Annotated in this window: 169 protein-coding genes, 1 other RNA gene, 2 pseudogenes and 1 riboswitch; of the genes and pseudogenes, 63 read left to right on the top strand and 109 right to left on the bottom strand. The window is 35.0% G+C overall.

Features of this window, described 5'->3' with window-relative positions; all coding sequences use genetic code 11:
• The 5 genes from recO to rpoD all read left to right on the top strand — a co-directional run.
• On the top strand, positions 1–608 hold a 608-nt coding region (gene recO / locus LDM90_RS04075), incomplete at its 5' end, for a DNA repair protein RecO (RefSeq protein WP_223898695.1).
• Between the two features lie 243 nt (positions 609–851).
• On the top strand, positions 852–1,769 hold the full coding sequence (glyQ, locus tag LDM90_RS04070; protein ID WP_223896549.1) for a glycine--tRNA ligase subunit alpha: 918 nt from the start codon (positions 852–854) through the stop codon (positions 1,767–1,769).
• Positions 1,762–3,828 carry a glycine--tRNA ligase subunit beta gene (gene glyS, locus LDM90_RS04065; protein WP_223896550.1) on the top strand — a complete coding sequence of 689 codons (2,067 nt, stop codon included), beginning with the start codon at positions 1,762–1,764 and terminating at the stop codon, positions 3,826–3,828. Before glyQ ends, glyS begins: the two co-directional genes overlap by 8 nt.
• A gap of 14 nt (positions 3,829–3,842) precedes the next feature.
• Entirely contained in the window at positions 3,843–5,648 is a 1,806-nt protein-coding gene (gene dnaG / locus LDM90_RS04060) for a DNA primase (protein ID WP_223896551.1), read from the top strand.
• A gap of 13 nt (positions 5,649–5,661) precedes the next feature.
• The gene (rpoD, locus tag LDM90_RS04055) at positions 5,662–6,783 is read left to right on the top strand and encodes an RNA polymerase sigma factor RpoD (protein WP_034979792.1); all 1,122 of its coding nucleotides are present in this window, start codon (positions 5,662–5,664) and stop codon (positions 6,781–6,783) included.
• A gap of 42 nt (positions 6,784–6,825) precedes the next feature.
• On the opposite strand, the gene LDM90_RS04050 is transcribed toward rpoD, so the two are convergent.
• Positions 6,826–8,055 (bottom strand): CPBP family intramembrane glutamic endopeptidase, encoded by a 1,230-nt coding sequence (locus LDM90_RS04050; RefSeq protein ID WP_223896552.1) that lies wholly within the window; start codon positions 8,053–8,055, stop codon positions 6,826–6,828.
• 11 nt (positions 8,056–8,066) lie between these two features.
• Complete coding sequence (locus LDM90_RS04045) at positions 8,067–8,507, bottom strand: 8-oxo-dGTP diphosphatase (protein WP_034979797.1); 441 nt, start codon at positions 8,505–8,507, stop codon at positions 8,067–8,069.
• A 180-nt stretch (positions 8,508–8,687) separates the two neighbouring features.
• Between LDM90_RS04045 and LDM90_RS04040 the strand changes: the two genes are divergently transcribed.
• The 16 genes from LDM90_RS04040 to LDM90_RS03965 all read left to right on the top strand — a co-directional run bounded on the left by LDM90_RS04040 (position 8,688) and on the right by LDM90_RS03965 (position 21,909).
• Positions 8,688–10,271 (top strand): ATP-binding cassette domain-containing protein, encoded by a 1,584-nt coding sequence (locus tag LDM90_RS04040; protein ID WP_223896553.1) that lies wholly within the window; start codon positions 8,688–8,690, stop codon positions 10,269–10,271.
• Positions 10,272–10,343: 72 nt separating this feature from the next.
• Entirely contained in the window at positions 10,344–11,027 is a 684-nt protein-coding gene (locus LDM90_RS04035; RefSeq protein WP_034979800.1) for a tRNA (adenine(22)-N(1))-methyltransferase, read from the top strand.
• Positions 11,020–11,817, top strand: a complete 798-nt coding sequence (locus LDM90_RS04030; RefSeq protein WP_223896554.1) for a Nif3-like dinuclear metal center hexameric protein — start codon at positions 11,020–11,022, stop codon at positions 11,815–11,817. Before LDM90_RS04035 ends, LDM90_RS04030 begins: the two co-directional genes overlap by 8 nt.
• Before the next feature lie 13 nt (positions 11,818–11,830).
• The gene (gene pepT, locus LDM90_RS04025) at positions 11,831–13,072 is read left to right on the top strand and encodes a peptidase T (protein WP_223896555.1); all 1,242 of its coding nucleotides are present in this window, start codon (positions 11,831–11,833) and stop codon (positions 13,070–13,072) included.
• A gap of 330 nt (positions 13,073–13,402) precedes the next feature.
• On the top strand, positions 13,403–14,290 hold the full coding sequence (locus tag LDM90_RS04020; protein WP_223896637.1) for an ABC transporter ATP-binding protein: 888 nt from the start codon (positions 13,403–13,405) through the stop codon (positions 14,288–14,290).
• A gap of 5 nt (positions 14,291–14,295) precedes the next feature.
• The gene (locus LDM90_RS04015; RefSeq protein ID WP_223896556.1) at positions 14,296–15,051 is read left to right on the top strand and encodes a DUF2705 family protein; all 756 of its coding nucleotides are present in this window, start codon (positions 14,296–14,298) and stop codon (positions 15,049–15,051) included.
• 18 nt (positions 15,052–15,069) lie between these two features.
• Positions 15,070–15,834 (top strand): ABC transporter permease, encoded by a 765-nt coding sequence (locus LDM90_RS04010; RefSeq protein WP_198211843.1) that lies wholly within the window; start codon positions 15,070–15,072, stop codon positions 15,832–15,834.
• A 76-nt stretch (positions 15,835–15,910) separates the two neighbouring features.
• On the top strand, positions 15,911–16,264 hold the full coding sequence (locus LDM90_RS04005; protein ID WP_034979815.1) for a GntR family transcriptional regulator: 354 nt from the start codon (positions 15,911–15,913) through the stop codon (positions 16,262–16,264).
• Between the two features lie 10 nt (positions 16,265–16,274).
• Positions 16,275–16,979 carry an ABC transporter ATP-binding protein gene (locus tag LDM90_RS04000; protein ID WP_223896557.1) on the top strand — a complete coding sequence of 235 codons (705 nt, stop codon included), beginning with the start codon at positions 16,275–16,277 and terminating at the stop codon, positions 16,977–16,979.
• Complete coding sequence (locus LDM90_RS03995) at positions 16,979–17,788, top strand: hypothetical protein (protein WP_198211839.1); 810 nt, start codon at positions 16,979–16,981, stop codon at positions 17,786–17,788. Before LDM90_RS04000 ends, LDM90_RS03995 begins: the two co-directional genes overlap by 1 nt.
• Positions 17,789–17,832: 44 nt before the next feature.
• A complete protein-coding gene (locus LDM90_RS03990; RefSeq protein ID WP_223896558.1) occupies positions 17,833–18,660 on the top strand; it encodes a hypothetical protein in 828 nt (275 codons plus the stop codon).
• A 27-nt stretch (positions 18,661–18,687) separates the two neighbouring features.
• Entirely contained in the window at positions 18,688–19,575 is an 888-nt protein-coding gene (locus LDM90_RS03985; protein ID WP_223898694.1) for a hypothetical protein, read from the top strand.
• Positions 19,576–19,724: 149 nt separating this feature from the next.
• The gene (locus LDM90_RS03980; RefSeq protein ID WP_198211836.1) at positions 19,725–20,090 is read left to right on the top strand and encodes a GntR family transcriptional regulator; all 366 of its coding nucleotides are present in this window, start codon (positions 19,725–19,727) and stop codon (positions 20,088–20,090) included.
• Positions 20,090–20,797: an ABC transporter ATP-binding protein gene (locus LDM90_RS03975; protein WP_223896560.1), complete on the top strand. Its 708-nt coding sequence runs from the start codon at positions 20,090–20,092 to the stop codon at positions 20,795–20,797. Before LDM90_RS03980 ends, LDM90_RS03975 begins: the two co-directional genes overlap by 1 nt.
• A complete protein-coding gene (locus LDM90_RS03970; RefSeq protein ID WP_223896561.1) occupies positions 20,797–21,636 on the top strand; it encodes a hypothetical protein in 840 nt (279 codons plus the stop codon). Before LDM90_RS03975 ends, LDM90_RS03970 begins: the two co-directional genes overlap by 1 nt.
• A 117-nt stretch (positions 21,637–21,753) precedes the next feature.
• On the top strand, positions 21,754–21,909 hold the full coding sequence (locus LDM90_RS03965; protein ID WP_223898693.1) for a hypothetical protein: 156 nt from the start codon (positions 21,754–21,756) through the stop codon (positions 21,907–21,909).
• 32 nt (positions 21,910–21,941) lie between these two features.
• Here the strand turns inward: LDM90_RS03965 and LDM90_RS03960 are convergent, their stop codons facing one another.
• Both LDM90_RS03960 and lepB read right to left on the bottom strand, forming a co-directional pair.
• Complete coding sequence (locus LDM90_RS03960) at positions 21,942–22,133, bottom strand: LBP_cg2779 family protein (protein ID WP_223896562.1); 192 nt, start codon at positions 22,131–22,133, stop codon at positions 21,942–21,944.
• Between the two features lie 56 nt (positions 22,134–22,189).
• Positions 22,190–22,768, bottom strand: coding sequence for a signal peptidase I (gene lepB / locus LDM90_RS03955; protein WP_223896563.1), 579 nt, complete (start codon positions 22,766–22,768; stop codon positions 22,190–22,192).
• A gap of 85 nt (positions 22,769–22,853) precedes the next feature.
• Between lepB and LDM90_RS03950 the strand changes: the two genes are divergently transcribed.
• The 4 genes from LDM90_RS03950 to LDM90_RS03935 are packed head-to-tail and all read left to right on the top strand — an operon-like array spanning position 22,854 to position 26,736.
• Positions 22,854–23,606, top strand: a complete 753-nt coding sequence (locus tag LDM90_RS03950) for an SAM-dependent methyltransferase (RefSeq protein WP_223896564.1) — start codon at positions 22,854–22,856, stop codon at positions 23,604–23,606.
• Positions 23,596–24,570 carry a hypothetical protein gene (locus LDM90_RS03945; protein WP_223896565.1) on the top strand — a complete coding sequence of 325 codons (975 nt, stop codon included), beginning with the start codon at positions 23,596–23,598 and terminating at the stop codon, positions 24,568–24,570. Before LDM90_RS03950 ends, LDM90_RS03945 begins: the two co-directional genes overlap by 11 nt.
• Positions 24,554–25,936: an RsmF rRNA methyltransferase first C-terminal domain-containing protein gene (locus tag LDM90_RS03940; RefSeq protein ID WP_223896566.1), complete on the top strand. Its 1,383-nt coding sequence runs from the start codon at positions 24,554–24,556 to the stop codon at positions 25,934–25,936. Before LDM90_RS03945 ends, LDM90_RS03940 begins: the two co-directional genes overlap by 17 nt.
• Before the next feature lie 14 nt (positions 25,937–25,950).
• On the top strand, positions 25,951–26,736 hold the full coding sequence (locus LDM90_RS03935; RefSeq protein ID WP_034979098.1) for a Cof-type HAD-IIB family hydrolase: 786 nt from the start codon (positions 25,951–25,953) through the stop codon (positions 26,734–26,736).
• 58 nt (positions 26,737–26,794) lie between these two features.
• On the opposite strand, the gene fni is transcribed toward LDM90_RS03935, so the two are convergent.
• The 4 genes from fni to mvk are packed head-to-tail and all read right to left on the bottom strand — an operon-like array spanning position 26,795 to position 30,821.
• On the bottom strand, positions 26,795–27,811 hold the full coding sequence (gene fni / locus LDM90_RS03930; RefSeq protein WP_223896567.1) for a type 2 isopentenyl-diphosphate Delta-isomerase: 1,017 nt from the start codon (positions 27,809–27,811) through the stop codon (positions 26,795–26,797).
• Positions 27,812–27,828: 17 nt separating this feature from the next.
• A complete protein-coding gene (locus LDM90_RS03925) occupies positions 27,829–28,911 on the bottom strand; it encodes a phosphomevalonate kinase (RefSeq protein WP_223896568.1) in 1,083 nt (360 codons plus the stop codon).
• A 36-nt stretch (positions 28,912–28,947) separates the two neighbouring features.
• Positions 28,948–29,907, bottom strand: a complete 960-nt coding sequence (mvaD, locus tag LDM90_RS03920) for a diphosphomevalonate decarboxylase (RefSeq protein WP_223896569.1) — start codon at positions 29,905–29,907, stop codon at positions 28,948–28,950.
• 5 nt (positions 29,908–29,912) lie between these two features.
• On the bottom strand, positions 29,913–30,821 hold the full coding sequence (gene mvk / locus LDM90_RS03915) for a mevalonate kinase (RefSeq protein ID WP_223896570.1): 909 nt from the start codon (positions 30,819–30,821) through the stop codon (positions 29,913–29,915).
• Between the two features lie 75 nt (positions 30,822–30,896).
• Between mvk and LDM90_RS03910 the strand changes: the two genes are divergently transcribed.
• The 8 genes from LDM90_RS03910 (at position 30,897) to LDM90_RS09495 (ending at position 44,272) form a co-directional block, all read left to right on the top strand.
• On the top strand, positions 30,897–34,370 hold the full coding sequence (locus LDM90_RS03910) for a PD-(D/E)XK nuclease family protein (RefSeq protein ID WP_223896571.1): 3,474 nt from the start codon (positions 30,897–30,899) through the stop codon (positions 34,368–34,370).
• 2 nt (positions 34,371–34,372) lie between these two features.
• Positions 34,373–38,020, top strand: coding sequence for a helicase-exonuclease AddAB subunit AddA (addA, locus tag LDM90_RS03905; RefSeq protein WP_223898692.1), 3,648 nt, complete (start codon positions 34,373–34,375; stop codon positions 38,018–38,020).
• A 22-nt stretch (positions 38,021–38,042) separates the two neighbouring features.
• Positions 38,043–40,832, top strand: coding sequence for a helicase C-terminal domain-containing protein (gene dinG / locus LDM90_RS03900; protein ID WP_223896573.1), 2,790 nt, complete (start codon positions 38,043–38,045; stop codon positions 40,830–40,832).
• Positions 40,819–41,301, top strand: a complete 483-nt coding sequence (locus LDM90_RS03895) for a hypothetical protein (protein ID WP_198211813.1) — start codon at positions 40,819–40,821, stop codon at positions 41,299–41,301. The genes dinG and LDM90_RS03895 overlap by 14 nt, the downstream gene beginning before the upstream one ends.
• Positions 41,302–41,368: 67 nt before the next feature.
• Entirely contained in the window at positions 41,369–42,667 is a 1,299-nt protein-coding gene (gene asnS, locus LDM90_RS03890; RefSeq protein ID WP_223896574.1) for an asparagine--tRNA ligase, read from the top strand.
• Positions 42,668–42,741: 74 nt separating this feature from the next.
• On the top strand, positions 42,742–43,383 hold the full coding sequence (locus tag LDM90_RS03885) for a DnaD domain protein (RefSeq protein ID WP_223896575.1): 642 nt from the start codon (positions 42,742–42,744) through the stop codon (positions 43,381–43,383).
• A complete protein-coding gene (nth, locus tag LDM90_RS03880; protein ID WP_223896576.1) occupies positions 43,384–44,013 on the top strand; it encodes an endonuclease III in 630 nt (209 codons plus the stop codon).
• 67 nt (positions 44,014–44,080) lie between these two features.
• Complete coding sequence (locus tag LDM90_RS09495) at positions 44,081–44,272, top strand: DUF3923 family protein (RefSeq protein ID WP_223896577.1); 192 nt, start codon at positions 44,081–44,083, stop codon at positions 44,270–44,272.
• A gap of 33 nt (positions 44,273–44,305) precedes the next feature.
• On the opposite strand, the gene LDM90_RS03870 is transcribed toward LDM90_RS09495, so the two are convergent.
• The gene (locus tag LDM90_RS03870; protein WP_223896578.1) at positions 44,306–46,672 is read right to left on the bottom strand and encodes a transglycosylase domain-containing protein; all 2,367 of its coding nucleotides are present in this window, start codon (positions 46,670–46,672) and stop codon (positions 44,306–44,308) included.
• Entirely contained in the window at positions 46,662–47,294 is a 633-nt protein-coding gene (gene recU / locus LDM90_RS03865; protein ID WP_198211809.1) for a Holliday junction resolvase RecU, read from the bottom strand. The genes LDM90_RS03870 and recU overlap by 11 nt, the downstream gene beginning before the upstream one ends.
• A gap of 69 nt (positions 47,295–47,363) precedes the next feature.
• On the opposite strand from recU, the gene LDM90_RS03860 reads away from it, so the two are divergent.
• The 11 genes from LDM90_RS03860 (at position 47,364) to carB (ending at position 59,124) form a co-directional block, all read left to right on the top strand.
• Positions 47,364–47,930: an SLOG family protein gene (locus LDM90_RS03860; protein WP_198211808.1), complete on the top strand. Its 567-nt coding sequence runs from the start codon at positions 47,364–47,366 to the stop codon at positions 47,928–47,930.
• A 90-nt stretch (positions 47,931–48,020) separates the two neighbouring features.
• Positions 48,021–48,461: a DivIVA domain-containing protein gene (locus LDM90_RS03855; protein ID WP_198211807.1), complete on the top strand. Its 441-nt coding sequence runs from the start codon at positions 48,021–48,023 to the stop codon at positions 48,459–48,461.
• A gap of 26 nt (positions 48,462–48,487) precedes the next feature.
• Positions 48,488–48,857: RNase P RNA component class B (gene rnpB, locus LDM90_RS03850), an RNA gene on the top strand.
• A 68-nt stretch (positions 48,858–48,925) separates the two neighbouring features.
• The gene (locus LDM90_RS03845; protein WP_045928078.1) at positions 48,926–50,050 is read left to right on the top strand and encodes a THUMP domain-containing class I SAM-dependent RNA methyltransferase; all 1,125 of its coding nucleotides are present in this window, start codon (positions 48,926–48,928) and stop codon (positions 50,048–50,050) included.
• Positions 50,047–51,276, top strand: a complete 1,230-nt coding sequence (locus tag LDM90_RS03840; protein WP_198211805.1) for a metallophosphoesterase — start codon at positions 50,047–50,049, stop codon at positions 51,274–51,276. The genes LDM90_RS03845 and LDM90_RS03840 overlap by 4 nt, the downstream gene beginning before the upstream one ends.
• Positions 51,277–51,287: 11 nt before the next feature.
• Positions 51,288–51,620 (top strand): acyltransferase, encoded by a 333-nt coding sequence (locus LDM90_RS03835; RefSeq protein WP_198211804.1) that lies wholly within the window; start codon positions 51,288–51,290, stop codon positions 51,618–51,620.
• A gap of 215 nt (positions 51,621–51,835) precedes the next feature.
• A complete protein-coding gene (locus LDM90_RS03830) occupies positions 51,836–53,512 on the top strand; it encodes a formate--tetrahydrofolate ligase (RefSeq protein WP_223896579.1) in 1,677 nt (558 codons plus the stop codon).
• A gap of 8 nt (positions 53,513–53,520) precedes the next feature.
• On the top strand, positions 53,521–53,985 hold the full coding sequence (gene lspA / locus LDM90_RS03825) for a signal peptidase II (RefSeq protein WP_034979154.1): 465 nt from the start codon (positions 53,521–53,523) through the stop codon (positions 53,983–53,985).
• On the top strand, positions 53,978–54,889 hold the full coding sequence (locus LDM90_RS03820) for an RluA family pseudouridine synthase (protein ID WP_223896580.1): 912 nt from the start codon (positions 53,978–53,980) through the stop codon (positions 54,887–54,889). Before lspA ends, LDM90_RS03820 begins: the two co-directional genes overlap by 8 nt.
• Positions 54,890–55,945, top strand: coding sequence for a carbamoyl phosphate synthase small subunit (locus LDM90_RS03815; RefSeq protein WP_223898690.1), 1,056 nt, complete (start codon positions 54,890–54,892; stop codon positions 55,943–55,945).
• 2 nt (positions 55,946–55,947) lie between these two features.
• Complete coding sequence (gene carB / locus LDM90_RS03810; protein WP_223896582.1) at positions 55,948–59,124, top strand: carbamoyl-phosphate synthase large subunit; 3,177 nt, start codon at positions 55,948–55,950, stop codon at positions 59,122–59,124.
• 46 nt (positions 59,125–59,170) lie between these two features.
• Here carB and LDM90_RS03805 read toward each other — a convergent pair whose 3' ends face one another.
• Positions 59,171–60,859: an Rqc2 family fibronectin-binding protein gene (locus tag LDM90_RS03805; protein ID WP_223896583.1), complete on the bottom strand. Its 1,689-nt coding sequence runs from the start codon at positions 60,857–60,859 to the stop codon at positions 59,171–59,173.
• Between the two features lie 356 nt (positions 60,860–61,215).
• Between LDM90_RS03805 and LDM90_RS03800 the strand changes: the two genes are divergently transcribed.
• The 3 genes from LDM90_RS03800 (at position 61,216) to LDM90_RS03790 (ending at position 63,273) form a co-directional block, all read left to right on the top strand.
• Positions 61,216–61,629, top strand: coding sequence for a MarR family winged helix-turn-helix transcriptional regulator (locus LDM90_RS03800; protein ID WP_223896584.1), 414 nt, complete (start codon positions 61,216–61,218; stop codon positions 61,627–61,629).
• 75 nt (positions 61,630–61,704) lie between these two features.
• A complete protein-coding gene (gene fakB / locus LDM90_RS03795; RefSeq protein WP_223896585.1) occupies positions 61,705–62,583 on the top strand; it encodes a DegV family protein in 879 nt (292 codons plus the stop codon).
• A gap of 51 nt (positions 62,584–62,634) precedes the next feature.
• A complete protein-coding gene (locus LDM90_RS03790) occupies positions 62,635–63,273 on the top strand; it encodes an NUDIX hydrolase (RefSeq protein ID WP_223896586.1) in 639 nt (212 codons plus the stop codon).
• Between the two features lie 15 nt (positions 63,274–63,288).
• On the opposite strand, the gene xerS is transcribed toward LDM90_RS03790, so the two are convergent.
• Positions 63,289–64,377: a tyrosine recombinase XerS gene (gene xerS / locus LDM90_RS03785; RefSeq protein WP_223896587.1), complete on the bottom strand. Its 1,089-nt coding sequence runs from the start codon at positions 64,375–64,377 to the stop codon at positions 63,289–63,291.
• Positions 64,378–65,713: 1,336 nt separating this feature from the next.
• On the opposite strand from xerS, the gene LDM90_RS03780 reads away from it, so the two are divergent.
• Positions 65,714–66,073, top strand: a complete 360-nt coding sequence (locus LDM90_RS03780) for a helix-turn-helix domain-containing protein (RefSeq protein ID WP_034979176.1) — start codon at positions 65,714–65,716, stop codon at positions 66,071–66,073.
• A gap of 41 nt (positions 66,074–66,114) precedes the next feature.
• Here LDM90_RS03780 and LDM90_RS03775 read toward each other — a convergent pair whose 3' ends face one another.
• From LDM90_RS03775 to parE, 4 genes are all read right to left on the bottom strand, one after another.
• Entirely contained in the window at positions 66,115–67,044 is a 930-nt protein-coding gene (locus LDM90_RS03775) for a manganese-dependent inorganic pyrophosphatase (RefSeq protein WP_223896588.1), read from the bottom strand.
• A gap of 128 nt (positions 67,045–67,172) precedes the next feature.
• Positions 67,173–68,108, bottom strand: a complete 936-nt coding sequence (locus tag LDM90_RS03770; protein WP_198211795.1) for a LysR family transcriptional regulator — start codon at positions 68,106–68,108, stop codon at positions 67,173–67,175.
• Positions 68,109–68,248: 140 nt separating this feature from the next.
• Positions 68,249–70,702, bottom strand: coding sequence for a DNA topoisomerase IV subunit A (gene parC / locus LDM90_RS03765; RefSeq protein WP_223896589.1), 2,454 nt, complete (start codon positions 70,700–70,702; stop codon positions 68,249–68,251).
• A 15-nt stretch (positions 70,703–70,717) separates the two neighbouring features.
• Entirely contained in the window at positions 70,718–72,676 is a 1,959-nt protein-coding gene (parE, locus tag LDM90_RS03760; protein WP_223896590.1) for a DNA topoisomerase IV subunit B, read from the bottom strand.
• A 96-nt stretch (positions 72,677–72,772) separates the two neighbouring features.
• On the opposite strand from parE, the gene plsY reads away from it, so the two are divergent.
• On the top strand, positions 72,773–73,408 hold the full coding sequence (gene plsY / locus LDM90_RS03755; RefSeq protein ID WP_223896591.1) for a glycerol-3-phosphate 1-O-acyltransferase PlsY: 636 nt from the start codon (positions 72,773–72,775) through the stop codon (positions 73,406–73,408).
• A 160-nt stretch (positions 73,409–73,568) separates the two neighbouring features.
• Here plsY and LDM90_RS03750 read toward each other — a convergent pair whose 3' ends face one another.
• The 11 genes from LDM90_RS03750 to fakB (LDM90_RS03700) all read right to left on the bottom strand — a co-directional run bounded on the left by LDM90_RS03750 (position 73,569) and on the right by fakB (LDM90_RS03700) (position 84,577).
• A complete protein-coding gene (locus LDM90_RS03750) occupies positions 73,569–74,459 on the bottom strand; it encodes an aldose 1-epimerase family protein (RefSeq protein WP_198211792.1) in 891 nt (296 codons plus the stop codon).
• Between the two features lie 18 nt (positions 74,460–74,477).
• Positions 74,478–75,887: an ATP-dependent protease ATPase subunit HslU gene (hslU, locus tag LDM90_RS03745; RefSeq protein ID WP_034979196.1), complete on the bottom strand. Its 1,410-nt coding sequence runs from the start codon at positions 75,885–75,887 to the stop codon at positions 74,478–74,480.
• Between the two features lie 21 nt (positions 75,888–75,908).
• Positions 75,909–76,433 carry an HslVU peptidase proteolytic subunit gene (gene hslV, locus LDM90_RS03740; protein WP_045928061.1) on the bottom strand — a complete coding sequence of 175 codons (525 nt, stop codon included), beginning with the start codon at positions 76,431–76,433 and terminating at the stop codon, positions 75,909–75,911.
• Positions 76,430–77,359 (bottom strand): tyrosine recombinase XerC, encoded by a 930-nt coding sequence (gene xerC, locus LDM90_RS03735; protein ID WP_223896592.1) that lies wholly within the window; start codon positions 77,357–77,359, stop codon positions 76,430–76,432. Before xerC ends, hslV begins: the two co-directional genes overlap by 4 nt.
• A gap of 1 nt (position 77,360) precedes the next feature.
• Positions 77,361–78,677 (bottom strand): methylenetetrahydrofolate--tRNA-(uracil(54)-C(5))-methyltransferase (FADH(2)-oxidizing) TrmFO, encoded by a 1,317-nt coding sequence (trmFO, locus tag LDM90_RS03730; RefSeq protein WP_223896593.1) that lies wholly within the window; start codon positions 78,675–78,677, stop codon positions 77,361–77,363.
• Between the two features lie 95 nt (positions 78,678–78,772).
• A complete protein-coding gene (gene topA / locus LDM90_RS03725) occupies positions 78,773–80,884 on the bottom strand; it encodes a type I DNA topoisomerase (RefSeq protein ID WP_223896594.1) in 2,112 nt (703 codons plus the stop codon).
• A 59-nt stretch (positions 80,885–80,943) separates the two neighbouring features.
• Positions 80,944–81,795 carry a DNA-processing protein DprA gene (dprA, locus tag LDM90_RS03720; protein WP_223896595.1) on the bottom strand — a complete coding sequence of 284 codons (852 nt, stop codon included), beginning with the start codon at positions 81,793–81,795 and terminating at the stop codon, positions 80,944–80,946.
• 44 nt (positions 81,796–81,839) lie between these two features.
• Positions 81,840–82,595, bottom strand: coding sequence for a ribonuclease HII (rnhB, locus tag LDM90_RS03715; protein WP_223896596.1), 756 nt, complete (start codon positions 82,593–82,595; stop codon positions 81,840–81,842).
• The gene (gene ylqF / locus LDM90_RS03710) at positions 82,592–83,431 is read right to left on the bottom strand and encodes a ribosome biogenesis GTPase YlqF (protein ID WP_198211786.1); all 840 of its coding nucleotides are present in this window, start codon (positions 83,429–83,431) and stop codon (positions 82,592–82,594) included. Before ylqF ends, rnhB begins: the two co-directional genes overlap by 4 nt.
• Before the next feature lie 51 nt (positions 83,432–83,482).
• A complete protein-coding gene (locus LDM90_RS03705; RefSeq protein WP_034979215.1) occupies positions 83,483–83,713 on the bottom strand; it encodes a YozE family protein in 231 nt (76 codons plus the stop codon).
• A gap of 3 nt (positions 83,714–83,716) precedes the next feature.
• Positions 83,717–84,577, bottom strand: coding sequence for a DegV family protein (gene fakB / locus LDM90_RS03700; RefSeq protein ID WP_034979218.1), 861 nt, complete (start codon positions 84,575–84,577; stop codon positions 83,717–83,719).
• Between the two features lie 121 nt (positions 84,578–84,698).
• Here fakB (LDM90_RS03700) and trhA point away from each other — a divergent pair, with 121 nt between their 5' ends.
• Positions 84,699–85,364 carry a PAQR family membrane homeostasis protein TrhA gene (gene trhA, locus LDM90_RS03695; protein ID WP_223896638.1) on the top strand — a complete coding sequence of 222 codons (666 nt, stop codon included), beginning with the start codon at positions 84,699–84,701 and terminating at the stop codon, positions 85,362–85,364.
• Position 85,365: 1 nt separating this feature from the next.
• Here the strand turns inward: trhA and LDM90_RS03690 are convergent, their stop codons facing one another.
• A complete protein-coding gene (locus LDM90_RS03690) occupies positions 85,366–86,565 on the bottom strand; it encodes a CCA tRNA nucleotidyltransferase (protein ID WP_223896597.1) in 1,200 nt (399 codons plus the stop codon).
• 87 nt (positions 86,566–86,652) lie between these two features.
• Between LDM90_RS03690 and LDM90_RS03685 the strand changes: the two genes are divergently transcribed.
• Entirely contained in the window at positions 86,653–87,540 is an 888-nt protein-coding gene (locus LDM90_RS03685; RefSeq protein WP_223896598.1) for a YitT family protein, read from the top strand.
• A gap of 147 nt (positions 87,541–87,687) precedes the next feature.
• Here the strand turns inward: LDM90_RS03685 and LDM90_RS03680 are convergent, their stop codons facing one another.
• From LDM90_RS03680 to LDM90_RS03605, 16 genes are all read right to left on the bottom strand, one after another.
• Complete coding sequence (locus LDM90_RS03680) at positions 87,688–88,941, bottom strand: tetratricopeptide repeat protein (protein ID WP_223896599.1); 1,254 nt, start codon at positions 88,939–88,941, stop codon at positions 87,688–87,690.
• 113 nt (positions 88,942–89,054) lie between these two features.
• Positions 89,055–89,330: a non-specific DNA-binding protein Hbs gene (hbs, locus tag LDM90_RS03675; protein WP_034979230.1), complete on the bottom strand. Its 276-nt coding sequence runs from the start codon at positions 89,328–89,330 to the stop codon at positions 89,055–89,057.
• A gap of 184 nt (positions 89,331–89,514) precedes the next feature.
• Entirely contained in the window at positions 89,515–90,825 is a 1,311-nt protein-coding gene (der, locus tag LDM90_RS03670) for a ribosome biogenesis GTPase Der (RefSeq protein WP_198211782.1), read from the bottom strand.
• A 59-nt stretch (positions 90,826–90,884) separates the two neighbouring features.
• Entirely contained in the window at positions 90,885–92,090 is a 1,206-nt protein-coding gene (rpsA, locus tag LDM90_RS03665) for a 30S ribosomal protein S1 (RefSeq protein WP_045928051.1), read from the bottom strand.
• 72 nt (positions 92,091–92,162) lie between these two features.
• A complete protein-coding gene (gene cmk, locus LDM90_RS03660) occupies positions 92,163–92,837 on the bottom strand; it encodes a (d)CMP kinase (RefSeq protein ID WP_223896600.1) in 675 nt (224 codons plus the stop codon).
• Between the two features lie 39 nt (positions 92,838–92,876).
• The gene (locus LDM90_RS03655; protein ID WP_223896601.1) at positions 92,877–93,368 is read right to left on the bottom strand and encodes a LysM peptidoglycan-binding domain-containing protein; all 492 of its coding nucleotides are present in this window, start codon (positions 93,366–93,368) and stop codon (positions 92,877–92,879) included.
• Positions 93,369–93,472: 104 nt separating this feature from the next.
• Positions 93,473–94,159, bottom strand: coding sequence for an ECF transporter S component (locus tag LDM90_RS03650; protein ID WP_223896639.1), 687 nt, complete (start codon positions 94,157–94,159; stop codon positions 93,473–93,475).
• An 82-nt stretch (positions 94,160–94,241) separates the two neighbouring features.
• Positions 94,242–94,356, bottom strand: a riboswitch (FMN riboswitch).
• Between the two features lie 29 nt (positions 94,357–94,385).
• Positions 94,386–95,105 (bottom strand): pseudouridine synthase, encoded by a 720-nt coding sequence (locus tag LDM90_RS03645; RefSeq protein WP_198211779.1) that lies wholly within the window; start codon positions 95,103–95,105, stop codon positions 94,386–94,388.
• Positions 95,105–95,713, bottom strand: coding sequence for an SMC-Scp complex subunit ScpB (gene scpB / locus LDM90_RS03640; protein WP_198211778.1), 609 nt, complete (start codon positions 95,711–95,713; stop codon positions 95,105–95,107). Before scpB ends, LDM90_RS03645 begins: the two co-directional genes overlap by 1 nt.
• Entirely contained in the window at positions 95,703–96,440 is a 738-nt protein-coding gene (locus LDM90_RS03635) for a segregation and condensation protein A (protein ID WP_223896602.1), read from the bottom strand. The genes scpB and LDM90_RS03635 overlap by 11 nt, the downstream gene beginning before the upstream one ends.
• Positions 96,437–96,796, bottom strand: coding sequence for a hypothetical protein (locus LDM90_RS03630; protein WP_034979255.1), 360 nt, complete (start codon positions 96,794–96,796; stop codon positions 96,437–96,439). Before LDM90_RS03630 ends, LDM90_RS03635 begins: the two co-directional genes overlap by 4 nt.
• Positions 96,797–96,805: 9 nt before the next feature.
• Complete coding sequence (gene xerD / locus LDM90_RS03625) at positions 96,806–97,705, bottom strand: site-specific tyrosine recombinase XerD (protein ID WP_223896603.1); 900 nt, start codon at positions 97,703–97,705, stop codon at positions 96,806–96,808.
• Positions 97,698–98,585, bottom strand: coding sequence for a CvfB family protein (locus LDM90_RS03620; protein ID WP_223896604.1), 888 nt, complete (start codon positions 98,583–98,585; stop codon positions 97,698–97,700). Before LDM90_RS03620 ends, xerD begins: the two co-directional genes overlap by 8 nt.
• A gap of 161 nt (positions 98,586–98,746) precedes the next feature.
• Positions 98,747–100,516 carry a pyruvate kinase gene (gene pyk / locus LDM90_RS03615; RefSeq protein WP_034979262.1) on the bottom strand — a complete coding sequence of 590 codons (1,770 nt, stop codon included), beginning with the start codon at positions 100,514–100,516 and terminating at the stop codon, positions 98,747–98,749.
• Positions 100,517–100,545: 29 nt separating this feature from the next.
• Entirely contained in the window at positions 100,546–101,505 is a 960-nt protein-coding gene (pfkA, locus tag LDM90_RS03610; protein WP_034979264.1) for a 6-phosphofructokinase, read from the bottom strand.
• A gap of 164 nt (positions 101,506–101,669) precedes the next feature.
• Positions 101,670–104,810 carry a DNA polymerase III subunit alpha gene (locus LDM90_RS03605; RefSeq protein WP_223896605.1) on the bottom strand — a complete coding sequence of 1,047 codons (3,141 nt, stop codon included), beginning with the start codon at positions 104,808–104,810 and terminating at the stop codon, positions 101,670–101,672.
• Positions 104,811–104,916: 106 nt separating this feature from the next.
• On the opposite strand from LDM90_RS03605, the gene LDM90_RS03600 reads away from it, so the two are divergent.
• Positions 104,917–105,123: a YjzD family protein gene (locus LDM90_RS03600; RefSeq protein WP_198179312.1), complete on the top strand. Its 207-nt coding sequence runs from the start codon at positions 104,917–104,919 to the stop codon at positions 105,121–105,123.
• A 39-nt stretch (positions 105,124–105,162) separates the two neighbouring features.
• Here LDM90_RS03600 and LDM90_RS03595 read toward each other — a convergent pair whose 3' ends face one another.
• The 8 genes from LDM90_RS03595 to uvrC form a co-directional block, all read right to left on the bottom strand.
• Positions 105,163–106,710, bottom strand: a complete 1,548-nt coding sequence (locus tag LDM90_RS03595; protein WP_223896606.1) for a bifunctional metallophosphatase/5'-nucleotidase — start codon at positions 106,708–106,710, stop codon at positions 105,163–105,165.
• An 80-nt stretch (positions 106,711–106,790) separates the two neighbouring features.
• On the bottom strand, positions 106,791–106,982 hold the full coding sequence (rpmF, locus tag LDM90_RS03590; RefSeq protein WP_034979275.1) for a 50S ribosomal protein L32: 192 nt from the start codon (positions 106,980–106,982) through the stop codon (positions 106,791–106,793).
• 109 nt (positions 106,983–107,091) lie between these two features.
• The gene (locus LDM90_RS03585; RefSeq protein ID WP_034979276.1) at positions 107,092–107,313 is read right to left on the bottom strand and encodes a lipopolysaccharide assembly protein LapA domain-containing protein; all 222 of its coding nucleotides are present in this window, start codon (positions 107,311–107,313) and stop codon (positions 107,092–107,094) included.
• An 8-nt stretch (positions 107,314–107,321) separates the two neighbouring features.
• Positions 107,322–108,116 carry an SDR family NAD(P)-dependent oxidoreductase gene (locus LDM90_RS03580; protein WP_198211771.1) on the bottom strand — a complete coding sequence of 265 codons (795 nt, stop codon included), beginning with the start codon at positions 108,114–108,116 and terminating at the stop codon, positions 107,322–107,324.
• On the bottom strand, positions 108,109–109,050 hold the full coding sequence (rnz, locus tag LDM90_RS03575; RefSeq protein ID WP_187154752.1) for a ribonuclease Z: 942 nt from the start codon (positions 109,048–109,050) through the stop codon (positions 108,109–108,111). Before rnz ends, LDM90_RS03580 begins: the two co-directional genes overlap by 8 nt.
• Positions 109,051–109,061: 11 nt before the next feature.
• Positions 109,062–110,981, bottom strand: a complete 1,920-nt coding sequence (locus LDM90_RS03570; RefSeq protein WP_223896607.1) for an acyltransferase family protein — start codon at positions 110,979–110,981, stop codon at positions 109,062–109,064.
• A gap of 21 nt (positions 110,982–111,002) precedes the next feature.
• Complete coding sequence (obgE, locus tag LDM90_RS03565) at positions 111,003–112,307, bottom strand: GTPase ObgE (RefSeq protein WP_198211769.1); 1,305 nt, start codon at positions 112,305–112,307, stop codon at positions 111,003–111,005.
• An 85-nt stretch (positions 112,308–112,392) separates the two neighbouring features.
• On the bottom strand, positions 112,393–114,195 hold the full coding sequence (gene uvrC, locus LDM90_RS03560; protein ID WP_198211768.1) for an excinuclease ABC subunit UvrC: 1,803 nt from the start codon (positions 114,193–114,195) through the stop codon (positions 112,393–112,395).
• Between the two features lie 211 nt (positions 114,196–114,406).
• Here uvrC and LDM90_RS09415 point away from each other — a divergent pair, with 211 nt between their 5' ends.
• Positions 114,407–114,535, top strand: a complete 129-nt coding sequence (locus LDM90_RS09415; protein ID WP_255534797.1) for an SPJ_0845 family protein — start codon at positions 114,407–114,409, stop codon at positions 114,533–114,535.
• A gap of 39 nt (positions 114,536–114,574) precedes the next feature.
• Here the strand turns inward: LDM90_RS09415 and yihA are convergent, their stop codons facing one another.
• The 7 genes from yihA to rpsO all read right to left on the bottom strand — a co-directional run bounded on the left by yihA (position 114,575) and on the right by rpsO (position 122,440).
• Entirely contained in the window at positions 114,575–115,159 is a 585-nt protein-coding gene (gene yihA, locus LDM90_RS03555; protein ID WP_223896608.1) for a ribosome biogenesis GTP-binding protein YihA/YsxC, read from the bottom strand.
• Complete coding sequence (gene clpX, locus LDM90_RS03550; RefSeq protein WP_198211766.1) at positions 115,149–116,426, bottom strand: ATP-dependent Clp protease ATP-binding subunit ClpX; 1,278 nt, start codon at positions 116,424–116,426, stop codon at positions 115,149–115,151. Before clpX ends, yihA begins: the two co-directional genes overlap by 11 nt.
• Before the next feature lie 122 nt (positions 116,427–116,548).
• Entirely contained in the window at positions 116,549–117,874 is a 1,326-nt protein-coding gene (gene tig, locus LDM90_RS03545) for a trigger factor (RefSeq protein ID WP_198211765.1), read from the bottom strand.
• Between the two features lie 143 nt (positions 117,875–118,017).
• Positions 118,018–119,208: an elongation factor Tu gene (gene tuf / locus LDM90_RS03540; protein ID WP_045928030.1), complete on the bottom strand. Its 1,191-nt coding sequence runs from the start codon at positions 119,206–119,208 to the stop codon at positions 118,018–118,020.
• A 185-nt stretch (positions 119,209–119,393) separates the two neighbouring features.
• The gene (locus LDM90_RS03535; RefSeq protein WP_034979301.1) at positions 119,394–120,227 is read right to left on the bottom strand and encodes a tetratricopeptide repeat protein; all 834 of its coding nucleotides are present in this window, start codon (positions 120,225–120,227) and stop codon (positions 119,394–119,396) included.
• 2 nt (positions 120,228–120,229) lie between these two features.
• Positions 120,230–122,011 (bottom strand): ribonuclease J, encoded by a 1,782-nt coding sequence (locus LDM90_RS03530; RefSeq protein WP_223898688.1) that lies wholly within the window; start codon positions 122,009–122,011, stop codon positions 120,230–120,232.
• 159 nt (positions 122,012–122,170) lie between these two features.
• Entirely contained in the window at positions 122,171–122,440 is a 270-nt protein-coding gene (rpsO, locus tag LDM90_RS03525) for a 30S ribosomal protein S15 (RefSeq protein ID WP_034979304.1), read from the bottom strand.
• A 200-nt stretch (positions 122,441–122,640) separates the two neighbouring features.
• Here rpsO and rpsT point away from each other — a divergent pair, with 200 nt between their 5' ends.
• Positions 122,641–122,892, top strand: coding sequence for a 30S ribosomal protein S20 (rpsT, locus tag LDM90_RS03520; RefSeq protein ID WP_034979307.1), 252 nt, complete (start codon positions 122,641–122,643; stop codon positions 122,890–122,892).
• 70 nt (positions 122,893–122,962) lie between these two features.
• Here rpsT and holA read toward each other — a convergent pair whose 3' ends face one another.
• The 9 genes from holA to typA form a co-directional block, all read right to left on the bottom strand.
• Positions 122,963–123,949: a DNA polymerase III subunit delta gene (gene holA, locus LDM90_RS03515; protein WP_198211764.1), complete on the bottom strand. Its 987-nt coding sequence runs from the start codon at positions 123,947–123,949 to the stop codon at positions 122,963–122,965.
• Complete coding sequence (locus LDM90_RS03510; protein ID WP_223896609.1) at positions 123,946–126,234, bottom strand: DNA internalization-related competence protein ComEC/Rec2; 2,289 nt, start codon at positions 126,232–126,234, stop codon at positions 123,946–123,948. Before LDM90_RS03510 ends, holA begins: the two co-directional genes overlap by 4 nt.
• Positions 126,203–126,928, bottom strand: a complete 726-nt coding sequence (locus LDM90_RS03505) for a ComEA family DNA-binding protein (RefSeq protein ID WP_223896610.1) — start codon at positions 126,926–126,928, stop codon at positions 126,203–126,205. Before LDM90_RS03505 ends, LDM90_RS03510 begins: the two co-directional genes overlap by 32 nt.
• 66 nt (positions 126,929–126,994) lie before the next feature.
• Positions 126,995–128,041: a SepM family pheromone-processing serine protease gene (locus LDM90_RS03500; protein WP_223896611.1), complete on the bottom strand. Its 1,047-nt coding sequence runs from the start codon at positions 128,039–128,041 to the stop codon at positions 126,995–126,997.
• Positions 128,034–128,528 (bottom strand): pantetheine-phosphate adenylyltransferase, encoded by a 495-nt coding sequence (gene coaD, locus LDM90_RS03495; RefSeq protein ID WP_223896612.1) that lies wholly within the window; start codon positions 128,526–128,528, stop codon positions 128,034–128,036. Before coaD ends, LDM90_RS03500 begins: the two co-directional genes overlap by 8 nt.
• A complete protein-coding gene (gene rsmD / locus LDM90_RS03490; protein ID WP_223896613.1) occupies positions 128,528–129,079 on the bottom strand; it encodes a 16S rRNA (guanine(966)-N(2))-methyltransferase RsmD in 552 nt (183 codons plus the stop codon). The genes coaD and rsmD overlap by 1 nt, the downstream gene beginning before the upstream one ends.
• Complete coding sequence (locus LDM90_RS03485; RefSeq protein ID WP_223898686.1) at positions 129,076–129,450, bottom strand: YlbG family protein; 375 nt, start codon at positions 129,448–129,450, stop codon at positions 129,076–129,078. The genes rsmD and LDM90_RS03485 overlap by 4 nt, the downstream gene beginning before the upstream one ends.
• Entirely contained in the window at positions 129,407–130,594 is a 1,188-nt protein-coding gene (locus tag LDM90_RS03480) for an FtsW/RodA/SpoVE family cell cycle protein (RefSeq protein ID WP_223896615.1), read from the bottom strand. Before LDM90_RS03480 ends, LDM90_RS03485 begins: the two co-directional genes overlap by 44 nt.
• A 101-nt stretch (positions 130,595–130,695) precedes the next feature.
• Positions 130,696–132,537, bottom strand: coding sequence for a translational GTPase TypA (typA, locus tag LDM90_RS03475; protein ID WP_034979335.1), 1,842 nt, complete (start codon positions 132,535–132,537; stop codon positions 130,696–130,698).
• Positions 132,538–132,791: 254 nt separating this feature from the next.
• Here typA and def point away from each other — a divergent pair, with 254 nt between their 5' ends.
• The 5 genes and pseudogenes from def to LDM90_RS03450 all read left to right on the top strand — a co-directional run bounded on the left by def (position 132,792) and on the right by LDM90_RS03450 (position 138,378).
• Positions 132,792–133,346, top strand: coding sequence for a peptide deformylase (def, locus tag LDM90_RS03470; protein WP_223896616.1), 555 nt, complete (start codon positions 132,792–132,794; stop codon positions 133,344–133,346).
• A gap of 176 nt (positions 133,347–133,522) precedes the next feature.
• A complete protein-coding gene (locus LDM90_RS03465; RefSeq protein ID WP_034979341.1) occupies positions 133,523–133,747 on the top strand; it encodes a DNA-dependent RNA polymerase subunit epsilon in 225 nt (74 codons plus the stop codon).
• Positions 133,748–133,752: 5 nt separating this feature from the next.
• Positions 133,753–135,432 (top strand): ribonuclease J1, encoded by a 1,680-nt coding sequence (rnjA, locus tag LDM90_RS03460; protein ID WP_198211759.1) that lies wholly within the window; start codon positions 133,753–133,755, stop codon positions 135,430–135,432.
• Between the two features lie 46 nt (positions 135,433–135,478).
• Positions 135,479–136,429 carry a diacylglycerol/lipid kinase family protein gene (locus LDM90_RS03455; RefSeq protein ID WP_223896617.1) on the top strand — a complete coding sequence of 317 codons (951 nt, stop codon included), beginning with the start codon at positions 135,479–135,481 and terminating at the stop codon, positions 136,427–136,429.
• Between the two features lie 168 nt (positions 136,430–136,597).
• Positions 136,598–138,378, top strand: a pseudogene (locus tag LDM90_RS03450) (oligopeptide ABC transporter substrate-binding protein).
• A gap of 122 nt (positions 138,379–138,500) precedes the next feature.
• Here the strand turns inward: LDM90_RS03450 and LDM90_RS03445 are convergent.
• From LDM90_RS03445 to LDM90_RS03300, 30 genes are all read right to left on the bottom strand, one after another.
• Positions 138,501–139,046, bottom strand: coding sequence for a GNAT family N-acetyltransferase (locus LDM90_RS03445; RefSeq protein ID WP_223898684.1), 546 nt, complete (start codon positions 139,044–139,046; stop codon positions 138,501–138,503).
• A gap of 11 nt (positions 139,047–139,057) precedes the next feature.
• Positions 139,058–139,849 (bottom strand): hypothetical protein, encoded by a 792-nt coding sequence (locus LDM90_RS03440; protein WP_223896618.1) that lies wholly within the window; start codon positions 139,847–139,849, stop codon positions 139,058–139,060.
• Between the two features lie 8 nt (positions 139,850–139,857).
• The gene (locus tag LDM90_RS03435; protein ID WP_198211756.1) at positions 139,858–140,571 is read right to left on the bottom strand and encodes an ATP-binding cassette domain-containing protein; all 714 of its coding nucleotides are present in this window, start codon (positions 140,569–140,571) and stop codon (positions 139,858–139,860) included.
• A 91-nt stretch (positions 140,572–140,662) separates the two neighbouring features.
• Entirely contained in the window at positions 140,663–141,058 is a 396-nt protein-coding gene (locus LDM90_RS03430; RefSeq protein WP_198211755.1) for a DUF1828 domain-containing protein, read from the bottom strand.
• Between the two features lie 15 nt (positions 141,059–141,073).
• Positions 141,074–143,452 carry an SF1B family DNA helicase RecD2 gene (gene recD2, locus LDM90_RS03425; RefSeq protein ID WP_223896619.1) on the bottom strand — a complete coding sequence of 793 codons (2,379 nt, stop codon included), beginning with the start codon at positions 143,450–143,452 and terminating at the stop codon, positions 141,074–141,076.
• Positions 143,445–144,092, bottom strand: coding sequence for a tetratricopeptide repeat protein (locus LDM90_RS03420; RefSeq protein ID WP_223896620.1), 648 nt, complete (start codon positions 144,090–144,092; stop codon positions 143,445–143,447). The genes recD2 and LDM90_RS03420 overlap by 8 nt, the downstream gene beginning before the upstream one ends.
• A complete protein-coding gene (locus tag LDM90_RS03415; RefSeq protein ID WP_223896621.1) occupies positions 144,089–144,745 on the bottom strand; it encodes a histidine phosphatase family protein in 657 nt (218 codons plus the stop codon). Before LDM90_RS03415 ends, LDM90_RS03420 begins: the two co-directional genes overlap by 4 nt.
• Before the next feature lie 118 nt (positions 144,746–144,863).
• Positions 144,864–145,988, bottom strand: a complete 1,125-nt coding sequence (mnmA, locus tag LDM90_RS03410; RefSeq protein ID WP_274381254.1) for a tRNA 2-thiouridine(34) synthase MnmA — start codon at positions 145,986–145,988, stop codon at positions 144,864–144,866.
• 5 nt (positions 145,989–145,993) lie between these two features.
• Positions 145,994–146,335 carry a DUF1831 domain-containing protein gene (locus LDM90_RS03405; protein ID WP_034979365.1) on the bottom strand — a complete coding sequence of 114 codons (342 nt, stop codon included), beginning with the start codon at positions 146,333–146,335 and terminating at the stop codon, positions 145,994–145,996.
• 54 nt (positions 146,336–146,389) lie between these two features.
• Entirely contained in the window at positions 146,390–147,541 is a 1,152-nt protein-coding gene (locus tag LDM90_RS03400) for a cysteine desulfurase family protein (protein ID WP_198211751.1), read from the bottom strand.
• A 3-nt stretch (positions 147,542–147,544) separates the two neighbouring features.
• On the bottom strand, positions 147,545–148,240 hold the full coding sequence (locus tag LDM90_RS03395; RefSeq protein WP_223896622.1) for a 5'-methylthioadenosine/adenosylhomocysteine nucleosidase: 696 nt from the start codon (positions 148,238–148,240) through the stop codon (positions 147,545–147,547).
• Between the two features lie 19 nt (positions 148,241–148,259).
• Complete coding sequence (locus LDM90_RS03390; RefSeq protein ID WP_198211749.1) at positions 148,260–148,598, bottom strand: hypothetical protein; 339 nt, start codon at positions 148,596–148,598, stop codon at positions 148,260–148,262.
• Position 148,599: 1 nt separating this feature from the next.
• Positions 148,600–149,163, bottom strand: coding sequence for an NUDIX hydrolase (locus LDM90_RS03385; RefSeq protein ID WP_034979378.1), 564 nt, complete (start codon positions 149,161–149,163; stop codon positions 148,600–148,602).
• Positions 149,164–149,177: 14 nt separating this feature from the next.
• A complete protein-coding gene (locus LDM90_RS03380) occupies positions 149,178–149,384 on the bottom strand; it encodes a cold-shock protein (protein ID WP_198179357.1) in 207 nt (68 codons plus the stop codon).
• Positions 149,384–152,173, bottom strand: coding sequence for an isoleucine--tRNA ligase (gene ileS, locus LDM90_RS03375; RefSeq protein WP_198211748.1), 2,790 nt, complete (start codon positions 152,171–152,173; stop codon positions 149,384–149,386). The genes LDM90_RS03380 and ileS overlap by 1 nt, the downstream gene beginning before the upstream one ends.
• Positions 152,174–152,396: 223 nt before the next feature.
• Positions 152,397–153,197 carry a DivIVA domain-containing protein gene (locus LDM90_RS03370; RefSeq protein ID WP_223896623.1) on the bottom strand — a complete coding sequence of 267 codons (801 nt, stop codon included), beginning with the start codon at positions 153,195–153,197 and terminating at the stop codon, positions 152,397–152,399.
• Complete coding sequence (locus LDM90_RS03365) at positions 153,164–153,979, bottom strand: YlmH family RNA-binding protein (RefSeq protein WP_223896641.1); 816 nt, start codon at positions 153,977–153,979, stop codon at positions 153,164–153,166. The genes LDM90_RS03370 and LDM90_RS03365 overlap by 34 nt, the downstream gene beginning before the upstream one ends.
• 177 nt (positions 153,980–154,156) lie before the next feature.
• A complete protein-coding gene (locus LDM90_RS03360; protein WP_223896624.1) occupies positions 154,157–154,462 on the bottom strand; it encodes a YggT family protein in 306 nt (101 codons plus the stop codon).
• Positions 154,462–154,902, bottom strand: coding sequence for a cell division protein SepF (locus tag LDM90_RS03355; protein ID WP_045927999.1), 441 nt, complete (start codon positions 154,900–154,902; stop codon positions 154,462–154,464). Before LDM90_RS03355 ends, LDM90_RS03360 begins: the two co-directional genes overlap by 1 nt.
• Before the next feature lie 15 nt (positions 154,903–154,917).
• Complete coding sequence (gene ftsZ / locus LDM90_RS03350) at positions 154,918–156,252, bottom strand: cell division protein FtsZ (protein ID WP_223896625.1); 1,335 nt, start codon at positions 156,250–156,252, stop codon at positions 154,918–154,920.
• Between the two features lie 14 nt (positions 156,253–156,266).
• Positions 156,267–157,625 carry a cell division protein FtsA gene (gene ftsA, locus LDM90_RS03345; RefSeq protein WP_045927997.1) on the bottom strand — a complete coding sequence of 453 codons (1,359 nt, stop codon included), beginning with the start codon at positions 157,623–157,625 and terminating at the stop codon, positions 156,267–156,269.
• A gap of 61 nt (positions 157,626–157,686) precedes the next feature.
• Positions 157,687–158,541 carry a cell division protein FtsQ/DivIB gene (locus LDM90_RS03340; protein WP_223896626.1) on the bottom strand — a complete coding sequence of 285 codons (855 nt, stop codon included), beginning with the start codon at positions 158,539–158,541 and terminating at the stop codon, positions 157,687–157,689.
• A 16-nt stretch (positions 158,542–158,557) separates the two neighbouring features.
• Positions 158,558–159,664, bottom strand: coding sequence for an undecaprenyldiphospho-muramoylpentapeptide beta-N-acetylglucosaminyltransferase (gene murG / locus LDM90_RS03335; protein ID WP_223896627.1), 1,107 nt, complete (start codon positions 159,662–159,664; stop codon positions 158,558–158,560).
• Between the two features lies 1 nt (position 159,665).
• Positions 159,666–161,045 carry a UDP-N-acetylmuramoyl-L-alanine--D-glutamate ligase gene (gene murD, locus LDM90_RS03330; protein WP_223896628.1) on the bottom strand — a complete coding sequence of 460 codons (1,380 nt, stop codon included), beginning with the start codon at positions 161,043–161,045 and terminating at the stop codon, positions 159,666–159,668.
• A gap of 10 nt (positions 161,046–161,055) precedes the next feature.
• On the bottom strand, positions 161,056–162,018 hold the full coding sequence (mraY, locus tag LDM90_RS03325) for a phospho-N-acetylmuramoyl-pentapeptide-transferase (protein WP_373307165.1): 963 nt from the start codon (positions 162,016–162,018) through the stop codon (positions 161,056–161,058).
• A gap of 7 nt (positions 162,019–162,025) precedes the next feature.
• Positions 162,026–164,191, bottom strand: coding sequence for a PASTA domain-containing penicillin-binding protein (locus LDM90_RS03320; protein ID WP_223896629.1), 2,166 nt, complete (start codon positions 164,189–164,191; stop codon positions 162,026–162,028).
• Complete coding sequence (ftsL, locus tag LDM90_RS03315; RefSeq protein WP_034979414.1) at positions 164,191–164,553, bottom strand: cell division protein FtsL; 363 nt, start codon at positions 164,551–164,553, stop codon at positions 164,191–164,193. The genes LDM90_RS03320 and ftsL overlap by 1 nt, the downstream gene beginning before the upstream one ends.
• Before the next feature lie 13 nt (positions 164,554–164,566).
• Positions 164,567–165,514, bottom strand: a complete 948-nt coding sequence (rsmH, locus tag LDM90_RS03310; protein ID WP_045927990.1) for a 16S rRNA (cytosine(1402)-N(4))-methyltransferase RsmH — start codon at positions 165,512–165,514, stop codon at positions 164,567–164,569.
• A gap of 2 nt (positions 165,515–165,516) precedes the next feature.
• The gene (mraZ, locus tag LDM90_RS03305; RefSeq protein WP_045927989.1) at positions 165,517–165,948 is read right to left on the bottom strand and encodes a division/cell wall cluster transcriptional repressor MraZ; all 432 of its coding nucleotides are present in this window, start codon (positions 165,946–165,948) and stop codon (positions 165,517–165,519) included.
• A gap of 166 nt (positions 165,949–166,114) precedes the next feature.
• On the bottom strand, positions 166,115–166,441 hold the full coding sequence (locus LDM90_RS03300) for a DUF3397 domain-containing protein (RefSeq protein ID WP_045927988.1): 327 nt from the start codon (positions 166,439–166,441) through the stop codon (positions 166,115–166,117).
• Positions 166,442–166,541: 100 nt separating this feature from the next.
• On the opposite strand from LDM90_RS03300, the gene LDM90_RS03295 reads away from it, so the two are divergent.
• On the top strand, positions 166,542–166,682 hold the full coding sequence (locus LDM90_RS03295) for a DUF4044 domain-containing protein (RefSeq protein ID WP_109586210.1): 141 nt from the start codon (positions 166,542–166,544) through the stop codon (positions 166,680–166,682).
• A gap of 28 nt (positions 166,683–166,710) precedes the next feature.
• Here the strand turns inward: LDM90_RS03295 and mreD are convergent, their stop codons facing one another.
• The 10 genes and pseudogenes from mreD to ezrA all read right to left on the bottom strand — a co-directional run bounded on the left by mreD (position 166,711) and on the right by ezrA (position 179,019).
• Positions 166,711–167,244: a rod shape-determining protein MreD gene (gene mreD, locus LDM90_RS03290; RefSeq protein ID WP_223896630.1), complete on the bottom strand. Its 534-nt coding sequence runs from the start codon at positions 167,242–167,244 to the stop codon at positions 166,711–166,713.
• Complete coding sequence (mreC, locus tag LDM90_RS03285) at positions 167,244–168,095, bottom strand: rod shape-determining protein MreC (RefSeq protein WP_045927986.1); 852 nt, start codon at positions 168,093–168,095, stop codon at positions 167,244–167,246. Before mreC ends, mreD begins: the two co-directional genes overlap by 1 nt.
• Positions 168,096–168,145: 50 nt before the next feature.
• Positions 168,146–169,150: a rod shape-determining protein gene (locus LDM90_RS03280; protein ID WP_034979431.1), complete on the bottom strand. Its 1,005-nt coding sequence runs from the start codon at positions 169,148–169,150 to the stop codon at positions 168,146–168,148.
• Positions 169,151–169,248: 98 nt separating this feature from the next.
• Positions 169,249–169,872, bottom strand: a pseudogene (locus LDM90_RS03275) (JAB domain-containing protein).
• A 35-nt stretch (positions 169,873–169,907) separates the two neighbouring features.
• On the bottom strand, positions 169,908–170,588 hold the full coding sequence (locus tag LDM90_RS03270; RefSeq protein ID WP_223896631.1) for an HAD family hydrolase: 681 nt from the start codon (positions 170,586–170,588) through the stop codon (positions 169,908–169,910).
• Entirely contained in the window at positions 170,569–171,846 is a 1,278-nt protein-coding gene (locus LDM90_RS03265) for a bifunctional folylpolyglutamate synthase/dihydrofolate synthase (RefSeq protein WP_223896632.1), read from the bottom strand. The genes LDM90_RS03270 and LDM90_RS03265 overlap by 20 nt, the downstream gene beginning before the upstream one ends.
• 1 nt (position 171,847) lies before the next feature.
• The gene (locus LDM90_RS03260) at positions 171,848–174,487 is read right to left on the bottom strand and encodes a valine--tRNA ligase (RefSeq protein ID WP_223898682.1); all 2,640 of its coding nucleotides are present in this window, start codon (positions 174,485–174,487) and stop codon (positions 171,848–171,850) included.
• A gap of 269 nt (positions 174,488–174,756) precedes the next feature.
• Entirely contained in the window at positions 174,757–175,974 is a 1,218-nt protein-coding gene (gene thiI / locus LDM90_RS03255; RefSeq protein ID WP_223896634.1) for a tRNA uracil 4-sulfurtransferase ThiI, read from the bottom strand.
• A gap of 7 nt (positions 175,975–175,981) precedes the next feature.
• Entirely contained in the window at positions 175,982–177,139 is a 1,158-nt protein-coding gene (locus LDM90_RS03250; RefSeq protein ID WP_198211729.1) for a cysteine desulfurase family protein, read from the bottom strand.
• A gap of 161 nt (positions 177,140–177,300) precedes the next feature.
• Entirely contained in the window at positions 177,301–179,019 is a 1,719-nt protein-coding gene (gene ezrA / locus LDM90_RS03245; RefSeq protein WP_198211728.1) for a septation ring formation regulator EzrA, read from the bottom strand.
• Positions 179,020–179,441: 422 nt separating this feature from the next.
• Here ezrA and rpsD point away from each other — a divergent pair, with 422 nt between their 5' ends.
• The 3 genes from rpsD (at position 179,442) to LDM90_RS03230 (ending at position 181,893) form a co-directional block, all read left to right on the top strand.
• Positions 179,442–180,053, top strand: coding sequence for a 30S ribosomal protein S4 (gene rpsD / locus LDM90_RS03240; RefSeq protein ID WP_034979449.1), 612 nt, complete (start codon positions 179,442–179,444; stop codon positions 180,051–180,053).
• 71 nt (positions 180,054–180,124) lie between these two features.
• Positions 180,125–180,595 (top strand): YueI family protein, encoded by a 471-nt coding sequence (locus tag LDM90_RS03235; protein WP_223896635.1) that lies wholly within the window; start codon positions 180,125–180,127, stop codon positions 180,593–180,595.
• A complete protein-coding gene (locus tag LDM90_RS03230) occupies positions 180,592–181,893 on the top strand; it encodes a replication-associated recombination protein A (protein ID WP_223896636.1) in 1,302 nt (433 codons plus the stop codon). Before LDM90_RS03235 ends, LDM90_RS03230 begins: the two co-directional genes overlap by 4 nt.
• Before the next feature lie 76 nt (positions 181,894–181,969).
• Here the strand turns inward: LDM90_RS03230 and LDM90_RS09490 are convergent, their stop codons facing one another.
• Positions 181,970–182,065, bottom strand: coding sequence for an SLAP domain-containing protein (locus tag LDM90_RS09490; RefSeq protein WP_223896643.1), 96 nt, complete (start codon positions 182,063–182,065; stop codon positions 181,970–181,972).
• Positions 182,066–182,068 lie beyond the last annotated feature (3 nt).

Genomic DNA, 182,068 nt, shown 5'->3' with positions numbered 1-182,068 from the left:
GTGCTTCATTACTGAATTTTTCGTATGGAACCTATGTCATTTATTCATCTGGGCACGGTTTAAGTACTTTAAGGACTTACAAGAATGTAAAACAATTTGATGGATTATATGATGATTTAATAAAAAATGCGTATGCTTCTTTTATTCTTGACTTAATCGATCACGCATTTATTGAATATCAGGATTTAGGCAGGTATTACGATCTTGCAAAATTTGCTTTGCAAAAAATTAATTTTGGAACCGATCCCGAAATGATAACTCAAATAGTACAAATGCAATTACTAGCGGCTTATGGTGTTGAACCAGAGCTGAGAAGCTGTGTGATCTGTGGTGAAAAGCAGGGAGAGTTTGACTACTCAATCAAAAATGGCGGCATCCTGTGCAGTAAGCATTTTTATGCTGATCCAGGTCGTCTACATTTAAAACCGAAAGAAACAGCTGTTTTGAGAACTATCTTTTTACTTCCATTTAACAAGTTAGGTGATATTAAAATTAAATCTCCTACTAAAAAAGCTACACGCAGAGCAATTGACCGTATTTATCAGGAAACAATTGATCTCAACCTCAAAACTAAAAAGTTTTTGGACGAATTGAAATTAACTGACTAGCCCTTCAGATCACATGCATTTTATGATAAAATAATAATATGTTTTGGCTATAATGAGGATAAAAAAAGTACCAGTTAAGCGAGTGCTGGGAGTGTGAGAGCATCTGGGAAAAGGCACCTCTAGCTAAATTAATTAAGAGCAGGAATTTATTTCCTGAATTAGGGTGGAACCGCGACTAAATCTCGTCCCTATGCATGTTTTGCATAGGCTTTTTTTATGGTCTTATGCAGGAAGGAAATAAAAATGGCACAGAAAAAATTAAATATTCAAGATATGATTTTTAAACTAGAGAAGTTTTGGTCTTCGAAAGGATGCATGGTAATGCCTTCTTATGATGTTGAAAAGGGAGCAGGAACTATGAGTCCATACACCTTTTTGCGAGCTGTTGGTCCGGAACCATGGGCAGCTTGCTATGTAGAACCCTCAAGGCGTCCGGCTGATGGTAGGTATGGAGATAACCCTAATCGCTTGTTTCAGCACCATCAATTTCAAGTAGTAATTAAACCTGCTCCAGAAAAGATCCAGCAATATTATCTGGATAGTTTGAAAGAATTAGGAATAAATCCATTGGAACACGATATTCGCTTTGTCGAAGACAACTGGGAAAATCCTTCAATGGGCTGTGCTGGAGTTGGCTGGGAAGTATGGCTTGACGGTATGGAAGTAAGTCAGTTTACTTACTTTCAAACTGTTGGTGAACTTGATGTTAAGCCAACAATGAGTGAAATTACCTATGGGGTTGAACGACTGGCTTCCTATATTCAAGATGTTAATTCTGTTTTCGATCTTGAATGGGGTGATGGCGTTTTATACAGTGACATTTTTAAAGAAGCTGAATATGAAAACTCTAAATATGCCTTTGATGAATCTAATCAAGAAGATCTATTAAAATTTTTTGACGTATACGAAAGAACAGCTCAAGAATTAATTAGGTTGAATTTAGTACAACCGGCTTATGACTATATTTTGAAATGTTCCCATACATTTAATTTGCTTGATGCTCGAGGAGCTGTGTCGGTTACTGAACGAGCAGGATATTTAGCTAGAATTAGGAAATTAGCACATGAGGTAGCAGTATGCTTTGTAGAAGAGCGTGAAAAAAGGGGTTTTCCTTTATTGAAAAGTGCAGAAGATAAGAAGGCGGGACTTGAAAATGGCTAAAGATTATTTATTTGAAATTGGCATTGAAGAAATGCCAGCTCATGTGGTGGGAAAGAGCGTTAAGCAATTAGCTGAAAGAACCGAAAAATTTCTGAAAGAAAATAAACTTAAATTTAAGTGTATTAAAACCTTCTCTACGCCTCGGAGATTAACAGTTCTAGTAGAAGAGCTTTCTGAAAAACAAGCTGATATTGATGAAATTAAAAAAGGACCTGCCAAAAAAATTGCTTTGGATCAGGATAAAAATTGGACTAAAGCTGCTCAAGGATTTGCCCGTGGTCAGGGAATGACTACTGATGATATTTACTTTGAAGAATTAAAAGGTACCGAATATGCTTATGTGCATGTCCAAAAAGAAGGTAAAAAAACAACTGATATTCTTTTAGGAATGAGTGATATCGTTAAAGCTATGACTTTTCCAACCAAGATGCGGTGGGACTCTAATGATTTTGAATTTGTTCGTCCTATTCATTGGCTGGTATCACTTTATGGTAACGAAGTAGTACCTGTCAAAATCCTCGATATTACGGCGGGAAGAAAGACAGAAGGTCATCGTTTCCTGGGCGATAGTGTGGTTTTGGCTAATAGCAGCGACTATGAAGACGCTTTAAAAGATCAATTTGTAATTGTTGATGCAACAAAACGTCGCAAAATGATAGTTGACCAAATGAATAAGTTAGTAAAAAAGAATAATTGGCAAATTAAGCCAGATAAAAGTTTACTTGAAGAAGTAACAAATCTGGTTGAATATCCTACAGTTTTCACCGGTTCTTTTGACAAAAAGTATTTGGAAATGCCTAAAGAAGTATTAATAACTTCCATGAAGGATAATCAACGTTATTTTGAAGTTTATGATCAAAATGGCAAATTGATTAATCATTTCGTAGCTGTACGTAATGGTAATAAAGATTACCTGGAAAATGTTGTTTCAGGAAATGAAAAAGTTCTAGTAGCACGTCTGGATGATGCACAATTCTTTTACGATGAGGATCGTAAATATCCTCTGAGCCATTTTGTTCAAAAACTTGATAACGTTTCGTTTCACGATAAAATTGGATCAATGTCTGAAAAAATGAAGCGCGTCCGCATTATAGGTGATTTTTTAGCTAACAAATGGCAACTTGATGAACAGGTTGTTAAAGACTTTGACCGTGCCAGCGAATTGTATAAGTTTGATTTAGTTACTCAAATGGTGGGAGAATTTGCTGAACTTCAAGGAGTAATGGGCAGACACTACGCAAAATTAGCAGGTGAAAAGGATGATGTTGCTGATGCTATTGAAGAGCATTATATGCCGACCACTTCTGAAGGTGAATTGCCTAACACAACAGTGGGTTCATTATTATCTGTTGCTGATAAATTAGATACAATTATTACTTTCTTTGCAGTTGGCATGATTCCTAGTTCATCAAATGATCCATATGCTCTACGTCGTTATGCTTATGGCATTGTACGAATATTGTTAAACCAAAAATGGTCATTACCATTTAATGAAATGTTACCGGAAATTGTTTCAGCTCTTGAAAATAAGACACCAGCTAAACTGCCTAAAAAAGCTGAACAGGAAGAGGAAATTTCATCCTTTATTCGTGATCGTATTAAACAGTATTTACAGAAAAATAACTATAAATATGACATCATTGATGCAGTTCTGGCTTCAAGTCAACAAGATCCCATCCAAATTTTGTCTGCAGCAAAAGTTTTGCAATTACACCATGATGATGATAAATTCAAACCAGTTGTTGAAAGCTTAATCAGAATAAACAATATTTTGCAAAAAGCTAAGTACAAGGGGCAGAATGTTGTAAAACGAGAAATGTTTGACAATAATACTGAAACTGAACTTGCTGATGGTGTAAAGAAATTAAGTAAAGTAAGTGATCTAGCAGAACTTTATGATGGTTTTGTAAAGCTGCAACCTGTCATTGATATTTACTTTGAGACAAATATGATAATGGATAAGAATAAGGCTATTAAAAATAACCGCTTAGCCCAGCTTAATGAGGTAGCTCAACTTGCAAAACGACTTGGTGATCTAAGCAAATTAGTTATTAAATAAAAGTAGGTGGAAAGATGGCTGGTCTTATACCTGAAGAAACAATTGCTAAAGTTCGTAATAATGTCAATATTGTCAATGTCATAAGTCAGTATGTTTCACTTGAAAAGAAGGGCAAAGACTATGTCGGACTCTGTCCTTTTCATGAAGAAAAAACGCCTTCATTCACTGTTAGCGAAGGAAAACAATTTTTTAAGTGCTTTGGTTGCGGTAAAGGTGGCAATGTTTTTTCATTTCTTATGTATAAGGAAAATTTAACTTTTCCGGAAAGTGTTCAAAAAGCAGCAGATTTTGCTCATATTGACATTGGAGAATATTCCAGTCAAAAGCCCAAATTTTCTAATGTTCTCATCAAAATAAATGAAGAAGCGGCTGACTTTTATCATCGAGTATTAGTTTCTACTAATGCGGGAAAGCCCGGGTATAATTATGCAAAAAAGCGTGGTCTTGACCATGACATTATCAGTCATTTTCGAATTGGTTATGCTCCCAAACAAAACAATTTACTCTTGACTTATCTGAGAGAAAAAGATTTTAAAGATGAGGACTTGGTAAAAAGTGGTTTGTTTGTTCAATCTCAAAATGGAGAATTATTTGATCGCTTTAGGGAACGATTAATGTTTCCGCTTAGTAATGAGGGGGACTATGTGGTCGGGTTTTCTGGAAGAAGACTTTCTAATGATAAAACTGAAGCTAAATATATCAATAGTCCTGAGACCGAAGTATTTACTAAATCAAAGACTCTGTTCCATTTTGCTGAAGCAAAAAAGGCAGTCCGAAGTGAAAAGCATTTGATTTTGTATGAAGGATACATGGATGTAATTGCAGCATATAAAGCCGGAATAAAGTCTGGCATTGCTTCAATGGGAACCAGTTTGACGGATCAACAAGTATATATGTTGCGCAGGATTACTAAAAATATCATTATCAATTATGACGGCGATGATCCGGGAGTACATGCCGAAGAACGGGCAACAAGAATGTTCAACCAAATTGGAGGCTTTAACTTAGGAATTGTTGTTTTGCCTGAAAAACTTGACCCTGATGAATTTGTGAAAAAATATGGTATTGAAAAATACAAGGACGAAGTAAAAGGTGCTTTGACACCAACAGATTTTTTCTTGAAAAGGTTAAAACAGAAATATAATCTCGCAAATGACAGGGAAAAATTAGCGTACTTAGATGATGCCATGAAAGAAATAGCTCAGTTGTCTAATCCAGTTGAACAAGATTTATATTTAAACAAAATTGCCAAGGAACAAGGAGTGGCACAAGATTCACTTAAAGTGAATTTGACAAAATACCGCAGGCAACAAAATAAAGCAAAAAGGCATCAAGGTTATCCTGCTCCAGAACAAAGTGAATCCTATAATTATTCAAATCCACTAGTTGATAACGTTCAAAAGCAGGAAGCTAGCGATCCTATTCAAACTCGCTTATTATATTTATTTATTCATTCAAAACATGCTCGTGAATATCTATTATCCCATCAATTCCTGTTCCCAGACTCAGAATTTCAAAAATTAGCGGAATTATGGTTAAATTTTAGTGAAAATGAAGAAAATCCAACAGTTAATAGTTTCTTAGATTTTATTCCAAGGGAACTTCAAGGTATAATAGTTAATGCTGAAATGACAAACATGCCCCAGGATTTTTCAGACCGCGAAATTGATGAGCAAATAAACGCATTAAATATGCGCAAAATTAATATTGAACTGCAACATTTAATGAATGATTTACAAGATGCAAAACGAAAAACTGACACAGAGGAAATATTAGATATTACTCGTAAAATTTTACAGTTAAAAAGAATTCAGGGTTAAAGGGGGGCTTATTGTGGCAGATAAGGAAAAAGCAGCTAGCAACGAAAAATTATCTTTAGACAAGATGGTAAAAAAGGTTGTTAAAGATGTTAAAAAAGATAAATCTATTACGGAAAAAGAATTTGTTGCTCAATTGATTAAGCCCTATAAACTACAGGGAAAAGCAGTTGACCAATTAGTTCAAGAATTTGAGGATAACGGCATCAGTATTGTTGATGAAAAAGGGAATCCCTCGAGATTAGCCTTGAAAAAGCAAAAAGATGTTGAAAAAGCTGAATTAAAAGATATGTCAGCACCTTCAAGCGTTAGAATGAACGATCCTGTTAGAATGTATCTGAAAGAAATCGGTCGGGTACCCCTACTGAATGCAGATCAGGAAATTTCTTTAGCAAAAAGGATTGAAAAAGGTGATGAAGAAGCTAAGCAGGAGCTGGCAGAAGCCAACTTGCGTTTAGTTGTTTCTATTGCCAAACGTTATGTAGGCCGTGGGATGTCTTTTCTTGATCTCATTCAAGAAGGAAATATGGGTCTGATGAAAGCCGTTGATAAATTTGATTACAGCTTAGGTTTCAAGTTTTCAACCTATGCAACTTGGTGGATCAGGCAGGCAATAACTCGTGCGATTGCCGACCAGGCAAGAACCATTAGAATTCCAGTTCACATGGTAGAAACTATTAATAAGTTAATCAGGATCCAAAGACAATTACTGCAAGACTTAGGACGTGAACCAACTCCAGAAGAAATAGGAGCAGAAATGGACATGCCTACGTCTAAAGTTCGTGATATCTTAAAGATAGCTCAAGAGCCGGTATCCTTGGAAACTCCAATTGGTGAAGAAGATGATTCACATTTAGGAGATTTTATTAAGGATAAGGATGCAACTAGTCCAGAACAACATGCTTCTTATGAAATGCTCAAAGAGCAATTAGAAGAAGTGCTCGACACCTTAACAGACCGTGAAGAAAATGTTCTTCGCTTACGTTTTGGACTTGATGATGGCCGAACTAGAACGCTTGAAGAAGTTGGCAAAGTATTTGGAGTTACCCGAGAGCGTATTCGTCAAATTGAAGCTAAAGCTTTACGGAAATTACGGCATCCAAGCAGATCAAATCAATTACGTGATTTCTTAGATTAATAAGATAAAAAAAGTATGATTTTTTTAAATCATGCTTTTTTATTATTTGAAAGATAATCCATAAACACCATGATTATCTGCTAATTTATTTTGTTCCAAATTATATTCGATAACACTTTTTCGCTTACCTGATAATAAGAAGAAAGCAAAAGCCAAATAGATCAAAGTGGTAATAAAGAGATATTGCCAGTCAAAAACACGAGGTACTGTCATAACTGTAGTGCCAGCTGCTAAAAAGGCTAGTATATCGTAAACTGCATGATAAACAATATTTACGAAAAAGGACCCAGTATATAAATAAATTGCTGAAAAAGCAATCCCAGCAGCAAAAGCATTAATCATTTGTAAAATCGTGGCAGAGAGTGGTTGCACCACCGCGTTAGTAAGATGAATTGATCCGAAAATCAAACCATCCAGTAATACTGCCCATAAAACTTGATTTTTAGAATTCTTAAATTTTTTAAGTAGTATACTCAAAATACAAAAACGCATTAGCCATTCTTCAGCAACACCAGCTTCTATACCCTGAAAAATATATTGAGCTGGGTGTTTAGTTGTTATATGAAAATCCCAGCGAGTTAGCAATTGTCCTAAATTATTTGCATCATTAAAAGCATTAATTAAACAGTCAGCAACAATAAAAATAAATATAAACTCAAGAATTGAATACTTTGCCCTTGAGCTTATCCTCAAACCCGGATTTTGATAATGCCAGTTTTTCATAACGATGATTGAGGTAATGATAAAACAAATGCTACCTGTAATTCCTGTGTTGTTGAGAACTTGAAGCCAGGAATGGCTATACATGGTTAAAATTTCAGGTATTGAAACAATCAAAATTTCAAACAACAATAAAGTTATGATCTGCCCAATAGGATTCTTTATTTTGCCCCATGCCAGTTCTCCCATCGGAACAAGCATAATGAGTTCGTATAATGTAAGGGGAATTAATAAAAAGATCGCATTCTTCTTATTAAAAACTTTGATAAATGCTGCTCCCAAACTGAGTAGTGCAAAAAAGCACAATAATATATTCACTGACTGGAAATAATGATTAAATTGAACTAACTTTCTTTCAGGATGTTTTTCGCATAAAAGGGTTACTTGCAATAGAACCAGTATGAATAAAACCGGCAGAACTACTACTGCTCCAAGTCTACTCTTGGTTAGGGGGTTGATTTTGAAAAATAGCACAAGTGCCACAATAAGCAAAATTTCTTGAACAATTATTTGTCCAAGGTGCCAACGCTTAATTCCTTTTTCCGACAGCATTTGTATACTCCTCAGAATAATTCGTCTCGCTCACCATCTAATATATGTTCATCAATATTTGGGTTAAAGTAAACTAATAGATCCCTGTCAAAATTATATGCTAATTTATGTTTGAAAAGTTCTTCTTTAGTCATCCAGGTTAATTTACCTTCTCTTGAGGCCTTGACTTTACCGGTGAATTTAGTGGCAATATAAAAAAAGACAAGATAGCGGTGGTCGTTTTCATCATAAAATTGTTTAATTCCACAAAGACGCGGATTTTTAATATCTAAATTTGTTTCCTCCTTAACCTCGCGCACTACTGAGTCATAAAAAGATTCGTGATTTTCCACATGACCACCCGGAAAAGTCAATCCTGGCCAATAGGGGTCATTACGATCTAAAACTAAGATATTATCGTTTTTTTTAATCATGCACATATTTGTCAAAGTAACTGGTTCAGTTCTATCCATTAAGTCAAAAATCTCTTTCTTTTAAATCTTATTATCAATTATAAAATAGCAATTTAGAAAGAAAAAGAAAATTTTTCTCACTTTTTTGCCGGCAAATTAAAATTATACTAGGGATTTTGTGGCATTTATTAATTTGTTCCATTATACTTGTAATACTGTTTTAAGTTTTAGGAGGATAACATGGCTATCAAATATGCAAAGAAATGGAAACTTTTTCTTTTTCTAATTATTTCAATTCTTGATTCATTTCAGTCAGTATTTTTAGCTTATCTATTAAAAGTATTCATTTCCTATGCTCAAAAGCCTACGGGAAATTTGCTCGGATTAACTTTATTCGCCATTAGCGGATTAATTATTTTCAGTATAATTGGAATACTTTTTCAGTATTCCTTTTTAAATTTGATCCATGATATTAACGTCAAAATCAAAGAGATAGCAACTGATCATATCGTTAATATTAATGATCAAGCTAAACTTGATACTTCATTTATGACAAACGACCTTAAACAAATTGAGACTAGTAAAGTTGTTGCCGAATTAAAAATTTTTAATTACATCTTAAAATTTTTGACTGCTATTATCACTGCAGTGATTACATCTTGGTTTATTTCTTTGGTCTTTTTTATTGCAGCAATAATTCCAGCCTTAGTTCAAAATTTTGCCGGTAAAAAAATTTCTGCTAATTCTAAAAAATGGGAAAGGGCAAATAGTAATTATACCGCTACCGTTACGGAAACGATTAACGGCACAACCATTTTTTCTTTATATAATTCAGAAAATTCTATTGCTAAGCGCTTACTAAAAAGCGCTCGCAAAATGGAGGACGCCTTACAATCAACGAATTTATCCAAGGGCATTGCAAACGAATTAACCTCTTTTGCCGCATATTGTTTTGGCATGATTATTCCATTTAGTGTTGGAGTTTATTTGATAACTATAGGAAATATTACTTTGAGTACTTTTATGATGATTGTGCAGCTATCGAATAATTTCGTGAATCCGATAGTTAATATTTTTATGTGCGTTAATGATATTAAAACGACCACTCCCATTTGGACTAAATTTATAAAAATACAAAAGTATAAAAGACAAGCAAGCGATAATAGTTCAATCCCTGTTTTCAATAATTTGAGTTTAAGTAATGCCACAATCTATTTTGATAAACAAACTATTTTTCAAAAAGTAAATTTGGTAATCAAAAAGGGGGAAAAAATATTATTACAGGCTCCTTCAGGTTGGGGAAAATCAACTTTGCTCAAAGTTTTGATAGGAAAATATAAGCTGGATTTAGGCTCTTACCTGATAAATGGAGAAAAGGCTAGTGGTAATTGGAATAAAGACCATGAACTATTTGCTTTAATCAATCAACAACCTTTTATTTTAAATGACACGATTGAATACAATATTACTTTAGGACAAAAGGCTACCAAACAAGAACTGAATAGGGCCGTTTCTAAAGCAGGCCTAGAAGAACTGGTAAGAAAAAAAGGATATCAGTATCAAGTTGGTCTTGGAGGCAAAAATTTGTCAGGAGGACAAAATCAGCGCATAGAAATTGCCCGCGCATTACTCAAGAAAAGGCAAATTTTGTTAGCAGACGAAGCTACTTCCTCATTGGACACAAAATTATCTCGAAGAATTCACGCTACTTTTTTAAAAGAATTTTCCGGAACAGTAATCGAGGTTGCTCATCATATATCTACAGATGAAGCAAGCATGTTTGATCGTAAGATCGATTTAGAAGCTAATAAAAAAAGTATTTAAAATCGTTATTTTATCTTTATCTAATAAAAATTCATTATGCTAAAATTTTATTATGAAGAAAGTAGGATATAAATGAACTTAAGATTGAACTCATTGGCACAAATGGTTGACCAGAGTGCACGCATTGCAGATATTGGTACAGATCATGCCTATTTACCAATTCAACTAGTGAAAGAAAATAAGATTCAGTTTGCTATTGCTAGTGATGTTGCAGCTGGACCATTGGAGAATGCGAAAAAAGACATAGCAGCTGCTGGTTTAGATGGGAATATTGAAACTAGGCTTGGGGCAGGACTTGATACTATTAATTCTGCTGATCAAATTGATACAGTAATTATTGCCGGAATGGGCGGCAAGTTAATAACGCAGATTTTAAATGATGCTTGGCTAAAAGATTCTATTTTCAAAACTTTAATCCTTGAGCCAAATATAGGTGAGCCCGGTGTCCGAAACTGGTTAATGAATCATAATTATCAAATAAAAAGAGAAAAAATTATTGCTGAAGCAGGACACACATACGAACTAATTAAGGCAGAAAAAACTAATAAAATTGTCAAATTGACAGAAAAAGAATTATTTTTTGGTCCAGAAATCTTAACAGAAAAAAATGAAGTTTTTTATCAAAAATGGCGAGGTCAACTTGCATATCACAAGAAATTACTGCTTAATTTAAATAAGGCTAAAGAAAAAGATTTGGTCTATATGCACAAAATTGAGTCAGAAATAAAAATGATCGAGGAAGAAATAAATGACTAAAGTAGAAGATATAATAGCTGTTTTACAGCAACATTTTCCAAAAGAAATAGCTAGTAAAGGTGATCCAGTTGGTCTTCAAATCGGCTCGATGAAGCAAAAAGTGACCAAGGTTCTAACTACTTTAGATGTCAGACCGCAGGTAGTTGACGAAGCTATACAAAAAGGGGCAAATTTAATCATTAGTCATCATCCGTTAATGTTTCGTCCAGCTCAAAATCTTGATTTTGCTAATCCCCAATATGCGATGTATGGCAAAATTATTGCTCATGGAATTACCGTCTATTCTATTCATACTAATTCTGATAAAGCAGAAGATGGATCAAGCGACTGGCAAGCTGAAGAACTGGGATTAAAAGATATTGAACCATTTTGTTCTGATGAAGATGGCATAGCTATAGGGCGTAAGGGTAGACTAGCCCAGCCTCTTTCTGCTAGGGAATTTGCTTATTATGTTAAAGACAAAATGCACGTAAAAATGGTAAGATTAATTACTGCTGATAATGAGCAACTGATTTCTTCTGTCTGCTTTATTTGTGGTGACGGCGGAAAATATTGGCATCAAGCAGTAGAAGAAAAAATAGATGCATTTATCACAGGCGATGTATACTACCATACGGGACATGATATGATTTCAGCAGGTTTGACAGTAGTTGATCCAGGGCACTATACTGAAAAAATATTTAAACAAAAAATTTTTCAAAAGTTGCTTAAATGGAACAAAGAAAATTCATGGGATGTTGATGTCACAGAATCAAAAGTTTCTACAAACCCATTTCAAGATTTATTTTAATTAAGGAGAGACAATGAAATATCCAAATTTATTACCTAGATTTTTAAAATATGTCAAAGTTAATTCACGCTCTGATGAGCACTCTGATCGTTTTCCTTCGACAAAGCGACAAGAAATTTTTCAAAAAGAATATATTCTGCCTGACCTGGAAAAATTGGGTTTATCTGATGTGCATTATAATCAAAAATCAGGCTGCGTCATTGCTGAAATACCGGCAAATGTTGATTATGATGTTCCAGTAATGGGACTTTTAGCTCATTGTGATACTGCTGATTTTAATGCTGAAAATGTCAGACCACAGGTTCACGAGAATTATGATGGGAAATCTAAAATTCAGTTGGGTGATTCACAGTTTTATTTAGATCCTGCCGAATTTCCAAATTTGAAAAAATATGCGGGACAAACTATTATTACAGCTTCCGGAGACACACTTCTTGGCGGCGATGATAAGTGTGGAGTAGCAGAGCTTGTTACTGTAGCAGAATACTTATTAGATCATCCAGAAATAAAACACGGTAAAATTCGCTTTGGCTTTACTCCTGATGAAGAGATTGGAATGGGCGCACAGCATTTTGATATTGATGAATTTGGAGCGGACTTCGCTTTTACAGTTGATGGTGGTGCTCCGGGTAAGTTAGATTGGGGTACCTTTTCTGCTGCAACCTTTACCCTTGATATTCAAGGGGTTAATGTTCATCCATCTGTGGCAAAAGATCAAATGATTAATGCAATTCAGATTGGTATTAACTTTCAAAATCAGCTTCCGCAAAATGAGGTTCCTGAAAAAACAGCTGGACGAGAAGGATTTTACCATTTAACCCATTTTGCTGGTACGGTTGACAATGCGCAAATGGAATACATTGTTCGTGACTTTGAAAGAGACGGTCTTGAAAATCGCAAAAATAAGGTTAAAACAATCGTTAACCAAATGAATAAGGAATTTGGCACCGAAAGAATTAAACTCGAAATGAGGGATCAGTATTATAACATGGCTGATGTGCTAAAAGACCATATGGAAATTGTTAACTTAGCTAGAAAAGCATATGAGGCTGAAGGACTTACGATCAACGAGGACCCTGTCAGAGGTGGCACTGATGGTTCACTTTTAACTTACAGAGGTCTACCTTGTCCAGATCTTTTTTCCGGACAAGAAAATATGCACGGACGCTTTGAATATACCGTGCTTGAATCTATGGCGAAAGCAGTAGATGTAATGATTAAAATGATAGAGTTGAATGCAAATAGCAATAAATAGTGAAACAAAAACGACTGTTTTTATTATTTCTTATTAAAATAATTAAAAGCTTAAATCTTGTTCTGATGGAGAAAATTTAACTTCTAAAAAGTTAGTAAAATTATGCACAATTAATAGAAATTTAAATTTAGGTACATAGGATCATTATCAAAAATGGTTTTATGTGCCTTTTTTCTTTTTAAAATTTTATATTGATAATTTGTGGAACACTTAAATTTTTCTAAGACAAAAGGCAAAAGACTCCTTGCAAAAGTTGATTATTTATTTTATTATATTAGTGTATTAGAAAAATAGTTCACTATTATAATATAAGAGAAAGTATGAGTGATCATGCGAAGTTCTATTGCATTACAAGTTGATAATGTTTGCACTTATGTGGGTAAGACAGTGCTAGTTAATAATGCTACTTTTGATGTTAAAGCTGGTGAAATAATAGGTCTAATAGGCCCAAATGGAGCTGGAAAAACAACTATTATGAAAACCATTTTAGGGTTAATGAAATTTAAAGGAAAAATAGAGGTCAGTGGCAAAAATGTGTCTGAAAATGACCATCATGCTTTAACAAAGGTTGGAGCATTAATTGAACATCCAGCAATTTACCCATTTCTTACTGGAATGCAGAATTTGACCCTTTATGCTCATGATCAAAAAGATATGGCAAACTTGATTTCTGAATTACAAATGGATTCATATATTAATAATAAAGCTAAAGGATATTCACTAGGGATGAAGCAAAAATTAGGCATAGTCATCGCCTTATTAAATCAGCCCCAAGTTGTAATTCTTGATGAACCAATGAACGGACTTGACATTGAATCAACGATTCGAGTAAGAAAATTAATCAAAAGATATTCTGATCAAGGAACAGCTTTTTTAATTTCAAGTCATATTTTAAGTGAATTACAAAAAGTAATGACGAGAGTTGTCTTAATCTCCGGAGGACAAATTATATTGAATAAAGAGGTCAAAGAATTTGAAAAAATTAGTCACCAAAAATACCATTTGACTACTGAAAATAATAGACTTGCAAAAAAGATTTTTGCTGCTTACCAGATCACATTTACAGAAAATGAAAATTATTTGATAGTAAGTCAAAACGACATATACAAAATAGAAGATCTGCTATTTAACGAAGGTGTTCACTTAAAAGAAATTTTGCCGCTTGAAGCCAACCTTGAACGAATTGTAGTTGATGTCTTGGAAAAGAAAAGAGGCTAGACAAAATGCTTATAAGCTTTAAACAGGAAATCTATAAATTCAGGCATGAAAACATTGCTCTGTATGGTCTGATTATTCTCATTGTAACAATGATTTACAACTTTTTTACTAATCCTATTACGCGCCAATCCCTTGGCTACGGATTTGGTGCAAATGAGTGGATTCCTTTAATAGTTATTACCGTAGCCTCTGCAATTTTTTCAATGGAATACAAGAATAACACGGTTATCATGCTGGAGTATAAGACTTCAAGCAAGTTTCAAATTTACTTTTCCAAGTTTTTGGTTGTCTTAGTCTATAGTTTTCTCCTAACAGTGATTGCATTTTTACTTACCTTGATTTTAAGCATGTTCTTTAATAATGTCAGATATGATTGGTTAGTTAACAAAAATGGTAATAATCTTTTAAATGATCTGGTAACTAACCTGGCAGGAGCATTGATTTATTCTTTTTTTAGCATTGGCTTATCTTTTATGCTCACTATGCTGGTTAAAAATAATGCTGTAGTAGTTTGTTTTGGAATTGTACTAGCATTTTTTGGTGCCAGCTTTTCCAAAGGATTAATGCAAACCTTTCCCCATTTTATAAGTACTATTAAATGGAACTTTTTAAATATGATTTTTATTTCCCAGCAATTATCAAATTCAAGCCTTAGCTTAAAATCGAATTTATCAAGTCTTGAACTAATTATAGCCAATATCATTTACGGCATAGTTTTTATGGTTCTAGGATATTATCTATTCAAACATCGACGAGTATAAAGAGAGGAGATCACTAAAATGATTTATAGTATTAAGCAGGAATTATATAAATTAGTGCACCGCAAAATTACTTGGATCGCAGCTATCATATTATTTTTTCTAATGCTTATTACCGGTTTCGCTTTAGCAGATGAAAGTAAAAAGCTAATTTTAACATTAACTTTTGATTCTTCTGATTTTATAATGTTTATCTTAGTGATAGTAGGTGCCACGTATTTTTCAATGGAATTTCAAAACAATACGATTTTGACACTTTTATATAAGTCTGCTAATAAAATATATGTTTACTTATCAAAATATATTGTTTTATTCTTATACAATGTTTTTCTGCATCTGCTAGCTCTTTTTTATACAATTTGTTTGCAATATACCATATTTAATTATCAAGTTAACTGGTCAGCGTCATATCTATATCATCAGCCGGTATGGCTAAACATGGTAACTGCTTCTCTAATAGATTTAGTAACTACAATGTTAATTATTGCTATTGTTTTTTTACTCTCGTGTCTAATTAATAGTAGTGCAATTGTAATTACAGCAAGCCTTCTAATTACATTCATGGGTCAAAGCATTTCTTCAGACCTAATGAACGGAGGCAAACTGGTGAACATTATGAAATGGAACCCTTTTAATATGGTGGACTTGACTAGGCAGTTTGGTAATTATGGCATGTATGTTTTAACTACCCACCTGAACAATCAAGAGCTTTTAATTGGTAGTCTAATCTATATTCTTATTTTTGTGATTGCCGGCTATTTAATCTTTCGGAGAAAAAGATTTTAAGTAATTAATTGCATAACTTTTAAGTTTATTGTAATATTATAGTGTATTATAAATGTAATACAGTTGGAAAAGAATTATGAATTTTAAAGACAATCTGCCGATATACATACAAATAAAAGAATACTTATGTCGACAAATCATTAATGGCAAACTTGAGCCGAATCAGAGGATACCTTCTGTACGTAATTTAGCAGCACAGTTAACAGTGAATGTTAATACTATTCAAAAAGCGCTTAGACAAATGATTAATTCCGGTCTTCTGGTTACTAAAAGGGGAGAGGGTAATTATGTCACAAACGATAAAAAATTATTAAAGAAAATAAAAAAAGACATCATCGTTGCTGAACAACGTAAGTTTGTTCAGAACATGAGAAGTTTTGGAATTTCATCTGGACAAATCAATTTAATTGTTGCTAATCATTTGAAGTAGGAGTATTAATATGGAAAATCTTTTAGAAATTAGAGATTTAACTTACAAGAAAAACTTAAAGACAATTTTAGATAATATAAATTTAAATTTGCAACCGGGTAAAATAGTAGCCCTTTTAGGTGAAAACGGTGCAGGTAAAACTACCCTTATGCGAGTAATTAGTGGTATTGCTAAAAACTATCGTGGAACAGTAAATATCTTTGGAGAGAATAAAGTAGCCGAAAGAAAGGCTCGCCTTTCATTTACTGATAGTCTAACAGGTTTTGGGAACTCGACCAAAATTCAAGAAATTGTCAAATTTTATGAGATTATTTTTCAGGATTTCGACACGAAACAATTTGAGCAACTTCGTCAATTTATGAAATTGGATTCAGAAATGCGTTTATCAGAAATGTCCAAGGGAATGAAAGAAAAGTTGATTATTGCACTTGCATTCTCACGTAAAGTGGATCTCTATTTATTAGATGAGCCATTTTCAGGTATTGACGCAATGGCTCGTAAAAAAATTATTAACTCAATTATTTTATGGAAGCCAGAAAATTCTACTATTCTAGTTTCAGATCACTTTGTGAACGAAATTGCCAGTATGCTGGATGAAATTGTCATTATCAAAGATAAAACCATTTATGCTCATAAATCAACTGAAGAGATACGAGAACATCATAAGAGTGTTGAAGACTACTATGAAGGCTTATACGATGCGGAGGATGAATAATGGTCATGTTTAACCATTTATTTGGCAGATTTTTTAAAAGAAAAGTCAAAATTGTTCATCTCATAGTTGTTTTGCAATTTATTAGTTCTCTGGCATCAGCTTTTTTTACTTATTTTAGTTTTTATTCTGGCAGGTTTCACTTAAATTTGAACAATAACCTTGAATTTTTTCCAGGATGGATGGCCTTATTTGCTTCTTTTACTTTCCTGTTTGGACCTATTTTATATATTTTAACTGTCGTTCAGAATGAACGCTTAAATAGAAGTCAGACATGGCGTTTGGCACCAATCAGTGATGGCAAATTCTATGCTGCTAATATCTTAAGTTCATTTGTTTCATTAATTTATTTTGTGTTTTTAGATTTGTTAATTGCAATTGGTTTTTTCCTTTTGTCATTAATAATTTACCCCCAATTTGGCAAAAATCTGCGGTTTGAACTCAATTTAGATACTGACACATTTCTTACCTTTATTTGTATCATACTGTTGGTAATTCTAACTTCTCTTTTTATTTATTTTTTGGTTAGTTTCCTCAACTTTTCCAGTCAGGCAATTTTAAGTTTTTTACCACAAGCATCAAGTCATATTTTAATTTCTTTTATTCGTATATTCATCATTATCATATTAATGGGACTGCTTGTTAAGCTCTATAGAGTATTGATAAACTCTTTTGTAAATCTTTTTTTACTAAAAGCTACTGATCTTGCGGGATTAGAATATGTTGTAGGTATGATGTTTGTTGCTAATTTGATAATGCTTGGCATTAACGTCTTTTTAATCAATCATTTCTTTGAAGCAGAAGAGAAGTAAATCCTAATGTTTTTATAATATTTTTGTAGTAGGGAGGAAAGAGTATGACCTCATTTAAAAGTTTGTTTGGCAGATTCTTTGTAGAAAAAGCAAAAAATGTTTATTCATTTTTAATAATTCAAACAATTGGTGCCCTTGCATTTTCTGTTTTTGGCCTGCTAATTGGGACAGGTAAGATAAGTGAATTTTTAAACTCTTATACTGAGCTTTTACCTGATTGGTTAATGGGCTTTTGTCTATTAGGTGTCTTTTTTATCATATTCTTTTTCATTTATATTACTGTTAAAAATGAAAAGATTAACCATAGCCAAACTTGGCGTTTAACTGCAATTAGTGACGAAAAATTTTACATTGCTAACAGCTTGAGCACATTTGCAACATTTGTTTATTTTATTATTCTTAACTTTATTGTTGCTGGTATCTTGCTGACTGTTTCATTTTTTACAGACAACGCTTTTCGTAATTCATGCGAAAGAATTCTTAAGCAATTTAGACCAAATTTTGAACTGAATACAATTCGTTCTATTTTTGATATCATGCTACTCTTACTTTTATGTTGCTTTTTTATTTCGTTATTGATCAGCTTTTTAAATTTTTCCAGTAAAGCCATCATGGATTATCTTCCTGTAGCTTCAAACGGCTTAATTGTCAAACTATTACATATTTTTATTGTTATCGCAATAGCCTGGCTTTTTACCAAAGTAGAAAAAATTTTTGTCGATCAAGTTTTAGGTAGCCTTTTGAATTTTTTAAACTTAAATCCGGCTTACAATAATACTTTACCCTATCTTAATGTAATCGTTGTAGTTGTTAATTTGATAATGTACGTTATTAATATCTTTTTATTTAAGCATTTCTTTGAAGCAGAATAAAAAATAGAGGCATAATAACAATTTCACATGAGTGAAGATTTGTCATCGAGCAAAAATAAAAATAAGGAGTCCAAAATGACGGAATTTAGCAGGTTATTTAAGAGATTTTTTAAAATTAAAACAAGAAAATTACACATTATACTTTTTTTTCAATTAATAGCAGCATTAGCGTGTGCCTTTTTTACTTATTATGAAGTTACAAATTGGCATATTCAAAAAAATCTAAAAAATAATGTCGGTCTGATAACAGAATGGACATTATATTTTGTCATCTTAGCCTTTCTTGTCATATTATTTGTATTCATTTTAACCCCTTTGCAAAGTGAAAAATTTAATCGAAGTCAAACTTGGCGGTTAGCTGGAATAAGTGACAGCCAGTTTTATCTTGATAATATTTTAAGTACATTTGTATCTTTTATTTACATGCTTGCACTTGAAGTAGTTGCTGCAATTATGCTTGTTTTCTTATCTTTTTTGATTGATAAAGATTTCCAACAAGGATTTCATAATTTCCTAATAGATCTGCATCCTAATTTTGATTACAGTGTTTTCTGGACTGTAATTGGTACAATTGTCTTAACCATTTTAAGTTGTTTCTTTTTATATTTTGTTATCAGTTTCTTTAACTTTGCTAGCCAGTCCATAATAGATTTTGTACCCGCTAACGTTAATGGAGCACTTGTAAAGATACTCCATTTATTCATAATTTTTGTACTGATCTGGTTCTTTTTTAAAATTCAACATATATTTGTCTACAAAATTCTTTTGTCAGTATTTAATCCAGCTAATTATGGACTTGCTTATTCTAGTGATTTACCTTTTGCAATTTTGTCAACCACAATTTGCAATCTTATTTTGTTAGGCAGCAACGTTTTCTTATTCAATCATTTTTATGAAGCCAGTGAACGTAAGTAAGTCAGCAATTAAGAAAAAAATTCCTTCTACAATTTTGTAATTTCTTACAAAAAACAGGTTATTACAACAATTAAAAGGTTTGCGGAAAAAAACAATCTAGTTTATGATAGTGTATTATAGGTGTATTACGGCCAAAGGATGGTGGACTTGTGGAATTTAAAGATAACATTCCCATTTACTTGCAAATTAAGCAATACCTATATCGACAAATAATTACCGGTAAATTAAAGCCCGGTAAAAAAATTCCTTCCGTACGTGAACTAGCAGTGCAATTAACTGTGAACGTCAATACGGTGCAACGTGCTTTACAACAAATGAACTTTGAAGGCATTTTGTACACCAAAAGGGGTGAAGGCAATTTTGTCACTGAAGATACTACTTTACTTGAGAAAACTAAAAGGGAATTGATTAATGCTGAACTGGATAAGTTTGTTCAGAGTATGAACTCTTTAGGAGTATCTGACGAACAAATCCTCAAATCTTTATCTGAATATCTTAAAGAGGAGCGTAAATAATGGGCAATTCCTTAGAAATAACTGATCTGGTTTATAGAAAAAATCAAAAACGAATTATTAATAATTTAAACTTAACGCTCAAACCAGGCAAAATCGTTGCTCTTCTTGGCGAAAATGGTGCGGGCAAAACTACTTTAATGCGAATAATTAGTGGCGTAGCTAAAAACTATCGTGGAATGGTAAAAGTTTCCGGTTTTACTAAAGAAGCTGAAAGAAAAGAACATCTATCTTTCACAGATAGTTTAACTGGCTTTGCTAATTCAACAAGAATTAGTGATATTGTTAAGTTTTATCAGATCTTATACCATGATTTTAATCTGAAGCAATTTGAAGAATTAAGAGAATTTATGAAGTTAAGTTCTAATCTTCGTTTGTCTGAAATGTCAAAAGGTATGAAGGAGAAGCTAGTTATTGCTTTAACTTTTTCCAGAAAAACAGATTTATATCTTTTAGATGAACCCTTTTCCGGCATTGATGCTATGGCACGTAAAAAAATCATTAAATCGATAATTTTATGGAAGCAAGAAAAATCCACTATTTTAGTTTCAGATCATTTCGTAAATGAAATCGCTGCAGTTTTGGATGAAGTTGTTATTATTAAAAATAAAACTGTTTGTATGCAAAAGTCGACTGAAGCAATTAGGGCTGATAATCAAAGTGTGGAGGAATTTTATGAGAGTTTTTATCAAAGAGAAGAGGATGAATAATGGCAATTTTTAATCGCTATTTTACGGTGCTTTTCAGATTGAAAACCAAATGGATTTCACTATTGTTAATTATTCAAACAGTTGCCTCTTTTGCGATGGCATTTTTTAATTTTAGTAACGATCATGATTACATTAATAGAACTATTTTTTCTAATTTCTTTACCTTATGGCTGACTATTTTTATAGTATTAGCATGGCTTTTTACTGGCATATTTTATTTAACCACCTGTTTTCAAAATGAACATGTCAGTGGCAATCAAACTTGGCGCTTAGTACCAATTGACGATAAAAAACTCTATTTTGATAATATTTTAAGTTCATTTGGAGCTTTGCTGTTATTCGTAATACTAGAAACAATTTGTACTCTTGTTTTAAGTGCTGTGACATTTACCTTTGACAGTCAGTTTCATACCAGCATACTCAAAATGTTTGCTGATATTGGAAGGCATTTGCAACAAGTTGACCTGGAAATTATGTTTAACTTCTTTGGTGCAATTATGATGACTATTCTTAGCGCATTTTTTGGTTATTTCATTATTAGCTTTTTAAATTATTCCAGCCGTGCTCTTTTGGATTTCCTTCCTCAAACTCTCAGCAAAACTTATTTTCAGATAATTGCAGTTTTTGTGATTATTTTAGTTGCTTGGCTTGCAATCAAAGCCAGTGACATTGGCTTACAAATAATTTCATTTCCATTTAGATTTATGATGGGAAAAACCACAGGAACAAATGATGATTTGGCTTTAGCTCTAATTTTAATGCTTGTAATCAATTTACTTTTTTGGTTTTTGGATACAATTCTTTTCAGTAAATTTTTTGAAGCAAGAGAAGGAAAATAAATTAAAATATACATATTAAAAGACGCCAAAAAGTAATTTTTAGCGTCTTTTTAACAGTCAAAAAAGACTCATGATACAAACAGCAAAAATGCCAACGCAAATAAAAGACAAAAGGCAATGAAAGTCAAAAAAGCAATTTTCTCAGCTTTAAGATTTTTGCTTTTTTTGGAAATGATAAGAGCTATTAAACTGATCGAAGGCAAGATAATTCCTATAATTATTCCTAAACTAAAATTTTCTAAAATCACTGAAAATAAAAGCCCGCAAAAATAATCTCTTGCGGGTTTTGATATTTAGCTAATATTTTAATGATTTGCAGCAAGGTAATCGTACAACTGATTAATTTCTCCAGGAGTGAATTCACCATCGCCAGTTTTCATTGAGTGAATTTTTTCAACTGATAAGTGACTTGCAAAAGCCAAATCCGTATCAGTAACATGATGTTTTACTTGAAAATCGATAATTGCATCGGATAATTCTTCTAACTGCTGATTCATAATAAATTCTCCTTTACAATTTATTTTAGCGGAAAAATATTAAAATTCAAAGGAAATTAAAAACCCTGAATTTTATTAAATGGCCAGTATCTGAATTTGACTTTACCAATTAAATTTTGTCGTTTTACAGGACCAAAAATATGTGAATCCTTAGAAATATCACGGTGATCGCCCATTACCCAATAATAGCCTTTTGGAACCTTATATGTGAAATTGCTTGTATACGTCTGCCCTTGAGCATTATTATCCTTTTTGAAATGATTTTCAAGATATGGCTCAGGTAAAAGCTTCCCATTAACATACATTTTATCATTTTTTGAAACAAGCTTGTCACCAGGAAGACCAATTATTCGCTTGATGTAGTATGCTCCTGGGACATCATTTGCTGCCTTAGGAGCCAGCAAAACAACAACATCATTACGTTTAGGAGTAAAATTACGCACAGCAATCAAACGATCATTATCTTCAAAAGTCGGTTGCATAGACGGTCCAGAAACCCTATCATTAGAAAGTACAAAATGGAATAAAACATAGAACACACCTAAAATAACTGCCATCATTATGACAACATCAAGAATAAATTTACCTAAGCTTTCTTCCTCTTCGTCTTGCTTTTTTGTTACTTTTTTCGCCATAAAATTTTTCTCCTTTATTATGTTACCTTTTATTATAACTGAAATCCTTCAGTTTGAATGTTAAAATCATTATAGGTATTTGATAATGATAAATTTTTTAAGTAAAATTAACCAGTTAGATCAAGAGCTTAATATTGACACCATACATCATCAAGTCAAGGAAATTAACGATATTATTTATGCTGTGAACCAAAAGCAAGTTTTAAGGAAAGCTCCACAGAAACTGGGTTTTTTGCCGGATAAATCTGAAGAAATATGTGCTGGTCTTTCGCAAACTGATATTAAGAAATTTAAGTCTGCTAATCAGTTAATCAACAATTTAAGACAATTTTTGGCAATTAATTTTGGTGTTTGGTCACTTCCTAATTTGCAGACAGCCAATGCAATTAAAAAAAGTTTAAATATTAAAACCGGTTTGGAAATTATGGCAGGCAATGCTTATTGGAGCAAAGCTCTCTCCGATGTAGGCGTAAAAATGACAGTCACAGATAACTTAGATTGGTCAAAAACTTCAAGCACTGGCTCCAGGCAATTTATGACAGTCACAAATTTTGAAGCTGCTAAAGCCGTTGAAATATTTGACAATGTTGATCTAATAATATGCTCTTGGGCTCCCAATTTTGGCAATAGCGACACAAATGTTGTTTCAACATGGCAAAAACTGAATACAACAAGCCATCTGCTGTTCATAGGGGAAAAAAGCGGAGCGACCAATTCAGCAGCTTTTTGGCAAAAAGAATTAATACATCATTCCCCAGAATTAAAACAGATTAATCAAACTTTTCCCAGTTTTGATTTTATTGATGAACACATTTTTGAGATAACACATGAAATTTAAAAAAATCATTTTAATTATTATTATATTTTTATCATTTTTAGGTATAGGCAGTATGTTGTCAAATGTTCAGTCCCGTGAAGCGAACCAATTGCTCGAGGCATATGGTTTAAGCAACAATACTCGCTATATTGAAGTCAAAAGCAATCAAGAAGTCAGAACTTTCTTGACCTATTTGAAAAAAAGATATCCTCATAATAAAATCCAAGTTCATATGACCTCCAAAGCAAAGAAAAATCAGACTCTCGTATGGTCAAATCATAATGTGCTAAAATTACCGACAGAATCAGGAAGGTACTTCACAAAAGATGACTTTAAAGGTCAAGTTTCTTTTGCTGTACTTGGTTTAAACGCAAAAGTTCCGACATTAAAAGCGCAAGGAAACGAGTATGTTTACATAAATAAAAAATATTATACGGTTATAGGAACTTTAAAGCATTATCGTCAAATGAAGCAAAACGGCTATTATTTGACTGCTAGTCCGAAACAACCAACTGGCAAATTTAAACTGCGTGATTATCAGATCATAATCGACAGTTCAAATAAAGTAATTCAACAAATCGCTAAGCATTATGGTGTAAAAGCAAAAACACCAGTTTTTGTCAAAAATCATCAAATACATCAGTTTTCAATTATTCGTGAAATTTTATTTATCTTAATTTTTTTGTTAATTGCTTCAGCAAGTAATATAATTTTAGCATTTATGGATTGGAAAACAGTTCAGCAGACAAATTTGAAGGGCAGTCTGCTACATAACTGGTTAATCAATCATGGGATTAGAATTCTGCTCATTGAGCTTGTAGTTACTTTTGGTGCATATTTCTTTTTGATCTCGCGAAAATTCGTTTCCAAGCCACAACACTTAATTTGGCTTTTAATGACAAGTTGGGTAATAATTTCTATTTTTTACGCCTTAAGCATTCTGCACTTATTACGAAAGGAAAAAAATAATGCCAAAACTGCCTGAAGATTTCATCAAAAAATATACAAAGCTATTAGGTAAGAGTAAAGCTGACCATCTTTTTAAAGCAATAAATGAAAATTCTAAAAATGCTTATCGAATCAATTCATTAAAAGAAAATCAAACCCTTTCTTATGATCATAATGAAAAAATTCCGCTAATACCAAATGCCTATTATGGCAAAATAAGTGGAAAAGATCCTGATTGGGTGAGTGGGACAGTGTATTCACAAGAACCTGCTGCAATGTTTCCTGCTTTTTTTCTTGAAGCCCAGCCTGGGGAAAAGATTTTAGACTTATGTGCTGCCCCTGGTGGGAAAAGCACTGCGATTGGCGTACAACTAAAAGGCCAAGGATTCTTGCTTGCAAATGAAATTTCGCTTAGTCGAGCAAAAATTTTACGTGAAAATCTTGAACGTTGGGGAATAACAAATGCACTAGTCACAAGTGAAAAACCAGAAAAATTAACAAAATATTTTTCACAGTATTTTGATAAAATATTGGTTGATGCTCCATGCAGTGGTGAAGGTATGTTTCGCAAAGACCCTAAAGCTATTGAATATTGGTCACAGGATTACGTGCTTTTTTGTCAGCAACGGCAAAAAGAAATTCTGTCTTTTGCAGTTCAAATGCTTAAACCAGGTGGGAAACTAATTTATTCAACTTGTACTTTTTCTCCAGAAGAAAATGAACAAATAGTTTCTTGGCTAACTAAAACTTTTGGTTTTACAATATTGCCACTAAAAATAGATGAACAATATATTGACCATGGTCATCCAGAATGGTCAGATAATAATATTGAGTTGGCTAAAACTGCACGATTTTGGCCTACTGCCAATATTGGAGAGGGACAGTATGTAGCAAAGTTAAGGTTAGAAGGAAAAAAGAATGCTCAATCTTTTGGTTCGACAAGTAAGAAGTCAGATCATAAGAAGCAACTTAAAAGTGCTTTAACCAAATCTGATATGCATTTGATTTCAAGCGTGCTAGATAGATTTAATTTACCATCTGCAATTGAGAACTGGCAGTTTAAATGTCAAGTTCACAATAATCACGTTTTTATTCCCGCACTAAGCACTAATTCTGCTTCCCATCTTAAAATTTTATCCAATGGTATTGAGTTGGGTATTCTAAAGAAAAAACGCTTTGAACCTGGACATCAACTGGCTATGGTCTTAGCAGCACAAGAGCAGAATAGGGTAATTGACTTAAGTAGCAGTAATTATTTCAAATATTTGCATGGAGAAGCTATCAGAACTGATTCAGATGAAACTGGATTTATTCTTGTCAGCTTTAAACATTTTATTTTAGGCTTTGGCAAAGTAAGCAATCATATTATTAAAAACTATTATCCCAAAGGATTACGAATTTAGAGAGAGAAAAAAGAATGATTAAATTAATCGCTACTGATATGGACGGAACTTGGCTAACTGACCAAAAAACTTATGATCGAGAGTTATTTTTGCAAGAATTCCAAATAATGCAAAAAAGAGGAATAAAATTTGTAGTTGCAAGTGGAAACCAATTTGAAAATTTGTACTCCCGATTTCCCCAAGTGGCTAATCAGCTTTATTACATTGCTGATAATGGGGCACTCGTAGCTCAAGGCAGGCAAGTAATTCATGTTGAGTGCCTTTCTGAAGAAGACTGGCTCACGATTTTACAAATCATCCAAGAATATGATGAAAAAGTAACGGTTTCTGGTCTTGCAAGTGCATATATTTTAAAAAGTGATGGTCCTGAATATGCAGAAGATTTGAAAAAATATTATGAAAAACTGACAGTTGTTGAGAATTTTAATCATCTGGATGATCAAGTTTTTAAGGTCACTTTTGACGTTCCAGAAAATAGAATGGTTAAACTTTTAGAAGAACTTAAGCGGAAATATCCGCAAATTGGTTTTGTTTCCGGTTCAGCGACATCAATAGATATGTCGACAAAAGGCATGAATAAAGCACGAGGTTTGCAATATTTGGGCAGCAAATACAAGATTAGTCCAAAGGAAATGGTTTCTTTTGGCGATAGTGGTAACGATGTGGGAATGTTAAAATATGCAGGCAGTAGTTATGCTACTGGAACAGCTCTTCCGAGTGCCAAAAAAGCTGCCAACCACATCATAGGTTCTAGTAATGATAGTGCTGTTCAAAAGGAAATATGGCGTTTATTAAAGTAAATTATTGTCAAATAAAAATGAGTACCAAGATTTTTAAAATTTCCGTACTCATTTTTATTTATAATAACTGATCGATAATAGTTTTTAGTGAAAAGTCATAATATTTATCAATCTTGGTTAGACCAGAGAGATCGTTTTGACCGTAAATTGCAAGAAGACAAGCAAGTTCATATTGCCATTCTTCAATAAGGTTTTGCAGGTAATCTGCATCATGCTTAAGTAATGCCTGTAAAAATACATTAGAAATTCCCACAAATTTTCCACCTAAGCAAAGCCCCTTAAAAACATCTAACGGATTACGCACACCACCAGAAACAGTAAATTCAACTTGCTCTTTGGCTGCCATTAAACTCGAAATAACGGTGGGTAAGCCAATATTATTTAAATAAGAAACATTATTAGTATTACGTGCATTTTCTATCTGAGCAAAATTAGTTCCGCCACTTCCTGCAACGTCATAAAATCTAAAGCCTTCATTTCTTAATGAACGAATTGTCTCTCTGTCTAATCCAAAACCGACTTCTTTTATAATAATTGGAACTGTTACTTTCTGACGCAGCTCTTTTAAGTTATCAAGCCAATAAAAATCTCGATCACCCTCTGGCATAGCTATTTCCTGTACCACATTTAGGTGTATTTGCAATGCATCAGCTTTTAGCTCTGTCACAATCTTTTCAGCTTGTTCGGCTGAAGTCTTTGCATTAACATTTGCTATTAAAGCGCCATCAGGATCTTGTTGTCTTGCAATCAAAAAGCTATCTAGTAAATCAGGTTCTTTAGTTAAAATACTGGCAGAACCTAATGCTAATGCAATATTTGTTTTTTCGGCTATTCGACCTAATTCTTTATTAATCAGATAAGATCTGTGAGATCCACCAGTCATAGCATTAATAAAAAAGGGGGCTGCAACTTTTTTACCAAACATTGTAGTTTGTATGGTTCGGTGATCAACTTTAGTTTCTGGTAATGCAGGGCGTACTAAGTGCATTTTATCAAAACTATTTGTTTTTTCATTTTGATAAAATTTTTGTGCCAAAACTAAATGTTCCTCTTTACGATTAGATCTAATTGACATAATTTTCCTCTGTTCTTCTAATCAGCAACTCGAATTTGGTGTACACGAAAGTCCAAAGGCATTATCCCGTTTTGACGCCATTTATCTTCAAGAAAAGCAGTATCTGTATTCCTGTCTGCAATTACAATGCCACAATCACCATTACCGGCACCTGAAGTCTTAGCTGCTCCACCAAATGATTCCGCAATGTTAATTAGTTTAGAAAGTCGTGGTATCTCAATGGCAATTTGATTTATTTGCGCAAAGTGCTGCAACAATTTACGATTGACACGAATTTGTTTTTTAATTAGCTGAATATCATTATGTTCAAAGCCAGCAATCATTTTGAGAACGCATTTGCGTGAAAGCCTAAGAAACTCCTGGTATTGACCGTTTAAAGCAGCTTTATTTGCGTTAGTTTCATCAACCAGCCTTGAGGTTGATGCTGGCTTTTGACTCCAGCCAATCATTAATTTTAAACCGGCAGGAGGGGTCAGAAGCTGAATTTTAAGTCCAGGCCAAGCCTCGTTCAGTACTTCAGATAAAGATTTGTGTGCTAATTCATCAGCAAGCCATTGCTTATCAAAAGTTTGAAAAGCAATCCAGCCACCATAAACACTTGCAGCAATGTCACCGGCTGAACCATTACCTTGCACAGAATAATGTGAAATGGCTGATAGTTTATAAACTAATTCGTTACTGAAAGGCACATCGTAAAAACGGAGTATTGCTTTAACTGTGGCTACAGTCACTGCCGCACTAGAGCCTAAACCATACTTTTTGCCATCAGAAGAATCTAGATCAGAATTAACATATAAATCATAAACCTTCATCTTGACTTTTTGTTCTAAACAAAAACGTTCCGTGTAAGAAATTGCGGCCAAAATATACTCAAAAGGATTATCACGGTTGTCAATAACCATTTTTGCTCCTCGTCTTATCCAGTGAATGGAACTTTGAGAATACTGTTTAGAATGAATTAAACCAGTTTCTGATTTTGACTTAATAATTGAAACACGAATAAATTGATTAACTGCCACCAAGATAGCGGGACAATCTTGTTCTAATACGGCGTATTCGCCAGCTATGTATAATTTACCGGGTGCTTGTTCTGTTATCAAAAGAATTAAATCTCCTAATCAATTAATTTATATTAATTAGTTCAGACATGAAATACCTGGACCAAAACTTGCATTTATTATGTTAACATTATCAAATTCGGATACAAACCTATTAGTAATATCTTTTACATTTTTTAATTGACTTAAGATTTTTATATTAGGTCCGGCATCTATTGTAAAGTAACATTCTATACCAAGTCGACGTAAATCATCTACAAGTTTGATTGCTTTAATAGTTGCGGGTTCAAAATATGTGAAACCAGGTTGTGCACTTAAATTGACTGCATGCATCTCACAAGCATTCAATTCTGCCAAACTGCCAATAGTTGAAAAATCATTTGCTTTAATTGCTGCAATCATTTGTTTTAATTCTGTTTGATTACGCGCAATCCAAGGCATAAAAAATGGCGAAGTTTGCGCCTGCTTCATGCCTTGAGTGGAAGACAAATTTTTTTGCTGGTTATTCAGCTCAACCACAAGCAATCGCAAATCTATGTCAGGCTTTTCATCTAAAGCATAGGCATAAGATGATTCATCATCGTGTCCTTTTCGCCAAATAGCAAAACCACCATAAATTGACCTGCTGGCTGATCCTGAACCTAAACGAGCCAAACGGGAAAGTTCAACAGGGGACAAATTAAAACCATAATGTAGGCAAAAAGCTCCTGCTAAAGCCGCAAAAGCTGAACTAGAAGAAGCTAATCCTGCAGCTGTTGGAACATGATTATATGATTCAACTTTTAATTTGCCGGTCACAGCAAATTTTTTTTGCAGTAATTTTAAGAAAGAAAAAACACGGCTGCTGCTTTGTCCATTTTGTTTGACGCCATTTAACCAAAATTGATTTTCTAAACTATCTGAAATCTTAGTGTCAGTATAAAATTTATCAAGTGTCATTGACAAGCTAGACATCAAAGGTAAACGTAAACCTGAATCTGCTTTGCCCCAATATTTGATCAGCGCAATATTTGTATGGGCACGAACTGTTTTTTCCATAAAAATTATATTTCCTCAATCCAACTATTCGTAGCTATTTTTTGACATTTATCTGCTATTTTGACAGCATCTAGATGGCTTTTGCACAAGGCAATTACAATTCCACCGAGTCCGCTACCAGATAATTTAAAGCCTAATGCACCATTTGCAAGAGCAATTTTTTGCAAATGATCAATTTTTGCGGTTGAAAGATTAAATGAATGGAGTATCTCTTGTGCCCGATTAAAATATGAACCTACCTTTTCAGCGTCTTTTTTTAACCATGCTGATTTAGTTTCATCAGCTAATTTGCCTAATTCCTTGATATTTTCTTTTACACCGGGGACTTTTGCCATCAAACCTTGAACTTGACTAACTGCTTTTTTAGTACTGCCTAATTCACCAGTATCCATTATAAGCAAAGTTGCATCTAGTTTAGCTTTTAGCGACTTCGGGCCATCTTTTTGATTAAAAAAGATCAGATAATCTGAATTAACAGTTGCTGCATCAAGACCTGATGCTTTACCGTGATTAATCATTTCAGCATGGTTAGTAATTCCAATTATTTCTTCTTCAGTTAAATTAAGTTTGAAATAAGCATTCATTGCTCTTGTTGTAGCTAGAGCGACTGTGGCGCTTGAACCTAAACCGCGTTCTATTGGAATCTCTCCTGTATAAGTTATTTTCAGAGTTTCATTACTGGCAGCTTTTGTCAGCATCGTTTTAACAACATATTTTAGTCCATCATATTCAGATGGAGACATAAAAAAAGGCCCTTGATAATGAGCCGTATCCATCCACATTTGCTCTGCCGGTTCAACAGTCGTTTTAATATGCAATGATTTGATTGGCAATGCTAACGCATCATAGCCATAAACTACTGAATGTTCACCGATAAGAATAACTTTTCCGTGTGCTAAAAAACTTGATTTCATTTTATTTAAGATCCTTATTGTTTGTAAAAAAATTTGGTTCCTATGCTAAAATAATGACAAAGGAGAAGAGAACAGATGATCAAATTTCTAGTCGGTCGGCAAACCGATCCCATGCAGGAAAAAATTTTACAGGAAGCAGTACAAAATTATCAGCACTTTCCTGATCATAAAACTTTTGTCATCGTTCCCAACCACATTAAGTTTACCACAGAAGTCAGAGCAATAAATAGGTTGGCTACCAGTCAAAACCATACTGAGCAATCTGTCAAAAATCTGCAAGTTTTATCATTTTCACGTTTGGCCTGGTTTTTCTTAAAAGATGCAAAAAAGGGCTTGCCAACTGAACTTGATAATGCTGCTGCAGCAATGCTTCTTGCAAAAATTGTTGATCAAAAGAAAGATCAGCTGCACCTTTTTCAGACTACTAACTTGAATCCAGGCTTAATAAAGCAGTTATATGATACAATTCTGCAAATTCGCGAAGGCAATTTGAATCTTGATGATATCGATCAAGATGCTCTTGAGCTTGAAACCAAAAATAAGATTTCTGATCTTAAAATTATTTATTCAGCGTTCATTGAAGCCATTACAGGCAAATTTTCTACCTCAAACGAGATACAGTTGCAGTTAAATGAATTTTTAGCTACACAAAAAAATTTAGATCAAGCAGACTTTTACTTTAGCGATTTTTCTCATTTTTCTCTTCAGGAATGTCTAACCGTCAAATTATTGATGACCAAAGCCCATAGTGTCACATTGGCTTTTAAAACGCAGCTGGGTGAGATTAACCCAAAAGCTGAGCCAGGAGATTACGATTATGTCATTCAAACTACTATCAATAAACTATTACAATATATTAAAGCTCATAATTTGCCACATCAAATATTAACTACAGACATTAGTCCCAGACCAACTAAAAGAGAGTTGCTCAATGAATTTTGGACTGGAGACGTAAGCAACATTGGTGATCTTAATCAAGTCCAACTCGTGCGTGCAGATAACAGATATGCAGAGGCATATTACGTAGCTCACACCATTTACCAGCAGGTTGCATTAAGACACTATCGCTATCGCGATTTCTTAGTTCTGGCACCAAATCTGCATGAATATGAGACATATTTAACCCCAATTTTAAGACAGAATCAAATTCCTTTCTTTAATGATTTACAACAAGAAATGAAGTACCATCCTTTAGTGGTCTTAATTGAAAACATCGCTCAGTTATTGTCGAGACCTTTTCAGACCCAAAATTTGCTGGCCATAATGAAGACCCGTTTAATAATACCTGACTGGTATCAAGACGAAACGGCTTATGTATATGATGTTGACCAATTAGAAAATTTTGTTCTCGCTCATGGCATAAACCATAATTTATGGCAGAGAAACTTTGCGGATTATATGGCAGCAGAGGTCATAGGATTAGACAAAATTCCCGAAGAAGTAAATAAAATAGAAAAATTAAAAGAATATTTTATCAAACAAATTACGCAGCTTTTTAACAGTTTAAAAGAAGAAAAGGATAGCCAAAAAGCTATTACGATATTTTTTAATTTTTTAACTAACAATGGAGTCAATGAAGTATTAGAAAAATGGCGTGCTGATGCCCAAGAAGATGGTGCTTTACAAGAAGCCCGGCAGTCAGAACAGGTTTGGGATCTTCTTATTAATCTGCTACATGATTATTTGTTAATTAACCCTGATAATTTTGATCCAGCAGGCTTTTTTGCAGTACTGATTAACGGTTTTAAGGAAGCTACCTTTTCTCAAATTCCAGCCACTTTGGATGCTGTAAATTTATCCGAAATGGGTATTGTTCAAGTCAGTGGCTACAAGCAGGTTTTTATTATGGGGGCAACAGTTAACGGCTTACCACAAATACAGAACACTCCCGGCTTTTTAAGTACAGAAAATCTTGCTGAATTAAAAAAAGATTTTGGCGAAGACTCTTATATTGAAGATAGGCAGCAGCTAAGTAACTGGGATCAAAACTACCAATTTGGTAATTGTTTGGCTTTAGCACAGGACAAAGTTTATTTGTCATATTGTTTAGCGACTGATGAGGGTAGTACAGTACAGCCTTCAATTTATTATGAAAGGTTTAAAACTGCGGGTGCACCAGAATTTTCGCAACACAATTTACCTGAAGAACTTAGTCAGTTATTATCTTTTATAACCAATCCACAGGCAAGTTTAGGATATCTAAGCTATCTTAATCGGGCAGAAAAGAATATTGATGTTAAAGAATTGTTAAAGCTAACGGCTGAGCTTTTACCGCAAAAAACAGCTAAAGTTATAGCAGGAAGCAATTTTATAAACGAACCTCAAAATATCGGTCCTGACTTGGCACAAAAATTATATGGTTCAAACCTCAATTCTTCTGTTTCTCAGCTGGAAACTTTTTATGAAAATTCATACGAATATTTTTTGACATATGGTTTACACCTTCATAAAAGATTTGAAAATGAATTGGATGCTATACAAGCTGGCAATTATTTCCACGAAACCTTTGACCGTTTAGTTAAGGAGTTAAATGACCGCTCACTTGATTTGAAAGAAATTGATGACGAAACACTAAATCAGTTACTTACAATTGTACGTACAAAAATGAAAAATGAGGCCAGATATCAGCAATTATTAAATGACCCATTTAATGAGTTTTTATTTAAGTGTCTTGATAAAACTACTAGTAAAGTAGCAAGTAATTGGCATCATGCAGTTTCCAAAACTCCTCTGCGTGCTAAATATTCAGAGTTAAGTTTTGGAAAAGGTGAACAGGTGCAAGGACTTAACTTTAAAGTGCCAGGCATAGAAGGTAATCATTACGTTAATTTAAGGGGAAAAATAGATCGAGTTGATTTGGCTCATGTTCCTGATCAAAACGGATTAATTGCTCAAGTAATCGATTATAAGTCCTCCGCTAAAAAATTTGATCTGGGGTTATTTTACCAGGGTATTTCTTTACAAATGGTTTCATATCTAGATGTGTTAATGCAAAACCACAAATTCTTTGCTGGATCTGACCCACTTTCACTTTTAGGTGCTTTTTATCAAACAGTTACAAGGCAAACAGAAAAGCTAAATAACAAAAAATTGTACAACAATAATTTGCAGATAAAAGAAGCATACTTAGATGGCCAAATTAAACTTAAATATACTGGTTTAATTAATGATGACAAGCTATTAATGCTCGCGGCTGAACCTGACTTAAATAAACCACGTAGTACTTCTTCCATTTATGCCGGAGTCAGTTCTACGAAAGATGGATCTTTAAAGTTTGGTGGCAGTTATTTCAACAGTGATGAACTTGAATTATTGCTGAAATATGACGAAGAGCTTATTAAAGATGCCTCCAGTCAAATTTTAGCGGGAAAAATAAAGCTGAATCCCTATAAATATGGGAATGGAAATAATGCATTAACTTATTCAGACTTTCGTGATATTTTCTTTTTTGACGCCATGTTGAAAGAAAATAAGTATCATCAAGTAGGGAGCCTGAAAAGGGATGAGCTACTGGAAAAGATTAAAAAACGGCTAAAGGAAGGAAATTAAAGATGGTTCAAGAAAAAAGAAAAACTCCATTTACAGCCGTTCAAGAAAAAGCTATAAATGATCATGGCCGCGACATACTAGTATCGGCTTCCGCAGGTAGTGGCAAAACCACCGTTCTTGTACAGCGCTTAATGAAAGAAATTCTTTCTGGCGTCAGTGTTGATCATCTTTTAGTAGTCACATTTACAAAAGCAGCTGCAGCTGAAATGAAAAAACGAATTAAAGAAGTATTATCAAATGAAATGCAGAAGTCTTCAAAAAAATCATATTTGAGACAACAGTTAAATCTAATTGATTCTGCTAATATTTCTACGATTGATGCCTTTTGTTTGGATGTAATCCATCGTTTTTATTATGTAATCGACATTGATCCCAGTTTCAGTATACTAACTGATGATTCTCAAGCGGAATTAATGCGTGAAAGAGCATTAAAAGAAGTTGAAGGAGAATTCTTAGAGAAAAAAGACAGGGACTTTATAGCTTTTTATGATAATTTTGCAGGTGACAGGGATGCTGCATCTCCGCAAAATTTATTGTTAGACTTATATAATTACGCAATGGCTAAGCCTGATTATCGAAAATGGCTGCAAGGGCTACCCCAAAAATATCAAGTGGGAGAAGAAGTAATCAAGTCTTCTTTGTGGCAGAAAGAAATTAAACCTTATTTAGTCAATCTTTTCCAAAATCTTGCTGATAAGTTAGAGCATTTTTGTCAAAGTACGGTAATGGAAACTAAGGATCTGCACAAAACAAAAGACACTTTTGACCTGTTTGAAAAGTGTCTTAGCGGCTATTTGCATGATCTGGAAAATGATAGTCCATATGATGAGCAACGAGAAAGATTGCGTGCCTGTGTTTTCAAAAGCGGTATGCGCAGATCAAAAAATTGGGACGAAGATATTGTTGCTTTTTATGATGAGTGCTGTGATTTTAAAAACGAAGCAAGAGAGCAGATTTTAACTACTTTTGTTTCTTTTTATGCTACTGACGAAAAAGAGCAATTGTCTATGATGCAAAAAGGTCAGCAAATAATGGCTGCAATTGTAAAAGCAGAACTGGCACTGATTGACCGTTTTAATCAATTAAAAAGAGCAGAAAACCTGCTTGATTTTAGCGACATGGAGCAATTAGCATACCAAATTCTCAGCCAAGACACTTCTGCATCCCAAATGGCACGAACCTTTTATCAAAATAAATTTAATGAAATTTTGGTCGACGAGTATCAGGACATCAACCCGCTACAAGAAAATATCTTGCAATTAATTAAAAAAGATGGTCAAAACAATCTTTTTATGGTTGGTGACGTTAAACAATCAATTTATGGCTTTAGGCAAGCTGAACCAAGTTTGTTTTTACACAAGTATCAAGAAGCAGCCCTTAAAGAAAATCAAGCAAAAGAAGAAAGAATTTTATTGTCTGACAATTTCCGTTCTTCTAAGCCAGTTATTTCTATTGTTAATCAAGTATTTAAAAATATTTTGACGGATGATTTTGGAGGTATTGATTATAATAAGGAGAGTCAGCTGACTTATGGTGCCAAATATTATCCTTCAAATCTTCCTGATGCAACTGAAATACTAATTCATGAAAAAAATAGTGACCAAACTAACCCTCAAGAAGATGATCATGACGATATTGACTCAGCTGAAATTGCTATGGTTATTAACCGTATTAAAAAATTCGCAGAGGAAAATTTGTTAATTTATGACAAAAATTCGCAAAATAGCAGTCATTTAAGACCTTTTAAGTACAGTGATATTGTTATTTTAACCAGAAGTCGCAGCAATAATCTTGAAATTATGCAAGAGTTTGCCAAAAATCATATTCCTATAATGGTTACCGATGCGAAAAATTATTTTCAAACTTTAGAATTAACTATAATCATGAACTACTTGAGGATCATTGACAATCCAGATCAGGACATTCCTCTTGTAGCTGTATTAAGGTCACCACTTTTTAATTTTACAGAACCTGAACTCAGTACGATTAGAATTCATACGCAGAATGCCAGTTTTTACAATGCTTTAACTTCTTATGTTGCTGTGGGTGATGAACTTAGTCAAAAAGTAAAAGATTTTTTGAATCAACTCGAAGAATTGCGTAAATTTGCTGCAACACATAGAATTTCAGAATTGATTTGGAGCATCTATGAAAAAACCAGCCTGCTTGAAATTATGACCTCACTACCTAATGGCAAGCAGCGAAGAGTCAACTTAGAGGCTTTATATGAAAGGGCTGCTTCATATGAAAGCGCTGGTTTTAAGGGCCTGTATCAATTTATCAATTTTATCGAGCGAATGAGACGCAGCCAAAAAGACTTGGCGCAACCCCTTTTAACTAAAGAGGCCGGCAACTCTGTGCGTCTAATGACTGTACATAGTTCCAAGGGCTTGGAATTTCCCATTGTTTTTTACTTAGGCTTGCAACACCAATTTCAAAAGCGGGATTTAAGTGGCAATTACATTATAAATTCAGGTTCTGTAGGTTTAACTATCAAGCAAAAACATTATCGTGCTGATACCCTTGTTAAATCTATCGCCAATATATCCAAAAAAAAGCAGCTTTTAGAAGAAGAAGCTCGCATTTTATATGTAGGGATGACCCGAGCAAAGCAAAAGTTAATTTTGGTAGCTGATTTAAAAAATCTGCCTCGAACAATTGAAAATTGGCAAAATGAAGCTGATCAAAATGGACGTCTCACGTTGAGCAGTAAGCTTAACGCTTCAAATCCTATGAGTTTGATTGGTCCATCAATCAAATGGGACAAGCTTTTAAGTCAAAAAATTAATGATATAAATTCAGCGTTGGAAACAAGTCAGGAACTGCTTTATATCCAGTACCAAGATGAAAAGGTTTATCCTCAAGAAGATGCTGGTCCAGAGGAGAACAAAACTGAGAACATTTCATCATTAGAAGAATATACAAAAAAACTATTTAATTTTAATTATCCTTTTCAAGATGCCAGTCAGACAACTGCTTATCAATCAGTATCTGAAATTAAAAAAGCATTTAGCGATCCTCTTGATACCGAACTGGAAAATGCGCACCTAATTTCTTCAACTAATCGTTACTTGCAGCCAATAGATACTAAACCTGATTTTCTGTTTAAAACACGGTTTACAGGAGCAGAAATCGGTACTGCAATGCACCTGATCCTGCAATACTACGATTATCATGGATCGGGAAACATCGACCAAGTTAAAGAAGAAGTACAGGAACTAGTTAAGCAAAATAAACTTAATAACAATATTGTTTCCAGTTTAGATTTAGAAAAAATAAATTGGTTTGTTCATAGTGATTTTGCAAAGAAATTTTGGCAAAAGCCAGAAAACTTGCACCGTGAAATTGAATTTTCGAGTCTGTTGCCAGCCGATAGTCTATTTGATAATTTCAGTGATGCAGACGCAAAAATTTTAATTCATGGTACAATAGATGGTTATTTTACCGAAAAAGATGGCATAATATTATTTGATTATAAAACCGATCATATTGATCAAACTCATTTGCAATTAGCTATCAAAAACATAAAGCAAAAATATTTAGGTCAGCTGCGTCTTTATGAAAGAGCTCTTAATTCCTTTGCTGACAAAAAAGTTAAAGCAAAATACTTGGTTTTGTTAGATGCATGCAAAATTGTTGAATTAAATTAACAGAAAGGAGGGTAATTGCAAAATGAAATCATTCGAGCATACCGTTTTTGCTGTAGTGGATTTAGAAACTACGGGAACACAACGGGAAGAAAATAATCATATCATTCAGTTTGGCTGCGCTATTATTAAGAATATGAAAGTTGTCAAGACTTACTCTTTTATGATTAATCCTCACCGCGAAATTCCGATAGCGGTGCAAAATTTAACCCATATACACAACAAAGATGTAGCTCAAGAAAAAGATTTTGCTTATTATGCACCCAAGATTGTCAAAATCTTGAAAAATACTGTCTTTGTAGCTCATAATGTTAACTTTGATTTGCCATTTTTAAATTTTGAATTAGTGCAGCACGGCTATGAACCACTAACTAATCGCGCAATAGATACGGTAGAGCTAGCAAAAATTGCATTTCCTACTGAACCATCATACAAGTTAAGCGATTTGACAACTCGCCTGCAGATTAGACATTTAAACCCTCATAAAGCAGATTCTGATGCCTACGGCACCGCTGTTTTATTAATAAAAATAATTGAACGACTTGAAAATCTTCCTCAAGCTACTTTAAATACGCTAAGCTCTTTGGCTCACGGTTTAATACGTGACACTTCATGGATTTTCACTACCATTGCTGATAACGCACGCAAGGAAAAAAGGCCGTTATCTTCACAATATCAGCAAGTACGACAAATAATTTTACGAAAACAAGAAAAACTTAATAATGTTGAACATCAACAGTCAAATGTTTTTCCGAAAAGTGACACGGACAAAAAGAAATTATTTAAAAATAAAATTAATTACCGCCAGCCTCAGGTAGACCTCATCAATCGAATTGAGCAGTTTTTGAGTAACCCTAAACAGAAAGCATTATTGATAGAAGCACCTAATGGTACTGGTAAAACCTTTTCTTACTTGTTTTCATATTCCTATCGATTATATACAAACAGAAAATTGGTAATTGCCACGCCAACCAAAGTACTGCAAAGACAAATAATAGATCAGGAAATTCCACAATTACTAAATGTAACCAAGTTGGATTTAAAAGCAGAAGAAGTAAAAGCCAGCAGCCATTACCTTGACTTAGATGGTTTTTATCAAAGTTTGTATCAGGGAACTCCAAATAAACTAACTTTGGTGTTACAGATGCGCATTTTGGTTTGGTTAACTGAAACTCAGACAGGTGATCTAGATGAATTGCAACTGACCAATTATCGTGCTCCCTTATTTGCCCAAATTGCTCACCCTGGAGATGCTCGTGTTGGCAGTATTTTTGCTGATGTTGATTTCTGGAATTTGGCAAGACAAAGGCAGGAGCAGGCTGACATTTTAGTTACGAATCATGCTTATTTAGCGAACCACTATAATGATACAATTTGGGGTCAAAATCCCTACCTCGTTATTGACGAAGCTCATCGTTTTGTTGACAATGTGATCACTTCAAGGAATGACTCATTTCAATTTGAATCATTGTGGGGAGTTCTTAATCATCTGCGTAATTTACTTTATTATGCTGATGACAGCGTATTTAACCAATATGGCAATGATGTACAGTTCAATTTTCTCTTAGAAAAATTAGATCCGGCAATACTTGATTTGATCAAAGTTATTAATCATTTGCAACGTTTGCTCTGTTCAAAAAAGAAAAAAGCTGTCAGTCAAAATACTTTAGCCAATGGCAACTTGCTTCTCAGTTTCAGGGGCATGGATCTTTTTCCCAAGAATAGTCAATTTTTAACTAAATTGGCGGAATTACAACGAAAATTAGAAAGCATCAGACAGAACACAAATCAAATCTTATTTAAGCTTTACAATGAAACTGACAGCTCGAATATCGATAGGGATGCTATTTTAAGTGAAATTTCTGATCAAATAGATCAACTTGATGACTATATCACCAAAAGCTATCAATTATCGGATTTACTTCGAAAAAAAGTCTATGTCAATTCAGAAGGGTTTATCATTACTTTAACTAATCCGCAAGATCCTTTAAGTGCCAATTTAAGCTGGCTAATGCTTGATGCAACGCCAGAACTTCATAAAATATATGATCGCTTCAACCATATTTCATTTGTCAGTGCTACCTTAACCAGTGGAAAAGGGTTCGATTTTATCACTAAGCTTCTTGGCTTAACTTATTTAGCACCACAAAAGTATATAGGAACAAGCACATTTAAGTTGAGTAAACATCTTGAAGTATTGTCTGTGACTGACTTTCCCGATATTAACGATCCAAAGTATGAGAAAAAGCTAACTCAGATTTTGGAAAAAGACCTGACAAATAAAAGTCATGTTTTAGTTCTTATGACAAATCTTGAACAAATAAAAAATGTTTTTAGTGCTATTATAAATTCTCCCAGTTTACGTGATTTTGAAATATTGGCTCAGGGCGTTTCCGGTTCAAATAACCGGATTATTAAGAGATTTGCAATTGCCAAGCAAGCACTTATTTTAGGAGCAGATAGTTTTTGGGAAGGAATTGATTTTCATGAATGTGGCGTTGATTTGGTAATAGCAACTAAATTGCCTTTCGAATCACCGGATTTGCCGGAAGTTAAGTTGCGCCAAAGACAACTTGTTGACAGAGGTATAGATGTTTTCCATGCTGATACAATGCCACGAGCAATTATTCGCTTTAAGCAGGGGATGGGCAGGCTAATTCGTGGAGAACAGGACAGGGGGCAGTTCCTAATACTGGATTCAAGAATCTGGTCAAAAGATTACGGTTCTGTTTTTCTGGCTGCCGTTCCAGTTAAAGTCAAAAAAACATCTTTAAGTAATTTACAGGAAAAGTTAACAAACTATGATACAAGATGATACAAAACAAACATTTAAATTTTTAGCATGGGTATTTATAATTTTGATCTTTTTATACTTTGCCTTCATTGTTATTTTTTATAAAGCAGGTAATCCAGAACGGTCAGAAACTCGTGAACTCAACAGAATAGCAATCGAAAAGACTCCTATCAAATATACAGAAAAAAACTATCATTTAAATCGTGGTGTTAATAGTTATGCGCTTAAGGGTCTAACTAAGGACCATAAGACATACTATTTTATCTATTTGCCAGGATCTAAAAAAGCATATCTTTATTCAGCAAGCAGAGGCGTAAATGAAGGACTCATACGTAATAAATATATTGCAAAAGAACCTAATGAAAAAATTACTGAAGTAAATCTGGGCTGGTATAAAAATAAACCCGTTTGGGAAGTAAGTTCTAAAAATATAGCTGGTGAATATCATTATCAGCTTTATAATTTTAAAGATGGAAAATTAGTAGGTTAAGTCGCTAAATTGATCAAACTTTGGTATCATTAATTTGATTACGATAAGGAAAGTGGAATAAAAGTTTATGACAGAATTAATTTCAATAGAAGATTGTCGCAAGCATGTTGACCAAGAAGTACGGATGCACGTTTGGTTGACTGACAAACGTTCAAGCGGCAAAATAGTGTTTTTACAATTACGTGATGGTACTGCCTTTTTTCAGGGAGTAGTTCGTAAAAATGCAGTTTCTGATGAAGTGTTTGAAATTGCAAAATCTTTGCATCAAGAAGCAAGTTTTTATATTAAGGGAACTGTACACCAAGATGAGCGCTCCCATTTTGGTTATGAAATTCAAATTTCCGACTTAAAGCTAATTACTAACAACGAAGGTTATCCCATCGGTAACAAAGAACATGGGATTGAATTTTTGCTTGACCATAGACATTTATGGCTTAGAAGCAAACGTCCTTTTGCAATTATGCGCATCAGAAATACTATTTTCAAAGCTACAGTTGACTTTTTTGAAAATGAAGGCTTTGTAAAATTTGATGCTCCTATCTTTATGCATTCTGCACCTGAAGGAACTACCGAATTATTTCACACGGAATACTTTGGAGGAGATGCTTATCTATCACAATCCGGACAACTATATGGTGAAGTTGGAGCAGAAGCATTCGGTAAAATTTTTACTTTCGGTCCAACTTTTAGAGCTGAAGAATCAAAAACGCGCCGCCATTTAACTGAATTTTGGATGATGGAGCCAGAAATGGCTTGGATGCATCAGGATGAATCTCTTGATTTGCAAGAACGTTTTTTGTCATATGTGACTGGTCAAGTTCTCAAGCATTGTCAATATGAATTAGAAATTTTAGGTCGTGATCCCCAAAAATTAGAGCCTGCAGTACAGGGTAACTATACACGCTTGTCATACGACGATGCAGTAAAGATTTTGCAAGACGATGGGCGCGACTTCAAATGGGGTGATGATTTTGGTGCTCCTGACGAAGCTTTCATTTCTGAAAAATTTGATCGTCCATTTTTCATTGTTAATTACCCGACAAGTATTAAACCATTTTACATGAAGAAAAATCCTGATAATCCTAAGGAATACCTATGTGCAGATGTTTTAGCACCAGAAGGTTATGGCGAAATCATGGGGGGTTCTGAACGTGAAAGTGATTATGAAACTTTGCTCAAACAAATCCATGAGGCTGGTTTAAATGAGAATGATTACAGCTGGTATTTAGATTTGCGCAAATACGGCAGTGTACCTCATTCCGGCTTCGGTATGGGCTTTGAACGTGTTATTGCTTGGATCTGCAAATTAGATCACGTCCGTGAAGCTATTCCATTCCCGAGAATGATTAATCGTCTAGAACCTTAAATTAAAGTTAATAGTATAGTTAAAAGTTGAACTAAAAAATATTTAGTTCAACTTTTTTAAAGGGAGAGATTAATATGCGCTACAATGATTACCGCTTCATGGGTTTCACTACTTTATCAAACGGGTTACTTGCTTATTATCCACAACTTAATATTGACGATGCAGAAATGATGGTCATTATCCAATTGGAAATGTTTGCCCAAAAAAACAATTTTTTTCCTACCAATGAACAGATTGCGACTAATACTAATTTTTCTGTTACAGAAATCACTGCTTTAATTCAAAAATTAATTGAAAAAAATTTAATTGTAATTGACCAGATAACTGACAAGAGCGGCATGATTGGAAACAAATATAATCTTAATGAGTTATATGATAAACTGGACCAACTGTTGGAAAATAAAATTTCTTCTGCCAATAAAAAAATGCCTGCTAAAAAGGCAGAAACTGCTGTTGATAACACCCCGTTAAATCAATTAGTAAGGCAGTTTGAAATTGAATTTGGTCGTTATTTAAGTCCAATAGAACGAGAAGAAATTTCTGCTTGGCTCAATGTAGATCACTACGATCCAGCTATTATTAAGCTGGCTTTGCGCGAAGCTGTCTTATCTCAAGCATATAGCCTAAAATACGTTGACCGTATTTTGCTGAATTGGCAAAGACATAACTTAAAAACAAGTAGTGAAGTTCAAAAGTTTTTGAGGAGGAATCGCTAAATGAAAGCAGAAAAATTACTTAGTAAAAATGAAGCCAGAAAAGTGTTAGAGTGTATCAACCGCATGTATCCTGATGCCAAAAGTGAATTAGTTTGGGACAATAACTTTCATTTGTTATGTGCTGTCTTAATGAGTGCTCAAACAACAGACAAGATGGTAAATCGAGTAATGCCAAAATTTATGAAGGATTATCCTGAACCTAAGAATTTGGCCATGGCAACAATTCCAGAAATAGAAAATCATATTTCCCAAATTGGGCTTTATCATTCAAAAGCTAAGCACTTAAAAGAAACTGCGGAAATTCTAGTTTCAAAATATGATGGTAAAATTCCAAAAGATAAAAATAAATTAATCTCTTTGCCGGGAGTCGGTGAGAAAACTGCTAATGTTGTTTTAGCAGAGGGATTTGGAATTCCTGCGATAGCAGTCGATACACATGTGTCACGAATTTCTAAACGATTTCATATAGTGCCTCAAAATGCCAAACCTCTTGAAGTAGAAAAAAGGTTAGAAGAAATCTTACCAAAAGACGAATGGATTCATACACATCACGCAATGATTTTATTTGGTCGCTATTCCATGACAGCGCGTGATAAAAATGATCCTTACAGTTATTTAATAGAAAAATAGTGTTTAAAAAATAAAAGTTTAGTATAATTTCTTTATCAAAATAATATTAAAGGAGACTATACTATGAGTGGTTGGCAAACGACTAATTTTATTTTTGGGTTTTGCTTTATTCTTATGGCTTCGTCCATATGATGGAACTGGCGTTCATAATACTATGTATGTAAAATTGATTTCCTTAACTGTTTTAACAATATTTTTTGCCTTTGTTTTTTTAATAGAATTCATTTTTTACCTTATACTGAAAAACAATAAAAAATAAAAACGTCGAAAGATTTTTCGACGTTTTTTTTAGTTAATGTTCATTATTTTCATTATTGGTTGAATTGTTGCTTTCTCCTCCAGGTTTGTTAGGTCTTTGCTCTTGATCAGAACTGGTACCTGAATCAGAATTGCCAGATTGATTATTTTGACCTGAATTTTGTGAATTATTTTCATTAGTATTGTTTTTATTCTTGTCTTTTGAATTTTTCGCTTTTCTGTGATTCTTATCAGGTTGACTAGTTGAGCCATTTTGATTGTGATGAACAGAATATCTTCCTTGAGTATTAGTTGAAGATGAATCATTAGTGTTAGTTTTTTCATCATCTTCATCATAATCGCTGCTGTCATCAACAATACCAATAGGAGAATGGCCACGAACAAACAACTGCCATTCTCCTGTAGATGATACCTCTGGTGGATTTGAGTTTTTAGCGATTTTAGCTCGGATCACAGAGTCAGGTTTTTGCCAATCAACATTTTCTTTATTTCTCATTAAATAAGTCATCATGTTCTTATAAAAAAGCTGTGCAGATTGTTGACCAACACCAGAAATAGTACCATCTTTTAGATTATCATAGCCCGTCCAAACACCAATTGAATAGCTAGGGGTGTAACCCACAAACCAGGAGTCTTTAGGTGTTGCAGCGTATGCTGGGCATCGTGCCAAATCCTGTTCTGAATATTTAACAGAACCAGTTTTCCCCGCATGATATAAACCTCTAATCTGTGCGTTGGTTCCAGAACCGTGTTTAATTACACCTTTCAACATGTCTGTAATCATGTAGGCAGTAGCCTTGCTCATCACTCGAATGCCTTCAGAGTCATAATTTCTGGTAAGTCCATCAGGAGTTTCGATTTTAGAAACAAATTGCGGTTTATGATAGATTCCCATCGTAGCAAATGCACTAAAAGCACCAGCCATCTGCAAGCTTGACGCATTTACACCAATCGCCACTGACAAGCCTGAGTCCTCAGGAACATTGATATCCATTTTCCCAGCAAATTTTGTTGCTCGTTTAACACCAACTTTTTTCAAAGTTTTGACTGCGGGAACATTACGTGACTGTTCCAAAGCATGCCTCACAGTCATCATACCATCATATTTATTATCCCAGTCGTAGAGCTGGACATTTGTTCCTGGATAAACATACTTGCTATCATCTAACATTTTTGCTGTTGACCAATTGAGATATTCAATTGCTGGACCATAATCTAAAACTGGTTTTATCGAAGAGCCAGTTGATCGAGTGGTTTGTACTGCACGATCTAAACCCAATTGAACTGAAGAGGGCAGGTGCCTTCCACCAAGTATAGCTACTACGTGACCATTACTTGGATCAACCACGGATGCTCCTATTTGCATCTTGTCATTAGTAAAAGGAACCAGACCACTGTTAGCCAATTGATAAAGTTTCTTTTGAGCTTTTTGGTCCATATTAATGGTAATCTTTAAATTGTCACGAAAAGGATCAAAGCCTTTAGCTCTGACTTCGGCAATTGCTTCCTTTACATAGGGATCATTAATTTTGCGTAAGTTAGATTGCTTACGCTGATTATGAGGTTTTAAACCCTTTTTTATGCTTTCTTTCCTAGCTTCATCATACTGTTCCTGAGATATTTTTTTATTGTTTAACATTGCTTTTAGAACAATATTACGCCTATATTTTGCATATTTTGGGTAGGTATAAGGATTATATACGGTTGGTCTATTAGGCATTCCCGCAAGCATGGCTGTTTGCGCTAAGTCCAGATCTCCAATCTTTTTGCCATAGTAATAGTTAGCGGCGGTGCCAATTCCGGTATTACCATAATTCATATATACCTTATTGATATAAAATTCCAGAATTTCATTATGGCTGTACTCTCTTTGAACTCTCATAGCCAGCCATGCTTCCTGAGCCTTTCTGCGTAATGTTCTTTGGGAAGCAGCAGTTGAAAATTTTGTCAGTTTAACTAATTGCTGGGTAATTGTAGAACCACCTGCAGAAATGCTTTTGCTTTTAGCGTTAGTTAACATTGAACCTGCAATTCGAATAGGATCAATTCCCAGCTTGTCTCTGTAAAAGCGCTTGTCTTCAACTGATACAATAGCATCTTTTAGTAGTTGCAAATCCTTGCTGTCTTTGACGTATAACCTTTTTTCGGTACCAAGGGACATGATAAATTTGCCATTTGTGTTGTATAACCCTGACGATCCGCCACTTTCAAGATCAGCTCGACTAATGTTTGGAGCATCTTTAGCATAATAGGCAAACAAACCTACACCAGCTACTGAAATTAAAAAAACACCTAAAAATGTCCACTTAAGTATTTTACGCCACAATGGTTTAGGCAAACTTTGCCGGTAATTCTTACGTGATTCACGTCCATTATTTGAGTTTGAATTTTTATTTATCATCGTGTATTTTCCTATCCGAGATAAAAGAATCTATGGCTTTCAGGTATGGTAGATTAGGTTGAAAGCCACTCTTAATCTCTATTGACCAATCTTCGACTTCTTTTAACGTTAATGAACTTTTATCTTTAGTCCACCAAGCTTTTATTATTGCACTTGCCGGAGTTACAAAATAGCGGTTTAAGCTTGTAAATCTTATTATTGTAAAGCATATTCCTTTTTGCTTCAAGCATTCTGCCAAGTGAATTATTTGATGCTCGTGAAAATTTTTTAAAGGAAAATTGGTTTTATTTTTGGTCTCTTTTGCTTCAAAGTCCAGGTAATAACCTTTATAAACCCCATTATAATCCGTAGTGGATTCTTGGCGAAAATAGGCCTCTTTTATTACTGCACGTGACCTTTTAGGGTAGTCTACCTTAACGATTTGAACTGGCGTTGGCTTTTTATGCACCACTGCGATTTCTTTTGTACGATAATATTTATTAGATTCATTAATCATCTGCTCAAGGTTCATCCCCCGGTCAGAAAAATTAATATTTTTGTGTCTTCTTTTTTGGTGCTTGACTTGAGAAGTATAATTTGATTTGCGAAAAGCGGCAGAACTGCCTGTTGGATATTTGACCATAAATATCACTCCTGCTAGCATTATAGCAATAAAGAAAAAGTTTTTGAACAAGGAGCTATCTGTTTCATTATGCAAAGATTGTGGGTAACTGGATACCGTAATTATGAGCTTAATACATTTGGAGACAAAGACCTCAAGATAAAAATTATTAAAATGGTTCTAAAAAAACATATGATAAGCCTAATAGAAAATAACCAACTTGACTGGGTAATAACTGGAGCTAATTTGGGTGTAGAGCAGTGGGCAAGTGAGGTCGCAATCGACTTGCGACAAAAATATTCTTTAAGGGTTTCTATCATTGTTCCTTATGAGGAATTTGCCAGCAGATGGAATGAAAATAATCAGGAAAAGTATCTCTCTTTAAAACAGCAAGTTGATTTTTTTGCTTCCACTTCAAAAGAAACTTACCAAAATCCTGTTCAACTGCGCAATTATCAAAACTTCATGCTTATGCATACAGATAGAGCCCTGATGATCTATGACCCAGAAAATCCTGGAAAGCCCAAGTTTGATTATAATTTAATCAAAAAATACCAAGAAACGACAGAATATTCATTAGAATTAATTGATTTTTATGATCTGCAGGATGAAGCAGAAGAATTTCAGGAAAATCAAGATGACGAATATCAAGAATAAGATAACTTTGTTTTAAAATTAACATTTTAGTTTTAAGCCAGTCCAGTTTTTGCTAGAATAAAAGTGATATAAAAGGAGTTGTATATTATCATGGCAGATTTAAATGATATTCAACTATCCACTCAGGATATTTTAAAAAAACAATTTAGAACAAAGGTTAAAGGTTTGGATCCACATGAGGTTGATGTTTTTTTAGACAAAGTAATTGCTGATTACGATACATTTGAACAAATTATTGAAGATCTTTATGGTCAGATTGGCAAGTTGCAGGGAGAGTTGATGGACGATCGACATAAAGAAGATTCTATTCAAGAGCAAAAGACCAGAAGAGTCAGTCCAGCTGCTACTCAGGAATCAGTGCGGACTTATACACCGACCCAAGAACGTTCCACTCAGAGTTTTAGTCCAACAAATGAAGCAGATTCGCAAAAAGAAAATTCTACTAATATGGCTATCATTCAACGCATTTCGACTCTTGAACGGAAGGTATATAATTTGGAACAGCGAGTTTATGGGTTACAAAAAGAGTAAGCTTTGATATAATTTTTAATGGTGCAAATTTTGAGCAGTCGCGGTTTGATCTTGAAAAGGTCAGGCTGAGGAAAGTCCACGCACGCACGAGCTGCGATGCTTGTAGTGTTCGTATTTAGCCCAATAAGCTAAAGAATTTACAATTACGGCGAAAAAAGTGCTAAATCACCATTATGACATGCATGAATATTCTGAAAAGTGCCACAGTGACGAAGCAGAGGCGGAAACGCTTCTGGTGGAACGAGGTAAACCCTGCGAGCGTGCAACCCAAACTTGGTGGGGGCGTTTCAATCTAAGGAAATGAACTAAAGATTGGATTGCTGATATTTAGCAAAGATAGATGGCTGCTGAAGGTATTTATGCCACAAATACCTGAACAGAACGTGGCTTACAGAAATTTGCATTGGCAGCGTTGAGCTTTTCAAAGGGCTCAACGCTTTTTTTAAAGAAAAGAAAGAATAAAGATGGAAAAATATCAATTATATACAACTATGGGCGTTGGGTTTGAAAGTGTTGTTGCCAAAGAACTGCAGGCAATGGGCTATAAAACGCACACTGAAAACGGGAGAGTCTTTTTTACCGGTAATGAAACTGATATTGTCAAAACCAATCTCTGGTTAAGAACAGCAGACCGCGTTAAAATTTTACTAAAGGAATTTAAAGCCACGGATTTTGATACTCTTTTTAACCAAGTATATGAAATTGATTGGGCAGAATTACTACCTGTTGACGCTAAATTTCCTGTGAAAGGCAGATCAGTCAGGTCTAAATTACATTCTGAGCCAGGCATTCAATCAATCGTAAAAAAAGCGATTGTTAATAAAATGTCCGATCAGTATCATCGTCGCGGCTTCTTGCCGGAAAACGGTAATGAATATCCTCTTGACATTCATATAAACAAAGATATTGCAAGGCTTTCGTTAGATACAACTGGGGCCAGTTTGTTTAAAAGGGGTTACCGCATTGAACATGGGGGAGCTCCTCTGAAAGAAAACTTTGCGGCAGGATTATTAAAACTAACTCCATATGATGGCAGTCATCCCTTAATAGATCCAATGACTGGTTCTGGTACTCTTGCTATTGAAGCAGCCTTAATAGGAAAAAATATTGCTCCAGGAATTTGGCGCCAATTCGCCTTTGATGGCTTTGATTGGTTTGACAGCACTATTCATAATGAATTGGTAGCAGAAGCAAAGAATAAAATCAAACCACTTGAACAACCTATTTGGGCGTGTGACATTGATCAGTCTATTTTAGAAATTGCAAAATTAAATGCGAATAACGCAGGTGTATTACAAGATATTTATTTTAAACAGGTTGCGGTAAAAGATTTTGCTACGGATTTACAAAATGGGGTTATAATTGCAAATCCCCCATATGGTAAAAGACTGAAAGATCGAGAATCTGCCGAAAATCTTTATAAACAGATGGGCGACTCACTTCTAAAATATGATAGTTTCAGTCAGTATTATTTAGTTGGAGATCCTGCTTTTGAAAAATTTTTTGGTAAAAAAGCAACAAAAAAGCGAAAGCTATTTAATGGCAATTTAAGAGTAGATTTTTACCAATATTGGGCAAGAAAAAAATGATTACTGAAAAATCAAATACGGAGTTTTGGGTTATTACAGACACTCACCTAATTGCTGATAGCTTGCATGATAATGGCCATGCATTTCAACTTATTCAAAATACTAGTCAAGGTAAAGATCTGGCTTATCAAGAAATAGCTCTTCGAGCTTTTACTGATTTTGCTAATCAAAAGAAGCCAGCCGCTATCATCGTTACTGGAGACGTAACTTTTAACGGAGAACTTATTTCTGCACAAAAATTTGCGGAAATATTTAGTCGTTTAAAAGCAACAAAACTATTGGTTTTACCTGGGAATCATGATATATATGATGGTTGGGCGCGTGCTTTTAAAGGTCCAAATCAACTTTATGCTCACCAAATAAGCCCAAGGGACTGGCAGGAAATATTTAAAAGCTCATATGACTGCGCACTGAGCATTGATCCTGATTCATTAGCATACAGTGTTCAATTAAATCAGCGTTACCTTTTATTGCTACTAGATTCCAATATTTATGGTAAACATGAGGCAAATGGTGCCCCTGCTACTGAAGGACAAATAAATGAGGAACAAATTATCTGGCTAGAAAAACAGTTGGAAAATGCTAAAAGAAATCATCTGAGACCACTTCTATTTATGCATCATAATCTGTATGCTCATAATCCGGCAGTAAATCGTGGCTTTGTCCTAAATAATGCTCAACTTTTACGTCGTCTGTGTGAGGATTTCAACATTAAAGTTGCCTTTTCTGGTCATATACATGCTCAAAATATAGTTGGACCATTAGAAAGAACACCTACGATAGAAGTGGTCACCTCAAGTTTTTGTTCATATGACCAGGGATATGGGGTAATCAAGGTAAGACCAGATAACATTAAATATCAGCGTCATACATTTAACATGAAACCATTTTTGAATAAAAAAGAGCTGGAAGATCAAAATTTAGCTCATTTTCACCATTATTTGAAGGAAATTCAAATAAAAAATTTAAAAGGAAATTCAAATAAGAAAGATAATTTTAATAATGAACAATCTGAGCTTCTGCAAAAGGTAAATCATTTGTTTATAGAGATGAATTATCAGTATTTTACTGGTCACAATCATATCGAAAAGGAGCAATTAAAAAAATTATATTCTTCTCCAGAATTTAAAATTTTAGTCAATCAAAGACCTCGTTTTAGCAATTACATGAAAACTTTATTCGATACGACTGATCATAGCAATCTTGAAACAGAAATTTGGTATTGAAAAGGAGCCTTATGAGAAAAAAACATTTCATTATTTTAGGTCGCAGTGGATTAATTTATTTCAGCTGGGTATTAATAGTTCTTTTTTTATGTCTTATTTTCTTATATGAAAGTACAAAAATTTTCAACTGGCCGGCTTTAATTTGTGCCTTATTATTCGTGATATTATTAGTTCATACTTACTTTAATTCTTATTGGAACAATGAAATATTTAAGTTGCCATTTCGTGCTAAAGCAAAATTGACATCTGAACCAGCAATTATTTTCGACTGGCAGCTGCTAAAAATTTATAAAATCAGAATTGCTGAATTTGGTCAGTATTACTTATTAAGATTTGAAAAGTAAAGCAGGCAGACCTCTGCCTGTTTTTTACATCAGTTAAAAGTAAATTTAGCGTAATTCTTAATTTGTGACTGGCAATGCATAAAAATTGATCAATATTTGTTATAATGACAATTGATTAAACAAAAGGTGGGACCTAAATTCTAATATGAAAAGGATATTACTTAAAATGAAGAGTTAGATTTAACAATTTACATTTATAGAAAGAGGCATGCGCAATGAAATCAGATATTCAAATTGCACAAGAAGCTCACGCATTACCTATTAATGAAATAGCCGCAAAGGTCGGCTTAAGAGATACTGACATTGAACCTTATGGTAACGACAAGGCTAAAATTAACTGGCAGGCAATAAAACGTACCATGGCAAACCAACACCTTGGTAAACTTATTTTGGTTACCTCTATTTCACCTACTCCTGCTGGAGAAGGCAAGTCAACTATGACGATTGGTTTAGGAGATGCCATAAACAATCAGTTACATCAAAGAACCATGATTGCTTTAAGAGAACCGTCAATGGGGCCAGTTTTTGGCTTAAAGGGCGGAGCAACTGGAGGAGGTCAGGCACAGGTAATTCCAATGGAAGACATTAATCTCCATTTTACCGGAGATATGCATGCTTTAACCGCCGCAATTGATACTTTGGCTGCACTAGTAGACAATTATATCTATCAAGGAAATGAACTTAAGCTAGATCTTGACAGAATCCTCTTAAAACGCGGAATTGATGTGAATGATCGCAGTTTAAGAAATATTACTGTCGGACAGGGTTCAAAGTTTAATGGTGTTGAGCATAAATCCAGTTTTGCAATCACAGTTGCTAACGAATTAATGGCGATTCTGTGTTTGTCGACTGACATCAACGATTTAAAAAAGAGAATTGGATTAATGCTCGTTGGTTATACCATTGATGATCAGCCTGTTTTCGTTAAGGATCTTGGTTTTGAAGGTGCAATTGCTGCTCTTCTTTCCAACGCCTTAAAGCCCAACCTTGTACAAACTATTGAGCATACTCCTGCTTTAGTGCATGGTGGCCCATTTGCCAATATTGCTCATGGTGCAAACACAGTCATGGCAACGAATTTAGCCTTACACCTAAGCGACTACGTATTGACTGAAGCGGGATTTGGTAGTGATCTGGGTGGTCAGAAATTCATGGACTTTGTTTCTGAACATCTTGATAAAAAACCAGATGCCAGTGTAGTTGTGGCTACTGTCCGTGCCTTAAAATATCAAGCTGAAGGAACTACTGATAACTTAAGTAAGGAAAATCTGTCTGCTTTACGCGACGGTTTTGAAAATCTTAAGAGACATATGAATAATATGCGTAATTATGGTCTTCCAGTTATTGTTTTAATTAATCACTTCACTACAGACACTGAAAATGAGCTTAATCTTTTACAGAAATTGATCAAGGAACAAGGAATTGACTCTGTTGTGGTAGATTATCATGAACAGGGATCAAAAGGTGGCATAGATGCAGCAAAAGCAGTCCTTGATTTGGCAAATTCTCAAAGTGGTCATCTTATTCCGACTTACCAAAAAGATGATGACGTTAAAACTAAAATTGCAAAAGTTGCGCAAAAAATATATCATGCAGCACGAGTAGAATATAGTGAAAAAGCGGAAAAAGATATTCAAGAACTGGAAAAAATGGGGAAGGATAAGTTGCCTGTAATTATTGCCAAGACACAATATTCATTCACTGATAATCAAAAATTGTTAGGTGCTCCAAATGATTTTACCTTGCATGTTAAAGGTGCCAGTTTGAAAAATGGAGCAGGCTTCATTGTCATAACCACCGGACATGTTTTAGACATGCCTGGGTTACCTAAGCATCCTGCTGCATTAGATATTGATGTTGATAACAACGGCAAAATTAGTGGCTTATTTTAAAAGTAGCAATGCAATTTTTATATTTAATTATTTCGTTATTAATAGTGATCTTCGATCAGGCTTTAAAGTCTTTTATTGCTGGTAACTATAGACTTGGTGAATCACACCAGGTTCTTCCTCATATTTTTTCATTTACCTACGTGCAAAACGAAGGTGCTGCTTGGAATATTCTTCCTGGTCAAATGGGACTTTTTTATTTAATTAGCATTATTGCCATCATAGTATGTTTATATTATCTGTTTATTAAAAAATTTCATAGTAAGCTTTTCAGTACTGGAGTTGCATTAGTTCTTGGGGGAATAATAGGTAATTTAATTGATCGGATTCATCTAAAGTACGTCATTGATATGATCCAAGTCGATTTTATTCAATTCAATATTTTTAACATTGCCGATTCTGCAATAACAGTAGGGATAATACTCGTTTTTATTTATCTTCTGTTTTTTGATGAAAGCGAAAAAAATAATGCCTGATAAATATCAATTCGTAATTCAGGAGGAAAAAGGTAGAATCGATAAAGTGCTCGCGACCAAAATTCCATCTTTATCACGCTCAAGGATCCAAAATTTAGTGCAAGATAAAAATATTTTAGTCAACAGCAAGGCAGTTAAAACTTCTTATAAGGTACAAAAAAATGATTTGATTTCAGTTAGTGTACCGAAGTTAAAACCTTTGGCAGTAGTTCCAGAAGATATACCGCTTGATATTATTTATGAAGATCAAGATGTAATAGTTGTTAACAAACCTCAAGGTATGGTGGTTCATCCGGCTGCTGGACATCCAGATCACACTCTTGTCAATGCTTTGCTGTTTCATACAAAAAATTTAGCCGAAAGTCCTGAAGGCTTTCGGCCGGGAATTGTGCATCGAATTGATAAAGACACATCTGGTTTATTGATGGTGGCCAAAAATGCTTTTTCGCGTGAAAACTTAGAGAAACAGTTAGCACAAAAGACTAACAAAAGGCTTTATTTAGCAATTGTACATGGGAATTTTTCTGAAAAATCTGGAACAATTGAAGCTCCGATCGGACGTGATCATTATGATCGTAAAAAAATGGCTGTAGTTGAGAACGGTAAAAATGCAGTCACTCATTTTACTGTCCTAGAACAGTTTCAAAAATATAGTTTGATAAGATGTCAGCTTGAAACAGGGCGTACACACCAGATTAGGGTACACCTTGCGTATATTGGGCATCCCGTTGCAGGGGATCCATTATACGGACCACATCATACCTTAAAAGGTAATGGTCAATTTTTGCATGCTCAAGTTTTGGGATTCGAACAACCACATTCAGGCAAGTGGCTGGAATTTGAAGTGCAGCCTCCACAAATTTTTTTGCAACAATTGGCTGACTTAAGAGAAAAAAGTGATTAAATGAAACGATATTTAATTCTGGAAAATGGTCAATCATTTCCGGGAGAGGGATTGGGAGCTTCAATAATTTCAACAGGTGAATTAGCTATTCAAACTGGTAATTTTGGTTATCAGGAAGCTTTAACTGATCCAACAAACACAGGTAAAATTTTAGTTTTTACTGCTCCTATGATCGGTGGCAATGGCATTAACGCAATAGATTATGAAAGTATTAATCCAACTGTAAAAGGAATCATTGCAAATGATGTAGCTCAAAATATCTCAGATAGTAATAACTTTCAAGATTTAGCTTCCTTTTTAAAGGAAAAAAACATACCGGCTATTTATAACGTTGACACCAGGGCTTTAGTTCATCTTTTAAATAAAGAGAAAACCATAAAAGCCTCAATCATGGATACAAATGACGAACATGCTTTTGATCAAATCAAAGCTTTAGTTCTGCCTAAAAACAAGTCTGCTGCTGTTTCAACTAAAAATGCCTATGCGGTACCTAATGTGGGTAAAACTGTAGCTATTATCGATCTGGGATTAAAGCATTCTATGCTTAGAGAATTGTCTTTACGAAAAGTCAACGCTACCGTTTTACCTTATAACGTCTCAGTACCTGATATTAAAAATCTGCGACCGCAAGGAATTATTATTTCAGGTGGTCCAGGAAAAGTGGATGAACTCAAAGAGAACCTTAATCCTATTTTGGCAGCATTTTATAGGAAAATTCCTCTTTGGGGAATTGGTCTGGGCTTTTTGGCCTTAAGTGAATTTCTTAATTTTGAATTAGTTGCTTTGCCTCAATCATATAATGGCATTAATTATCCTGTTATTGACCAAAATACGAATGAGATTTGGCAAGTGGCGATTAATATAGATCAATTAGTACTGCCAAACAGCGTCCAATTTGAAATGGAAAAAGAATTATACGATCTCCACAGTGAGTTATTAGCTGGTTACAGTAATAAAGCCAATAAGGTAATTGGTACAGCTTTTAATGCTGAAGGTGCTCCTGGAAGTCTAGATGCTCTTCCTATTTTTGATAGTTTTGTAAAGATGATGGTGTAAAAATGCCTTTAGAGAATGACTTAGATAAAGTTTTAATCATTGGATCTGGCCCAACCTTGGTTGGTAAAGTATCTGAAACTGATTTACTAGTTGAAGATGCAATTCAAGCACTTTCTGAAGAAGATATTCAAGTTGTTTTAGTTAATCCCAATCCTGCAACTATTTCTACTGACAAAAAATCTGGGCTAACTGTTTATCTTGAACCAATGACACTGGAATTTCTAAAAAGAATAATTCGCATGGAAGAACCAAGTGCTATTATTTCTGCTTATGGCTCAACTACAGGATTAAAAGTTACACGAGAACTAGTTCAGGATGGTATATTGCAAAAAATGGGAGTTAGGTTGCTGACCTTGAACAAACAAACTCTCACAATGGATAATCATCAAAAAATGAATGCTTTTTTGGCTGAAAATCAAATTGAGGCTAATAAATATTGGAATTTAACTGATTTCAGTGCTGTTGATATTCAGAAACAGCTATCTGAAAAAGTTCAGTTTCCAGTAATGCTTATTAAAGAAAATACTTCAGCCAAAAATACACAAATTATTTTTGACAATGTTTCCGATTTGAACGAGTATCTAACAAAAGAAAAACAATCAGAAAGTTTTTCCTTTGGCAATTATCATTTGTCTGAAGATCTTTCCTCTTGGGAAGAAGTCATTGCAAACATAATTCGTGATAGCTCTGGAAATATCCTCTTTACCAATTTAGCTGATACTGTTGAATCCGTAGCTATTAATGCAGGAGATTCTGCTACAGTAATGCCAGCTTTAACGCTAAACAACGACCAAGTACAGAAAATTCGTGCAATTGCTAAAGTAATTGCCAACAAATTAAAAATCGTTGGAATATTAAATATTCATTTTGCTGTCAAACATGAGGGAACAAAGTTCTCTGTAAAAATTTTATCAATAAAACCCAGGTTAACACGCAGTGCAATTTGGTCAAAAAGAGTGGGATTGTACAGCTTAGGTTATATTGTATGTAAAGTAGCTATTGGCTACCGTTTAGATGAAATAACAGATCCCTTATCAGGTCTCAATGCTGCTGTTGAGCCAACCTTAGATAAAGTTGCAGTCAGAATGCCTTTCTGGTCATTAACACAATCCGGCAGCAACCATTATTTATTAGGTGCCAAAATGCAAGCCAGTGGTGAAGCAATCGGAATAGGAACGAATTTTGAATCTGCTTTTTTAAAAGGTCTTGCATCATCGGTTAACCTAAAAATGTCACTTAAGATTTTTAAAACTGAAAAAGCGAAAGAAAAAAACGAAATAGCAAGTGATTTAGAGCATCCCGATGAGTCACATTTAATTAAGCTTTTAGCTGCAATATCTAAAGGTTTCAGTTATCATGATCTGCAAAGAATTGTTCATATTCATCCAGTTTATTTTCAAAAACTTGCACATATTGTGGAGATAGGACAAAAATTAGCAGCTGGAAATCTAACAGATGAATTATTGATTGAAGCGAAAAAGAGAGGATTTCGCAACGCGTTAATTTCTGATCTTTCTGATACTGATATTAATGCGATCGAAAAGAGGCTTATAAAATTACATTTGAAGCCGGCTTATCAGCAAATAGATGGATCAGCGGGAACAATTAAGCCGTTGGTTAAGGCATACTATGGCTCATATGGAGTTCATGATGAAAGTCAAGCGTTATCTGCAGCTAAAAAAGTGCTAGTAATCGGTATGTTACCCTCGCAAGTTTCAGTTACAAGCGAATTTGACTACATGATTAGTCATGCAATAGATACTTTACATAATAATAATTATGCCACTGTTTTATTATCAAATAATGATGAATCTGTAGCAATTAGCTATAAAAGGGCAGATAAGGTTTATTTAGAACCTATAACTCTTGAAAGTATCTTACATATTGCTAAAAAAGAGCAAATAAAAGATGTTTTAGTTCAGTTCTCTGGCAAAGAAATGAATGCTTTATGTAAAAAACTAATAGAAAATGGTTTAAATATATTAGGCAGTAAAAACATTAATCCGAAAGATCGGATTGAGCAGGTTTTAACTAAACCATTAAAAAGTTTAGGTCAAAATAAACTTTTAACAACAGTTGATAAGACAGAGGCTAAAAATTTTATCAATGAACATGGATTTCCAATTCTCATTGGCGGATTTAATAATATGGGCGTTAAGCAAAAATCTGCTGTTGTCTATGATTTGCCAGCTTTAAAGAAATATTTAAAGGAAAATCAATTATCCAAGGTCAGTTTATCTCATTTTATTGAAGGAAATAAATATGAAATTACTGCCATTTCAGATGGTAAAAATGTCACAATTCCTGGTATTATTGAGCATTTGGAGCAAACAGGATCTCATGCGTCAGATTCAATAGCTGTTTTTAAGCCACAAAATTTAACAAAAACAGGCAAAAAGTTACTTACTGAATATGCTATTGAGTTAGTCAAACGCATAAATATGCGTGGTATATTCACGTTACATTTTTTGATTGTTGGAAAGAAAATCTTTTTACTGCAAATTAAGCCATATGCTGGTCACAATATTGCTTTTCTTTCTAAGGCAATTGGAAAAGATATTACAAATTGTGCAACGGAAGTCCTTATTGGCAAGAATTTACCTGATTTAGGCTATAAAAACGGTTTATGGCATTCAAATAATTTTATTTTTGTCAAAATGCCAGTTTTCTCATATATTGATTACCAAAGTGAAAATACGTTTGATTCAAAAATGAAGTCATCTGGATCCGTCATGGGGCGAGATACTGAGCTTGCAAAAGCTTTATACAAAGGCTATGAAGCCAGTGGACTAAAAATACCTAACTTTGGTACAATTTTTATTTCTGTTCGTGATGAAGACAAAGAAAAAGTTACGTCATTGGCTCAACGTTTTTATCGTCTGGGTTTCAAAATAATTGCTACTGAAGGTACTGCTAATGGCCTAGCAGAAGCTGGAATAACCACAGGAATTGTTTCCAAAATTAGTCATGGTTCTCACAGTCTGTTAGATAAAATACGACAACACAAAATTGATATGGTGATTAACATTACTAACTTATCTGATTCTGCTAGTGACGATGCAACCAGAATACGTGATGAAGCTTTGAATCAGAATATACCTGTTTTTTCAAGCATCGAAACCACAGAACTTATTTTGGGTGTTCTAGAATCGCTGGCGTTAACTACACAGCCAATTTGACAATAAAGCGAAAATGAAACGAGGATGAATAAATCATCCTCGTTTTTTAGTTTATTCTTTTGCTTAATACTCGTTCTTTTTCGGGGGTTACTTCAATTGAATTTTGTCCAGTATAAATTACGAAACCAGGTTTTGCGCCATTAGGTTTTTTTACTCTTTTATCCTGCACATAGTCAACCTGTACATGAGCTGAATTTTTAGCTTTAGAAAAATAGGCCGCAATTTCCGCAGTTTCTAAAATATCTTTTTCTGTTGGTTGATCAGATTGCAAAATGACATGCGAACCAGGAATATTTTTTACATGAAACCAAATATCAGTTTTATTAGCTTTTTTTAAGGTGAGCCAATCATTTTGTAAATTATTTTTACCAACTAAAACAGTTTTACCAGATGAAATGCGAAATTTATTGAAGTTTTTCTCAGTGATTTTCTTTTTACGTTTCGGTTTCTGGGGCTTTTTAATGTAGCCTTGATTAATTAATTCTTCGTTAATTTGATCGATATCTTGTGGTTCAGCATTATCGATCGCGGTTTGAATAGTATCAAAATAATTTAAATTGTCTTGGGCTATTTTTATTTGTTCTTTAACGTGTTTAATTGAATCGCGCAGCTTTTTATACTTGGTGAAATATTTTTGACCATTTCGAGCAGGAGAGAGTGCCGCATCAAGCTTAATTTTTAGTGGTTGATTATTATCATAATAATTAGGCAGGTCAATTTCAGTCATTCCCGGTTTAACTTGGGACAAATTTGCATTAAGAATTTCACCTCTAATTCTATACCCTTCAGAATTTTCAGCTTGGTCCAATTGCTTTTGGAGCTTAACTATTTTTTTGGTTAATTTTTTATGCTCGTTTTTTACAACGCGTTCAATTTGACTTGACTTTTGTCTCACCCAATCCTGATTTGATTGATATTGATAAAATTTATCTAAAGCATGATTAATATCTGGGTCAGAACTTTCTTTAGTCAGGTTAAGATGGTAAGGCAAATAAGTGAAAATTTTCCGTTTATTATTTGGTGTTTTCAGAATAAAAGCACCTTTTTTATTAAACTGACCCATAAACGTTTTAAAAGATGAATAAGAAAAATCGTCTTCCAAATAACCTGCAAGTTCCTGACGATCGTCTCGATCAAGCCCCCCAATCTGACCGGCAAATTTTTCAGGATCAGAATTCAAAGCCCTTTTATTAAACTCTGTTTCCGTCATCTTGAAACCATCAATACCAGATATAAGGGGAGGTAACTCATATTTAGCTTTGGGTAAGAGCAACCGCACTCTATTTTCATCAGGATTAATTCTTTTGAGCAAATCAATTATACGTCCATTTTTCTGGTCATAAAGAATAACATTGCTATGTCTGCCCATTAGCTCCAACGATAAGACTAACTGAACTTGGTCTCCAAGCTCATTGCGATTACTAAAATAAAAATTGACAATACGGTCAACGCCTAGTTGTTCAATTGATTGCAGAATTGAACCTTCTAAATATTTACGTAACACCATGACAAAAGTTGGTGCTTTATCAGGATTAGCAATAGTTTGCTCAGTAATATAAAAACGTGGATACTGAGCATTGGCAGATAATAGCAATTGTATATTTTTTCTGTCTTTTCTAAAAGTTAACACTAGATCTTGTTCAAATGGTTGATAAATTTTGGAAAGCCTGCCACTTTCTATTTTTGGTTTAACATCATTTAGCAGGCTATGTATAAACAAACCATCAAAAGCCATAATATCACCTCAAAACACGCTTTCTATTATACCAAGTATTAGGCGATAAGTGCTTGTTTAAAATATATTTTATTTATAATCTTAAAATAGAGTACCACTAATTATATAGTAATCATTTTTGAAATAACTAAAGAAATCATTGCAAAAAACTGATATACTGGTAATATAGATTTAAAGTTATCAGTATAAATGTTTATAAGCTAAAAATAATAGTAACAAATATTACTATACAATTAAGCATGAATGTTTCACAACTTTTCGTTTAGCTTTTTATGCATTTTCATGCTTTTAATATTGCTTAAATTTAAGTTTATAAAATATTTTTATGTTTTGTTTTAATCAGAAAAGGTAGTTAAATGGACGTTTTATCTTTTAGCACAATTGCTGGAAATATTAAAAACGAAATAAATAAAAAGTGTGGGTTAAATCTTTCGCAAACCAGAATTTTGCTTTATTTTTACCATAATGGTAATACTGCTTTAAAAATGGGAGATTTAGCTGAAAAATTAAAAATATCACTTTCAACATTAAGCAGACAATTGCAGCAAAAGAAAACCATGAGTTTTGTAACAATTAGAAGGTCAGAAAGTGACTCAAGCAAAACAGTTCTGTTAAATGATCTGGGGTTGAAAAAAATTTCTGAACTGAGAAACGTTTTAAAAGAAATAGAAGCATCACTTTTGCATGGTTTAACAGAGCAAGAAATCAAAGCATTTGACCAAACTTTTACTAAACTCGTGCAGAAAACAGAGAGAACAAGTTCGCTATAGTTGATGGTCGAAACACTTATTTTTTTATGCTATAATTCTTGTATGTTGTACACACAAAAGCGAAAGGTAAGTTAGATGAAGATTGCTTTAGTTACTGATAGTACTAGTGCCATAACAAAACAAGAGGCAGAAAAAAATAACATTATTGTTGTTTCAATTCCAATCATTATAGGTAAAAAAGAGTATTTGGAAAATGTTGATATAACTTCTGATCAGCTTTTTAAAATGCAGAGAGAGGGAGCAGATTTTCCTAAAACTTCTCAGCCAAGCACTGGCGATTTAATTCGTCTTTTTGATAGCCTAAATGATAAGGGTTATGAAGCCATTATTGCTATTACACTTTCCAGCGGGATTTCTGGTTTTTATCAAACATTATGCAATATTGCTGAAAATCATCCAAAATATAATTTACATGCCATTGATACGAGAATGACTGTTCGCTTACAAGGAAATTTGGTTTTGGCAGCAGCCAAAATGATAAAAAATGGTCTTGATCTGGATACAATTTTAACTCGACTCGAAAAAATCCGTTCAACTATTGATGAAATTTTCGTGGTTAATGATTTAAATAATTTAAGTAGAGGAGGGCGCTTAAGCAATGCCGGTGCTTTTATCGGCTCAATGCTAAATATCAAGCCGCTGCTTACTTTTAAAGACGGCAATATAGTAGCTTTTGATAAAATTCGTTCTATGAAACGAGCATTTATCAAAATTAAAAAATTAACGGTAAAGAAAATAGATCAATTGCCTTATAAAGATAAGATCAAGCTCTTTATTATTGATTCTAATGACAGCAGTCAGGTAGACGAAGCTAAAATGTTTTTAAGAGAAAAATTTCCAGAGCAAAATATTTCCGTTACGAAATTTAGCCCTGTTATTGCCACACATTTGGGAGAAAAGTCTTTTGCAATTGGTTGGATGATTGATATAGATAAAATCGATTTAACTAAATAAAAGCAACCTTTTGCAAGGTTGCTTTTTTGTTACAGAAGTATGAGGATATTTATGAAAAAGCAAATGGACCAAATAACAAAATGGGCAGTCGAATTACAAAGTATCGCTCAAGACGGCATAGAATACGGCTACGATCGTTTTGATAGGGAACGCTACGAACAAATAAGAAAGATTGCCACTGAAATGATGGCAGTAAAAACTGGACAACCAATAAAGATTGTTAAAGGCTTGTTTAGTAATGATGATGGATATCAGACACCTAAAGTTTCTACTAGAGCTGCAATTTTTAGCAAACAAAAAATCTTACTGGTTAAAGAGACTACAGATAATTTATGGTCAATGCCTGGTGGTTGGTGTGAACCAAATATAACTGTTAAAGAAAATTGTATAAAAGAAGCCGAAGAGGAATCCGGGCATAAAATTGAAGTTGATCAAATTATTGCAGTGAACAACCATTCAACTAATATTTATGGTAAAAAGCGAATTGAAAGAGCTATTAATGTTTGTAATGTCATCTTTTTATGTAAAGACTTGGGTGGGAAATTTTCAAAAAATACCGAGACTGATAAATGTTCATTTTTTGAACTTGATAATTTACCACCTTTGTCATTACCACGAAATTCTTTAGCAGAAATAAAAATGTGTTTTGAAGCGAATCAAAATCCTAATTGGCAAACAAAATTTGAATAAAAAACAGGCTCTGTATCAAGCCTGTTTGTGATCACTATTCTTTTTATCTGTCTCTGAAATCTCATTTAATGCAGCACGTTGCTTTTTTTGATCAACATGAGTATATAAATCGGTTGCTGAAGTTCCTTTTTGGCCTAGTTGCTGAGCCACCAGCACTTGGTCTTTGGTTACACCATATAGCTCAGAAGCCACTGTGTGACGTAATTTATGAGGAGTGAGGGGGTGCCCAAAGGCAGCTGAATATTTATTGACCATTTTCTCGATAGCGCTCGTGGTGATCCGACGTGTTTTATTATGCCAGCGAGTCAGGAAAAATGCTGAATCGCTTTTGACTGCCAAATAGCGTTGTTTTCTTATTTTCTTATACTCTCTAATGTAAACCAACGTCCATTCAGCAATTGGCACGCTGTCCCGTTGGCCACCTTTGCGGGTTATGTCCAATGTGGCCTTTTTAAAATTAATGTCTGGCAAATCAATACCTGCACATTCAGAAACTCTTATTCCAGTTCCTAAAATTAAAGCAATAATTGCCATATCGCGTTCTTTATTTGCTTTAAATCCTGGTAAAGCATGTTTATTGCATTTAAATTCATAATTATTTTCAATAAAATCCAAAAACTGGTATTTTAATTTTCCTGTGTACATGTGCGATTCAAGAACATGGGCTCGATAGTTTAAAGTTTCCGTATTATTAAGAGAATCAATTTTGAGCATAACATTGCGTTCAAAGTACGGTTTGCCATTTATATTATCAGCAGTAATGGTTAAAAACTTAAAAAGGGACCTCAAGGCATTAATAGACCGATTTATTGTTGTAGGCGAATTCAAGTTGCCTTGCTTATTCTTAGTATGACCTAAATAATTAATGTAAAGCATAATGTCATTGCGTTGCAGGTGAGCTAAAGTTTGAGTTTCAATACTTTTGTTATTTTCAGCTTTTGAAATGCCTTCATGACGGAGCCAGTCAAAAAATCTTCTGATTTCTGTTAGATACTGATAGGATGTAGCTAAAGAGTGACTTGTGCCAAAATTGTATTCTTTAACAAAATCAGGCATTTTATTTAATTCTTCATCAATTAGATCTAAATATTTCTTTGTTTCCACGTAATAAATTTCTCCTAGCTTCAATTATTAAGTTATATAATTCATTATAAAACAAAACTAGAATGTATGTTTGTATCGTGTATACTTATTGTGGAATAGAGGAGAGGGAAAGGCGAATATTACATTTGATGAAAGAAAATACTGCTTTGGTATTTTAAAGATAAATCTTTTAAAAGTTTGAATTGAAATTTCGCCTTTAAGGAAACTTATCTAAAGATCATATTCAGTTTTGCTAAAGATCAATCAATGAATATAAAATAGTTGAACTTTCTTATTGTTTTAATATCTTTCATTAAAATTATAGTTTTAATGAAAGCAAGTGTAAAATTATCTAACAGCCAACTTATTTAAAATATGAAAAAAATTATGTTATCAGACTTTTTATACTTAAAATTGAGATTTAAACATTATTACTCAATTGTTATCAAAGCAATTCTTAATTAACTTAATTAAAATATATCAACGCAATTTTATAGACTTTCAATATTAATTAACAAAACACTTTTATTAATAAAAATTCAAGTCATTTCTGATGAGACTCACAGGCAACTCGATGACCAATTGATAAATTATGCATTCATTTTGATTTTAACGAGCTCTGAATTGACCTGTGACAATCTCAAAGTAAAATTATTTTGTGTAAGTCAAATGCAGTCTCAATCTCATAAGCTCTCTTTCAATTTTTTATTTTACTTTACATAATATATATTATACGAAGTTATATCAACAAAAGCAGTCACCTTTGTCTTTTGACACTACTCTATTTTCATCAAAGTATATCTAATTAGATTATATTAGTAATATTGGTAAAACTAATTCTTATTTAGATTGTCATAAATTTGCTTTTGAACTAAAAATTGTATCTTACATTAGGCAAAATAATACTTATTGTTTGTGAAATTTGTAAATTAAATAATTACTAAACCATTTTCTTCATATTATTTGATTTATTTAAACTTTTTACGTTATAAGTGTAAAAATATAAATAAAAGCGTTTTCTATAATAGATAAATATATAAAAACAATTGGATTTTGATTTTTCACTTAAGCGCTTTTCTCCTTGCCCCTCTAGCAAGCGAATCCACGCTTTGATATAATATTTGCCACTCTTTCCTTTTTCACTTTAAGTTTAATTAATTGGTGCTTTTTTATTTTATTTTTCCAAAAAATAGCTTACAATACTATGTGGGGTATAGTTTAAAACATTTAGTTTGAGTATAATTTTGCCAAAAGCAAGTGTTTTATTCATTATTATTTTTGTTTTATTGTTTATTTCTATAATTAATCTGTTATTATAGAATATGGAATTATTTTTTGAAAGGGTTGAATTTATTCCATGAGTATAAATTTAGGAAAAGAAATATGCCGTAGGCGGCGCGAACAAAAGTTGACCCAGGAGGATCTCGCTGAACTAAGTGACTTATCGGTTAACTTTATTTCTCGTTTGGAAAGAACAAAGAATCAAAACATTAGTATTCAAAAGCTCGATTCAATTGCCAGAGCTTTAAATACCACTACACCAGATATTATCATGAATGCTTACCGCTTTAAGGAAGTTAAAGTAGAAAATCATCAAGATAATACTCCTGTATTTATTAAGAAGGTTCTTAATGAACTTAGAAAAATGTCACCTGACAAAGCTGAAAGAGTATGTAAATCATTCATTATTTTGGCCAAGGAAATTAACAAAGATTAAAAAAAGCACGAAATAGTTAAATCTATTTCGTGCTTTTTAAATTACTTAAATGCTTCAGTTAATGGTGGAACAACCTGTTTCTTCCTTGAAACAACACCAGGTAAACTGATTTCTGAATCTTTAACTTCCCCAAATGCCTTTTCAAACGAAGCCAAAGCTTCGTCTGAACCTATAACTAATGCAGTTGAGTCTGAATCGAGTACATTAGTTATAAGCAGCATAAACAAATCATAGCCCTCTGAATTTGCTGACTCATTCATAGTTTTCAGGAAGGCTTCTTTGCGCTCTAATGCTTCTGGCAAGTCAACCACATTAATTTGAGCTACTCGTACATTTTTGCCATTTAATTCAAATGATTTGGCATCTAAATCGATTAGTTCTTCTTCTGATTTACTTGCTATATTAGTTCCGGCTTTTAATTCTTCCAAACCATATTTTTCGTAATCTACACCAGCAATTTCGGCAAGTTCCTTAACGGCTTTTTTATCTCTGTCAGTAGTTGTTGGAGATTTTAGCAATAATGTGTCAGAAATAATGGCGGAAAGCATAATACCAGCGATATTCTTGGGAATTTCCACTTTAAAATGCTTATAGAGACCAAACATAATTGTACTAGTACAACCTACCGGTTCAGCAAGATAAAATAAAGGCATACTGGTGTTGAAATTCATAATTCTGTGGTGATCAACAACATGAGTTACAGTAACCTGATCAATGTCTGATACACTTTGCTGTGGTTCATTATGATCAACAAGCATTACTTCTTTAACTTCATTTGCTGCTGTTTTGATCACTCTTGGTGCTTCAAAACCAAACTTCTTTAATGCAAAAGCTGTTTCATCATTAGGTTCGCCTAAAGCAACCGCCTCTGTGTTGTAACCCAGCTTATTCTGCAAATATGAATAAGCTATAGCTGTACCAATTGCATCTGTGTCAGGATTTTGGTGACCAAAGACCAATTCTTTTTCCATTAGATTTCCTCTTTTTCTTTTTAAAATTTTACTTATATAATTAGTTTACCTAATAAAGTCTATTCTTTACAGAACAAATTATAAATTTTTGTCTTACCTCAAAAAACTTACAAGATTATGTGGCAACATCAGTCTTCCAAAAACTTTTTAAATTCTTTCAAAAAGTTTTGTATACGTGGAACTTCTTTTTTACCCTTTCGATAAATAAGTGAAATTGTGAACTTTTTAATGCCTTTTAAAAATACAGGTACCAAATTAATTTCACTTTGATTTAGGCGGTAATAAGAGTCACTTACAATTGTATCATAGCCAGTGTCCTGCGCTGTCTCAACCATCTCCTTGGTAGAAGTAAAAGTTAAAGGAACGTTCAGACCATTTCTTGCATTCACCTTACTGCCTAGCTTGCCTTTAAGTATCTGAGTTAAATAAAAGCTATCTGGATAAAGAACCCATTTTTTTCCTAAAAACTTAGAAACTGGATAGGACTTCCCTGCTTCAACATTTCTATCGTGAGTTAAGATAGTTAATTTGTCTTGAGTAACTTTCATTAATTCGTATTGATTTTGTAAATTCGTCTGACTCTTTTTAGTAGTTTCGGGAAGATAAAGCATTGCTAAATCAACCAAATTATTATCAAGATTATACCAAAGATCTTTACGATTGAAATAAGAAACACTGATAGTTATATTGGGATAGTTTTTATTAAATTCAACCAAAAATTTTCTAAGAAGATCAGAATTGACGCTTTCTAAAACACCAATTGCAATATTGCCTTTGTCAGCCTGAGTAAACTCTTGTATATCGCTAACAACAGAGTTAATAGTCCCGAGTAGCTTAATTGCCCCCGTTTGCAACTGCTTACCAGCTTCAGTCAAATAAAGCTTTTTTCCCATTTGTCCAAACAGCGGTGTTCCGATTGCATGTTCAATTTTCTTTATCTGCTGAGTTAAAGCCGGTTGAGTAATACCAAGGATTTGAGCAGCTTGAGTGTAGTTCATGGTATCAATTAATTGCAAAAAATAATGTAGGGATTTGGTTGAGAGTATTGTATCTGTTTTAGGCATAAGATTATTCCTTCTATCTTAACAATAATATTGCTCTGTTTATATGCTATTATCAATCAAAAACCCTTTTGTGTCAAAGTAATATTTAAATCTGTTAAAGCCCTTCCATAAATTATTAGTATCATTAAATAAATAAAAATTTATTCTGTACTTAAAGGCCTCCCCAGTTTTATATTAACTGGATGACCGTCACTTGTCGTATCTAATACAAAAGAACCATTAGAATATCTGTCACCCAAAGGATAATCACAAGTAGAAATCTTTATATGCCGTTTGCTTGTTGTTGTTATCAGCAGGTTATGGTCTTGGCCATACGAAGCAACAGCAGCAACACGGTGTGGCTTAGTTTTAAGTTCCCTTAAAACTAATACTCCTCGTTTGGCACGGGATACCTTATTGACTAACCCAGCCTTAAACTGCTTAAAAGCTCCTCTTTGAGTAATAATGCCTATCCGAATTAAGTCAAGATAATCAGGATTTATGACTATATACGAAACTACATAGTCTTCATCCTTTAAATTCACAGATTTGACTCCGAACGATTTGGCACCAGATGCAGGAATTTCGCTCAAATCATAGCGAACAGCATAAGCCTTATGCGTAAATAAAATAATCTCTTTATTACTTTCAGGTTTTACTAAATCAACACGAACAACCTTACTGTCCTTTTTTTTCATTTTCATTGCAGTAATTGCGCGTGAACGATAAGTTCTCGTAGGCTGGAGATTACATAGTTCCAACTGTTTTATATAACCATCATTAGTTGCAATTAAAAAGTTTAGTTTTTGATTTAATTGTTCAAAATCAAAGACACGAATGATATTCTCATTCTCGTTTAAGCCAATTTCCTGAGACAAATGCTGACCGGTTTCTTTCCACTTCGTTTCGACTAGTTCATTAACTGGTCTATAAATGACATTACCACGGTCAGTGAATAAATATAAATTAGTTAACGTTGACAAAGTCTTTTCGAATACAACGTCATCCCCACTCGGCAAACCATTATCCTCATCATCACTAGATTGCCAGGAACGAATAGATGACCTCTTTAAGTACCCATCACGACTGATTAAAACACGTACTTGTTCATCCGCTACTAGTGCTTTTTCATCAATTTGAATCTTGGCAGTTTCGGAAGAAATCTCAGTACGTCGAGGATTACCAAATTCCTTTTTGACGGTCGTTAGTTCCTTAATTATTTCTTTATCTAAGATTTTTTTATTAGACAAAAGTTCTTTAAAACGTGCAATTTTTTCATTTAGTTCGCTTTGCTCTTTAACCAAAGCATCAACATCAGTGTTAGTTAACCTATACAGCTGTAAAGACACAATTGCTTCTGCTTGCCGGGCAGTAAACTTGAACTTATCTGATATATTTTTCTTCGCCTCTGCTTTATTTTTAGATGCTCGAATTACCTTAATTACCTTGTCTAAAATATCCATGGCATGAATCAAACCCTGAATAATTTCAAGACGCTCTTCTGCTTTATTTAAATCAAATTTGGTTCTCTTGATTACTACATCTTTTTCATGTTCTAAGTACGAAGACAATATATGCTTTAAACCAACTTGCATGGGAGTCATATGATCAATGGCAACCATATTAAAGTTATAGGAAACCTGCAATTCAGTATTCTTGAATAAATAATTTAGAATATTTTGTGCATCAGCACCCTTTTTTAACTCTACTACGATTGATAAACCATGACGGTCAGTTTCATCACGCACTTCCGCTATACCATCAATCTCCCTGTTAAGACGAATTTCATCCATCTTTTTAACTAACAAAGCTTTATTAACAGCAAAAGGAATCTCAGTAATGACAATTTCTTCGCGATGCCCTCTAATTTCCTGAATTGAACTTTTTGCTCTTACCTGAATGCGTCCACGTCCAGTTTCATAAGCTTCCCGTAATCCTTTTTGTCCTAAAACAATGGCACCTGTAGGAAAATCAGGACCTTTAACAAAATGCATTAAATCATCAAGACTTGCATCAGGATTCTTTAACAAATAAATAGTAGCATCAATTACTTCTGCCAAGTTATGCGGTGGAATCTCGGTAGCGTAACCAGCCGAAATACCTGTAGAGCCATTAACTAGTAAATTAGGAAACCGAACAGGTAAAACCGTTGGCTCATACTCAGTATCATCGAAGTTCAAGACCATATTGACTGTATCTTTATCAATATCTTGTAACAACATATTGGAAATCTTGCTTAGACGTGATTCGGTATAACGCATTGCAGCGGGACCATCGCCATCCATTGAACCATTGTTACCGTGCATTTCAATTAGTGGTTCGCGCATTTTCCAGTCTTGAGAAAGGTGAACCAGGGCACCATAAATGGAACTGTCACCGTGGGGATGAAAATTACCCATGATATTACCCACCGCTTTAGCCGCCTTTTTGAATGGCTTGTCATATGTATTATTATCTTGAAACATAGCGTAAAGGATTCTTCTTTGCACTGGTTTCAAACCATCACGAATATCTGGCAAGGCACGCTCTTGGATAATATATTTGGAATATCTGCCAAATCGCTCACCCATGACTTGCTCAAGGGGCATTTCACGAATTCGTTCTTTTGTAGCCATTAATTAAAAACCTCTTTATTCATTTTCTTCTTCCAGGATTGAAACATTATCCCCTAATCTGAACTTAACGTTTTCTTCAATCCACTTTCGCCTTGCACCTGCTTTGTCACCCATTAATGTGGTCACACGACGCTCAGCCAAGGCAGCATCGTCAATTTTTACCCGAATAAGCAGCCTTGTTTCTGGATCCATTGTTGTTCTCCACAACTGTTCAGCATTCATCTCTCCCAGACCTTTGAATCGTTGTAAAGCATAACCACGGCCCATTTTCTTTTCATCGGCAGCAAGTTCTTCATCAGTCCAGGAGTACTTTACCTGAGCCTTTTTGCCGCGACCTTTTTGCAAGCGATAAAGAGGAGGTAAAGCAATATAGACTTTGCCGTGCTCAATCATTGGTCTCATATACCGGTAGAAAAAGGTTAATAATAAAATCTGAATGTGGGCACCATCATCATCGGCATCCGTCATAATGATTACTTTATCGTAATTTGAATCTTCTACATTAAATTCAGTACCAACACCAGCACCAATAGTGTAAATCATGGTGTTAATTTCTTCATTTTTAAATATATCCTGCAATCTTGCTTTTTGAGTGTTTAAAACTTTTCCACGTAAAGGCAAGATTGCCTGGAACTTACGATCTCGTCCCTGCTTTGCGGAACCGCCGGCAGAATCCCCCTCAACTAGAAAAAGTTCATTCTTTTTTGGATTACGTGATTGCGCCGGTGTTAGTTTACCAGACAGGACTTCTTTTTTATGGCGTTTTTTGCCATTTCTACTCTCGTTACGAGCCTTTTTCGCAGCTTCACGAGCATCCCTTGCTCTTTGTGCTTTTTTCACCAGCTCTTGTGCCAGTTCACCTTTTTCCATCAGGTAATAAGACATTTTTTCATAAACAATTGCATCAACAACTGATCTAGCTTGAGGAGTTCCCAGTTTGCCCTTGGTCTGCCCTTCAAACTCTAATAGCTCTTCTGGAATTTTAACTGATAAAACAGCGCTTAAACCTTCACGGTAATCAGACCCATCAATATTTTTGTCTTTCTTACCTAACAGTCCTTGTTTTTTGGCATAATCATTAAAAGCACGAGTAAAGCCACTTCGTGCACCTACTTCATGACTGCCACCATCTGATGTACGCACATTATTTACAAAAGAAACCAGGTTTTCGGAATAACTGTCACTATATTGGCCACTAAATTCAACTTCAATTTCGTCCTGTTTACCGGAAAAATAAAAAATATCGCTTAAAGTATCTTTACCTTCATTCAGATAGGATACAAAAGCCTTTATGCCTTCATCATATTTAAAATCATCATGATGTTGGGGATCACGCTCATCAACTAAGACAAAGCGCACACCTTTAAGCAAAAAAGCCGACTCACGTATGCGTTCCTGAATAGTTTCATATTTATATTTAATAGTCGAAAAAATTTTCTCATCTGGTTTAAAAGTAATGGTGGTACCTGTAGGTTCCTTTGTTTTACCTAAGCGCTTCAATGTGCCAACGGGATGACCGCCATCTTTAAATTCTTCTTCATATTCAATTCCATCCCGTATAACTTTAACATCCATATAACTGGAAAGAGCATTAACGACAGAGGAACCTACTCCATGAAGTCCGCCGGAAGTTTTATAATTTTGCTCGGTAAATTTACCACCAGCATGCAAGACAGTCAGGATAACTTCAATTGTAGGCTTGCCAGATTTATGCATGCCTGTAGGCATCCCACGACCAAAATCACGTACCGTCACACTGTTATCTTTATGAATCGTTACGTCAATTTCTTTACCAAATCCGGCCATTGCCTCATCTACTGAGTTATCTACAATTTCATAGACAAGCTGATTAAGACCATGAACATCAGTTGATCCAATATACATACCCGGCCTTTTCCGTACAGCTTCCAGGCCATGAAGAATCTGAATTGATGAGTCATCATAAGAATTTGTTTTTTTACTTGTTTTAGTCAAATAGACTCCTCCAGTTAAAAATCATTTATTATTTTAATCCTCATACTTTGTAAACTCTGATAAAATAGCATTAGACTTTAAGAGAGCAGGATATACATGATAAATTTAAATTTAATTCTGATATTTATTCTAGCATATTTAATAGGTTCGTTTCCTACTGGCGTGATCGTCGGCAAGGTGTTTTTTGCAGAAGATATTAGAAATTATGGCTCTGGCAATATAGGAACCACTAACTCTTTTCGCGTTTTTGGACCACTGGCAGGTAGTCTGGTTTTGATTGTTGATGTCCTCAAGGGAACGTTAGCCACAAATTTGCCTAGAATTTTTCATATCAGTGTCCCTAAATATTTTTTGTTAATTTCAGGGGGACTAGCCATCCTGGGACACACATGTTCCATCTTTCTAAAATTTAAAGGTGGTAAAGCTGTAGCAACCAGTGCCGGGCTTTTCTTGGGCTATAACCTAAAATTTTTTGGCGTCTGTGCTCTCATTTTCCTGCCATTGGTTTTTATCACGTCTTATGTCAGTCTGTCCAGTTTAATTGCAGTTGTCTTAATATTCATCGTAACTTTCTTCTTTCACGATATTTATCTTGAAATTATCGTGGGCTGCATCATGATTATCTTATTTATTCGTCACAGAAGCAATATTAAACGATTATTGCACCATCAAGAGAATATCATTCCCTTTGGTTTATGGTACTGGTATAAGAAAAGACATCATAAATTATGATTGTATATCAGATAAGTATGGCTAGCGAGTTTAGCTAGCTATTTTATTATAGACATAAGAACATTAGTTCGCAAGAAGGTTTTTGCTTGAGTTAATAGGGAACTGTAAAAAAAGAAAGCCTTGAGGCTTTCTTTTCAACCTAAATAATTTATTTTTATACTCATTCATCTTGATCATGAAAAGCCATACTAAAACCAGCTGTAAAAGTGCCACCAGCTTCAAGGTGATTCATGCCGTATTTTTCTTCTAATTTTTGATTAGTGTCACTGCGGTCAGCTATGCCCCACCAGGGTTCAATACAGACATAATCTGCAGACTTAGGATATTGGGACCACACACCTACAAAAGGAGCATCCCTTAACCAAACATTTACATGAAAATTATTGGCATCTGTTCTTAAAGATACACGGTTGTCGTGTCCACGCATTTGAAAAATCAAAGCATCATCTTTAAACAAATGATCACTCAGGGTAATCAAACTATTGGTCGAGGCCAGCGACCGATTAGGCCAGTCTAAAAATGCTCCTTTAAGAGGAATACGAACTCGGGCACGAGAAGGCTTAGTACTGAAGTAAAAATCTTCCTTAGACAAAGTCTTACTTGTGGGAATGTTAAAGCCGGGATGTCCACCAATGCCAAAAATCATTTCACCATCTGACTTATTAATGACAGAAAAATTCTCTTCCAGCAGATTATTAAGCAAGTTATAGTTCACACGCAATTCAAATTTGAATGGATAAACTTCCCTGGTTTCTGCAGAATCCGTCAGTAAAAAAGTGATGCTTTCCTCTGTATGTCGTTCAACTTTAAACTCTAAATCACGCGCAAAACCATGTTGGGTCAAATGGTATGTTTTGCCCTGATAAGTATATTCATCATCTTTAAGTTTCCCAACAATAGGAAAAAGTACAGGAGCATGTCTATTCCAAACTTCAGGATCAGCCTGCCAAATATATTCATACCCGCTATGTAAACTTTTCACACTTTGAACTTCAGCACCTTTACTGGCAATTTTGACCTGTAAGATGCTATTTTTGATAGTGTAATCCATGCATAATCATCACCTTTGTTAAAGAATGAACTTAGTTAAATCTTTATTTGTTATTATATCACTAAGTTTTTCATTAACGTATGCTTCAGTCACCGTAATTTCGCCCATAGACATATCTGGACCTTCATACAAAACATCTTCCAGTAACTTCTCAAGAATTGTTGACAATCTTCTGGCACCAATATTATCAGTTCCCTGGTTTACGTCATATGCAATTTGAGCAATTCGATCAACTGCTTCTTGCGTAAAGACTAATTTGATTCCGTCAGCTTTCATCAAGGCTACATATTGTTCTAAAAGTGAATCTTCAGGATCCTTGAGAATCTTAACAAAATCGTCTTTTGTTAAAGCATTGAGTTCTACTCTAATTGGAAAACGACCTTGCAGTTCAGGAATTAAATCACTCGGCTTGGATTCAGAAAATGCTCCAGCGGCAATAAAGAGAATGTGGTCAGTTGCTACTGGACCATATTTAGTTTGAACAGTAGAGCCCTCTACAATTGGCAAAATATCTCTTTGCACGCCTTCACGTGATACTTCACCAGAAGTTTTCTTATTGCCAGCAGTAATTTTATCAATTTCATCAATAAAAATAATACCGTTGTTCGCCGTACGCTCAATAGCTTTTTGATAAAGAGAGTCATAATCTATCAACTTGCGAGACTCTTGTTGAATTAAAACTTCACGTGCGTCTTTTACTTCCAGTGTACGCTTAATTTTCTTTTTAGGAACCAAATCGTTAAGCATCGAACTCATATCGATTCCCATTTGGCCCATCATATCACCCATTGGATTGACTTTAGGAGCTTGCTCAACATTGATAGTGACCTCTCTATTTTCAAGCAGGCCTTTGTTTAACTGCTCAGATACTGTAAGACGCTGATTGCGGACATCATCGGTTATTTCTTCCTGGTCTGCGTCAGAAGACTGATCATTGTTCTGACCTCCTGACATGAGCATTGACATCATATCTTGCCATTCCTGCATCTGATTTTTTCTTTTGTCCTGCTTGATTCCGGGAACAAGCAAACGTACTAAAATTTTATTGGCTTCTTTAGTTGCTTGAGTGCGAACACGGTCAAATTGATCTTTTTCTTCCATGCGCACTGCTTCATTTACCAAATCGCGTACCATTGATTCAACGTCACGACCAACATAACCAACTTCAGTAAATTTTGTAGCTTCCACTTTTACAAATGGCGCATTAACAATCGCTGCTAATCTTCTGGCAATTTCGGTTTTACCAACACCTGTGGGGCCTGCCATTAACAAGTTTTTAGGTGTGATATCTTCCTGCATTTTTTTTGGCAGCTGCATTCTGCGATAACGATTATAAAGGGCCACAGCAACTGCTTTTTTTGCTTCATCTTGACCTATAATGTATTCATTAAGTAAATTAACAATTTGCTTTGGTGTTTTTGTTTCCATATTATTTATCTGCCTCGTTTTTTACAATTCGTCAGTGATAATCTGATTATCAGTAAAAATATCAATTCCGGAAGCTATTTCAACAGCTTCATGAGCAATTTCGCTGGCACTCATATTGGAGGAATGTCTGGTCATTGCTATTGCTGCAGCCTGCGCAAAGTTCCCACCAGAACCAATTGCAACAACATTTTCATCTGGTTCAAGCACTTCACCATTGCCAGAAATTAATAAAAGATCTTTTTCATTAAAAGCAATAAGCATTGCCTCCAGTTTTTGCAGGGTGGCATCTTTGCGCCAAGCTTGAGCCATTTCCACAGCAGCTCTGCGCAAGTCACCCCCAAAAGCTTCCAGTTTACCTTCAAGCATATCTTGCAAACTGACTGCATCGGCTACGCCTCCCGCAAAACCAATTACTACTTGATCGTGATAAATTCGTCTAATCTTTTTAGCGGTAGATTTTGCAATTACTTTTTCACCCAGAGTTACCTGTCCATCGCCAGCAATTGCGGTTTTACCATTAAATTTTACTGAACATATTGTTGTCATTTTTTTGCCTCATCTTTCTTATCATTGCGAGTGAAGTATTTTTCATAATTTGCCTGTAAGTGGCTCATAGTCACGTGAGTATATATTTGTGTGGTAGATAAATTGTCATGACCCAAAAGTTCTTGTACACTGCGTAAATCTGCTCCATTATTCAACATTGCCGTAGCAAATGAATGTCGCAATTCGTGCGGGTGTACCTTACCATTAATGCCAGCCTTATTAAAAACCCTTTGCATAATATACTCGATGCCACGATCCGTTAATGGTTTGCCTTTATTATTTAAAAAGACATAATCTGAACTGTCATCATCTTTTACAAGTTGATCGCGACTGTTTTCCAAATAATTAATTAACGCGCCTTTAGTTTTATCATCAAACGCAACGTACCTGTCTTTATTACCTTTACCGTGTACCAGAATTATCTTTAAATCTAAATCTACTTGCTTTCTTGTTAAGTTGCTTACTTCGCTAACCCTCATCCCAGTAGTATAAAACAATTCAATTAATGCTAAATTGCGTAAAGTCAAGGGTTCATTTCCACTTAAAGAGTCAAATACCTGTTTCATTTCTGGTGCATAAAAAAACTGGGGTAACTTTCGTTCTTTAGTGCGCAAAACAATTGTTTGCGTTGGATCTATTTTAACAATTTTTCGTCTAGTTAAAAAGTGATAAAACGACCTGAGGCTAGACATTTTACGCGACTGCGTCGAGCGCGCCAATTTGCGTTCTGTTAAGTTTTGTAAAAAAATTTCAACATCACGTCTATTTATTTTTGACCAGCCGGTAAAGCCGCCATTTTTCTGCCAAAATCTCTTAGCCTCAAGCAAATCAGTTTGATACGACAGTATTGTTTTGGGACTATATTGACGTTCAATACGCAAATATGAGGTAAACAGCTTTATCAGTTCGTCTTTTTCAGCATCCATCTTAATTCAGCACTTCTTTTTGAAATTCCTTAAGACATTCTAGACCGCGTTGGCTGATTTTTAAGTGGCGCTCTTTCTTGTTGCGCACTTTAGAACCTTCAAGTCCCGGAATTAATGCAAAACTGGCATTCATAGGTTGAAAATGCTTGATGTCAGCAGTAGTTACGTAATTAGCCATTGATCCTAAAGCTGTTAGTTTAGGAAAAGCAACCGGTTCTTGTCCAATTGCTCTTCTAGCAGCGTTAATCCCTGAAACCAAACCACTGCCAGCACTTTCAACATATCCTTCGACTCCAGTCACTTGTCCTGCAAAGAATAGACCTTGTTGCTTTTTTGCTTCAAATGTGGCAGATAATACAGCTGGAGAAGCCATATACGTGTTGCGGTGCATTTTGCCATATCTGATAAAACGGGCATGAGCCAAGCCAGGAATCATAGAAAAAACACGTTTTTGTTCACCATACTTTAGGTGGGTCTGAAAGCCAACAATGTTATACATTGAAGCTACGGCATTATCTTGTCTAAGCTGAACAACAGCGTAAGGAGTTTTTCCAGTAGCAGGATTTTCCAATCCTACTGGTTTAAGTGGACCAAAAAGCATAGTTTTCATACCTCTTTCAGCCATAACTTCAATCGGCATACAGCCCTCAAAAACATCACTGTTTTCAAAGCTGTGAACTTCTGCAGTCTTCGCACTGACCAATTCCCGAGCAAATCTTTCATATTCTTCCTTTGTCATAGGACAATTTAGATATGCAGCTTCACCTTTATCATAGCGAGATTTTTTATAGACGATATCCATATCAATCGAATCAGCCGCAATTATAGGTGCCGCTGCATCAAAAAAATGCAGGCTTTCATTGCCTGAAAACTTTTGTATCTCTTCAGCCAGTTTGTCACTCGTCAAGGGACCAGTAGCAATAATTGCAATACAATCTTGCGGAATCTGTGTAATCTCTTCATTATGAAAATTAATATTTGACATTGCATGAAGCTTACTGGTCACATAATCACTGAATTGCTCTCTGTCAACAGCTAATGCTCCACCAGCAGGTACCTGGGAATGATCAGCAGCTGCCATAATAAGCGAATCAAGCTGACGCATTTCTTCTTTTAATAAACCTACAGCATTAGATAACTGATTTGAACGCATTGAGTTTGTGCACACCAATTCAGCCAGCTTGTCTGTTTTATGCGCCGGGGTCATTTTTTTAGGTCGCATTTCGTAAAAATCGACAGCGATTCCACGCTTTGCTAGTTGCCAGGCTGCTTCACTTCCGGCCAGGCCGCCACCAATTACAGATACTCTTTCAGGCATATGATCATATTCCTTTACTAAAAATATTTTACTTTTTTACTTTATATACAAGAATATCATCAAATCATGAATGATCTGATGATATTAACATAAATTTAACTTTCTACAGTATCTTTTTCGGCACTTGTTTCTTCTTTATAGTCGCCATTTGGACAAAGAACAACAGGTCCTTTTTTATTTCTTTTTTCAACTAGAAAATGACCACAGTTAGGACAATTTCGGTTAATAGGCTTGTCCCAAGAAACAAAGTCACAATCAGGATAACGTGAACAGCCATAAAACTTGCGGTTACGCTTTGATTTTTTCTCAATCACGTCACCTTTGCCACACTTCGGACAAATAACGCCAACCTTTTTTACAATTGCCTTTGTATTGCGACAATCTGGGAAACGTGAGCAGGCGTAAAATTTACCATAGCGTCCCATTTTAATGACCATGGGTGCACCACAGATATCACAATTGAAACCGGCAGGCTCATCTTTAATTTGCACCTTTTTGATATCAGCATCGGCTTTATCCAATTCTTTTTTAAAGGGATGGTAATAATCATCAATCACTTTGACCCAATTTTTCTTGCCCTCTTCAATTCCGTCAAGATCATTTTCCAGTTGCGCTGTAAAGTCGATGTTGACAATATCAGGGAAAAATTTTTCGATCAAATTATCGACAATTTCGCCTAGCTCTGTGGGTACAATAGATTTACCATCTAATTTAACGTAGTAGCGTCGCTGGATAGTATCAATTGTCGGTGCATAGGTTGAAGGACGACCAACACCATTTTCCTCTAATGAATGAACTAAGCTGGCTTCAGTATATCTTGCAGGTGGCATAGTGAAATGCTGCTTATTATCAGACTTGGCTAATTTAACTTTATCTCCCTCGTTTAATTCAGGTAATTCAACATTTTTTTCCTGTTGATTATCATAAACTTTTGTAAACCCGGCAAATTTCATTTTTGAGCCTGTAGTTCTGAATACTACTCCATTTTGCGTAATGTCTGCTCTTACTGTGTCATAAACAGCCGGAGTCATTTCACTGGCTAAAAATCTGGACCAAATCAATTTATACAAACGATATTGTTCAGTAGTTAAAACAGATTTGAGAGACTCTGGAGTTCGATAAACACTGGTTGGTCTGATAGCTTCATGTGCATCTTGAGCATCCTCTTGGTTTTTGAAATGGCGAGCTCCTTTAGCGGCATATTCTTTGCCATAATTTTCATTTAAAAACTTAGAAGCTTCCGCCTGTGCGATTGGGGATGTCCGTTTAGAATCAGTTCTCATGTAGGTAATCAAACCGACTGTACCCTGTTTACCCAGACTAATACCCTCATAAAGCTGCTGGGCAATGCTCATTGTTCTTCTGGTACGATAATTCAGACGTTTATTTGCTTCCTGTTGCATTGTCGAAGTTGTAAAGGGAGCTGCTGGTTGACGCCTGCGCTCACGTTTAATGACATTTTTAACTGCGAAACTCTTCTTTTTATCAATTTTAGCCAGGATCTTTTGGACAGAATCATTATCAGGCAAATCAGTTTTCTTACCATTAATACCCCAAAACTGACCATTAAAAGTCTTTTTTAGTTTTTTAAATTCCGCGTCAATTGTCCAATATTCCTGTGGCTTAAAGTTCTTAATTTCCTTTTCGCGATCAATTACCAGCTTTAATGCGACTGACTGAACACGTCCAGCACTCAATCCCTTTTTCACTTTTTCCCATAAAATTGGAGATAGTGAATAACCAACAATTCTGTCCAGAATACGGCGAGCTTGTTGAGCATTGACAGTGTCCATATCAATTGTTCTCGGATTTTTAAAGCTATTTTTGACAGCGTCTTTTGTTACCTCATTAAATGTGACCCGATTTTTATCTTTTTGATCCAAATCAAGTACATGAGCAACATGCCAAGCAATTGCTTCACCTTCACGATCCGGGTCAGACGCTAAATATACATCCTTGGCTTTTTTAGCCTCAGACTTTAGTTCCTTAATGGTATCGCCCTTACCCCTGATAGAAATATATTTTGGCTTATAGTTATTGTCAAAATCGATTCCCATTTGTGACTTGGGCAAGTCACGAATATGACCCTTTGAAGCAATTACACGGTAATTACGTCCTAAATATTTTTCAATTGTTTTAGCCTTAGCCGGAGACTCAACTATTACTAATGTCTTCTTACGTTTCTTTGGCTTTGATTTAGTAGGCATCAAAAGCCTCCTCATTAAATTCTTTTTTAAATACTCATTGAGAATAGAATATTTAACTACTAATTGTCAAATCTTTTAAGTCGCAAATCAAAATCAGTGATTGGATAAGCACCTGCTTGAATAAGTTCATTGGGTCCTTGAGACAGCTCACTGGTAATTGGACCAGGTAAAGCATAAATGTCCCGATTCTCTTGTAAAGCTAGGTTTGCTGTAATTAGAGAACCCGATTTTTGTTTAGCTTCAGTAACAATTACACTTTCAGCTATTCCAGCCAAAATTCTGTTTCGTTGGGGAAATCTATAGGGTCTTGGTGGAGTGTCAGGTAGATATTCACTCACTAGTAAGCCTTTTTGAGCAATTTCTTCCTGCACCTGCTGATTTATCGAAGGATAAAAATAATTTAAACCATTACCCACCACTGCAATTGTTTGTCCATCAAATTTCAGTGCTGCCTTATGTGCCATAACATCGACACCTATAGCCAATCCACTGGCAATAATAAAGTCATCTTTTATTAATTTGGGCACAATTTTGTTCAAAACTAAGCCACTGTAACCAGTGGCTTGACGTGAACCTACAATTGTAACAATTCTTCTCTGAAGTAATTTCAGATTTCCTTGTAAAAATAAAATTAAAGGTGGCTGATAAATTTGACGTAGTTTTTCGGGATATTCTGTATCAAAAAAACTGATAACCTGACATTGTTTCTCTATTCTTCTGATCATTTTATCCGCGTAAATATCATTATAAGCATTTAGGCAGACTTTTATCAAATTACTTGTCAAATTTAAGTTTTTAATAGTCTGAATGTCAACATCAGCAACTTTTAACTGACTAGCAACACGTAACATCTTAACATATCCGATGCCTTTTTGTAATTTCAAGCGCAAGAGAAAGCTGGTAGTCTTCATAAAAAACCTCCTAAATACAAATACGTAAAAAGGAGGCATATTTTTTATTTATAAAAAGAATTCACTGGTGCGAAAGTTTTACGATGAATTGGCGTTGGACCAAATTTTTCAAGTGCTTGAAGATGAGCTTGAGTGCCATAGCCAGCATTTTCATCAAAATGATATTCAGGGTAAATTTTGGCGTAGTCCGCCATTAATTTATCCCTGAATACTTTGGCAACAATTGAAGCAGCAGCAATAGAATTGGATTTTGAGTCACCCTTTATTAATCGGACCTGGGGCAATTTAACTGGTACTTGCATAGCATCAACCAGCAAAGCGTCAGGTTTGACGTCTAAATTCTTTACAGCTTCAGCCATTGCTAAACGGTCTGCTTCATAAATATTTATTTTATCAATCACTTGCGGACTTTTTATGCCAATTGCCACACTAACTGCTTCCTTTAAAATTAAAGGATATAAATCCTGACGGCGCTTGACACTTAATTTTTTAGAGTCATTGACATCTGTCAAATCAAAACTGTCATCAATAATTACAGCAGCTGTCACAACAGGACCAGCTAATGGTCCTCTGCCAACTTCATCTACCCCTGCAACGATCTCCTGTTTGGCCCAAAAAGTTTTCTCATAAGCAAACCTTTTTGTAAATGCAGCCTTTTTCTTGGCTAATTTTTGCTGGCGATTATGGTAACTAAGTAAGAGTTTTTGGACACCTACACGAGTATCGTTTTCTAAAATACTCAAATCTTCTGGATTGACCGAGCCTTTTGAAAGAAATTTTTTTATTTCACCAATTGTCATATCCGATCCAAAGTAATCCTTCCTATTTTTCCTTTACGTAAACGTTGCAGTAAGTACATAGAGAAACGATCATAATCGTCACGCATGCCATATTCTTCAGTCAGTGCCAATAACAAATCGGTATCATTAATATGTTCAATTTCATCTTTAGTAGTTCGGGCAAATTTGATTAAATCATTCAAATAGTGCTTGCGTAACTTTGCTAATAAAAATAAGGCAACATCATCAGCGCTAAAAACAGTATCTTTAATTGCCCCAAGCGCAGCAAGCTTTAATCCAACTGTTTGATCCTCAAATTTAGGCCACAAAATGCCAGGTGTATCTAAAATTTGAATATTATCCGCAGTTTTGAGCCAATTTTGCCCCTTGGTTACTCCCGGTTTATTACCAACCTGAGTGACATTGCGACCAACAAGACGATTAATAATTGTGGACTTGCCGCAATTGGGGATACCAGCAATCGCAACTCTGATAACAGGGCTTGATGCACCTTTTTGTTTTAATTTATTTATTTTAGCTTCAGCAGCTTTTTTAATCATCTTCACTAACACTTGCATGTTAGTATTATGAAGAGAATCCATGGCCATAACAAACTTGCCATTAGTCGTATATTTCTTTTGCCACCTTTTAGTCATAACCGGATCAGCCAAATCAGCTTTATTCAGAATAATCAAATGTGGCTTACTGCCTACAAGTTTTTCGATCATTGGGTTACGTGATGATTGAGGAATTCGTGCATCTAAAACTTCTACAATGACATCAATTAAATTCATTTTATCCTCAAGCTGATTCCGAGCCTTATTCATATGCCCGGGATACCACTGAATATTAACCATTTTTTGCCTTTCTTACATCAAAAGGGCTCCATATCACTTGGGAGCCCTAGTTTAATACGTCATCTTTTCACGGTACATTTGATAAGCTTTATCAAAAATACTCATGCTTGGCAGGTAACCACCATTAAGTTCAAGATAATCTGATAGTTTTTCATAATTCTGCTCTTGCTTGGGAAAAGTCTGATCATTTTGTGCATTATTTGCAAACTGCGCAACTTCATCATTTGAATCAGCATTACGCTGTGTCATTAAATAGCGATAAAAGCTTTCTCTATATGCCAATTTTTACTCCGTGTAATACAAAACTGCGTATGCTCCCATCCCTGCATGCGTTGCAATAATAGGACTGGTTTCTCGCACTAAAACATCAATTTTAGAATTAATATCTTTAATTTTTTGGGCAAAATCGAGTAGCTTTTGCGGTGTGCTGCCCGTTGCAACGTATGAGATACCGACTTCCTTGATTTTTTCTTTGTTGGCCTCAATTTCATCTAAAATGCGTTTATCAAAAGCTAAAGAAAACTTTTTGCCTCTGCCTTTTTTTGCAATTTTCAAATGACCATTCGGCATTTGCAATTCAATGTGTATATTAAGCATGTTGACAATTTTACCAGCTAAAGGACCTAGGCGTCCACCTTTAACCACATTTTCTAAATTGACAATAAGTAAATGCAAACGCTGAGTTTTTTTAATTTTTTCAATATGAGCCAAAATTTCAGGAATACTTTTGCCAGCGGCAATATCTCGTGCAGCTGCCAAAACCTGAAATCCTTCAGAACGATCAGTTAATTCTGAGTCAACTATATGCACCAGATCTGATTTACCGGTTAGCTTAACTGCCTGACGTGCTGCATCAATCGTGCCGCTTAATACCTTCGCCAAAAATATGCCAATGACTTCGCTACCATCTTTAGTCAATTCATTAATCGTATCAACCATGGTTCCTATAGGTGGTTGGCTCGTAGTTGGCAACTTTTTAGATTCACTCATTTTTTGGACAAATTGCTGTCTGGTTATTTCCACTCCGTCAAGATAGGTATCACCATCGATTGTGACCGATAAAGGCACAACGGTAATATGATATTTTTTAATTTCTTCCGGCGTTAACTGCGCGGAAGAATCAGTCAAAATTTTTATTTCTGACAACGTACTCGCCCTCAATTCTGATTTGATGTTCTCATTTATGATAGAATGTGAACTGTATTAATTATAAATTATTATAGCAAAAAAACTAGCAAAAAAAAGAAAGCGAACAAACTGTTTCATGATGAAATTGCAAAAAATCTGGCAAGAACCTGAACAAAGATCCAAAACTTATTACATAGTAGATAATATCCTCAGTGCTGTCACGCACGGAATTGGTTTTTGCCTGGCAGTTGCCGGATTAGTACTTTTAATTATCAAAGCTGTTTCAACACATAGTCCATTAAGAATAGTTACTTTCACTATTTACGGCTCTTGTTTGCTTCTGCTTTATCTTTTCTCTACGCTTTTTCATAGTCTCATCTTCACTCAGGCTCGCAATGTTTTTCAAATTTTTGATCATTCATCAATTTTTTTGCTGATTGCAGGATCGTATACTCCCTTTTCCCTTGTAGCAATAGGTGGCAAATGGGGCATAATGCTATTTACTCTGGTCTGGATAATCGCGATATTTGGCATCATCTACTACATTTTTAATCGTGGCAAACACGTTATATTAGACACTATTTTATACGTTGCTATGGGCTGGCTCGTGATTTTAGCCGGTAACTATTTGTATGTGCGACTCAGCCCCGTTGGATTTTGGCTACTAGTTAGCGGAGGTGTAGCTTATACTGTTGGTGCACTTTTGTACACAATGAAAAGGATCCCCTTTATTCATGTGATTTGGCACCTATTTGTTATTTTAGGATCAACTTTAATGTTTTTTTCTGTTCTGCTTTACGTCTAGGTTAATTTATTTGTTGCAAATAATCCTGGATTTCATCCTCAGAATTATCTAACTCTCCTGAAATTACCTTTTGTTTAATTTGATTAAGAATTTGACCCAATTTTGGTCCAGGCTTTATGCCGTTTGCAATCAAGAATTGACCGTCAATAGCCAATTCTGACATTGACTTAATTGGCAAAGCTGTATAGCGATCAACCAATGCTTCGGAATTGACCGGCTGTCCTAAAATATGCGCCACGTCTATTGTGTTAAGCAAAATATCTTTACCGGCATTAAACAGCTCAAGATCAGAAGGCGATTTTTCAGAAATCAAATCAAACAGAGCCACAATTTTTCTAACTTTTTCTGTCATAGCATTTGAATTTTTCCAATCACGCATAAAGCGGGCTATTTGGTTATCTGAAATTTTTAGCAAAATAATAATTATAGACCAAAGACTGGTTTCCAAACTGGGGTTAAATTTTAACTTAGGATAAATTGCCAGTAAATCACTTTTACCAGCAAAATCAGGCACGCTTTCACTTAACTTAGTTTGTAAAAAGATTTTGAAGGCAGCTCGGGAATTTGTTCCAGTGCCCATCTTGACAAATTCATCACGGATTCTTTCGACAGAAATTTTGGATAGTAATTGATGTAAATCACTTACTGCCTCTTTAGTTTTAGATTCAAGGTCAAAATTAAGCTGGCTCATGAAGCGTACCGCTCTCATCATCCGCAAAGCATCTTCATGAAATCTTTTCATGGGATCTCCTACGGCTTTAATAAGATGTTTTTGCAAATCCCCCAAGCCATTGAAAAGATCAATTATTTCCCCCGTTCTGTTCATTGCCAATGCATTGATAGTAAAATCACGTCTTTTTAAATCTTCAGCTAGATTTTGTACAAAAGTGACGTGATCCGGTCGGCGAAAGTCTTGATAACCCGATTCTGTTCTAAATGTGGTAATTTCATAACTAGCGCCATCATTTAAAACAGTAACAGTACCATGTTTAATTCCTGTATCAATAGTTTTTGGAAAAATTCTTTTTACTTCTGCGGGATATGCACTGGTAGCAATATCTATGTCGTGAATCGGTCTTTTTAAAATCAAATCGCGAATCGATCCTCCTACAAAATATGCTTCATAACCAGCTTGCTCTAACTGCTTGAGCACGGGAAAAGCGGCTGTAAAAATTGGTGGTAAATTGTTTATTTTTATCATTATTATCTCAACTCATTTATCTGTGTTTTTATTTTTAATTTATGGTAATTTTAAAGTATCAATTTATATAAAGAAAGTTTTATTATCATGAAAAAGATTAACAAAAGAATTATTTTTGAACTTATAATGATCATGATTGGCTGTGGGATTTATGGCTTCAGCCTTGACGTGATCTCCGCACCAAATAGGCTTACAGATGGTGGTATTAGTGGCATTACTTTGCTTTTGAGACACTTCTGGGGCATTAACATGGGTTTGTCGTCTTTGCTATTAAATATTCCTTTGATAATTCTAGGATATCGTTTTATGGGTAAAAGACTTTTAGCCTATACTATCTGGGGAACTCTTTGGCTGTCATTTTTCTTGTGGTTCTGGCGCTTAACCCCTATTATATATCAATTGAACTTAGAACACGACCTCTTCTTATCTGCCATACTTGCTGGAACCCTTTCTGGTATAGGCTTGGGTTTAGTTTTTCGGTATAATGGCACTTCTGGTGGCACAGATATTATTGCCCGCATTATGCAAATGAAGTATGGCATGTCTTCTGGCAAAGTTTTATTGTTCTGCGACACGATTATTTTATTATCATCCTTATCATATTTAGACCTCAAGCATATTATGTATACCTTAGTAGCTGCATTTATTCTTTCTAAAGTTATGGATGCCGTCCAGCAAGGAGCCTATTCTGCACGTGGTCTGCTTATTATCTCTGATAATTATCAACAAATTGCTAAAATGATAGATTTGAAATTAGATCGTGGTTTTACTTATCTTGAAGCTCGCGGTGGTTATAAACAAACCAAACGACCTGTAATCTATCTTGTTGTTTCACCAAGAGAAATTCCATTAGTAAAAGAACTGATTGCTGCAGAAGATCCTCATGCTTTTGTTAGCGTTATCGAAGTCCATGAAGTCTTAGGAGAGGGTTTTACTTATAAACAAAAAAGCCATCACCTTTTGATTAGAAAATGATTCTTCCCATCAAGCTAATTTGGTGAGAGCTGATAAAAACAACAGGGTAATAAATCTAATTTGATTTATTACCCTGTTAAACTTATAAATAATAAAAATGAAGCGTAAAAACTTTCTTTTTCATCAAAGTATATATTGTTTTAATCATTATAACAATTCATTATTCAACTCCTGCATTTCAGTATCCTCAGGTTCGAGTTTCAAATAAGAGTTTAATAATTCTTTGACAATATCTTTTGAGTTTGGCTCAGTATTGAAGAAACGAATCATTTGTTTTAAAAAAGCACTGTTATTTTTAAATTCAGGATAAGCCAGTAAAAATTCACTTTTGGCTTTTGCGCTCTGATCTAAATTTTGGTAAGAAAGAGCTAAATTCCAGTGAACTTGAGCTTCCAGATCCTCATCGTCAACTTTGGCAAAAAGTGCAATATTTTCATCATTTTTATTTTCTTTAACATAAAGATTAGACAACTGTGTGCGTAAATCTAAACTTTCAGGAATATTTTTAATACCTTTTTTTAGCAAGTTTTCAGCAGTATCCAATTCGTTCAATTTAACTGCTGCCTGCGCACCCTTTTTGTACAAAACAGGATCTAACTCATTGTATGCAATACCTGCCTGAGCAGAACGTAATTCCTGCTCATTATTGTTTTTATGCTCGTAAGCTGTAGTAAGTAAACGGTATGCATTTACATAATCGGGACTCTGATCAATTACTTCATTCAAATATTTAATTGCCTGATCGTCTTTGTTCAATGCTAACATGACTAATGCAGCCTGATATTTACTATCAATGTCAAGAATATCATTGCCATTTTTGGCAATAACTTCACCGGCCTCTTCATACCGTCCTAATTTTGCAAGGGTTTGAAAAAGACGATCGTTTAAATTTACTTCACTAAAAGTTTTATGTCGTTTTATCAAATCTTGATATCTGTTAAGAGCCTGTTCGTAGTTACCACTGAGATAATCGAGTTCAGCCAAACCGAACTTTACAACATCCTCATCTGGGGCAATTTTTTCTGCCTCTAGCAGTTTTTTATAGGCTGTTTCAATCAACCCATTGGTTTGATAATAATCAGCTTGAACTAATAAGCTGTCAAGATAAGAGGAAGAATCAGGAGCAATATTATAAAGCAGAGTAAGACCATCTTCATCTTTACCGTCATTTAATAAAATCTCTGCTAAATATATTTTGAAAATGTCCTCTCGGGGAAAACGAGCAATTAAACTGCGATATATTTCTTTCGCCAGATCTGAAAAACCCAATCCTACTAGATTTTCTGCCAATGAGGCTAATATTTCAGGTTTATCCTTTTCTAAAGCTTTTTCTAATAATATTTTTTCTTGAGAAAAATCCTGCTGCTCAATTGCATCAAGAAGCTTTTCAGAGTAGCTCATTCTTATTCCTCCATTACTAACTATCTATATTACCCAACTTAATCAGTTTAAATGATAACACACAAAAAGATGATGGCGAATTAGCCACCATCTTTTTAGATAAAACTATTAAGCTATTTAACAGCTTCTTTAAGAGCTTTACCGGGTCTAAATGCTGGTACAACACTTGCTGGAATTTGAATTTCTTTGCCAGTTTGTGGATTACGTCCTTTACGGGCTGCACGCTTACGCACTTCAAAAGTTCCAAAACCAATCAATTGTACTTTCTTACCTTTAGAAAGGTCATCTTGGATAGAACTAAAAATTGCATCAACTGCTGCAGCTGCATCCTTTTTAGTTAATTTTGTCTTTGATGCAACTTCAGTGACTAATTCTGCCTTATTTGCCATTGGGAAATCACCTCCTGAAACTTGAATCTTATTTTAAGATTCCTAATTAATTCCTCAATTGAGAAACAAGGAATAAATGATTATTTAAATCACTATTTCCTTGATTTCAAAATAGCACAAAACCCCTGATACAACAAGCAATTTAAACTAAAAATGTGATTTTTATGCATTTGGTAGATACAAACTATTTTCTTTTTCGTGCAATTATCTTAATGGGGGTTCCATCAAAATCAAAATTTTCACGTAGCTGATTGATCAAAAAGCGTTGATAAGAAAAATGCATTAATTCAGGATCATTTACGAAAACTACAAATGTCGGCGGATTAGTAGATACCTGGGTCATATAATAAACTCGTAATCTCTTGCCTTTGATCATTGGTGTTGGAACCAATTTGCTTGCTTCTAATAATAAATCGTTTAATACACTGGACTTAATTCTTTGTTGTTGATTTCGATAAACTTTTTGTACTAGTTTCGGAATCTTTTCTATATTTTGACCAGTTTTAGCAGAAACAAACAAGATTGGAGCATAGTCAAGATACTGAAATTCAGTTCGAATAGTTTGTTCAAAGTCCTTGCCGCTATTACTGGTTTTCTTTGGTAAATCCCATTTATTGGCTAAAATAATGATGCCTCGCCCAGCATCATGAGCATATCCTGCAACATGTTTATCCTGCTCCCTAATGCCTGTACTTGCGTCAAGTACCAAACATACAACATTAGAATGCTCAATGGCACCCATTGCTCTCATTACAGAATATTTTTCAGTTTTTTCGTAAACTTTTCCTCTACGTCTTATGCCAGCAGTATCTACAATTCTGAATTTCGTGCCATCCTGGGTTTTAAATGGAGTATCGACTGCATCTCGGGTAGTTCCTTCTTCGTTATTTACGATCACTCTTTTTTCGCCTACTAGACGATTGACAATTGAGGATTTACCTACATTTGGTCGACCAATAACACTAAATGATATTTGCTCATTATTATTCAAGCTTATGTCTTTGGGCAAGCTGGCCACTATTTGATCCAGCAAATCTCCAATACCTGTACCATGCACACTCGAAATTGGAATCGGATCACCAAAACCTAAACTATAAAAGTCATAAATGTCCATACGCTGTTCAGGATTATCTGCTTTGTTAACCGCTAAAATTACCGGTTTTTTAGTTTGATAAAGCATCTGAGCTATGCGTTCATCGAGGTTAGTAACATGATTTGTAACATTAGTTAAAAATAGGATGACGTCGGCTTCTTCAATTGCTATTTCTGCCTGTGCTCTGATTTCTTCTTCAATATTACTATCTTCCCAGGTAATTCCACCAGTATCTATTAAATCAAATTTATGACCTAACCACTCAGCTGGAGCATAATTACGATCTCTGGTAACCCCAGGTTTATCTTCCACTATTGCTAAACGTTGATTAATAATACGGTTGAAAAGCGTTGATTTACCAACATTAGGCTGTCCTACAATTGCAACTACAGGTAAAACCATTTTTCAGCCTCCTTTTACAAATAAAAAAACCGACTCTAAAGTCGGCTTTTTTATTAAATTTAATGACGATCCTTTAATTGATCACCAATGATGTCACCTAAAGCAAAGCCACTGTCATCATTATTCATATACTTCTTGTTAACTGAATTGTGATTGTAAGAATTATGTGAGCGATTTCCCTCGCCATCAGAGTTCTTAGGTTCAGCAGCTTTCATAGAAAGTGAAATGCGACGTTCATTAGGGTCAATATTTAAAACTTTTACTTTAACTTTTTGACCAACTTTTAAAACATCACTAGGCTTGTCTACGTGTTTATATGATATTTCTGAAACATGAACTAAACCTTGAATACCATCAGCAACTTCAACAAAAGCTCCGAAGTTAGTTAAAGACTTAACTTCACCTTCAAATACATCGCCTTCGTGTAAGTCAGCTGTAGCTTGTTCGAATGGAGAAGGTTCAGTTTGCTTAATTGAAAGGGAGATGCGATGTCTATCATCATCAATACCAATTACTTTAACTTTTACATCTTGACCTGCCTTTAAAACATCGCTTGGCTTGTCAACATGTTTATATGAAATCTCGGATATATGAACTAAACCGTCCACACCGCCTACATCAACAAAAGCACCAAAGTTAGTCAGACGAGAAACCTTACCTTCAACAACGTCACCCACAACTAATTGTGATGCAACATTATCAAAAGCTTCTTCACGTTCTTCTTCAATTAAGTCTTTGTGAGAGAGAATCAAACGGTTCTTACTTGGATCAATCTCCGTAATCTTGAGTTTCATCGTTTTACCAATAAATGGCTTAAGGTCTGAAACATAACGATTTGAAATCAATGAAGCAGGTAGAAATCCTCTTGTACCCACATCAACTAATAAACCGCCACGAACTGAAGAAGTTACTGTACCTTCAATTGTCTTGCCTTCTTCAAAGTCCTTTTGCAATTCATCGTAAGCTTCTCTTTCCTTTAAGCGAGTAACTGAGAAGAAAAATTCACCATTTTCTTTGTCACCGCCGGCTTTTCTTAAAACTAAAGCTTTAAGCTTATCTCCAGGCTTAACTGCCTCACGTAGGTCAACGTTGCGATCCGAAGTGTATTCACGACGAGGAATTACACCTTCAATACCGGCATTTTCAACACCAACATCGATTTGACCTTCTTCAACGTCTAATACTTCAACATCTACAATATCTCCGACCTCAACTCCTTGCATTTGCTTTAATGCATCTAAAAATTGATTACTGTTTTCTGACATTATTTACCTCCCAATATCATACTCTAATTTTAAATGAAAGTTTGATATTTTTCTACTGTTTTATACCCTTTTTTATAGTTTTTTTTGACTTTTTTTAATTTCTGATAAAATTACATTTACGACTTGATCAACACTCATAGAAGTAGTGTCTATTTCAATAGCATCTTGGGCTTTTTTTAATGGTGAAATTTTTCGGTGTGAGTCTTTGTAATCTCTCTCTGAAATGTCGTGCTCAATTTCTTCAAGAGACTGATTAGTTTTAATTCCTCTTTCTTTAAAATCTATCATTCTTCTTTCAGCGCGAGAGTGAACTGAAGCGACCAAAAATATTTTTACTGCAGCGTTGGGCAAAACAGTAGTTCCAATATCACGTCCATCCATCACAACGTTCATTTCGCCGGCCATTTGCCTTTGCAGACTGACCATTTTTTCCCTGATTCCGGCTAATGCCGAAACTTGAGAAACATTGGCAGAAATATCAGGAGTACGTATTTCTTGAGTAATATCTTTATTACCGGCATATATTTTTTGCTGACCATTTTTAAATTTAAATTCAATTTTTTCATGGTCAATGGCAGTTAAAATACCTTTTTCATTGCCGTAATCAATGTTATTTTCTCGTGCAATCCAAGTCGAAGCCCGATACATTGCCCCCGTATCAATATATGTAAAATTAAGCTTATGGGCGATAATTTTTGCTACAGTACTTTTTCCAGCTGAAGCTGGACCATCAATTGCTATTTGCATTCCAATAAAAAAGGGACTTAAGTCCCTGTCCTTTCTAAATTATCTAATTCGTAAAGTTTGTCCTGTATCCACCTGGCTATTGGGATCAAGTTGATTCAACTCTGCCAATTGGCCAACTGAAATGTTAAAATGGCTGGCAATACTAGTTAAGGAATCCCCTTCTTGTACGACATATTGTTTAATCACAACATGTTTCTTTTTAGGCTTTTTTGGAGTTTTTTTAGATGATTTTGTCTTTGGTTTAGCCTTGGCTTTGGTTTCTTTACTTTTTACAGGCTGAACCGTAGCCTTTTTATTAGTATCTTTTTTCTTAGTATCTTCTTTTTTGGCAGCTTTACGTACTTCAACTGCTTTTTCATTTGAACCATTGTTTGATGCCAAATTATGAACCACAGGAACAAGACCGATAAGAATAACTACAATCAGAATTATCAAAGCAATCCAGCCTTTTGATACGGAAGAATAAGTTTCTACTCTCGACTTTTTTGGACGCTTATAATGCTGATATGGCCCTTTTGAGTTATTATTCATCTGAAAAACCTCCTTACCTAACCTGTTTAATTTTAGCATATTTAACATTTAAGTGGACAAAAAAATCGGTCATTTACTAGACCGATTTACAATATTTTTAAGATTTAATTTTTAAGATTAAAATTTTTCCTTACAAAAGGTTTAAAAGTTCTCAGTACAGTTTCAAATAGTAAATAAACTACGACACCGTTGATTGTTCCTTTTAACAAGTTAAATGGAACTATAATGCCAAAAATGTATGCACTCATTGATGGAATATGTAGCAGTTTACCCAAGTAAACCTTTTCAGTAAAAGAAAGTAAACCAGAATATCCATGTATTGTCGGTAAATTAGGTACAGTAGTTACTGCATAAAAAGGCGTTAAAACCAATGCATTCAGTACAGAAAGTACAAATGCCATAGCTATAATACCGAGAACAATACCTAAAATTGGTTTTAAATATTTTTTAGAAAAATTTTTCTCATCCTTGCTAATATTCTTTGTTAAATAATAAAATGGTAAAGCAAAAGATATTGAAGCTAAAAAAGCTGCTGACTGTCCTACCAAACTAGGTAAAGCAAAACCTTTATAAATTAAATTAATCAGCATTCTGACAAATGCAATAAAAATACCTGGTCCTGGTCCGAATAAAAATGTCCCAATTGTAATTACGACATCCGAGAAGTCAAACTTTAAGAAACTAGTTATCGGCAATGGTATTTCCAAAAGCATTAATACGTAGGCAATTGTACCAATTAAAGTATAAGCCAAAATATTAACTAAATTGTTTCTGCTTTTTTTCTGCAAAATTCTTACCTCCAAAAAAACTCGGTCTGTTGCTCCCAGCAACAGACCGAGTAAAAGTAAGCTTTAGATCTTGGCTTTTAGTTTAGTCTGTCTTCTTTCATCTAGACTCTAACTATCGGTATCTCAATAGATTCCACCACTTTCGTGGGTCGTGGACTTACACCACCGGTCGGGACTTACACCCTGCCATGAAGACAACAAACTTATTTATTAAATTTCACATACTATACTAATCTACGTTCTTTAATCTGTCAACTTCTTCATGAGATAATTCTCGGTATGTTCCTGAGATAAGAGAGTCAAGTGTAAGAAAAGCGTATTTTTCACGAGCTAATTTCTTCACTTGATGGTGAACTGCCTTGAACATTCTTTTTACTTGATGATATTGACCTTCATGAATTGTTAATTGCACTATTTGGTTGTTTTTCTTATGGTCGCTTCTAATGATCTTGACCTTTGCAGGGGCACAGCGATGTCGATCAATTTTGACTCCATGCTTCAGCTGACTGATTTCATCTGGGGTGAGGATTCCAGAAATCTTGGCAACATAAACCTTGGCTACATTGTTTCGCGGATGCATCAATAAATTGGCCAGTTCACCATCATTAGTCATTAAAAGCAAACCAGAAGTATCATAGTCTAGTCTGCCGATTGGATATAGGCGATAAGGCAAATCTTTAAAATAATCGACAACTGTTTTTCTCCCCTTATCATCATTTGCAGTTGAGACCACTCCTCTAGGCTTGTAAAAGAGATAAGTATGCAAACTTTCTCTTTCAATGGGCTCACCATCAACCGTAATATTACTAAAAGTATCCACTTTAGTACCAAGTTTAGTTACTACATTGCCATCAACAGTGACTCGACCTTCAGAAATCATTTTTTCAGCCTTGCGCCGTGAGGCAATTCCTGCCTCAGCAATTACCTTTTGCAACCGTTCTAAAACCATTATTTTGCTCCTTTTTGAGTTTTTGCAATATTTTTATCTGCTTGACCTTTAGCTGCAAACAAATCTATTTCGCCTTCACTATTGATGCTATCATCTTCGAAATCTTCTATTAATGGTAAATCAGCCAGACTTTGGTACCCAAAGTATTGCAAAAAATATTCACTCGTTACGTATAAATTAGGATGACCCGGAGCATCTTTTTTACCATTAATTTTAACTAATCCACGCCAGATTAACGTTTGCAAAGCCCCAGATGAATTTACGCCTCTGATGTCATCTATTTCTACACGTGTAATTGGCTGCCGATAAGCAATAATAGATAGTATTTCCAACGCCGACTGACTTAAGCTCTTTGATAAATCTTTTTGAAAAAAATTTTCGATTGTTCTACTAACTTCTGGTCTAGTTGTCAATTTGTAAATATCATTGAGATGTTGTATTTGTAATCCTGAATCAGGATTTTTTTGTAGTTTTTCTTGCAAATTTTTGCTTAGTTCGCGCAATGCAGGTTTACCAACCTGCAAAAGTTCACATAAGTTGCTGCTTTCAATGCCATTATCGCCGGCAACATATAATAACGCTTCTAACTGCGCCATTTTACTTATCATTACTACCAACTCTTTCCAAGTTCAGGTCACCAAACATCCTCTTTTGTTTTACCCGAATTTCCTGTTTTTTACAAAGTTCAAGCAGTGCTAGGAACAAACCAATAACATCAGATAAAGTTTTCATTTTTTGACAACAGTCAAAAAAGCTTAACTGCTTGTTTCGCGCCAATTCCTCTTGCAAGAAAGTACTCATCTCTTTGACGGAAGTTTCCTTTACTTCAACTGAAACAATATCTGGCTGTCTGATTTTCAGTCTTTGTAAAATAATAATAAAAGTATTAGCTAATTCAGTAGAAGTAATTTGTCCTTTTGGCAAAGGCTGAATTTTTTTGCTTTCTGGTGCGCTCTCCTCTTTAGCCGCAGTAATCGGGACTTCTTCATTACGCTTTTTGAAGTATGCTGAAACTTTTTTAAAAACCGAATAAGTGATAAGCTGCTGCACTAATTCATCCCTTGGATCTTCCTGTTCATCATTTTCTTCAGTAAAATCATTTTGCGGAAGAAGAGACTGAGACTTAATTCGCAAAAGCATCGATGACATAACAAAATATTCTCCTGCAATTTTTAAATTAAGTTTTTGCATTTGGTGCAAATAAGCTAGATATTGGCTTGTAATTTGAGCTATTGGAATGTCATAAATGTCAATTTTTTGCACTTTTATTAAATGTAACAGCAGATCCAAAGGGCCTTCAAAGTTAGGCAGTTCAAGGGTAAGATTATCGCTCATTTTTCTTTATCCTTTTTTAAATACTTAATTAAATAAATATATTCAGGAACAGCCGTAATGACTTTGCTGGGATTATTTTGTGCCAGCTCTTGAACTGCTTTAGCTTCGTACTTAGCTTTACGATAATCAGGAGCAAAAGAAATATAACGAATGATTACAAAATGTTTACTTGATTGTGTACCTACCACCCCTATAAAATTAGGAGCCTTTGAACGATAGAGATATAAGCAAAACTCGGCACTACTTTTATTTAATTGAATTTCATCCTTGAGATTAGCCAGATTTTTAAAATCAGAGAGATAAGATAATAAGCCCATAGCTACCTTTTCTTTATCATTTTTACATTCAATTAGCATTTAATCACCTTATGTTCGAGGATGCGTTTTTTCATAAACTTGTAAAATATGTTTCTGGGACAAATTTGTATAAATTTGAGTTGTACTAATATCTGAATGTCCCAAAATTTCTTGGACAACACGTAAATCTGCCCCATTTTCCAATAAATGTGTTGCAAAAGTATGTCTTAAAGTATGTGGAGTAACATTTTTTTGAATACCAGCCATTTTACAATAATGCTTAATAATTTGCCAAACGGCTTGTCTTGTTAAAGAACCTCCCCTGCTATTAAGAAAAATAAAATCAGTGTTTTTGCCAATTTTTAATATTAATGGATCACGAACTTTTTCCTTATAGCTGTCTATCCAACTTAAAGCTACTTCGCTAATTGGAATTAATCGCTCTTTTGATCCCTTGCCAAAAACTTTGACCAGTTTCAGTTCTTCATGCAAATCAGTAAACTTGAGATTAATTAATTCGCTTACTCTAATTCCAGTTGCATACAAAGTTTCAAGTAAGGCTCTATCACGCAAACCTAATTTCTTTTTTGTATCAGGTTGCTCAAGCAAATTATTAACTTCATTAACTGTCAAAGCGACTGGCAAAGTACGACGCTTTTTAGGTGAATCTATTTCAAGCATTGGATTGAGCTTTTGAATATTCTGTCTTACCAGCCACTGGTAGAACTTACGCAAACTAGTAATTAAGCGGCTAATAGAACTTGTGGCCTTTTTTTGATCGCGTTGTTCTGCCAAAAAAGCATCGATGTCAACAGCTTGAGTAGGCCAGGAAGTTAAATTTTCCTTTTGGAGAAAACATATAAATGAAGTTAGATCCTGTCTGTATGCTGTAATTGTGTTATTACTCAGGCCACGTTCAACCTGACTATATCTTAAATAATCTTCAACTTGTTCTGATAAATTAGTCATTTTGGGCATCTTCTGGATCTTTTAATAATGAGATGGAACCAGCATTTTTGTCTTCTTTTATATATTTAGCTTTAAGCAAGTGTCCTAAAGCTCTCTTAAAGGCCGATTTGGAGATACCAAAATAATTTTTTATTTCCTGTGCGTCAGATTTATCGTAAAAAGGCAAAGTCTTATCTTTCTTTCTACGCAAACTCATTAAAATCATTTGTGCATCTTCATCAATTTCCTCAAAAGCTCGTGGCAAAGTACTCAGATTCAAGCGACCATATTGGCTGATACCAACCACCCTGCCTCTGAATTGTTCTCCCAAACGCAAAGGACGTGCCATTTGTGATGGATGAACGAAGCCTAAATAATACTCCTTGGTGATTATAAATGCACCTACTTCACGAGCAGAATATACAGTACCAAAAATATCTTTATTCTTCATATCACCAGGAAAATGAGCTGCCAACTGTTCAAAAATATTTTCATCCGCCAATTTTGCCCAAATACGATTTTTTTCATCTGTTTCAAGATGAACCAAAAGCTGATCTTCAGGTTGGGGCCAACGCTCTCTGTCATAAGGTAAGTCATCCATTGAAATTACGACATCTTTATCTGGCAAGCCAATATCGACAAAGACACCTAGGTTATATTTAACTTCGGTAACTTTGCTCCAGCCATATTGGTCTTGTTGAACAAAGGGTAAAAATTGCGTCATTTCACGATTATGTTGCTTATCATCATATAAGAATCCCTTGATTTGATCTCCGAGCTGTGGCTTTTCCTCCTGTGTAATTTCTTTTCTTTTCAGTTCATAAGTAATACCGTCAATTTGAACAAAAAAAGATTCTTCGTTTTGGTCTATTATTTTTCCAGTTGCAATTGTGCCAAGCATGATTTTTCTCCTAAATCTAGAATGGGATCTGATAACAAGTATATCATTTTAAAAGATTAAATTGACATTAGTCAATCTAAATTTACTACTGATTTCTCTAAATTCTAAACCAAACAAAAATAGCCAGTATTAAGCACTGGCTATTTTAATTCTTGCTTTAATTAAAGATTTGAAACTTCGCCTTGATAAATAGCACCACGACGAGCATCAACAGTAATAGTAATACCACTGCCAATCTTTTCAGTTGCATCAGTAACTCCAACTACAACTGGAATTCCTAATGACAAACCAACAACAGCCGCGTGTGAAGTTAAGCCCGAGGCTTCAACAACTAAACCTGATGCCTTCTTAATTGCCGGCATGTAATCAGGATCAGTTGTCTTAGCAACTAAAATGTCGCCTTCTTTGGCTTTGCTAATAGCTTCTTCGGCACTATTAACAACAACTGTCTTACCGACAACAGAACCATTGCCAACACCAAGTCCCTGAGCCAATTTGCTACCGATGATCTGTAGTTTCATTAAGTTAGTTGTACCTGAATCACCAACAGGAACACCAGCAACGATAATGACCAAATCGCCGTCTTTAACATAACCTTGTTCTTTAGCAACTCTAGCTGCTACATCAAACATATCATCAGTAGAAGCTGGTTTATCAGTCAGCATGGGCTGAACACCCCAAGAAATACCAAGTGAATGTTGGATCTTTTCATCAAAAGTTAATGCCAAGATGTTTGCGTTTGGACGGTACTTAGAAATCATTCTAGCAGTATAACCAGAATTAGTAGCCGTAATAATAGTCTTAACTCCTAATTCTTGGGCTGTCCGTACAACAGATTCGCCAATAGCTTCAGTAACATTCGAGCCCTTATATTCTTCAAATCTTTGAAGAGCTAGAGTATTGCGCTTAAGAAGCTCTTGTTCAGTTCTTTCATCAATTTCGGCCATAGCAGAAACAGCTTTAACTGGGTACAAACCATTAGCTGATTCACCAGAAAGCATAGTTGCATCAGTACCATCGAGAACTGCATTAGCAACATCGGAAACTTCAGCACGAGTTGGGCGAGGATTTTCTTGCATTGAGTCAAGCATTTGAGTAGCAGTAATAACAGGCTTACCAAGTGCGTTTGCCCTCTTGATTAAATCTTTTTGAACAAATGGCACATCAATAAACGGAATTTCGACACCCATGTCACCACGGGCTACCATTAAACCATCTGAAACTTGTAAGATTTCATCTGCATTATCAATACCTTCTTGTGATTCAATCTTAGGATAAATCTTAACATAATCACAGCCAGCATCTTCACAAAGCTTACGAATATCAAGAATGTCTTGCGCCTTACGTGCAAACGAAGCAAAGATAAAGTTAATGCCATGGGCTAAACCAAACTTGATGTCATCAGTGTCTTTTTCAGTAATTCCTGGGAGGCGAATTTCGACACCGGGTGCATTAACACCCTTCTTAGAACCGATAACACCTGTATTTTGAGCTTCACAAACTAATTCTTTCTTTTCTTCGTCTTTTTCTTTAATTAATAAGTCAACTAAACCATCATCAATTAAAACGTGACCACCAACGTGAGTATCACCATAAAGACCTTCGTAAGTAACGTGAATCATGTCCTTGTTACCAGGCTTAGAATCATCCATCGACACACGAATTTGATCTCCAGTATTAATGGTAAATTTGCCACCTTCTTGATCAGTGGTTCTAATCTCAGCACCTTTGGTATCCAATGCAATACCAAGTACTAAGCCAGTTTCTTTTTCAACTTGACGAACCATTTTCATCCGTGAAAGATGCTCAGCATGGTCACCATGTGAAAAGTTGAAACGAAATACATTTACGCCTGACTTGGCCAAAGCTGTAATAGTTTCAATATCATTTGAAGCTGGCCCTAAGGTACTAACAATTTTAGTTTTCTTCATTATTTAAAAATCTCCCCAAAATCGACTAATTATTTAGTCATTTCTTCATTAATATCAATTAACGATTCTTCACTGGCATGCTTTTCATCAAAAAGATCAAGAATATCATGGGTTTCTAATTGTCCATTCTCCATGCCGACAGCTAAACCGCCTTTACCATCAAGAAGTAACTTAACCGCATAATTTCCCATTTTTGTAGCATTAATCCTATCAGTAACCGTTGGCGCGCCACCGCGCTGCATGTGACCAATTACATTAGCCCTGCAATCGAATTCTCCGTATTTTAGAAGTTCTGTTCTAAAATCAGCGGCATCCATGACACCTTCAGCCAATATGATAATACCATTATCTTTGCCATCTTTAAAACCGCGCTTTAATCTTTCAGCAATTGCTTTAATGTCATAACTTCTTTCTGGAACAACAATTGCATCAGCACCACTTGCCAAACCAACACGCATAGCAATGTCGCCACAATTACGACCCATAACATTAACGACAAAAACACGATGATGACTGCTGGCAGTATCACGAATTCTATCAATGGCTTGCATTGCCGTATTGCAGGCAGTGTCAAGTCCGATAGTATAATCAGTGTATGGAATATCATTATCAATTGTTCCTGGCAAACCAATAGAGTTAATCCCTAAACGAGTCAATGCCAGTGCACCATGATAAGAACCATCACCGCCTATAACAATTACAGTATCAATATCATGCTTTTTTAATTGCTCAACCCCTTTTTCTTGCACTTCTTTTTGTGCAAACTCAGGGTAACGGGCACTATAAAGAAAAGTACCGCCCATGTTGATCATATGATCAACATTTTCAGCAGTCAAAGTAACAAAGTCACCTGCTACAAGCCCGGCATAACCATAACGAATACCAACAACGCCAAGTCCGTGATGAATAGCAGTTTTTGTAACAGCCCTAACAGCTGCATTCATGCCAGGAGCATCGCCACCGCTCGTTAAAATTCCAATTCGCTTCATGAATTCACCTCATCAAGATTTATTGTGTAATTTCTCACATCCACTAAATTTTAACATTCTTTCACGAAAAAATCTCACAAAAAATGATTAAAGTTCTTGATTTGACAGTCTTTTTCGATGTTAGCGTTAACATCAGCAATTTGTTCACGCTTACTCAAAAAACTCTACTCTTTTAAATTTACAACTTTTAAATTAGTTAAAATATATTGTTTTTTACTTGAGTCGAAACGATCATTCTGAACTTTAACGCCTAATAAATAAATATTACCCTCCTTTAAATTCGATTGAATTTTATCATAAACATGAGGAAAAATTACAATATCCTGCTTACTGGTTGTGTCAGCAAAACTGCCAAAAGCCATTGTTTGACCCTTTTTGGTCCTCACAAGTTTTAATGACATCAGTTTGCCAACAGCTATTCCACCGTCATGAATTTGAAACTCATTTAATGGTTTAGCATTAAACTTCTGAGCATATTTTTGAACTGTAATTAATGGAGAAGTGAGTGTAGAAAAACCTAAAGTTTTTTCTTCCATCAAAGCCAATTCTTGTTTGTTAGGTTCTTTAGCGGGCTTAATAGGAACGCCACCTAGCCCTTCTGACAAAGCGAGATTTTCCCCCGTCAATTTAACATTTTCAATTATTTCAGGACAATTCTGTAACAATTCGTTCCGGTTTTTGTTAAGTTGGTCAAAACAACCAGATTTGATTAAAGATTCAACCACATTTGTAATGCTATTAGCTTTAATAAATTTGACATCAATCTGACGTAAAAAATTGCTAAGAGAATCAAAAGATTTCGCTTGACGCTTTGCAATTATTTCTTTAAGAAAATCTATTCTAACCCCTTTAATTGCACGTAATCCAACTAAAATACGCCCATCAATTACCTGATAAGCTAAATCACTTTTGTTAATGTCAGGTGGCAAAATTTTTACGCCATCCTCTTGAGCGCGCATTATATATTCATTCGCCTTATTTTGATTGCCAATATTAGAATTAAGCATAGAGGCATAAAATTCAGCTGGATAATGAACTTGTAAGTATGCGAGCCAAAATGCGATCATCGTATAAGCAACAGCATGTGAACGGTTGAAACCATAATTGGCGAATTGCTCAATATAGTCATATACACGGGTCGCAACCTGAACAGTCTTACCGTTTTTTACTGCACCGTTGATAAATTTAGATTTTTCCTGTTCAATAACCTTTTGATCTTTTTTTGACATTGCCCTGCGTAAAATGTCGGCTTCTCCTAAAGAAAAGCCAGCAAGAACACGGGCAGTTTGCATAACTTGTTCTTGGTAAACCAAAACACCATATGTTGAAGACAAAATTGGTTTTAAGCTGGGATCAGGGTATGTGACTTTTTGGGTGCCTTTTTTGCGTGCAATAAAAGTTTTGATATTCTGCATTGGACCTGGACGATAAAGTGCGTTGACTGCTACCAAATCTTCAAAATTATCTGGATGCAATTCACGCAGAACATTGCGAATTCCACCTGATTCAAATTGAAAGACGAGTTCTGTCTCACCCTTTTGAAAAATACTTAAAGTAGCAGGATCATTTAGAGGGATCTGATTAACATCGATCTTTTTTCCTTGCTCGCGGATCATTTTCTCCGTATCACCAAGAATAGTCAAATTTCTTAAGCCCAAAAAATCTATTTTTAATAATCCCAGTGATTCTACATATTTTTTGGTTTGCTGAGTTATCGGTATTCCCAATTGTCCTGATTGCAAGCCGGCAATGGCGGCAATAGAATTATCGCTAAGAACTAAACCGGCAGCATGGATTGAATAGTGGCGTGGCAGGCCTTCTAATCCACTTGCCGTTTCATAAAGCAACTTGTTCATGTCATTTGCATTCACCAACGTTTGCATTTTTTTGGATTCTTTATAAGCCTGAGCCAGACTTATTTTGCCTTTTGCGAAAGGCACGCTTTTAGACCACTCACTTAATTGCATTTCTTGAAGACCAAATACTCTGCCAGTATCTCGCAAAACCTGCTTAGCTGCCAAAGTCCCAAACGTGAGAATCTGAGCAGCATGATCCATGCCGTATTTATTAAACATATATTTTATGACATCATCACGACGATTATCTGGTATATCCAAATCAATATCTGGCATTTCGTGTCTGGCAGGATTTAAAAAACGCTCAAATAGCAAGTTATATTTAATTGGATCAACCTCTGTGATATTTAAAGAATAGGAAACTAACGAGCCACAAGCTGATCCTCTGCCTGGACCCATCGCAATTCCAACTCGATGGCAGTAGTTTACAACATCCCAAACAATCAAAAAGTAATCGTTAAAGCCCATTTGATCTATTACTTGTAATTCATAATTTAGCTGTTTTTGATAATCAGCGGGAACTTTACGTTGACCAAAACGATTTTGTAAACCCTTTTTAGCCAAAAATTGCAGAAAATCCTTGGAAGTTGAATATTGATCCTGTTTATATTTCGGCAAAACTGGAGTTTGAAATATAATTTTAGCATTGCAGACAGAGGCGATTTTTTCTGTGTTTTCTAAAGCTTCATCTAAACCTAATTTATGATAGCGTTCGCTCAATTCCTCAATAGCAGGCAAATAATGTGAGCCAGATTGTTTAGCTAAATCTGTGATATCTTGCAAAACTTCACCTTTTTTTATAGCTTGTAAAGTTTTACGTAAAAACTGATCGCGAGGTTTTAAATAACAGGTATCCTCAACGCTAACTAGTGGTAAATCAAACTGTTTTGATAGCGCTCTGACATATTGTATGTAATTTTTTTGTCTTTCACTGCCATAAACTCCGATATATAAGGAACTAGATTTAGGTATTATGCTAATTAAATGACGCAAAAAATCTGTTCCTAAACTTTCATTCTGCATCTGCAAGTTTAATAACTCACTATGCAAATTTGCCGGTATAATAAATATCAAATCATTTAAATCCTTGGTCAAATCCGCAATAGTTAAAATTTTTTGCTTATTACCGTTGTCTGTCAAAAGGTTAATTCTACTTGATAAACGCAAGATATTTCGATAACCCTCATCAGTCTTTGCTAAAGCGATAAGATCATATTGGTGAGCACTGTCAATTAATCCATTTAGCCTTAATTGCATCCCTAAAAGTGGTTTAATCCCAACTTTTTGGGCCACTTCAAAAAAATTAACTAATCCATAGGTCACGTTAATATCAGTTAAGCTTACAGCTTCATATCCTAATTCCTTTGCAGTAGTCAGCAAATCTTTAATTTTTATCGGACTATCTAAAAGGGTAAAAGAGCTAAGGTTTTGCAATGCAGCGTATTTCATATTCAGTTCACCTTCCATATAAATAAGTATACCAAAAAGCCGTCTTTTGGATTGAAAACGCGCATAATATTTGTTAAAATTCAAAGGTATGAAAGAAGGAAACGCTATGGGTCGTTATATCGTAACTATTTGCTGGAGCGTTGTTTACATGTTAATTGTAGGTTTTATTGCCGCTCCTCTAACCCAACATGTTTTTAATCTAAGTGAAGCTGCTGTTGTTGGTTTGATTTTTGGTCTGTTATTTGCAGCCATTATCCCCACAATCACGGCACATTCTCATAAAGACAAAAGTAAGTATTCTAAACTTAAGTAAATAAAAAAGTCATTAGCTCTCACCTAATGACTTTTTTATTTACTTAAAACTATAATTGTGTGACAAATTAATCTTTGGATGATTTTTAGTCAAAAATTCTTTGAACATTTCCACATAATCTTTATCCAGAATTTTTTCAATCTTATTAATATTGTAATCAGGGTAGAAGCCACCGCCCATAGCACGATAATTATTAACGGCCAAACGATACTTTTTTTGCTCTAAAATTGGTTGCCCGTTTAATTCAAACTTAGTTAAGCGACTCCCAACAGGTCTCAGAACATCCGCTTCATAATTAAGCGGGTAAAAAACATCAAAATTAAAAAGCTGATTGCGATACTGAGGGTCAAACATAATTTTGCCCCTTTTATCCTTAATTAAAAATTTTAGTGGATATTCGACAATATTGCGTAGTTCTTTCCCGGTTACTTTAACTATACATAATTGATTAGCAAAAGGATAATTTAGCAAAATATCACGCATTGAAACATTTTTATTAAATCCTTGAGCTGTTTCACTCATCAAAGCTGTTGCTGAGACATCAGCCTTTGTAAAATATAATTGCATATCCTGCAATAAATTAATAAACGGTGAACCCTTAATCCTAGCTTCATCAGCATTTAAAATAAGAGCAGGTTCATCTAAATAAGCAATTGGCTGGTCAAGCCATTTTTGTGCCTTCTGTTCCAGTGACAAACTGGAAGCATTAATTTCACAATCAGATTCATAGTTTTGAGAGTCAATCAATTCAGTAGACATTGCTTTTATTTCCTTGCTTCGCTGGTCGATATCCAACACTATTTTACCAACAGATTCTCCACGATAACCTGGTTGTACAATGGCAGTTTTATGGTCTACGATATTTAGTCTTCGATGCTGATGCCCTGTCAGCATTACATCAATATCAGGAATTTCCTGTAAAATACGATATCCTTCATTTTCTCCTGTTTGTGGCTCCTTGCGTGTTCCTGTGTGAAGATCTGCTTCAAAACCGCCATGATAAAGCACAGCCAGGACATCGACTTTAGGCCTTAAAAAAGCTGTTATTTGCTTAACCTGCTCAAAAGCAGATTTAAATTTTAACCCTGCAACGTGGTCTGCTGGCTCCCAAAACGGTACCCGCTGTGTAGTAATACCAATAATTCCCACCTTTATACCGTTTTTATTGATAATGATATAATCTTGTCCAAAGGCCGGCAGATCATTTTTTTCAGCCAATATATTGCTATTTAAAAAAGTAGCTTTACTATAAGCTAAATATTTTTTTAAATAGCCTAATCCAAAATTAAAGTCATGATTGCCTAAACATCTGACATCGTACCCGATGAGATTATAGCAATCTGCAAATGCTTTTAAATTGGCATCACTATTCGACTCATGTACATAAGCCGCTAAAGGCGAGCCTTGAAGACAGTCACCTGAATCAGTCACAATTACATTTTCAGCACCATATTTATTTCGCTGCTGCTTTATTATGCTGCTCAGTCTGCTTAATCCAAAAGGAGCAGCATAACTATTTTTTTCTTGATAGTCCGTGGGAACAATAAAGCCATGAATATCACTTGAATGCAAGAATACGAGTTTCATTTCACCTTTTCCTCTTCCTAGACGGGGAATTGCCTAATTTTTAGAATAAAAAAAGACACCTGTTTTTTGGTGTCTTTTAATTATTGATTGTCATTTGAGTTAGTTTGACTAACAACTTGACGACCCTTGTAATATCCTTTAGGTGAAACGCGGTGGCTTAAGCGATATTCACCAGTGGTTGCATCATAATGCATTGCTGGTACAGTTAACTTAATATGACCACGACGTGAACGTTTCTTTTGCTTAGAAGTATGTCTTTTAGGAACTGCCATTTAACTGATCTCCTTTTTTGTAGAATTACGATTTTAGGTTACTTAAAAGTACCCAAAATACTTCACGTTTGTTAATGATACTATTGTATCCCAAATAAATCAAGCTATATTAGTTATTCTTGTCTTGATTATGACCATAAGAACCCCAAAAATAACCAATTAGAACTCCGATAATTATCATCAATACTAAAATAATGATCAAAGGCAATTTGAACTGAAATAAGCCAAAATTAATGGCGACATTATTCGTATTTAAAACAACGAAAATTACAGCCAGTAAGGTTAAAATCAATGTAAAGATGAGCTTAATCTGTTTTGTTTTACTTTTCATACTCTGCACTACTTTCTTGAGGCAAACTTCAGCGATAATTCATCACCTATCGTTGGGAACAGGTTATATAATTTAGCCAAAATTGCTAAACTAACTGGTAAATTGAGCTCACGTTTATTACTACCAAAGAAATGAACCACTTGCCAGGCAACATCATCCGGATCCAGGACAAATTTTTGTACGCTTTCAGCATAATGCCCACTCTTATCAGCAATATTAAAGAAATTTGTATAAACCGGTCCGGGATTAACCGTCATGACCTTAACTCCAAATGGTTTTAGTTCCAAACGCAAAACATTCGAAAATTGAATAACAGCTGCTTTTGATGCACTATATGCAGCTGACTTTACAGTAGGAACTTTACCTGCTATTGAACCAATATTAATAATTTGTCCGGATTTTTGTTCCATCATTAGTCGACCAACTAAGCGGCTAAAATACATTAATCCTAAAACATTAACTTGAAACATGGCTGTAACTTCACGACGGTTTGACTCTACAAAATTTTCAAATTTGCCAAAGCCTGCGCAATTAACTAAATAGTCAACATGCTTAGTTAAATTAATAATTTTAGTAAAAGCAGCATCTATCTGGTCGCTTTGACTCATGTCAGTCACTATAGTATAAGAGTCAGCTCCTGACAACTCATGTGCTTCAGAAGCTACCTTTTCCAGCTTTGCCTTATTTCTGGCAATTAAAATAACTGTTGCTCCTCTGCCAGCACTTTCCAATGCGATAGAATGGCCTATCCCACTTGAAGCTCCTGTTATTACAACCACTTTATTTCTAAGAGAATCACTCATCTTTTTCTCCTTTCATCGGAATTACAATTCGGTCAAAATCATTAGCTAATCTTGTATTTGCAAATATCTTTTGTGCCTGATTTTCCAGCTTTTTGGCTTTAGCTCCTAAATATCTAGCAGAAATATGATTTAAATATAAACGTTTAACATTATTATCACGTGCAACCTTCGCGGCTTCAACTGCCGTAGAATGGTAATATGAATGAGCTAAATCTGCCTCATTACCGGCAAAAGTAGATTCATGCACCAAAACATCCGCATTCTGTGCTAGTTGTGCTATTGCAGGAGTAGCACGTGTATCATAAATAATAGTAATAATTCTACCTTTTTTGTTAGGGCCCAAAAAATCATTTCCATCTAATATAGTACCATTATCTAGAACAATTTTTTCACCATTTTTAAGTTTACCAAGTAAAGGCCCATTAGGTACATTATATTGCGCTAATTTATCCATTAAAAGTTCTCCCGGACGATCATCTTCAACCACTCGATAGCCAAAACTAGGTACTCGATGGGCTAATTTTTCTGCATATACTCTAAAACCATTCTGTTGAAAAATTAATCCTCCATTTTCTAAAACAACAAACTTAATAGGATAGCTAATTTTTGTACGTGAAATTTTTAAAGCTGTTCTAACAAATTGCTCTAGACCTGCAGGTCCATAAATGGTAATGGGACCAACATCTCCTTGAAATGATCTTGTTGCCAGCAATCCAGGCAAGCCGAAAATATGATCACCATGATTGTGGGAAATGAATATTTTTGTGACTTTACGCAATCTAATATTTGTTCGTAAAATTTGATGCTGTGTGGCTTCTCCCACATCAAATAACCAAATTTCATTAATTTCATCAAGCATTTTCAAAGCGATGCTTGATACATTACGTTTCTTTGAGGGTTGCCCTGCTCCAGTTCCTAAAAATTGTAACTCCATACTCTACCTATCTAATACTTAGCATTTTCAACTATTTCTTTAACAATTAAAGCACTGTAGTGCTTTGATCCTATTGGTGTTGGATGCGTTTTATCTTCATAAAACCAATTTGGATGATTCTTTGCATATGAATACCAATTAATCACCATAAAATTATGATATTTTTTCGCTGCCTCATTTAATAAATTATTAACATCATTTTGCCAAGGCTTCGCCGGTACATATGTGTTTATCCAAAATACCTGTCTTTTATGTCCTAACTGCTTCATTAAATCATCTATATCAGACATTTTAAATGGACCATTAGTACCCAAACCTATTAATACATTCTTTCCTAAAACATTCTCATTCTGATAATGTTTTAATAAATCGAACGAAACATTTAGTTGACGTGAAATAGCCGCATCAATCACAGCCTTAGGCAACAAATCTTTCAAATCATTGCTAGAGCCAGCCATAACTGAATCACCGATAGCAGTCAAATCAATTTTACGTGCTAATTGAATTTCAATTTGTGAGATACCAAATTTCTCAAAAGATTTTTTTATTGGATGTTTCTTTGCTGCTTGTTTAGCTTCTTTTATAAGTTTAGCCTTTTTTTGTTCTCTGGGACTAATTTTTTGGTATTCCTTGATTAAAGCATTATTGTCTTTTCTTTGTTGTTTGCGATTTGCTCTAATTCTGCGAGCCAATTGACTTTGATTGAAATTTTGGGCTTGTGCAGCAGGAGAAATTAAAATTGCAATGCTACCAGTTAAAAAAATCAAGCCTATAAGAATAGCCCACACTTTTTGAAAATAATTTTTTGATTTCTTATCGCGAAGTTGTTGCAAATATTTTTTTGCTTTTTGTAAAGATATTTTTCCAAATGGTTGTTCTACAACTCTGTATGCAAGCTCACTTGAAATGACTATCAAAATTAGTTCAATAAAGCGATAAAGCAAAACATGATCTGCCATATTGGAAACTTTATCTTCAAAAAAAATCATTATAGGAAACTGATAAAGATAAATTTCATAACTTCTTGAGCCAATCCAATTAAAAATAGGGTTGGTTAACCATTTATTCCAGTGACTCCCTGGATGAGCAGTTACACCAACCAGTATCGTTGTAAACAACGTGAACAAAAACATACCACCCAAATAGGTAAATGCTTTCTCTGCATTCATTATTGGCGAAAGAAATAAAATTATGATTCCACAAAAAGAAATCAGACCGAAAATATCTAATAAAAGGTAATAATTATGCTTGATATTTCTTTTCAACTTGTTCAATGGCCAAACCACAGCCAGTGCAGCCCCTAGGCCTAAAGAAAAAAATCTAGTGTCTGTGCCATAATAAATGCGATTGATATTAACATCGGTTTTAAACATTATTGCCATTTCAATTGCGGAAAGTATTGATAAAATTAGTAAAATGCTAAAAATATTTTTTCTCTTTTTGCCATATTTTACTAATAGGAAAATAACTAATGGCCACAGTATATAAAATTGCCCGTTAATTGACATTGTCCATAAATGGACAAATGGAGATTCGCTAGCGGCAAAACGTTCAAAGTAGCTCTGCCCATTTAAAATTTGCCAAAAATTATAGATATTAAGCAAGTTTGCCACAACTATTTGACTTAGTTTGGCAAGTAAATTCTGCTGAAATAAAACTATATACGCTGCAGAAATCCACAATACTGCAATTAATGGCGGATATATTTTTTTAATTCTACTCCAATAAAACTTTTTTGTATTATAAAACCCATTTTCATCATACGCCTTTAGTATTTGGCATGTAACCAGGTAACCTGACAAAACAAAAAAAATCGGTACGCCAAGATATCCGCCAACAAAAGTATTAGGATCGAAGTGATAAAGAATCACTCCAATTACTGCCAAAGCTCTAAGTCCAGAATATCCTGTGATATATCGATTTTTTGTCATGTTTCAAAACTTTTCTATTTATTATTGGACAAATTCAAAGTTGAATGAGCCAATTATTACATCATCGCCGTCAACGGCTCCTTTTTTACGTAGAGCATCATCCACTCCCAGATTCTTAAGCTTCCGAGCTAATCTCATAACACCATCCTGATAATCAAGATTGGTTCGCTCCACTAATCTTTCCAGGTTTTCACCTTTAATCTCAAAAACATGATCTTCTAGTTTGGTGATAGTAAAATCATTCTTTTGACTTGCCTGATATTTATACTCTTTTACTTTTTGAACAAGTTCAGGCTTCTGCAATGCTCGTTCTTTTTCTACTTGCTCTACTACGGTCGCAGTATCCTGCAACAATTGTTCAATTCCTTCATGTGTCACACTTGAAATAGCATAAACAGGCGCTTGGATTTTTTCCGTTTTCAAATCTTTCTTGAATTGTTTTAATTTTTCACTTGCACCAGAAATATCCATTTGAGTTGCGACAATTATTTCTTTTCTATCTTTTAGATTTTTATCATAAGTTAACAGTTCTTGACGAATTGTCTGGTAATCTCGAAGCGCATCTCGGCCATTAGCAGGATCCATCGCCACCAAGTGCAAAATCACCTTTGTTCTTTCAATATGACGTAAAAATTGTATACCAAGACCTACGCCATGACTTGCTCCCTCAATCAAACCAGGCAAATCAGCCATTGAAAAGTCACGACTATCGGGTAAAATAACCATACCCAAATTAGGCGTTAAAGTCGTAAAAGAATAAGCAGCTATTTTGGGTTTAGCTTTCGTGACAACTGATAATAATGTTGACTTGCCAACTGAAGGAAAACCCACAAGACCAACATCTGCCAAAACCTTTAGTTCTAGGCGCAATACTCGGTCTTCACCAGGTTCACCGTTTTCAGCAATTTCAGGTGCAGTATTAACACTCGTTGCAAAGTGAATATTGCCTCGTCCACCTTTACCACCATGCGCTACAACCAATTCTTGTTTATTTTCAGTTAGATCACCAATTTCTTCATTGGTATCAAAGTCATATACAGTCGTTCCAACAGGAACTTTAAGATACAAATCCTTAGCTCCTCGACCATATTGAGATTTTATGCGACCATCTTCACCATTTTCTGCCTTGAACTTACGGCGGTACCGAAAGTCCATTAATGTTCTCAAACCGCTATCAGCGACAAATATAATACTACCGCCACGACCACCATCGCCACCAGCGGGGCCACCATTTGGGACATATTTTTCATGGCGGAAAGCGACCATGCCGTCTCCGCCTTTACCAGCTTGAACTTCAATCTTAGTTTGATCGACAAATGTGGGCATATAAATTCTCCTTCCGTCTTTCTTAACCTTATTACTATACCACTATACCACAAAAAGTTTAGACTATTGTGGTAAAAATTGATATTTACAAAGTCAACTTAACTGTCTGGGCTTGGGGCAATGTTAAGCCAGCAGAACGTAATTCATCAATTGAGGCCTCTTTAATTTTTTTCAAAGAACCAAATTTTCGTAAAAGCTTATTTCTGCTTTTTGGTCCGATCCCTTTAATTGAATCGAGTTTGCTCGATAAAGCATTTTTAGCATGAGTTCTTCTATGGAAAGTGATTGCAAAGCGGTGTACTTCATCTTGAATTCGTGTCATTAAATAGAAACCTTGAGATTTTGGATTCAAGGGTATTAATTTCAAAGGCACTCCATTAATTGGATCTCCATATAAAAGGTGGTTGGTTCTGTGTTTGTTATCCTTGACCATACCAGCTACTGGAATATTAAGGTTCAGCTCATTGCGTAAAATATCTTCACAAGCATCTACCTGAATTTGACCACCATCCATCAAAATTAGATCTGGCATTGGTTTATGTTCCTTAAGTAGTCTGCTATATCTTCTGCGAACAACTTCACGAGTATTACGAACCTCATCGCCACCATTTTGATGCTCAACTTCACCCTTTAATTTATATTTACGATAAGAGTTTTTATCTGGTTCACCATCTTTAAAAACGACTAAAGCTGAAACCGGATCAGCTCCTTGAATATGAGAATGGTCAAAACTTTCAATAACATGACCATAAGGCAAACCTAAGGAATCAAAAATTTCTTTCTGTGCACCCTTTGTTTTTCTATTTCCTAATTCTAATAAGCGAAACTTCTCATCAAGTTTGAGCTTTGCATTGTCTTTTGCCATATTTAATAAAGAGCGTTTTTGACCTCTTTTTGGCGTTCTCACAGGCACATGCAAGACTTCACTCAGTGCCTCATTGTCAATTTTGGCAGGTATTAAAACTTCTTTTGGCAGTATTCTATTCTTTTGCCCATAAAATTGAACAATAAAGGACGCAAACGTATCTTCTGGATCGTTAGTGTCTGTCAGTGGATACATTCTAGTCTCACTTCTAAGCAGCTTTGCTTGCCGTAAAAAGAAAATTTGAATAGCTATCCATGATTTATCAACATAAAAATTAAATATGTCACGCTGAGTATTGTCATTTGAAATAATTTTTTGCTTTTCAACGGTTTCTTCAATGTAATTAAGCTGATCACGAATTTCAGCTGCTCGCTCAAACTCAAGATTTTCAGATGCAGCTGCCATTTTTTCGTTAAGATCTTTCTTTACCCAACCTATATCACCGTTTAAAAAGCTCTTAATCTTTTTTATTTGAGCTTCATAGACTGACTTAGGGACCGTTTTAAAACATGCTCCCAAGCATTGTCCCATATGATAATACAAACAAGGCCTGCCCTGCTTGCCATGGCAACGTCTTAAAGGAAAAACTTTTTGAATAAACTTAAGCGTAGCCTGTGCAGCATAAACATTAGGATAAGGTCCAAAATAATAACCACCATCTTTTCTAATAATACTGGTTAATTTGGTTTGTGGATCACGTTCATTAGTAATTTCAATATATGGATAGCCCGTTCCTTGTTTTAACTGCACATTGTAATATGGCTGATATTTTTTAATAAGTGTAACTTCAAGCAAAAATGCTTCTTTATCAGTTGAAACGGTGATGATATCATAATCTCGAATATCTTCAACTAATTCCGCTCTTCTGCCAACTTGAGTACTTTTGAAATAGGAACGTACTCGACTCCTGAGATTTTTCGACTTGCCAACATAAATAACCTTGCCGTTTACATCTTTCATTAAGTAACAGCCAGGCTTAGCTGGTAAAAGTTTTAATTTATTTTCAATCAGCTGAGTTGCCAAAAAATCACTCCCCAAATTCGCTATCATATTTTAACATACAATTCATAGTTTTAAATTTGCTTTTGCTTAGTTATCACTTGATTATTAGAAACTTAAAATTTAAAAATATTAGCTTTACATAATTATATTTATTTAAAGCTAACAAATTATTGTATTTTCTGGCTTGAAGTCTTATTTTTTATTATAATAAAATCAGAAAGGAAAAATTATTATGGGGTTAACTTTTAAAAAACAAGACGAGTTAGAAAAACTATTTGATAAATTTGCTACTGTACCTGATGACAAAAAGAAAAAATTGGCTAAAAACAAGGATAAAATAGTTAAAGACAAAGACAATTAAAAATGGTTCTCCAATGAGAACCATTTTTTCTTGCAAATTTTACAGATTTTGTTCAATCCATTGCCACACTTCTTGAACATGCAACTTTTGGACAGAACTAAAAGTAATAACATCAACGTTATCATGATTTAAATCAAGTTTTCGTTTCAATATGGCAAGCACCTGATTTTGCTGACTTTTCTTAACTTTATCAATTTTAGTACAAACTACCAAAATAGGTATATTAAGATATAATGCATAATTATACATAGCTATATCATTTTTAGTAGGCTCATGTCTACCATCCACTAGGATAATTAGTCCTTGTAAGTTTGCCCTGGTTTCAAGATAATCTTGAATCATAGTACCAAACTGTTCACGTTTTTTTTGTGAAACTTTGGCGTAGCCATACCCTGGTACATCGACTAAATAAAAGGCATGATTTACTAAATAGAAATTAAGGGTTTGCGTTTTTCCTGGTTGTGCAGAGGTTCGCGCCAAGTTTTTGCGATTCAATAATGTATTTATTAAACTCGACTTGCCCACATTAGAGCGACCAGAAAGTGCTACTTCGGGCAAATTATCAGTTGGATATTGATCCTCGCGTACAGCACTGATTGCATACGAACTATCTTTAATGATCATTAGCTGCCTTTATTTCTTCATTATTTTCCTGATCATCCTCTTTACGTCTTGTTACGTTTGGTTCGGCATTTTTTTCAATGACATCTTCAGTAACTTTAACGTTTTCAATATCAGGCTCACTAGGAGTTTTATACATGATGCCCATCATCGCATTTTCAATTATTGTCCGCAAGCCACGTGCTCCCATATTTCGTTCGATGGCTAAATCTGCAATGGCTTTTAAAGCATCTGGGGTAAATTCTAAGTTAACCTGATCAAGCGACATCAATTTTTTATATTGCTTTACCAGCGCGTTCTTAGGTTCGGTTAAAATTCTAACTAAATCATTTCTATCTAACTTATCTAATGTAGCAATAATAGGAATACGCCCAATAAACTCTGGAATCAGTCCAAACTTGACCAAATCTCCTGTCGTTAAATGCTTAGTCCAAGAATCATCTTGTACTTTATTAAGCTCGTTTTCAGCACTAAAACCAATTACTTTTTTACCCAAACGGCTTTTGACAATTTGTTCGATACCATCGAAAGCTCCACCAACTATAAACAAAATGTTGGTGGTATCTATCTGTATTAATTCTTGCTGAGGGTGTTTACGACCACCTTGCGGTGGTACGGAAGCAATAGTACCTTCCAAAATTTTTAATAATGATTGCTGAACGCCTTCTCCAGAAACATCCCTGGTAATTGAAACATTTTCAGATTTTTTAGATATTTTATCTATTTCATCAATGTAAATGATTCCTCGCTCTGCGCGTTCTATGTCGTAATCTGCATTTTGTAACAATTTAAGTAAAATGTTTTCAACATCTTCTCCAACATACCCTGCCTCAGTTAAGGTAGTTGCATCAGCTATCGCAAATGGCACATCTAAAATGCGGGCCAAAGTTTGAGCCAAGTATGTTTTACCTGAACCTGTTGGTCCAATCAGAGCAATATTTGATTTTTGCAACTCAGTTGAAGAATCTACATCCATTTGCGTAACACGCTTATAATGATTATAAACTGCAACTGACAAAATCTTCTTTGCTCGCTCTTGACCAATAACATACTGATCAAGTTGCTTTTTGATTTCCATTGGCTTTGGCAAATCCTGTGCCTTTTTTAAAGAATCGGATTTTAACTCATCGTCAATAATTCTTTTTGAAAGATCTACACACTCATTACAAATATAAACCCCGTTGCCAGCAATCATCTTTTTAACTTGATCTTGTGTTTTATCACAAAAGGAACATTTAATTACCTCTTGATCAGTAAATTGTGAAGCCATTCTATTCCTCCTTGTATTTACAAGTCTAAGATTAGCATAAAATACGGGTGGTATATGAATTATATGCTTGTAAAAAATAAAAAGGCAGTACAACACCACCTTTTTACTCAGAATTTAAAACTCTACTTTTTATCAGACTTTTTTTCGTCTTTTTTAGTTTTAGATTTAGAAACTTGTTTTGCGTTGTCAGCTACAATATTAATAGCCTTACGTACATTGATATCATGCGAAAGCATGTCATCAGTCAGAGTGTTACGGACAGTTTTTTCATCCATATTATATTCACTAGCTAAATCTTTTATCTCTTTGTCAATTTCTTCTTTAGTAGCTTTAATGCCTTCTTTTTTGACAATTGCTTCAAGTACCAGGTTAGTTTTAACTCTCTCTTCAGCATCCTTAGCAAATTGTGAGCGTAATTGATCTTCTGTAGTATTAGTTATCTTGTAATATGTTTCAGGACTGATTCCTTGACGTTGCATATTACCTAGATATTGATTCATTTGCGTGTTAATGTCTTCCTGAATCATAGCATTCGGAATTTCATCAATAGTAGCATTGGCAACAGCACTTTCAATTGCGGCTTTTTCAATTTCGTCTTGTGCAGCTTCTTCTTTCTTCGCCTTAAGATCCTTCTTGATCTTTTCTTTTAAATCATCAAGAGTATCAACAGAATCATCAACATCTTTAGCAAATTCATCATCTAATTTAGGTAGCTGCTTCGATTTAACTTCATGAATTTTGGTAGCAAAATGAGCTTCCTTACCAGCTAAATCTTTTGCACCATAATCTTCCGGAAAAGTTACGACTACGTCTACATCGTCTCCTGCCTTGTGACCTATTAATTGGTCTTCAAAGCCAGGAATAAATGTATTAGAACCTAATTCAAGTGAATAATCATCCGCTGAACCGCCATCAAAGGCCTTCCCATCTACTGTTCCTTTATAATCAATGGTAACTGTGTCACCTTTAGCTGCAGCACTCTTCTTCAGTACTAACTCAGCATTCTTTTCACGCTCTTCTTTTAATTTGGCATCAACATCTTTGGCATATACTCGAGTGTTTTGTTTAGGAACTTCAACTCCCTTATATTCGCCAAGTTTTACCTCAGGTTGAACAGTAACAGTGGCTTTCATTTGCCAATCTTTACCCTTTTCCATTGAAACCGGCAAAATTTGTGGTTGACCTACAGCCGCAATATCAGCTTCCTTAATCGCTGCTTCATACGCATCTGGTAGAACAATATTCAATGCATTTTCATATAATGATTCTTCACCATAATATTGATCAAAGATCACACGAGAAACATGTCCTTTTCTAAAGCCAGGAACACGTAAGCTGTTCTTTACCCTTCTAAATGCTTGATTTAGCCCACGCTTTACATCAGCTTGGGGAATATCAAAAGTAAGTTCACCGGTAGTTTTATCGGTTTTATTCCATTTTACAGACATTAATTAAATACCTCCAATGTCAAGTTAAATTGCATCTTTACACACTAAATTATCTTACATTAAACGGTCGCAAAAAACAAACTTAGGCAAAAAAAGATGTACTTCTATGAAGAAGTACATCTTTTTAAACTGTTTTTAACGAACTAATCAAGAATTTCAGTAACTTGACCAGCACCAACAGTACGACCACCTTCACGGATAGTGAACTTAGTACCCTTTTCAATGGCTGCTGGTTTAATTAATTTAACAGTAAACTCTGTGTTATCACCAGGCATAACCATCTCAGTACCTTCTGGTAATTCAATTTCACCAGTAATATCAGTAGTGTGGAAATAGAATTGTGGACGGTAGTCTGAGAAGAATGGGGTATGACGTCCGCCTTCCTCTTTCTTCAAAACGTAAACTTGTCCCTTAAATTCGTGGTGAGTCTGAATTGAGCCAGGTGCAGCTAAAACTTGTCCACGAACGACTTGATCACGGTCAATACCACGAAGTAACACACCAACGTTATCTCCGGCTTCACCTAAATCCAAAGTCTTGTGGAACATTTCCAAACCAGTAACAACTGATTTAAGAACTTTATCTACCAAGCCGACAATTTCAACTTCATCACCAATCTTAACTGTACCACGATCAATACGACCTGAAGCAACGGTACCACGACCTGTGATTGTGAAGACATCTTCAACTGGCATCAAGAATGGTTTATCAGTTTGACGTTCAGGAGTTGGAATATATTCATCAACTGTGTCCATCAACTTCATGATAACTTCTTCTTGTTCCTTGTCTCCTTGTAAAGCTTTCAAAGCTGAACCACGGATAACTGGAATATCATCACCAGGGTAATCGTATTCAGTTAACAAGTCACGAACTTCCATCTCAACTAAGTCAATCAATTCTGGGTCGTCAACTAAATCAGTCTTGTTCAAGAAAACAACGATGTAGTTAACACCAACTTGACGAGCAAGTAAAATGTGTTCACGAGTTTGTGGCATAGGACCATCAGTTGCGGCAACAACCAAGATAGCTCCATCCATTTGGGCAGCACCGGTAATCATGTTCTTAATGTAGTCGGCGTGACCTGGGGCATCCATGTGAGCGTAGTGACGATTTTCAGTTTCGTACTCTACGTGAGCGGTATTAATAGTAATACCACGTTCCTTTTCCTCTGGGGCTGCATCGATTTCTGAGTAATCCTCTGCTTTAGCTAAGCCCTTTTCTGATAAAACTTTAGTAATAGCCGCCGTTAAAGTGGTCTTACCATGGTCAACGTGACCGATAGTACCAATGTTTACGTGTGGCTTTGTTCTTACGTAATGTTCTTTTTCTGCCATTAAAATGACCCTCCTGTAAATTTGCAAGAAGTCCGTTGAGTAAGTAACGGATAGTTCTCTGTTGAATATTGTACTACTTTCATTGGCAAATGCCTAGTATTTTAATGCATAGAGCCATGCCTAATGAAAACGTCCTTTGCTATTATACTAAATACTTTGAAAAAGTAAAGGCATTTTATCCAATTTTATTCGGATATATTATTATCGATTTTCTCAAACAGCTTCTGATTGCTTCTGCCATCATGATTATCAATATAAGAAGCAATATCACTGGCAAAACTGTCGGGATCATCAACATACTTATTTAGTTTAGGATAAAGACTTCCTAAAATCAAATTAACTTCACCTAATACAGCTGGAATTTGACTAGGCCTATGGTAGTATCGTGAGCCAATGCCTGAAACAACTTCACGATAAACCGGATCCTTTTCAAGCAAATTGATTTTCTTTGGAATAAATTCCTCTTTCTGCCCTAATACTAGCACTTTAAATTTACTGCTGAGACCAAGACGAAACAAATCCTCACATAAAACTAGGCGAACTGCGAAATTTAAACTCGGATCGATCAATAAGCTTTGTGCAAAATTTTTAAAATTCGATAAGTCGAGTTTAAATAGCTGCTCATAATCATATTTTGTCGGTTTGGATTTTTTCCTAAAAGCAACCATTATTTTTTGTTGCAATTCTGAACTAACAGGTTCTACCGAATCTGACAATTCATATTTAGTGACATTCTTAATTTCTAAGGCTTCAATAAAAAAATTGTTTTTTTTAAGAATTTTACTATATTCAGCAAAAATTTTAGAATTAGTGAAAAGATCCTTTTCTTCTTTAATTAATTCATAAGCAGAATAACTCTGCTTGTTCTTAATATATAGCTCACATAAATTAAGAACAACCTCGTCGCTGTGACCATCCCTTAAAGCTTCTTCTAAATTTTGAATAGCCTGAGCCAAATCACCATTTGCTTCATTTCTTTTTGCCAGATTAATTAAATTTTTTTGACTGAGTGAAGTCATAGTTAATCTTTCTTGATAATTCTTTGACCGGTCTTATTAACATCAACTGGGTGATGAGTTTCCTTTTTTGGCATATCATTTTTGCTATTTCTTTTTTGCATTGCTCGATGTCTGTTTTGGTTAACTTCCATTACAACTGGCAAAACTACCGGGCGTCTATTGGTTTTGCGGTAAAGAAATTTTTCCAAGTCATTACGAACATCCTGTTTAATTTCAGTCCAGTCAAATTTTTTGTGTTCGAAATTATTAGTTATTGTCTTTTTAATAAGCTCAATGCTGTCACGCATCAACTGCTGATTTGCCTTAATATATACAAATCCTCTGCTTGTAACCTGCGGTTGAGCAACAATTTTTTTCTTGCGACGATCAATAGTAACTACTGCAATAAAGATGCCATCATCGGACAAAACTTCGCGATCGCGTAAAACAATATTGCCCACATCACCAATTCCAGACCCATCAATCATTGTGTCCTCTCCAGGAACAGGATCCGTCAAATAAAGTCGTTTTTGATTAAAATCATAGCTTAAGCAATCACCATTTTTAGTGATAAAAATATCATCTTTTTTAAGTCCAGCTCTGATTGCCAAATCTTTGTGAATTTCCAGTAATCGATATTCACCTATTACCGGAATTAAAAATTGTGGCTTTATAATTTCAATAAGCAGTTGTAAATCACGACCCGTCGCATGTCCACTGGTATGTTTTGCTTTACCTAGTTGAATTACAGTACCACCAGCACGATAAACCATATCACTTGTTTGAGCCACAATAGTCTCTACTGAATGAGAAGGCGTTGTAGCAATAAAAACCAAGTCTCCCTTATGAATCGTTATCATACTGTGACGTTTTTTTGCCATTTTTTGTAAAGAGTTTAAAGGCTCACCCATTTGGCCGGTTTCAAGAATAACCGTTTTTTCATCAGGAGTTTCTTTTAAATCTTTAACACGCATCAACAAGCCTTTAGGAACATTCAAATAACCAAGATTCATGGCAGTACGGACTATTTTAGCTAAATCTCTGCCCGTCAGCAAAACGCGTCTGCCAGTTTTATGAGCGGCATTTAAGACTTCCTGAATTCTAATCAGATTAGATGCTTTGGCAGCGACAATTACTCTGCCCTTGGCATTCCGAAAAACATTTGTTACATAGTCCCCAATCTCCTGCTCGGCAACATTGGGCAAAGATGCTTCAGCATTTGAAGAGTCACTTAAAAGTGCTAAAACTTTCTTTTGTCCAATTTCTGCTAAGCGGTCTAAATCCGTACGGTACTTAGGGGCTGCAGAAGGATCAAACTTAAAATCTCCGGTATAAACAACTTCTCCTGCAGGAGTATGCACATCTATTCCTAGCGAATCTGGAATAGAATGAGTAGTCGGGAAAAATGATATATTAGCATTTTTAAAATCAATCTCTGTTTCGGCATCAATAACATGAAAAAGAGTGTTTTTACAGCGCTTATTTTCCCGTTTAACTGTTATTTTTGCCAGTTCTATTGTGAGCTGTGACCCAAAAACTGGTATATCATACTTTCTCAAAATATACGGCAAAGCTCCTATAGAGTCTGCATGTCCATGTGTTAAAAAGATACCGACCACCTGATCAGCATATTGCTCAAAAAAGTCTAAATCTGGAATAACCAGATCAATTCCAAACAATGTGCTGTCAGGATATTTAAGACCAGCATCAAGAACAAAAATTTCATCATTAACTTGAACAGCGAACATGTCTTTTCCTTGTTCACGAACGCCGCTCAAAATCATAATTTTAACTTGATCAGTCATTATATTTCCTTTTCCTTAATTTGCTATTCAGTTGTTATTTATGGATCATATGATCACAACGTAAAAAGTATCTTTTTTTATTCTAGCATAAAATGGTATTTTGACAAAAATAAAAAAGCCGATTCCTAATTGAATCAGCTTTTCTGACATTTCAACTAATTAACGACGCAAACCTAACTTCTTGATTAATTCACGATAACGATTAATATCCTTATTTTGTAAATAACGAAGTAAGTTACGACGGTGACCTATTTTCTTCAACAAGCCAACATATGAATGATGGTCATGTGAATGATTCCGCATATGTTCAGTCAGGTTGTTAATATCTGTAGTCAAGATAGCTACCTGAACCTCAGTTGAACCTGTATCACCCTCGTGAGTCGCAAATTTTTGAATTATTTCATCTTTTTCTGCTTTTGAAATTGCCATATTATTTTCACCTTTCACTAGAATAATTGCCGTTAACAACGTTAACCGTCAGGTGTGAGCGCGCAAACAGCGTTAACGGTTCACAACAATAGTATAATACAGACAAATTTTTTAAAAAGCAAGTATTATTTATCTTGCATCTGCATTTATCTTTCAGTATAATCTATAAAGTAGAATTACGATCAATGGAGGTGAAATTTATGCCACAAATCAAATCAGCTATTAAGCGTGTTAAGACTCAAGATGCTACAAGAAAGCGTAATGCTGCTCAAATGAATCAGTTAAGGACTGCAGTTAAAAAGTTTAAGACTGCTCAAGCTGCCGGTGCTGAAAATGCCTCCGAATTACACGTAGCTGCTGCTCGTGCATTAGATAAAGCTGCTTCTAAAGGTCTTATTCATAAGAATAAAGCTAACCGTGATAAAAGCCGTTTAGCAAAACTTGCAAAATAACGATCTTGCTTAATTAAAAAATAAAAAGACAGAAATGATTTCATTTCTGTCTTTTTATTTCTACCAAAATTCAAACACTGAGAATAAAAAGTTTTAAGAAATTGTCTTCTCGGTATTGACCACTCTTATAATTAAAATCCAACTTAATTGCCTGCTTTAATAATCTTGCTATCTTATCTGGCGATACTCTATTTTTTAGAGCTAATTTAACTCGGTATGGATGAACACCCAGCGTTTTTACAATTTCAGGTTCACTGCGTCCTCTCTCTTTAAGAACCTTAACAATCAAACTCATTTCTAACTGATTTTCAAATACAGCAAGAATCTGTATTGGATTGTTGCCATTGTGCAATTGATTACTTAGTCTTGCCAAAGCTTCCTGGTAATTGCTATTTAACGCTGAATCCAATATGGCAAAAATATTTTGTGCTAATGACAAATCAACATTTTTTTCAACTAATTCAGTTGTAATTTTTCTGTTATCCGTAATCATTTTCAACTTATTATAATTACTCAAAACAGTATCTACCACTTGATCGCTGCGTTCTAATAAAAGATTTAAAGCAGAGCTAGTAATTTGATACCCCTCCATAGAAATCAAATTTCTGATAAATTTACTCAATTCATAGGGTCGAATTTCAGTTTCAACAACATTAAAATGATTCGTAATGAGCTTTGTTATTTTCTTTCGCCGATCAATTTTTTCATATGAAGAAACAATTACTAAAATATCATCCAGTTGCGTAATATTCTCAAAAATATTTTGCAGTTTTGAAATTTGCTTTTGAAATTTCTTAGGGACTTTTGCTGTTAGAAAAAATGGATTTTTAATTGTTATTACCTTTTTCTGACTGAAAAGACTCGATTCAGTGAGATCAGCAATTAATTCATCTAACCCTTCTGAATCGCAATCAACAGAAATTTTCTCATATTCTGACAATTCTTCCTCATGAATATATGAATCAGCAATATATTCGTTTAAGAAAGCGTCACCGCCATTAATCAGAGTATGAGCAGTTTTCTTATTAGAATCTTTAAATAATGAAAGTAATGTCATTTCTTAATCACCGGTAAAAATCTTTTGAATTTAGGCTTCACAAAAGCACCATAAGTCCAAGTAATCATACCACAGTCTTGTGTCGATGCCCACGGAATATGTTGAGTCTGCAGAGTTTCTATGGTCTCAGGATGGGGATGACCAAAGCGATTTCTGCGACCAGCAGAAATAAAAACTCTTTCTGGACGTAAAGCTTTTAGGAATTCTTTATTTGAAGCAGTACGACTACCATGATGACCCAGCTTGAAGTAATTAACATGCAAATGGTACTGATTCATGATCTCCAACTCACCTTCTTGACCTAAATCGCCAGTAAAAAGCCATCTTTTGCCGGCCAGTTTAAATGTTAAAGAAAGAGAATCTTCATTTTTTCCTAAGCCTGGCTTAAAAGGATAAACAGTCTGAAAAGATAGTTGAGAGTCATTAACTTCATTCCCTGCTAACAATTGTATAATTTGGTCTTTCTTGATTTTTCCAGTGATTCTTTTTTGAAAAGAAGGATTTTGAATTAGTCCTCGTGCCACATATAATTTTTCTACTTTGATTTGATTCAAAAGTGGCTTCAAATCACCTACATGATCTGCATCTTGGTGTGTAATAAATATCCCGTTAATTTTGCTTATACCCTGTGCTTTCAAAAATGGGAGAGTAATTTTGTTAACCTGCGGATTTATTTTTTTGCCATTAAAATTAAGTTTTCCGCCGACATCTATTAAATAAACTTTTCTAAAAATCGGAGTAGAAATAAAAATGCTGTCTCCTTGGCCAACGTCAATGAAAGTTACTTGACCTTGAAGTGGGAAATGAATTGTCAAAAAAACTAATCCATATATAAATAAAAGACATACTATAAATCTTTTTATTATTTTTTTACAGTTTGGTTTTTCATTTATCCAAATCAATATAATAGACGTCAGAATTAATAAAAAAAGACATTGCCACCAGTTTATTTTGCCAAATGTTAAAAGGCCGATTTTACTGTTAGAAATTTGTGCAATTTGCTTTTCTCCAAGTTCAAGTATCCTTTCAAATAAAATACTGCATTTTGGATTAATTCTAAAGATCAACAAGTTTAAAAAGGTTAAAGGCATTACTACCCAGTTGAAATATGGCACAATTAACAGATTAAAAAAAACAGTTAGTATATTAAATTGAAAAAAGTAAAATAAAAGCAATGGCAGTAAGAGATTATTTAAAGAAAATGACTGCTTAAATTTAGTCATGTGATTAGTCATTTCCAAACCCAGGGCTAAAATATAGCTTAGAACTGCGCCAGTACTCATCATTAAACGAGGATTGATTATTAAATGCAAGATTGCAGTAAGTCCAAGTAAATCACTTTTGTTAATTTGCAATTTATTTATAGAGAAGAGTTGACCCAAAATATAGGTCAAACTTGCTCTGATAAAACCAACTTGACTATTACTGAGAAAAATCCCTACAAGCAAAATAATCAAACAAAAAACAAATGTCTCGCCCTCTGTTAATTTTAAAAAATAACAAAATTTACTGATTAGTAAGGTATAAATACCAACATGCAGACCAGAAATACTCAAAATATGAATTACGCCAAGGTCACGATAATTATTCAGAATTGTTTGAAATCTTCGACTTGGATTTTCACCTAGGATCAGTTCACTACTAAAAAAAGATAAAATTGGTGGCATTTGCTGAAAAAATTTTTTTAAATTGAATCGCAAAAAATGCAAATAGTTCCAAATGCCACTCTTGTCAATTTTAATTCTATAGCTTGTTAGTTTAACTTCTTGAGAAATATTTTTATATCGATAAAATTTTTGCAAGTCAAATTGTCCATAGTTAGAAGCCGGTTCAATCGGATTTACATCACCAGATAAACAATAAAGTTTAACTCTGTACCCTGATTTTATTTGTTGTATCTGGCTTGAGTTTATTCTCCCAGAGACTTTTACTTTGCCTTTTTCTACTTGACCATCAACTGTGAACCAATCGTCAAAAATATCAATTTGATCAGGGTAAAAAACTATTTGAGATCTTGGACTGACTACAAAGTCAGTTTGCTTTTTATCGAAGCAAGTTGCAAAAAAAGCTATAAAAAGTATTACAAGAGAAAACCATCTTAAAGAATTAAACTTATAAAAAAGCAAATATGAGAGATAAGCGGCTATTAAAAAAGAACATGACTTTTGAATTAAGGTATCGCATTGATAGTATAAAAAACTTAAATCTATCAGTAATAATGCTAATACAAGAAGGAAACCTGGTTTTAAAACATCAAACTTCCAATTGGTCTTTAAGTGCCACAAATGTTTTTTCTCCGATTCCAGATACCTGCTTCAGTTCTTCTATGGATTTAAATTGGCCACTCTTTTGACGATAAGCAATAATTTGCTGTGCTTTTTTCTCTCCAATACCATTAAGCTGTTGTAATTGTTGTGCATTTGCGGTATTGATGTTTACTTTATTGCCTGCAGTCGTTGGACCACTATTGTTGCCATTAAATTCACCAGAAACCGAGTCAGATGAATTAGATGAAACCGATTCTACCACTTGATCTGCCTTTATTTTTTCTCCTTTATAAGGAATATGAATCTTATCCTGATCTTTCAATATCAAAGCCCGGTTAACCCTTTTTAGCTGAGCATTGCCTTTAATACCTCCTGCTGCGGCAATCAACTCATTCAATCGTGCTCCATTTTTTAGTGTGTATACTCCTTGATGATTAACCGCACCTGAAATGTCACACGTGACATTTTTAGGCTTATCTGCAGCAATTTCTTCTGTTTTTATTTCATTTGAGTTCGTTTTACCAGTCAAGTTGTCAGTGTTGTCTTTTTTACTTTGCAAAAACTCAGTGTTTTCATCATCGAAATCACTTAAATTTTCGTTGGATCCTGACTTCTTAAGCTCAATTAAAAAAACTGCCATTAGACATGCCAATCCAATGAAAAAATACTTTTTGTGCTCATCAATAAAAGTTTTTATTTTTTCCCAATCCATTTTCTCAACTCCTATTTTTAAGTACGCAAAAAAGCCCAAAAACTTTTGGACTTTTATTAATATCTATTAATATTTTTCTTGTAAATAATGGAGTGCATCATCAAATGTGCGTACAGGAACAATTTTCATTTTTGTTCCTATCTGCTTGGCAGTTTTTTTAGCAACCAAATAATTACTTGCACTTTTTTTCATTCCAGCCGTATCGACAGGTGCAAAAAAGACCTCAGCTCCAGCTTTGTCAGCAGCCACAACTTTTTTATCGACACCACCAATCATACCTACTTTTCCTGACGGACTAATTGTCCCAGTTCCGGCAATTTTATGACCTTCAGCTAAGTGCTTGCCGGAAAAAACTTCATAACTTGTTAAAGTGAACATTAACCCGGCAGATGGTCCTCCTATTGCACCAGCATTAATTGTAACTTTTGGCTTAGTTTCGACCTGTACATGCTCCACCAACTGTATTCCGATGCCAGGTTTGCCTGTACCTTTGACCTCGACAATTTTTCCTTTAAAATTGATTTTTTTCTGTTCTCGCACAACATTAATTACAGTTTTAGAACCTAACTGCTTTTTTTGAAAATAACTGATCATTTCTTCTGTTGAGTGAAATTTATGACCATCAGCACCTAAGACAGTGTCTCCGATTTGCAATTTGCCTTTAAAGCTTGAACCCTTTAGTACCTGCATAACGTAAACACCTTTATAGTGGAGTTTAGGTTTTAGTCCCGCCTTTTTGGCGGCATAATATATAGCATTTTGTTGACTAGTTTGCATATACCAATTTTGTAATTCTTGGTATTGACTACTGCTTGATCCACCTAACAATTCAGTTTTTGGTATACGACTAGCATGTTTTTGGGTAAAACTAAAAAGATATTCCCATACTGTTGCCGGTTGACTCGTTTCACTAACAGTCACTAAATAAAAGTTACTTGGTGGTTTAACCTTGCTTTTTACAAATTGGCCAATTGAAACAGCACTGCCTGGCATTTCAATATAATAATTGGTTGGCCAGTTTAAGCCAATAAAAACCAGAAAAAATGTCAAAATAATAAATAGCCATTTTCGAACTTTTGAAAACTTCTGGAGTGGTTTCTTTTCATTATTCATGTTTGTTATAACCTATTTTTTCTTTTAAAGCCTGTGCTGCTTTAGTCGGCAAAAAGCTAGCAAAATCACCATTAAATTGTGCAATTTCTTTTATAATACTGGACGCAACAAAACTATTTTCTGGCTCAGTAAAAAGCAAGACGGTACTTATATCATTTGCCATTTTTTTATTCATTTCTGCAATCTGCTGTTCAAATAAAAAATCTGTAGTATTTCTTACTCCACGCACGATTGTATTTGCTCCTAAATCATGTGCAACGTTAATAGTAAGCTGGTTAGGCTTTAGCAATACTTGAACATTTTTCAGATCTTTAACGGCATCATTAATCAAGTCTTCTCTTTCTTCATTTGTGAAAAGATATTTTTTAGCCGTATTGACCATCACCACTACATAAACTTTATCAAATATCGCAGCAGCCTGATTGATTATATCAACGTGCCCTTTAGTAATAGGGTCAAAACTTCCTGGAAATATTGCGACACTCATTAATATTCCTTTCGATAAAATCGAACAATAGTTTTACCTAAATGTTTTTCCTTAATTAGCTGAAAGCTACTACTTGTTTCTAAATTTGTTTGATCATCAGTTTCAGCCACCACTACTGCATCACTGTTTAACAGTTCTAGGTCAACCATTTTTGCCATATCATCTGTAATTCTTTGTTTAGCATAAGGTGGATCTAAGAAAACAAGATCAAATTTTTGTTTTTCTTCGGCAAATTTACTTAAAGCTGCATTGCTAGACATTTTATATATTGAAAAAAGTTCAGGCTCTTTTGTCAAAGCAACGTTTTTATGAATAATGTTAACAGCCTGATAATTAATGTCTACTATTGCTGCGTGAGAGCATCCCCGAGAAACAGCCTCAATTGCCAGTGCGCCACTTCCCCCGTATAAATCTAAAACTTCTCCACCATTAAAAAATTGACCTAATGAATTAAACAGCGATTCTTTAACCTTATCACTAGTTGGTCTTGTTTTCTGGCTTTTCAACGTAAATAAATTGCGTTTGGCGTATTTTCCGGAAATAATTCTCATAATATTTGTTCTGTATCTTCCTGACGTTCCTGTAATGTTTTTTCGGCTTTTTTGACTAAATCTCTAATTTGATTCTCAATATGGTCACTGGACAGATCAATTTGATTCCAATTTGATTTTTCTACTTTTTCGACAAAATCAAGTGAATTCAAGTCGTGGCAAACTTGTTCAATTTCTTTTTTATTTACATACATAATACAGTAGGCAAATTTCTTTGAAAAATAAACAATATCGCCATATCGTCTCAATTTGTACTGATCACTAATTGAATTTAAAAAAACAATAAGACTCTGTCTCTGAATAATATTTTTATTTGCTAAATCCTGTTCAATGCTCATTTGCAAACCTTTCTTCATTTTTAATTCGTTCATTTGCTGAAATATTCAAAACGATGCCAATAGCTGCCGACAAAATTATTAAAGATGATCCACCGTAAGAAATAAATGGTAGCGTGACCCCTGTTATAGGCAATAATCCAAGCACTGCACCCACATTAAAAACTGTCTGTGTAAAAATAATTGTAGCCACTCCAAAGCATACTAAGGCATTAAATTGTGAACTGGCATGAATACCAACTTCCATAATACTCCATATTAAATAAAAAATTAGACCTATCACAACTAGAGCACCAATAACCCCTATTTCTTCTGCAATTACTGCTAAAATGAAGTCTGTATAAGGTTCAGGCAGATACCCTCTTTTTTGCATGCTATTGCCCAGACCCACACCAAATAAGCCACCATTATGAATAGCATAATATGAATTAACCAGTTGTGCTCCGCCTTTTTGCTCCAATTCAAACGGATGAAGGAAAGAAAGAAAACGACGGTACTGGTACTTATTTTGCAGAAATTCAGGATTCCATTTAATAATCAGGAAAACGAGCAGGTATACACCTACTGCAATTCCAATAAGACATAAAACTGCATTTTTCGCTGGCACACCAGAAACCGAAAACATAACAATGACAATCATTGCCAAAACTGCAGTACCACCAAAATCAGGTTCGAGAATTACCAAAAACATCATAAAGGCAGCTAAAATTGCTGGTCTGGATAGGTTTTGAATAATTTGCCCTTTTTTAAAAGACCCATCATGTCGATCTAAAAAATAAGCTAAATAAATTATTAGGGATAATTTGGCAATTTCCAGAGGCTGTATCTTTATTACTTTTAAATCAATCCAACCCACCGAACCATTGACGGCAGCAGCGGAGCCCTTGAAAATTTTCAAGCAAATAAGATAAAAAAGTAATAAAATGCTGATCCCCAGAAACCAAACAACAAACTTACGGCTTTTGAAAATATCGAGTTTTAAAAAAAAACAGAGAGCGCCAAAAATAAAAACGGCAAAAAAAGCGTACACGGCTTGGCGAATACCGTAAACTGCCGGATTAAACCCATTCACAAGCAAGATATCTGAGCTAGCAGAATAGACCATCACTATTCCAAAGACCACTAACAAGATATAGGGCAAAAAAATATTGTAATTTAAATGGTGAAGTTTTTGCCGCACAAGCCTACCTCTCCTTCTGTAATAAATTAACCTTTATTATAAGCATTATAAAACAAAAAGAGCACCACTTCATCAGTGAGTGCCCTTCTTAAAAAAATTATTTATTTCTTATTACGTCTTTTATCGGCTTTTTGTCTCTCAGAAGTATTTAAAATTTTCTTTCTTAATCTGATTGAATCAGGAGTTACTTCACAATATTCATCATCATTTAAGAATTCAATGGCTTCTTCAAGGGTCAAAGTCTTAGGAGTTCTAATTGCAGCAGCGTGATCTTTCCCAGCAGCACGTGTATTGGTTAAGTTTTTACCTTTGATAACGTTAACGGCAATATCACGATCTCTCGATGACTGGCCTACAATCATTCCCTCATAAACTTCAACACCTGCACCAATAAACAATTCACCACGTTGCTCAACTGTTTGCAAAGAATACGTGGTTGATTTGCCCTGACTAATGGAAACTAAAGCACCATTTTGACGACCCGGTTCCCAATTCTTAACAACAGGTTTATACGAATCAAAACTATGGTTCATAATGCCGTATCCTCCAGTTTGGGACATAAATTCATTGTTATAACCAATAAGCCCACGTGAAGGAACTAAAAAGTCAAGCCGAGTTTGATTGTTACCTGTGGATGCCATATTCTTCATCTCTCCTTTTCTCTGAGAAAGTGAATCAATGACAGAACCAACGTATTCATCAGGGGTGTCTACTTGAACAGCTTCAAATGGTTCGCACATTTTACCATCAATTTCACGGTAAATAACCTTTGGTCTTGATAATTGCAATTCAAAACCTTCACGACGCATTTCTTCAACCAAAATTGAAAGGTGAAGTTCACCACGACCCGAAACTGTCCAAGCATTTAACTGATCAGTAGGTTCAACACGTAGTGAAACATCAGTCCGGGTTTGCTTAATTAAACGATCTTCCAATTTCTTTGGTGTTACTTTGTCACCTTCACGACCGGAAAATGGTGAGTCATTAGCGACAAAATCCATTTGCAGTGTAGGTGGATCAATCTTAAGAAGAGGTAAAGCCTCTGGATTTTCAGCCGAAGCAATAGTTTCACCAACAAAAATATCGTTAATTCCGCTAATAGCAATAATATCGCCTGCTTTAGCTTCTGTGATTTCATTGCGCTTCAACCCAAAGAAACCGAACAGTTTAGTAACTCTAAAGTTCTGAGTAGAACCATCACGTTTCATAACAGTGATATTATCGCCAACTTTAACTCGTCCACGATAAATACGACCAACACCTATACGGCCAACATAGTCATCCCAGTCAAGCATTGTAATTTGAAATTGCAAAGGATCATCAGAATTATCAATTGGTGCAGGAATAGATTTAATAATCGTGTCAAAAATAGGATTCATAGTTTCTTCCTGTTTTGACGGATCAGGATCATAAGAAGAAGTACCATTTAAAGCTGAAGCGTAAACAACTGGGAAGTCAAGCTGCTCATCGTTTGCTCCTAATTCAATAAATAATTCGAGAACTTCGTCAAGAACCTCTTTAGGACGTGCGCCAGGACGATCAATTTTATTGATGACTACAATTGGCTTCACTCCGGCTTCTAATGCCTTTTTAAGTACGAAACGAGTTTGTGGCATAGTGCCTTCATAAGCATCAACCAATAATAAAGCACCGTCGACCATATGCATGATTCTCTCAACTTCGCCACCGAAATCGGCATGTCCCGGAGTGTCCAAAATATTAATAGTAGTATCACCATATTTAACCGCAGTGTTTTTAGATAAAATAGTTATACCACGCTCACGTTCAATATCATTTGAATCCATTGCACGATCTTCCAAAGCCATGTGTTCAGGGAGAGTGTCGGATTGTTTCAACAATTGGTTAACCAAAGTAGTTTTACCATGGTCAACGTGCGCTATGATAGCTATATTTCTAATATCGTTTCTTCTTTTTTCTGACAAAAGTATTCCTCCTCCACTCCTCAATAAAAAAACTGTGACGTGGTCACAGTTTCGGCGGCACGTCAAAAACATGCTGATCGAAGTGTTTCATATCTGTATATTTACGCTCATTGATTTTACCACCTAACTGTTTAAGGGTCAACGTTTATCCCTCTTTTTCAAATTAAAAATTTAGTATAGAATAAAAAGCAGACAAATTAGTTTATTTTATGTTACAAATATAACTATAAACTTTTATGAAAGAGTGAATGTAATTGATTTTAATGAAAGATATTACCCGTGACGGTAACCCAGTATTGCGCAAAGTAGCTAAACCACTAACTTTTCCGTTAAGCGAACACTATCAAAATTTGGCTAAAGAAATGATGGAATATCTAGTTAATTCGCAAGATCCAAAAATTGCAGAAAAACATCAATTGCGTGCTGGCGTAGGTCTAGCTGCCCCACAGGTCGGTGAAAGCGTTCAAATGGCCTCCTTACTGGTACCAAATGACAAGGGCGATATTGTTTTTAAGGAAACTTTTGTCAATCCTGAAATTTTATCCGAATCCGTGAGACAAGCTTGCTTAAGTGAAGGTGAAGGATGCCTGAGTGTAGACAAGGTAATAGATGGTTATGTGCCTCGTCCTGATAAATTAAAAATTCATTACTATACTGTAGCTGGAGAAGAAAAAACTATTCGCTTAAAAGACTACCCAGCAATTGTTGCATCCCATGAAATCGAACATTTACGGGGACATCTTTTTTATGACCGTATCAACAAGCATGATCCATTTAAATTAGCTGAAGATACTATAGTCATTTATTAATTTAATTAAAAAAATTTTTAGCCGTCATTTTATTGCTTTGACGGTTTTTTAATAAAGCCGTCAAAACTTGATTCTATACTTGTTTTTGCATGTATGGTAGAATTTTACTAGCTATTGGATACTTTATGTTATCCAAAATTAGAACGTTTTATTAACTGAATAAGGAGAATACAAATATGATCTACAAAGTTTTGTATCAAAAAGACAAGGTTGTCAATCCTAGACGGGAAACAACCCAAACTCTTTATCTTGAGGCCGACAACATGGTGGCCGCAAGAACAATGGTTGAGGAAAATACCCCCTATAATATTGAACTCATCCAAGAATTGGCTGGCAATTCGTTAACTTACGAAAAAGAGCACGCCGATTTTAAATTAACCACTTTTGAGAGTAAGAAGTAGTCTCTGTGCGTATTAAAAATAATGAAGTTGCTGTAGTTGCAATCGGGGGGTTGCACGAAATTGGCAAAAATATGTACTGTGTACAATATCAAGACGAGATCATCATCATGGATTGTGGAATAAAGTTCCCGGAGGATGACCTTCTTGGTATTAATTATGTGATTTCTGATTATTCTTATTTAATAAAAAATCGCAAAAAAATTAAAGCTCTAGTTGTTAGTCACGGACACGAAGACCACATTGGCGGGATCCCCTTCTTACTTGAAAAGATTCCGGAAATTCCGGTATATGCCACACCTTTTGCACTTGCTTTAATCAAAGGAAAACTTGAAGAACACGGCATTCTGAGGACTACAGAATTACATGAAGAACACGAAGACACAGTTCTTAAATTTAAAAAGTTGACCGTTACTTTCTTCAGAACGACTCACTCGATTCCTGACACTTTAGGTATAGCCGTACATACTCCACTTGGTGCAGTAGTATTTACAGGAGATTTTAAATTTGATTTAACGCCTGTAATGAACCAACCCGCTCCGGATTTTCAAAAAATGGCTAAATTGGGCAATGAAGGAGTTTTGGCACTGCTATCAGATTCAACTAATGCTGAAGTAACGCAATTTACTAAGTCTGAACGCTTTGTCGCTAAATCCTTGCATGACATTATTACTGGGATACATGGAAGAATAATTTTTGCTACTTTTGCATCTAACCTCTACCGTGTTTCAACTGCCATCCAAGCAGCCAAAGATACGGGTCGCAAAGTTGCAATTTTCGGGCGTAGTATGGAAAACGGTGTGCAAAACGGCATTGATCTAGGCTACTTAAATGTACCTGACGGCTTAATTGTTGATGCTAACGAAATAAACCATACTCCTGCAGAAGAAGTTATGATTTTATGTACCGGATCTCAAGGTGAACCTTTAGCTGCTCTTTCAAGAATAGCTAACGGCACGCACAGACAAATTAGTTTACAGCCTGGTGACACGGTTATATTTTCATCAAACCCAATTCCTGGAAATACTTTGAGCGTTAACCATTTAATTAATAAATTAATGGAGGGTGGCGCTAGCGTTGTTCACGGCCGAATTAATAATGTTCATACTTCAGGTCATGGTGGCCAAGAAGAACTAAAAATGATGGTTCGCTTAACTAAACCCAAATATATGATTCCAGTTCATGGCGAATACCGCATGCAAGTCATCCACACTGAACTGGCTCAAGCAGCTGGAGTCCCTGCTGATAATACTTTCGTTTTAGAAAATGGTGAAGTTGTTTGTTTTGGACCAGAGGGTTCAAGAATAGCCGGTCATATTCCAGCAGGTGACGTATACGTTGATACTTCAGGCACAGCTGATGTTGGTAATGTAGTTGTTCATGATCGCCAAGTTTTATCTGAAGATGGACTTGTTGTGGTTGTCGCTACAGTCGATTACAAGCACAAGCGCGTCTTAGCAGGGCCTGATGTCTTAAGTCGGGGATTTGTCTATATGCGCGAATCTACTGAACTAATCAATCAGGCTCAGAAACATATTTACCATATTATAAAATCGGAAATGGACAAAATGGATCACCCTAAAGACAGCGTAATTCGTAATGCAATTATTGCTAATCTTTCTGATTTCCTGTATTCTAAAACTAAAAGACGGCCGATGATTTTACCAATATTAGTTGAGAAAAAATAAGCAAAAGCCCATTCTTGAGGGCTTTTTTATATAATGAATAGTATATATGAATAATAAATTAAAAATACATCTCTTAGTTAATGAAGTAGCTGGTAATGGTCATGCTAAAAAAGTTCTTGAGCAAACAAAATCTATACTCATTAATGAAAATATAAATTTTGATCTTAAAAAAAGCAATTATGCAGGAGAAGCAATTCGTATAGCACAAGATTATGGCAATCAAAAACACCTGCCAAATGAAGTTCTTTTAGTTATTGGCGGTGATGGATCGCTCAATGAGGTTCTTAACGGAATTAAGTGGTCAAGCAATCCGGATACACCTATTGCCTACTTACCGGCTGGAACTGGCAATGATTTCGCTCGTGCAGCTAGTTTAACTGATGATCCCAGAATTCTTTTAGAGCATTTTAAAAAAGGCTTTAAACCAGACCTAATTGATTGTGGTTCATTTATTTTCCCAGATATCGCTATTAATAAAAAATACTATTTTGCAAATAGCTTTGGTATCGGTTTTGATGCATTTGTAAACCATAATAGTAATATATCTAAGCTTAAAAAACTGTTAAACCGGCTTAATGAAGGAAAACTAATATACGGTTATAATGTTTTAGCCACTGTTACGAAACAGGACACATTTGGTGTTGAAATTGAACGAGAAGGTCACAAAATTTATTTTGATGACGCTTTTATGGTTACCACTACTAATCATCCATACTTGGGTGGCGGTCTTCCTCTTCTACCCAGTGCTAAAATAGACAATCACAAAATTGATACCGTTGTAGTAGAAAAATTTAGCCTGGCAAAACTGGTAAAATTATTTATTAATCTTCTTAAAGACGGCTCACACGTTAATGATACACAGTTTCACTATTTTGAAGCCGAAAAGATTAAAGTCACTACTACAAAAAAAGAATTCGCTCAAGTTGATGGCGAAGAAATAAAAAGAAATTCTTTTAATATTGAGTTTTCTATTTCAAGTTTTAACTTATTGCGTTAAAAAATAAAAAATTGTTAATAAATTAAAGGAGCTATGCTTTAACTGCTTAGCTCCTTTTTTCATCGAAATTATATTAAAAAATTAATTTTTATTTATTATATTTAAAATGTATCTTTAATGTGGTATTATTTGATGTGTTAAATCATCATAAACTAGTACTCATAAGGGATGAAGAATCATGAAAAAAGCAATGTTTTAAGCTCTATTGGTATTTTGGCGGCTACAGCTCTAACCCTTCACGGCCTGCGGTAAAAGCGGCAATAATCAAGAAAATAGCGCAAAAGAAGCAAGCAAATTTCCTGCAAAAATGCCTTCAAAACCAACGAAACGAGGCGGTACTGTGAGAGTAGCATTACAGACTGATACACCATTCACAGGTATCTTTTCTGATCAATTACAAGTAACTGCTACAGATGCTGACCTCTCCTCTCCTGGTTCGGAATCCTTATTCGATACAGATGATAATTACCGTTTCACTAATAAAGGGCCTGCAACCCTAAAGATTAATAATAAAAATAAGACAATTACAATTGTTGTTAAAAAAGGAGTTAGATGGTCAGATGGTCGACAGGTCACGGCCAAGGATGTGGAATACCCGTATGAAATATTATCCAATAAAGGTACTGATTCACAAAGGTATTCCAGCCAGTTTGAACTTATTAAAGGCTTAAAAGAATACCATGAAGGAAAAGCTAAATCTATTTCAGGCATTGAAATGCCTGATGGTGAAAATGGCAGAAAAGTCATTTTGCACTTTAAACAATTAAAACCAGGTATGTACAATAGTGGAAATGGCTATTTTTCAGAATATACAGCTCCTTATCATTACTTAAAAGATGTCCCTTTTAACAAATTACAGTCATCTAATAAGATTAGGAAAAAGCCTTTGTATTTCGGAGCCTATAAGTTAGAAAAATTAGTTCGTGGACAATCAGCTGTTTGGGTGCCAAACAAATATTATTGGCGTGGTAAACCCAAACTGGATAAAATTATTTATCAGGTGATTTCTCCTAACTCATCATCGCAATCAATAAAGAGTCATAAATTCGATGTCATTAATGTTGTAAATTCCCAATGGGATGAAGTGAAGCATATTAAAAAAGTTAAGTTCATAGCAGAAATCCCTCTTTCATACTGGTTCATTGGCTTTAAATTAGGTAAATGGGATGCCAAACACAATAAGAGCATTATGAATCATAATAGCAAAATGAACAATACATCTTTACGCAGAGCAATTGGTTATGCGATGAATGTTGATGAAGTAACTAAACATTATACTCATGGGCTAACTTTTCATATAGCCACCCTAATTCAACCTCAATTTGGTGACTATTTCAATAAAAATGTTAAGGGTTATGATTATAATTTAAAAAAGGCCAACGATATTCTTGATAAAGCCGGATATAAGAAGAAAGGCAAATGGCGTGTACAACCTAATGGCAAGCCTTTAAAGATTACATTTATGGCCAAAGCTGGTGACCCAACGCAAGGTCCAATTATACAAAATTATATCCAGCAGTGGCATAAAATAGGACTAAATGTTAATTTATTGAATGGTCGATTGACTGAGACAAATTCATTTTACGACAAACTTAACAAAGATGATCCTCAGGTTGATATGTTTGAAACCGGTTTGGTATATGTCTACTGAACCATCACAGGATGGAATGTACGGTGACAGCACCGCAGCAAACTATGATCGTTTCGTGACACCAGAAAATACTAAACTGCTTAAGGAAATGGATTCACAAAAAGCTTTTGATCATAAATACCGTGTGAAAGTCTTTCATGACTGGCAACAATATATTTTTGATCAAGCTTACATGATTCCAACAGTTAACTCATACAAAATCAGAGCGATCAATGACCACATTTCAGGTTATTCCCTTAAACCATCTGAAAATAATAATGGGCATGTCCTATGGTATAAAGTCGGATACATTAAATAAATTTAAAAAGGATAATCAATAACTCAAATTATTGATTATCCTTTTAATTTTTAAAATATTAATAAGCTATGGTATACAGAAAAATAAACGTGTAATTTTGGTCAAAATAACTATTTGTTTAATTATCTGGAAACAATTTTAAACTTATAGCAATTGAAACTCATTTGCTCCAGTAATCGACTTAAATTGCTTTTTTTAAAGCTTCCATCAGAACATAGTATCGAGTAATGTCCACCCTCATCGACCAAATTACTTTTAGTTAGTCTAAAGCCATTGCGCTTGTAAAATGATAACCGGTTAAGTCTTTGAGAATAATTCTTTGCTGTTTTAATAACTGGCTCAATATCTAAAACTATTTCTTTTTCAGAATAACGTTGTTTCATCGAATTTAGAATTTGACTGCCGTAGCCCTTTCCACGCCAAACTGGGTCAACAGCCAAATAACCAATATAAATAATCTTTTCGGCATATGTCCAAAAAATTAACCCAATAAAATTATCATGGTCATAGACTGCTTGCAAATTAACTCTTTTTTGCAAAGCCATCGCCAGCAACCCGACAAATGGAAATCGTTCATTTTTGGGAAATGCGCCTAAATATAATTTTCTTACTTTAAAATAATTTTTTGTCCCCCATTTAACATTTTTGAACGTTAAAATAAATATCACCTTTCTTAAAATTAAAAAGCATCAAATGAGCCATCTTTGCGTTCTTTCTTAATACAATAATTGAATATTAAAATACCAATTAAGAACCAAACAACATTTACCACTATAAATATTATCAGTTTTGGCAATGAAACTCCATGACCCAGAAATATTTGCCGAACTATTTCGATGCCACCAACATAGGGAATGACCTCCTGAAAGACATTATATACTGGTAAATAAACATTTGACAACATCAATAATAAAGCCTGCAGTATAGTAGACCACTGACCCATTCTTTTAAATCTAATAGAACCAGAGGCAAAAATCATCCCGATGCCAAACATTCCAAAATTGGAAATTAAAGAAAATACAAATGTTAACAATAAAGCTTCTAATAATTCAGCTATCGTGAAAATTGAAAAAAACGAAGCAATAAAGCCTATGATTAAAAGATAAATCCATACAAATAAATTATTTGCCAAAGTTTCGATAAAATATAGGGTCCATAAGGGAAAAACAGACTGAGTTTCACTTTCAAGCAAACCAGTTTGCTCATCAGATTCTACTCCGTTACTACATTGACCCATTGAGGCAATACCAATACTCCAAAACAAAAAACCAACAATAGTAAATAAAACCCCTTGCTTTGTACCATATGCCTGACCAAGTTGTGCAGGATCAGTGAAAAAGATAACAATCAAGAAAGCTCCGGCATATAAAACCAGCGAACTAATCGCAGAATTAACATAACGAAATTGTAGTTTTAGCTGTAAATATAATTGTACCCAAAAAATATTAAATAGCTTTTTAATTTTTTTCATTTTTAATCCTACTTTCGCTGATAAATTTCACGGTATTCAGAAATCAGATCATTTTCAGTCATTTTATGTCCAATATTTTCCTCTATTTGGCCATCTCTTAAAAACAGATAATGATCAACAACACCAGAAAGCATTTGTGTGTCATGCGATGAAATAAAAATAGTATTACCGTATTTATTTTTCAAATCCAGAATAAAGGACGCTAAATCTTCTTGAGCAGCTATGTCAAGTCCGTTTGATGGCTCGTCCAAAAGTAAAACTTCTGTTTCCATTGCAGCTCCGACAAGGATAGCAGCTTTTTTCTTCAAACCAGTAGACAAATTTTGAAAATAAGTGTTAAGTTCATTTGAAAAATTGAAATCCTGCGCCATTTTTCGAATATTGTTTTCTGTTTTTTTAATACTAATTCCTTTAAGTGAAGAAAAATACATCCCATTTTCAAGAGTATTTAGCCTGTACATAAGACCTCTTTCACCTGAAGCAACGAAAATAGTATGCAAGCTGGCCCACTTAACATATGGTTCATTAGCCTGGTCATTTTTGATCAATCCTTCGGTTGGTTCCAATACCCCCGCAAGCAACCTTAACATGGTTGACTTGCCTACACCGTTAGGTCCGACCAAACCAATTACTGTTGGTTCTAAAGGAATTTTAAAATTTAGGTTATAAAATACAGGCTTCTTACCGTAGTTTTTCTTTACCCTATCAAAAATAATTGCCATAGGCTTTCTTCCTTTTGCTTAAAATGATACCAATAATTTAATCATTATTTTTTAAAATTAGCAATAAAAAATAGTATTTAGTGATAGCTTTTTAATTAAGATATGAAACGTTTACTTCTAATTGTCCTAATTGCATAATGCTTTCAGCCAAAGTTTGTTCATTACATTCACAGCTGATCACTCCATTTTCAGCATTAAAAGAAAAACCACTGGCTGTGATTAAATCTACGCTGGCAGCTATCAAATCTTCGTCACTTGCGCTGGGATCTAACTTAAAAAGTGTACGACCATCATCTGTAACTTTATATTTATCAAATTCAATTTTCTCGACAAAGCAATACACTGATTCGCCAAATGAATCTTTAAAAATAGTTTCAATTTCAAATATGTCTGGACCAAAATTTAAAATATGAGTGTTAGTGGCAACCCACTCTGCAAGTTCTTTCTGCAAGTTTATACTAACTTGTTCATTTTTTATCTTTGTCATTGTTTTAAAAGTCCCTTATTTTGTTTTTGCATCTAATTTAATGTCCTGCATCCCAATCATAGGATCAATTCGACCCGAATAAATCAATTCCGGTGTTAATATATGATCCTGAGTTAGATCTTCAAGCACATCAGAATTTGCTTCTTCTTGTTCATTTTTATTTTTACCTGAATCTTTTTCTTGAACAGTTTTATCTTGCACATTTAATATTTTTTGCAGTTTAACAGTTAATCCTGTCTGACGGTCATTACCAGAAGTATTAAAAGCCATTTCATAAGCGCGTGGATCACCAATTAAAACCAAATTTTTCTCTGCACGAGTAACAGCAGTGTACAATAAGTTACGTTTAAGCATGACATAGTTTTGCATAGTCAAACTCAAAATTACTAACGGGAATTCAGAACCTTGAGCTTTGTGAATGGTAATTGCGTATGCTCTGGTTAAATCAAACAGATCTTTTTTACTAAAGGTTATTTCTCTGTCATCAAAATCAGCCACCATGCATTTTTGAGAATTATCATTATCAATTGCGAGGATTTTACCGATTTGGCCATTATAAATGTCTTTTTCCGGATTATTTTGTAATTGCAAAATGCGGTCACCAATGCGAAAAATTTCATCGTGTACTTCCAGTGTTTTACTGTTTTGCTTTGAAGGATTAATAATTTCTTGAATAACATTATTCAAATTGTTAACCCCGCCATCACCTTGGTACATTGCTCCTAGTACCTGAACGTCATCAGGATCAAAACCCTTTGCTAAAGCACGTTGGACGATTTGACTAACAACATGCGAAACTTCATGTGGTGGACATGAAATAAATGAGTAGTTTTTGGTCTTTTTAAATAATTCCTGGGGGTTCTTTCCTTCATTAATGTCATGAGCCAACGTAATAATGCTGGAATCATCTCCTTGACGGTGAATTTGCTTAAGAACGGTTGTAGGAAAGGCCTGTGATTTGATTAAATCAGCAAAAACGTTTCCTGCACCAACTGATGGCAGTTGATCCTTATCACCAACAAAAACAATGTGCTTAGTTTCGTTAATGCTGGAAACCAGTTGCCTAAACAAAAACATATCTACCATCGACATTTCATCAATAATTAAAATTTCACCCTTTAATTCATTCAGATCAGTTGCATCATTTTCACCAATCCCTAAACCTAGTAAACGATGGATAGTTTTAGCTGTAATCCCAGTAATTTCTTCCATTCTCTTGGCTGCACGACCAGTGGGTGCAGCAAGTAAAAATGGCGGGTCTGTACTATAAAGAGACGATGATGGTATTTCTGCCAGCTCTTTCAATGCTAATAAAATACCGTTTATGATAGTAGTTTTACCAGTTCCGGGACCACCAGTTAAAATTGAAATTGGGTTAGTTAGTGCGTTTTTAATCGCTGTCTTTTGAGTATTATCATAGTGAATTTTCAGCTTAGTTTCAGCGTTAGCTATTGCAAGGTTTAAATCTTTTTCACCGTAACTTGAACTCTTTTGCTTTTTTTCAACTAGATTTTTCATTGCGTTGGCAATATCAGTTTCAGTTTCATAAATTTCCTGTAATGCAGCGTTTTCTCCCATTACTACAACTTTACCTTGATGTTGGAGATTATTAACACAAGTTGCTATGGTGTCATACTCATTAATTTGAAGTAGTTTACCCGCTTCTTGCAGCAGCTGCTCAAGTTTAACGTATGTATTGCCTTCTTTAGCAACTTCATCAAGTAAAATTTGAAAAACAGCACCATTGACTCTTTTGGGATCATTTGAACTAATTCCTAATTTACTGCCAATTCGATCGGCACTCTTAAATGCATAACCCGTAACTTCAGCAATAGAAGCATAAGGATCTTCTTCAAGTTTAGCTAGGGTTTCGCCATGATAAAGTTGGTATAGTCTGCTCGCTACCTTCTTATTCAAACCAAATTGGGCCAGTTTTAATACAGTTTCAGAGTATGAATCCATTGTACTGACACCATTTAACAAACTCTCTTTTTGCTTTTTCGAAATTGACAAAGTTCGAACCTTTTCAGGTTTTTCCTTTAAAACTGTCAGTGCATCCATTCCCAAGTCTGAAATTATTGTATCAGCTGCTTTTTTACCAATCCCAGGAAATTTACTGGAACTTAAATAATTAATCAAACTACCTTTTTCATGAGGCAAGGCCAATTTATAATTATCACAACGAAATTGCAGACCAAATTTATTATGCACAATCAATCTTCCGGAAAAAGTATAAGTTGCACCAACTTGAACGTCTCCAAAACTGCCGGTTACTTTAATATCTTCTCGATCATATTTTTCTAATTTTCCGATTATGGCAACATCAAGTATCTTATACAAGTCTTGATCGTTTTCAAAAACTATTCGATTAATTTTTCCAGTAAATTCAGTCATTGTTTTTTCTCGCATCATTCACTAATTTTAGTAACGAAGAATATTTTTTTTGCTCTTGTTCAAAAACTTTAGGATCTTGCTTTTTTGACTTGGTTAAGTATTTTTCAGCCTCTTGTCGATTTCTAGCTAAAACTGTGATTCCCAGCATGAAATTGATTTTGGCCGATCTTTTTTCGGTATCTATTTTTTTATAAGTTGACTCTGCTTCCTGAGTTTTACCGAGGCTTAGCCAAATATCCCCTATTAATTCCAACACTTTTGCATCAACATTCTTAATTGTTAGAGCGTATGCCAGTGCTTTTTGGCTTTGACCAACTTTGAAAAAAACGAGTGCTTTTTGATATAAAACTAAATCATCATTAGGAATTTGATTAAGGATTTTTAGTGCCAGATCAAATTTACCTTGGAGGTAGTAACAAACGGCTAAATCATAATCTAAATCCTGAGGATGAGTAACTAACTTTTTGGCTTTTTCTAATAGTTCAGTTGCTTGGTCATTACTGCCTTGCTCTATTAAATAGGTTGCCAAATTTAAATAGTTTTCACTATTTTGCGGTTGTTTATCAATTTTCGTTATTAGTTTGTGTACCTTTTTGGAAACCCCGTTTGAATTATCAGCTATTTTTCTTTTTTGTCTCATAATGAATCCGAATCTACCATTTTCCTGTCCAAAAATTTCGTCTCATTCCATACCAGAGCTTTAAAGGTTTTGCCCCTATCTTTTGTTTCCAAAATAGTAAGGCTAGTATTGCTTAAACCACCATTCTGGCGGATATCCGGCAACGAATAACCCAATAAACCACCCATAATTGCTCCAAGAGCTGCTCCATGGCTCACTGCCAGTATTTTATCATCTTGTTTAAATTGTAATCCAACATCTCTGCCAAAGCTTTTACCACGTGCAATTACTTCAGGATAATTTTCTCCTCCAATGCTGTGACCGTCATATTTTTCAGGTTCGTCCCAAATATCAGTGACCTGCTTCGGATACCTGGCTTTAGCTTCAGCAAACGTAAGTCCTTCCATTTCCCCCAAATCAAATTCTCGCAAACGATCATCTATCTTGAAAGAAAAGGGATTACCTAGATTCTTAGTAAGTTTTTCTGCAGTAGTTCTGGCTCTTTTCAGAGGGCTTGAATAGATTGCTGCGAATTTTGTTTCACCTAAAAAGTCGCTTAATTTTTGAATATCAATTAAACTTTGAGGTAAAAGTGGTGAGTCACCATGTGCTCCTTGAAAACGTTTCTGTAAGTTCCACTCTGTTTTACCATGTCTGACAAAATAAATCTGCATTCATTAATTACTCTTTTCTGTAACTGTTATTTTCTAGTTTATCATTTAATAGTTTAAAAGAGAAAACGAAGACAAATAAAAAGGAAAATGTTTATAAACATTTTCCTTTCAAGTGATATTAAACTAATTGAAGCTGAAGATCATTTTGATAGGCACAATCAATATTGCCGCCACCAAGACATTCCTCACCCTGATAAAGAACAAGAGCTTGTCCGGGTGTAACTGCCCGGGCTGGCTCATCAAAGTATACTTTCGCCTTGTTTTTTTCTGCATCATAAGATATCGTTACCCCAACATCAGGTTGGCGATAACGAAACTTGGCACTGCAATGAATTTTGAAATCGTGATCAGGCTGTCCGGTAAAGAATGACATATCACTAGCTTCCAATTCAGTTGCGTAAAGCAATTTGCTGTCATATCCTTGCTCGACGATCAATTGATTTTTTTGTAGATCCTTACCAACCACAAACCATGGAGCAGTTGATTCTTTTGTTGAACCAAGCCCTAATCCTGATCTTTGACCAATTGTATAATACATTAGTCCTGCATGATGGCCAACTACTTTTCCATCTGGTGTGATCATCTCTCCAGATTGAGCCGGCAGAAATTCACTCAAAAATTTGCGAAAATTTCTTTCACCAATAAAACAAATACCAGTTGAATCCTTCTTTTTTGCTGTAGCCAAACCATTTTTGATTGCAATTTCGCGCACCTGTGGTTTAGTTAAATTAGCCAATGGAAAAATAACTCGACTAATCTGATTTTGGCTTAATTGACTTAAAAAGTAAGTTTGATCCTTATTGCCATCTTTAGGGCGCATCATATGAGTGATACCATTTTTGTCAGTTATAGTTTTCGCATAATGACCCATTGCAATGTAATCTGCATCAAGATTAAGTGCAAACTCTAAAAATGATTTAAACTTTATCTGACTATTGCACATAACATCCGGATTAGGCGTACGGCCTTTTTTATATTCATTTAAAAAATACTCAAAAACGCGATGCCAATATTCTTTTTCAAAATTGATTGAATAGTAAGGAATCCCGATTTGATCTGCTACTTTTTTTACATCTTCGTAATCATCAGTAGCAGTGCAGACACCAGAATCATCAGTGTCATCCCAATTTTTCATAAATACGCCAATTACATCGTATCCCTGTTCTTTTAAAAGGAGTGCCGAAACGGAAGAGTCCACTCCCCCACTCATGCCAACTACAACTCTGGTTTTTTTCTTTACCAAATTAATCAATCCTTTACAGCAACAATAATATTGCGCTCTTCTAAATCCTTTAATATATAATCTAAAAGTTCAACAGTAGGAGCTAATTTTTCGTTCTTAAAAATGTTGACCTTTTGTAAACCATTTTTGTCTGTGACAACCATGGTCAGATGAGTCATTTCTTTATTTATGGTCATCTTCAGTTTAGTTGGAGCATTATACGGCGAATCATTATAAAGTGGATGCTCATAATTAAAATTACCCTTAACTGTTTTAACAAAACCTGCATCAATCAGAGCGTATAGTTTTAGTTCTGGACTAAGGGTAAACTTGCGTTTATCCCCATTAATAATAACTGTATTTGCCATAATTCTACCTCACTTACTAATAATAAGCATATTTAACTAAAAAAGCAATTAAATTTATTTATTCTGGATTTTGCTCACAATTTTAGCTAGTTCCTTTGCGAAGACTCTAACTTCTTCTTCAGTGGTGTAACGTCCAAAAGAAATGCGAATAGATTCATTTGTTCTCGGAGAATTTTTACCAAAACAGGCAACTAAAACATGGGATGGTTCAATTGAACCTGCAGTACACGCAGATCCCCCTGAAACAGCAAAGCCTGCTAAATCCAAATTTGTCTGCAAAACTGTTGTTGGAATACCATTAAAATGCAAGTTCAACACATGATGAGAATCAAATTTTTTTGTTCCACCGTTAACTTGATATTTAACATTAGATTGATTGAGCTCATTTAAAATAAGATTTTGCAAGTTCTGATATTTAGTTTGCAAATTTTCTTTATCTATCGCTGCAATTTCAGTGATAGCTTCACCAAAACCAGCAATTCCAGGCACATTTTCTGTTCCTGCTCTACGCTTGGTTTCTTGCTCTCCACCATAAACTAGAGGCGGTAAATTAAGCGAGTTCTTTTCATATAAAAATCCAAGAAATTTAGGACCATTTATTTTATGAGCTGAAGTTGATAATAAATCAATATTCATCTTAACAACATCAAGATCTATATTGCCTAATCCTTGTACAGCATCAACATGAAAGTATGCATTGCTTTGTTTTACTATATTGCCAATTTCAGTCAAAGGATTAATTGTTCCCAATTCATTATTAACGGCCATAATGGAAACTAAGGTAGTTTGTGGAGTTAGTGCATCTTTTAAATCGGCGAGTGAAATACAACCATTATCATCGACATCAAGATATATGACTTCATAGCCTTCACTTTCTAAACGTTTCATCGGCTCTAAAACAGATGGATGCTCAATCTTGGTTGTAATTATACGTTTACCGATATCTTGACGACCATGAGCAGTCCCAAAAATAGCAGTATTATTGCTTTCTGAACCACCTGAAGTAAAAATTATTTCATTTTCCTTTGCGTTAATAATTCTGGCAGCTTCTTGTCTTGCCTGATCAATAACATGTCGTGCTTTGCGGCCCAGTTCATAAGTACTTGAGGCATTACCAAAATTGTTTTTCATTTCACCGGTTATTACGTCGATTACTTTAGGCGACATTGGTGTCGTAGCAGCATTGTCCAGATAAATTTCTGTCATTTGTTAATTCATCTTCTCTATGTAAGTACAAATAATCCTTGCAGCCTTAGCTCCCACTTTTTGAGCAAATTGATCAAAATCCTCGTTCGCGTCTTGATTTCCATTGTCAGAAATAGCTCGTACAGCTATCAAAGGTTTTTTAAAATGATAAGCTACCTGTGCAAAAGCAGCTCCTTCCATTTCAACACCTAATGCGTGAGCAAAATTTTGCTTAATCTCATCTTTTTGCTTCTCAGAGCCAATGAAGGAATCACCTGTAACAATTAATCCCTCTTTAAATTCAATGTTGTTTTCTTGCAAAAAATGTGCAAATTCCTTTCTCTCAGAGGAATTTAAGTAAAATTTAGCTGGTTCTCCAGGTATTTGTCCTTCAACATAATTACCTGCCAAAGTATTATGAGCATCGTGATATGCAAACGAATCAGCTAAAATCAAATCTTCTTTGTGAACTTGCTTTTGCAATGATCCCGCCGTACCAGTCATGAAAATCAAATCAATATCAACATTGCTTAGTAAATTGGCTAAATTCATAGCAGCCTGCACTTTGCCAATTCCACTCAAACCAATGTACAAATCATTGTGGTTAACGCAAAAATGCTCGAATGTAGTAGATCCGAACATTTCTTTGTGACCAGAGTGAAAATACTTATGATAATATTCAGCCTCAATTTCCATTGGGACAATAATCGCTATCTTCATTTTTACCCTCGTTTTATTTTTATAAGTGAAATAACGCTAATAAAACCAAAATAATTAAAACAGCAACAATTAAAATTGCACGGTTAAGTTTACTTTTCAGCTTTAATGCTTTTTCTTGACTTGTGGTTAACTGAGACTGAGATTTGGTCTCTTCTCTTCTTGGAGCCTGCTCCTGTTTTTTTACCCTGTCATTTGCAAAATTATTTGATTCTGCAACTTCATCTTTATCACGGGTAAAATCAGGATTAACATCAACTTCTTCATCACTATCGTCAAAAGCAGATTTAATTGTATTCAAAAAGTTTTTGCTTTTTTTATGTTTTAATTTTTTACGGTAATCAGATCGTTTTTCAGTCATTTTATTCCTTTGCGTCAGCACCGGTGAGCAGCATGTTTTCCCAAACACTCATTGCATATAATGTCTTGGCATCAACGATTTTACCCTGTGCCGAAAGTCTTTTCAACTCTTCCAAACTAAACCAATGACTAGTTAAAAACTCATCAGGATCAAGATCTTTTTTATCAGTCAATTTAGTTAATGTATCGCAATAAAATAAGTAGAGTTTCTCATTAGTAAAACCGGGAGATGAATAAAACTCAGTTATCTTTTCCCAGTAGTCTGCATGATAGCCGCCTTCTTCGTTTAACTCTCTTTTCATTGCATCAAGTGGACTAGCATCAGTTTCGTCTATTAAACCTGCTGGAATTTCTAAAGTCAACTCTTTGATAGGCTCACGCCATTGTTCAACTAACAGCATTTCCTGCTTTTCATTCACAGCTATAGCAGCTGATGCAGGTTGATGTTTTACTACTTCTCTTGTAGCAGTCTCACCATTAGGCAATTTGATCGTTCTTACTGAAAGATCAACTATACGACCTGTAAAAATTTGTTTTGAAGAGATTTCAGTTTCTGTTAAATCCATTATTCACTTTCCTGCTAATCAGCTAAATATACATTAACACATTGCAATCCATTTTTTCCTTGAGCGAGCTGATATTTGACTTTTTGTCCGACATGTAAGCGACGATATCCTTCTTCTTTAATAGCAGTATAAAAGACAAAGTACGCCTTCTGATTTTCATCGTCAGTGATAAAACCAAAACTACTGTTTTGATCAAACTGCTTTACCTTACCGTAACGCATTATTCTTCTAAACCTTCTTGTACAGCTTCAGGATAATCTTCTTTAACAATTTTAGCACATCTGCCACAAAGCATTGGTACTTCGCTATCAGCTCCAATATCCGTTCTGATCATACGACACCGAGGACAAACTTCACCTTCTGCATGTTCAACAAGAAATGCACCATTTGGTAATTTTTCTGCATTTGCAGGTGCTTCACCATCAGCAATAGTTAATTTAGAAACTATTAAAATTTGCCTAAAGTTTGCATCTAGATTGGCTAAAACTGCTCTCATCTCATCAGTCGGATAAACTGTAACTGCTGCTTCGAAAGATTTACCGATTAATTTCTGATCTCGTGCTTCTTCTAAGACTTTCAAAACATCATCGCGGAAATTCATAAACTTCTTCCAGTTATCAAGGAGATTATCATGATTTGCATATTGTTCAATTTCAGGCATTTCAGCAAGTTGGACGTAATCTTCTTTTTCCTTTAAGAAAGACCAAACTTCCTCCATAGTATGTGGCAAGACAGGCGTCAAAACCTTAGCCAACTTAACTGCTGCATCATAAATCACTGTTTGCATTGACCTTCTTGCATGACTATTTTTACTCTCAATATAAAGAACATCTTTGGCAAAGTCCAAATAAAATGCTGAAAGATCATTAGAAATAAATGCAAAAATCTTTTTATAAACATTATTAAAGTCGTAACGCTCATAACTGTCAAGACAAATTTTAACCAAATCGTTGAGTTTAACTTCCATATATTGGTCAATGGAGTTTAGATCTTCATAAGCGACTCTATTTGTTTGCGGGTCAAAATCAGAAGTATTAGCCAACATATAACGGAAAGTATTTCTTATTTTGCGGTAACTTTCAGAAGCTTGGCGCAAAATATTTTGCGAAACAGCAACATCAGAAGTAGTGTCTACAGAAGCTACCCACAAGCGAATAATTTCTGCTCCCATTTGTTTGATAACGTCGTTTGGCGAAATTACATTACCTAACGATTTAGACATTTTATGTCCTTTTTCATCTAAAACGAAACCTTGAGACAAAATACCGCGATAAGGTGCTTTACCCGTGGCAGCTACAGCTGTAATCAGACTTGAATTGAACCAGCCACGGTACTGATCACTGCCTTCAAGATATAGATCACATGGGAAATTCAAATCTGGTCTTTTAGCCATAACAGCTTGATGAGAAGATCCGGAATCAAACCAAACATCTAAAATATCTTTTTCCTTTGTAAATTTACCATTTGGTGAATGCTCAGAAGTAAATCCGTCTGGCAACAATTCCTTAGCACTTCTTCTATACCATGCATTTGACCCCTCTTTAGCAAAAATCTGGGCAATATGTTCAATAGTTTCTGGTGTGACAATCGCAGTACCGTCTTCTGCATAAAAGATTGGCAATGGAACTCCCCATGCACGTTGTCTTGAGATTACCCAATCACCACGATCCTTAATCATATTATGCAAGCGTAATTGACCCCATGATGGCGTGAATTTAACCTTATCAATTTGATCAAGAATCTGTTGACGGAACTTTTCAACTGAAGCAAACCATTGTGTAGTAGCTCGATAAATCACAGGTTTCTTTGTACGCCAATCATGAGGGTAAGAGTGAGTAAAGAAGCTAAGCTTAAGTAAATTGCCTGATTTCTTTAATTTTTCACTGACGACTTTATTGGCATCATCATAAAACAACCCTGCTAAATCTGGATCGTTAATATCTTCAGTGAAGCAACCTTTGTCGTCCATTGGACTGTACACAGGAATACCATATTTTTGAGCAACATTATAGTCATCTTCACCAAAACCAGAAGCCGTGTGAACTAGTCCAGTACCATCACTAGCAGTAACGTGCATCGCATTCATCAAAATAGAATCACGATCGTATAAAGGATGCTTGGCAACCATATGGTCCATTTCAGTACCCTTAAGATGTTGAACTACTTCATAGTCCTTCCAACCTAATTCTTCAGCAACAGCCTCTAAACGATCAGTTCCAACAACATAGCGCTTATCACCGACCTGAGCTACAGAGTAATCAAACCCTGGATTTACTGTAATACCCTGATTAGTAGGGATAGTCCAAGGTGTAGTTGTCCAAATTAAGAAATATGTATTTTTCGGATCTAAAATGCCCTTACCGTCTTTTACAGGAAATGAAACATAAATCGAAGGTGACTTAATATCATGATATTCAACTTCAGCTTCTGCCAATGTTGATTCACTTGAAGGTGACCAATAAACAGGTTTCTTACCTTTATAGATATAACCCTTTTCATACATTTTACCAAAGACGCGAATTTCTTCTGCTTCGTATTCGGGTTGATAAGTAATGTAAGGGTGGTCCCAGTCTCCCATTACTCCCAGTCGCTTAAAGTCAGTCATTTGCTTTTTAACTTCTTTACTGGCAAAATCTTGACAAAGCTGACGGTAATCCGCAAGATTCATCTTTTTGCGATCAACGCCTTGTTTTGTTAATTGCTGTTCAATTGGTAAACCATGAGTATCCCAACCAGGAACATAGGGAGCATAATAGCCGTTCATATTTTTAAAACGAACAATTATGTCTTTTGAAACTTTGTTCATAGCGTGGCCAATGTGAATATTACCGTTTGCAAAAGGAGGACCATCATGTAAATCAAATCTCGGCTTTCCTTTATTCAGTTTTAATCTTTGTTCATATAATTTGTTTTCTTCCCACTCTTTTTGCCATTGCGCTTCGCGAACTGGCAAATTGCCCCGCATCTTAAATTTGGTTTTACCCATATTAAGTGTATTTTTCACTCTCATTTTTTAATCCTCCCTATAAAAAAATCCTCGTCCTAAGATTAGGGCGAGGTTAATATCGTGGTACCACCTAAATTGAGTTGTTAAACTCCACTTAACGATTGCGTATCGTGCAACTAACGTAACAAACTAATGCTAACAGCTGATCAACCATTAAGCTCTTATATTAGTCTCACACCATCGCTAATTCGCTGAATTGCTCTCAAGTTTTACTGTCAGTTTGTTATTAATGATTTTTATAGTCATCTGGGAAAATAACAGTAGTACCAGAGCCATTATTAGAACTAGTATCTTCGTTATTAACAGTTTCAACACTAGGACTGTCACCAGTCATTGGTTTAGGACTATTATTATCTTCTTCAGTGTCTTGTTCAAAGTTTACTTCATCATCAATGCCATTGTCAACCTCTACTTCTTCGTCTTCGTCGATATCTTCATCATCATCGTCTTCATCGACATCTTCGTCTTCATCAGTTAACATTATAGGTTCAGCACCATCTGGGGGATAAAATCGTTCAGTATCGAAATATTTATCGAGTGCTTTTTGCCAATTTTCATCATTAAGATTTTCAATTGCTTTTTGTAAAAGATCTTGAATATAAGAGCGATAACCTGAAGCTTCCTTTTTCACACGTTCATAGTCAGATTTAATAGTTTCAAGTTGCTGACGTTGATAATCAGTATCAATTTTTGCCTGTTCAGTAGTATTATCGGCTTGAACTGTAGCATCATTGATAATTCTTTCTGCCTGAATTTTAGCGTTACCTACAGCTTCTTTCGTAGCATCTTCATTCTGCTTGTACTGTTTAACTTGTTTTTGTAAATCTGAAACCTGTTCTTGCAAATGCACAATTTCATTCTTCAAGTCAACCGTTTGATCTAACGCGTCACCATAATCATTGATTATTTGGTCGAGAAAACTGTCTACTTCGCGCCTATCATAGCCACTTAAACCTCTCTTTTTGAATTCTTTATTATGAATTTCAAGCGGAGTCAATTTCTGCGATTCCTTTTTTTCGTCTGCCATAGCTTATACACCACCTTATACTTGCCTTTTCGTGTCCTTGATATATCTTTAATTTCACATCTGCCAAAATGTCTTAAACTTAGGACATCATTTTCATTAACCATTATATTAAAATCTTTGACACTATGCCAATTTAATTTAACCAAATTATCTGATATACATGTTTTTACTTTCTGCCTGCTATCATTTGTGATTGAAGCTAAAACTGCATCCAGCCTCAGTGAAGAAACAATTGCAGTTAACAGTTCACTTTCATCATCAACTGCTATTACTTTCTGATTTAGACTAGGTCTTATTCTAACCTTTGTCCTACCTATATAGGTGATTTCATGTTGAAAAAAATCTGTTAGTTCGCTCTTAGCAAAAAATTGCCACTTGCCATTGCCATCGGTAATAATGTCGCCAAATGTTGAGGTTTCTATACCTGCATTAGCTAGGCTTCCTAATATTGCACTATGTGACAAAAAAGTAAATTTCTGAGGATACTCAATATTAAAAACAGTAACCTGATATGCAAGAGGCGCAATATTATCCCAGTCTTCAGTTATTAAAACTCTTTTCTTTTCAGCATTTAAATGCCCACCAAAGCTCTGCAAACAAACTTCAGCACCAGCTATTTTTTTAAGAATATCCCTTTCTCCAGGATTCAGAAAATCTGTTAAAACTTCTTCATGCTTGTCAAGAGCGTTATTTATGAGTCCAGTCATCTTATCTACTATTTTCTGATCAGATAAATCACCTTTAAATAAAACATTCTTAGCATAAGCACTTCGTTTTGCTATGTTTTTTGTGTTCACACAATGCCCCCTGTTAATGAAGGTAAAAAGACACATTGGTCTTTTCTAAAATTATTATAGCATGAACTTTAAAAGACATTCATTTAACAAAGGAAACTATTTGCATTATTCAAAAAAATAAAAGGCTGACAAATCATGAAATTCATCAGCTCTTTATAAAAATTAAACAAACAATCTAAATAAAATGTTTGCGATCCATCTTAAGACATAATTTTGCACAAAATAAAGTAAAAGTAAGCCAATTAGAAATGAAATATCCAACCCGGTGGCATTAGAGAGTCTTAAAATCGGTCCCTTACGAAAAAGGTTTAAATAAGGATCAATTATCAGATTAATTATACGACCGAGACTTGAATCACGTAAAAAAGGAATCCAACTTAAAATTGCATCAATTACCATAATAATGCTGTAGATCCATATTATATAATCAACAATATTAATACCGTAATATATGATATTTGCTGCCATTAACTTAAAGTATCTTTCTTATCAACTAAGTCACTAATTTTGCCATTAGTAACGAATTTAGGAGGTGTTGCCAGAAATATTTTATCGCCGATACGTTGAATTTCACCATTCAGGGCATAAACTGTCCCCGTTATAAAATCAACAACTCTCCTAGCAGAAGCATCTTCCATCCTGCTAAAATTAATAATCACTGCTTTGTTATTCAACAAGTTTTGTGCAACATCCTTGGCATCAGAATAAACACGTGGCTCGTAAAGAACAATTTTGCTCTTAGCCGCATTCATACCGGATTTTATCGAAACTACATTGTCACGATCAACAGCACTAGCAGAATAATTGTCCTCATTATTTAATTGTTGGTCTTCTGCATATTCATCATCCAGCATTTCATCGTCATCATTTGCAACACCGAAAAATTTACCTATTTTACTAAAAGCCATTTTTCTTGCCTCCTATTAGTTTTCACCACGATGCCTGAAAAATGGAATATCATCAGTATCATCGTCATCAAAAGCGTTGGTTTCGATTTGTGAAATACTGCTTTGATCGTCGTCATCAAACGAGCTCGATCTTTCCTCCTGATTTGTGGCAGATGGTGTTGAGCGACGATTTCCTTCATCATCGTTATCCAAACCCCATACACTTGTTGGATCGACCATAGGTTTATGTTTTGGAGCAGTCTGAACAGTTTGCGAGCCATCATCAGTTGAAGGTCTGGGCTCAACATGTCTCTCAACCGAATTTGTATTTTGCCCAGAGGAATTGGTTTGACTAGGTTGTGACTTTATCTGGTGACTGTGACCAGGAAGCTGTTTAGATGCTTCCTCTTCTGCTTGTGAATTTATTCCTGTAGCTATAACAGTGACAACAACCTCATCTCCTAAATTAGGATTAATGGACGTACCAAAAATGATATTAACATCATCGCCTGCAGCCTTTGAAACAATTTCAGAAGCATCTTGTGCTTCAAATAAAGTCAAATCAGGTCCACCGGTGATATTCAGGAGAACCTGCTTAGCGCCATCAATTGAAACCTCAAGCAACGGTGAAGAAATTGCCAGTTTAGTTGCTTCAACAGTCCGGTTCTCCCCACTTGCACGACCAATTCCCATTAAAGCAGCACCTTGGTTTGCCATAACAGTTTTAACATCAGCAAAATCCAAGTTAACATAGTCGGTTGAAGTGATTAAATCAGAAATACCTTGAACACCCTGTTTTAAAACATTATCTGCTTCTTTAAAGGCATCCATCATAGGAGTCTTTTTATCGACCATTTCCAGCAACCGGTTATTAGCAATAATAACAAGCGTATCAACATACTGTTTTAACTGAGAAATGCCTTCAGCTGCATTTTTAGACCTTTTGGGTCCTTCAAATGTAAAAGGACGAGTAACAACGCCAACTGTTAATGCACCAGTTTCTCGTGCAATTTTGGCTACAATTGGCGCAGCACCAGTTCCCGTACCGCCACCCATGCCAGCGGTAATGAAAATCATATCTGCACCTTTTAGGGCATCTTCAATTGTCTGCTCACTTTCTTCAGCAGCTTTTTGACCTACCTCGGGATGAGAGCCAGCTCCAAGTCCTCTTGTCAACTTTGGCCCCAGCTGAATTTTATTTTCAGCTTTATTACTATTTAATGCTTGTACATCTGTGTTAGCAGCTACAAAAGATACTCCTTGTACGCCATCATCGATCATTCGATTAACAGCATTACCACCAGCACCGCCGACACCAATAACTTTGATGACAGCATTTTTATTGTCGTCAGAATCGAACGTAAAATCCATCTAATTAACCACCTTTAATCAAAGAACTTTTTGAAGAAGTTCTTAAAGCCTTTATCTTTATTTTGCGTATTATTTTTCGTTTTACTTTGCGAAGATTTTTCTCGTTTCAGTAACTCACGTCTATTATATTCTTCTTTTCTTTTACTTTCATTAACAGTAGCTGTTCTTTTCGAAGTTTTTGTTTTTTCTTGAACAGTCACTTCTTCTTGACCAAGTGCATCCTTGCCGTATATTGCATTAATTACTAAAAAGTCAATATCAGACATTTTATATGCATAGTTAACGACTCCATATGCAGCTGAATAAATTGGATTGCGCATTCCAATTTGGTCAGGTTGATAGATTCTGGCTTTGACATTTAAAGTATTGGCTATTATGCCATCAAAACCTTGTAACAGACTGCTTCCACCAGTGATAATGACACCACCAGGCAAACTTAAAGCATCATGTTTAACCAAACCTTTTTCAATTCTGTCAATGGTCTGCATAACTCTAGCATTAATAATTTCACTTAAGTAGCTCTCGTCAACCATCTGTTGACCATTTGAACCTACGCTATTAACAGCAAATTTATTTTTTTCAGAAGCTAGATTTGGATCGGCATAGCCATAATCAAGTTTTATTTGTTCTGCATCCCTTTTTGATGTACTAAGAACAACAGAGATGTCATTGCTAATATCGCTTCCTCCTTCAAAGTCAATATTAGCATATTTAATCTGATTATTGTGAATGACCGTGGCAGTAGTCACGCCACCACCTAAATCAAGGATTATTGAGCCAAACTGTCGCTCACTTTCATTTAAAGCAACACTGGCAATAGCAAGCGGGGTTGGAACAAAAAAGTTATTAGAATAACCTGCTCGCTCTATAGCCTTTTTAATATTATGCAAAGGACTTGCCGGAGCCGTAAGCATGATGCCCTGCACTGACAGAGAATGAGCAATCATTTTTCGGGGATCATCGACTTCCGTTTTACCATCAATTAAAAAGCGGCTTGGCAAAAAAGCAATAGGTTCACGTTCGTTTTTTACTGCAGACCTGATAGCAGCACGTACTACACGTCTGACATCATGGTTGCCAACTTCCTGACCATTATCGCTTACATTAACCAAATCGCTTGCAGTTTCAAGTTGAAGCATACCAACCGGTATGCCTGTTACAACTCGATAAATCTTTGCGTTTGTCTTTTTAGCTATTTCTTTTAACGCTCTACTAATAGCAGCTGCTGTCTCATCAATATCAACTATATTGCCATGGCGCATTCCCCTATTGGGAACAGCTACAGCTCCGATAACTTTACCTGTATCTGCTACAACCGCTTTCACACTTGTGGTACCAATATCTAAGCCCACTAATAAATTTGTATTGTCCAAAATTTACCCCCTGTCAGTGCTCTTTACAAAAATTTTACCATAAAAGTAGCTCAAATTCAGCCTAAGTTAAACCATAAGCTTTCTTTTCACTTGGTGTAAGCGGTCTGCTAAACGCACCTACTTCCAAATCAATTAAAGTATTTTTTCCCACTTTAGTTTTTATTTTATTATAGTACTTTAATTTACTTTTGAGGGTAGAAACGTTACCAATTACTACATTTCCATTTTTCATTAGAAAAATTACCTGTGATTTTCTTCTAGTGTTGCCGCTTAACAATTTTATCTGATTTTGAAAATCTGAAGGCAGACTATTAAACAAGTGAAGAGTTTCTTTCAATGATATTTCATGGTTATATCCCACAAAAACTGGCTTATCCGGACTCACCTTTGACCACGGAATTATCTGGGAACCCAATTTGCCGTGTGTAAGTATTTTCCGGTATCCTTTGGCATTTTTAATGTAACCAATCGTATGGTATTCGTCAATATCAAGAATCAAATGGTTAAAATTTTTAACATGAACATTTATGGTTTTTATTTCAGAGTATCTTGATGACAGTTTATGGTCTATGCTGTCCTTATTAAACAGATGGTCAATTATTTTATCACTGGCTTTAATATCAGTAGTTTTTACAACTTCTTTTATTGGTAAATCATTTTCACCTTTTATTTGAATGCTTTTCACATTTGCTAAAGGAGAAATATAATAACCTAGTCCCAAAATGGACACTACTGAGATTCCCACAACAAGTCCCAAACGTTTAAATAATGCAGTTTTACGTTCATTATGTAACTTTGACAAAGAGGCAGAGACTTTTGTTTTAGCTTTAAACTTTTTCTTCTGATTAGATTCGTGATCTAAATAAGGTGATAATTTTTCTTTTGGATCAATTTTTGTTACTCGCTTCTTAGTCAACTGCCTCACCTTCTTCTTACTTAGATATATCTTGCATTACTTTAATTACTTCGTCAGAAGCATCTGGAACGCCCAATTTCTTTGAAGCTTTACTCATTTCTGTATAATATTTACGATCTAAAACGATATGATCAATTGAGGAAATAAAATTATTGATATTAAGGTCGCTTTCAGCAATCACTGTCGCAGCGCCTGCTTTTTCCAGATCAAGTGCGTTTTTCATTTGATGGTTATGAGTAACGTTCGGGCTGGGAATTAATATGGCGGGAACACCTAAAGCTGTAAATTCCGCAATGCTGGTTGCTCCAGATCGTGAAACTACACAAATCATTTTAGGCAAAAGTGCAGGCATATCTTTAACATATGGTAAAATTTTAATACTTTTACCATAGTCTATATTAGCCAGTTTTTCTTGGATTTCTTTAAAATAATATGTTCCGGTTACCCAAATTATCTGATATGGCTTTTTTTGCAAGCGAGTTAGTGACTTAAGCATAATTCTGTTGATGGCTAAAGCTCCACGAGATCCTCCAAAAACTAATACTGTAGGTATTATTGGATTAAGATTCCATTTACTTTGCATATCAACTTTTGCTGATGATAAGTTCAATACCTGCTGAGAACGAGGATTCCCAGTTTTTACCAATTTTTTCTTTTCAGAAAACTGTTTAGCTGCGTCATCAAACGTATAACAAATCTTATTTACATAGTGACCTAAAAACTTATTAGCAACTCCAACAACCGAATTCGATTCATGAATCAAGGTTGGTATTTTCATTTTAGCTGCTTCATAAACTACAGCACCACTCACATAGCCACCAGTTCCCATTACAATATCAGGCTTAAACTCATTAATAATTTTTTGAGCCTTTTTTGTAGCTTTAAGAAACAACCTAATTGTAGCAAAATTACTCATTATATGTTTACGTGAAAACCCGCGCATTTCAATAGTTTTGAAATTTACGCCAGCCGACGGAACAATTTTTGCTTCAAGACCATTTTTAGTACCTACAAACAGAATTTCATCATTTGTAGCTAAGTTGCGCTCTTTTAATCTTTCAATGATAGCCATAATAGGATAAATATGACCACCGGTTCCTCCACCAGTAAATATTATTCTCATTTTATTTCGTCTTCAATTCCTTTACAAAATTAACAAAATAGTCTCCACGTTCTTCAAATGTTCTAAATTGATCCCATGACGCACAAGCCGGTGAAAACAACAATACGTCACCAGGTTTTGTTAATTCATATGCGCTAGGAACTGCTTCCTGTAAAGTGTTTTTAATTACAATTTGTTTAATACCCGCTTTTCTAGCAGCATCCGCTAATAAATAACGACTTTCACCATATAAAACGGCCGCTTTAACGTGTTTTTTTAAAAAAGGTACTAAAGAATCAAAAGTAAATCCACGATCTAAGCCGCCAGCGATCCAGACTTCTGGATCTTCAAAAGAAGGAATTGCAACAGAAGCTGCTTCAATATTTGTAGATTTAGAATCGTTGTATATTTTGCGACCTTCTAATGTCATCACGTATTGCAAGCGGTGCTTTGCACCAGCAAAAGTTGTTAAAACGGCTTTAATATCATTGGTATCTGCACCCATTATTTGTGCAATTGCACTAGCAACTAAGGCGTTCTGCTGGTTATGAATTCCAGGTAATTTCATGTCAGATGTCTTCATTATTTTTTCGTGCTGATTTTGTAAATACCCATCGGCAATAAAATAATCGGCATCTTGACTATTTTCAGAAAAAGTTACGAATTTTGCTCTTGTAACTTTCCTTTCTTGTTTCAAAATATCTTTTTGATCGAAATTGGCCAAAAAATAATGATCTGAACTCTGCGTACGAGTAACATTCAGTTTTGCATTAACATAATTTTCAAAAGTTTTATGATAATCCAAGTGAACATTATGGTATATGTCAATGATCGCTGCCACATTAGGATCAATATCTGTAACACCAAGTAACTGAAAACTGGAAGTTTCGCAGACTAGAATATCATCCTTGGTCGCTTTTTCAACCACTTCAGATATAGGTACGCCAATGTTCCCTACTGCGTATGCATGATGTCCATTTTTAGACAAATGATGATCAAGAATTTTCTGGGTCAGCATTACTGTGGTGGTTTTCCCATTCGAACCTGTAACGCAAATATAAGGGGCATCACTAACACTCAATGCAATTTCTGGCTCGGTTATAATAGGCAAGTTTAGTTTTTGAGCCTCTTGTACCATTGGATTTTCATAAGGGATGCCAGGATTCTTTACTAAATAATCAAAACTTTCTTGACTTAATAATTCAATTGGATGCCTGCCGTCAATCACACGGACACCCTGTTTTTTCAATTCCTGTGCATTTTTATTTTTACTCAAATCAGCCTGATCATTTAAAGTCAACTTTGCACCAAGTTTAAGCAGCAATTTACTAACTGCAAAACCGCTTTTGCCCAGACCTAAAACCAAAATGTTTTTGTGCTGATAAGTCTTAATCTGCTTCATTTACCTAATTTTATCCCCATATTATTAAATACAAAAAACTACCAATCAATCCAACTATCCAGAAAATAATATCTACTTTCCATTCAGAATACCCCAGCATTTCGAAATGATGGTGAATTGGTGTCATTTTAAAAATCCTTTTACCTGTAGTTTGAAAAGAGATTACTTGTAGAATTACACTTGTAGTTTCACAAACAAACACGATTCCAATTAATAAAAGAGACCATGGCCTGTTTAAAAAGACGCTGACAGCAGCCAATCCACCTCCTAATGCCAAGGATCCGGCATCACCCATAAAAATTTTGGCAGGTTTATGATTAAAAATAAAAAATGAAATCAAACCACCTATAACACTCATACAAAAAATTAAAATAGCAAAGTTCTTTTGTTTAAGTGCAATATAAGAATAAGTAGCATAAGCAATAATTGAAAGTCCCGTTGCCAGACCATCTAATCCATCTGAGAGATTAACAGCATTGGAAAAGCCAACCAGCCAAAAAATTACAAAAATGGTAAATAAAATCGCACTGTTCACAATACCAAAAAATGGTATAAAAAGTTTAAATTGAAAATTATCTGTAGCTGCAATAAAGACAATCACAATAGCAACCAATATTTGTAAGGAAAATTTTTGCCAGGCGTGCAAACCTAAATTGCGCTTGTAAAACAGTTTAATACCATCATCTAAAAAGCCGATTATTCCGTAGCCAAGCAAACTGATTAGTAAAATCCAAATTAGTTTAGACGTTTCCTGTTGCCAAATACTAACCCAAATGGTAGATACTGTAGCTGCCAAAACAAAGACTACCCCACCCATTGTGGGTGTTCCTGATTTCTTTTCATGCCATTTAGGACCTTCATCACGAATTTCTTGTCCTTCGTGATGTGTCCTCATGAAAATAATCATCCAAGGCAGAATGATCCCAGTCAACGCTAGTGAACTTACTAATGCAATAATGCTAATAATCAGCATAAAAATGCTACTCCTTTAATTGTATTTTTATTTTTGTACCCGGTTTAACAGGCTCACCTGTAGCCAGACCTTGCTTAAAAACTATTCCTGTGCCTTTGATCCGTAATTTAACTCCTGTTAAAGCTGCAAATTGGTGTAACTCATCAATAGACCAGCCCTTCATGTCTGGACATTCTATACTTCCAGCAGTACGAACAAGCATTAATTTTCCTGACTGTTGTTTTTGACCTGCCGAGTAGGATTGTTCAGTTATTTTATCACCCGTACCAATCTTAGCAAGTCTTAAACCGACACGCTGTGCTACCTTTTCGGCCTTTTTGTAGTTTAATCCTTTTAGGTTAGGTGTTTTAACAGCCGTCGAACTGCTTAGACCATTTTTAGACATGAGAATTACTCTATTCATCATTGGTTTAAAAATTGATGAAAGTATTACTTCAGCTGGTTTACTCATTTTACGTGGCTGTTTGACAGTAATATAAATGCAGTATCGTGGATGTTTAGCAGGCGTGACTCCAACCACGGAAAAGATGTAATTATTGTTACCTTTGAGATAACCTCCGCCTTTAAGGTTAGCAATCTGAGCAGTACCCGTTTTAACGGCAATACTCTGACCTTTCATTTGGTATGCGGAACCTGTTCCAATGCGCTTATTTAAAACTCGACGCATATTTTCAAGTACGGTAGATGCAGTTTCTTTAGTGTAAACTGGTTGACCTACATTTTTAATTTGATAACCGGTGATAGTATGATTATCAGCATCCGTAATTTTTTCAACGAATTGTGGTTTTACCATTTGCCCATCATTTGCCAGACTGCTAAATGCCTGCATCATTTGCATAACATTGACATCAACGCCTTGACCAAAACTGGTTACAGCTTGATCAATCGGAGAATTGAATGCTATGGTCCCCGGTTGTTCACCGGGCAAGGTTACTCCAGTTTTTTCGCCAATATGAAATTTTTTCAAATATTTTTTCCAAGTCTTGGCACCCATTTGCTGCTCAATATGAACAAAGCCAGTATTGCTCGAGCGAGGAAAAGCTTGTGAAAATGGTATACTTCCCCAGCCGTGAGGCTGCCAATCGTGAATTACAGATCCATTAACAGAAACAGATCCTGAATTATAATATTGATTAGGATGGTAATTTCCACTATTTACAGATGATGACAGCGTTAGAACTTTAAAAACAGAGCCCGGTTCATAAGTATCTTGTACTAAAATGTTGCGATATGAGTTTTTCAGACCCTTTTTCGTTTGCGGATTAAAAGTTGGTCTTTGAGAAGCAGCTAAAACTTTACCCGTTTTAATATCTTCAACGACAGCTGTCATGGAAACCGGATTAAACGTATTTTGGACATAGGAGAGCCTATTTTCAAGGTATTCCTGCAATTGTGAATCAATGGTTAGATAAATATTATTACCGTCGACTGGTGCCTTATAGTTATGCGCGCTATTTGGCGTCTGAAAATTAGAAGCATCTACTGCGGAAACCTGATAACCGTTTTTTCCAGTAAGCACGTCATCATACCATGCTTCAAGTCCCATGGTACCTTCAAGATTCTGCTGCTTGGCTTTTTTATCATATACCGGGGTAGCCATTCCTATTACATGTGAAGCAAAATTACCATTAGGATAAAGCCGAGACTGGGTTTCAAAGAATTTAATACCAGGCAAATTCATCTTTTCAATTTTATCTTTTTGCTGTTTTGATAAATTGGAACCTGCAGTACCAAATTGTACCTGAAAAACAGGGCGTGCAGGATTAAGATATTTTAAAATTTTGTCAGCCTTAAGAGGTAAGACTTGGGCTAATTTGTTAGCAGTCTTATTTTTATCAACAACATATTCAGGCTTATTTTTATAATTGATAGAAGATTTATCTAAAATAGCATAAATAGTATATAAATGAGAATCTTGAGCAACTGCCAAGCCATTACGGTCATATATCGTACCGCGATTAGCCTTTAATACCTGATTACGCATATATAATTGCTCAGTTTTAGCAGTTAAATTTTGTCCATTAACAGTCTTTGAAATGCCAATATATAAAAATCTTCCTATAAATACGAGAAAAACCAAAGCAACAGCTACCTCGAGAAATCTCCCGACTGTAAAACGGTATCCGTGAGCTTTGGAATTAGAGTTACTTATCTTACTATTATGCTTTTTCATCAGCGTATAGTCCTAATATTTTTCTCATTCAAAGCTAACCCCTTGCTACGTGCAATTTTACTCATACGAGAGCTTGAGGTTAACTCACCTAATTCTTGATGCAAATCTCCAACCTGACTTTGCCCTTTTGCAACAGACCGTTGCACATTGGTAAGTTCATGTTGAGCTGAAGTAGCAGAAATACTGGAAGAAACTAGCATTGTCATTAAGCCAATGGTTATTATTGTTCCCAATACGAGCAAGGACTTTTCAAAGCCGGTCCAAGCAACGTTGTGATGATTGAGAACTTGACGTTGTCTCTTCTTTGGATCTCTTTGCTCATTAGGATTAAACTCTACTTTTCTTGCTAAATTATCAGCCATTGTTTTTTCCTCTTTACAATTTTTCTGCGACTCGCAACTTTGCACTGTGTGAGCGATTATTATTCTTTAGCTCTTCGGGTGAGGCAACAATGGGTTTGCGGTTAACTAAACGAAGCATTGGCTTCAAGTTGTCAGGAATAACTGGCATTCCCCTAGGTACATCAACTTCAGAGTATTTTTTAAAAATATTTTTTACAATTTTGTCTTCATCAGACTGAAAGGTAATCACACTAATTCGGCCACCTGGTTTTAACAAGTGAACCGCCTCTTCAAGTGATTCAGTTAAAACATCAAGCTCGTGATTCACAGCAACACGCAAAGCCTGAAAGGTCTTTTTTGCTGGGTGTCCACCAGTCCTTCTTGCAAACGCAGGAATTGCTTCCTTAATTATATCAACCAGTTCAAATGTTGTCTCAATTGGCTTTTTTTGTCTCTTAAGGACAATTTTATGGGCGATCTGGCGAGAATATTTTTCTCCACCAAATTTATACAAAATATTCGCCAATTCTTTTTGGCTTGAGTTATTAACCAATTGATAAGCATCAAGACTTTGCTCTTGATCCATTCTCATATCTAATCTTGCATCGAAGCGATAAGAAAAACCCCTTTGTGCCTGATCAAATTGTGGCGAGGAAACTCCCAAATCATAGTAAATCCCATCTATACCATTTTGATAACCCAGCTCAACCAGATTCTCTTTTAAATGGCTAAAATTATCATGTACCAATTGTAATTTAGGATCGGCATTTTGAACAAGTAAATCAGCAAAGTTTAACTTAGCCGAATTTATTGCATATTCGTCTTGATCAAAACCAATTAAGGTACCACTAGCAAGTTTGCTCAATAAATATTTTGCATGACCGCCACCGCCAAAAGTTGCGTCTACATAAAGACCACCATTTTTTAGTTTTAAATTATCTATTGTTTGGTGTAAGAGTACACTGGTGTGTTTGAATTCCATAATTATAGTTCAATTTCATCCAAATTTTCTGCGATATCATCATAGTTTTCATTGGCTTCATCACTAAAGCTTTCCCAACGTTCCTTAGACCAAATTTCAATTCGATCAGAAACTCCTACAATGACACATTCTTTGACAAGGGAAGCATGTTTCTTCAGCGTTGTGGTCAGATTCACACGACCTTGTTTGTCAAATTCGCATTCCATCGCACCAGAGTAGAACAAACGCGTAAAGCTACGCGCATTTCTCTTAGTCAATGGAAGTTGCGCTAATTTAGCTTCAATTTTTTGCCACGCCTCAGTAGTATAGCCAAAAATGCAGCCTTCCATTCCGCGAGTAAATATCATTTTGTCACCTATTTGGCTACGCAAACGGGCAGGTATAATTAAACGCCCTTTGCTGTCAAGATTGTGATGATATTCACCCATGAACATGGCTTAGCCCCCTTCCACTAAATAATTTACCACAATTCACCACTTCCTACCACTTTTTAGTCAAAAAAGTTAAATATTTATTTTTTAATGACACAAAAAGAAAAAATCGCAAACCAATTCAGGTTTGCGACTAGTTTTTTTAAAATTTTTTTATTAAAAAGTTTGACTATATCATCAAAAATAATAGACCCAGATACCAAAAAATAGTATTTACAGTTAAGTAATCCCAGATTTTACGCAGAGTTTGACTTAAAGAGAGATTTTTATTTTTAACAGCATCAGATATTGCTATAACTATAACTAAGAAGAAAAAAACAAAGAAACCATAAGGCAAAAACTCAGGTCTTTTTTGGTGCATGGTAATTAAGTGACATGCATATATAAAAAAGAAAGGCAATAAATCATATCCCCTAAATTGAGCTTTAGGAAACATTTTATTGACAATATAAGCTAAAGCAAGACCTATAACTGGTATCAATATAATTAAAAACATTGGCTACATCCTCTATCATTTAATATCTATTTTATCTTACTCCGCGATTGAAAAAAACTATTAAGTAGCATAAAATATTGTTCAAGTAGGAGGTCAATCAATGACGCGAAGACATAAGAAAAAGAGATCTAAATTTCAAAAATTAACAATTGCTATGGCTTGGCTAATGGCATTAATTACTCTAGCGGCAGTTGTAATGCAGGCTGTTGGTGCATTATCAAGCTTTGGCTTTTTCGAATAAAAAACGTGAGACTTGTATCTCACGTTTTTTATTGCCGGTAATTTTCCAAATTAACCATAAAAGGATAGTTAAGAGCCAGATTCCACCATAATTTATAGGTGGCACAAATAAATATAAATACCCAGCACAGAGTTGGCAAAATACTTTGCACCAGCTTCAAAATACCAATACTTGACAAACCTGTCATATTCAAAATCAGCCACGTGAAGCCTTGAGTTAGAACAGAAGCAATTAAAACTGCCAGAACTCTGGCCCAAAATACCTCAGGCAAAAATCGTGCAGATTTTTGCAATAGCCATGAAACTATTGGCAAGATAATTGCGTAAATGCCTATAATGCCAAAAAAATAAATGTCACTGACTATACCTGCACCTAAAGCCAACCAAATTTCTTTATTATTAGTGTCATCAAATAGGGCGATTAGCATCATACTAACAGGTACTAATAAGTTAGAAGCTTTGCCAAATGAGAAAAACTGATGCAGGTAAAAGGACAAGCTGCCACTAATAGCTAAAGCAACATATAATGCTAAGACAAGAGTAAATTTTCGCAGTGTCTTCATTAGTCGTTCACTTTCCTTTTGATAACAGTGACAACTGAAGGATCGTTTAATTCGCCAGCTGGATTTATTTTGATTAAATCAGATAAGCCAAATGAGTCATGTGTTGTAGCAGAAATAGTTCCTACTAATAATCCTTTAGGAGAATTACCACCCATTCCGCTAGTGTAAATTTTCGTACCACGCTTAAGTTTTTTACTATCCATTGCTTGAGTAAAGGCTAAAGTTTTGTTACCTATCACTGTAATTATGCCATGAACCTTTTTTCCATTTGTGGCTTGAGCTTGAACTGCAAAACGGTTTGCCGACTTGTCACTAGTGGTAATTAATTCCACTTTTGCAGAAGCAGCATTTACCTCTATTATACGACCAATAACTCCACCGCCCGACATCACGGCCATGTTTTTACGTAAGCCAGAAGTAGTTCCCTTGTTAATAACCAAAAGGTCTGTCCAGCTGTCTGGTGAACGCGAAATTACCGAGGCTTGAACCATATTATAGTCAGTTAAAGTTTCTTTTAACTTTAAAGCGGACTTAAGTTGTTTATTTTCAGCTTCAAGACTTGAGTTACGAGCCTTTGTTTGTTCCAAATCGGTTATTTGGCTCTTAAGATAGTTATTTTCATCTTGAGTATTCAGCAAATCATGCACATTATTTAAACTGCCAGACACAAAACTAAGAGGAAAATCAATAATCCTTGACCCTACAGCGACTATATCATTACCAAAGCTTTGAATAATTAATGGAGTGTTGCGCTTATTACGCAAGCTAACACTACCACCTAAAACTATAAATACTACAATAACTGCAAGACATGCTGACAACAGTTTTTTATTCTGTAAAAATTTCTTCATTTGGAAACAGTCCCTAAAGAAAAATCGGCAATAATAGCCGACTTTTTGTATTATCTGCGACTTCTACGCATTACTTCAATATTTTTCAGAGACTCACCTGTACCAACTGCAACACAATCTAATGGGTCTTGTGCTATAAATACTGGAACTTTAGTAGCTTCTGAAATAACATCTGGCAAATTCTTAAGTAAAGCACCGCCACCAGTTAGCACAATACCATGATCAATTACATCCGCTGCAATTTCAGGAGAGGTTTGTTCTAGAGTTTCTTTAATAGCAACAATAATATCTTGAACAACATCTTGAATTGCTTTTGAAACATCAACTGCTTTAACATCAACTGATTTTGGCAATCCGGTAACTAAATCACGTCCACGAATATTGACAGATTCAATTCCTTCTGCCTTTTCAACTGAAGCGGAGCCAATTTGGATTTTTATGTCTTCAGCGGTTCTTTCACCGATCAAAAGATTAAAATTTGAATGTACATAATTTACAATTGCAGTATTAAACTTATCACCAGCCTGACGAATTGATGTAGATGAAACAATTCCACCAAGAGAAATCGTTGCTACATCAGTAGTCCCACCACCAATATCCACGACCATTGAACCTGTAGGATCCATTACTGGCAATCCAGCTCCAATGGCGGCTGCAAAAGGCTCTTCTATTACAAAGGCTTCACGTGCACCAGCTACACGAGCAGCATCAATAACTGCCCGTTTTTCAACTTCAGTTACTCCCGAAGGTACACAAATCATAGCTGAAGGTTTGGAGTTGCCTACAGTCTTTTCTATAAAATACTTAAGCATAGAGGCAGTTGTATCATAATCAGCAATTACACCATCTTTCATTGGCCTGATAGCCACTATGCTTTCCGGTGTCCTTCCGATCATTTCTCTTGCTTCTGACCCTACCGCAATTACTTTTCCAGTATGGGTATTTTTAGCCACAACAGAAGGCTCCCTTAAAACAATTCCTTTGCCTTCCATATAAACAAGAGTATTGGCCGTCCCTAAATCGATGCCAATATTTTTTGCTCCTAATCCAAACACGTAAATCTCTCCTTAATTATTGCAGTCTCTAAATCTTGAATAATTATAGCATAAAGTGCAACTTAAAAAAGAAAATGAAATGTAACTTTAAGATGAATTTAAAATAATTGCCGTTCACGCAAACTCACATATTGTCCCTTCCCCACAATAAAATGATCAAGAAAGTCAATATGAAATAATTCAGAAGCTGCAAAAAGCATTTTAGTTAGCTCTATATCGCTTTTTGATGGAATTAAATTGCCACTTGGATGATTATGAACCACAAAAAAGCCTGCGCAGGCATAAATTACTGCCTAACGGAAAATTTCCCGTGGGTGAGCAATTGACTTATCTAAAGTTCCTTGAAATAATCTTTTTTCAGCAACAATATGATTACTGTTATCAATATAAACTGCCCAAAGCTCTTCTTGTTTACGGCCAGCCAACTTATCCAATAAATAGGTACCTACTTCATCACTGGATGTCATAATAAGTTCACGATCTGGAACCGCCGACCTCAGTCTTTCAAGCAGTCCCTCACAAAGAACAGCTAAATTTTTATCGCATTGACTGCCAGAAATATATTTGAGCAAATCATCGAAATTCATGATTTTTAGCTCTGTCAGTTTTATAAAAAGTTCATCGAATTTCTCTATTCCACGTTCTTTCAACTCATCAAAAAGGCTGTTTAACATTTCCCAGTCAGTTTTCAATAAATAGTGATTAGATTTTATCAATTCCATAAAACCATTCCTTTCACTATTAAATACGTTGAAAATTAACAAACCTTTTTCAAAAATTCATAAAAATCTTTACAGACAAATACAGCATTTTGATAGTCGTTTTTACTTGCCGGAATTAAATCAGGCACCATTACGCACTTTAAACCTGCATTAACGGCCGCAAGCAATCCGGGAGAAGAATCTTCAAAGGCCAGAATTTTATTTTGAGGAACATGTAATTTTTGAGCAGCCAAGAGATAAATATCTGGTGCGGGTTTTGGCTGAACATTATTTTTTTTAACATCATCATAATTTAAATGAAATTGAAAATAATTGCGGCTACCTGTTGCCCACAAATTATGCTCTACCACATCTTCGGTGTTACTGGTAATCACTGCCATAGGTAAACCAGCTTTTTGAAAAAGATCAAGAGCTTCTTGCACTCCAGGGCGCAATTTTAGTTTACCTTCCTCGGTCCACTGCCACACCAACTCATCCGTACGCTTAATAAATTGGTCCCGCTGCTTCTTATTTTTAAAGTATTTACGATAAAAATCGTCCATATCAGTGGTTGTTGAGCCAACTAATTTAAGATAGATATCGTCTGGGGTACCTAGATTTGCTTCTTTAGCAGCCTGTATGTTAGCTTCCCAATACAAATTTTCAGAATTGACCAGCAATCCGTCCATATCGAATAATATTCCCTTAATTTCGTCATCAAGACCTTGAACCCGCATTTTTTGTCTCCATTTGTAAAATATTTCCGACTAAATAAAACGATCCCGTCACTAGCAGTATATCATTTGTTTGACTCTTCTGCTTTAAACTCCTAAAAGATGTTTCCCAGTCAGCTTGGTATTGGTATTTTTCTTGAATCCAAGTCGGGAAATCTTTTTTCTTGGCTGCACGAGGATAATCAATTGTTGTAATGTATACTTCATCTTCTGATTTAAACAATTTAAATACTTGCTCAATATCCTTATCTTTCATCATCATAATCAAAACTCTAATTTTGCCCTGTTTTTTCCTCTGTTCAAAATGAGCAAAATTAAGCAGGTTTTGCATGGCTTGAATATTATGTGCGCCATCAAGAATTACTAAAGGTTTGTTTTGCACAATCTGATAACGACCAGGAATTTTGGTTTGATTTATTGCCTCTTTAATTTCAGCTACAGAAAGTTTCACTCCCAAAAGGCTAACAGCAGCAACAGCGATACCTACATCATAACCTTCTACTAAAGGTCTGGGTAAAAAAGAAATTTTTTTATCTTGATCTTGATAAGTTAAATTTTCTTGCAAGGAAATTTTAAAATCTTTTCCTAATAATTTTATTGTCGCATGTTCTTTTTGTGCTTTTTGCTGAATTATGGGCAATACTTCTTTAGAAATACTACCCAAAACTACAGGACGATTTCTTTTAATTATTCCACTTTTTTCACGAGCAATATCCTGAAGTGTGGGTCCGATAATTTGTTCATGATCTAAACCAATCGTGGTAATTACACTAACTTCAGGTGTAATCACGTTTGTCTTGTCATGTTCGCCACCTATACCGACTTCTATGACAGCATAATCACATTTTTTTCTTGCAAAATAGAGAAAGGCCATAACCACTTCATACTCAAAAGTTACTAAAGAAAAATTGTTGTTTGTTTTACGAATTTTTGTCAAAGCTGATTCTATGGCATTAGCTGTCTTTACTAAATCTGCGTCACTAATATTTTGCCCATTTAATTGAATACGTTCGTTAAATTCGAACACATATGGCGAAACAAAAAGGCCAGTCTTCTGACCGGCCTTTTGCAGCAAGCTGCTCAAATAGTATGAAGTAGATCCTTTACCATTAGTGCCCGTAACGTGAATTGTTTTAACTTTATCTTGCGGATTATTCAAAAAAGTCAGTACTTTCTTTATATAAGATAGATCTGCTTTTTCATGTAATTTAGGAAGTGAATATAAATAATTAATCACATCTTGAGCTTTAGTAAAAGTCACTTTATTCACTCTTCTTTAATTCTTGAATTCTTTCCTGAACGTTTTGAAGCTGACTTTCATAATCAGCCTTTTTGGCTTTTTCTTTATTAACTACCGCCTCTGGTGCATGTGCTACAAAGCCTTGATTATTCAGTTTTTTAGTTGAACGTTCAACTTCAGCTTGGAGGTCTTTTTCTTCTTTTGTCATGCGCTTGATTTCGTCATCAATATTGACTAAATCGGCTAGTGGAACAAAAACTTGAGCCCCTGCAATCACAGCAGTTTTAGCCAATTTCGGAGCAGTTATATTGGCAGCAATAGTCAGGTTCTTCGGATGTAAGAAATTCTTGACGTAATCTTCATTTTCAGTCAAAATCCGTTCATTATTGCTGTCTTCTAATTGAATCATGATATCAATCGGTGAAGAAAGTGGTGCATTAACTTCCATTCGAATATTACGTACAGCTTTAATAATTTCGATCAAGAAAGCCATATCGCGCCGCGCTCTGTCATTAACAAATTCATCATGAGGTGTAGGGTACTTCGCAACCATGATTGATTTGCCTTCATGAGGCATTGACAGCCAGAGCTTTTCAGTAACAAATGGCATAATTGGATGAAGCAAACGTAAAATTTGGTCAAGAATCCAAATTAAATTCTCTTGCTTTCTAGTCTTCAGTTCTACATCCGAACCATTGAGAGCAACTTTGGCCATTTCGATATACCAGTCGCAGAAATCATTCCAGATAAAGTTATAAAGTTCGCGCCCAGCTTCACCAAATTGATAATCATCAAATAAACGAATAACCTCACTCACAGTGTGATTTAAACGGTCAAAAATCCAGCTGTCTGACAAATCAAACTTGCTGGTATCAGGCATATGAGCTGCTTTTGCATCTTCTGGTAAATTCATAATCACAAATCTGGCAGCATTCCAAATCTTATTAATGAAGTTCCATGCAGATGCCAATTGCTTAGGATTATAACGTGTATCTTGTCCAGGAGCTGTACCATTTAGCAAGAACCAGCGTAAAGCATCTGCACCATATTGATCAATAACGTCCATTGGATCAACACCGTTACCCAGAGATTTACTCATCTTGCGACCTTGTTCATCACGAATCAAGCCGTGAAGAACAACATCATTAAATGGTCTCTTGTGGGTAAAATGCAGACTCTGGAAAATCATCCGTGAAACCCAGAAAAAGATAATATCATAACCGGTAACTAAAGCATTGGTTGGAAAATAGCGTTTGAAATCAGCAGAATCTTCATCAGGCCAGCCTAATGTTGAAAATGGCCATAAAGCGCTTGAAAACCAGGTGTCTAGAACATCTGGGTCTTGTTTCCAGTTTTCAATGTCTTTTGGTGCTTCCTCTCTAACATACATCTCACCAGTCTTTTTGTTATACCAAGCTGGAATTCTGTGTCCCCACCATAATTGACGTGAAATTACCCAGTCATGAACATCTTCCATCCAATGATTTAAAGTTTGTTCAAACCTCTTTGGTACAAAATTGACTTTACCCGCAGTTTTTTGATTCTCTAAAACTTTATCTGCCAAAGGTTTCATCTTAACAAACCATTGAGTTGACAGACGTGGTTCAACTTGAACTCCAGAACGTTCCGAGTGTCCAACAGAGTGTACAATTGGCTTAACTTTAATTAAGTAGCCTTGCTCCTTTAAATCTTTAACCAATGCTTCACGGCATTCAAAACGGCCCATACCTTCATATTTACCGGCATTTTCGTTCATAGTACCGTCGTCATTCATAACATTAATCCGTTTTAAGTTATGACGATTGCCTACCAAGAAGTCATTAGGATCATGAGCCGGAGTAATTTTTACCAAACCAGTACCAAATTCTGGATCAACGTGTTGATCCTCAATAATTGGAATATGACGTCCTACTATTGGCAAAATCAGTTCCTTGCCAACTATATCCTTGTAGCGTTCATCTCCGGGAGCTACAGCAACAGCAGTATCACCGAACATTGTCTCAGGACGAGTAGTAGCAATCTCAACAAAACCGGAACCATCAGCAAACGGATATTTAATATGGTAAAAAGCACCTTTATCGTCTTGGTGAATAACTTCAATGTCACTTAAAGCTGTTTGCAGCTCCGGATCCCAATTAATAATATATTCACCACGGTAAATTAGACCCTCATTATACAGTTGCACAAAAACGCGACGAACTGCCTTGGATAAGCCTTTATCCAAAGTGAATCTCTCTCTGGAATAGTCGAGAGACAGGCCTAATTTTGCCCACTGACTCTTGATAATAGCAGCGTATTCATCTTTCCAGTCCCAAACTTGCTTAACAAAAGCTTCACGACCCATTTCATGTCGGTCTTTGCCTTGTTTGCGTAATTTGGCTTCAACTTTAGCTTGAGTTGCAATTCCGGCATGATCCATCCCTGGAAGATACAAAGTATCGTAACCCTGCATTCTTTTAAGTCGAATTAACGTATCTTGAATTGCAGTATCCCAAGCATGTCCTAAGTGAAGTTTGCCCGTAACATTTGGTGGCGGAATAACAATAGAATATGGGTGTGCTTTTTTATCCCCGGATGGCTTAAATAAGTCTTGATCAAGCCACTTTTGATATCTGCCTTGTTCGACCTCTTTGGGGTCATATTTTGGTGCTAAATCTGTCATAATTCTCCTCCCAATAAAAAAGTCCTAGACAAAATGTCTAGGACGATATAGTTAACCGCGGTACCACCTAAGGTTAAGCAGAATAAATTCTGCTTCTCTTAAAAATGATAACGGCATATTTGCCGAATTAGCTTACTCTCAGTTCAGCCAACCAGTCCAATCGAGCTACTAATTAACCTTCATTCGGCTTTTCACCATCAACGAGCCTTTCTCTATTTATAAGGTTAATACCTCTCAATTATTGCTTTGGGCGTATTATAACATACTTTTTAAAGTAGTGAAGCATCTTCTTCTGCTTTATCAGCTAAAAACTTATCATTTGGGTAAATTGCAGTTACTTTAATTCCTGCCAAAGCGCGGTCAATTAGGCCTTCAACATCCAGGCGATTTTCAAATTCACGTGCTTTTTCAATTTTTGGTTTTGTTTTTGGACGAGGAGGTGCAAAAATGGTGCAGCAGTCTTCGAAGGGTTGAATAGATAAATCAAATGTGCCAATCTTTTCTGCTAAATTGATGATTTCGGTTTTATCCATTGTAGCAACTGGTCTGACGACCGGTGTAGTGGTTACATCGTTAATTGCTGCCATTGACTCTAAAGTTTGTGAAGCTACTTGCCCAACAGACTCACCATTAAAAATAGCCAATCCTCTTCTTTTAGCTCTGATTTTATCAGCTAGCTGTAACATGAATCTTCTTTGCACAGTCATCAAATAGCCCTCGGGAATTTTTTCCTTAATGGTTTCCTGAATTTCTGCAAACGGTACTGCAATGAAATTGATTTTACCAGCATAATTAGCCAAAATACCGGTTAATTCTTTGGCTTTATTCAAAGCTTTTTCGGTGGTATATGGTGGGCTGTAAAAATGCACCATGTCAATATCAACACCACGTTTTAAGGCCAGATAGGAAGCCACTGGCGAATCAATGCCTCCTGATAGCATCATGACGGCTCGACCACCGGTACCAACAGGCATTCCCCCAGCTCCATGAAGCAGCTGGTTAGAAATGTAAACTGCATCTTTACGCACTTCAATTCTGAGTACAATGTCAGGATGTTTCATTTCTACTTTTAGATCATCCATGTGTGAAAAAAGGTAGTCACCAACCATTTTATTCAATTCATTAGTATCATATAAAAACTGATGGTCACTTCGCCTAGTGTTAACCTTGAAAGTCATTCCTTTTTTAAAAGTTTCCTTCATTAAAGCAAGTGCAGTTTTTTCAATTTCCGTCAGCGTTTTTTCTACTTTAATAGTTGGTGAATAAGTTTGTATGCCAAAAACCTTTTTTAAGCGTTGATCGACTTCTTCAAAAGGAGCATCGTTTAAAACAATATGCATCCGATCATGGCGTGGGTGAATTTCAACCTGTGGAAATTCACGCAGCACTTTAGTAACGTTACCGTCTAAGCGACCGATAAAATCTTTCCGGTTCTTTCCTTTTGTTGAAAGCTCACCGTAACGCACCATTATTTCAGTATATTTCATAAAAAATCTATTCTCCTAAATGATTAATTGGGGCAAAATGACGGTAAATTTTGTCAAAAACTCTTATAAACTCATCGGCTTCATCAAGCGTATTGGATTCATCAAAACTGAGACGAATTGCACTGGTGGCAATTTTATCATCAACATGCATTGCTACTAATGTGCTGGCTTGATCAACTTTTGTCGAGGAGCATGCGGAAGTAGTGGAAGTATAAATGTCATATTCTTCAAGTGTATGGACTAAAGTTTCTCCCCTGATGCCTTCAAGTGCAAAACATAAAATATGAGGCGCAAAATTGTCATTGACAGGAGAAAATATAGTAATGCCAGGCTTGCCCTGCAAATAATTTACTATTTTTTCCTTAATAGCAGCCTCTCTTGCAGCTTTTTCCTGCTCATTTTCTAAAAGCAAGCGTACAGCCTTAGCCATTCCTGCTATCGCTGGCAAATTTTCTGTGCCAGATCTGAGACCTTTTTCCTGTCCGCCACCATCATGCAAAGGATCCAGCATCTTGCCTTCTTTTTTATAAAGAACACCAGTACCTCTTGGTGCGTGAAATTTATGGGCGGAAAGGCTTGAGAAATCAACACGCGGAGTAAAAACTCGTGACCAAATATTTTTACCCAGTGACTGAACATTATCAACGTGAAAGCTTACAGTCGGATAGTTAGACAATAAATCACTGATCTCATCAATTGGCTGAATTGAACCAATCTCATTATTGACACCCATTATTGAAACTAATGTGGTGTCAGAATCAAGAGCATTGCGCAAATCATTGACATTGACACGCCCTTGTTTATCAACTGGCAAGTGAGTTACGCGAAAGCCGATGTATTCCAGCGCATTAAAAGCATTAGCGACAGAAGCATGTTCAACATTCGATGTAATGAGATGCTTGCCAAATTGCCGTTTTTGTAATGCTGTGCCCTTTATAGCCCAATTGTTTGATTCTGTACCACCGGAAGTAAAGAAAATTTCATCCTGCTTTGTACCCAAAAGATTAGCAATCTGTTTACGCGAGCTTTCTAAAAGTTGGTAAGCGCGGTCTCCCAGTTTATGTAAACTAGATGGATTACCCCAAATAGTTTGTGCTACTTTATCATAAGTCGCTAAAACAGCAGGATCAATTTTGGTCGTGGCGCTATTATCAAAGTAAATCACGGAATTTCTCCTCCAACACACTACAAGGTCAGCTATTAACTTATAAATTGTAACTTAAAATAATCTAAGCTTCAATTATTTATTCATTAGCAATAAAAAAGCCTTAAAATCCTTTACAAATTTTAAAGCTGAGATTTTTGTTTGACAAAAGTTTATAAAATTTAGTCATTATTTTTCTTATCCGAATAATATAAATTTTCTAAACGCTGGTACGAACCCGGTTCCACTTTTTCAATAGCAGTTGCAATGGTATCAAGAGCATCCTTATAATTATAATCTTGCTCATAAAGATCCATTGCTTTTTTCTGAGCACTTTGTATTGAACCATTGTCAGAATATTTGTTTGAATACTGCAAAGTCAGTTGGACTAAATCCGCAGAATTAATAATGTCATCAGCTTCTCTTTTTAGTCTTTCAACATCATCAGTGATTTGGATTAATTCCTGTGATATTTTTTCCATATTTAAACGAACTTGACTCAATTCTTTTGCTACATGACCGATTTCATTAACAACTAATGTATACATTTGAACAAAAGAATCCGGATTACCTGGCAAATTTTTACGTTCTAACCGCCGATAAACTAAAGACACTTCTTGTTTAAAACGATTGATTGAATCATTAGCGACATTCTCCGAATCATAAAGGCCATCGACGTCTTGCGACATTGTCTTTTGCTGATTGCTAATTTCACGTAAACGGTCAAGCATGTTTAACCACGATGACTTGATTTGTGAATAAACTCCTTTGCCGTCAGCAACATTTTGCGTGTCAACTGTATATTGCCGTTCCATGTCATTGACTTCCTGCTCTAGTTGCCTGCTGGTAGCAAGCTCATTATGCGTAAGCTCGTAACTCTCATCAATATGACGCAATTTGGCCACCAAGTTTTTAGACTCAACCTGCTCATGAGCAAGAAGTCTCTGGATTTTGTCCTGATTTTCTTCTACAAAAGGTCTTGCCTTATATTCATTAGCCAAAGTATCGTATAGAGCAGCAATCTCCTTTTTGATTTTTGCAATACTTGTGTTTAAATCAGATATTTTTAATTCTGTCAGTAATCTGGCTGCATCAGCCACTTGACCGCGAATTTTTTTAATTTCGGCTAAAACGTCAACTTGAGTAATGTAGTATTTTGAAGACATCATTTTCTTATAACTATCAGAAAGCTCATCCAGTTGGTCTTTGAAAACTGTATCAATTTGGTGACATGCATTTTTAACTTCTGGAAGAACGGAACTGATATTTGTCAAAGCCACTTTAATCTTTGATAAAATGCGCTTTGCTTCAACCTGGTCTCCTTGAGCAGTCAGACTCTTAGCTTCTGAAAAGTCAGTTTCCATATTAGTCAAATCAGTTTCAATTTTATCAAGTGCAGTGCCATATTCGTATGAATTTGCCAAAACACCCTTACGCAGTTCTTTAAATTGATTGAATAAGTCATTATACTGCTTTTGGTTTTCACGGTTTGATTCAAGTAATTCGGTAAAAACTTCCTTTGTGTTTTTAGCGTCTTTATATGTTGAACCCATGATTTCCTGAGCCTGTTTAATATTTTTGTGGGCCTTGAATATTTGATAATGAGCGTTTTGGTCAGCAGCTTGTTCAAGAAAGCTCTGCGCAGCAGGAATTTTTTTAGTCGATGCCTGCTCATAGCTTTTGCGCCAAGTAGTCAGTGTAGTCAGACTCTCACCTGCTAAATCCATTTTATCCAGATTAATAATGTCTGTTTCTAAATGCATTTTGGCAATTTTAGTGATCAAATCGTCCACTTCAAGAATCTGCCTTAATTGGCGTCGATTGACTATGATCATGAGTGCTATAATTATAATAATGATTAAAATTGCAATGATTACAACTATGGATTGAGTCGATGACATATTTTTCCTCCAAAACTACCCCAATTATACCAAACTTCTACATTATTGTGGGCAAGAGTTTTTTAAACTAGCACATTTCATTATGCTATAAAAATTGATATGCAGTATTGATAAATACTACATTATTTTTAAACAAAATATTGATTTTTATATGTCTTTATAAACCAAATTTACTTTTTCTTCCTATAATACTTAAAGCAGTCAATGTTTTCCTTGCTTTAATAAGTCAATACAACTATAATATAGAACGTGTAAAATATTTGCAGCTATAAGTGGCAAGAACGTCAACATCTTAATACGTTTTAGTGAACGAGTAACCGACGCTGCAATAGGCGAAAATGAAAATTAAGATGCACGAATGTTAAACTTATACGTAATTATTTTACTCCAAAAACTGTTATCAGATTTTATTGGAGGATTTTATGTCAAGATATACAGGTCCAAGTTGGAAACGTTCCAGAAGATTAGGAATCTCACTTTCAGGTACTGGTAAAGAGCTTAGCCGTCGTAACTATGCTCCTGGTCAACACGGTCCTAATTCACGTGGTCGTTTATCAGAATACGGCGAGCAATTGCACGAAAAGCAAAAGTTGCGTTGGATGTATGGTTTAAACGAGCGTCAATTTAGAACTTTGTTCAAACGTGCTGGTAAGATTCGTGAAGGTGAACACGGTACTAACTTCATGGCTTTACTTGAATGCCGTTTAGACAGCATCGTTTACCGTTTAGGTTTTGCTACTACAAGAGAGCAAGCAAGACAATTGGTTAACCACGGTCACATTACTGTTGACGGCAAGCGTGTTGATATTCCTTCATACGAAGTCAAGGTTGGTGAAACCATTGGCCTCAAGGAAAAGTCTAAGAACTTGCAACAAGTTAAGGATGCACTGGAAGCAGTTGTATCCCGTCCATCCTTTGTTTCATTTGATGATAACAAAGTAGAAGGTTCACTTGTTCGTCTTCCAGAACGTGATGAAATGGAACCAGAAATTAACGAAGCTCTAGTTGTTGAATATTACAACAAGTTACTTTAATTTCTACATTTTCACAAAACCCCTTTCCTACTTGGAGAGGGGTTTTTGCTACCCGAAAGGAAATCTCACCAATGACTGAAGATTTAAATACCAGAGTTTCAAATGCTGCACAAGGCATCACGCCACAGACAAAACCGGATGAACGCAGAAGATTTTTAGGGTCTCTTCGTGAACGAGTTTTGGTTAGAATGACTAATTCTGAAGTGCAGGATCCCAAATTAACCAGCCTTTTTTTACAACATTTCAAAGATTATGTCGGTTACAATATACTGATAAATGGTAATTTGCATGATAATTTTGTTGATCAGGTAGAAACTTATTGTAGCAAATACGAAACTTCTTTTACCATTGTTAATAATGAGACAGCTAAAACTGGTCCTGATGATTCAGCAATATTAGTGGTAGCTTCCAGTGCCATTAACAAAATGCGCATTGAAATAAGTCAAGTTTATCCACCAGAAATGCCTAAAGCTCAGCTTGCTGATACAAGTCAAAAAAAAGCTGGCTTTTGGCATAGGCTTTTCCATGGAGATAATAAATGAAGCCATTAGCTTATAGAATGAGACCGCAAAATTTGAATCAAGTTGTTGGTCAACAACATTTAATTGGTCCCGGAAAAATTATTCGGAGAATGGTCGAAGCCAAAATGTTATCTTCGATGATTCTTTATGGCCCCCCTGGAATCGGCAAAACCAGTATTGCCAGTGCTATTGCAGGCTCCACTAAATATGCCTTTCGTCAGCTTAACGCTGCTACTGATAGCAAAAAGCAGTTAGAACAAGTAGCAGCTGAAGGAAAATTAAGTGGAACTGTCATACTGTTACTAGACGAAATTCATCGGTTAGATAAAACGAAACAGGATTTTCTCCTGCCACTTTTAGAATCAGGGCAAATTATTTTAATTGGGGCGACAACTGAAAACCCCTATATTGCTATCTCACCCGCTATTCGTTCTCGCTGTCAGATTTTTGAACTAAAACCACTGGCAAAAGAAGACGTAAATAAGGCAATTGACCGTGCGCTTATAGATGATAAAAATGGTTTAGGAAAATACCATGTAAAATTAACTAATGATGCCAGAGAATTATTGGTGCAAAAAGGCAACGGTGATTTACGCGCCACATTAAATGGACTGGAACTGGCAGTGCGATCAACCAAGCAGGAAATGATTGCAGCTGGTCAAAATGATGAAGATGAAATAACTATTAATCAAGATGAAATGGCTAATTCTATTCAGTTACGCAGTCAAAACTTTGACGCCAAAGGTGACGGTCATTACGACTTGGTATCTGCTTTTCAAAAGTCAATTCGTGGTTCTGATACGGATGCATCTTTGCATTATTTGGCCAGATTAATTGAATCAGGAGATTTAGTCGCAATTTGTCGACGATTAAGTGTGATTGCTTATGAAGATATCGGTTTGGCAAATCCAGCTGCTGTGCAGCACACACAAATTGCCATTCAAGCAGCAAAGAATCTGGGATTTCCAGAAGCGCGCATCCCGTTAGCTAATGCAGTAATAGAATTGGCATTATCGCCAAAGAGCAATAGCGCTATTAGTGCCATTGATTCAGCCTTGCAAGATGTAAAAAATAAAGATTATGGCGGAATACCGGCGGGCTTAAAAGATACTCATTACTCTGGTGCCACAAAATTAGGGCATGGCAAAGGTTATATTTACCCTCACTCTTTTGCAAGCGATTGGGTGCCTCAACAGTATCTACCAGATAAACTGGTTGGGAAAAAATATTTTCAACCTAAAGGTAATTCTAAAATTGAAAAGGGATTAAAAAAACAATACGAAACTTTGCATGAAATGCAGCAAGATGGTTTAAAATAATAAAATTTTTCTATAAAAAATGCCACAATTGTTATCTCAAACAATTGTGGCATTCTTTTTTAGTTAGGAAAATTTACTATCCTTTAACATTTGCTTTTTTAACAAATTTGCTTGTTGTCATAGTGTAGTACTTCTTACCTTTAATCTTTACTGGATTACCGTAAGTCTTAATTGA

The sequence above is a fragment of the Lactobacillus huangpiensis genome, from assembly GCF_019972815.1.
GTDB lineage: Bacteria > Bacillota > Bacilli > Lactobacillales > Lactobacillaceae > Lactobacillus > Lactobacillus huangpiensis.
This window is presented reverse-complemented; position numbering and strand designations above follow the sequence as displayed.

What these genes read in the sequence shown, in the direction of transcription:
- glyQ (WP_223896549.1), top strand. Translation starts at nt 852, where the DNA reads ATGGCACAGAAAAAATTAAATATTCAAGATATGATTTTTAAACTAGAG.
- glyS (WP_223896550.1), top strand. Translation starts at nt 1,762, where the DNA reads ATGGCTAAAGATTATTTATTTGAAATTGGCATTGAAGAAATGCCAGCT.
- dnaG (WP_223896551.1), top strand. Translation starts at nt 3,843, where the DNA reads ATGGCTGGTCTTATACCTGAAGAAACAATTGCTAAAGTTCGTAATAAT.
- LDM90_RS04050 (WP_223896552.1), bottom strand. Translation starts at nt 8,055, where the DNA reads ATGCTGTCGGAAAAAGGAATTAAGCGTTGGCACCTTGGACAAATAATT.
- LDM90_RS04045 (WP_034979797.1), bottom strand. Translation starts at nt 8,507, where the DNA reads ATGGATAGAACTGAACCAGTTACTTTGACAAATATGTGCATGATTAAA.
- LDM90_RS04040 (WP_223896553.1), top strand. Translation starts at nt 8,688, where the DNA reads ATGGCTATCAAATATGCAAAGAAATGGAAACTTTTTCTTTTTCTAATT.
- LDM90_RS04035 (WP_034979800.1), top strand. Translation starts at nt 10,344, where the DNA reads ATGAACTTAAGATTGAACTCATTGGCACAAATGGTTGACCAGAGTGCA.
- LDM90_RS04030 (WP_223896554.1), top strand. Translation starts at nt 11,020, where the DNA reads ATGACTAAAGTAGAAGATATAATAGCTGTTTTACAGCAACATTTTCCA.
- pepT (WP_223896555.1), top strand. Translation starts at nt 11,831, where the DNA reads ATGAAATATCCAAATTTATTACCTAGATTTTTAAAATATGTCAAAGTT.
- LDM90_RS04020 (WP_223896637.1), top strand. Translation starts at nt 13,403, where the DNA reads ATGCGAAGTTCTATTGCATTACAAGTTGATAATGTTTGCACTTATGTG.
- LDM90_RS04015 (WP_223896556.1), top strand. Translation starts at nt 14,296, where the DNA reads ATGCTTATAAGCTTTAAACAGGAAATCTATAAATTCAGGCATGAAAAC.
- LDM90_RS04010 (WP_198211843.1), top strand. Translation starts at nt 15,070, where the DNA reads ATGATTTATAGTATTAAGCAGGAATTATATAAATTAGTGCACCGCAAA.
- LDM90_RS04005 (WP_034979815.1), top strand. Translation starts at nt 15,911, where the DNA reads ATGAATTTTAAAGACAATCTGCCGATATACATACAAATAAAAGAATAC.
- LDM90_RS04000 (WP_223896557.1), top strand. Translation starts at nt 16,275, where the DNA reads ATGGAAAATCTTTTAGAAATTAGAGATTTAACTTACAAGAAAAACTTA.
- LDM90_RS03995 (WP_198211839.1), top strand. Translation starts at nt 16,979, where the DNA reads ATGGTCATGTTTAACCATTTATTTGGCAGATTTTTTAAAAGAAAAGTC.
- LDM90_RS03990 (WP_223896558.1), top strand. Translation starts at nt 17,833, where the DNA reads ATGACCTCATTTAAAAGTTTGTTTGGCAGATTCTTTGTAGAAAAAGCA.
- LDM90_RS03985 (WP_223898694.1), top strand. Translation starts at nt 18,688, where the DNA reads ATGAGTGAAGATTTGTCATCGAGCAAAAATAAAAATAAGGAGTCCAAA.
- LDM90_RS03975 (WP_223896560.1), top strand. Translation starts at nt 20,090, where the DNA reads ATGGGCAATTCCTTAGAAATAACTGATCTGGTTTATAGAAAAAATCAA.
- LDM90_RS03970 (WP_223896561.1), top strand. Translation starts at nt 20,797, where the DNA reads ATGGCAATTTTTAATCGCTATTTTACGGTGCTTTTCAGATTGAAAACC.
- LDM90_RS03965 (WP_223898693.1), top strand. Translation starts at nt 21,754, where the DNA reads ATGAAAGTCAAAAAAGCAATTTTCTCAGCTTTAAGATTTTTGCTTTTT.
- LDM90_RS03960 (WP_223896562.1), bottom strand. Translation starts at nt 22,133, where the DNA reads ATGAATCAGCAGTTAGAAGAATTATCCGATGCAATTATCGATTTTCAA.
- lepB (WP_223896563.1), bottom strand. Translation starts at nt 22,768, where the DNA reads ATGGCGAAAAAAGTAACAAAAAAGCAAGACGAAGAGGAAGAAAGCTTA.
- LDM90_RS03950 (WP_223896564.1), top strand. Translation starts at nt 22,854, where the DNA reads ATGATAAATTTTTTAAGTAAAATTAACCAGTTAGATCAAGAGCTTAAT.
- LDM90_RS03945 (WP_223896565.1), top strand. Translation starts at nt 23,596, where the DNA reads ATGAAATTTAAAAAAATCATTTTAATTATTATTATATTTTTATCATTT.
- LDM90_RS03940 (WP_223896566.1), top strand. Translation starts at nt 24,554, where the DNA reads ATGCCAAAACTGCCTGAAGATTTCATCAAAAAATATACAAAGCTATTA.
- LDM90_RS03935 (WP_034979098.1), top strand. Translation starts at nt 25,951, where the DNA reads ATGATTAAATTAATCGCTACTGATATGGACGGAACTTGGCTAACTGAC.
- fni (WP_223896567.1), bottom strand. Translation starts at nt 27,811, where the DNA reads ATGTCAATTAGATCTAATCGTAAAGAGGAACATTTAGTTTTGGCACAA.
- mvaD (WP_223896569.1), bottom strand. Translation starts at nt 29,907, where the DNA reads ATGGAAAAAACAGTTCGTGCCCATACAAATATTGCGCTGATCAAATAT.
- mvk (WP_223896570.1), bottom strand. Translation starts at nt 30,821, where the DNA reads ATGAAATCAAGTTTTTTAGCACACGGAAAAGTTATTCTTATCGGTGAA.
- LDM90_RS03910 (WP_223896571.1), top strand. Translation starts at nt 30,897, where the DNA reads ATGATCAAATTTCTAGTCGGTCGGCAAACCGATCCCATGCAGGAAAAA.
- addA (WP_223898692.1), top strand. Translation starts at nt 34,373, where the DNA reads ATGGTTCAAGAAAAAAGAAAAACTCCATTTACAGCCGTTCAAGAAAAA.
- dinG (WP_223896573.1), top strand. Translation starts at nt 38,043, where the DNA reads ATGAAATCATTCGAGCATACCGTTTTTGCTGTAGTGGATTTAGAAACT.
- LDM90_RS03895 (WP_198211813.1), top strand. Translation starts at nt 40,819, where the DNA reads ATGATACAAGATGATACAAAACAAACATTTAAATTTTTAGCATGGGTA.
- asnS (WP_223896574.1), top strand. Translation starts at nt 41,369, where the DNA reads ATGACAGAATTAATTTCAATAGAAGATTGTCGCAAGCATGTTGACCAA.
- LDM90_RS03885 (WP_223896575.1), top strand. Translation starts at nt 42,742, where the DNA reads ATGCGCTACAATGATTACCGCTTCATGGGTTTCACTACTTTATCAAAC.
- nth (WP_223896576.1), top strand. Translation starts at nt 43,384, where the DNA reads ATGAAAGCAGAAAAATTACTTAGTAAAAATGAAGCCAGAAAAGTGTTA.
- LDM90_RS03870 (WP_223896578.1), bottom strand. Translation starts at nt 46,672, where the DNA reads ATGATAAATAAAAATTCAAACTCAAATAATGGACGTGAATCACGTAAG.
- recU (WP_198211809.1), bottom strand. Translation starts at nt 47,294, where the DNA reads ATGGTCAAATATCCAACAGGCAGTTCTGCCGCTTTTCGCAAATCAAAT.
- LDM90_RS03860 (WP_198211808.1), top strand. Translation starts at nt 47,364, where the DNA reads ATGCAAAGATTGTGGGTAACTGGATACCGTAATTATGAGCTTAATACA.
- LDM90_RS03855 (WP_198211807.1), top strand. Translation starts at nt 48,021, where the DNA reads ATGGCAGATTTAAATGATATTCAACTATCCACTCAGGATATTTTAAAA.
- LDM90_RS03845 (WP_045928078.1), top strand. Translation starts at nt 48,926, where the DNA reads ATGGAAAAATATCAATTATATACAACTATGGGCGTTGGGTTTGAAAGT.
- LDM90_RS03840 (WP_198211805.1), top strand. Translation starts at nt 50,047, where the DNA reads ATGATTACTGAAAAATCAAATACGGAGTTTTGGGTTATTACAGACACT.
- LDM90_RS03835 (WP_198211804.1), top strand. Translation starts at nt 51,288, where the DNA reads ATGAGAAAAAAACATTTCATTATTTTAGGTCGCAGTGGATTAATTTAT.
- LDM90_RS03830 (WP_223896579.1), top strand. Translation starts at nt 51,836, where the DNA reads ATGAAATCAGATATTCAAATTGCACAAGAAGCTCACGCATTACCTATT.
- lspA (WP_034979154.1), top strand. Translation starts at nt 53,521, where the DNA reads ATGCAATTTTTATATTTAATTATTTCGTTATTAATAGTGATCTTCGAT.
- LDM90_RS03820 (WP_223896580.1), top strand. Translation starts at nt 53,978, where the DNA reads ATGCCTGATAAATATCAATTCGTAATTCAGGAGGAAAAAGGTAGAATC.
- LDM90_RS03815 (WP_223898690.1), top strand. Translation starts at nt 54,890, where the DNA reads ATGAAACGATATTTAATTCTGGAAAATGGTCAATCATTTCCGGGAGAG.
- carB (WP_223896582.1), top strand. Translation starts at nt 55,948, where the DNA reads ATGCCTTTAGAGAATGACTTAGATAAAGTTTTAATCATTGGATCTGGC.
- LDM90_RS03805 (WP_223896583.1), bottom strand. Translation starts at nt 60,859, where the DNA reads ATGGCTTTTGATGGTTTGTTTATACATAGCCTGCTAAATGATGTTAAA.
- LDM90_RS03800 (WP_223896584.1), top strand. Translation starts at nt 61,216, where the DNA reads ATGGACGTTTTATCTTTTAGCACAATTGCTGGAAATATTAAAAACGAA.
- fakB (WP_223896585.1), top strand. Translation starts at nt 61,705, where the DNA reads ATGAAGATTGCTTTAGTTACTGATAGTACTAGTGCCATAACAAAACAA.
- LDM90_RS03790 (WP_223896586.1), top strand. Translation starts at nt 62,635, where the DNA reads ATGAAAAAGCAAATGGACCAAATAACAAAATGGGCAGTCGAATTACAA.
- LDM90_RS03780 (WP_034979176.1), top strand. Translation starts at nt 65,714, where the DNA reads ATGAGTATAAATTTAGGAAAAGAAATATGCCGTAGGCGGCGCGAACAA.
- LDM90_RS03775 (WP_223896588.1), bottom strand. Translation starts at nt 67,044, where the DNA reads ATGGAAAAAGAATTGGTCTTTGGTCACCAAAATCCTGACACAGATGCA.
- LDM90_RS03770 (WP_198211795.1), bottom strand. Translation starts at nt 68,108, where the DNA reads ATGCCTAAAACAGATACAATACTCTCAACCAAATCCCTACATTATTTT.
- parC (WP_223896589.1), bottom strand. Translation starts at nt 70,702, where the DNA reads ATGGCTACAAAAGAACGAATTCGTGAAATGCCCCTTGAGCAAGTCATG.
- plsY (WP_223896591.1), top strand. Translation starts at nt 72,773, where the DNA reads ATGATAAATTTAAATTTAATTCTGATATTTATTCTAGCATATTTAATA.
- LDM90_RS03750 (WP_198211792.1), bottom strand. Translation starts at nt 74,459, where the DNA reads ATGGATTACACTATCAAAAATAGCATCTTACAGGTCAAAATTGCCAGT.
- hslU (WP_034979196.1), bottom strand. Translation starts at nt 75,887, where the DNA reads ATGGAAACAAAAACACCAAAGCAAATTGTTAATTTACTTAATGAATAC.
- hslV (WP_045928061.1), bottom strand. Translation starts at nt 76,433, where the DNA reads ATGACAACAATATGTTCAGTAAAATTTAATGGTAAAACCGCAATTGCT.
- xerC (WP_223896592.1), bottom strand. Translation starts at nt 77,359, where the DNA reads ATGGATGCTGAAAAAGACGAACTGATAAAGCTGTTTACCTCATATTTG.
- trmFO (WP_223896593.1), bottom strand. Translation starts at nt 78,677, where the DNA reads ATGCCTGAAAGAGTATCTGTAATTGGTGGCGGCCTGGCCGGAAGTGAA.
- topA (WP_223896594.1), bottom strand. Translation starts at nt 80,884, where the DNA reads ATGCCTACTAAATCAAAGCCAAAGAAACGTAAGAAGACATTAGTAATA.
- dprA (WP_223896595.1), bottom strand. Translation starts at nt 81,795, where the DNA reads ATGAAGACTACCAGCTTTCTCTTGCGCTTGAAATTACAAAAAGGCATC.
- rnhB (WP_223896596.1), bottom strand. Translation starts at nt 82,595, where the DNA reads ATGACAATTGGTGAAATAAAAAAATTTCTTTCAAAAGGCTCGGTCAAT.
- ylqF (WP_198211786.1), bottom strand. Translation starts at nt 83,431, where the DNA reads ATGGTTAATATTCAGTGGTATCCCGGGCATATGAATAAGGCTCGGAAT.
- trhA (WP_223896638.1), top strand. Translation starts at nt 84,699, where the DNA reads ATGAAATTGCAAAAAATCTGGCAAGAACCTGAACAAAGATCCAAAACT.
- LDM90_RS03690 (WP_223896597.1), bottom strand. Translation starts at nt 86,565, where the DNA reads ATGATAAAAATAAACAATTTACCACCAATTTTTACAGCCGCTTTTCCC.
- LDM90_RS03685 (WP_223896598.1), top strand. Translation starts at nt 86,653, where the DNA reads ATGAAAAAGATTAACAAAAGAATTATTTTTGAACTTATAATGATCATG.
- LDM90_RS03680 (WP_223896599.1), bottom strand. Translation starts at nt 88,941, where the DNA reads ATGAGCTACTCTGAAAAGCTTCTTGATGCAATTGAGCAGCAGGATTTT.
- hbs (WP_034979230.1), bottom strand. Translation starts at nt 89,330, where the DNA reads ATGGCAAATAAGGCAGAATTAGTCACTGAAGTTGCATCAAAGACAAAA.
- der (WP_198211782.1), bottom strand. Translation starts at nt 90,825, where the DNA reads ATGGTTTTACCTGTAGTTGCAATTGTAGGACAGCCTAATGTTGGTAAA.
- rpsA (WP_045928051.1), bottom strand. Translation starts at nt 92,090, where the DNA reads ATGTCAGAAAACAGTAATCAATTTTTAGATGCATTAAAGCAAATGCAA.
- cmk (WP_223896600.1), bottom strand. Translation starts at nt 92,837, where the DNA reads ATGCAAATAGCAATTGATGGTCCAGCTTCAGCTGGAAAAAGTACTGTA.
- LDM90_RS03655 (WP_223896601.1), bottom strand. Translation starts at nt 93,368, where the DNA reads ATGAATAATAACTCAAAAGGGCCATATCAGCATTATAAGCGTCCAAAA.
- LDM90_RS03645 (WP_198211779.1), bottom strand. Translation starts at nt 95,105, where the DNA reads ATGGTTTTAGAACGGTTGCAAAAGGTAATTGCTGAGGCAGGAATTGCC.
- scpB (WP_198211778.1), bottom strand. Translation starts at nt 95,713, where the DNA reads ATGATAAGTAAAATGGCGCAGTTAGAAGCGTTATTATATGTTGCCGGC.
- LDM90_RS03635 (WP_223896602.1), bottom strand. Translation starts at nt 96,440, where the DNA reads ATGAGCGATAATCTTACCCTTGAACTGCCTAACTTTGAAGGCCCTTTG.
- LDM90_RS03630 (WP_034979255.1), bottom strand. Translation starts at nt 96,796, where the DNA reads ATGCTAATTGAATGTAAAAATGATAAAGAAAAGGTAGCTATGGGCTTA.
- xerD (WP_223896603.1), bottom strand. Translation starts at nt 97,705, where the DNA reads ATGACTAATTTATCAGAACAAGTTGAAGATTATTTAAGATATAGTCAG.
- LDM90_RS03620 (WP_223896604.1), bottom strand. Translation starts at nt 98,585, where the DNA reads ATGCTTGGCACAATTGCAACTGGAAAAATAATAGACCAAAACGAAGAA.
- pyk (WP_034979262.1), bottom strand. Translation starts at nt 100,516, where the DNA reads ATGAAGAAAACTAAAATTGTTAGTACCTTAGGGCCAGCTTCAAATGAT.
- pfkA (WP_034979264.1), bottom strand. Translation starts at nt 101,505, where the DNA reads ATGAAGCGAATTGGAATTTTAACGAGCGGTGGCGATGCTCCTGGCATG.
- LDM90_RS03605 (WP_223896605.1), bottom strand. Translation starts at nt 104,810, where the DNA reads ATGAAATACGCTGCATTGCAAAACCTTAGCTCTTTTACCCTTTTAGAT.
- LDM90_RS03600 (WP_198179312.1), top strand. Translation starts at nt 104,917, where the DNA reads ATGGGTCGTTATATCGTAACTATTTGCTGGAGCGTTGTTTACATGTTA.
- LDM90_RS03595 (WP_223896606.1), bottom strand. Translation starts at nt 106,710, where the DNA reads ATGAAACTCGTATTCTTGCATTCAAGTGATATTCATGGCTTTATTGTT.
- rpmF (WP_034979275.1), bottom strand. Translation starts at nt 106,982, where the DNA reads ATGGCAGTTCCTAAAAGACATACTTCTAAGCAAAAGAAACGTTCACGT.
- LDM90_RS03585 (WP_034979276.1), bottom strand. Translation starts at nt 107,313, where the DNA reads ATGAAAAGTAAAACAAAACAGATTAAGCTCATCTTTACATTGATTTTA.
- LDM90_RS03580 (WP_198211771.1), bottom strand. Translation starts at nt 108,116, where the DNA reads ATGAGTGATTCTCTTAGAAATAAAGTGGTTGTAATAACAGGAGCTTCA.
- rnz (WP_187154752.1), bottom strand. Translation starts at nt 109,050, where the DNA reads ATGGAGTTACAATTTTTAGGAACTGGAGCAGGGCAACCCTCAAAGAAA.
- LDM90_RS03570 (WP_223896607.1), bottom strand. Translation starts at nt 110,981, where the DNA reads ATGACAAAAAATCGATATATCACAGGATATTCTGGACTTAGAGCTTTG.
- obgE (WP_198211769.1), bottom strand. Translation starts at nt 112,307, where the DNA reads ATGCCCACATTTGTCGATCAAACTAAGATTGAAGTTCAAGCTGGTAAA.
- LDM90_RS09415 (WP_255534797.1), top strand. Translation starts at nt 114,407, where the DNA reads ATGGGGTTAACTTTTAAAAAACAAGACGAGTTAGAAAAACTATTTGAT.
- yihA (WP_223896608.1), bottom strand. Translation starts at nt 115,159, where the DNA reads ATGATCATTAAAGATAGTTCGTATGCAATCAGTGCTGTACGCGAGGAT.
- clpX (WP_198211766.1), bottom strand. Translation starts at nt 116,426, where the DNA reads ATGGCTTCACAATTTACTGATCAAGAGGTAATTAAATGTTCCTTTTGT.
- tig (WP_198211765.1), bottom strand. Translation starts at nt 117,874, where the DNA reads ATGTCTGTAAAATGGAATAAAACCGATAAAACTACCGGTGAACTTACT.
- tuf (WP_045928030.1), bottom strand. Translation starts at nt 119,208, where the DNA reads ATGGCAGAAAAAGAACATTACGTAAGAACAAAGCCACACGTAAACATT.
- LDM90_RS03535 (WP_034979301.1), bottom strand. Translation starts at nt 120,227, where the DNA reads ATGACTTCACTCAGTCAAAAAAATTTAATTAATCTGGCAAAAAGAAAT.
- LDM90_RS03530 (WP_223898688.1), bottom strand. Translation starts at nt 122,011, where the DNA reads ATGACTGATCAAGTTAAAATTATGATTTTGAGCGGCGTTCGTGAACAA.
- rpsO (WP_034979304.1), bottom strand. Translation starts at nt 122,440, where the DNA reads ATGGCAATTTCAAAAGCAGAAAAAGATGAAATAATTCAAAAATTTGCG.
- rpsT (WP_034979307.1), top strand. Translation starts at nt 122,641, where the DNA reads ATGCCACAAATCAAATCAGCTATTAAGCGTGTTAAGACTCAAGATGCT.
- holA (WP_198211764.1), bottom strand. Translation starts at nt 123,949, where the DNA reads ATGACATTACTTTCATTATTTAAAGATTCTAATAAGAAAACTGCTCAT.
- LDM90_RS03505 (WP_223896610.1), bottom strand. Translation starts at nt 126,928, where the DNA reads ATGGATTGGGAAAAAATAAAAACTTTTATTGATGAGCACAAAAAGTAT.
- LDM90_RS03500 (WP_223896611.1), bottom strand. Translation starts at nt 128,041, where the DNA reads ATGAATAATGAAAAGAAACCACTCCAGAAGTTTTCAAAAGTTCGAAAA.
- coaD (WP_223896612.1), bottom strand. Translation starts at nt 128,528, where the DNA reads ATGAGTGTCGCAATATTTCCAGGAAGTTTTGACCCTATTACTAAAGGG.
- rsmD (WP_223896613.1), bottom strand. Translation starts at nt 129,079, where the DNA reads ATGAGAATTATTTCCGGAAAATACGCCAAACGCAATTTATTTACGTTG.
- LDM90_RS03485 (WP_223898686.1), bottom strand. Translation starts at nt 129,450, where the DNA reads ATGAACGAATTAAAAATGAAGAAAGGTTTGCAAATGAGCATTGAACAG.
- LDM90_RS03465 (WP_034979341.1), top strand. Translation starts at nt 133,523, where the DNA reads ATGATCTACAAAGTTTTGTATCAAAAAGACAAGGTTGTCAATCCTAGA.
- LDM90_RS03455 (WP_223896617.1), top strand. Translation starts at nt 135,479, where the DNA reads ATGAATAATAAATTAAAAATACATCTCTTAGTTAATGAAGTAGCTGGT.
- LDM90_RS03440 (WP_223896618.1), bottom strand. Translation starts at nt 139,849, where the DNA reads ATGAAAAAAATTAAAAAGCTATTTAATATTTTTTGGGTACAATTATAT.
- LDM90_RS03435 (WP_198211756.1), bottom strand. Translation starts at nt 140,571, where the DNA reads ATGGCAATTATTTTTGATAGGGTAAAGAAAAACTACGGTAAGAAGCCT.
- LDM90_RS03430 (WP_198211755.1), bottom strand. Translation starts at nt 141,058, where the DNA reads ATGACAAAGATAAAAAATGAACAAGTTAGTATAAACTTGCAGAAAGAA.
- recD2 (WP_223896619.1), bottom strand. Translation starts at nt 143,452, where the DNA reads ATGACTGAATTTACTGGAAAAATTAATCGAATAGTTTTTGAAAACGAT.
- LDM90_RS03420 (WP_223896620.1), bottom strand. Translation starts at nt 144,092, where the DNA reads ATGAGACAAAAAAGAAAAATAGCTGATAATTCAAACGGGGTTTCCAAA.
- LDM90_RS03415 (WP_223896621.1), bottom strand. Translation starts at nt 144,745, where the DNA reads ATGCAGATTTATTTTGTCAGACATGGTAAAACAGAGTGGAACTTACAG.
- LDM90_RS03405 (WP_034979365.1), bottom strand. Translation starts at nt 146,335, where the DNA reads ATGGCAAATACAGTTATTATTAATGGGGATAAACGCAAGTTTACCCTT.
- LDM90_RS03400 (WP_198211751.1), bottom strand. Translation starts at nt 147,541, where the DNA reads ATGACAGAAATTTATCTGGACAATGCTGCTACGACACCAATGTCGCCT.
- LDM90_RS03395 (WP_223896622.1), bottom strand. Translation starts at nt 148,240, where the DNA reads ATGAAGATAGCGATTATTGTCCCAATGGAAATTGAGGCTGAATATTAT.
- LDM90_RS03390 (WP_198211749.1), bottom strand. Translation starts at nt 148,598, where the DNA reads ATGACTGAAAAACGATCTGATTACCGTAAAAAATTAAAACATAAAAAA.
- LDM90_RS03385 (WP_034979378.1), bottom strand. Translation starts at nt 149,163, where the DNA reads ATGGATTTAACAGAAACTGAAATCTCTTCAAAACAAATTTTTACAGGT.
- LDM90_RS03380 (WP_198179357.1), bottom strand. Translation starts at nt 149,384, where the DNA reads ATGCGTTACGGTAAGGTAAAGCAGTTTGATCAAAACAGTAGTTTTGGT.
- ileS (WP_198211748.1), bottom strand. Translation starts at nt 152,173, where the DNA reads ATGAGAGTGAAAAATACACTTAATATGGGTAAAACCAAATTTAAGATG.
- LDM90_RS03370 (WP_223896623.1), bottom strand. Translation starts at nt 153,197, where the DNA reads ATGGCAGACGAAAAAAAGGAATCGCAGAAATTGACTCCGCTTGAAATT.
- LDM90_RS03360 (WP_223896624.1), bottom strand. Translation starts at nt 154,462, where the DNA reads ATGGCAGCAAATATCATATATTACGGTATTAATATTGTTGATTATATA.
- LDM90_RS03355 (WP_045927999.1), bottom strand. Translation starts at nt 154,902, where the DNA reads ATGGCTTTTAGTAAAATAGGTAAATTTTTCGGTGTTGCAAATGATGAC.
- ftsZ (WP_223896625.1), bottom strand. Translation starts at nt 156,252, where the DNA reads ATGGATTTTACGTTCGATTCTGACGACAATAAAAATGCTGTCATCAAA.
- murG (WP_223896627.1), bottom strand. Translation starts at nt 159,664, where the DNA reads ATGAGAATAATATTTACTGGTGGAGGAACCGGTGGTCATATTTATCCT.
- murD (WP_223896628.1), bottom strand. Translation starts at nt 161,045, where the DNA reads ATGAAGCAGATTAAGACTTATCAGCACAAAAACATTTTGGTTTTAGGT.
- mraY (WP_373307165.1), bottom strand. Translation starts at nt 162,018, where the DNA reads ATGCTGATTATTAGCATTATTGCATTAGTAAGTTCACTAGCGTTGACT.
- LDM90_RS03320 (WP_223896629.1), bottom strand. Translation starts at nt 164,191, where the DNA reads ATGAAAAAGCATAATAGTAAGATAAGTAACTCTAATTCCAAAGCTCAC.
- ftsL (WP_034979414.1), bottom strand. Translation starts at nt 164,553, where the DNA reads ATGGCTGATAATTTAGCAAGAAAAGTAGAGTTTAATCCTAATGAGCAA.
- rsmH (WP_045927990.1), bottom strand. Translation starts at nt 165,514, where the DNA reads ATGGAATTCAAACACACCAGTGTACTCTTACACCAAACAATAGATAAT.
- mraZ (WP_045927989.1), bottom strand. Translation starts at nt 165,948, where the DNA reads ATGTTCATGGGTGAATATCATCACAATCTTGACAGCAAAGGGCGTTTA.
- LDM90_RS03300 (WP_045927988.1), bottom strand. Translation starts at nt 166,441, where the DNA reads ATGTTTTTAATTATATTGATACCAGTTATAGGTCTTGCTTTAGCTTAT.
- LDM90_RS03295 (WP_109586210.1), top strand. Translation starts at nt 166,542, where the DNA reads ATGACGCGAAGACATAAGAAAAAGAGATCTAAATTTCAAAAATTAACA.
- mreD (WP_223896630.1), bottom strand. Translation starts at nt 167,244, where the DNA reads ATGAAGACACTGCGAAAATTTACTCTTGTCTTAGCATTATATGTTGCT.
- mreC (WP_045927986.1), bottom strand. Translation starts at nt 168,095, where the DNA reads ATGAAGAAATTTTTACAGAATAAAAAACTGTTGTCAGCATGTCTTGCA.
- LDM90_RS03270 (WP_223896631.1), bottom strand. Translation starts at nt 170,588, where the DNA reads ATGCGGGTTCAAGGTCTTGATGACGAAATTAAGGGAATATTATTCGAT.
- LDM90_RS03260 (WP_223898682.1), bottom strand. Translation starts at nt 174,487, where the DNA reads ATGACAGATTTAGCACCAAAATATGACCCCAAAGAGGTCGAACAAGGC.
- thiI (WP_223896634.1), bottom strand. Translation starts at nt 175,974, where the DNA reads ATGAAATATACTGAAATAATGGTGCGTTACGGTGAGCTTTCAACAAAA.
- ezrA (WP_198211728.1), bottom strand. Translation starts at nt 179,019, where the DNA reads ATGTCATCGACTCAATCCATAGTTGTAATCATTGCAATTTTAATCATT.
- rpsD (WP_034979449.1), top strand. Translation starts at nt 179,442, where the DNA reads ATGTCAAGATATACAGGTCCAAGTTGGAAACGTTCCAGAAGATTAGGA.
- LDM90_RS03235 (WP_223896635.1), top strand. Translation starts at nt 180,125, where the DNA reads ATGACTGAAGATTTAAATACCAGAGTTTCAAATGCTGCACAAGGCATC.
- LDM90_RS03230 (WP_223896636.1), top strand. Translation starts at nt 180,592, where the DNA reads ATGAAGCCATTAGCTTATAGAATGAGACCGCAAAATTTGAATCAAGTT.